The organism is Microlunatus sp. GCM10028923, from assembly GCF_042666975.1.
GTDB lineage: Bacteria > Actinomycetota > Actinomycetes > Propionibacteriales > Propionibacteriaceae > Microlunatus.
In genome coordinates, this window is sequence record NZ_JBHTFF010000001.1 from 502,440 (window position 1) to 731,068 (window position 228,629).

General features: G+C 68.5%; 205 protein-coding genes, 2 tRNA genes, 2 pseudogenes and 1 riboswitch (2 of these 210 cut by a window edge). Of the genes and pseudogenes, 129 read left to right on the forward strand and 80 right to left on the reverse strand.

Annotation, left to right across the window (positions count from 1 at the left end):
* Together ACFQU4_RS02255 and ACFQU4_RS02260 are read left to right on the forward strand one after the other, a co-directional pair.
* Window positions 1-66 carry the end of a helix-turn-helix transcriptional regulator gene (locus ACFQU4_RS02255; protein WP_377486329.1) on the forward strand. It extends 909 nt beyond the left edge of the window, so only the last 66 of its 975 coding nucleotides appear in the window; its start codon lies beyond the left edge, outside the window; the stop codon is at window positions 64-66.
* A 108-nt stretch (window positions 67-174) separates the two neighbouring features.
* Window positions 175-1,053, forward strand: coding sequence for a DUF559 domain-containing protein (locus ACFQU4_RS02260; RefSeq protein ID WP_377486333.1), 879 nt, complete (start codon window positions 175-177; stop codon window positions 1,051-1,053).
* A 94-nt stretch (window positions 1,054-1,147) separates the two neighbouring features.
* Here the strand turns inward: ACFQU4_RS02260 and ACFQU4_RS02265 are convergent, their stop codons facing one another.
* Window positions 1,148-2,245 (reverse strand): substrate-binding domain-containing protein, encoded by a 1,098-nt coding sequence (locus ACFQU4_RS02265; RefSeq protein ID WP_377486336.1) that lies wholly within the window; start codon window positions 2,243-2,245, stop codon window positions 1,148-1,150.
* Between the two features lie 105 nt (window positions 2,246-2,350).
* On the opposite strand from ACFQU4_RS02265, the gene ACFQU4_RS02270 reads away from it, so the two are divergent.
* Both ACFQU4_RS02270 and ACFQU4_RS02275 read left to right on the forward strand, forming a co-directional pair.
* Entirely contained in the window at window positions 2,351-5,668 is a 3,318-nt protein-coding gene (locus ACFQU4_RS02270; RefSeq protein ID WP_377486339.1) for a discoidin domain-containing protein, read from the forward strand.
* A gap of 53 nt (window positions 5,669-5,721) precedes the next feature.
* On the forward strand, window positions 5,722-6,141 hold the full coding sequence (locus ACFQU4_RS02275) for a permease-like cell division protein FtsX (RefSeq protein WP_377486342.1): 420 nt from the start codon (window positions 5,722-5,724) through the stop codon (window positions 6,139-6,141).
* A 16-nt stretch (window positions 6,142-6,157) separates the two neighbouring features.
* Here ACFQU4_RS02275 and ACFQU4_RS02280 read toward each other — a convergent pair whose 3' ends face one another.
* Window positions 6,158-7,939: an ABC transporter ATP-binding protein gene (locus ACFQU4_RS02280; RefSeq protein ID WP_377486345.1), complete on the reverse strand. Its 1,782-nt coding sequence runs from the start codon at window positions 7,937-7,939 to the stop codon at window positions 6,158-6,160.
* Window positions 7,932-9,734 carry an ATP-binding cassette domain-containing protein gene (locus ACFQU4_RS02285; RefSeq protein ID WP_377486349.1) on the reverse strand — a complete coding sequence of 601 codons (1,803 nt, stop codon included), beginning with the start codon at window positions 9,732-9,734 and terminating at the stop codon, window positions 7,932-7,934. The genes ACFQU4_RS02280 and ACFQU4_RS02285 overlap by 8 nt, the downstream gene beginning before the upstream one ends.
* Before the next feature lie 86 nt (window positions 9,735-9,820).
* On the opposite strand from ACFQU4_RS02285, the gene ACFQU4_RS02290 reads away from it, so the two are divergent.
* From ACFQU4_RS02290 to ACFQU4_RS02305, 4 genes are all read left to right on the forward strand, one after another.
* Window positions 9,821-10,072, forward strand: a complete 252-nt coding sequence (locus ACFQU4_RS02290) for a hypothetical protein (protein WP_377486352.1) — start codon at window positions 9,821-9,823, stop codon at window positions 10,070-10,072.
* A gap of 77 nt (window positions 10,073-10,149) precedes the next feature.
* Window positions 10,150-10,425 carry a twin-arginine translocase TatA/TatE family subunit gene (gene tatA / locus ACFQU4_RS02295; RefSeq protein ID WP_377486354.1) on the forward strand — a complete coding sequence of 92 codons (276 nt, stop codon included), beginning with the start codon at window positions 10,150-10,152 and terminating at the stop codon, window positions 10,423-10,425.
* A gap of 99 nt (window positions 10,426-10,524) precedes the next feature.
* The gene (gene tatC, locus ACFQU4_RS02300) at window positions 10,525-11,358 is read left to right on the forward strand and encodes a twin-arginine translocase subunit TatC (protein WP_377486357.1); all 834 of its coding nucleotides are present in this window, start codon (window positions 10,525-10,527) and stop codon (window positions 11,356-11,358) included.
* Between the two features lie 3 nt (window positions 11,359-11,361).
* Window positions 11,362-12,252, forward strand: a complete 891-nt coding sequence (locus tag ACFQU4_RS02305; RefSeq protein WP_377486360.1) for a diacylglycerol/lipid kinase family protein — start codon at window positions 11,362-11,364, stop codon at window positions 12,250-12,252.
* 10 nt (window positions 12,253-12,262) lie between these two features.
* On the opposite strand, the gene ACFQU4_RS02310 is transcribed toward ACFQU4_RS02305, so the two are convergent.
* Window positions 12,263-13,060, reverse strand: coding sequence for a peptidoglycan DD-metalloendopeptidase family protein (locus tag ACFQU4_RS02310; protein WP_377486362.1), 798 nt, complete (start codon window positions 13,058-13,060; stop codon window positions 12,263-12,265).
* A gap of 112 nt (window positions 13,061-13,172) precedes the next feature.
* On the opposite strand from ACFQU4_RS02310, the gene ACFQU4_RS02315 reads away from it, so the two are divergent.
* Window positions 13,173-14,903: a glycosyl hydrolase family 28-related protein gene (locus ACFQU4_RS02315; RefSeq protein ID WP_377486365.1), complete on the forward strand. Its 1,731-nt coding sequence runs from the start codon at window positions 13,173-13,175 to the stop codon at window positions 14,901-14,903.
* Between the two features lie 75 nt (window positions 14,904-14,978).
* Here the strand turns inward: ACFQU4_RS02315 and glyA are convergent, their stop codons facing one another.
* The gene (gene glyA, locus ACFQU4_RS02320; RefSeq protein ID WP_377486368.1) at window positions 14,979-16,208 is read right to left on the reverse strand and encodes a serine hydroxymethyltransferase; all 1,230 of its coding nucleotides are present in this window, start codon (window positions 16,206-16,208) and stop codon (window positions 14,979-14,981) included.
* Window positions 16,209-16,233: 25 nt separating this feature from the next.
* A riboswitch (ZMP/ZTP riboswitch) is annotated at window positions 16,234-16,326 on the reverse strand.
* Between the two features lie 104 nt (window positions 16,327-16,430).
* Here glyA and ACFQU4_RS02325 point away from each other — a divergent pair.
* The gene (locus ACFQU4_RS02325; RefSeq protein ID WP_377486371.1) at window positions 16,431-17,624 is read left to right on the forward strand and encodes an acyltransferase family protein; all 1,194 of its coding nucleotides are present in this window, start codon (window positions 16,431-16,433) and stop codon (window positions 17,622-17,624) included.
* On the opposite strand, the gene ACFQU4_RS02330 is transcribed toward ACFQU4_RS02325, so the two are convergent.
* On the reverse strand, window positions 17,596-18,024 hold the full coding sequence (locus ACFQU4_RS02330) for a hypothetical protein (protein ID WP_377486374.1): 429 nt from the start codon (window positions 18,022-18,024) through the stop codon (window positions 17,596-17,598). The genes ACFQU4_RS02325 and ACFQU4_RS02330 overlap by 29 nt on opposite strands.
* Before the next feature lie 40 nt (window positions 18,025-18,064).
* Between ACFQU4_RS02330 and ACFQU4_RS02335 the strand changes: the two genes are divergently transcribed.
* The 3 genes from ACFQU4_RS02335 to ACFQU4_RS02345 all read left to right on the forward strand — a co-directional run bounded on the left by ACFQU4_RS02335 (window position 18,065) and on the right by ACFQU4_RS02345 (window position 24,547).
* Window positions 18,065-20,923 carry a DEAD/DEAH box helicase gene (locus tag ACFQU4_RS02335; RefSeq protein ID WP_377486377.1) on the forward strand — a complete coding sequence of 953 codons (2,859 nt, stop codon included), beginning with the start codon at window positions 18,065-18,067 and terminating at the stop codon, window positions 20,921-20,923.
* A gap of 36 nt (window positions 20,924-20,959) precedes the next feature.
* A complete protein-coding gene (locus ACFQU4_RS02340) occupies window positions 20,960-22,672 on the forward strand; it encodes a serine/threonine-protein kinase (RefSeq protein WP_377486380.1) in 1,713 nt (570 codons plus the stop codon).
* Window positions 22,673-22,780: 108 nt separating this feature from the next.
* Complete coding sequence (locus ACFQU4_RS02345) at window positions 22,781-24,547, forward strand: protein kinase (protein WP_377486383.1); 1,767 nt, start codon at window positions 22,781-22,783, stop codon at window positions 24,545-24,547.
* Here ACFQU4_RS02345 and ACFQU4_RS02350 read toward each other — a convergent pair.
* The 4 genes from ACFQU4_RS02350 to ACFQU4_RS02365 form a co-directional block, all read right to left on the reverse strand.
* Window positions 24,531-25,685 carry a Cmx/CmrA family chloramphenicol efflux MFS transporter gene (locus tag ACFQU4_RS02350; protein ID WP_377486386.1) on the reverse strand — a complete coding sequence of 385 codons (1,155 nt, stop codon included), beginning with the start codon at window positions 25,683-25,685 and terminating at the stop codon, window positions 24,531-24,533. The two genes, ACFQU4_RS02345 and ACFQU4_RS02350, sit on opposite strands and share 17 nt — an antisense overlap.
* A gap of 151 nt (window positions 25,686-25,836) precedes the next feature.
* The gene (locus ACFQU4_RS02355) at window positions 25,837-26,238 is read right to left on the reverse strand and encodes a VOC family protein (protein WP_377486389.1); all 402 of its coding nucleotides are present in this window, start codon (window positions 26,236-26,238) and stop codon (window positions 25,837-25,839) included.
* The gene (locus ACFQU4_RS02360; RefSeq protein ID WP_377486392.1) at window positions 26,235-27,644 is read right to left on the reverse strand and encodes a metallopeptidase TldD-related protein; all 1,410 of its coding nucleotides are present in this window, start codon (window positions 27,642-27,644) and stop codon (window positions 26,235-26,237) included. Before ACFQU4_RS02360 ends, ACFQU4_RS02355 begins: the two co-directional genes overlap by 4 nt.
* On the reverse strand, window positions 27,644-29,140 hold the full coding sequence (locus ACFQU4_RS02365) for a TldD/PmbA family protein (RefSeq protein ID WP_377486395.1): 1,497 nt from the start codon (window positions 29,138-29,140) through the stop codon (window positions 27,644-27,646). The genes ACFQU4_RS02360 and ACFQU4_RS02365 overlap by 1 nt, the downstream gene beginning before the upstream one ends.
* A gap of 105 nt (window positions 29,141-29,245) precedes the next feature.
* On the opposite strand from ACFQU4_RS02365, the gene ACFQU4_RS02370 reads away from it, so the two are divergent.
* Both ACFQU4_RS02370 and ACFQU4_RS02375 read left to right on the forward strand, forming a co-directional pair.
* Complete coding sequence (locus tag ACFQU4_RS02370) at window positions 29,246-30,352, forward strand: serine/threonine-protein kinase (RefSeq protein WP_377486398.1); 1,107 nt, start codon at window positions 29,246-29,248, stop codon at window positions 30,350-30,352.
* A 55-nt stretch (window positions 30,353-30,407) separates the two neighbouring features.
* Window positions 30,408-30,923, forward strand: coding sequence for a helix-turn-helix domain-containing protein (locus ACFQU4_RS02375; RefSeq protein ID WP_377486401.1), 516 nt, complete (start codon window positions 30,408-30,410; stop codon window positions 30,921-30,923).
* Window positions 30,924-31,239: 316 nt separating this feature from the next.
* Here ACFQU4_RS02375 and ACFQU4_RS02380 read toward each other — a convergent pair whose 3' ends face one another.
* From ACFQU4_RS02380 to ACFQU4_RS02395, 4 genes are all read right to left on the reverse strand, one after another.
* A complete protein-coding gene (locus ACFQU4_RS02380; RefSeq protein ID WP_377486403.1) occupies window positions 31,240-33,201 on the reverse strand; it encodes a VWA domain-containing protein in 1,962 nt (653 codons plus the stop codon).
* 211 nt (window positions 33,202-33,412) lie between these two features.
* Window positions 33,413-34,312, reverse strand: a complete 900-nt coding sequence (locus ACFQU4_RS02385; protein ID WP_377486406.1) for a hypothetical protein — start codon at window positions 34,310-34,312, stop codon at window positions 33,413-33,415.
* Window positions 34,313-34,327: 15 nt separating this feature from the next.
* A complete protein-coding gene (locus tag ACFQU4_RS02390) occupies window positions 34,328-34,786 on the reverse strand; it encodes a DUF4262 domain-containing protein (RefSeq protein ID WP_377487334.1) in 459 nt (152 codons plus the stop codon).
* Between the two features lie 214 nt (window positions 34,787-35,000).
* Window positions 35,001-36,053, reverse strand: coding sequence for a LuxR C-terminal-related transcriptional regulator (locus ACFQU4_RS02395; protein ID WP_377486409.1), 1,053 nt, complete (start codon window positions 36,051-36,053; stop codon window positions 35,001-35,003).
* Between the two features lie 109 nt (window positions 36,054-36,162).
* Between ACFQU4_RS02395 and ACFQU4_RS02400 the strand changes: the two genes are divergently transcribed.
* The 7 genes from ACFQU4_RS02400 to ACFQU4_RS02430 all read left to right on the forward strand — a co-directional run bounded on the left by ACFQU4_RS02400 (window position 36,163) and on the right by ACFQU4_RS02430 (window position 42,496).
* Entirely contained in the window at window positions 36,163-36,459 is a 297-nt protein-coding gene (locus tag ACFQU4_RS02400) for a hypothetical protein (RefSeq protein WP_377486413.1), read from the forward strand.
* A 172-nt stretch (window positions 36,460-36,631) separates the two neighbouring features.
* Window positions 36,632-37,426 (forward strand): imidazole glycerol phosphate synthase subunit HisF, encoded by a 795-nt coding sequence (gene hisF / locus ACFQU4_RS02405; RefSeq protein ID WP_377486416.1) that lies wholly within the window; start codon window positions 36,632-36,634, stop codon window positions 37,424-37,426.
* Window positions 37,423-38,349 (forward strand): 2-hydroxyacid dehydrogenase, encoded by a 927-nt coding sequence (locus ACFQU4_RS02410; RefSeq protein ID WP_377486418.1) that lies wholly within the window; start codon window positions 37,423-37,425, stop codon window positions 38,347-38,349. The genes hisF and ACFQU4_RS02410 overlap by 4 nt, the downstream gene beginning before the upstream one ends.
* On the forward strand, window positions 38,342-38,752 hold the full coding sequence (locus ACFQU4_RS02415) for an HIT family protein (RefSeq protein ID WP_377486421.1): 411 nt from the start codon (window positions 38,342-38,344) through the stop codon (window positions 38,750-38,752). Before ACFQU4_RS02410 ends, ACFQU4_RS02415 begins: the two co-directional genes overlap by 8 nt.
* Entirely contained in the window at window positions 38,749-40,020 is a 1,272-nt protein-coding gene (locus ACFQU4_RS02420; RefSeq protein WP_377486424.1) for a glycosyltransferase 87 family protein, read from the forward strand. The genes ACFQU4_RS02415 and ACFQU4_RS02420 overlap by 4 nt, the downstream gene beginning before the upstream one ends.
* 11 nt (window positions 40,021-40,031) lie before the next feature.
* Entirely contained in the window at window positions 40,032-41,726 is a 1,695-nt protein-coding gene (gene ilvD, locus ACFQU4_RS02425; protein ID WP_377486427.1) for a dihydroxy-acid dehydratase, read from the forward strand.
* Window positions 41,727-41,728: 2 nt separating this feature from the next.
* Complete coding sequence (locus ACFQU4_RS02430; protein WP_377486430.1) at window positions 41,729-42,496, forward strand: SDR family NAD(P)-dependent oxidoreductase; 768 nt, start codon at window positions 41,729-41,731, stop codon at window positions 42,494-42,496.
* Window positions 42,497-42,518: 22 nt separating this feature from the next.
* On the opposite strand, the gene ACFQU4_RS02435 is transcribed toward ACFQU4_RS02430, so the two are convergent.
* The 4 genes from ACFQU4_RS02435 to ACFQU4_RS02450 all read right to left on the reverse strand — a co-directional run bounded on the left by ACFQU4_RS02435 (window position 42,519) and on the right by ACFQU4_RS02450 (window position 45,507).
* The gene (locus ACFQU4_RS02435) at window positions 42,519-43,682 is read right to left on the reverse strand and encodes a type I restriction endonuclease (protein WP_377486433.1); all 1,164 of its coding nucleotides are present in this window, start codon (window positions 43,680-43,682) and stop codon (window positions 42,519-42,521) included.
* A 179-nt stretch (window positions 43,683-43,861) separates the two neighbouring features.
* On the reverse strand, window positions 43,862-44,536 hold the full coding sequence (locus tag ACFQU4_RS02440) for an anti-sigma factor family protein (protein ID WP_377486436.1): 675 nt from the start codon (window positions 44,534-44,536) through the stop codon (window positions 43,862-43,864).
* Window positions 44,536-45,051: a sigma-70 family RNA polymerase sigma factor gene (locus ACFQU4_RS02445; RefSeq protein ID WP_377486439.1), complete on the reverse strand. Its 516-nt coding sequence runs from the start codon at window positions 45,049-45,051 to the stop codon at window positions 44,536-44,538. The genes ACFQU4_RS02440 and ACFQU4_RS02445 overlap by 1 nt, the downstream gene beginning before the upstream one ends.
* 3 nt (window positions 45,052-45,054) lie before the next feature.
* Window positions 45,055-45,507 carry a hypothetical protein gene (locus ACFQU4_RS02450; protein ID WP_377486442.1) on the reverse strand — a complete coding sequence of 151 codons (453 nt, stop codon included), beginning with the start codon at window positions 45,505-45,507 and terminating at the stop codon, window positions 45,055-45,057.
* A gap of 168 nt (window positions 45,508-45,675) precedes the next feature.
* On the opposite strand from ACFQU4_RS02450, the gene ACFQU4_RS02455 reads away from it, so the two are divergent.
* Window positions 45,676-46,134 carry a ubiquinol-cytochrome c reductase iron-sulfur subunit gene (locus ACFQU4_RS02455; RefSeq protein ID WP_377486445.1) on the forward strand — a complete coding sequence of 153 codons (459 nt, stop codon included), beginning with the start codon at window positions 45,676-45,678 and terminating at the stop codon, window positions 46,132-46,134.
* Between the two features lie 23 nt (window positions 46,135-46,157).
* Window positions 46,158-47,546, forward strand: coding sequence for a CapA family protein (locus ACFQU4_RS02460; RefSeq protein WP_377486448.1), 1,389 nt, complete (start codon window positions 46,158-46,160; stop codon window positions 47,544-47,546).
* Here ACFQU4_RS02460 and ACFQU4_RS02465 read toward each other — a convergent pair whose 3' ends face one another.
* Window positions 47,547-48,548 (reverse strand): M28 family metallopeptidase, encoded by a 1,002-nt coding sequence (locus ACFQU4_RS02465; RefSeq protein WP_377486451.1) that lies wholly within the window; start codon window positions 48,546-48,548, stop codon window positions 47,547-47,549.
* A gap of 194 nt (window positions 48,549-48,742) precedes the next feature.
* Between ACFQU4_RS02465 and ACFQU4_RS02470 the strand changes: the two genes are divergently transcribed.
* Window positions 48,743-49,846 (forward strand): glycoside hydrolase family 172 protein, encoded by a 1,104-nt coding sequence (locus tag ACFQU4_RS02470; protein WP_377486454.1) that lies wholly within the window; start codon window positions 48,743-48,745, stop codon window positions 49,844-49,846.
* A 24-nt stretch (window positions 49,847-49,870) separates the two neighbouring features.
* Here ACFQU4_RS02470 and ACFQU4_RS02475 read toward each other — a convergent pair whose 3' ends face one another.
* Window positions 49,871-50,305, reverse strand: coding sequence for a hypothetical protein (locus ACFQU4_RS02475; RefSeq protein ID WP_377486457.1), 435 nt, complete (start codon window positions 50,303-50,305; stop codon window positions 49,871-49,873).
* 287 nt (window positions 50,306-50,592) lie between these two features.
* Between ACFQU4_RS02475 and ACFQU4_RS02480 the strand changes: the two genes are divergently transcribed.
* From ACFQU4_RS02480 to ilvC, 3 genes are all read left to right on the forward strand, one after another.
* Window positions 50,593-52,347: an acetolactate synthase large subunit gene (locus ACFQU4_RS02480; RefSeq protein ID WP_377486460.1), complete on the forward strand. Its 1,755-nt coding sequence runs from the start codon at window positions 50,593-50,595 to the stop codon at window positions 52,345-52,347.
* Window positions 52,344-52,877: an acetolactate synthase small subunit gene (gene ilvN / locus ACFQU4_RS02485; RefSeq protein WP_377486463.1), complete on the forward strand. Its 534-nt coding sequence runs from the start codon at window positions 52,344-52,346 to the stop codon at window positions 52,875-52,877. The genes ACFQU4_RS02480 and ilvN overlap by 4 nt, the downstream gene beginning before the upstream one ends.
* 61 nt (window positions 52,878-52,938) lie before the next feature.
* Entirely contained in the window at window positions 52,939-53,958 is a 1,020-nt protein-coding gene (gene ilvC, locus ACFQU4_RS02490) for a ketol-acid reductoisomerase (protein WP_377487336.1), read from the forward strand.
* A 69-nt stretch (window positions 53,959-54,027) separates the two neighbouring features.
* Here ilvC and ACFQU4_RS02495 read toward each other — a convergent pair whose 3' ends face one another.
* Together ACFQU4_RS02495 and ACFQU4_RS02500 are read right to left on the reverse strand one after the other, a co-directional pair.
* Window positions 54,028-54,459 carry a hypothetical protein gene (locus tag ACFQU4_RS02495; RefSeq protein WP_377486466.1) on the reverse strand — a complete coding sequence of 144 codons (432 nt, stop codon included), beginning with the start codon at window positions 54,457-54,459 and terminating at the stop codon, window positions 54,028-54,030.
* Window positions 54,456-54,896 carry a nuclear transport factor 2 family protein gene (locus ACFQU4_RS02500; RefSeq protein WP_377486469.1) on the reverse strand — a complete coding sequence of 147 codons (441 nt, stop codon included), beginning with the start codon at window positions 54,894-54,896 and terminating at the stop codon, window positions 54,456-54,458. The genes ACFQU4_RS02495 and ACFQU4_RS02500 overlap by 4 nt, the downstream gene beginning before the upstream one ends.
* Window positions 54,897-54,978: 82 nt before the next feature.
* Here ACFQU4_RS02500 and ACFQU4_RS02505 point away from each other — a divergent pair, with 82 nt between their 5' ends.
* On the forward strand, window positions 54,979-55,599 hold the full coding sequence (locus tag ACFQU4_RS02505) for a TetR/AcrR family transcriptional regulator (protein ID WP_377486472.1): 621 nt from the start codon (window positions 54,979-54,981) through the stop codon (window positions 55,597-55,599).
* On the opposite strand, the gene ACFQU4_RS02510 is transcribed toward ACFQU4_RS02505, so the two are convergent.
* Together ACFQU4_RS02510 and ACFQU4_RS02515 are read right to left on the reverse strand one after the other, a co-directional pair.
* Window positions 55,596-56,636: a phosphotransferase enzyme family protein gene (locus tag ACFQU4_RS02510; protein WP_377486475.1), complete on the reverse strand. Its 1,041-nt coding sequence runs from the start codon at window positions 56,634-56,636 to the stop codon at window positions 55,596-55,598. The two genes, ACFQU4_RS02505 and ACFQU4_RS02510, sit on opposite strands and share 4 nt — an antisense overlap.
* 70 nt (window positions 56,637-56,706) lie before the next feature.
* Entirely contained in the window at window positions 56,707-58,131 is a 1,425-nt protein-coding gene (locus ACFQU4_RS02515; protein ID WP_377486478.1) for a DUF222 domain-containing protein, read from the reverse strand.
* Window positions 58,132-58,381: 250 nt separating this feature from the next.
* Here ACFQU4_RS02515 and ACFQU4_RS02520 point away from each other — a divergent pair, with 250 nt between their 5' ends.
* Genes ACFQU4_RS02520 through ACFQU4_RS02530 form a run of 3 tightly spaced genes read left to right on the forward strand, consistent with a single transcriptional unit; the run spans window position 58,382 to window position 60,185 of the window.
* Window positions 58,382-59,134 carry a DUF4097 family beta strand repeat-containing protein gene (locus tag ACFQU4_RS02520; RefSeq protein ID WP_377486481.1) on the forward strand — a complete coding sequence of 251 codons (753 nt, stop codon included), beginning with the start codon at window positions 58,382-58,384 and terminating at the stop codon, window positions 59,132-59,134.
* Between the two features lie 47 nt (window positions 59,135-59,181).
* Entirely contained in the window at window positions 59,182-59,748 is a 567-nt protein-coding gene (locus ACFQU4_RS02525; protein WP_377486484.1) for a GNAT family N-acetyltransferase, read from the forward strand.
* 44 nt (window positions 59,749-59,792) lie between these two features.
* Window positions 59,793-60,185, forward strand: coding sequence for a DoxX family protein (locus ACFQU4_RS02530; RefSeq protein ID WP_377486487.1), 393 nt, complete (start codon window positions 59,793-59,795; stop codon window positions 60,183-60,185).
* On the opposite strand, the gene ACFQU4_RS02535 is transcribed toward ACFQU4_RS02530, so the two are convergent.
* On the reverse strand, window positions 60,182-60,637 hold the full coding sequence (locus tag ACFQU4_RS02535; protein ID WP_377486490.1) for a hypothetical protein: 456 nt from the start codon (window positions 60,635-60,637) through the stop codon (window positions 60,182-60,184). The two genes, ACFQU4_RS02530 and ACFQU4_RS02535, sit on opposite strands and share 4 nt — an antisense overlap.
* Before the next feature lie 13 nt (window positions 60,638-60,650).
* Window positions 60,651-62,510: a PrsW family glutamic-type intramembrane protease gene (locus tag ACFQU4_RS02540; protein ID WP_377486493.1), complete on the reverse strand. Its 1,860-nt coding sequence runs from the start codon at window positions 62,508-62,510 to the stop codon at window positions 60,651-60,653.
* Window positions 62,511-62,617: 107 nt separating this feature from the next.
* Between ACFQU4_RS02540 and ACFQU4_RS02545 the strand changes: the two genes are divergently transcribed.
* Entirely contained in the window at window positions 62,618-63,484 is an 867-nt protein-coding gene (locus ACFQU4_RS02545; RefSeq protein WP_377486495.1) for an RNA polymerase sigma-70 factor, read from the forward strand.
* Window positions 63,485-63,494: 10 nt separating this feature from the next.
* On the opposite strand, the gene ACFQU4_RS02550 is transcribed toward ACFQU4_RS02545, so the two are convergent.
* Complete coding sequence (locus tag ACFQU4_RS02550; protein ID WP_377486498.1) at window positions 63,495-64,736, reverse strand: hypothetical protein; 1,242 nt, start codon at window positions 64,734-64,736, stop codon at window positions 63,495-63,497.
* A gap of 183 nt (window positions 64,737-64,919) precedes the next feature.
* On the opposite strand from ACFQU4_RS02550, the gene ACFQU4_RS02555 reads away from it, so the two are divergent.
* A complete protein-coding gene (locus ACFQU4_RS02555) occupies window positions 64,920-65,666 on the forward strand; it encodes an SDR family oxidoreductase (protein ID WP_377486501.1) in 747 nt (248 codons plus the stop codon).
* A gap of 9 nt (window positions 65,667-65,675) precedes the next feature.
* On the opposite strand, the gene ACFQU4_RS02560 is transcribed toward ACFQU4_RS02555, so the two are convergent.
* Window positions 65,676-66,215 carry a hypothetical protein gene (locus ACFQU4_RS02560; RefSeq protein WP_377486504.1) on the reverse strand — a complete coding sequence of 180 codons (540 nt, stop codon included), beginning with the start codon at window positions 66,213-66,215 and terminating at the stop codon, window positions 65,676-65,678.
* A gap of 57 nt (window positions 66,216-66,272) precedes the next feature.
* Window positions 66,273-66,788, reverse strand: a complete 516-nt coding sequence (locus ACFQU4_RS02565; RefSeq protein ID WP_377486507.1) for an O-methyltransferase — start codon at window positions 66,786-66,788, stop codon at window positions 66,273-66,275.
* Window positions 66,789-66,972: 184 nt separating this feature from the next.
* Between ACFQU4_RS02565 and ACFQU4_RS02570 the strand changes: the two genes are divergently transcribed.
* Window positions 66,973-67,146, forward strand: coding sequence for a hypothetical protein (locus ACFQU4_RS02570; protein WP_377486509.1), 174 nt, complete (start codon window positions 66,973-66,975; stop codon window positions 67,144-67,146).
* Window positions 67,147-67,253: 107 nt separating this feature from the next.
* Here the strand turns inward: ACFQU4_RS02570 and ACFQU4_RS02575 are convergent, their stop codons facing one another.
* Entirely contained in the window at window positions 67,254-68,312 is a 1,059-nt protein-coding gene (locus tag ACFQU4_RS02575) for a 3-isopropylmalate dehydrogenase (RefSeq protein ID WP_377486511.1), read from the reverse strand.
* 83 nt (window positions 68,313-68,395) lie between these two features.
* Between ACFQU4_RS02575 and ACFQU4_RS02580 the strand changes: the two genes are divergently transcribed.
* The 3 genes from ACFQU4_RS02580 (at window position 68,396) to ACFQU4_RS02590 (ending at window position 71,137) form a co-directional block, all read left to right on the forward strand.
* The gene (locus ACFQU4_RS02580; protein ID WP_377486514.1) at window positions 68,396-69,481 is read left to right on the forward strand and encodes a branched-chain amino acid aminotransferase; all 1,086 of its coding nucleotides are present in this window, start codon (window positions 68,396-68,398) and stop codon (window positions 69,479-69,481) included.
* Between the two features lie 2 nt (window positions 69,482-69,483).
* Window positions 69,484-69,969 carry an NUDIX domain-containing protein gene (locus ACFQU4_RS02585; RefSeq protein WP_377486517.1) on the forward strand — a complete coding sequence of 162 codons (486 nt, stop codon included), beginning with the start codon at window positions 69,484-69,486 and terminating at the stop codon, window positions 69,967-69,969.
* A 358-nt stretch (window positions 69,970-70,327) separates the two neighbouring features.
* Window positions 70,328-71,137, forward strand: a complete 810-nt coding sequence (locus ACFQU4_RS02590) for an alpha/beta fold hydrolase (RefSeq protein WP_377486520.1) — start codon at window positions 70,328-70,330, stop codon at window positions 71,135-71,137.
* A gap of 3 nt (window positions 71,138-71,140) precedes the next feature.
* Here the strand turns inward: ACFQU4_RS02590 and ACFQU4_RS02595 are convergent, their stop codons facing one another.
* The 3 genes from ACFQU4_RS02595 to ACFQU4_RS02605 are packed head-to-tail and all read right to left on the reverse strand — an operon-like array spanning window position 71,141 to window position 73,885.
* Window positions 71,141-72,034, reverse strand: a complete 894-nt coding sequence (locus tag ACFQU4_RS02595) for a DUF2797 domain-containing protein (RefSeq protein ID WP_377486523.1) — start codon at window positions 72,032-72,034, stop codon at window positions 71,141-71,143.
* 43 nt (window positions 72,035-72,077) lie between these two features.
* The gene (locus ACFQU4_RS02600; RefSeq protein WP_377486526.1) at window positions 72,078-73,085 is read right to left on the reverse strand and encodes an ABC transporter substrate-binding protein; all 1,008 of its coding nucleotides are present in this window, start codon (window positions 73,083-73,085) and stop codon (window positions 72,078-72,080) included.
* 26 nt (window positions 73,086-73,111) lie between these two features.
* Window positions 73,112-73,885, reverse strand: coding sequence for a hypothetical protein (locus tag ACFQU4_RS02605; protein ID WP_377486529.1), 774 nt, complete (start codon window positions 73,883-73,885; stop codon window positions 73,112-73,114).
* A gap of 115 nt (window positions 73,886-74,000) precedes the next feature.
* Here ACFQU4_RS02605 and ACFQU4_RS02610 point away from each other — a divergent pair, with 115 nt between their 5' ends.
* The 3 genes from ACFQU4_RS02610 (at window position 74,001) to cimA (ending at window position 78,124) form a co-directional block, all read left to right on the forward strand.
* Window positions 74,001-75,131 carry a MerR family transcriptional regulator gene (locus tag ACFQU4_RS02610; protein WP_377486532.1) on the forward strand — a complete coding sequence of 377 codons (1,131 nt, stop codon included), beginning with the start codon at window positions 74,001-74,003 and terminating at the stop codon, window positions 75,129-75,131.
* A 68-nt stretch (window positions 75,132-75,199) separates the two neighbouring features.
* Complete coding sequence (locus ACFQU4_RS02615; RefSeq protein ID WP_377486535.1) at window positions 75,200-76,390, forward strand: MFS transporter; 1,191 nt, start codon at window positions 75,200-75,202, stop codon at window positions 76,388-76,390.
* A 138-nt stretch (window positions 76,391-76,528) separates the two neighbouring features.
* Window positions 76,529-78,124, forward strand: a complete 1,596-nt coding sequence (gene cimA / locus ACFQU4_RS02620; RefSeq protein WP_377486538.1) for a citramalate synthase — start codon at window positions 76,529-76,531, stop codon at window positions 78,122-78,124.
* Here cimA and ACFQU4_RS02625 read toward each other — a convergent pair whose 3' ends face one another.
* Genes ACFQU4_RS02625 through ACFQU4_RS02640 form a run of 4 tightly spaced genes read right to left on the reverse strand, consistent with a single transcriptional unit; the run spans window position 78,125 to window position 81,243 of the window.
* On the reverse strand, window positions 78,125-78,298 hold the full coding sequence (locus tag ACFQU4_RS02625) for a hypothetical protein (RefSeq protein WP_377486541.1): 174 nt from the start codon (window positions 78,296-78,298) through the stop codon (window positions 78,125-78,127). It abuts the gene before it with no gap.
* A 22-nt stretch (window positions 78,299-78,320) separates the two neighbouring features.
* Window positions 78,321-79,487, reverse strand: coding sequence for an ABC transporter permease (locus ACFQU4_RS02630; RefSeq protein WP_377486544.1), 1,167 nt, complete (start codon window positions 79,485-79,487; stop codon window positions 78,321-78,323).
* The gene (locus tag ACFQU4_RS02635; protein WP_377486547.1) at window positions 79,484-80,209 is read right to left on the reverse strand and encodes an ABC transporter ATP-binding protein; all 726 of its coding nucleotides are present in this window, start codon (window positions 80,207-80,209) and stop codon (window positions 79,484-79,486) included. Before ACFQU4_RS02635 ends, ACFQU4_RS02630 begins: the two co-directional genes overlap by 4 nt.
* Window positions 80,206-81,243, reverse strand: a complete 1,038-nt coding sequence (locus ACFQU4_RS02640; RefSeq protein ID WP_377486550.1) for a hypothetical protein — start codon at window positions 81,241-81,243, stop codon at window positions 80,206-80,208. Before ACFQU4_RS02640 ends, ACFQU4_RS02635 begins: the two co-directional genes overlap by 4 nt.
* A 219-nt stretch (window positions 81,244-81,462) precedes the next feature.
* Between ACFQU4_RS02640 and ACFQU4_RS02645 the strand changes: the two genes are divergently transcribed.
* Window positions 81,463-82,701: a sensor histidine kinase gene (locus tag ACFQU4_RS02645; protein ID WP_377486553.1), complete on the forward strand. Its 1,239-nt coding sequence runs from the start codon at window positions 81,463-81,465 to the stop codon at window positions 82,699-82,701.
* 1 nt (window position 82,702) lies between these two features.
* The gene (locus tag ACFQU4_RS02650; RefSeq protein ID WP_377486556.1) at window positions 82,703-83,401 is read left to right on the forward strand and encodes a response regulator; all 699 of its coding nucleotides are present in this window, start codon (window positions 82,703-82,705) and stop codon (window positions 83,399-83,401) included.
* A 289-nt stretch (window positions 83,402-83,690) separates the two neighbouring features.
* Here ACFQU4_RS02650 and ACFQU4_RS02655 read toward each other — a convergent pair whose 3' ends face one another.
* Window positions 83,691-84,182, reverse strand: coding sequence for a hypothetical protein (locus tag ACFQU4_RS02655; RefSeq protein WP_377486559.1), 492 nt, complete (start codon window positions 84,180-84,182; stop codon window positions 83,691-83,693).
* Entirely contained in the window at window positions 84,182-85,468 is a 1,287-nt protein-coding gene (locus ACFQU4_RS02660; protein WP_377486562.1) for a thymidine phosphorylase, read from the reverse strand. The genes ACFQU4_RS02655 and ACFQU4_RS02660 overlap by 1 nt, the downstream gene beginning before the upstream one ends.
* Window positions 85,469-85,592: 124 nt before the next feature.
* Here ACFQU4_RS02660 and ACFQU4_RS02665 point away from each other — a divergent pair, with 124 nt between their 5' ends.
* The 13 genes from ACFQU4_RS02665 to ACFQU4_RS02725 all read left to right on the forward strand — a co-directional run bounded on the left by ACFQU4_RS02665 (window position 85,593) and on the right by ACFQU4_RS02725 (window position 98,513).
* Window positions 85,593-85,970: a YciI family protein gene (locus ACFQU4_RS02665; RefSeq protein ID WP_377486565.1), complete on the forward strand. Its 378-nt coding sequence runs from the start codon at window positions 85,593-85,595 to the stop codon at window positions 85,968-85,970.
* Window positions 85,971-85,991: 21 nt separating this feature from the next.
* Complete coding sequence (locus ACFQU4_RS02670) at window positions 85,992-86,816, forward strand: fumarylacetoacetate hydrolase family protein (protein WP_377486568.1); 825 nt, start codon at window positions 85,992-85,994, stop codon at window positions 86,814-86,816.
* A 26-nt stretch (window positions 86,817-86,842) separates the two neighbouring features.
* The gene (gene gltX / locus ACFQU4_RS02675) at window positions 86,843-88,351 is read left to right on the forward strand and encodes a glutamate--tRNA ligase (protein WP_377486571.1); all 1,509 of its coding nucleotides are present in this window, start codon (window positions 86,843-86,845) and stop codon (window positions 88,349-88,351) included.
* Window positions 88,348-89,397 carry a CPBP family intramembrane glutamic endopeptidase gene (locus ACFQU4_RS02680; RefSeq protein WP_377486574.1) on the forward strand — a complete coding sequence of 350 codons (1,050 nt, stop codon included), beginning with the start codon at window positions 88,348-88,350 and terminating at the stop codon, window positions 89,395-89,397. Before gltX ends, ACFQU4_RS02680 begins: the two co-directional genes overlap by 4 nt.
* 46 nt (window positions 89,398-89,443) lie before the next feature.
* Complete coding sequence (locus ACFQU4_RS02685) at window positions 89,444-90,268, forward strand: siderophore-interacting protein (RefSeq protein WP_377486576.1); 825 nt, start codon at window positions 89,444-89,446, stop codon at window positions 90,266-90,268.
* A 174-nt stretch (window positions 90,269-90,442) separates the two neighbouring features.
* Window positions 90,443-91,411, forward strand: a complete 969-nt coding sequence (locus ACFQU4_RS02690; protein WP_377487338.1) for a carbohydrate ABC transporter permease — start codon at window positions 90,443-90,445, stop codon at window positions 91,409-91,411.
* Window positions 91,408-92,274, forward strand: a complete 867-nt coding sequence (locus tag ACFQU4_RS02695) for a carbohydrate ABC transporter permease (RefSeq protein WP_377486579.1) — start codon at window positions 91,408-91,410, stop codon at window positions 92,272-92,274. The genes ACFQU4_RS02690 and ACFQU4_RS02695 overlap by 4 nt, the downstream gene beginning before the upstream one ends.
* 6 nt (window positions 92,275-92,280) lie before the next feature.
* Window positions 92,281-92,952, forward strand: coding sequence for a hypothetical protein (locus tag ACFQU4_RS02700; protein WP_377486582.1), 672 nt, complete (start codon window positions 92,281-92,283; stop codon window positions 92,950-92,952).
* Entirely contained in the window at window positions 92,939-93,964 is a 1,026-nt protein-coding gene (locus tag ACFQU4_RS02705; RefSeq protein ID WP_377486585.1) for a Gfo/Idh/MocA family protein, read from the forward strand. The genes ACFQU4_RS02700 and ACFQU4_RS02705 overlap by 14 nt, the downstream gene beginning before the upstream one ends.
* A gap of 44 nt (window positions 93,965-94,008) precedes the next feature.
* On the forward strand, window positions 94,009-95,316 hold the full coding sequence (locus ACFQU4_RS02710; RefSeq protein WP_377486589.1) for an ABC transporter substrate-binding protein: 1,308 nt from the start codon (window positions 94,009-94,011) through the stop codon (window positions 95,314-95,316).
* 20 nt (window positions 95,317-95,336) lie between these two features.
* Entirely contained in the window at window positions 95,337-96,131 is a 795-nt protein-coding gene (locus ACFQU4_RS02715; RefSeq protein WP_377486592.1) for an SDR family NAD(P)-dependent oxidoreductase, read from the forward strand.
* A gap of 18 nt (window positions 96,132-96,149) precedes the next feature.
* Window positions 96,150-97,253: a Gfo/Idh/MocA family protein gene (locus tag ACFQU4_RS02720; protein ID WP_377486595.1), complete on the forward strand. Its 1,104-nt coding sequence runs from the start codon at window positions 96,150-96,152 to the stop codon at window positions 97,251-97,253.
* Between the two features lie 30 nt (window positions 97,254-97,283).
* Window positions 97,284-98,513 (forward strand): ROK family protein, encoded by a 1,230-nt coding sequence (locus ACFQU4_RS02725; RefSeq protein WP_377486598.1) that lies wholly within the window; start codon window positions 97,284-97,286, stop codon window positions 98,511-98,513.
* A gap of 30 nt (window positions 98,514-98,543) precedes the next feature.
* Here ACFQU4_RS02725 and ACFQU4_RS02730 read toward each other — a convergent pair whose 3' ends face one another.
* Window positions 98,544-99,131, reverse strand: a complete 588-nt coding sequence (locus ACFQU4_RS02730; RefSeq protein WP_377486601.1) for a hypothetical protein — start codon at window positions 99,129-99,131, stop codon at window positions 98,544-98,546.
* Window positions 99,128-99,661, reverse strand: a complete 534-nt coding sequence (locus ACFQU4_RS02735; RefSeq protein WP_377486605.1) for a SigE family RNA polymerase sigma factor — start codon at window positions 99,659-99,661, stop codon at window positions 99,128-99,130. Before ACFQU4_RS02735 ends, ACFQU4_RS02730 begins: the two co-directional genes overlap by 4 nt.
* A 129-nt stretch (window positions 99,662-99,790) precedes the next feature.
* Here ACFQU4_RS02735 and ACFQU4_RS02740 point away from each other — a divergent pair, with 129 nt between their 5' ends.
* Window positions 99,791-100,789: a superoxide dismutase gene (locus ACFQU4_RS02740; protein WP_377486608.1), complete on the forward strand. Its 999-nt coding sequence runs from the start codon at window positions 99,791-99,793 to the stop codon at window positions 100,787-100,789.
* A 56-nt stretch (window positions 100,790-100,845) separates the two neighbouring features.
* On the opposite strand, the gene ACFQU4_RS02745 is transcribed toward ACFQU4_RS02740, so the two are convergent.
* From ACFQU4_RS02745 to ACFQU4_RS02770, 6 genes are all read right to left on the reverse strand, one after another.
* Window positions 100,846-102,912, reverse strand: coding sequence for a DUF4185 domain-containing protein (locus ACFQU4_RS02745; RefSeq protein ID WP_377486611.1), 2,067 nt, complete (start codon window positions 102,910-102,912; stop codon window positions 100,846-100,848).
* A 21-nt stretch (window positions 102,913-102,933) separates the two neighbouring features.
* A complete protein-coding gene (locus ACFQU4_RS02750) occupies window positions 102,934-103,842 on the reverse strand; it encodes an ABC transporter ATP-binding protein (RefSeq protein WP_377486614.1) in 909 nt (302 codons plus the stop codon).
* On the reverse strand, window positions 103,839-104,657 hold the full coding sequence (locus ACFQU4_RS02755) for an ABC transporter ATP-binding protein (protein WP_377486617.1): 819 nt from the start codon (window positions 104,655-104,657) through the stop codon (window positions 103,839-103,841). Before ACFQU4_RS02755 ends, ACFQU4_RS02750 begins: the two co-directional genes overlap by 4 nt.
* A gap of 73 nt (window positions 104,658-104,730) precedes the next feature.
* The gene (locus ACFQU4_RS02760) at window positions 104,731-105,660 is read right to left on the reverse strand and encodes an ABC transporter permease (RefSeq protein WP_377486620.1); all 930 of its coding nucleotides are present in this window, start codon (window positions 105,658-105,660) and stop codon (window positions 104,731-104,733) included.
* Between the two features lie 5 nt (window positions 105,661-105,665).
* Window positions 105,666-106,760 carry an ABC transporter permease gene (locus tag ACFQU4_RS02765; protein ID WP_377486623.1) on the reverse strand — a complete coding sequence of 365 codons (1,095 nt, stop codon included), beginning with the start codon at window positions 106,758-106,760 and terminating at the stop codon, window positions 105,666-105,668.
* Complete coding sequence (locus ACFQU4_RS02770) at window positions 106,757-108,583, reverse strand: ABC transporter substrate-binding protein (protein WP_377486626.1); 1,827 nt, start codon at window positions 108,581-108,583, stop codon at window positions 106,757-106,759. Before ACFQU4_RS02770 ends, ACFQU4_RS02765 begins: the two co-directional genes overlap by 4 nt.
* A gap of 332 nt (window positions 108,584-108,915) precedes the next feature.
* On the opposite strand from ACFQU4_RS02770, the gene ACFQU4_RS02775 reads away from it, so the two are divergent.
* The 8 genes from ACFQU4_RS02775 to ACFQU4_RS02810 all read left to right on the forward strand — a co-directional run bounded on the left by ACFQU4_RS02775 (window position 108,916) and on the right by ACFQU4_RS02810 (window position 115,493).
* The gene (locus ACFQU4_RS02775; RefSeq protein ID WP_377486629.1) at window positions 108,916-109,824 is read left to right on the forward strand and encodes a VanW family protein; all 909 of its coding nucleotides are present in this window, start codon (window positions 108,916-108,918) and stop codon (window positions 109,822-109,824) included.
* A 30-nt stretch (window positions 109,825-109,854) separates the two neighbouring features.
* Window positions 109,855-109,926: transfer RNA gene (locus tag ACFQU4_RS02780), tRNA-Gln, on the forward strand.
* A gap of 80 nt (window positions 109,927-110,006) precedes the next feature.
* A tRNA-Glu gene (locus ACFQU4_RS02785) sits at window positions 110,007-110,079 on the forward strand.
* A 767-nt stretch (window positions 110,080-110,846) separates the two neighbouring features.
* On the forward strand, window positions 110,847-111,101 hold the full coding sequence (locus ACFQU4_RS02790) for a hypothetical protein (protein ID WP_377486632.1): 255 nt from the start codon (window positions 110,847-110,849) through the stop codon (window positions 111,099-111,101).
* A gap of 67 nt (window positions 111,102-111,168) precedes the next feature.
* Window positions 111,169-112,707, forward strand: a complete 1,539-nt coding sequence (locus tag ACFQU4_RS02795; RefSeq protein WP_377486634.1) for a hypothetical protein — start codon at window positions 111,169-111,171, stop codon at window positions 112,705-112,707.
* A 396-nt stretch (window positions 112,708-113,103) separates the two neighbouring features.
* Complete coding sequence (locus ACFQU4_RS02800) at window positions 113,104-113,538, forward strand: hypothetical protein (protein WP_377486637.1); 435 nt, start codon at window positions 113,104-113,106, stop codon at window positions 113,536-113,538.
* 597 nt (window positions 113,539-114,135) lie between these two features.
* Window positions 114,136-114,396, forward strand: a complete 261-nt coding sequence (locus ACFQU4_RS02805; RefSeq protein WP_377486640.1) for a hypothetical protein — start codon at window positions 114,136-114,138, stop codon at window positions 114,394-114,396.
* 32 nt (window positions 114,397-114,428) lie between these two features.
* Window positions 114,429-115,493, forward strand: coding sequence for a hypothetical protein (locus ACFQU4_RS02810; RefSeq protein ID WP_377486643.1), 1,065 nt, complete (start codon window positions 114,429-114,431; stop codon window positions 115,491-115,493).
* Window positions 115,494-116,200: 707 nt separating this feature from the next.
* On the opposite strand, the gene ACFQU4_RS02815 is transcribed toward ACFQU4_RS02810, so the two are convergent.
* Window positions 116,201-116,743, reverse strand: coding sequence for a carboxymuconolactone decarboxylase family protein (locus tag ACFQU4_RS02815; protein ID WP_377486646.1), 543 nt, complete (start codon window positions 116,741-116,743; stop codon window positions 116,201-116,203).
* Window positions 116,744-117,044: 301 nt separating this feature from the next.
* On the opposite strand from ACFQU4_RS02815, the gene ACFQU4_RS02820 reads away from it, so the two are divergent.
* The gene (locus ACFQU4_RS02820) at window positions 117,045-117,284 is read left to right on the forward strand and encodes a hypothetical protein (RefSeq protein WP_377486649.1); all 240 of its coding nucleotides are present in this window, start codon (window positions 117,045-117,047) and stop codon (window positions 117,282-117,284) included.
* A gap of 480 nt (window positions 117,285-117,764) precedes the next feature.
* On the opposite strand, the gene ACFQU4_RS02825 is transcribed toward ACFQU4_RS02820, so the two are convergent.
* Window positions 117,765-118,559, reverse strand: a complete 795-nt coding sequence (locus ACFQU4_RS02825; protein WP_377486652.1) for a helix-turn-helix domain-containing protein — start codon at window positions 118,557-118,559, stop codon at window positions 117,765-117,767.
* 117 nt (window positions 118,560-118,676) lie between these two features.
* On the opposite strand from ACFQU4_RS02825, the gene ACFQU4_RS02830 reads away from it, so the two are divergent.
* The 4 genes from ACFQU4_RS02830 to ACFQU4_RS02845 are packed head-to-tail and all read left to right on the forward strand — an operon-like array spanning window position 118,677 to window position 122,686.
* Window positions 118,677-119,540, forward strand: a complete 864-nt coding sequence (locus ACFQU4_RS02830; RefSeq protein ID WP_377486655.1) for an oxidoreductase — start codon at window positions 118,677-118,679, stop codon at window positions 119,538-119,540.
* Window positions 119,537-120,448: an ATP-binding cassette domain-containing protein gene (locus ACFQU4_RS02835; RefSeq protein ID WP_377486657.1), complete on the forward strand. Its 912-nt coding sequence runs from the start codon at window positions 119,537-119,539 to the stop codon at window positions 120,446-120,448. The genes ACFQU4_RS02830 and ACFQU4_RS02835 overlap by 4 nt, the downstream gene beginning before the upstream one ends.
* Window positions 120,445-122,058: an ABC transporter permease gene (locus ACFQU4_RS02840; protein WP_377486660.1), complete on the forward strand. Its 1,614-nt coding sequence runs from the start codon at window positions 120,445-120,447 to the stop codon at window positions 122,056-122,058. The genes ACFQU4_RS02835 and ACFQU4_RS02840 overlap by 4 nt, the downstream gene beginning before the upstream one ends.
* 4 nt (window positions 122,059-122,062) lie before the next feature.
* A complete protein-coding gene (locus ACFQU4_RS02845) occupies window positions 122,063-122,686 on the forward strand; it encodes a TetR/AcrR family transcriptional regulator (protein WP_377486663.1) in 624 nt (207 codons plus the stop codon).
* 368 nt (window positions 122,687-123,054) lie between these two features.
* Here the strand turns inward: ACFQU4_RS02845 and ACFQU4_RS02850 are convergent, their stop codons facing one another.
* Together ACFQU4_RS02850 and ACFQU4_RS02855 are read right to left on the reverse strand one after the other, a co-directional pair.
* Entirely contained in the window at window positions 123,055-123,378 is a 324-nt protein-coding gene (locus tag ACFQU4_RS02850) for a hypothetical protein (RefSeq protein WP_377486666.1), read from the reverse strand.
* Window positions 123,379-123,639: 261 nt separating this feature from the next.
* Window positions 123,640-123,843, reverse strand: coding sequence for a hypothetical protein (locus tag ACFQU4_RS02855; RefSeq protein ID WP_377486669.1), 204 nt, complete (start codon window positions 123,841-123,843; stop codon window positions 123,640-123,642).
* 124 nt (window positions 123,844-123,967) lie between these two features.
* Between ACFQU4_RS02855 and ACFQU4_RS02860 the strand changes: the two genes are divergently transcribed.
* From ACFQU4_RS02860 to ACFQU4_RS02890, 7 genes are all read left to right on the forward strand, one after another.
* Entirely contained in the window at window positions 123,968-125,128 is a 1,161-nt protein-coding gene (locus ACFQU4_RS02860) for a hypothetical protein (protein WP_377486672.1), read from the forward strand.
* A 135-nt stretch (window positions 125,129-125,263) separates the two neighbouring features.
* Window positions 125,264-126,883, forward strand: coding sequence for an FAD-dependent oxidoreductase (locus tag ACFQU4_RS02865; protein WP_377486675.1), 1,620 nt, complete (start codon window positions 125,264-125,266; stop codon window positions 126,881-126,883).
* Window positions 126,876-128,045 (forward strand): substrate-binding domain-containing protein, encoded by a 1,170-nt coding sequence (locus ACFQU4_RS02870; RefSeq protein WP_377486678.1) that lies wholly within the window; start codon window positions 126,876-126,878, stop codon window positions 128,043-128,045. Before ACFQU4_RS02865 ends, ACFQU4_RS02870 begins: the two co-directional genes overlap by 8 nt.
* Window positions 128,046-128,428: 383 nt before the next feature.
* Window positions 128,429-129,376, forward strand: coding sequence for an ABC transporter permease (locus tag ACFQU4_RS02875; protein WP_377486682.1), 948 nt, complete (start codon window positions 128,429-128,431; stop codon window positions 129,374-129,376).
* Entirely contained in the window at window positions 129,366-130,337 is a 972-nt protein-coding gene (locus tag ACFQU4_RS02880; RefSeq protein ID WP_377486685.1) for a carbohydrate ABC transporter permease, read from the forward strand. Before ACFQU4_RS02875 ends, ACFQU4_RS02880 begins: the two co-directional genes overlap by 11 nt.
* Before the next feature lie 56 nt (window positions 130,338-130,393).
* Window positions 130,394-132,001, forward strand: a complete 1,608-nt coding sequence (locus ACFQU4_RS02885) for an extracellular solute-binding protein (protein ID WP_377486689.1) — start codon at window positions 130,394-130,396, stop codon at window positions 131,999-132,001.
* 16 nt (window positions 132,002-132,017) lie between these two features.
* On the forward strand, window positions 132,018-136,718 hold the full coding sequence (locus tag ACFQU4_RS02890) for a stalk domain-containing protein (protein WP_377486692.1): 4,701 nt from the start codon (window positions 132,018-132,020) through the stop codon (window positions 136,716-136,718).
* 5 nt (window positions 136,719-136,723) lie between these two features.
* Here the strand turns inward: ACFQU4_RS02890 and ACFQU4_RS02895 are convergent, their stop codons facing one another.
* The gene (locus ACFQU4_RS02895; protein ID WP_377486695.1) at window positions 136,724-137,461 is read right to left on the reverse strand and encodes a polysaccharide deacetylase family protein; all 738 of its coding nucleotides are present in this window, start codon (window positions 137,459-137,461) and stop codon (window positions 136,724-136,726) included.
* The gene (locus tag ACFQU4_RS02900) at window positions 137,458-139,251 is read right to left on the reverse strand and encodes a hypothetical protein (protein ID WP_377486698.1); all 1,794 of its coding nucleotides are present in this window, start codon (window positions 139,249-139,251) and stop codon (window positions 137,458-137,460) included. Before ACFQU4_RS02900 ends, ACFQU4_RS02895 begins: the two co-directional genes overlap by 4 nt.
* Window positions 139,252-139,652: 401 nt before the next feature.
* Here ACFQU4_RS02900 and ACFQU4_RS02905 point away from each other — a divergent pair, with 401 nt between their 5' ends.
* Window positions 139,653-140,012, forward strand: coding sequence for a hydrolase (locus tag ACFQU4_RS02905; RefSeq protein ID WP_377487340.1), 360 nt, complete (start codon window positions 139,653-139,655; stop codon window positions 140,010-140,012).
* Between the two features lie 203 nt (window positions 140,013-140,215).
* On the opposite strand, the gene ACFQU4_RS02910 is transcribed toward ACFQU4_RS02905, so the two are convergent.
* The 5 genes from ACFQU4_RS02910 to ACFQU4_RS02930 all read right to left on the reverse strand — a co-directional run bounded on the left by ACFQU4_RS02910 (window position 140,216) and on the right by ACFQU4_RS02930 (window position 147,747).
* Entirely contained in the window at window positions 140,216-140,989 is a 774-nt protein-coding gene (locus ACFQU4_RS02910; RefSeq protein WP_377486701.1) for a methyltransferase domain-containing protein, read from the reverse strand.
* Window positions 140,986-141,738 (reverse strand): class I SAM-dependent DNA methyltransferase, encoded by a 753-nt coding sequence (locus ACFQU4_RS02915; RefSeq protein WP_377486704.1) that lies wholly within the window; start codon window positions 141,736-141,738, stop codon window positions 140,986-140,988. The genes ACFQU4_RS02910 and ACFQU4_RS02915 overlap by 4 nt, the downstream gene beginning before the upstream one ends.
* A gap of 41 nt (window positions 141,739-141,779) precedes the next feature.
* Window positions 141,780-143,978 carry a YcaO-like family protein gene (locus ACFQU4_RS02920; protein WP_377486707.1) on the reverse strand — a complete coding sequence of 733 codons (2,199 nt, stop codon included), beginning with the start codon at window positions 143,976-143,978 and terminating at the stop codon, window positions 141,780-141,782.
* A gap of 179 nt (window positions 143,979-144,157) precedes the next feature.
* Entirely contained in the window at window positions 144,158-145,957 is a 1,800-nt protein-coding gene (locus tag ACFQU4_RS02925; protein WP_377486710.1) for an ABC transporter ATP-binding protein, read from the reverse strand.
* Entirely contained in the window at window positions 145,954-147,747 is a 1,794-nt protein-coding gene (locus ACFQU4_RS02930; RefSeq protein ID WP_377486713.1) for an ABC transporter ATP-binding protein/permease, read from the reverse strand. The genes ACFQU4_RS02925 and ACFQU4_RS02930 overlap by 4 nt, the downstream gene beginning before the upstream one ends.
* Window positions 147,748-147,948: 201 nt before the next feature.
* Here ACFQU4_RS02930 and ACFQU4_RS02935 point away from each other — a divergent pair, with 201 nt between their 5' ends.
* The 9 genes from ACFQU4_RS02935 to ACFQU4_RS02975 all read left to right on the forward strand — a co-directional run bounded on the left by ACFQU4_RS02935 (window position 147,949) and on the right by ACFQU4_RS02975 (window position 156,943).
* Window positions 147,949-149,193 carry an ABC transporter substrate-binding protein gene (locus tag ACFQU4_RS02935; protein ID WP_377486716.1) on the forward strand — a complete coding sequence of 415 codons (1,245 nt, stop codon included), beginning with the start codon at window positions 147,949-147,951 and terminating at the stop codon, window positions 149,191-149,193.
* Window positions 149,159-150,334: an iron chelate uptake ABC transporter family permease subunit gene (locus ACFQU4_RS02940; RefSeq protein ID WP_377486719.1), complete on the forward strand. Its 1,176-nt coding sequence runs from the start codon at window positions 149,159-149,161 to the stop codon at window positions 150,332-150,334. Before ACFQU4_RS02935 ends, ACFQU4_RS02940 begins: the two co-directional genes overlap by 35 nt.
* Window positions 150,331-151,332 (forward strand): ABC transporter ATP-binding protein, encoded by a 1,002-nt coding sequence (locus ACFQU4_RS02945; RefSeq protein ID WP_377486722.1) that lies wholly within the window; start codon window positions 150,331-150,333, stop codon window positions 151,330-151,332. Before ACFQU4_RS02940 ends, ACFQU4_RS02945 begins: the two co-directional genes overlap by 4 nt.
* 848 nt (window positions 151,333-152,180) lie before the next feature.
* Complete coding sequence (locus ACFQU4_RS02950; protein WP_377486724.1) at window positions 152,181-153,860, forward strand: hypothetical protein; 1,680 nt, start codon at window positions 152,181-152,183, stop codon at window positions 153,858-153,860.
* Window positions 153,861-153,965: 105 nt separating this feature from the next.
* Window positions 153,966-155,462 carry a discoidin domain-containing protein gene (locus tag ACFQU4_RS02955; protein ID WP_377486727.1) on the forward strand — a complete coding sequence of 499 codons (1,497 nt, stop codon included), beginning with the start codon at window positions 153,966-153,968 and terminating at the stop codon, window positions 155,460-155,462.
* Window positions 155,426-155,641 carry a hypothetical protein gene (locus ACFQU4_RS02960; RefSeq protein ID WP_377486730.1) on the forward strand — a complete coding sequence of 72 codons (216 nt, stop codon included), beginning with the start codon at window positions 155,426-155,428 and terminating at the stop codon, window positions 155,639-155,641. The genes ACFQU4_RS02955 and ACFQU4_RS02960 overlap by 37 nt, the downstream gene beginning before the upstream one ends.
* 155 nt (window positions 155,642-155,796) lie before the next feature.
* Window positions 155,797-155,982: a hypothetical protein gene (locus ACFQU4_RS02965; RefSeq protein WP_377486733.1), complete on the forward strand. Its 186-nt coding sequence runs from the start codon at window positions 155,797-155,799 to the stop codon at window positions 155,980-155,982.
* Between the two features lie 292 nt (window positions 155,983-156,274).
* The gene (locus ACFQU4_RS02970; RefSeq protein ID WP_377486736.1) at window positions 156,275-156,415 is read left to right on the forward strand and encodes a hypothetical protein; all 141 of its coding nucleotides are present in this window, start codon (window positions 156,275-156,277) and stop codon (window positions 156,413-156,415) included.
* Window positions 156,416-156,457: 42 nt separating this feature from the next.
* Window positions 156,458-156,943: a hypothetical protein gene (locus tag ACFQU4_RS02975; RefSeq protein WP_377486739.1), complete on the forward strand. Its 486-nt coding sequence runs from the start codon at window positions 156,458-156,460 to the stop codon at window positions 156,941-156,943.
* A gap of 16 nt (window positions 156,944-156,959) precedes the next feature.
* Here ACFQU4_RS02975 and ACFQU4_RS02980 read toward each other — a convergent pair whose 3' ends face one another.
* Window positions 156,960-157,979 carry a LacI family DNA-binding transcriptional regulator gene (locus ACFQU4_RS02980; RefSeq protein ID WP_377486741.1) on the reverse strand — a complete coding sequence of 340 codons (1,020 nt, stop codon included), beginning with the start codon at window positions 157,977-157,979 and terminating at the stop codon, window positions 156,960-156,962.
* Window positions 157,980-158,138: 159 nt separating this feature from the next.
* Between ACFQU4_RS02980 and ACFQU4_RS02985 the strand changes: the two genes are divergently transcribed.
* The 9 genes from ACFQU4_RS02985 (at window position 158,139) to ACFQU4_RS03025 (ending at window position 167,130) form a co-directional block, all read left to right on the forward strand.
* Entirely contained in the window at window positions 158,139-159,797 is a 1,659-nt protein-coding gene (locus ACFQU4_RS02985; protein ID WP_377486743.1) for a hypothetical protein, read from the forward strand.
* A complete protein-coding gene (locus ACFQU4_RS02990) occupies window positions 159,798-160,778 on the forward strand; it encodes an ABC transporter permease (protein WP_377486745.1) in 981 nt (326 codons plus the stop codon).
* Window positions 160,778-161,707: a carbohydrate ABC transporter permease gene (locus tag ACFQU4_RS02995; protein WP_377486747.1), complete on the forward strand. Its 930-nt coding sequence runs from the start codon at window positions 160,778-160,780 to the stop codon at window positions 161,705-161,707. The genes ACFQU4_RS02990 and ACFQU4_RS02995 overlap by 1 nt, the downstream gene beginning before the upstream one ends.
* A 73-nt stretch (window positions 161,708-161,780) precedes the next feature.
* Window positions 161,781-161,906, forward strand: coding sequence for a hypothetical protein (locus tag ACFQU4_RS03000; protein WP_377486749.1), 126 nt, complete (start codon window positions 161,781-161,783; stop codon window positions 161,904-161,906).
* Window positions 161,907-161,972: 66 nt separating this feature from the next.
* On the forward strand, window positions 161,973-162,338 hold the full coding sequence (locus ACFQU4_RS03005) for a hypothetical protein (RefSeq protein WP_377486751.1): 366 nt from the start codon (window positions 161,973-161,975) through the stop codon (window positions 162,336-162,338).
* Between the two features lie 375 nt (window positions 162,339-162,713).
* Window positions 162,714-163,658, forward strand: a complete 945-nt coding sequence (locus ACFQU4_RS03010) for a TauD/TfdA dioxygenase family protein (RefSeq protein ID WP_377486754.1) — start codon at window positions 162,714-162,716, stop codon at window positions 163,656-163,658.
* A gap of 135 nt (window positions 163,659-163,793) precedes the next feature.
* Window positions 163,794-165,338, forward strand: coding sequence for an ABC transporter substrate-binding protein (locus ACFQU4_RS03015; RefSeq protein WP_377486756.1), 1,545 nt, complete (start codon window positions 163,794-163,796; stop codon window positions 165,336-165,338).
* 5 nt (window positions 165,339-165,343) lie between these two features.
* Complete coding sequence (locus ACFQU4_RS03020) at window positions 165,344-166,294, forward strand: carbohydrate ABC transporter permease (protein WP_377486758.1); 951 nt, start codon at window positions 165,344-165,346, stop codon at window positions 166,292-166,294.
* Window positions 166,291-167,130, forward strand: coding sequence for a carbohydrate ABC transporter permease (locus tag ACFQU4_RS03025; protein ID WP_377486761.1), 840 nt, complete (start codon window positions 166,291-166,293; stop codon window positions 167,128-167,130). The genes ACFQU4_RS03020 and ACFQU4_RS03025 overlap by 4 nt, the downstream gene beginning before the upstream one ends.
* A 42-nt stretch (window positions 167,131-167,172) precedes the next feature.
* Here the strand turns inward: ACFQU4_RS03025 and ACFQU4_RS03030 are convergent, their stop codons facing one another.
* From ACFQU4_RS03030 to ACFQU4_RS03040, 3 genes are read right to left on the reverse strand one after another with little or no spacing between them, the layout of a single operon-like run.
* Window positions 167,173-168,030: a carbohydrate ABC transporter permease gene (locus ACFQU4_RS03030; RefSeq protein ID WP_377486763.1), complete on the reverse strand. Its 858-nt coding sequence runs from the start codon at window positions 168,028-168,030 to the stop codon at window positions 167,173-167,175.
* Entirely contained in the window at window positions 168,017-168,910 is an 894-nt protein-coding gene (locus ACFQU4_RS03035; RefSeq protein WP_377486765.1) for a carbohydrate ABC transporter permease, read from the reverse strand. Before ACFQU4_RS03035 ends, ACFQU4_RS03030 begins: the two co-directional genes overlap by 14 nt.
* The gene (locus ACFQU4_RS03040; RefSeq protein WP_377486767.1) at window positions 168,907-170,241 is read right to left on the reverse strand and encodes an ABC transporter substrate-binding protein; all 1,335 of its coding nucleotides are present in this window, start codon (window positions 170,239-170,241) and stop codon (window positions 168,907-168,909) included. Before ACFQU4_RS03040 ends, ACFQU4_RS03035 begins: the two co-directional genes overlap by 4 nt.
* Window positions 170,242-170,551: 310 nt before the next feature.
* On the opposite strand from ACFQU4_RS03040, the pseudogene ACFQU4_RS03045 reads away from it, so the two are divergent.
* Window positions 170,552-171,157: pseudogene (locus ACFQU4_RS03045) on the forward strand (CPBP family intramembrane glutamic endopeptidase); the annotation flags it as partial.
* Between the two features lie 247 nt (window positions 171,158-171,404).
* Here the strand turns inward: ACFQU4_RS03045 and ACFQU4_RS03050 are convergent.
* The 4 genes from ACFQU4_RS03050 to ACFQU4_RS03065 form a co-directional block, all read right to left on the reverse strand.
* The gene (locus ACFQU4_RS03050) at window positions 171,405-172,337 is read right to left on the reverse strand and encodes a zinc-binding dehydrogenase (protein WP_377486769.1); all 933 of its coding nucleotides are present in this window, start codon (window positions 172,335-172,337) and stop codon (window positions 171,405-171,407) included.
* Window positions 172,338-172,391: 54 nt separating this feature from the next.
* Window positions 172,392-173,309, reverse strand: a complete 918-nt coding sequence (locus ACFQU4_RS03055; RefSeq protein ID WP_377486771.1) for a CPBP family intramembrane glutamic endopeptidase — start codon at window positions 173,307-173,309, stop codon at window positions 172,392-172,394.
* Between the two features lie 148 nt (window positions 173,310-173,457).
* Window positions 173,458-174,183 (reverse strand): ABC transporter permease, encoded by a 726-nt coding sequence (locus tag ACFQU4_RS03060; RefSeq protein ID WP_377486773.1) that lies wholly within the window; start codon window positions 174,181-174,183, stop codon window positions 173,458-173,460.
* Complete coding sequence (locus ACFQU4_RS03065; protein WP_377486775.1) at window positions 174,180-175,082, reverse strand: ABC transporter ATP-binding protein; 903 nt, start codon at window positions 175,080-175,082, stop codon at window positions 174,180-174,182. The genes ACFQU4_RS03060 and ACFQU4_RS03065 overlap by 4 nt, the downstream gene beginning before the upstream one ends.
* A 109-nt stretch (window positions 175,083-175,191) precedes the next feature.
* On the opposite strand from ACFQU4_RS03065, the gene ACFQU4_RS03070 reads away from it, so the two are divergent.
* From ACFQU4_RS03070 to ACFQU4_RS03085, 4 genes are all read left to right on the forward strand, one after another.
* Window positions 175,192-175,428, forward strand: coding sequence for a hypothetical protein (locus tag ACFQU4_RS03070; RefSeq protein ID WP_377486777.1), 237 nt, complete (start codon window positions 175,192-175,194; stop codon window positions 175,426-175,428).
* A 132-nt stretch (window positions 175,429-175,560) separates the two neighbouring features.
* Window positions 175,561-176,592, forward strand: a complete 1,032-nt coding sequence (locus tag ACFQU4_RS03075; protein WP_377486779.1) for a sensor histidine kinase — start codon at window positions 175,561-175,563, stop codon at window positions 176,590-176,592.
* Between the two features lie 11 nt (window positions 176,593-176,603).
* Window positions 176,604-177,203, forward strand: a complete 600-nt coding sequence (locus tag ACFQU4_RS03080; RefSeq protein WP_377486781.1) for a response regulator — start codon at window positions 176,604-176,606, stop codon at window positions 177,201-177,203.
* Window positions 177,204-177,625: 422 nt separating this feature from the next.
* Window positions 177,626-180,091, forward strand: a complete 2,466-nt coding sequence (locus ACFQU4_RS03085) for a heparinase II/III family protein (protein WP_377486783.1) — start codon at window positions 177,626-177,628, stop codon at window positions 180,089-180,091.
* 403 nt (window positions 180,092-180,494) lie between these two features.
* Here ACFQU4_RS03085 and ACFQU4_RS03090 read toward each other — a convergent pair whose 3' ends face one another.
* Window positions 180,495-181,082, reverse strand: a complete 588-nt coding sequence (locus tag ACFQU4_RS03090; RefSeq protein WP_377486785.1) for a TetR/AcrR family transcriptional regulator — start codon at window positions 181,080-181,082, stop codon at window positions 180,495-180,497.
* A gap of 178 nt (window positions 181,083-181,260) precedes the next feature.
* Between ACFQU4_RS03090 and ACFQU4_RS03095 the strand changes: the two genes are divergently transcribed.
* The 4 genes from ACFQU4_RS03095 to ACFQU4_RS03110 are packed head-to-tail and all read left to right on the forward strand — an operon-like array spanning window position 181,261 to window position 186,569.
* Entirely contained in the window at window positions 181,261-183,336 is a 2,076-nt protein-coding gene (locus ACFQU4_RS03095) for a hypothetical protein (RefSeq protein ID WP_377486788.1), read from the forward strand.
* Window positions 183,337-183,367: 31 nt separating this feature from the next.
* Window positions 183,368-184,750: an ABC transporter substrate-binding protein gene (locus ACFQU4_RS03100; RefSeq protein ID WP_377486791.1), complete on the forward strand. Its 1,383-nt coding sequence runs from the start codon at window positions 183,368-183,370 to the stop codon at window positions 184,748-184,750.
* A 59-nt stretch (window positions 184,751-184,809) separates the two neighbouring features.
* The gene (locus ACFQU4_RS03105) at window positions 184,810-185,685 is read left to right on the forward strand and encodes a carbohydrate ABC transporter permease (protein ID WP_377486794.1); all 876 of its coding nucleotides are present in this window, start codon (window positions 184,810-184,812) and stop codon (window positions 185,683-185,685) included.
* Window positions 185,682-186,569: a carbohydrate ABC transporter permease gene (locus ACFQU4_RS03110; RefSeq protein WP_377486796.1), complete on the forward strand. Its 888-nt coding sequence runs from the start codon at window positions 185,682-185,684 to the stop codon at window positions 186,567-186,569. Before ACFQU4_RS03105 ends, ACFQU4_RS03110 begins: the two co-directional genes overlap by 4 nt.
* Before the next feature lie 168 nt (window positions 186,570-186,737).
* On the opposite strand, the gene ACFQU4_RS03115 is transcribed toward ACFQU4_RS03110, so the two are convergent.
* The 4 genes from ACFQU4_RS03115 to ACFQU4_RS03130 are packed head-to-tail and all read right to left on the reverse strand — an operon-like array spanning window position 186,738 to window position 193,682.
* Entirely contained in the window at window positions 186,738-187,547 is an 810-nt protein-coding gene (locus ACFQU4_RS03115; protein WP_377486798.1) for an SDR family NAD(P)-dependent oxidoreductase, read from the reverse strand.
* A gap of 38 nt (window positions 187,548-187,585) precedes the next feature.
* Window positions 187,586-190,234, reverse strand: a complete 2,649-nt coding sequence (locus ACFQU4_RS03120; RefSeq protein WP_377486801.1) for a family 78 glycoside hydrolase catalytic domain — start codon at window positions 190,232-190,234, stop codon at window positions 187,586-187,588.
* A 2-nt stretch (window positions 190,235-190,236) separates the two neighbouring features.
* Window positions 190,237-191,448 carry a glycoside hydrolase family 1 protein gene (locus tag ACFQU4_RS03125; RefSeq protein ID WP_377486803.1) on the reverse strand — a complete coding sequence of 404 codons (1,212 nt, stop codon included), beginning with the start codon at window positions 191,446-191,448 and terminating at the stop codon, window positions 190,237-190,239.
* Window positions 191,445-193,682 (reverse strand): glycoside hydrolase family 2 protein, encoded by a 2,238-nt coding sequence (locus tag ACFQU4_RS03130; protein ID WP_377486805.1) that lies wholly within the window; start codon window positions 193,680-193,682, stop codon window positions 191,445-191,447. The genes ACFQU4_RS03125 and ACFQU4_RS03130 overlap by 4 nt, the downstream gene beginning before the upstream one ends.
* 116 nt (window positions 193,683-193,798) lie before the next feature.
* Here ACFQU4_RS03130 and ACFQU4_RS03135 point away from each other — a divergent pair, with 116 nt between their 5' ends.
* Entirely contained in the window at window positions 193,799-195,001 is a 1,203-nt protein-coding gene (locus tag ACFQU4_RS03135; protein WP_377486808.1) for a helix-turn-helix transcriptional regulator, read from the forward strand.
* A 4-nt stretch (window positions 195,002-195,005) separates the two neighbouring features.
* On the opposite strand, the gene ACFQU4_RS03140 is transcribed toward ACFQU4_RS03135, so the two are convergent.
* Window positions 195,006-196,511 (reverse strand): MFS transporter, encoded by a 1,506-nt coding sequence (locus ACFQU4_RS03140; protein ID WP_377486811.1) that lies wholly within the window; start codon window positions 196,509-196,511, stop codon window positions 195,006-195,008.
* A gap of 117 nt (window positions 196,512-196,628) precedes the next feature.
* Window positions 196,629-198,236, reverse strand: a complete 1,608-nt coding sequence (locus ACFQU4_RS03145; RefSeq protein ID WP_377486814.1) for a hypothetical protein — start codon at window positions 198,234-198,236, stop codon at window positions 196,629-196,631.
* 149 nt (window positions 198,237-198,385) lie between these two features.
* On the opposite strand from ACFQU4_RS03145, the gene ACFQU4_RS03150 reads away from it, so the two are divergent.
* From ACFQU4_RS03150 to ACFQU4_RS03165, 4 genes are all read left to right on the forward strand, one after another.
* Window positions 198,386-199,207: an SDR family NAD(P)-dependent oxidoreductase gene (locus ACFQU4_RS03150; protein WP_377486816.1), complete on the forward strand. Its 822-nt coding sequence runs from the start codon at window positions 198,386-198,388 to the stop codon at window positions 199,205-199,207.
* 197 nt (window positions 199,208-199,404) lie between these two features.
* On the forward strand, window positions 199,405-201,033 hold the full coding sequence (locus tag ACFQU4_RS03155; protein ID WP_377486818.1) for an extracellular solute-binding protein: 1,629 nt from the start codon (window positions 199,405-199,407) through the stop codon (window positions 201,031-201,033).
* Window positions 201,030-202,298 carry a hypothetical protein gene (locus tag ACFQU4_RS03160; RefSeq protein ID WP_377486820.1) on the forward strand — a complete coding sequence of 423 codons (1,269 nt, stop codon included), beginning with the start codon at window positions 201,030-201,032 and terminating at the stop codon, window positions 202,296-202,298. Before ACFQU4_RS03155 ends, ACFQU4_RS03160 begins: the two co-directional genes overlap by 4 nt.
* A 17-nt stretch (window positions 202,299-202,315) precedes the next feature.
* Window positions 202,316-203,284 carry a hypothetical protein gene (locus ACFQU4_RS03165; RefSeq protein WP_377486823.1) on the forward strand — a complete coding sequence of 323 codons (969 nt, stop codon included), beginning with the start codon at window positions 202,316-202,318 and terminating at the stop codon, window positions 203,282-203,284.
* Window positions 203,285-204,077: 793 nt separating this feature from the next.
* Here ACFQU4_RS03165 and ACFQU4_RS03170 read toward each other — a convergent pair.
* From ACFQU4_RS03170 to ACFQU4_RS03180, 3 genes are read right to left on the reverse strand one after another with little or no spacing between them, the layout of a single operon-like run.
* A complete protein-coding gene (locus ACFQU4_RS03170; RefSeq protein ID WP_377486826.1) occupies window positions 204,078-205,229 on the reverse strand; it encodes a hypothetical protein in 1,152 nt (383 codons plus the stop codon).
* 19 nt (window positions 205,230-205,248) lie between these two features.
* A complete protein-coding gene (locus ACFQU4_RS03175; RefSeq protein WP_377486828.1) occupies window positions 205,249-205,698 on the reverse strand; it encodes a VOC family protein in 450 nt (149 codons plus the stop codon).
* Between the two features lie 13 nt (window positions 205,699-205,711).
* On the reverse strand, window positions 205,712-206,956 hold the full coding sequence (locus tag ACFQU4_RS03180; protein WP_377486830.1) for an FAD-dependent monooxygenase: 1,245 nt from the start codon (window positions 206,954-206,956) through the stop codon (window positions 205,712-205,714).
* A 181-nt stretch (window positions 206,957-207,137) separates the two neighbouring features.
* Between ACFQU4_RS03180 and ACFQU4_RS03185 the strand changes: the two genes are divergently transcribed.
* The 3 genes and pseudogenes from ACFQU4_RS03185 to ACFQU4_RS03195 all read left to right on the forward strand — a co-directional run bounded on the left by ACFQU4_RS03185 (window position 207,138) and on the right by ACFQU4_RS03195 (window position 209,376).
* Window positions 207,138-208,109, forward strand: coding sequence for a GntR family transcriptional regulator (locus ACFQU4_RS03185; protein ID WP_377486832.1), 972 nt, complete (start codon window positions 207,138-207,140; stop codon window positions 208,107-208,109).
* 18 nt (window positions 208,110-208,127) lie between these two features.
* Window positions 208,128-208,286, forward strand: a pseudogene (locus ACFQU4_RS03190) (Gfo/Idh/MocA family oxidoreductase); the annotation flags it as partial.
* Between the two features lie 31 nt (window positions 208,287-208,317).
* Window positions 208,318-209,376: an MFS transporter gene (locus tag ACFQU4_RS03195; protein WP_377487342.1), complete on the forward strand. Its 1,059-nt coding sequence runs from the start codon at window positions 208,318-208,320 to the stop codon at window positions 209,374-209,376.
* Here the strand turns inward: ACFQU4_RS03195 and ACFQU4_RS03200 are convergent.
* On the reverse strand, window positions 209,363-210,043 hold the full coding sequence (locus tag ACFQU4_RS03200; RefSeq protein WP_377486834.1) for a GntR family transcriptional regulator: 681 nt from the start codon (window positions 210,041-210,043) through the stop codon (window positions 209,363-209,365). The two genes, ACFQU4_RS03195 and ACFQU4_RS03200, sit on opposite strands and share 14 nt — an antisense overlap.
* A gap of 169 nt (window positions 210,044-210,212) precedes the next feature.
* Between ACFQU4_RS03200 and ACFQU4_RS03205 the strand changes: the two genes are divergently transcribed.
* From ACFQU4_RS03205 to ACFQU4_RS03270, 14 genes are all read left to right on the forward strand, one after another.
* Complete coding sequence (locus tag ACFQU4_RS03205) at window positions 210,213-210,956, forward strand: N-acyl homoserine lactonase family protein (RefSeq protein ID WP_377486836.1); 744 nt, start codon at window positions 210,213-210,215, stop codon at window positions 210,954-210,956.
* Window positions 210,953-211,738, forward strand: coding sequence for an NAD-dependent epimerase/dehydratase family protein (locus ACFQU4_RS03210; RefSeq protein WP_377486839.1), 786 nt, complete (start codon window positions 210,953-210,955; stop codon window positions 211,736-211,738). Before ACFQU4_RS03205 ends, ACFQU4_RS03210 begins: the two co-directional genes overlap by 4 nt.
* The gene (locus ACFQU4_RS03215; RefSeq protein ID WP_377486841.1) at window positions 211,735-212,730 is read left to right on the forward strand and encodes a phosphoglycerate dehydrogenase; all 996 of its coding nucleotides are present in this window, start codon (window positions 211,735-211,737) and stop codon (window positions 212,728-212,730) included. Before ACFQU4_RS03210 ends, ACFQU4_RS03215 begins: the two co-directional genes overlap by 4 nt.
* Complete coding sequence (locus ACFQU4_RS03220) at window positions 212,727-213,542, forward strand: hydroxypyruvate isomerase family protein (protein ID WP_377486843.1); 816 nt, start codon at window positions 212,727-212,729, stop codon at window positions 213,540-213,542. Before ACFQU4_RS03215 ends, ACFQU4_RS03220 begins: the two co-directional genes overlap by 4 nt.
* A complete protein-coding gene (locus ACFQU4_RS03225; RefSeq protein ID WP_377486846.1) occupies window positions 213,539-214,198 on the forward strand; it encodes a hypothetical protein in 660 nt (219 codons plus the stop codon). Before ACFQU4_RS03220 ends, ACFQU4_RS03225 begins: the two co-directional genes overlap by 4 nt.
* Window positions 214,195-215,409, forward strand: a complete 1,215-nt coding sequence (otnK, locus tag ACFQU4_RS03230; protein WP_377486849.1) for a 3-oxo-tetronate kinase — start codon at window positions 214,195-214,197, stop codon at window positions 215,407-215,409. Before ACFQU4_RS03225 ends, otnK begins: the two co-directional genes overlap by 4 nt.
* Window positions 215,406-216,038, forward strand: coding sequence for a class II aldolase/adducin family protein (locus tag ACFQU4_RS03235; protein ID WP_377486852.1), 633 nt, complete (start codon window positions 215,406-215,408; stop codon window positions 216,036-216,038). Before otnK ends, ACFQU4_RS03235 begins: the two co-directional genes overlap by 4 nt.
* Window positions 216,035-216,742, forward strand: coding sequence for a molybdate ABC transporter substrate-binding protein (locus ACFQU4_RS03240; protein WP_377486854.1), 708 nt, complete (start codon window positions 216,035-216,037; stop codon window positions 216,740-216,742). The genes ACFQU4_RS03235 and ACFQU4_RS03240 overlap by 4 nt, the downstream gene beginning before the upstream one ends.
* A 102-nt stretch (window positions 216,743-216,844) precedes the next feature.
* Window positions 216,845-217,750 (forward strand): LysR family transcriptional regulator, encoded by a 906-nt coding sequence (locus ACFQU4_RS03245; RefSeq protein ID WP_377486856.1) that lies wholly within the window; start codon window positions 216,845-216,847, stop codon window positions 217,748-217,750.
* A gap of 5 nt (window positions 217,751-217,755) precedes the next feature.
* Window positions 217,756-217,893 (forward strand): hypothetical protein, encoded by a 138-nt coding sequence (locus ACFQU4_RS03250; RefSeq protein WP_377486860.1) that lies wholly within the window; start codon window positions 217,756-217,758, stop codon window positions 217,891-217,893.
* A gap of 11 nt (window positions 217,894-217,904) precedes the next feature.
* Window positions 217,905-219,197, forward strand: coding sequence for a BNR repeat-containing protein (locus ACFQU4_RS03255; RefSeq protein ID WP_377486863.1), 1,293 nt, complete (start codon window positions 217,905-217,907; stop codon window positions 219,195-219,197).
* A gap of 57 nt (window positions 219,198-219,254) precedes the next feature.
* Window positions 219,255-220,145, forward strand: a complete 891-nt coding sequence (locus ACFQU4_RS03260) for an ABC transporter permease (RefSeq protein ID WP_377486866.1) — start codon at window positions 219,255-219,257, stop codon at window positions 220,143-220,145.
* 68 nt (window positions 220,146-220,213) lie between these two features.
* A complete protein-coding gene (locus ACFQU4_RS03265; RefSeq protein WP_377486869.1) occupies window positions 220,214-221,086 on the forward strand; it encodes a carbohydrate ABC transporter permease in 873 nt (290 codons plus the stop codon).
* Between the two features lie 16 nt (window positions 221,087-221,102).
* A complete protein-coding gene (locus ACFQU4_RS03270; RefSeq protein ID WP_377486872.1) occupies window positions 221,103-222,731 on the forward strand; it encodes an extracellular solute-binding protein in 1,629 nt (542 codons plus the stop codon).
* Window positions 222,732-223,283: 552 nt separating this feature from the next.
* Here the strand turns inward: ACFQU4_RS03270 and ACFQU4_RS03275 are convergent.
* The 3 genes from ACFQU4_RS03275 to ACFQU4_RS03285 are packed head-to-tail and all read right to left on the reverse strand — an operon-like array spanning window position 223,284 to window position 226,160.
* Window positions 223,284-223,418 (reverse strand): hypothetical protein, encoded by a 135-nt coding sequence (locus tag ACFQU4_RS03275; RefSeq protein WP_377486875.1) that lies wholly within the window; start codon window positions 223,416-223,418, stop codon window positions 223,284-223,286.
* Window positions 223,399-224,952: a cellulase family glycosylhydrolase gene (locus ACFQU4_RS03280; protein ID WP_377486878.1), complete on the reverse strand. Its 1,554-nt coding sequence runs from the start codon at window positions 224,950-224,952 to the stop codon at window positions 223,399-223,401. The genes ACFQU4_RS03275 and ACFQU4_RS03280 overlap by 20 nt, the downstream gene beginning before the upstream one ends.
* Window positions 224,949-226,160 carry an ROK family protein gene (locus ACFQU4_RS03285; RefSeq protein WP_377487344.1) on the reverse strand — a complete coding sequence of 404 codons (1,212 nt, stop codon included), beginning with the start codon at window positions 226,158-226,160 and terminating at the stop codon, window positions 224,949-224,951. Before ACFQU4_RS03285 ends, ACFQU4_RS03280 begins: the two co-directional genes overlap by 4 nt.
* 174 nt (window positions 226,161-226,334) lie before the next feature.
* Between ACFQU4_RS03285 and ACFQU4_RS03290 the strand changes: the two genes are divergently transcribed.
* The gene (locus tag ACFQU4_RS03290) at window positions 226,335-228,035 is read left to right on the forward strand and encodes an ABC transporter substrate-binding protein (RefSeq protein WP_377486881.1); all 1,701 of its coding nucleotides are present in this window, start codon (window positions 226,335-226,337) and stop codon (window positions 228,033-228,035) included.
* A protein-coding gene (locus tag ACFQU4_RS03295) for a carbohydrate ABC transporter permease (RefSeq protein ID WP_377486884.1) crosses the window boundary here: on the forward strand, window positions 228,035-228,629 show its 5' portion. It continues 416 nt past the right edge of the window; only the first 595 of its 1,011 coding nucleotides appear in the window; its start codon is at window positions 228,035-228,037; its stop codon lies beyond the right edge, outside the window. The genes ACFQU4_RS03290 and ACFQU4_RS03295 overlap by 1 nt, the downstream gene beginning before the upstream one ends.

Consider the following 228,629-nt stretch of genomic DNA (forward strand, 5'->3'; position numbering starts at 1 on the left):
GCAGGCCAGTCCGCCGCCGAAGCCGCCCGCGAGGCCCTCGACCAGTACGCCGCGATCTTCGGCTGACGGTTGCGGGCTGTCACAAATCTGCAATGGAACCCCCTGGATTGGCCGATATCGGCCTTGGGGAGGCGTTCCATTGCAGATTTGTGACAGGGCCAGCATGATCAGTGGATGCAGGTACGGAATCCACTCGACACCCTGCTCACCGAGAACGGCGGCGTCATCGCCCTGCGCCGACACCCCGATCACCGGCGCACCCTGCACCGACTCGTCGAACGTGGCCAACTGACCACCGTGCTCCCGGGCGTGCTGGCTCCGCCCGAAGCGGTCGACCGGCTCGACGTTCGGATCCGCGCCCTCGCCAGTTGGGATGACGACCTCGTCCTGACCCGCTGGGCCGCCGCCCGGCTGACGTTCTGGCCCGAACTCCCGGTCCCGGTGATCACCGCCGCGCTCCCACGGAAACGCACCGCACCGCCCGGCTTCGAGCTCGTGCAGGAGACCATCCCGCGGCCCCTGGTCCGCACCGTCGACGGGGTCCGGGTCACCGCTCCGGAATTGACCGCCCTCGACCTCGCCCTGACTGACCGTGGTGCCGCGATCGAACGCGTCCTGCGCACCCGGCTCCTGACCCTCGACCGCCTCGACGACGCCCTCGCCCAGACGGCGCGCCGCCGCAACAACAAGCTGCGCCGCCGCTGGCTCGACAAGTCCCGCCGCCGGCCCTGGTCGACCGCCGAACGCACCCTGCACGAACTGTTGCGGGGTGCCAGGATCGACGGCTGGCAAGGCAATGCCACGATCCGGGTCGGTGAGGTGCGTTATGTCGTCGACCTTGTGTTCCGCGAGGCGCGGGTAGTTGTCGAGGTCGACGGGTATGAGTTTCATCGGTCCGAGGAACAGTTCCATCGCGACCGGCGCAAGTGGACCGATCTCGCGGCCGCGGGCTGGACCGTCCTGCACGCCACCTGGCCACAACTCACCGAGGACGCCGACTGGGTCCTCCGATCCATCCGGCGCGCTCTCGCCAGACGCCAACGTGCCGGATGACCCGACCTGTCACAAATCTGCAGTGCAACGCCTTCCCAAGGACGATCTCGGCAGATCCAGGGCGTTGCATTGCAGATTTGTGACAGGTGCCTGATCAGGCGCACGGTGACGGAGCGGTGCTCGAGCGCAAGATCAACTCGGGGACCAGGGAGACCTGGTAGCCGGGGCGTTGCTCGTGGGAGCGGCGGCCGCGGCTGCGCAGGCGGTCGACCACGGTCTCCACGGCCATCGCGCCGATCCAGCGGCGGCGGGGCGTGACGGCGCTGAGCACCGGGTCGGGGTCGATCCGGACGCCGTCGTACGCGAGCAGGGAGACCCGGTCCGGGACGGCGATGCCGGCCGTCGCCAGCCGGCGGTGCAGCTCCTGCGCCTCCCAGTCGGCGTGCGCGAAGATCGCCGTCACCGCTCCGGTACGGCAGCGCTCGATCACGTCGGCCAGCAGCGGTTGCCAGACTTCGGGCAGGGGCTCCAGGGTCTCCGGATCGACCGGCACAGCGTGCATCTCGACCGGGCAGCTCGGGCCCAGCTCGGCGGCGCCGTGTTCCAGGCCGCGGAGCAGCGGGACCGCCGTCGCCGTGCCGCGGACCAGGCAGAGGACGGAGCGGTGACCGAGCCCGGCCAGATGGCGCAGCCCGATCCCGGCGCCGGCGTGGTGGTCGGAGCAGACGTGGTCGATCTGGTCGGAGTCGGCCACCTCGGAGCTGAACCGGTCCGGGTGCCAGGGCCGTTCGATCACCACCGTGGTGAGGCCCAGCGCGCGCAGCTGGTGATAGCCGTGGCCGCGGTAGTCGACCGTCGCGACCAGCCCGTCCAGCCGCACCTCGCCGAGCCGGTGCAGGGCCGCGGTCTCCAGGTCCTCGCGGTAGGCGTAGGTGCCGACGACGAGCCGTACGTTGAGCGCCGCCGCGGCTGCCTCCGCGCCGGCGATGACCTCCTCGTAGTAGTGGTCGCCGACCGGCAGCAGCAGGCCGATCCGCAGTCCCGGCGCCGCGGTACCCGGCTCGGCGCTGACCAGCCCGCCGTAGACCCGGCGGCCGGTGGGCAGCTGGTCGGCCAGCCAGTCCAGGTCGCGCTGCACGGTCCGTTCGCTGACGCCGAGACGCTCGGCGAGGTCGGCGGTCCGGACCGATCCGCGGCGGGCGAACTCGCGCCGGATCGCCGCGCGGCGCTGCTCGGCCAGACCCCCGGTCACCCGGCTCAGCCTAGTTGATCATTGTCGGGTTGTGTCGGTTCCGTTGCCGCCCGGCCGGTCCGCTTCCGAAGATCAACAGCGAACCCCGCACTCCGAAGGAATCCGATGCGACGACGCGCCTTCCTCGCGGCCGGTGCCGCAACCCTCGGCCTCGGCCACCTGCTGCTCCAGGTGCAGCGGGCGGCTGCCGAGCCGATCACGGTCCGGCCCGAGCACCCACGGTTGCTGCTCGCCGACTTCGATCATCCGCGTTCGGTGATCAAGAACGACGAGGTCGCCGCCACCTGGTACGGCAAGATCAAGTCCGCGGCCGACCTGCTGCTGGACAAGCCGCCGGTGACGTACCAGATTCCCGACGGGCTGCGGCTGCTGGCGACCAGCCGGGAGGCCCTGCACCGCGTCTACACGCTCAGTTTCGGGTACGCGATCGAGGGCGACCCGGTCTATCGGGACCGGCTCTGGGCCGAGCTCGCCGCGATCTGTGCGTTCCCGGACTGGAACCATCAGCGGCACTTCCTCGACGTGGCCGAGATGACCCACGCAGTCGCGATCGGTTACGACTGGTGGCACGCCGAATGGTCCGCCGAGCAGCGGGCGACGCTGGAGACCGCGATCGTCGACTACGGACTGAAGCCCGGCCTGGCGATCTACGGCGGCGCCCCGACGGCGCACAAGTGGCCGACCTGGACCAACAACTGGAACATCGTCTGCAACGGCGGACTGCTGCTCGGTGCGCTCGCCGTCCATGATCGAGTTCCCGACGTCGCCGGCAACGTGATCACCGAGGCGCTGAACTCGCTGCCGCTGGCGCTGGCGGAGTATGCGCCGGACGGCGGCTACCCGGAGGGCGCCGGCTACTGGGAGTACGCGGCGAAGTATCTGGTCGTCGGACTGGCGGCGCTCGCTTCGGCCACCGGTGGCGATTCGGGGCTGTCGGAGTCGCCCGGGATCTCCACGACGGTGGACTTCCCCCTGCAGCTGGCCGGGCCGACCGGCTCCGCGTTCAACTACTACGACGGCGCCGCCGGGGCCAGCCGGATCCCGGAGATGTTCTGGTTCGGCCGGCGGTTCGACCGGCCCGACTACGCCTGGCTGGCGCGCCTCGGTGCGTCGACCCGGCAGCCGGGCTGGGCCCAGCTGCCGGTCGGCCTGCTCTGGTACGACCCCGACCGCACCCGCGGTCCGGTCGCCAGCGGCACCGCCCTCGATGCGTACTTCGCCCACTGCGCCGTCGCCACCGCCCGCAGCGGCTGGGAGCGTGACGAGGCGCTCTACCTGGCCGGCAAGGCCGGGAACAACGCGACCAGCCACGCCGATCTTGATCTTGGCTCCTGGGTGCTGGAGGCCCTGGGCCAGCGCTGGTTCGTCGAGCTCGGCAGCGACAACTACAACCTGCCCGGCTATTTCCACGAGCCGCGCTGGACCTACTACCGGAAACGGCCGGAGGGGCAGAACACGCTCGTCGTCAATCCGGGCGAGGATCCCGGCCAGCGGCCGGATGCGGTCGGCACCGTGACGGCCCGCAAGACCGGCCCGGCCGAGTCCTGGTTCGTGATCGACGCGACCGGGGCGCACCCCGGCATCGTCTCCTGGCGCCGCGGCTGGCGCCTGTTCGATCACCGGCGGCGGGTGGTCGTGCAGGACGAGATCACGCTCGAGGAGCCGGGCGACCTGTGGTGGTTCGCCCACACCAGTGCCAAGATCAAGATCAGCGACGACGGCCGCAGCGCCACGCTGACCCTGGCCGGGCAACGGCTGCTGGCCCGGGTGATCACGCCGGACGCGACGTTCCTCGAACTTTCGGCCCGGCCGCTGTGGACCTCGCCCGACCCGCCCGGGCAGGCGACGAACCAGGGCCTGCGGAAGCTCGCCGTACGGCTGCCGGAGACGGCCACGGCGACGCTCGCGATCGAGTTCGTCCCGCTGGTCCCGGACACGGCGGTGCCGGCGCCGGAACCGGTGACCGCCCTCGCCGCCTGGCCGGCTCCGGCGGCCAAGCTCGCCACCCTGACCGACCTTGCCGTCGATGGCGCAACGATCCCGGGCTTCGCGCCGGGCAACTTCACGTACGGGGTCGACCTGCCCGACGAGCCCAAGATCACCGCCACCGCCGAACCCGGGACCAAGATCAACATCCTGCCCGGCCGCGGCGACCAGCCGACCCGGGTGATCACGGTCCGGCCCGGTCACCAGCGCGGGGTCTACTGGGTGTGGCGGCGCACCCCGCTCGGCCTGGGCAACTTCCCGGAAACGATCATCGCGAGCACCGACGACGGCAACGTGCCGGTGAACACGATGGACGGCGATCCGGCGACCCGCTGGTCGGCCGAGGGCGACGGGCAGTGGATCGCGTACGACCTCGGCGCCGACGGACCGGTCGACCGGATCAAGATCGCCTGGTCCAGCGGCGACACCCGGGTGGCCCGGTTCGACGTCGAGGTGGCCGCGACGGGGGAGAGCACCTGGCGGCCGGTGTACAGCGGCAGCAGCAGCGGAACCAGCGCCGACTTCGAGACGTACGACCTCGAACCCGGCACCGCCCGCTACCTGCGGATCGTCGGCCACGGCAACTCCGCCAACGGCTGGAACTCGATCACCGAGGTCGAGATCCCCGGCCGCACGGTGGACGTCCGCCGGGAGAACCGGCTGGAAACCCTGACCCTCGCGGTCGGCCCGGTGCCGGTCGGGAAAGAGGTGACCGGCGAGCTGACCGGGACGATGACCGACGGCTCGGCCGCCGACCTGACCGGGCTCGCGATCGAGTACGTGACGCTCGACCCGGCCGTCGCGACGGTGACCGAGGCCGGCGTGATCACCGGCGTCAGCGACGGCGCGGCCCGGATCGCCGCGATCACGCAACTGCCCGATCACCGGCTGCTGCACACCCGGACCTCGGTCGCCGTCGCCGACCCGGACCGGCCCCGGTTCCCCTGCGTCGCCGACAGCTATGTGCGCGACGGAACCTATGCCGGGCAGAACTTCGGCGGCCACGGCGCCATGATCGTCAAGTACGTTCCCGAACCCGACAGCGGCTTCAGCCGGCGTGCCTTCCTGGCCTTCACCCCGGCCGCGCAGACCCGCCCGACCGGCAAGGTCCTGCTGCACTTCTACGGGCGGGTCGCCGACAACAACGGCACCGAGACCGCGCTGGTGATCAAGCTCGCCGGCGCCGGTTTCGAGGAGAAGCAACTGACCTGGCAGAACCAGCCCGCGCTGGCCGACCGGGTCGGCGGCCTCCAGCTCGACAGCACCGCCGCGTGGCACACCGTCGACCTCACGGCCGGTCTGACCGCGTTGATCACCGAGGGCGCCGCGGTCAACCTGGCCGTCGTCCAGGAGCCGGCCACCGGCCAGGGCCTGGCCACCGAGCTGAGCAGCCGTGAATCCGCCAACGCCCCGTACCTGGAGGTCCAGCTCGGCTGACGCCGTCGAAGCAGGTCGGTGTCGGGCCGGAGTGGCGGCGCTAGGCTGCCGAAATGCGACGCCTGGTTCTGGCCTTCCTGGCTGCCGCGCTGGTGCTGGCGGGCTGTTCGCTGATCCCTGCGCCGCCACCGACCGTCCCGCCGTCGTCGACACCACCCGGACCGACCAGGGTCCTGGTACGGCTCGCAGACGAGGTCACAGAGGTGCAGAAGGCGGCGATCCAGGACCGGTTGAGCGCCCTGCCCGGCGTGGACGAGGTCAGGTTCGTGTCCCGGCAGGAGGCGTACGAGACGTTCAGGGAAATCACCCGGGAGAGGTCCGGCCCGGTCGACGACATCAGGCCCGAGGATCTGCCGGAATCGTTTGCGGTCACGCTGTCCGACCCGGCCGCCTCGACCACGGTCGTGCAGACCGCGCAGAGTCTCCCCGGCGTCGAGGAGGCCACGACCGCCCCGACCGCGGCGCCCTCCTGAACCCAACACCGATGGGTCAGCGGTAGGCGCGGGCCTGCAGCTCGAAGAGTTCGGCGTAGTGGTCGCCGGCGGCGAGCAGGTCCTCGTGGCTGCCGACCTCGAGGATCCGACCATGATCGAGAACGACGATCAGGTCGGCCATCCGTACCGTGGAGAAGCGGTGCGAGACCAGCACGGTGATCCCGCCGGTCTCCCGGGCCGCGGCCGCCGCCCGCCGCGCGAACCGCTCGTAGAGGGCGTGCTCGGCCTCCGGGTCGATCGCGGCGGTCGGCTCGTCGAGCAGCAACAGCAGCGGGCGGTCGCGCATGAAGGCGCGGGCCAGGGCGATCCGCTGCCACTGCCCGCCGGACAGGTCGACGCCGCCGCTGAACTGCTTGCCCAGCTGGGTGTCCAGGCCGTGCGGCAGCCCGTCGATCACGGTCTGCGCGTCGCCCTCCGCGATGGCCCGGCGCAGCGCCTCGGGATCGTCCAGCCGTTCCAGATCGCCGATCCCGACGGCCTCCCGGGCGGTGAACTCGAATCGCGCGTAGTCGCTGAACGCCGCGGACAGCTGCCGCCGCCAGCCGCCGGGCGTGATCATGGTCAGGTCGAGCCCGTCGATGATCACCTCGCCCCGACCGGGGTCGTACATCCGGGCCAGCAGCTTGACCAGGGTCGTCTTGCCGGCCCCGTTCTCGCCGACCAGGGCGACGGTGGTGCCTGCCGGGATGCTCAGGTCGAGGTCGCTGAGCACCTCGCGGTCGGTGCCGGGGTAGCAGAACCCGACCCGGCGCAGCTCGATCCCGCGCGCGATCCGGTCCGGCGCCGCCGTCGTACTGTCCGACCAGTCGTGCTCGCGGGCGAACCGGCGCACCTCGTGGTAGCGGGCGAACCGGCGCAACGACTCGGAGAGGAACGCCATCAGTTCGCCGGTGCCGCTCGCGGCCGTGGCGACCGTCGGCGCGAGCAAGATCAACAGGGCGACATCTCCCGCCCGCGCCTGGGTTCCGCCGAACAGCAGCCAGCCGATCGAGCCCAGGAAGGCCAGCGCGAAGATCAACTGGCCGGCCAGCTGGACCGCGGCGGCCCGCCGCCGGGCCGTCGCCTGCACCCCGTTGATGGTCCGGACCTGCCCGCTGATCCGGTCCAGCAGGACGTCCCGGAGGCCGAAGGTCCGCAGCTCCATCGCCTGGGCCGGACTGCGGCAGATCCGGACCAGCTCGTGCACCAACCGGGCGTTCGGCTGCATGGCGGTGATCGACGTCCAGGTCAGATTGTTCGAGATCCGGGCGGCCACGACGTGGACGCCGCCGATGATCAACAGCCCGAGGAAGAACGGATGGACGCTGACCAGCATGAGACTGACCGCGATCAGGCTGCTGGCCGTACCGGCGGCGAAGAGCAGCGCATAGATGGACTGGCCCATCATCCGGGACTCGGAACGGAGCAGGGCGATCCGGTCGGCGAGGTCCGGCCGCTCGTGCTGCTCGATGCCGGGAATGCCGGCCACCAGATCGGCCAGATCGGCATGGAAGACCCGCTCGGTCCGGTCCTGCAGCAGGGTGTCCAGCGGACTCCGCGTGGTGGCCACCAGCACGGCCACCGCGAAACAGCCCAGCGCCAGCCACAAGGCGGTCCAGATCAGGTCCGGATCACCGCCCGGGCTGAGGCTGTCCACCACCAGTTTGACCGCGTACGCCTGCGCCGGCGGGATCAACCAGCCGACGACGTTGAACCCGATCGCCAGCAGGCACAGCCCGGGCGCCGCCTTGAACGCCGTCGCCAGCCACAGCCGCACCGCGCCGAGTTGATCACTCATCGCCGACCGCCCCGGTGCCGGTGTAGCGGGCCGCCTGCAGACCGAACATCCGGGCGTACGCACCCTGCTGCAGGATCAGCTCGGGATGGGTACCGGACTCGACGATCCGGCCGGCGTCCAGCACACAGATCCGGTCGGCGTCGCGGACCACCGAGAACCGGTGCGAGATGATCATGGAGGTGATCCCGGCGGTGAGATTGAGGTACTGGTCCACCAGCCGGGCCTCGGCCCGGACGTCGAGCGCCGCCGCCGGCTCGTCCAAGATCAACATCTTGGCGCCGCAGTCGACCGCGAACAGGGCGCGGGCCAACGCGACCCGCTGCCACTGGCCGGCCGACAGGTCGGTGCCGCCGACCCATTCCTTGTCCAGCACGGTGTCCCAGCCGAGGTCCAGGTCGGGCAGCAGGTCGGCCACCCCGGACCGTTCGGCGACCCGGGCCCGGTCGGCGTCGGTCAGCGGCCGCCGGGCGCCGAGCGCGACGTTGTCGTCCAGCGACAGGGGATAGCGGGCGAACTCCTGGATGATCGGCGCGACCTGGCGCTGCCAGCGGGCCAGGTCCTCCGGCCCGAGCGTGGCCAGGTCGACCCCGTCGACCAGGACCCGGCCCGAGGTGGGCGGGTAGACGCCGGCGATCAGCTTGGTCAGGGTGGTCTTGCCGGCGCCGTTGACGCCGACCAGGCCGAGCGCCTCGCCGGCCCGGATCTCCAGGTCGAGGTCGGTGAACACGTCCCGCTCGCTGCCGGGGTAGCGGAAGCCGACCCGTTCCAGCCGGATGCACCGGGCCGGTGCCCGGCCGAGATCGGCGGCCGGCCCGGCCGGGTGCGGGTGCCGCTCGGCGATCACCGCCGGCAGTTCCAGCATGGCCCGGTAGGCGGCGACGCCGCGGGCCACCAGGGCCGCGATCTCCGGGGTGCCGCTGCCGCTGATCGCCAGGATCGCCGTGATCGCGCTGGCCACGGCGGCCAGGCCGAGTCGGCCGGACTGGGCCGCGACGATCACCCAGGCGACGGCGGCGGCGTTGACCAGCACCGACAGGACCAGCGGCGCGGAGCCGATCAGGTAGCCGCGGCGCCGGGACCGCCACAGCTCGGTCATCGCCGAGGTCCAGTACCTCAGGTAGCGCCGGACCAGCCAGTCTCGCAGCCCGAACACCCGCAGTTCGGTCGGCGCGTCGCCCAGCGCCAGCTCGAACGGGTACAGCGCCTTCCGCTCGCTCTCGGTGTTGGTGGCCCAGGCGGCGACCTCGTCCCGGACGAACCGGACCCGCCAGCGTTCCGCCACCAGCACCAGCAGCACCAGGGCGGCGGCCAGCCACCACTCGGTCAGCACGCCGAGCAGGATCGCCGAGGAGAGCACCGTGAGCCGTGCCCCAAGCAGGTCCGGCACCCGGCCCAGCGACCAGGTGATCTGGTAGCCGCCGGTCCCGGCCGCCCGCTCCGCCTGGTCCAGCACCGCCGGGTCCTCGACGTGGGCCACCCGCGCGCCGCCGGCCATCGGCCCGGCCATCCGGATGTAGACGTCGAGCCCGGCCACGTTGCCGAGCCGGTGCGCCGAGGTGGCCTGCAGCGTCGGCAGCACCTTGGTCAGCAGGAACAGGGCCGCGAACGCCGCGAACAGGGCCACCATGGCGGCCCGGTCGGTGGTCCCGGCCAGATACGCCGGGACCGCGGCGACGACCAGCCCGATCGTCAGCGTGAACAGGGCCTGTGCGACTGCGTCGGCCACGGCCAGGGCCACCACGATCGCCGTCGATCCGCGCGCCACCCGCCAGCCGTACCGCAGCAGTGTCAGCACTCGGACACCGTAACGATTCAATGTCCACCCCGCGAACGATTTCGCGGACTCCTTGCCGCCCCTGCTCAGTGGATTAGGGTGGCCCCGTGCCATGGCCATGGATCTTCATCGGAATCGCCGTCGGGGGCCTGGTCATGCTCGTCTGTTTCGGGGTGTGGTTGGCGCACAAGGCGTCGGACCTGTTCGCGGAGCTCCGCGTGGTGGCCCAGCGGGCCGGCCAGGGAGCCGAGCTGCTCAGCCGGATCGAGGTGCCGGACGGACGACCGTCCTCCGGTGACCTGATCTACCCGGATCACGATCCAGACGTGGTCGTACGCCACCGGGTGCCGACGACGTAAGATGACGATCACAGGCGTGGCTAGCGTCACAGCAACGTGAAGCAACCCACGGACGGAAAGAGGAAATCATGACCCCAATGGCATTTCCCCTCGGGCCCACCGAGTTGATCATCATTCTGGTCATCGTGGTCCTGCTCTTCGGGGGCTCGCGGCTGGCCGGGCTCGGTAAGAGCACCGGACGCGCGCTGAAGGAGTTCAAGGAGGAGACTTCGGGGCTCCGCAAGTCCGACGAGGACAAGGGCGAGGGCGACAAGCCGGCACCGGATGCCCGCGCAGCGGCCGAGCTGGACGCCAAGGCCACCGACGTGCGTGCGGCCGAGCCGACCAACGCCGAACTTCGCAAAGACGCCTGATCGCGCCCTGCTGCCGTGGCGTTGTCCCTCAAGTGGCGGCCCTCTCGGATTAATCTGAGCTGGCTGAAGCCGCCCAAACCGGCGTCTCCGGACGGGTCGATGACCCTGTTCGAGCATCTGGCCGAGCTTCGCTATCGGCTGGTCATCTGTGTGCTGGCGATTCTCGTCGCGTCGATCGCCTGCTTCGCGTTCAACCAGCCGCTGCTCGACCTGATCACTGCGCCCTACCACCAGGCGATCAACGCGCTCAAGATTGAGCGGCCGGACATCAGTGCCCAGCTGGTGTTGAACGGCGTCAGCTCGCCGTTCACCATGTCGCTGGCCGTGGCCGGGCTCGCCGGTCTGATCATCTCCTCGCCGGTCTGGCTCTACCAGATCTGGGCGTTCATCGTGCCCGGTCTGCTGGCCAAGGAGAAGAAGTGGAGCCTGATCGTCGTCGGCGCAGCGGTTCCGCTGTTCCTGCTCGGCGTTGGCATGGGCTACTTCGTGATGCCGCAGGCGATCAAGATCCTGATCGGCTTCACGCCTGAAGGCGCCGGCATCTCCAACCTGCAGTCGTTGCAGGACTTCCTCGGCTTCATGATCAGACTGATGGTGATCTTCGGGCTCGCCTTCGAAATCCCGTTGTTCATCGTCATGTTGAACGTGGTCGGCGTGCTGCCGGCGAAGATGATCTCCAAGTACCGGGCGTACATCATCTTCGCGATGTTCGTCTTTGCGGCTATCGCGACGCCTACCCCGGACGCGTTCACCATGCTGCTGCTGGCCTTGCCGATGACGGTGTTGGTGATCATCTCCGAGTTCATTGCGTACGCCCTCGACAGGCGCAAGGGCAAGCTCGACCGGAGCGAGGACTCGGTGGATCACAGCGTCGACGACGACGCGGCGTTGCTCGCGCTCGAGGCTGACGACACCGGCGACGAGAAGAAGTGATCGGTGACGCGCCGCGTCACGCTGGTCGTCAATCCGTCCTCCGGTAAGGGCCGGGCACAGGAGTTGTTGCCGCAGGTGGCCGGCCGCCTGCGTGACGGCGGCCTCGACCTGACCATCCAGCTCAGCCGTGACTACACCGAGGCGCGCGCCCTGATCGACGCGGCGGCCGCCGGCGGTGGCGTCGTGGCCGTGATGGGCGGCGACGGGATGATGCACCTCGGGCTGAACGCGGTCGCCGAGCGGTACGCGAGCGGCGACGAGTCGGTCGCGCTGGCGATGATCCCGGCCGGCACCGGCAACGACCTCTGCCGAGGTCTCGGCCTGCCGCCCAACGACGCGATCGGCGCCACCCAGTTGATCGTCTCCGGCCGCTCGTCGCTGGTCGACGTGATGGAGGTGGCCGGGCGCCGGATCGGTACCGTGCTGGCGACCGGCTTCGACGCGATGGTGAACCGGCGGGCCAACGCGCTGGCGTACCCCAAGGGCGCGATGCGCTACCCGATCGCCACCCTCGCCGAACTGCGGGTGTTCTCGCCGCTGCGCTATCAGCTGGTGATCGACGGCGAGCCACGCAATCTGGACGCGATGCTGGTCGCGGTCGCCAACACCAGCTGCTACGGCGGCGGGATCCAGATCTCTCCCGATGCCGACCCGCGGGACGGCCGGCTGGACCTGACGATCATCCATCCGGTCGGCCGGTTCCGGCTGCTCCGGCTGCTGCCCAAGCTCTACACGGGGGACTTCGTCACCGACCCGTGCGTCGAGCGGCTGCAGGCCACCGAGGTCCAGGTCGACGGCCCCGGCCTGGTCGCCTTCGGCGACGGAGAACTGCTCGGCGCCACGCCGCTGACCGCCAAGATCGCCCCCGCCGCGCTGCCCGTCTTCACCCCCTGACCGCCGGGGCTCAGGAACGGCGCAGTCCGAGCAGCTCCGAGGGGTCGGTCGCTGTGCTCAGGCCGCCGTCCACCGAGCGCTGCTCGAAGTGCAGATGACAGCCGTCCGGCGCGCCGAGGTCGCCGGTCTCGGCGATCGGCTGACCGGGCCGGACCCGGTCACCGGGCCGGACCAGCACCTTGCGGGCGTGGCCGATCAGCACATCGACGGTGCCGTCGTCGGTCGCCACCCGGACCCGGAACGCCTTCGCACCGTACGCGGCCCCGGGCGTGCCCGGACGGCTCGGCTCGACCACCCGTCCGGCGGCCCCGGCGCGCAGCAGGGTGCTGCAGGGGAGGGCGATGTCGACGCCGTGATGGAACCCCTGATCGTCGTCGCAGCGCCGGTCGGCGGAGTAGTACGGCGCCTCGGTGCAGCCGAAGTCGATCATGATCCGGCGGGCGCCGTCGAACCAGGGCGAGCGGTATCGGCGCCGGTCGTCGGTGTAGAAACGCCAGCGCGGATCGGCCCGTTCCTCCTCGGCCTCCGGCGACCGGCTCGGCTTCGCGGACGGGGTTGCCGCGGGCGGCGTCGAGCCGGGCGGCGTCGAGTCGGGCGGAGTCGACGAGGGCCCGGACGACGCGGGCCCGGGTGACGAGGGGCGGGCGGTCGAGGAGTCCGTGGTCGGGCTCGGGGTCTCGGACGCACGAGCGGAGGGTGATGCCGCGCCGCTGGTCACGGGATCGGGCGGACCGGAGCAGCCGGCCAGGCCCGCGGCCACGGCGGTGCTGATCATGATCGCCGCAGCGGCCCGACTGGTCCGACCCATGACGTCGAGGCTAGAGGCTGCCTCGGGGTTGTCGGAACCGCGGCCACTCGTGTTGAATGATGGACACAAATAGTGGATGTTCATCCCATATAGACACGGCGAGGTGTCCATCGTGAGTTCCTCTTCACAGCTCGGCCGGCGCAGCTTCGTCGGGCTCGGCGGTGCCGTGCTCGGGGCGGTGGCCGCGTCCCCGTTCGGTGCGGCGACGGCCTTCGGAGCCCCGCGGGAGGTGCACGTCCGGGACTTCGGCGCCCGCCCGGACGACGACACCGACGACACCGAGGCGATCCGGGCCGCGATCGCCGCCGCGAGCGCGACGGGCCGGCCGACCGTGGTCCGGTTCGACGCCGGCACCTACCGGCTCAGGCCGGACACCGAGCGCGGTGCGAGCCTGCCGATCACCGGAGCGGCCGGGCTGACCCTGGCCGGGCGGACCACGCCGGACGGTGCCCCGGCGACCCGGCTGCTCAGCGCGATCCCGCTGGCCAACGACCTCGCCCCGGCGACTCAGTTCCAGCTGATCGACTGCCACGGGCTGACCCTGCGCGACCTGATCTTGGACTACGCGCCGCGCGCCACCACCTCGGGCGAGATCGTCGCGGTCGACGCCGCCGCCGATCTGGTGACCGTCGACGTGTTCGAGGGCTCGGCCCACTTCGACGGCATGCGCTGCTACTCGGCGAACAGCTGGGACCTCGCCACCGGGCAGCTGAATCACGTGGCCCCGTTGACGATCGGCGCCAACCCGGACCAGTTCAGCAACGTCTGGCACAGCGTCCCGGGCGGTGCCGGCCGGCGTTACACGATCACCGGCTTCGGCTTCTCCGACCGGGTCCGGCCGGGCGACGGCGCCTCCTGGCACTTCAACGTGGTCGGCGGCTCGTACAACGTCTACGCGTTGGGCTGCCGGGACCTGCGGCTGGAGAACCTGTTGATCAACAACGCGATCGGCGCCGGGATCCTGGCCGGGTACGGGCACAACCTGACCTGCCGCGACGTCACCTATGCACCGGCCGGACCTGATCTTGCCGTCGGGCCGCGGGACGCCATCCACCTCTCCAACAACACCGGCCTGCTGGACTACCAGGGCGGCCGGCTGGCCGGGGTGCGCTGGGACCCGCTGGTGTCGCGGAGCTCCTTCGTCCGGGTGGCCGCGATCGAGAGCGCCCGCAAGCTCACCATCGAGCCGACCTCGGCGGGATCACGGCCGCTGCCGTTCTCTCCCGGGGACGAGCTCACGTTCTGGTCCGGCCCGCTCCCGTCGACGGTACGGATCGCCGCCGTGACCCCGGCCGACGAGGCGGGCTCGGCGTTCCTGATCATGCTCGACGCCGACCTGCCGGGCACCGTGGCGGTGGGCAGCCTGGTCACCAGCTCAGGCCACGAATGGGATCAGGCCCGGATCTCCGCGACCACGTTCGAGGGCAACATCGGCACCGCGCTCGTGTTCATGAACAAGAACCTCGTCGTCGAGCACTGCCGGTTCGCCAACAACGCGTACCACGACATCGGTTTCGGGACGACGAGCGGACCGACCGGCTCGTTCGCCCGCAACGTGATCGTCCGGGACAACGTGTTCGCCGGCTCCGGCTGGGTCCGCAAGTATGCGAAGTTCGCCTCCAACGGGGCGATCACCACCCTGGCCAACAACGGCGCGTTCACGACGCAGCCGTACAACAGCGCGATCATGATCGAGAACAACCGGTTCAGCGACCTGACCGAGGCCGGCGTCTACCTGCGCAACGCCCGCGACGTGACCGTCCGCGGCAACAGCTACCACCGGGTGACCCGGCGGGTGGTGGTGGACGAGGCCTCGACCGAGCAGATCACCGTGGCGGACTGACCGGAATCCAGCCGACTTTCGCGGATCGGGCCGGTTCGGGCCCGGAACTCGCCGAGTCGGCTGGATTCCGGTCACTCAAGCGGGGAGCCCGGGCGCGGGATGTGCGGCCATCAGCTCCGCCACCTCGCCCCGCACGGTCTCCTCGTCGCCTCCGGTGATCACCCGGTCGATCCAGTCCGCGATCGTGATCATGTCGGCGGTGCCGAGGCCGCGGGTGGTGATCGCGGGGGTGCCGATCCGTACCCCGGACGGGTCGAACGGCTTGCGGGTGTCGAACGGCACCGTGTTGTAGTTGGCCACGATCCCGGCCCGGTCCAGCGCCTTCGCCGCGGGCTTGCCGCCGATGCCCTTCGCGGTCAGATCGATCAGGATCAGATGCGTGTCGGTGCCGCCGGAGACCAGGTCGTAGCCGAGCTCGAGCAGCCGGCCGGCCAGCGCCTGCGCGTTGTCCACCACGGCCCGCGCATAGTCGGCGAACTCCGGCCGGGCCGCCTCGCCGAGCGCGACGGCGATCGCCGCGGTGGTGTGATCATGCGGCCCGCCCTGCAGCCCGGGGAACACGGCCCGGTCGATCGCCTTGGCCCGGTCGGCGTCGCAGAGCAGCATCGCGCCGCGCGGGCCGCGCAAGGTCTTGTGCGTCGTGGTCATGATCACCGGGGCGTGGCCGGCCGGCGACGGGTGCACGCCGCCGACCACCAGCCCGGCGATGTGCGAGATGTCGGCTGCCAGCAACGCGCCGCTCTCCCGGGCGATCTCGCCGAACGCGGCGAAGTCGATGGCCCGCGGGATCGCCGTACCGCCGCAGAAGATGATCTTGGGGCGCTCGGCCAGGGCAAGGTCCCGGACCTGATCAAGATCGATCCGGCCGTCCGGCCCGACCCCGTACCGGACGCCGCGGAACCAGCGCCCGGTGGCGGAGACGTCCCAGCCGTGGGTGAGGTGGCCGCCCATCGGCAGGCCCATCCCGAGGATCGTGTCGCCCGGTTCGGCGAACGCGAGGTAGATCGCCAGGTTGGCCGGCGACCCCGAGTACGGCTGCACGTTGGCATGATCAACTCCGAACAGTCTCCTGGCCCGCTCGGCCGCCAGCAGCTCGATCCGGTCCACGATCTGGTTGCCCTCGTAGTAGCGGCGTCCCGGATAGCCCTCGCTGTATTTGTTCTGCAGCACGCTGCCCGAGGCCGCCAGCACGGCGGGGGAGACGTAGTTCTCGCTGGGGATCAGGCGCAGCGTGCTCGCCTGGAATTCCTCCTCGGCGCGGATCAGTTCCGCGACGTCGAGATCAGTGGTTGCCGTGAGTGTCATGCCATGGTCCTTCCGGTCGTAGGTGACCGGATGCCCAGGCGGGCGACATCGCGTTGTGGGTCGATCTTCGCGGCTCCCTCCGGGTTCACTCCCGGGTACGCCAGTCACCGCGACAGCAAGATCATAACCACACGGCTCAGGGTGCGTCTGCATCGAAGGTTGCAGGCGGGATGAATCCGATGGCCGATGTGGGTACGGGCGCGGATCCCTAGCGTCGAAGGGGTGACGACGACCTCTCCGGATTCCACCGTCTCGAAACCCTCCACCGCCACCAGACTGCACGGCCTGGATGCGCTCCGGGCCGGGGCGCTGCTGCTGGGCATCGTGCTGCACGGCCTGGTCCCGTTCCTGCCCGACGGCGGCTGGCTGGTGGTCGACCGCTACCGGAGCGAGGCCGCGCTGGCCGCGGTCTACCTGATCCATCTGTTCCGGATGGTGCTGTTCATGGTGCTGGCCGGCTACTTCGGCCGGATGGTGCTGCAGCGCCGCGGCGCCGGGGCGTATCTCCGTGACCGGGCGCTGCGGATCGGGTTGCCGGCGGTGGCGTTCTGGCCGGTCGCGGTCGGCTCGCTCGTCCTGATCGCCATCGCGGCGGGCAACCTGGACGGCGCCGAGGCGACCCAGCCGGTGGCCGAGCTGCCCGGACCGCTCGCCGTGATGATGCCCGGCCACCTCTGGTTCCTGGTCACCCTGCTGCAGTTGGTGCTGGTCACGGTGGCCGGCCGCGCGGTGCTGCTCCGGGTGTTCGGTGCCGACCGCTGCGGGCTGGCCGCGGGCCGGATCGGGTCGCTGCTCGCGTCGCCGGCCGGCCTTGGGATTGCCGCGCTGCCGTACTTCGCGGGGCTGATGCTGCAGGGCGGCGTCGCTGACCTCGGCATCCAGGAGCCGACGACGATCGTCCCGGTGCCGGGAGCGTCGGCCGCCTACCTGGGCGCGTTCCTGACCGGCTGGTTCCTGCAGGCCCGGACCGACGCCCTGCCGCGGCTGGGCGGTCGCTGGCCGGTGCTGCTGGTGATGGCCGCGGTGCTGTCGGTGATCGGGTGGTTCGCGCCCGACGTGCTGCCGTCGCCGGTCAGCTCAGCGGTGGTCGCACTGGCCGGCTGGGCCTGGACGTTCGGCCTGCTCGGCCTCGCGGTCCGGACGCTGCGGCGGGAACGGCCGGTGGTGCGCTACCTGGCCGACGCGTCCTACTGGATGTATCTGCTGCACCTGCCGCTGCTGCTGCTGATCGAGCTCGGGCTGCGCGATCTGGCCTGGCCGATCCCGGTCAAGCTGCTGATCGCCTGGGCCGGCTGCACGGCGATCCTGCTGCTCACGTACGACCTGCTGGTCCGGTCCAGCTGGCTCGGCCGCTGGCTGAACGGTCGCCGGCAGCCTTCCGTACTGCTCAGAACATCCCGGTCCCGTAGTCGGTGATCGGCGGCTGGAAGCCGGGCGACCTGGGGCGCTCCGGCAGCGTCCGGGACGGCGGGGGCGGCGGGTCGATGATCTCGGCCCCGGTCAGCAGCTGCCATCCCTCCTTGGGCACCTCGGCGCCGATCTTGTCCGACAGCAACTTGGCGGTCCGCGGGCTGAAGGTCACGTAGAGGTGCGGCTCCTCGGCCCGGATCCGGTCCAGCGCGGCGTTGACCTGGTCGTAGGTCAGACCGAGCTCACCGGCCACCTTCTGGTCCGCGCAGGGATCGAGCCGGTCGACGGCGATGTCGAAGGTGGCCAGGTCGGCGCCGACCGCCGGGACCTGGCAGAAGTGACGGTGGTAGCGCCACACCGCGTCGTCGGGACCGGGCACCTCGGGCAGGGGACGGGGATCGGTCATCCCACGACCCTAAGACCGGGTTGGTACCGTTGGCGACGACATGGAGCAGGCGAGTTCAGATCCGGCCGCGGCGTACGCCAGGTTCCGGCAACGGCAGCTGAGCCCGCTGCTCGCCGAGTTCGCGGGTGGGTACGGCTTCGAGCTGGACGACTACCAGCGCGAGGCGTGTGCGCACGTCGAGACCGGGTCCGGGGTGCTCGTCGCGGCGCCGACCGGGGCCGGCAAGACGATCGTCGGCGAGTTCGCGGTCTTCCTCGCGCTGCGGACCGGCCGGAAGTGCTTCTACACCACGCCGATCAAGGCGCTGTCCAACCAGAAGTACGCCGACCTGGTCCGGGCCTACGGGGCGGCGTCGGTCGGCCTGCTGACCGGTGACACCTCGATCAACTCCGAGGCGCCGGTGGTCGTGATGACCACCGAGGTGCTGCGCAACATGATCTACGCCCGGTCCGCGACGCTGGCCAACCTCGGCTACGTGGTGATGGACGAGGTGCACTACCTGGCCGACCGGTTCCGCGGCGCGGTCTGGGAGGAAGTGATCATCGGGCTGGCCGAGTCGATCCAGGTGATCGCGCTGTCGGCGACGGTGAGCAACGCCGAGGAGTTCGGCGAGTGGCTGGCCGAGGTGCGCGGCGACGTCGCCGTGGTGGTGTCGGAGCGGCGGCCGGTGCCGCTGTTCCAGCACGTCATGGTGGGCCGGCGGATCCATGATCTTTTCGCCGACGTCGCGCCGACCGCGCAGGCGACGCCGCAGCCGGGCAAGGCCGAGGTGAACCCGGAGCTGATCAAGGTCGCCCGGGACGAGGCGCGCCGGGTGCGGGACGACTCGCGCCGGCCGCGCGGCCGCACCGGCAAGGGCAAACGCACCGTCGGCTACGGCAGCGGCCGGTACGGCGGCGCGGCGCACAAGCGATTCTCCGAGGGCGGCCCGTCCCGGTCGTCACGCTCGATGGTGCCGAACCGGCCGGACCTGGTGGAGCGGCTGGACGCCGAGGCGCTGCTGCCGGCGATCGTGTTCATCTTCTCCCGGGTCGGCTGTGACGCGGCGGTCGGTCAACTGCTGGCGTCCGGCATCAAGCTCACCTCGCCGGAGGAGCGGCGCGAGATCGCGCTGATCATCGAACGGCACGTGTCCGGGCTGAGCGGGGCCGACCTGCGCGCTCTTGATCATGGCCGGTTCGCCGAGGCGCTGGAGCGGGGGATCGCGGCCCACCACGCCGGGATGCTGCCCGCCTACAAGGAATGCGTCGAGGAGGCGTTCGTCCGCGGGCTGATCAAGGTCGTGTTCGCGACCGAGACGCTGGCGCTCGGGATCAACATGCCGGCCCGCAGCGTGGTGCTGGAGAAGCTGGTCAAGTACAACGGCGAATCGCACGCCGACATCACGCCCGGCGAATACACGCAGCTGACCGGGCGGGCCGGCCGGCGCGGCATCGACATCGAGGGCCACGCGGTCGTGCTGTGGCAGCCGGGCCTCGACCCGCGGGCGCTGGCCGGGCTGGCGTCGCGGCGTACCTATCCGCTGAAGTCGTCCTTCGCGCCCACGTACAACATGGCGGTGAACCTGGTCGGCACGGTCGGCCGGGAGCGCGCCAGAACCCTGCTGGAGCAGTCTTTCGCGCAGTTCCAGTCGGACCGGTCGGTGGTCGGCTGGGCCCGTACCCTGACCAAGAACACCGAGGCCGTCGCCGGCTACTGGGAGGCGGCCGAGTGCGAGCGGGGCGACTTCGCCGAGTACGCCAAGCTGCGCGCCGAGATCTCGCAGACCGAGGCCGAGCTGGCCCGCAGCCGCAAGTCCGATCGCCGGGCCGAGGCGCTGGAATCGTTGTTGATCTTGCAGCCGGGCGACGTGGTCCGGGTGCCGCAGGGCAGGAGCCAGGGCTGGGTCGTGATCATCGACCCGGGCACCAGGGACCGCAAGGGTTCCTCGGACCCGCGGCCGCTGGTGCTGACCGAGGACCGGCAGGTCCGCCGGCTCAGCCTGGTCGACTTCCCGACCCCGGTGAAGGCGGCCGGCCGGATGAAGATCAACAAGCGGTTCGACCCGCGGGAGCCGGCGTCCCGGCGCAACCTGGCGGCCGCGCTGCGGAACAAGCTGATCGGAATCGATCATGATCCGGAACGGCACCGGGTACCGGCCGACCCGGAGCTGACCGAGCGGATCGGCGAGCTGCGGGAACGGATGCGGGAACACCCGTGTCACGACTGCCCGGACCGGGAGGCGCACGCCCGCTGGTCGGAGCGGGCGCTCCGGCTGGAACGCGAGGTGGCGCAGACGGAGCGGCGGATGGCGTCGCGGACCAACACGATCGCGAACCGGTTCGACCGGATCTGCACCGTGCTGCAGTCGCTCGGCTACCTGGCCGAGGGCGACGAGGTGACCGACGAGGGCCGGATGCTGGCCCGGATCTACAGCGAACTTGATCTTGTCGCCGCCGAGTGCATCCGGGCCGGTGTGTTCGACGGGCTGAGCCATCCGCAGCTGGCCGCCGTCCTGGCGTCGCTGGTGTTCGAGGCGCGGCGCAGCGACGACGGCGTCCGGCGCCCGCGGATGCCGGACAGCCGGACCGACGCCGCGATGACCCAGCTGCGGCGGATCTGGCGCGAGGTGTCCCTGGTCGAGCGGGACGCCCGGCTCGAGCCGGGCCCGGAGCCCGACATCGGCTTCAGCCAGGCAGCCTTCTCCTGGGCCGCCGGCCGACCCCTGTCGGCGGTGCTCACCGACTCGGGCCTCACCGCGGGCGACTTCGTCCGCTGGGTCCGCCAGGTGATCGACTTCGCCGACCAGGTCGGCCACGCCGCAGGCCCGGGCGAGCTGCGCGACACGGCCCGGCGGATCGTCACCTCGATGCGGCGGGGCGTGGTCGACTTCGTACCGGACGATTCGGACGACGTCTGACGATCGCCACGCAGCGGGCTCCCGTAGGCTGACGCCGTGACACAGGAGCGGGGGCCCGGTGATCTGATCGACGACCGGTTCCGACTGATCGAGCGCCTCGGTTCGGGTGCGATGGGGGCGGTCTGGCGGGCGCTGGACGAGCTACTTCAGCGCGAGGTCGCGCTGAAGGAGGTCAAGCCGGCCGATCCGGGGTTGGCGACCGATCCCGGGTTCGCCGAGATGCTGCGGACCCGGGTGCTCCGCGAGGCCCAGGCGCTGGCCCGGATCCACCACCCGCACGTGGTCACCATCCACCACATCGTCGACTTGCCCGGCGAGACTCATCCCTGGCTGGTGATGGAGCTCGTCCGGGGCGGCACGTTGGAGGACAAGCTGGCGTCCGGCCCGATGGCGCCGGACGAGGTGGCCGAGCTCGGCCGCGGGCTGCTCGGCGCGCTCCGGGCCGCGCACGCTGCGGGGATCTGCCACCGCGACGTGAAGCCGGCGAACGTGCTGCTCCGGCCGGATGGCAGCCCGGTGCTGACCGATTTCGGGATCGCCGATCTTGCCGACACCTCCCGGTTGACGATGACCGGTGGGCTGACCGGGTCGCCGGCCTACATCGCCCCGGAGCGCTTGTACGGCAGCGAGGGCAACCCGGCCTCGGACCTGTGGTCGCTCGGCATGCTGCTGTACGTCGCCGTCGAGGGGACCCACCCGGTGCGCCGGTCGACGGCGGCCGCGACCCTGGCCGCGGTGATGTCCGGCGTGGTGCCGGCCGCGACCCGGGCCGGCGCCCTCGACCCGGCCCTGCGCGCGGTGCTGGTCGCCGATCCGGCTCGCCGGGCGAACGCGGAGCAGCTGGACGCGCTGCTGGTCCGGGCCCTCGAACCGCCGCCCGCCGGCCTGGCCGTTCCGGGTCTGGCGGCCGCGCCGCCCTCGGCGTACCCGGCGTCGGCGGGCTCCCCGTTCCCGGTGGCGGCGAGCGCCGGCTCGCCGTCGGTTCGTGGCGGCGACAGTTCCGCGACGAACCAGCTCTGGCCCCAGGTGCCGCCGAAGGATCCCGAGCCGAAGAAGCGCCGTTCCGGAGTCGGAGTCAGCGTCGCCGTCGGCGCCCTGATCCTGGCGCTGATCGCGGGCGCGGCCCTGATCGGCAACACGATGGTCCCGTGGTTCCGGCAACAGACCCTGTCGGCCGAGCAACGACCCGAACTGTCCCCGTCGGCCGAGACCGACGACCCGACTCCGTCTGAGGAACCTTCCGAGGAGCCGTCCAAGGAGACGACCGCACCGCCGACCTCGGCGCCGCCGTCCTCGGCGAAGCCCGGCTCGCTGCTGACCGAGGCCGGCATCGAGCAGATGATCAAGGCGTTCAAGAAGGCAGCCGGCACGACCAAGTTCAGCGAGCTCAGCATCTTCGAGGAACACGCGGTGGCCGAGGTCCCGGTCAAGGGCCGGAAGAACGCCGCCGACGACTACGTCTATCGGGACGGCGTCGCGGAACCGTGGACCTCGGGTCCCGCCATCACGGACGGATCAACCGTCGACGTGACCAAGATCGACTGGGGCGTCCTGCCCAAGCTGCTGAAGCAGGCCGATCAGAAACTGAAGGTGGACAAGCCGACCAGCCGGTACGTGCTGGTCAAGGCTTCCTGGACGTTCGCCGACGACGCCCCGGTGATCATGGTGTATCTCGGCGACACGTACGGGACCGGCTATCTGGTCGCCGATCTCGACGGCAACGTGATCGACGTCAACCCGGCTCAGTAGCCCGTCCGAAGGTACGAAAGCCCCGGCACGCAGCAGTAACTTCAGGTCGATTCGCGACGCTCGGGTGCACCGCGGGTACCGAGTCCGGCGCTCCCGTAGGCTGACCCGGTGGCACAGGAGCACGAGCCCGGTGATCTGATCGACAACCGGTTTCGACTGATCGAACGCCTGGGGACGGGGGCGATGGGCGCGGTCTGGCGTGCCCTGGACGAGGTTCTGCAGCGCGAGGTGGCGCTGAAGGAGGTCAGGCCGGCCGATCCTGGGCTGATGACCGATCCGGACTTCGCCGAGATGCTGCGGACCCGGGTGCTCCGTGAGGCGCAGGCACTGGCCCGGATCGATCACCCGCATGTCGTCGCCATTCACAACATCGTCGACGTGCCCGGCGAGCTGCATCCGTGGCTGGTGATGGAACTGGTCCTCGGCGGCACCCTGGAGGACCGACTGGCCGCGGGTCCGATGGCGCCGGAGGACGTCGCGGCGATGGGCCGCGGTCTGCTCGGGGCGTTGCGGGCGGCGCATGTCGCCGGGATCTGCCACCGTGACGTGAAGCCGGCGAACGTGCTGCTTCGGCCGGACGGCCGTCCGGTGCTGACCGACTTCGGGATCGCCGATCTTGCCGACACGTCCCGGCTGACCATGACCGGCGAACTGACCGGGTCGCCGGCCTACATCGCCCCCGAGCGGTTGCACGGCAGCGAGGGCAACCCGGCCTCCGACCTGTGGTCGCTCGGGATGCTGCTGTACGTGGCCGTCGAAGGCGTCCACCCGTTGCGGCGGTCCACCGCGGTGGAGACGCTGGCGGCCGTGATGTCTGGGGTCGTACCGACTGCGACCCGGGCCGGGGCCCTGGGCCCGGCGCTGGACGCGGTGCTGGTCGCCGATCCGGCTCACCGGGCGACCGCGGAGCAGCTCGAGCCGCTGCTGGTCGCCGCCCTCAGGCCCGGCGCACCCGGGCCCGCGCCGTCACCGGCCCGCGCGTACGCGGCGTCGCCTGCCTCGGCGAGCACGCCTTCACCGGCCCCGGCGAACGCGCCCTCGCCGGCCCCGGCGAACGTGCCCTCGCCGGCCTCGGCGAACGTGCCGTCGCCGGACCCAGCGGGCCACCCGTCGTCCGCCGGTTCGCCGGCCCCGTCGGCCGTGAGCGGGGGCTCGCCCACCGAACCGTCGCTGACCGGCCGGCCCGTGGACGGAGTAGCTGGCTCGAGTTCCGCGACCACCCAGCGCCTGACCCTCGAGCCGCCGCAGCGGGAGAAGCGACGCCGGCCGGGCGCCGTGGCCTGGGTGCTCATCGGGGTGCTGGCGCTGGTGCTGATCGGCGGGGCGGCCGTGGTCGGGTTCGGGCTCGTACCGCGGTTCCAGGCGGCGCTCGGGGGCCAAGGGTCGATGAGTCCGGAACCGACGCCCGGCACCGAAACCGCCGAACCGGTGAACCTGCACACCGAGGCCGCCATGGTGGAGCTGATCAAGGCCCTCGAGGAGGTCGCCGGCACGACCGAGTTCAGCCATTTCCTCGTGTACGAGGACTCCGCGCTGGCCAGTGTCCCGGTCGAGGACGACTCGGACACGGACACGGTCGACACCTACCTGTATCAGGACGGCACCGCCGAACTGTGGCAGTCCGGCCCCGGCGAACCGGACGCCCGGACGGTCGACGTGTCCGAGATCGAATGGGACGTCCTGCCCAAGCTCCTGAGCCGGGCCAACAAGAGCCTGGACACGGACAAGTCGACCAGCCGGCAGGTGTCGGTCGAGTACGACCCCTTCTACGACACCCGGGTGATCAAGGTGGTCCTGTCCGGCAAGCCCGGCACCGGTGGCGACCTGGTCGCCCACCTGAACGGGGACATCATCGACATCACTCCGGCCGAGTAGCAGCCAAGGTACGCCGGAAGCCGAGGCACAGGCTCAGCGCGATCCCGACCAGGACGGCGGCGATCCACGCCGGACCTCGCAGTCCCAGGCTGGTGCCGAGCGACAGGCCGGCGACCGCGGGGCCGAGCGCGGCGCCGACGTTCAGCGCCGCCGTCGCCGAGGCTCCCGCCAGCGTCGGGGCCCCGGACGCCGCATAGAGCGCTCGCGCGATCAGGGTGCTGCCGACACCGAACGACAGTGTGCCGAGCAGCAGCACGAGGATGATCAACAGGACCGGGCGTCCGGCTCCGATCGCCAACGCGACCCAGCCGGCCAGCAGCGCCGGGCCGCCGACCATGATCACCAGCCAGGGCCGACGGTCAGCCAGCCGACCGGCGATCATCACGCCGGCGAAGGAGCCGAGGCCGAAGATCATCAGGGTGGCCGGCACCCAGATCGGGGCCAGTCCGGCGAGCTCGGTGACCACCGGGGCCAGGAAGGTGAAGGCCCCGAACGTCGCCGCGTTGACCAGGGCACCGACCACCAGGGTCATGATCAACGTCGGCCGGCGCAGCTCGGCCAGCTCCCGGCCCAGGTCGAGGAGCTGCCGACCGGGCTCGGGCAGCCGTACGGCGAGGACGCCGATCAGGGCCGGCAGGCAGAGCAGGGCGATCGCCCAGAACGTGGTACGCCAGCCGAGCATGGTGCCGAGCAGCGCGCCGCCGGGCACGCCGGCGATGGTGGCGAGCGTCGTACCGGCGAGCAGGATCGACAGCGCGCGCCCCTTCCGGTCGGCCGGGACGAGCGCCACGGCCGCACTCAGCGCGACGGCGAGGAAGCCGGCGTTGGTCACCGCCGCGACGACCCGGGTCGCGAACAAGATCACGAAGCTCCCGGTCAGCGCGCCGGCGGTGTGCGCCAGCAGGAACACGATCAGGAAGCCGGCCAGGGCGGCGCGCCGCGGCCAGTTCCGGGCCAGTACGGCCAGCAGCGGGGCGCCGACGACCATGCCGATCGCGAAGGCCGAGGTCAGCAGCCCGGCCGTACCGACGCCGACGTCGAGGTCGGCGGCCAGCGTGGGGACCAGGCCGGCCAGCATGAATTCCGAGGTGCCCATGGCGAACACGGCCAGGGCGAGCAGATAGAGCGGGAAGGGCATGACAGAAGACTCCGAGGTGAGAGAGATCAGGGATCGTCTCGGTCACCGCGGTCAGCGGATCAGTTGATCAAGGAATCAGGTGATCACGGGGCTGACGGATGACCGGCAGCCCCGGTCCTGTCTGCCTCCGGAGTCGTCACGGACGGAAACGTTAGCCGGTCGGCGATCCGGCCACCAACTCGATTTCGAATCCGTCACTGTTGATCAGGTACGCCGCGTAGTGCTCCGGACCGCCGGCGTACGGATGCCGGTCCGGGAACAGCAGCGTCCAGCCGTGCCCCGCGGCCTCGTCGGCGATCCGGTCCACCGTTGCCCGGGAAGCGTTGAGCGCAAGGTGATTCAGCCCGGCCGCGGTCCGGCGGTGCGGGCCGGGCAGCACGTCCGGCGACTGCTCGACGACGACGTACGCACCGTCGGCGGCCCGCCAGGACCGCCCGGCCGGCCAGTTCTGGTGCAGCGACCAACCCAGCTCCCCGAACAACCACGCCCATTCCGGCTCGGCCCGGGCCAGGTCGGTGACCCAGAGCTCGACGTGGTGGATCGACGAGGTCAACGGGCCTGGCTGACCGTCGACATGTTGAAGTCGGGCACCCGGACCGGCGGCATGATCGTCCGGGTGAACCAGTCGTTCCACTCCCGGCAGAGCGTCTTCTCGGCCCGGCCGACCTCGGAGATCCGGGACAGCAGGTCGACCGGCGACTCGTTGAACCGGAAGTTGTTCACCGCGCCGGTGATCTTGCCGTTCTCGATCAGGTAGACCCCGTCCCGGGTCAGCCCGGTCAGCAGCAGGGTCTGCGGGTCGACCTCGCGGATGTACCAGAGGCAGGTCAGCAGCAGGCCGCGCTCGGTGCCGGCGATCATCTCCTCGATCGTCGCGGTGCCGCCGGCGTCCATGATCAAGTTGTCGATCTCGGCGACGGCCGGCCGGCCGGACGCGGACCGGGCGGCCCAGGCCCGGGTCCGGACCAGCTCGTTCAGGGTGCCGTCCTTGACCCAGGCGGTCCGGGACAGGGGCATCCCGTTGTCGAACACCGAGCTGTTCTCGCCGGAGCTGCCGGTGATCACGAACGGGTCGCACTCGATCCCCGGCTCGGCCGGATCGGAGGCCAGCGTGATCGGCAACTCGCTCAGCCGCTGGCCGATCCGGGTGCCGCCCTGCTTGTCCGAGTAGACGCTCCGGCCCTCCTCGGCGGCCCTCGCGCCGGCGGTCCAGTACGCGTAGATCATCAGGTCGGCGATCGCGCCGGGCGGCAGGATCGTCTCGTACCGCCCGGGCGGCAGCTCGACCGGGTTGGCGTGCCAGCCGAGGCGCTGGTTCACCTCGGCGGCCAGCCCCGGGACGTCGACGTCGGTGAAGTCCGCGGTCGCCGCACCGACCCAGGCCGACGCGGTCAGGTCGGCCGTCTTGGCGTTCAGTTCGATCTTGCCGCTGCGCAGCACCGACCGGCGGCGCTGGCCGTCGCCGGTGGCGAGATAGCTCGTGGTGACCAGGTGCTCAGCGAACCCGAACAGCAGCCGGCCCTCGTCGCCGGCCTGCCGGAACGCCTCGCCGAGCGCGGGGGCGACCGCGGTGAAGACCTCGATGTCGGTGCCGGCCGGCGGCTCGTCGAAGTCGCCGCCCGGCTCGCCGGCGGGCAGCGGTTCGGCGGCGTCCTCGGCGGCGGCGGAGGCTCGGGCCGACCGTTCGGCGGCGGCCACCTGGCCGGCCACGTCATGATCATCCCCGGCCTGCCGGCTGATCACGCCGGCGGCCGTGCCACCGGTCACCTCGGCGAAGCTGATCACCGTGAGTTCCCGGCCGTGCATCTGGCCGTTGGTGGTGAGCTGGTTGTTGGCCCAGCGCAGATTCGCCTGGTACGTCTCGCGGACCAGCACGGTCACCGGCAGGGTGGCGGCCGCCAGCGCATCGGTGATCAACTGCTGGGCCGAGGTCTTGGTGCCGGATTCCTTTGCTGCCATCACTGGCCCCCCTCGGACACGGTGTTCAGGATGTTGACCTGGCGGAACAGCGCCGACGGGCAGCCGTGCGACACCGGCGCGATCTGGCCGGGCTGGCCCTTGCCGCAGTTGAACGCGCCGCCCAGCTGGTACGTCTGCGGCCCGCCGACCGCCTCCATCGAGCGCCAGAAGTCGGTCGTCGTCGCCTGGTACGCGACGTCGCGCAACTGGTGCGTCAGCTTGCCGTTCTCGATCGCGTAGAAGCGCTGCCCGGTGAACTGGAAGTTGTAGCGCTGCATGTCGATCGACCAGGACTTGTCGCCGACGATGTAGATGCCGCGATCGACCCCGCTGATCAGTTCGTCGGTGCTCGGGCCGTTCTCGGCCGGCTGCAACGACACGTTGGGCATCCGCTGCATCGGGATGTGGCCGGGGGAGTCGGCGAACGAGCAGCCGTTGGACCGCAGCCCGCGGGCGGCGGCCATCTGCCGGTTCAACTGGTAGCCGACCAGGGTGCCGCCGGTGATGATCGGGAACGTCTGCCCGGCCACGCCCTCGTCGTCGTACCCGACCGTGGCCAGACCATGATCGACTTCCCGGTCGCCGGTGACGTTCATGACTTCGCTGCCGTAGTGCAGGGTGCCGAGTTGATCAACGGTGGCGAACGACGTGCCGGCGTAGGCGGCCTCGTAGCCGAGCGCCCGGTCCAGCTCGGTCGCGTGCCCGATCGACTCGTGGATGGTCAGGAAGAGGTTGGTCGGATCGATCACCAGGTCGTAGCGGCCGGCCTGGACCGACGGCGCCTTCGCGTGCGCGGCCAGCAGGTCCGGCAGTTCGGCCACCTCGGCGTCGAAGTCCCAGCCGGTGCCGGTCAGGTACTCCCAGCCGCGGCCGGTCGGCGCGGCCAGCGTCCGCATCGACGCGAAACCATGATCACCGACGCTGATCGCATTCAGCTCCGGCTGCAGCCGGACCCGCTGCTGGGTGGTCGTGGTGCCGGCCAGGTCGGCGTAGAACTTGTTCTCCAGCACGTACCAGAGCTGGGCCTCGGCGTGGTTCACGCCGTCCGCGGCGAGCAACCGGTCACTCAGCTCGATCATCCGGCCGTCCTTCTCGGCGTCGTCCACCTGGAACGGGTCGAGCTGGTACGCGGAGATCCAGGTGGCGTCGGCGTAGACCGGCTCGGGCGCCAGCTCGACCCGCTCGGTGGTCAGCGGCCGCGACACCTGGGCGGTCCGGACGGCCTGCTCGGCCAGGCCGGCGGCGGCGTCCGTACCGAGAACGATCCCGGCCGCGAATCCCCAGGTGCCCTGGTGCACCACCCGGACCGCGACGCCCAGCGTCTCGTCGTCCACCGCCGTTTCGATCTTGCTGTCGCGGTAGTTGCGGAGGCTCTGTTTGATCCGCTCGATCCGGACGTCGGCATGATCGGCGCCGAGGTCCCGGGCCCTGCTCAGGGCCGCGTCGGCTACCGCGCGGAGGGGCAGGTCGGTGAAGGTCTGATCGAGCGCGGGCATGATGCCGACCCTACCCGCGCGGGCGTCGTCGCGGAGCCGGTTTCTCAAGGTCGGTGGACCGGTGCCAGGTGGCCATCGGCGACGCGGATCGGCGAGGATGGCGGGATGGGAGAGGTGTTCGCGGGCCGGTACGAGCTCGTCGATCTGCTGGACGAGGGCGGCATGGGCACGGTCTGGCGCGCCTGGGATCTGCGCGAGTCCGCGTACCGGGCGGCGAAGGTGCTGAAGCAGTCCGACAGCGCGTCGCTGCTCCGGTTCGTCCGCGAGACCTCGTGGCGAATCGATCATGAGCACGTGATCACGCCGCTCGGCTGGGCCGGCGAGGACGACCGGGTGTTGTTCACCATGCCGCTGGTCCGCGGCGGCACCGCGGCGTTGTTGATCAAGGACTACGGCCGGCTGCCACCGCTCTGGGCGATCACCCTGCTCGACCAGTTGCTGCAGGCGCTGGCGGCCGTCCATGCGGTCGGCCTGGTGCATCGCGACGTGAAGCCGAGCAACTTGCTGCTGGAGGCGACCGGGCGGGACCGGCCGCTGCTCCGGCTGACCGACTTCGGCATCGCGGCGGCGGTCGACGACCCGCGGCTGACCCGGGTCGGCGAGGTGATCGGCACCCCGGGCTACCTGTCCCCGGAGGCGGCGTACGGCGCCGATCCGGACCCGCGGCAGGACCTCTACGCGGCCGGCCTGGTCGCTCTCGAACTGCTCACCGGCCGGAAGTCCGGCTCCCGGCCCGAGCTCCCGGCCGACCTGCAGGCCGGCCCGCTCGGGCCGCTGCTGGGCCGGCTGCTGGCGCCGAACCCGGCCGACCGGATCGGCTCCGCCGAGCAGGCCCGGGCCGAGCTCGCCACGGTCAGGTGGTGGGGCGATCCGGGCGCCGAGATCGAGGTGTTCGACCACCTGCCGGCCCTGCCGCCGGGCTGGCATCCGGACGGGCCGGAGACCCGGGCCCGGCCGCTGCCCTCCGGTACGTCGGCCGGCTCTGCCGCCAGCGCGACCGGGCCGGCCCCGCAGCCACCGCAACTCGCGCCCGCGCAGCCGTCGACCAAGCCCGATCCCGTCCCGTACCAGCCGGTGGGGGACGAGGCGGCGACCGTGTCCCGGACCGCGCTGGCCCCGGAGCGGCGCCGGCGGCTGACCGGGATCGCGGTCGGTGCGGTCGGGCTCGGCGTGGTCTGCCTCGTCGTCGCCCTGGTGTTGCTGCTGACCTGAGCGGCGGATTCTCGTACGCTGGGGTCCGTTCACTGATGCAAACGGAGGTCGGTTCATGGCGGCACCGGACGAGGTGGAGCGAGCCCGCACCGAGCAGACCAGGCTGTACGGCGACACGCTGCAGCGACTGGTCGGGCGCTACTGCGCCGCGCTCGGGCTGAGCCAGGGCAAGCTGGCCGAACTGCTCGGGGTCTCCGCGCCGATGCTGTCCCAGTTGATCAACGGGCACCGGGTGAAGCTGGCCAACCCGGCCAGCGGGGAGCGGCTGCGGCTGCTGCACGAGGCCGTGATCGACGTCGAACTGGGCCGGCTCACGCCCGCGGAGGCGATGACCCAGGTCACCGAGGACCGCTCCGGCGACGTGCTCACCTCCCGTACCCGGTCGGTGTCGCGGAACACCGTCCGCCAGGTGCAGGAGGTGTTCCGGCTGGCCGCCGGCGCCGACGAGTACGCGGCCGTGGCGGCCCAGATCCGGGACCGGCATCCGGCGGTCGCCGACCTGCTGCTCGCCTACGGGGTGTCCCGGACCGACGACGCGCTGCGCCACTTCGCCAAGATCACCGAGCCCTGAGCCCGAACGCTCCCTGAGCCTGTCGAAGGGCTGGCCCGATGTGGCTGGCCCAACGACCAAGATCACCGGGTCCTGAGCCCGAACGCTCCCTGAGCCTGTCGAAGGGCGGGCCCGATGTGGCTGGCCCAACGACCAAGATCACCGGGTCCTGAGCCCGAACGCTCCCTGAGCCTGTCGAAGGGCGGGCCCGATGTGGCTGGCCCAACGACCAAGATCACCGGGTCCTGAGCCCGAACGCTCCCTGAGCCTGTCGAAGGGCTGGCCCGATGTGGCTTGGCCCTTCGACAAGCTCAGGGAGCTTGGTGATGCGTCGCGGTCAGTGGCGGCGGAGCCAGACCAGGAGTCCGGTGCCGCCGCCGACCAGGGCTACCGCGCCGGTGACCAGGGCCGCGGTGAGCGCGACCGGCGGGCCGGGCTTGCCGTCGTCGGCCGTACCGTCCGTACCGTCACCCGAGCCGCCGTTGCCCGGCTGCCCGTCGGCCGGCGGGTCCGAGACCGGCGGCTCGGCGGACTCACTCGCCGAGGGCTCGCTCGAGGGCGTCTCGGACGGCGTGGGTTCCGGGGTCGGCGTCTCGGCCGGCGGGGGAGCGTCGTTGGCGTACTGGGGCGCTCCGTTCGGCGTACCGATCACTCCGACGGTCAGCGTCATCGGCAGTGCGAAGGCGGGCTCGTCCTCGGCCTCGCGGTCCAGCTGGACGGTGACGTAGAACTCGCCGGCCAGGGCGTTGTTCTGCTCGTCGTCACCGGAGCCGTCCCGGTTGGCCCACCGGACCTCCTTGGACTGCGCGCCCACCTCGTTGCCGTCCCGGGTGACGATCGAGGTGTCACCGGCCGGGCCGCCCTTGCCGAAGATCGCCCTCGCCGGGCCGCCGTACGGCGACAGGATGTCGACCGAGTAGCGCCGCGCTCCGCGGGAGACCCACTGGTCGGCCTTGGCCAGCTTGGCGATCTGGCCCAGCACCTGGATCCGCTGACCCCAGTCCGCCTTCACCTTGAAGGTCTGGATCTCGCCGGGCATCACGTCGACCCGGTACGTGCCCGAGGTGATCGTCGGGGCGTCGGCGAACGAGCTGCCGGGCTGGATGGCCTTCGGGCTGCGCGGGGCCATCGACTGCCAGTGCGGGTCGTCGACCTCCGCCGGCAGCCCGGCCCGGGTCGCGACCGGCGGCTCCTCGTCCACCCGCAGCTGGAACTTCTGTCCGGCCAGGCTGTCCGAGAAGTCCGTGAAGCCCACCTGGAGCAGGAACTCGGTGGCTGCGTTGCAGTCCTTGTTGCTCTTCGTGTGGCTGGTCACGACCCCAGTCAGCAGATTCCTGGAGTGCTTGCCGCCGATCGCCGACGGATAGGCGAACCCGCAGGTCTCGTCCAGGTCCTCCGGCAACACGAGCTTCATGGCGAGCTGCGTCCTGGAGGACGGCGCCTGCAGGCTTGCGCCGATCCAGAAGGTGGACTGCGCCATGGTGCGCTTGAGCCGGTAGTACTTGACCGCCTCCGCCTCGGTCGGCAGCTTGTCCAGCCAGGAGCCCGGGCCGAAGTCCGGCGCGGTGGCCGGCTCGTCGCTGCCGGTGATCGGGGTGCCGCCGAGCCGGAACGGGCGGAAGGCCCGGGTGGACAGCCGGCTCAGGCTCTCCTCCAACTCCTCGGTGTCGTCGGCGTCGTAGTAGTCGCCGTTGCCCTTGTCAGCCACGCAGCGCAGCTGCTGCTCGGCCTTGCCGGACACGTTGAACCCGACGACGTCGATCTTCAGGTCGATCCCGGCGTCGGCGATCTTCTGGGCGACCGGACACGGATCGGGCACGCAGGTCTCCTCGCCGTCGGAGACCAGCAGGATGGTCCGCTGCCCCTCGGTGCCGAGGTCCTTCGCCGCCTGCTCCAGCGAGTACGCGATCGGCGTCTCGCCGTACGGCTTGTACTTCCCGATCGCCGCCTTCAGCTTGGCCTGGTTGCCGGTCCCGATCGGCACCACCAGCTGGGTGTCCTGGCAGGCGCCCTTGTCCTTGCGGTCGAACACCGTCGCCCCGTAGACCCGCATGCCCACCTGGGCGTCGTCCGGCAGCGCGTCGACCACTCCGGTCAGCGCCGTCTTCGCGGCCTCGATCTTGGTCTTGCCGTCGCCGGCCTTCTCCTTCATCGACCCGGACGAGTCGAGGACGAGCAGCAACTTGCCGTTGCCGTCCTCGGCCGCGGCCGGTGCTGTCCCGGCGATGGTCAGGGTCAGCAGGACCAGCCCACTGAGGGCCGCGGCGGCGAGCCGCCGGAGTCGTGATCGCTTGTTCATGTCGTCCTCCCCGCGATCGGCATTTACGAGTGCAAATCTGTCTTTACTATTGCAAACGTGCGGGTCATTGGCAAGCGCACGCCTCGGTCCGATCGGGCCGGGCGAGCATCGCACACCGACCTGGTCCGATCCAACGGTCGGCGGCTTTCGCTCCACCTCGAGTGGACGGAAAGGGCAGCCGGAACGCGCCAGAGTTGCCCTTTCCGTCCACTCAGTGGGTACGGCGGTCGAAGAGGGTGCACCACTCGGCGTTGAAGGACGGTGCGGGTCCGGTGTAGCCGCGTCGGCGCAACTGATCATGGACGACCTGCACCAGGCCGCGCGGGTCACGCATCCGGGCCGCGGTCACCCTGATCACGGCGTAGCCGGCGGCGATGAGTTCCTCCATCCGCTCGATGTCGACGCTCCACTGCCAGCCGTCGGTGCGGTGCTGCTCGCCCTCGTACTCGACGGCGACCCGGAAGTCGTCGTACAGCAGATCGACCTCGGCGATCCGGTGAACGTCATCGCCGACAGCAACGTTGCAGCGCGGTTCCGGGAGGCCGGTCAGGGTCAGCAGCAGTCGGAGCTCGGACTCCTTGGGGGAGCGGACTTTCGAGCGGGTCAGCTCTGCAGCCCTCCGTGCCGTACGGCAGCCTCGGCTGGAAGCGGCCTCAGCGGCGGCTGCAAGGTCGGGACCGGTCGCCCGACCGAGGCGCACCAGCCAATCCGCGGCGGCGACCGCTTCGATCAGATCCAGTTCGCGGCAGGCGTCGATCCAGGCGGACACCGGTCGGGCGACTCGCTGGGTCCGCTCCGGGAGGCGGCGGGTGCGCGTCAGGCGAACTCCCGCGGTGCGCCGGCGCAGTGCGGTCTCGGTCGCCAGTCGGATCGGCGTCGCACTCCCGACCGAGACGCCGAAGAGGTGAAGGGCCGTGACACCGGTGATCACTGCGTCGGCCGGGCCCATGAGGAGCGCTGCGGCACAGCGATCGGGCAGCGTCGGTTCGGCGTCCGCCGGCAGATAGACGCCGCGCAGCACCCGCTGGTATCGCAGTCCTCGCGGTCGTCGTCCGTGCGCCTTCTCCTGTCGGGCGAGGAGCAGTGGTGCCCGCTGATCGGCCGTGGTCATTCCCGGTTCGTCCGCTCAGTCGAGGCCAGGGCCGAAGAGCGGCTGCGCCTCGGGCGCCATCGAGTAGTCGGGCTGCCAGGGCATCCGGCCGTCCGGATCAGGCCAGACGAGCTGAAGGGCCCGATCGGCGTGACCGTAGACGGCGGCGACCACGCCAAGCTCGCTCAGATCGGTCATGTCGACCGCTGTCACCGTCAATCCGTTGCCGATCACGCGTTCCAGCCGGTCGCCGGGGCGGATGATCTCGCCCCCGAGCAGTCGCTCCGCAACCTGGTTGAGCAGACTCTGCGCCAGCCTGGCCGGGAGGCCGAAGATCGCCAGCTCGGGGTTGCCGGTCGTCGTCAGCCCGACGGTGTAGGCGAATCCGGGCCCTGAATCGCCGGGGTCCGGCTCGACAGCGACGACCGACCAGCCGCATTCGTCGATCTTCGTCAGGACATCGAGCAGGTACGAGTCGATATCAAAGGTTGGCATCGGCACCACCTCCGTGATGGGAATCTGTATTCGAATCATGGCGAAGGGCTCTGACAGTCCCGTGTCATGGGGCCAATGCGTTCTCCACCGATAGGGGTGCCCTGCTCATCGAGTGGACGCTCATGGCAACTCCGCGACGATTTCGCTGCCCTTTCCGTCCAGTCGGTTCGATCCGGGCCGTCACGCGGTGTGAGCGTTCGGCGGGCGCCGCGGCTCAGGGGCCGAAGGCCCGGCCGACCAGTGCGGAGCGGCTGCGGAGGCCCGTCTTGTCGAAGATCGACCGCAGGTGATCCTGCACGGTGTGTTCGGAGAGGTACAGCCGTGCCGCGAGGTCGCGGGTGTCCGGGCCGCCGCCGAGGGTGATCAACAACTGGCGCTCCCGCGGGCTGAGCCCGTACGACCTCCCGAACACCTCGGCCCGGGCGGCCGGCCCGGTGCGCTCGATGCTGACGGCCAGGTCGCCGTCGCCGCCGGCCGGCTGGTCGGGGCCGATCCGGGCCGCCCGCAGGGTGACCCAGCGACCGGCGTCGAGGTGGACCCGGGCGACCGCGGGGTGGTCGTCGACGGCGGCCTCCCGGGCGAGCAGTTGCGCCGCGACGTTGTAGGCGCCGGCGGGAATCGGGGCGTCGTCGCGCGCCGGGGGCACCAGCAACCGGAGCGCGGCGGAGGTCGGTGCGGTCTGCGCCCGTACCGAAAGATCCGGGCCGAGCAGCAAGATCATCGGGCCGCCCTCGAAGGCGGGGCCGTCGGCGGTGAAGCTCAGCGCCACGGCCCGGCGCAGCGCCCGGGCGAGCGGTCCCGCCAGCCTGGCAAGAAACGAGATCTCGCCCGGTTCGAACCGCCCGCCGGCCCGCCACAGATCGAGGAATCCCCAGCAGCCATGGCGATCCCGGAAGACAGCAGACAGGACGTCGTCGATCCCGTACTGGCTGAGGAGTTCGCGCCAGAACCGGCTCCGGTCGAGGTTCCCCTCGGTGACCTGCCAGAGGCCGGCGGCCGCTCCGGCCAGCTGGGTCCAGCGGTTCACCGGCGTCAGGTACTTGAGCCGGATCGCGGTCGGCAGCTCCGGCAGACACGGGACATCGGCCAGTGGGGACCCGCCGACCTCGGTCTCCGGATCGGTGATCAGCCAGGCGTACGCATCGAAACCGATCACCGTACGGAGCTGAGCCAGCACCTCGAGCCGGAGCTCCCGGGCGTTCAGCCGCGCGGCACAGATCCGTTCGATCCGTTCCGTGGTCCGGGCCCACCGCGGCGTCGTCGCCACCCGTCGAGCGTACGTCCGGAACATCCCGGAAATCGCGGATAGTGCCGGATCGCCGGTCGCCCTACGGTCGAGTCGACGGCCGCGGTCCGCGGCACCGAAGGAGCAGACCATGATCACGTTGCAGATCGAACACCGGATCAGCGACTACCCGACCTGGCGCCGGGCGTTCGACCGCTTCCGGGATGTACGGGACCGGTCCGGGGTCCTCGCCGACCGCGTCCGGAGCCCGATCGACGACCCGCTGTCGCTGATCATCGAGCTGGACTTCGCCACCGCCGACCAGGCAGCGGGGTTCCGCGACTTCCTGATCGGCAAGGTCTGGTCGTCGGCGGACACGGCGCCGGCGCTGGTCGGTGCCCCGGTCACCCGGCTGCTGCGCCGGCCCGAGGATCCGGCCGGGACCTGACCGGGGCGGTCGGGGCGACCGGGCGGGTGGGCCTGTCGCAAAGGTCCCCCGCTGTGGGGGAAAAGTGCCGTCAGCGGCCGTTCGTGGTCACAGCGGGGGACATCTGCGACACAGCGCCACCGCCGGGTCGGAATAAGGTAGTCGCCGTGAACCTCTCCCCACGGCGGCCGGAATGACGGTCGCGGTCCGCGTCATTCCCTGCCTCGACGTCCACGGCGGACGCGTGGTCAAGGGCGTCAACTTCGTCGACCTGCGTGATGCCGGCGACCCGGTCGAACTGGGTTCGGTGTACGACGCCGAGGGCGCCGACGAGCTGACCTTCCTCGACATCTCCGCGTCGGTCGAAGGTCGCGAGACGACCCTCGAGGTGGTCCGGCGGACGGCCGAGACGGTGTTCATCCCGCTCACCGTCGGCGGCGGGGTCAGCTCGGTCGCCGACGTCGACACCCTGCTCCGGGCGGGGGCCGACAAGGTGGCGATCAACACCGGGGCGATCCACCGGCCCGAGGTGATCGGGGAGATCACCCGCCGGTTCGGCAACCAGGTGCTGGTGCTGTCGGTCGACGCCCGCCGCTCGCCGGACCAGCCGTCCGGCTTCGAGGTGACCACCCACGGCGGCCGGAAGAGCGCCGGGCTGGACGCGATCGAGTGGGCCCGCCGCGGCGTCGACCTCGGCGTGGGGGAGATCCTGCTGAACTCGATGGACGCCGACGGGACCACGTCCGGGTTCGACCTGGACATGATCGCCGCGGTACGGGCAGCGGTCGACGTCCCGTTGATCGCCTCCGGCGGTGCCGGCCGGGCCGAGGACTTCCCGCCCGCCGTGGACGCCGGCGCCGACGCGGTGCTCGCGGCCAGCGTGTTCCACTTCGGTACGCTGCGGATCGCCGACGTGAAGGCGGCCCTCGCCGCCGCCGGCTACCCGGTTCGGACAGCCGTCGGCGCCGGAGGAGGACCCGCAGCATGAGCCGCCGCGTCTGGCTGCCCTTCAAGGATCTCGCCGAGGCCGAACGCCGGCTCGGCGGCATCCCGGACGGGCTCGAGGTCGACTGCTTCCCCGGCGACGGGGAGTGGCCGGACTCCATCGCCGAGGTGGAGTTCTACGTGCTCTCCAAGGCGCCCAAGGAGGCCTTCTCCCGGGCATCGGAGATGAAGAGCCTCAAGATCGCCCAGATCCTCTACGCCGGGTACGAGGGCGTCCTGCCGCACGTGCCCGCGGGCGTCACGCTGTGCAACGGCGGCGGCATCCACGACACGGCGACGTCGGAGATGGCGATCGCGCTGGCGCTGGCCAACGGCCGGCATCTGGACGAGTTCGCGCGCAACCAGGCCGAGGGCCTGTGGCGGGGGCGGATGGGCGTCGGGCTGGCCGATCAGCGAGTTCTGATCCTCGGCTACGGCCGGATCGGCGCGGCCATCGAGCGGCGGCTGGCCGGCTTCGAGGTCGCCTCGGTGACCCGGGTCGCCCGCCGAGCTCGTACCGAACCTGTGGTGCGGCCGGTCGACCGGCTGCCGGACCTGCTGCCGGAGGCGGACATCGTGTTCGTCATCGCGCCGCTGACGCCCGAGACCGAGGGCCTGATCGACGCCGCGGCGCTGAAGCTGCTGCCGGACAACGCGCTGGTGGTCAACATCGCGCGCGGCCGGCTGATCGACACCGACGCGCTGGTGGCCGAGACCAGCACCGGCCGGATCCGCGCCGCGCTCGACGTGACCGATCCCGAGCCGCTGCCGTCGGACCATCCGCTCTGGCGGATTCCCGGGGTCACGGTCGTGCCGCACGTCGGCGGCGCCAGCACGGCGGGGGAGCCCCGCGCCGACCGCTTTCTCGCCGCGCAACTGCGCCGGTTCGCCGCCGGCGAGGAACTGGAGAACATGATCAATGGCTGACTGTGTCTTCTGCAAGATCATCAGCGGTGAGTTCCCGTCCCGCCGGGTGTACGAGGACGATCACGCGATCGCCTTCCTCGACCTGCAGCCGTGGCACCGCGGGCACACCCTGGTGGTGCCGCGCGAGCACGTGACCAGCGTCGTCGAGGGCTCGCCGGTGATGGCCGAGCTCGGCCCGGCGATCGACACCTGTGCCCGGCTGCTGGTGGACCGGCTCGGCGCCGACGGGCTCAACCTGTCCTCGTCGGCCGGTGCGGTCGCCGGCCAGGAGGTGTTCCACCTGCACGTCCACCTGATCCCGCGCTACGCCGACGCCCCCGGCCTGCGCAATCTGATCAACCCGCAGCCGGCCGAGCCGGCCGAACTGGACGCCGTGCTGGCGCAGATCAACGGAGCGGCATGACCTTGACCAAGGACCGGGAGACGATCACGCGGCGAGTCACCGGCCGGAGCCTCGGCCGGTTGGCGGTCGAACTGCTGCCGCCGTTCGTCGTGGCGCTGGTGATCTTGCCCTTCGTGATCTCCTTCGACGGCAGCTACTTCCCCTGGGACCCGCAGACGATCGACCTGCAGGTGTACGTCTATGCGGTGAAGGACCTGCTGGCCGGCAAGGACATCTTCGCCACCACGACACCCGGCTGGGGCCTCTACTTCATCTATCCGCCGATCGCGGCGATCCTGATGATCCCGCTCGCCTTCGGCCCGTACGTGATGTGGCAGGTGCTCTGGACCCTCGGCCTGGTGGCGGCCCAGCAGACCGTGCTGCGGCGCTGCGGGGTGCCGCGCGGCTGGAAGCTCGCGGTGATCGGGATCGTCGTCGTGCTCGCGGTCGAGCCGATCCGGACCACCTTGGGCTACGGCCAGGTGAACACGCTGCTGATGGCGCTGGTGATCATGGACCTGCTGCCGGACCGGCCGGGGGAGCGGCGGCTGCTGCCGCGCGGCATTCTGATCGGCCTGGCCGCGGCGATCAAGCTCACCCCGGCGCTGTTCGTGATCTTCGCGCTGCTGATCGGGAAGCGGCGGACGGCGATCACCGCCATGATCAGCTTCGCCGTGCTGACCGTCATCGGCGCGATCTTCCTCTGGCCGCAGACCGTGTCCTTCTTCGGTGGCCTGCTCGTCGGCGACACCCGGACCGCGTCTCCGCTCTATGTCGGCAATCAGGCGCTGTCGGGGGTGTTCTTCCGGGTGCTCGGGGATTCCCGGGCGATCACCCTGGCCGGGCTGGCGATCGGCGGGCTGATCGCGCTGATCGGGACCGCGGTCGCGGCGCAGTGGTGGCGCCGCCGGCAGTACGCGTTCGCGGTCGGCATCGTCGGGCTGTGCACCTGCCTGGCCTCGCCGCTGTCCTGGACCCATCACTACGTCTGGATCCTGCCGCTGGCGGTGGCGGTGGCGCTGCGGGTGCAGCGGCCGGTGCCGTTGGAGCCGCTGCCGCTCTGGACCAAGATCATCGGTGGCGCCTGGGTGGTCTGGGTCTGCGCCTGCCCGGCCCTCGCCCTGCTGCCGTACGGTCAGGGCAAGGAGCTCGGCTATTCCGTGCTGCAGGACTTCGTCGGTCTGTTCGGACCTGTGCTCGGCTCGGTCATGATCGTCGCCCTTGCGGTCACCGAACTGCGCCGCAACCTGGTCGGGACCACCGGGAAGCACGCGGTCACCGGGGCGTAGATTACGGCGCTATGACCACCGATACGACCCCCACCCCGGACATCAAACCGCGCTCCCGCGCGGTGACCGACGGCCTCGAGGCCACGGCGGCCCGCGGCATGCTGCGCGCGGTCGGGATGGGCGATGAGGACTTCGCGAAGCCGCAGATCGGCGTCGCGTCCAGCTGGAACGAGATCACCCCCTGCAACCTGTCCCTGGACCGGCTCGCCAAGGCGGTCAAGGACGGCGTGCACGCCTCCGGCGGCTATCCGCTGGAGTTCGGCACCATCTCGGTGTCGGACGGGATCTCGATGGGCCACGTCGGGATGCACTATTCGCTGGTCAGCCGGGAGATCATCGCCGACTCCGTCGAGACCGTGATGGAGGCCGAGCGGCTGGACGGCTCGGTGCTGCTGGCCGGCTGCGACAAGTCGCTGCCCGGCATGCTGATGGCCGCGGCGCGGCTGGACCTGTCCTCGGTGTTCCTCTACGCCGGCTCGATCATGCCGGGCCGGGTCGGCGACAAGGACGTGACGATCATCGACGCGTTCGAGGCGGTCGGCGCCTGCGTCCGCGGCCTGATCACCCGCGAAGAGGTCACCGAGATCGAGAAGGCGATCTGTCCGGGCGAGGGCGCCTGCGGCGGCATGTACACGGCGAACACGATGGCCAGCGCGGCCGAGGCGCTGGGCATGTCGCTGCCCGGCTCGGCCTCCCCGCCGGCGGTGGCGCGCCGTCGCGACACGTACGCCCGGCAGAGCGGCGAGGCCGTGGTCGAGTTGCTCCGGCGCGGCATCACGGCGCGGCAGATCATGACCAAGGAGGCGTTCGAGAACGCGATCGCCGTGGTGATGGCGTTCGGCGGTTCCACCAACGCGGTGCTGCACCTGCTCGCGATCGCCAACGAGGCCGAGGTCGAGCTGAGCCTGGACGACTTCGTCCGGGTCGGCAAGAAGGTGCCGCACCTGGGCGACCTGAAGCCGTTCGGCCGGTACGTGATGAACGACGTCGACCGGGTCGGCGGCGTGCCGGTCGTGATGCGGGCCCTGCTCGACGCCGGCCTGCTGCACGGCGACTGCCTCACCGTGACCGGCAAGACGATGGCCGAGAACCTGGCCGAGATCAACCCGCCGGACATCGACGGCACCATCGTCCGGGCGCTGTCCGAGCCGATGCACCCGACCGGCGGGATCACGATCCTGAGCGGGTCGCTGGCACCCGAGGGCGCCGTGGTGAAGAGCGCCGGCTTCGACACCGAGGTGATCACCGGGACCGCGCGGGTGTTCGACGGCGAGCGGGCCGCGATGGACGCGCTGGAGGACGGCACGATCACCGCCGGCGACGTCGTGGTGATCAGGTACGAGGGCCCGAAGGGCGGTCCCGGTATGCGCGAGATGCTGGCGATCACCGGCGCGATCAAGGGCGCCGGCCTCGGCAAGGACGTCATGTTGATCACCGACGGGCGCTTCTCCGGCGGCACCACCGGCCTCTGCGTCGGGCACATCGCGCCCGAGGCGACCGAGGGCGGCCCGATCGCGCTGGTCGAGAACGGCGACAAGATCACCCTCGACGTGGCCCACGGCACCCTGGACGTGGACCTCTCCGCCGAAGAGCTGCAGCGCCGGCGGGAGGCCTGGACCCCGGTCGACCGGCCGGCTCCGCGCGGCGTCCTGGCCAAGTACGCCAAGCTCGTCCAGTCGGCCAACGTCGGCGCCATCTGCACCTGATCATGGAACCGGCCGGCATCGTGGTGACCGGCGGCGGCCAGGGCATCGGCCGGGCCGTCGTCGACCGCCTGCTCGGCGACGGCCACCGGGTGATCATCATCGAGCTCGACCCGGCGGTCACCGCCTGGGCCGATGATCATCCGGCGGCCGACCGGCTCGGCGTCGTCACCGGCAGCGCGGCGGACCCGGCCGTGACCGAGCGGGCCGCCGACCTGGCCGGTCCGCTGACCGGCTGGGTGAACAACGCCGCCGTGTTCCGGGACGCTTCGGTGCACACCGACCCGCCGGACGCCGTGCTGGACGCGATCACGCTGAACCTCGCGCCGGCCGTGGTCGGCTGCACGACCGCCATCCGCCGGTTCCGGGCCGCCGGCACCCCGGGCGCGATCGTCAACGTGTCCTCCCACCAGGCCCGGCAGCCGGTGCCCGGCGCGACCCCGTACGCGACGGCGAAGGCGGCCGTCGAGGGTCTGACCCGGGCCCTCGCGGTGGAGTACGGCCGGGACGGGATCCGGGTCAACTGCGCCGCCCTCGGCTCGATCACCACCGCCCGCTACGAGCGCTACCTGGCCGACCTCGGCCCCGACGGCGCCGCCGCCACGGAACGGGAGATGGCCGCCATCCACCCGCTCGGCCGGGTCGGCCGCCCCGACGAGGTCGCCGCCACCATCGCCTTCCTGCTCTCGCCCGACTCCGGCTTCATCACCGGCGCCGTCGTCCCGGTCGACGGCGGCCGCACGGTGCTCGCCCGCGACCCCGAGGCCCGCTGACGATCTTGCTCAGAGGATCCGGTCAGGCAACCGGCTCCGCTGCCAGGTCGTCGGTGATCGGCTCGGCCGAGGGGTACGCCTCGTCGGCCTGAGGGGCATCGAGCAGCCGTTCGATCGTTTGCCGGATCTCGGCGGTGTGGTCGTAGATCTCGTCGAGCGACGAGATCGGCACTCGGCGCTCGACCTTGTTGGCGTCGAACAGCCCGAGATACTTCTGGCGGCGATTGAAATGAAGGCGCGCGATCGTCTTGCGGTTGTTGTCGTCGAGCAAGATCGCGCAATAGCTCTTCGAATCCCGGTACACGATCCGAATCGGCTTCACGTCGCTGCACGCGATCGCACGCACGATGTGGAACGCCTCAAGTTCCTCGAGCGTCGTGGCGATCTCATCGGCAACCTTGTCCGGCCCGTCGGCTGCCGACCCCGCGGCGGGCAGCTCCGGCGTCGTGTCCGGCATGGTCGCCGGAGTCGTCGCGCCGAGCGCGGTCGTGAGCCGGTCGTTGACCTGCTCATTCAGGAATTGCGCCGATGCTTTCGCGACGAGCGGTGTGAACTGTTCCCGTACCCGCTGGGTGAAGCTTCCGTCGTAGACGCGGGTCGTGAGGAGTCGTACCCAATCTTCTTCGGGCTCCCGGAACTGGCTGGACAACACCCGCTTGATCTGGCCGATGTATTTGAGCTGCCCCGCCGAACTGATGATCGACTCGAGGTCGAAGGTGCCTTTGGAGAGCTTGTGCAATTCCGGGATCAGCGTCGGATCGACATCCGAGAGGTCGAGCACCAGGAACGGCTTGGAGTCCATCTTGTTCGGCGCATCGAGATCGGTGAAGAACTGGTAGACCTCGCCGTTGGTGAGGACGGCGATGCGGGCGTTCGTCACGGAGAAGTACCGGAACAACTGGGACGAGTGCTCGGGGCGAAGTGAATCGCCGACCTTCTTGCATTCGACGAGGATCTGAATCACGCCGTCGTGGACGATGGCGTAATCGATCTTCTCGCCCTTCTTGATGCCGACGTCCGCCGTGAACTCGGGCACGACTTCGACCGGATCGAAGACGTCGTAGCCAAGCACGGTCGAGATGAAAGGCATGACAAAGGCGTTCTTCGTCGCCTCTTCCGTCGGAATCGTCGCCTTCTGCTGCCTGACCTTGGCGGCGAGCGCCATGACCCGGTCCAAGAGCTCCATGTGTTTCCCCCAGTGCGCGCAGGACCGGCATTGGTCCTCGGCGAGCATCGCAGCGGATTCCGATTCCGGGGCAGAACAGGGGTGAGGGATATCGAGTTGTGACCTATCGCCGAGTGGACGCGTTGACCTCGAATTTCGGCTGTTTGCCGGTCAACGCGTCCACTCGGCGACGGGACGGCTCAGGGGGTGAGGCTGAGGAGCGTCTTGTTGGAGGACGTACGGACTTCGATGGAGGCGATCTCGCTGATCGGGTACGAGGTGGCGGCGGGGAAGCGGGCGTCCTGGCCGGGCTTGACCCGCCAGGCTCCGATCTGTTCCTCGGAGCCGTCCTTGGCGACGACGATCAGCAGGTAGACGCCGCTCTTGTTGTAGCCGGGCCGCTTCTCGTACATGCAGTGCATGTCGACCTTCGTGCCCCAGTCGACCTGCTCCAGCCCAATGGTGGCCCAGACCGGGGCCTTGCTGACCGGGCTCATCGTGGCGGTCGGGATGGCCACCGGTTCGTCGCCGATGGTGGGGCGGAAGGCGAGCATGATCACCAGGGCCAGGCAGGCGGCCGCGGCCAGTACGGCCGATCCGATGGTGATCACCCGGCGGCGGAGCCGTTCGCGGCGGACCCGGTCGAGCAGCTTCGGCAGCAGGTCGTCCGGCGGGGGATCCGGCCGTTCGCCGTCGGCCGGCAGCAGCGAGGGCGGCACCTGGGACAGCAGTCCGGGCATGCCGGCCAATTCCCGGACCGCATTCGCGCAGTCCGGACATCCCCGCAGATGCTGTTCGTACTCCTGTCGGTCCTTCGGCGACAGTGCGCCGAGGACGTAGGCGGCGTCGTACGACGCGAACCTGTCCTGTGGCATCACTCGGTCACCCCCATCTCCTCCAACGCGAGCCGCAAGGCTCGCAGCGCATAGTGCAATCGGGACTTGACCGTGCCCTCCGGTACCCCGATCCGGTGCGCCGCCTCCGCGACCGAATGGCCGCGGTAGTGGCACTCGACGACCACTTCGCGGTGGGCCGGCGAGAGCCGTTCCAACGCCTCGGCGATGCTGAACACCAGCATGGACCGCTCGGCCTCGTCGTCGGCCACGGCATACCGCCCGGTGCCCGGCAGTTCGGCGACCGGCACCTCGCTGCGGGCCCGTACGGTGCGCCACTCGTCGATCACGATCCGCTTGGCCACCGTGAACAACCAGGACCGCGCCGAGTCGGCGTCCAGCACCTCGGGGTGCCGCCAGGCCCGCAGCATCGTCTCCTGGACGACGTCCTCGGCCCGGGCCCGGTCGCCGCCGGTCAGCCGCAACGCGTACCACCAGAGCGCGGCCGCATGATCATCATGCAGCCGGCGCATCAGCTCCGCCTGGCCGTCCGGCACCCGTCACCCCATGCTGTTCGCTCTGGTACGGGATCGTAGCCAGGCCACCAGCAGCACGACACCGCCGACGGCCGCCACGATCTCCGACCCGGCGGCCAGCACGGCCTGCGCGTCCCAGGTCTGCTCCTGGACTCCGAACAGGCCGACGGTCGCCGAGATCAGGTACGCGGCGAAGGTGGCCGCCCCGAAGCCGGCCGCGACGAACGCGAGGAACCAGTGCCGGATGATCAACAACCCGACCCCGATGATCAACCCGGCCACCACGTTGACCAGGAACAGCGGGCCGATCACCGGAATGTCGGAGAACCCGTCCAGGTAGAGCACCAGGTGGATGTCGGCCGACAGCAGCACGGCGGCTGCCACCAGGCCCCGGACGACCTGCAGCGCCGGCGTGGCCTCGGCGGTCACCACCGACCGTGCCTCCGACTGCCGCCGCGTCGCAACGGACTCGCTCATCTCGAACCTCCCAGGGACGTTTCGACACCGAGGGATACGGATCCGACCGCCCCGGCGTTCAATCGCGGGCTCAAAAGATTTCGCGGTACGGGTGAACCGAGGCGAGCCGGCTCCCGTAGTGATGGTTGTCCCTCGACCCCCAGCTCGACCACGAGAAAGGGCACGACCATGGAGTTCAGCACGCATCCGTCCCGCCGTCAGATGATTGTCGGAGTCGGCGCCGGCGCGCTCGCCCTGGCCGGTTGCAGTCCCACCACCACCGAGTCCGGTACGCCCGGCGGCCCGGCGAGTCAGCCCGCGGACGGCCCGTCGTCCGGCGAGCCCAAGGAGGGCACCACGCTGACCGCGTTGGATCAGGTCAAGGTCGGCGAAGCCGTCCTGGTGAAGGCCGACGGTGCCGAGATCCTGGTCTGCCGGCACTCCGACCAGGAGGCGGTCGCGTACAGCGCGATCTGCACGCACAAGGGCTGCACGGTGGAGCCGAGCGGCCAGGAGTTGGTCTGCCCGTGCCACCAGTCGAAGTTCAGCCCGTCCGACGGCGCGGTGCTCGGCGGCCCGGCCGAGGCACCGCTGACCAAGATCGACGTCCACGTGAAGTCGGGACAGGTCGTCACCGGCTCCGCGTAGGCCGCGTTTGTCACACTCGAAGGATGAGGGGGAGCTGGCCCGCCGCGCTGCTGCTGGTCGCGGCCTGCGCGGCCCCGGCGCCGGGCCCCTCGCCGGAGTCGACCCCGAGTCCGCTCGACCGCAGCACCGCTCGGCCGGCACCGACCTCGAGCCAACCCCCGAGCCCGGCTCGACCGCGGTACCAGGTGCCGGTCGTGCTGGCCGTACACGCCACCCATCCGATCCTCGACGCTGAGCTCGCGGCGGCGCGCGCCGTCGTCGAGGGCCGGGCGGATCGGCTCACGGCGGGCGGGGCGCGGTTCACGGTGGCCGGGCTGGACCGGGTCCGGACCGACCGCTCGGTCGTCGCGGTGGTGCCCGCCACCGCGGTCGACGAGACGGTACGGGTGCTCACGGTCGACGGCCGCCATCCGCTCCGGGACCCGGTCGGCTATCCGCTGACCAGGGTCGCCGACCGGCCGGTCGGCGAGGTCACGACGATCACGATCACCGGCGACCTGATGCTGGCCCGGCAGGTGGCGGCGGCGCACCGGGACGACCCGGCCGCACCCCTGCGCCCGTACGCGAAGCGGCTGGCCGCGGCCGAGCTCACCGTCGGCAACCTCGAGTCGACGCTCTCCACCGACGGCGAGCCGACCCAGGGCGGTGACTCGTTCGGCGCCGACCCGGTGGTGCTGGACGGGCTGAAACTCGCCGGGTTCGACCTGGTCTCGCTGGCCAACAACCACGTCGGCGACTACGGCCGGGCCGCGATGCTGCAGACCTTCCGCGAGCTGGACGCCGCGAAGATCAACTATGTCGGCGCCGGTGCTGATCTTGCCCGGGCCCGCCGGCCGGTGGTGATCACCGACGGTGACGTCCGGATCGGCTTCGTCGGTACGGAATCGATCGGCGAGACGCCGGCCGCCACCAGCACCCGGCCCGGGACCAACCGGCTGGACATGCCGCCGCGGACCGGGCCGCTGGACCGCCGGGCCCTGGACCGGATCGCGGCCGACATCCGCGCGCTCAGCGAACGGGTCGACCTGGTGATCGTGATCCCGCACTGGGGCACCCAGTACACCCACGTCGCGGAGTCGAGCCAGCGCACCGCCGCCCGCGCCTTCGCCGCGGCCGGCGCCGACCTGATCATCGGCGGCCATCCGCACTGGGTCCAGGGCTGGGAGCCGGCCGGCGACGCCACGGTGGTGCATTCGCTCGGCAATTTCGTGTTCGACATGGACTTCCAGACCAAGACCCGGGAGGGCGTGTTCCTGGAGATCGTCGCCTGGGACGGCGAGGTCCGGGCCGTCGAGCCCGTCCCGTACGTCATCGATGACCGGTTCACGCCCCGCCCGGCGAGCCCGGCCCGGGCCCGGTCGATCCTGGCCGACATCGCGGAGCACAGCCGCGGGCCGTACGCGCGTCCTTGATCAACTCCGGCCCAGCCAGGACCACAGTAGCCGGGCCGCCCGGGCGAGTTGATCATCGTCGACAACGGACGGTACGTCGTCGGGGGAGTGGTAGCCGGCGTAGGCGATCTTGCCCAGCCGGACCGCCGGGATCCCCGCCTTCTGGTACGACCAGTGATCGCTGGCCCGGTCCTCGCAGGCCCGGGTGCTGATCTTGGCCGCCCGGCCGGCGTCCCGGAGTTGATCTTGCAGTGCGGTGCCGCGGGACCCGGCCCGACAGACCGGCACCCGGTCGGCCGGGACGCCGACCCGGTCCAGCGAGACCATGCCGCGGATCGCGCTCCGCTCGGCCGTGGACAGTCCGGCCACCAGCTGCCGGGAGCCGAAGTGGTGCAGCGCGTCGCCGTCGCCGCGCGGTTCCTCGGCACCGAACGCGACGAACCGGATCGGCACCTCGGGCGGGTCGAGGCCGGCCAGCCGGGCCAGCTCGAGCAGCACCGCGATGCCGGAGGCGTTGTCCTCGGCGCCGGGCGCCCGGGCGACGGTGTCCAGGTGGGCCCCGATCACCACATGGTCACGGGCCGGATCGAGGCCGGGCGTATCCGCGATCACGTTGGCCGAGGTGCCGGCCCGGACCGGCGTACCCCAGGAGTCCCCGGCCGGCACCTTCACCGCGGTCCGCCGGGTCCGGAACCCGAGCTCGCGGAACCGCTCCTCGACCAGGTCGGCGGCCTCGTGGAACGCCTTCGACGTCGCCTCCCGCGGCCCGATGTCGCCGGCCAGCCGCTGCACGTCGGCGACCATCCGCCGCGCCGAGACCTCGGCCCGAGCCCGGGGCGGCGACGGACTGGGTGAACTCGGCGTCGGGGTTACGCGCGACCGGCTGGGGGTCCCGGACGGCGGGCCGCTGGCAGTCGACGGTCCGGACAGCGTCGGGTCGGGTACGGGCGAGCCGGGATCGGGTGTGCAGCCCACCAGCAGGATGATCATGATCATCCCGGCCGAGGCGAGCGCACCGCGCATGTCCCGGAGCGTAGGCGCGGTCGGCAAACCCATCGGCCGCGGTGTCGGGATTCCTCCACGGGCGGGCGGATTGGCGCGTCTGCCACGAGGCAACGCTGCAACCGTGGAGGAATCCCGACAACGCACCGGTCCGCGGCGGCGTGAGCGGTCCGCCTAGAGTTTGGGGTCCGACCAACGTCGCCAGGGAGCAGCCGATGATCGATTGGACCATGATCACCAGGGCGCCGCGCGCCACGCGGAGCCGCTCGGTCAACGCCGAGAACCCGACCGGCGAGCCGGGCCGGGCGGCGACCGAGGCTTCGGCGCTCGGGCCGTCCAGGAAGGGCCGGCCCGCGATCGGGATCGACGCGGGCGAGTCGGTGACGCTGGCCGACATCGAGGGGCCGGGCACGATCCGGCACATCTGGATGACGTTCCCGGACCGTACCTCCGCGGGGCCGTGGGTGCTCCGCGACCTGGTGCTCCGGATCTGGTGGGACGATGCCGAGGCGCCGGCGGTCGAGGTCCCGCTCGGCGACTTCTTCTGCAACGGCTTCGGCGCCCGGGCCCTGGTCACGTCGGTGCCGATCGTGGTCGCGCCGACCGGCGGGATGAACTGTTACTTCCCGATGCCGTTTCGGCGGAACGCCCGGATCGAGCTCGGCAACGAGCATCCCGGGCGGGTGGACGGGATCTACTACCAGGTCGACTACACGGTGGGCGACGACCTGCCCGACGACACCTCGACCTTCCACGCCCAGTGGCGGCGCAGCAACGGCACCTCGGCGCTCGGCGAGGACCATGTCCTGCTGGACGGGGTGTCCGGCGCCGGGTCGTACGTCGGCAGCTATATCGGGCTGACCGCGCTGGAGCGCTACTGGTGGGGCGAGGGCGAGGTGAAGTTCTACCTGGACGACGACCAGGAACACCCGAGCCAGTGCAGCACCGGGCTGGAGGACTACGCGGGCGGGGCCTGGGCCTTCCAGGACGAGCTGCGCCGCGACCCGCCGCCGAACCCGATCACCTTCAGCGCCCCGTACTGCGGCTACCCGTACTACTCGGCGACGGACGACACCCAGGCCTCCCCGTTCGCGACCGCCACCGCCCAGTCGCACGGGATGTATCGCTGGCACCTGCCCGATCCGGTGATCTTCACCAGCCGGATCCGGGTCACGCTGCAGCAGATCGGGGCCTGGGACCACGGCCTCTTCGAACGCAACGACGACCTGTCGACCGTCGCCTACTGGTACCAGGCCGGCCCGACCGATGCGAACGTACGGAACCCGCTGCCGCCCCGGGAACAGCGCCGCCCCCGCTGACCCGACCAACGTGGTGGTGAGGAATCAGGCCCAGGCGAAGGCCCAGTCGACGACCTTCCGTACGGTCTCGTCCGGGTCGGCGGTCAGTTCGTCGAGCAGCTCGCGCGGGCAGGAACGGTTGGCCGCGACCCAGCCGCGGACCTGGGCGGAGGGATCGGCCGCGAGCCGGCGCAGCACCGCTGCGGACGCCGCCTCGTTCCGGGCGACGCTGCTGCGGACCCCGAGATCGGTGTCCCGGCTCAGCGTGTCGAGGGTCTCGGCCGGAGCCTGCCGCTTGCTCGCGGCGGCCGCGCGGATCGCCGGATCGGGGTTCCGCGCGAGCAGCCGGATCCGGGCCAGCGTGCCGTCGGTGACGGGCGGCATCGGGTGCGCGGCCCGTACCTCCTCCGGACTCAGCTCACAGGTGACCTGGCCCAGGGTGGCCCGCTGTTCCGGCGACAGGAAGCTGATGCACGACACCCCGCCGACTTTACGCAACCGCACCCCTCCTTCCGGTGCGTACCCGCCGCGGAACGCCAAGAAAGTAGGGCATCCGAGCGTCCTTCCGGATGCCAAGACACGATTGACACCGAGAAGCCCCGGAGTAGGGTGAGGGCTATGCGTCCGAGCATTGTCGTACTTCCAAAGCGTGTCGCCTGAGCCGCAAGCTCACCGACACGCTCCCTCGTCTGCCATTCGGCGGCGGGGGTTTTTTCTTGAGTACGGCGGATTCGGCGCGATGATCATGGACGAGACGAGGAGTCATGATGGCTGAGAATGAGGCTGAGGGAGCTCAGCTGACAGGAGCACAGTCGCTCGTGCGGTCGCTGGAGCGGGTCGGCGCGGAGACCGTATTCGGCATCCCGGGCGGTGCGATCCTTCCGGCGTACGACCCGCTCTACGACTCCAAGTTCGTACGTCACATCCTGGTCCGGCATGAGCAGGGCGCGGGCCATGCTGCCGAGGGCTACGCGATGGTGACCGGCAAGGCCGGCGTCTGCATGGCCACCTCCGGCCCGGGCGCGACCAACCTGGTCACGCCGATCGCCGACGCGCACATGGACTCGGTGCCGATGGTGGCGATCACCGGGCAGGTCGCCGGACCGGCGATCGGCACGGACGCCTTCCAGGAGGCCGACATCACCGGCATCACGATGCCGATCACCAAGCACAACTTTCTGGTCCGCAAGCCGGCCGACATCCCCGGTGCGATCGCGTCGGCGTTCCACCTGGCGACGACCGGCCGGCCCGGTCCGGTGCTGGTCGACATCACCAAGGACGCGCTGCAGAGCAAGTCCGGGTTCACCTGGCCGACCGAGATCAACCTGCCCGGCTACCGGCCGGTGACCAAGCCGCACGGCAAGCAGGTCAAGGAAGCCGTGAAGTTGATCACCGAGGCGCGGCGCCCGGTGCTCTACGTCGGCGGCGGTGCCTACAAGGCCGGCGCGTCGAAGGAACTGGCCGCGCTGGTCGAGCTGACCGGGATCCCGGTGGTGACCACGCTGATGGCCCGTGGGGTGTTCCCGGACAGCCACCGGCTGAATATGGGCATGCCCGGCATGCACGGAACCGTCGCGGCCGTGGGAGCCTTGCAGCGCAGCGATCTGCTGATCTCGCTGGGTGCCCGCTTCGACGACCGGGTGACCGGCGAACTGTCCTCGTTCGCGCCCGGCGCCAAGATCATCCACGCCGACATCGATCCGGCGGAGATCTCCAAGAACCGGGTCGCCGACGTGCCGATCGTCGGCGACTGCAAGGAAGTGATCGCGGAACTGACCGCGCTGCTGGCCGCGAACGGCAACCCGCTCCGGATCGACGACTGGGTGTCCTGGCTGGTCGGTGTGAAGGACCGCTACCCGACCGGGTACGACGAGCCGGAGGACGGCTCGCTGTCGCCGCAGGCCGTGATCAAGCGGATCGGCCAGATCGCCGGGCCGGACGCCTACTACGTGGCCGGGGTCGGGCAGCACCAGATGTGGGCGGCGCACTACCTGCCGTTCGAGAAGCCGGGCCACTGGCTCAACTCCGGCGGTCTCGGCACGATGGGCTACTGCGTGCCGGCGGCGATGGGTGCCAAGGCCGGCCGGCCCGATGCGGTGGTCTGGGGGATCGACGGCGACGGCTGCTTCCAGATGACCAACCAGGAGCTCGTCACCTGTGCCGTGGAAGGGATTCCGGTCAAGATCGCGGTGATCAACAACCAGAGCCTGGGCATGGTGCGGCAGTGGCAGACGCTGTTCTACAACTCCCGCTACTCGAACACCGACCTGAAGACCAACCGGGTGCCCGACTTCCAGAAGCTGGCCGAGGCGATGGGCTGTGTCGGGCTGCGGGCCGAGCAGCCGGGCGACGTCGACGCGGTGATCGACAAGGCGATGTCGATCAACGACGCGCCGGTGGTGGTGGAGTTCGTCGTGCACAAGGACGCCATGGTGTGGCCGATGGTCGCCGCCGGCACCAGCAACGACGAGATCAAGGTGGCCCGCGACATGGCCCCGAACTGGGAAGGCGAGGAACTGTGACCACGCACACGCTGAGCGTTCTGGTCGAGAACAAGCCGGGTGTCCTGGCCCGGATCTCCAGCCTTATCTCGCGGCGCGGGTTCAACATCGACTCGCTCGCCGTCGGGCCCACCGAGTTTCCCGAGATGTCCCGGATCACGGTCGTCGTCACCGTCGACGACATGGTCCTCGAGCAACTGACGAAGCAGCTCAACAAGCTGATCGAGGTGCTCAAGATCGTCGAGCTGGACGACGCCGTACGCCGCGAGTTGATCTTGGTCAAGGTGAAGGCGCACGCCGACACCCGCGGCCAGATGATCGAGATCGTCGGACTGTTCGGCGCCAAGGTGGTCGACATCACCGCCGACGCGATGACGATCGAGGCGACCGGCAGCCCGGAGAAGCTGGACGCGCTGCTGAAACTGCTGGAGCCGTACGGGATCCGGGAACTGGTCCAGTCCGGCCTGGTCGCCGTCGGCCGGGGCAGCCGGTCGATCACCGACCGGACGATCCGGTCCGAGCGGCCGAAACCCATCCGAGTAGTGTCTTGACGGCATTCCCCGGGCGCCGAGCCCGAATCACTTGAGGAGATTGAACAACGTGGCAGCAGAGATGTTTTACGACGACGACGCCGACCTGTCGGTGATCCAGGGACGCAACGTCGCGGTCCTCGGGTTCGGCAGCCAGGGGCACGCGCACGCGCTGTCGCTGCGTGACTCCGGCGTCGACGTACGGGTCGGGCTGCAGGAAGGCAGCAAGAGCCGGGCCAAGGCGGAGGCGCAGGGGCTCCGGGTGCTCACCCCGTACGAGGCCTGCGAAGAGGCCGACCTGATCATGGTGCTGACGCCGGATCCGTCGCAGCGCAAGGTGTACGCCGAGGCGATCCAGCCGAACCTGGTTCCGGGCGACGCGCTGTTCTTCAGCCACGGCTTCAACATCCGGTACGGCTACATCAAGCCGCCGGAGGGCGTCGACGTGGCCATGGTCGCGCCGAAGGGCCCGGGCCACCTGGTCCGCCGTGAGTACGCCGAGGGCCGGGGCGTCCCGGTCCTGGTCGCGGTCGAGCAGGACGCGACCGGCAAGGCGTGGGACCTCGCGCTCTCGTACGCGAAGGGGATCGGCGGCCTCCGCGCCGGCGGCATCAAGACCACCTTCACCGAGGAGACCGAGACCGACCTGTTCGGCGAGCAGGCCGTCCTCTGCGGCGGCGCCAGCGCGCTGGTCCAGGCCGGCTACGAGACGCTGATCGAGGCCGGCTACCAGCCGGAGGTCGCGTACTTCGAGTGCCTGCACGAGCTGAAGCTGATCGTCGACCTGATGTACGAGGGCGGCATCGCCAAGCAGCGCTGGAGCGTCTCGGACACCGCCGAGTACGGCGATTACGTGTCCGGCCCGCGGGTCATCGACGCCCGGGTGAAGGAGAACATGAAGGCCGTCCTGACCGACGTCCAGAACGGCGCCTTCGCCAAGCGGTTCATCGATGATCAGGATGCCGGCGGCCCCGAGTTCAAGGAACTGCGGACCAAGGGCGAGCAGCACCCGATCGAGGAGGTCGGGCACAAGCTGCGCGACCTGATGTCCTGGGTGAAGAGCCACGACGACGACTACGTCGAGGGCACCGCGGCTCGCTGAGCCTGAGCAGCACGAAGCGCCGGTCGGAGGGGTTCGCCCTTCCGGCCGGCGCTTTTCCTTTCGGTACGGTCAGCGCGCGCCCTGCAGCGCCTCGGCTCCGGCCCGGGTCCGGGTCTTCGCGGCCAGGGCGATCACGAAGGCGATCGACGCGACCGAGAACGTGATCATCGGCGGTCCGGGGATCATCGCGATCGCCAGGCCGAGCGCGGCCAGCGACGCGACCAGGGCGACGATGCCGAACGGGCGGAGCCGCTCCGCCGGCAGCTGCCGGGTGATCATCCACAGCAGCAACCCGACCGCGAACATGGCCAGGCCCATCGCCAGGCTGATCCCCTGCTGCAGCGACGCCGAGTTGAGCGAGAACGGCCCGACCTGCAGCTGGGACGCGCGCAGCGCCTCGGCCAGCACGGGATCATCCGGCAGGATCAGGCTGAGCACGTCGTGGACGACGCCGGTGAACATCCAGGCGCCCGCACCGACCTTGATCGCCGTGACGTTCATGCTGACCTCGCTTCGCTCGGTGTCACGACGTTCGGCGCGGCGGGCGGGTCCGGCCAGCAGCGGGTGTCGGTGAGCTGGCGCAGGGAGGCGAGCCTGCCGTCCCTGGTGGTGAGCACGTGGGCGAACGGGGCCTCCCACCCGTCGCCGCGGTAGTGGCCGAGCACGACGAGTTCGTCGGGGCCGCCGACGATCGCCCGGTCCGGTTCGCAGCGGAGTTCGTAGCCGGCCGGGATCCGTCCCCACACCTCGGACACGGCGGCCATCCGCCCGTGGTGCTCCCGGGCGGCCGGCAGCGGCAGTCCCGGGCTCAGGGTCAGGACGAAGTCCTCGTCCAGGGAGTCGAGCAGCGCGGCGCCGTCCCGGGTCGCCAGGCTGGTGTAGAAGCGGTCCGCGGCCGGTACGCCGAGCCGAGTGGTGTCCTGCTGATCACCGTTCATGATCATGAACGTACGCCTGCCGGATCTGCGGCGGCAACGCGAGCTTGGTCACACATGCGTGCATCCATGTATGTTTGTGTCCGTGATCACCAACGACAGTGAGGGGCCGCGGGTGCGCCGTACCCAGGCGGAGCGGACCGAGCGGACCAGGAGCAAGCTGCTGGAGTCGGCGGCGCGCGGCTTCTCGACCTACGGGTACGGGAACGTGCGGCTGGACGACATCGCCCGGGACGCCGGCTACACCCGGGGTGCGCTCTATCACCTGTTCGCCAACAAGGACGAGCTCGCCCTCGCCGTGATCGAGTGGGTCCAGCAGACCTGGCAGGCGGAGGTCGGCGCTCCGGCCGGGCAGATCGACGACCCGGCCGAACGGCTGGTCTGGGCCGCCCGGGCGCACGCCCGGTACGTCCGCAAGCACATCGCCGCCGTCCTGCTGAGTCTTCGGGTCGAGTTCGCCGGCCGCGACCATCCGGTGGCCGACGCCCTCGCGCAGGTGATCGGGCCGCTGACCGACGACCTGGCGAAGACGATCACCCTGGGCCGCCGACGGGGGAGCCTGCCGCCCGGCCCGCCGCCCCGGCTGCTGGCGTCGGCGTACATCGGGGTGCTGGAGGGCGTGACCTCCGCCGTGACCGGCCCGCCGCACGACGCCGACCTCACCGAGCGCGCCGTCCGCGGACTGCTCGGCCTGCCGCAGAGCTAGCGCACCGCGAGCAGCGCATCCTGCCAGGCGGGGAGTTCGGCCAGCACGGCCTGAGCGACGGGGAGTTCGCCGACGACGTGGTTGACGTGCTGCCGGGCGTCGTGGTCGTCCAGGTCGACGGCCCAGCGGCCGAGAGACCAGGCCGGCTGCCGGGCGACGGCGAGCGGCAGCATCGCCCGCTCCTCGGCGGACAACCTGATCGAGGCGGCTGCGTCGTAGGCGTCCAGGTAGCGCCGGACCTGGGCGCGGTCCTCCGCCGTCGGCAACGCCCGCCCCGGTTCGAGCAGGACGAAGTAGACCGTCAGCGCGAGGTCGTCGATCCGTGGCCGGACCGCCATGAAGTCGAAGTCCAGAACGGCCGCGAGCCGGCCGTCGTGGAACAGCACGTTGTTGTCCCAGAAGTCGCCGTGCACGAGCTGGGTCAGCTGCCCGGCCCGCAACGGCTGTTCCGCCCGATCGACGGCCTCCAGATGGCGTACCGCCCGGTCGGCGAGCCCGGTCAGCACGGTGTCCCGCCAGCCGCGGATCCGGTCGGCGCCACGCCGGGACGCCTCGAGCGCGACCTCGGAGTGGAGGTGGTTGGCCGCGGTCGCCGTCTCGCCGGCCGCCGGGATCGATGCGTCCCGGAGCGCGTCGTGGAGCCGGGCGAGCACGCCGAACCCGGCCTCCAGCAGCGGTCCGGTCTTCATCCGCTGATTCCAGTCGACGAAGGGCTCCAGCTCCGCCAGCCGCCCGTTGCCGAGCCGGACGAACGACGGCCCCGAGGGAGTGTCGAGCGGCCGGATCGCCGGCAGCCCGGCGTCGGCCACGGCGATCCGCGCCGCCTGCACGGCGGTGAGCCGGTCGGGCGAGGTGTAGGCGCCGTGGATCCGCGCGACCAGTGCCGCCCGCTCCCGGAAGGTCAGCTTCAGATTCGTGGTCCAGCTGCCACCCAGATCGGACCACCCGGTGGGCCGTTCGAGCCCGTACCGCTCCGCGATCTCCGCAACCAGTACGTCGTCGGCCGCCACACGCTCCTCGAGAAACACCGCCGTCATCCGGCCATTGTTGATCACCGGCCGGCATCCCGCCTCCAGATTTCCGCCCGCGCGCGGTTCCACGCGGCGGTCAGGTGAGCAGGGGAGGCTGCTGGAGTCTGGCCAGGATCCTGTTGTTGATCATGGGTCTCTGATCACGATCGACCTGCCTCGGTGGGTTCCATTCCGGTAGCCCGTCGTCGTTGATCTTGACCTGCCAGCCGCGATCGAGGAAGTGTCGATGGTGGTAACTGCAGAGGAGCGTCAGGTTGGCGAGTTCGGTCAGACCGCCGTCGATCCAGCGGATCACATGGTGGCGTTCGCACCATTCCGGAGCCCGGTCGCACCCGGGGAAGGAGCAACCGCCGTCCCGGGCGATGAGTGCGATCGTCTGGTGCTTCGATGCGATCCGGCGGGTGCGGCCGAGTTCGAGCGGGATCCCGGTCTGATCGAGAACGATCGGATAGATCTCGGCTTCGCCGGAAAGGCGGGTGATCTCGGTCAGGGAGAGGACGGTGCCGTCACCAGCCGTGCCGTGCCGCAACCGAGTGCTTCGATCGCTGGGAAGGTCAGCAGTGATCGGCTCATGCTCGGCGCCGGCGGTGGTGTGCCGGCTCTGGACCGGGAGCGTGCTGGCGTCCATCGTGATCAGCACCGTGGCCGTAGTCCCACCGCACTCCGGGATCTCGCCGGTGCGGAGCATCCGGGCGAACACGTCGTCGAGGGCGTCGTGCAGCCGTTGTTCGTGACTGCGCAGGTCGCCCGCGCCGACCCCGGCGGCGGCGTCGAGTCGTGGGTGGGCGAGCGGTTCCAGGACGGCCCGGGCCTTGACCGCGGCCTCCGGCGTGAGCCGGAACTCCCCGCACACCGCACCTGACGGCAGCGTTCGCAGCCGGAGGAATCGCCGGTCCTGCTGGCGTTGTTCATCGGGTTCGGCGCCATCGGGGTCGTAGGCGTCGAGGTATCGCTGACTCAGCCGGCGCAGTTCTCCTGGTCCGAACTGACGGCAGGAGTCGACCAGTTCGCTCTCGACCTGCTCGATGTCGGCGGGGTCGGTCTTGGCCTGGTCGAGCTGCTGCAGGGTGCGGTCGACGATCGTGGTCTGCTCGGCGGTGATCACGCCGGTGGCCATGGCTTCGGCGATCACCGACGTTAGCCTGGGCAGCGGCAGTCCGGTCATCGATCTCCGTGCTCCGACCGCCGCAGCCGCCCGCACCCGCCGCGAGGCTTCGTGTGGTCCGAGCAGGTATCGCCGCTCCAGCACCTTCGCCATCGACCGTTGGCATTCGCGCTCGTGAACTCCGGCATCCCGGCAGGCAGCGATCAACTCGGCATCGACCGTCTGGAGCTGATTGCGCACAGTCTCGATCCCGTCGAGCAGGTCGATCAGGCCGTGTGCGTCGTGATGATCAAGCCCGCCCTGACGCACTGCCGCCACCAGCACGGTCAGACTCTCCCGGACGTCCTGGACCGCGGCACCCACCGGGGTGGTGGTATCCAGGGCCGTCGGCGTCATGATCGAATTCTATTCGAACAGAGATTCGAACACAAGCAGATGTTCTTGTTTCCAAGGGATCTCGATCGATTCTCGGGCCGGGGGATGAGTGAGGCGGCGGGCGGCTCGGCATCGGATCGGCGAGCTCCGGCTGCCCGCGTCAACCTTGCACGGCCGACACCGTCCCCGGCCGATGGTGGGGAAAACCCGAAGGTGGACTCGGAGGTTGCCCGGATTCCGGCGGGTCTTGATCTTGCCTAGGTTCGTGGGTATGAAGCCGAAACGGGTCGCCATCGTCGTTGTCGTACTGCTCGTGCTCGTCGGGGTCAGCGCGGGCTGGTCCGCCTGGCGCAACCAGAACCCGGAACAGAAGTCGTTCGACTTCGCCGGTCCGGAGCTCACCGTGGTCGCCGACGACGGCGATCTCGAACTCGTGCCGGTCTCGGGTCAGGACGGCCGGGTCTCGGTGACCCGGTGGTTCAAGACCAACAAGTGGCTCGGCAACACCGGCGCCGACTGGAAGCTCGAGGCGGGCCGGACGCTGCAGCTGACCTCGCACTGCGAGGGCATGTTCGCCCGCTGCGACGTCCGCTACCGGCTGGAGGTCCCGGTCGGCACCAAGCTCCGGGTACGGGCTCAGGACGGCACCGTGAGTGGGAACGGGTTCGTCAGCGACCTGGCGATCGAGACCCGCGACGGCGACATCGAGCTGGACGACGCCCGCGGCCCGCTCAGCCTGGTCACCGACGACGGTACGATCCGCGCCACCGGCCTGGCCGCCCCGCGGGTGAGCGCCCGGTCCGGCGACGGCGACGTACGGCTCGACTTCCTGGCCGCGCCGGAGAGCGTGGTCGCGACCACCGACGACGGTCAGATCGACGTGGCCGCGCCCGACGGCCCGTACAAGATCACCACGAAGGTCGACGACGGCGACGCCGAGAGCACGCTGCCGAACGATCCCGCGGCCCTGCGGACGATCGATGCCAGCGCCGGCGACGGCGACATCAACCTGCACCGTCGCTGAGGATCTCGGCACCTGGTACGCCCGGTGGCAACCGCAGGCATCCTGCGATGATCAACAGCATGGTCACCGACTCGACGCAGCTCAGCTTCCGGTCGGCCGTCCTCGAGGACGCCGGCCGGATCGCCGAGCTCCACGCGGACAGCTGGCGCCGGCACTACCGCGGCGCCTACGCCGACAGCTTTCTCGACGGCGACGTGATCACCGACCGGCAGCAGCTCTGGTCCACCAGGCTGGCCGCCCCGGAGGGTTCGGCCACGATCCTGGCCGAGGACGACGAGGGACTGGCCGGGTTCGTGCACGTGATGTTCGATCATGACGACCGCTGGGGCAGCCTGGTGGACAACCTGCACGTACGGTTCGCGCGGAAGCGGTCCGGCGTCGGCCGGACCTTGATCACCGCGGCCGCGTCGGCGGTCACCGAACAGGCCGAGCGCCCGGCGCTGCATCTCTGGGTGCTGGAGCAGAACACCGCCGCGCAAGGCTTCTACGCGGCGGTCGGCGGCGTCCAGGTCGAGCGCGGGCTGGTACCGCCGCCGGGCGGGGTCGAGGGCCGGCTGAACGGAAGTCCCGCCTGTCTCAGATTCGCCTGGCCGGAACCCGTGACCATTCGCTGACCGGCACGCTACGCTCGGCCGACATCGGCAACGGAGGTCCGAGCATGAGAATCGCGGTCTGGATCATCACGGGGCTGCTCGCCCTGTTCTTCCTGTTCGTCGGGGCCAGCAAGGCGTTCGCCTCCTGGGAGTTCCTGCAGGCCGGGTCGATGGGGATTCCGGTGATCCTGCTCAAGATCGCCGGGTTCGCCGAGATCGTCGGCGCCGTCGGCCTGATCGTGCCGGCCGCGACCCGGGTGCTGCCGATCCTGACCCCGATCGCGGCGATCGGCCTGGTCGGCACCATGCTCGGCGCGACGGTGATCAACATCGGTCTCGGCATGCCGGCCGTCGCCGTGCAGACCGGTCTGGCCGGACTGCTCTCCGCCCTCGTCGCCTGGGCCCGGCTGGCCGGGCCGGCCAAGATCACGCCGCGCTCCGCCGCGACGCCGTCCTAGGCCTGGTCGGCAGGGGAGAGCTGCCAGGCCGACCCCGGCCCGACGCCGAGCACCAGGTCGTCCGGCCGGAACAACAGCCACTGCTCGGCATGATCATCCGCCGGGTCGGTCGCGGTCTCGAACGTGATCAGCCGCGAGTCGCCGAACTCGAACGTCGTCGACAACGACGGCCGCTGCAGCGTGATCGCGGTGACGGCGCGGCCGTTCAGCCGGGCCAGCGCGGCCTCGATCCGATCATGGGAGTCCTCCGAGCCGGCACCCAGCTCGGCACCGTGCTCGATCCGCCAGGCGCACTGGTAGATCCACAGGTGGAACGCACCGCGCTTCGGGTCGGCCTCCCGGGCCGGCCCGAACTGCAGGTCGAGGAAGCTGCCGTGGCCCTGCCGGGCGCCCCACGCGGACCGGCCGATCAGGTCCGCGGCCGCGGCCTCCGGCGTTGCCGGTTGGTTCATCGTGTCTTCCTCCTCAGGGGAACATCGCCTTGATGGTCTCGATGATCTCGTGGTAGCCGAGGTTCTCGCCCGAGATCTCCTCGTGCACCCGGCGGACCTGGTCCCGGGTCAGGGGCGTGTCCCGATCCCGGTTGGCCGCCCGGACGGCGTCCTTGAACTGCTTGTTCTGGGCCTGGTTGTTGCCCGGCGTACCGCCGCCTCCACCGCCACCGCCGTAGCCGCCGTTCTGCGCCGCGGCCATCAGTGCGATGCCGCTGAGACCGAGCACGGCCGCGATCTTGAGGATGCTCGCGATCGCGACGCCCTCGGCCAGGATCCCACCACCGGCCAGGGCCAGCGCGCCGCCCGGCGGGAACATCACGAACAGCCCGGCCAGCGCCATCAGGATGCCGACCGCCAGCAACGCCTGCCCGAGCGCATCCAGGATGTGGTACGTGTCCAGGGCGCGACCGTTCCCGGCGGTGCCGGTCAGCGCCCGGACCACCGCGCCGGTGCCGCCGAGCAGCGCGGCCGCGCCGATCGAGATCCGCAGCCCGGCCCGCAGCACGGCCTCGCCCCAGCCACCATGATCACGGCGGTGCAGTCCCCGGACCAGCAGGGCCAGCTGCCAGCCGCCGTACAAGATCGCGATCACGGTCAGCGCGACCACCCCGATGAAGACCGCCCTCGACTCCATCAGGTTCTGCAGGCCGCCGGTGGCCGGCACCGCACCGAGCACGAAGTAGAGGAACAGCGGTACGCCGAGGATCAGCCACAGGATGACCCGCCAGTTGGTGATCAACTTCACCGGGTCGATCGACGGCCGCAGCGCCTTGAGCCGATCACCCTGCCAGGCCGAACGGGCGAAGCTGCTGTCGATCATGGTCGCGATCTCGCGCACGGTCGCCTCCAGCGGAGGCTCCTGGTCGGGGTTCGCGGCGCGGGCGTACCGGACCGAACGCCGGGCCAGCGCGAACCTGATCGCCACCAGCGCTGACCACGGCGGCCCGAACGCCGCGTACCGGAAGAGGACGAACCCGCCGGCCTTGCTGTTCCGCTCGGCTTCGGTGACGAGGTGTCCGGTCCGGGACCGGACCGACCGGAGCAGGAACAGGTCGATCCCGACGGCCAGCACCAGCCCGACCAGGACCAGGAACGGCAGCACGTTCCGCAGTGCCTCGGCCACCGACAGCAGCCACCCCACGAACCCCTCGTGGTAGGTCCCGATCGCGTAGTTGTTCACGGCATGGTCGACGCTCGCGTACAGCAGCGGGGCCAGGCCGATCAGCCGCCACCAGCCGCGCATCCGGACCAGCAGGCCGAGCCCGAGCCCGGCCAGCGCGGTCCAGACCAGGTGCAGGTTCACCGCCGCGCCGGCGGTGCCGAGGATGTCGGCGGTCCGTACCGGCGGCGGCAGCCAGCTCACCAGCGTCGGCCCGACGCCAGTGATCTGCGGCGGCGCCAGGCTGGGCAGCAGGAACCCGCCGCTGCTGTCGGCGAAGGCCTGGCTCGCGTCGCCGGCGAACCGCAGCATCGCTTCCATCCAAGCGAATCCGGTGCCGATCGCCGCGCCGAGCAGCAGGTAGTCGGTCACGCCCCACTGCTTCTGCAGCCGGCGCGCCAGCAAGGCGATCAAGATCAACGGGAGGACCTTGACCAGTTCCTCGATGAACGGGTCGACGGTGTGCGAGGCGGTCTTGATCACCTCGTAGAGCGGTTCGCCGGTGATCAACGCGACCAGATGGGTCCAGCCGAGTTCGCCGATCAGGGCGACCGCACCGCACGCGTACGCCCCGGCCATGGCGGCGAGCAGCAGGGTGGAGACCCGTACCGAACGGGTCGCCGACCCGAGCGCCGCGAGCTGGATCACGCCGTAGCAGGCGGCGATGATCATCAGCACGACCATGGCGAATCGGCCTCCGGGTCGGGTACGGCGGACGTTGCACGAGCCTAACCAAGTCCGGCTCGTTCGAGGCCGACCGCCGGGCGTATTCTCCGACCGTGATCACCTCGCCTGCGGAGGCCGACTACCACCGGCTGCGACCGCGGCTGTTCGGGATCGCCTACCGGATCCTCGGCAGCGTCGCCGAAGCGGAGGACGTGCTGCAGGAGGTCTGGATCCGCTGGCAGGACTATCCGCACGAGCGGGTGGAGAACGTCGACGCGTTCCTGGTCACGACGACGACCCGGCTCGCGCTCAACGTCGCCGAGTCGGCCCGGAAGCGGCGGGAGACCTATCCGGGACAGTGGCTGCCCGACCCGGTGGACACGAGCTCCGATCCCGCCCTCGGTGCCGAGCGCGCCGAGGCGCTCGAGGTCGCGGTGCTGCTGTTGCTGGAGCGGCTGACGCCGACCGAGCGGGCGGCGTACGTGCTGCGGGAGGCGTTCGACTATCCGTACGACCAGATCGGCGCGATGCTGCACCAGTCCGCGGCGGGCGCCCGGCAACTGGTCAGCCGGGCCCGGAAGCACCTGGCCGGCAACCTGCGCAGCCGGGTCGATGCCGCCGAACAGCAGCGACTGCTGGACGCGTTCCTGACCGCGGCCCGCGGTGGCGACCTGGCCGCGCTGGAGGATCTGCTGGCCGAGCAGGCGGTGTCCTACTCCGACGGTGGCGGCCGGGTCCGGGCGGCGAAGCTGCCGATCCTCGGCGGCGACCGGATCGCCCGCGTCGTCCGCGCCTTCTCGGCCCGGTTCTGGGAGGGCGCCGAGGTGACGCACCGGCAGGTCAACGGCGCCGCCGCCGCGATGCTGTCCCGCGACGGCGTCCCGTACGCGTTGATCACGGTCTCGGCCGGGCCGGACGGCATCGACCGGGTGCTCTGGCACCTCAATCCGGACAAGCTGGCCCAGTTTCCGGCCGGCTGACCGGCACGGATCAGGACGCCGCGGAGCCCGGGTGGAGCCGGACGGTGATGCCGATGACGACCGCCGCGGCGAGCGACGTCCCGACGACGAAGATCACGTACGGACTGATCGGCTGGCCGACCGTGGAGACGGTCACCAGCAGCCCGCCGGCGAACAGGCCGAACTGGAGTGAGGACGAGTCGACGACGTCGAGCAGGGTGAAGCTGCGGACGCTGTTCTCCGCGGAGACGAGGCGGTGCGCGGCTTCCAGCAGCGCGATGCTCGCGTACGTCGACCCGGCCGCGATCGCCGCCGACACGGCGAACACGGTCACCTGTTCCCGAAGACCGGCCACGGTGCCGCCGACCGTCAGCAGCGCGGCACTGCCGGCGAGCAACACCAGCGTGCCGGCGATCACCCGCCGGCCGACCGGACCGTCGGTGCTGCGCCAGGCCAGCAGCGCGGCCACCACGGCCGCCGTCTGCACGGCGCCGACCAGGGCGAGGTTCGCGTCCGGCCAGCTCACCTCGGCGAGATAGACCAGCCACATCGGCAGCGAGGCGAAGTTGATCAAGGTGAAACTGGCCAGGATCCAGATCATCGCCGGGGCCAGGGGAGCCTTCTCAGGGACGGGCCGCGGCGCGGTGGGCGTGGCCGGGACCGGCGGCGGGTCGCCCGCGACGACCCGGCGCAGCTGAACCGCGATGGCGACGGCCGCCGCGGCCAGGGCGATCAGCACCACGGCCCGGCCGGCGACGTTCACCGCCGCGAAGATCACCAGCACGCCGGCCAACAGCCCCCGCCCCATCGCCGACCAGAACGCGTTGAGCCGTTGCCGGTCCACGCTGCGGGTCCGGGTGGAGAGCAGCGGTTGCCACGCCGTCGTGAACAGCACCGAGATCGAGATTTCTGCGGTCACGGTGATCACCAGGGCGGTTGCGGCCAGGCCGCCGGTGGCGCCGACGGAGATCAGCCCGGCCAGGATCAGTGCCTGGATGGCCGCGACCACGAGGAACAGCTGTAGATTGCGCCGGGCCCGGTGCAAGGGCAGCCGAGCGGCCCACACCTGGACGGGCAGCGAGAGCAGGCCGAGTCCGAACGCCGTGCCGATCGCGGCGGCGGAGAGGCTCAGGTCTTCGACCGCGAGGATCTGGAACAGCGGGCCGCCGTCGATACCGAGCGCCGCGGCCAGGGCGGGCTTGAGCAAGGCCAGGGGGACGAAGCGGCGCAGCGGCTCCGGTCGTGCCGCAGTCCCGGCATCGTCGCCGGTCACGTGGCGCGGTTCCGGCTCGGCCCGTGGGACGGGACCAGGTTCCAGCGCGCCGACATGAACTCATTGGACACCATCCCTGCGGCGGGACACGGATCTACCGGACGTGTTGTCACAATTCGCGCGTGTGCCCGGTCTAGGGCGTGACCGGTGCGATCGGCGCCGGATTCCGAGAAAGGACTGGAGATGGCGAAGATCGTGATCATCGGCGGCACCGGGCTGATCGGCTCTCAGGTGGTCGATCGGCTGAGAGCGGCCGGTGAGGAGGCGGTTCCGGCGTCACCGTCGAGCGGGGTGAACACGCTGACCGGTGACGGCGTCGACGCGGTGCTGGCCGGAGCGGACGTGGTGATCGACGTGACCAACTCGCCGTCCTTCGAGGAGCAGGCGGTGCTCGACTTCTTCACGACCTCGACGACGACGCTGCTCGAGGCAGCGGCCCGGGCCGGGGTCGGTCACTACCTCGCGCTGTCGGTCGTCGGCACCGACCGGCTGGCCGAGAGTGCGTACTTCCGGGGCAAGATCGCGCAGGAGAAGTTGATCACCGGGTCCGGGCTGCCGTACACGATCGTGCACGCCACGCAGTTCTTCGAGTTCGTTCGCGGGATTGCCGACGAGGCGACCGACGGCGACACGGTACGGCTCTCGGACGCCCTGATCCGGCCGATCGCTGCGGCCGACGTGGCGACGGCGGTGGCCGGGGTCGCGACCGCCGCGCCGCTCAACGGGATCCGCGAGGTGGCCGGCCCGGAGACCTTCGGACTGGACCGTTTGGTGCGCACCGCGCTGGCAGCCGCCGGCGACCCGCGTCACGTCGAGATCGACCGCACGGCGCGGTACTTCGGTGCGTTGCTGGGGGAGCGGACCCTGTTGCCGGGCGACGATCCGGTGGTCGGTGCGACCCGGTTCGCCGACTGGCAGGCCGCTCGCTGAGTCAGCCGGTCAGCGGGACTTGACGCTGAGGGCGATCACGCGGGTGCCGTCCTTGCGGACGCCGGTGCCGACATTGAAGATGCGGGACTGGTTCCGCTCGTCCTTGGAACCGAACACGTTCTCGTTGGACATGGCGCACAACTGGGTCAGGCCCTCGGTGTCGAGCCCGGTGTGGTGATCACCGCAGGCGCCGAAGGACCCGTTGAGAGCCTTGAGCGCACCGGCGGCCGAGGCCTTCGGCACCTCGAGGGTGACGTCGAGGGCGTAGTCGTGGGTGACCTTGTAGGTGCCCTTGACCACCGAGGTGTCGTCGGGCAGGTCGATCTCACCGTGCAGTTCGACGTCGGCCAGGGACACCGTGCTGCAGGTGTAGCCGTTGAAGTCGTTCGTGCACTCGGACCCGTTGTCGGACTGGAACGAGAACAGCGGCACACCCCAGTAGCCGGCGTAACGGGTGATCACGAAGAGGCAGATGCAGACGAACGCCACCATCAACAGGAGGCCGCCGAAAACCCTTACCGATTTCGGGAGCCGGTCGCGTTCCGCCACTCGCACAGCATGCCCGAACGGACGAAGAGTTCCAATTCCGCGTAGATCACGAAATCTTTAGCGACGGACGGCGATCAGGACCGAGGTGTCCTCGGCGACCATGACGTCGACGCAGGCGAACCGTTCGTCGGACAGCCAGGCCTGGCGCAGGCTGTCGATCCGGCCGCCGACGATCGGCGGCCAGGAAGCCGTCGGTACGAAGTCGTCCAGGACGATCATGCCGCCGTCGCCGAGCAGGTCGACGATCTGTTCCCGTTCGGTGGTCCGGGCGGTGCCGGCATCGATGAAGATCAGAGAGAAGGGGGCGTGGTCGGCCAGCGTGGTCCAGTCGGCGTGCAGCACGTCGATGTCGTCGTGCTCGAACATCTCCATCACGCCGTGGGCGAGTTCCGGATCGAGCTCCGCCGTGATCACCCGGGTCGCCTTGGGCGCACCGCTGCGCAGCCAGGCGGCGCCGACGCCGCAGCCGGTGCCGCACTCGGCGATCGTGCCGGTCCGGGTTGCCGCGAGGGTCGCCAGCAGTCGGCCGGTCTCGCTGCGGGAGGTCTGGACGTAACCACGCTCCAGGGACATGCGGAGAGCCCGAGTCACCAACTCAGGCATTTCCGGGGGAGCGCTCATGGCCTCAGTGTGGCACCTTCCCCGGTGCCACCAAGCCCGTCCGAATACTGAGAATGAAGTATCGCATCGTGGGTGAGAATTACTTTGGTGTCCTAGTATTTCTGTCAACTGCGAGGCACGAGTGAGGTTGTTGATCATGTACGAGATGTATCCCGAGGACTGGTCCGCCACGGCGCGCTCTGGTCGCCGGGTTCTCGATGATCCGGACGCCCCGCCGCGCCGTCGGCCGCGCAAGGCCCATTCGGTCACGCCGCCGGTGATCCGCCGTCAGCAGCAGACCGGTCAGCAGTCGGTCGATCCCGCCGCCTGATCGGTTCCCGCGCCCTGAATCCGTACCCGATCTCTGTGCTGAGCCTGCCGGAATCCCTTGCTAGCAAGGAACTCCGACAGGCTCAGTCGGCGTTTTCCGGGTTCGGCTCAGACGGCGGCGGCGATCGCGTCGCCGATCTGGGTGGTGGAGCGCTGCTGGCCGGTCCGGCCGGCGAGATCGGAGATCGCCGCCTTCTCCACCCGTGCGGCCTCCTCGGTCAGGCCGAGGTGATCCAGCAGCAGGGCCACCGACAGGATGGCCGCCGTCGGGTCGGCGATCCCCTGGCCGGCGATGTCCGGCGCCGAGCCGTGCACCGGCTCGAACATCGAGGGGTACGCCCCGGACGGGTTGATGTTGCCGCTGGCGCCGAGGCCCATGCCGCCGGTCACCGCCGCGGCCAGGTCGGTGATGATGTCGCCGAACAGGTTGTCGGTGACGATCACGTCGAACCGGGCCGGATCGGTGGCCATGAAGATCGTCGCCGCGTCGACGTGCAGGTAGTCGGTGGTCACCTGCGGGTACTCGGCCGCAACCGCCTCGAACACCCGGCGCCACAGGCCGCCGGCGTTGACCAGCACGTTGTGCTTGTGCACCAGGGTGACCTTGTTGCGGCGCCGGGTGGCCCGCTCGAAGGCGTCCCGGACGACGCGCTCGACGCCGTACGCGGTGTTGACGCTGACCTCGGTCGCGATCTCGTGCGGGGTGCCCGCGCGGACGACGCCGCCGTTGCCGCAGTAGAGCCCCTCGGTGCCCTCCCGGACGACGACGAAGTCGATCTCCTTGCCCTCGGTCACCGACGGCGCGAGCGGAGTCGGCACGCCGGGGTAGAGCCGGGACGGCCGCAGGTTGACGTAGTGGTCGAACTCGAACCGCAGCCGGAGCAGGAGCCCGCGCTCCAGCAGCCCGCTCGGAATGTCCTTCGAGTTCGGGGCGGCACCGACCGCGCCGAGCAGGATGGCATCGGCCTCGGCGAGTTCGGCGAGCACCGAGTCCGGCAGCACCTCGCCGGTCCGCTGCCAGGCGGTCGCGCCGAGGTCGTACGGCTGCAGGGCGAAGCTGCCCGGAGCCGTGACGGCCTGGAGCACCTTGACGGCCTCCGCAGTGACCTCCGGCCCGATGAAATCGCCGCCGATGACGGCAATCGTCCTAGTAGTGGTCTGATTCACCGGCGCATCGTAGCGAGTCCGATCCGGCGCTCGGCCGGGAATCTCGCAGAGCAGTAATCTCAGATCGACGAAGGAGTGGACCGATGACCTTGAGCTTTCCCCTGACCGCGAACCCGCAGCCGCGCAGCGACACCGAGCGCGCGGCCGTCCTGGCCGACCCGGGTTTCGGCAGCAACTTCACCGACCACATGGCCGTCGCCACCTGGACCGCCGACCAGGGCTGGCACGAGGCCGGCATCGTCCCGTACGGCCCGTTCAGTCTCGACCCGGCCGCGGCCGTCCTGCACTACGCGCAGGAGATCTTCGAAGGGCTGAAGGCGTACCACCATGCCGACGGCTCGGTCTGGCTGTTCCGGCCCGAGCGCAACGCGGCGCGGTTCCACCGGTCCGCGGTCCGGCTCGCGCTGCCGCCGCTGCCGGAGGAGGACTTCCTGGCCAGCATCGAGGCCCTGGTCGCGGCCGACCGGGCGTGGGTGCCGACGCTGGAGGAGCAGAGCCTCTACCTGCGTCCGTTCATGTTCGCGTCCGAGGTCTTCCTCGGTGTCCGGCCGGCCAAGAAGGTCACCTACAGCTGCATCGCCAGCCCGGCCGGCGCCTACTTCAGCTCCGGGGTGAAGCCGGTCAAGATCTGGGTCTCGACCAGCTACACCCGGGCCGCTCCCGGCGGCACCGGGGCGGCCAAGTGCGGCGGCAACTACGCGGCCAGCCTGATCGCGCAGGCCGAGGCCGCCGAGCACGGCTGCGAGCAGGTGGTCTTCGCCGACGCGGCGGAACACACCTGGCTCGAGGAACTGGGCGGGATGAACGTCTACCTGGTCACCGACGATGATCAACTTCTCACGCCGGAACTGTCCGGCACCATCCTCGAGGGCGTCACTCGCGAGTCGATCCTGATCTTGGCCAAGGACCACGGCCTGACCCCGGTCGAACGCAAGATCAGCCTGGCCGAGGTGCTGGAGGGCGTCGGGTCCGGAGCCATCAAGGAGGTGTTCGCCTGCGGCACCGCCGCCGTGATCACGCCGATCGCCGAGCTGAAGGACGCCGACGGGAGCCACCGGGTCGGCACCGGCGAGGCCGGCGAGGTGACCGCCGCGATCCGGTCGGCCCTGTTGGACATCCAGTACGGCCGCGCCGAGGACACCCACAACTGGCTGCGCCGGGTCTCCTGATCTTGATCACGCCGCACCGGCTCGCCGTCCGGGCCGCGGAACGGGTCTGGCGATCCCTCCGCGGGAAGGCCCAGTGGCGAGTCCTCTGGCTCCGGCACGCGACCTTCATGATCGGCGTGACCGGCGCCGTCTTCGACTCGCGCGGCCGGGTGCTGCTGTTGCGGCACCGGTTCTGGGCCGGCTGCCCGTGGGGCCCGCCGTCCGGGTACGTCGAGCGCGGCGAGACCTTCGAGGAGACCTTGCAGCGCGAGGTCCGCGAGGAGACCGGTCTCGAACTGACCGACGTCCGGCACCGCTTCGACCGGTCCGGCTTCCGGCTCCGGGTCGAGGTCTACCTGTCCGGCCGGCTGGTCTCCGACGGCCCGCTCCGGCTGGAGGAGGACGAGATCCTCGAAGCCCGCTTCTTCGAACTCGACGAACTCCCGCCCGACCTGCGCCCGATCCACCGCGACCTGATCCACCAGGCCCACGCCGACCTGACCTCCTGAGCCCTGACCCGGTCAGCGGGCCGCGAGCGTGCCGGCACCGGATGGGTGGGTTTGTCGACAACGCCGACGTTGTCGTCGGGTTTGGCGAGGGGTTGTCGACAACCCCACGTTCGGGGGTGGTGGGCGAAGGGATGCTTCGCCCACCGGACCTGCGGGGCGCCCGGTGGTGGGGTTGTCGACAATGCCGCCGTTGCGGTCGGGTTCGGTGTGGGATCGTCGACAATCCCGCGGGTCGGGGGAGATCGAGCGTCGCGAAGGTGTGAGGCAGGTCACGTCAAAGGGGTGTCAAGGGAGTTCGGGTGGCTCCGAGGTAGCAGTGTCCGCGGACGTACCGCGGCACCGAATCGAGGAGAACGTCATGTCCGAACTTTCCACCGTCACCTCCGCCGACGGCACCACGATCGCCTACCTGCAGACCGGGTCCGGTCCGGCGTTGATCGTGGTCAGCAACGTTGCCGAGGATCACACCGGGGTTGCCGGGCTGGTCGAGGCGCTGGCGGCGGACTTCACGGTGATCAGCTACGACCGCCGCGGGCGTGGGGCCAGCGGCGATCCGCAGCCGTACGACCCGGCCCGGGAGATCGATGACCTGGCCGCCCTGATCGAGGTGGCCGGCGGTTCGGCGGCGCTCGCCAGCGGGTCCGGCGGCTCCGGGCTGACGCTCGACGCGGCCAGCGCCCTGGGCGACAAGGTGACCGCGGTCTACCTGTACGAGCCGCCGTTCATCGTCGACGACTCCAAGGCACCGGCCCCGGCCGACTACGTCGAGCACCAGGAGGCACTGGTGGCGGCGGGCCGGCGGAGCGAGGCGGTCGAGTACTTCATGACCGAGATGATCGGCGTGCCGGCCGAGTACCTCGGCATGATGAAGCAGGATCCGTCCTGGGAGGCGATGGCCGCGCTCGCTCACACGTACGCCTACGACGGCCGGATCCTGCGCGGCCTGCAGGACGGGACCCCGCTGCCCAAGGATCGCTGGACGATCGACGCGCCGGTCGTGGTGGCCGTCGGCAGCGAGGGCGAGGCCTTCATCCGGGTCGGCGCCGAGGCGCTGGCCGAGATCCTGCCGAACGTCACGGTGCTGACCCTGGACGGGCATGATCATTCCGCGTTCTGGATGGCGCCGGAGCCGGTCGCCGAGCAGATCCGGGGCTTCCTGCGCGGCTGATCGCTAGAACAGTGCGTCCTGGGTGTCCTCCGGCGGAGCCGGAGCGACCGCCCGGGTCGGTGCCGAGAAGACGGCGCCGGGCCGGGCGGGCTGCAGCGTCCAGCCAGCGAGCAGGCGGGTGTCGACGAGGACCGGGCCGCGGTCGGTGCCGAGATAGAGGTCGGCGCCGATCACGCAGTCCAGCCGACCCGCGACCACCGCACCGGGCGCGACCGGAAGCATCGCCTCCCGCGGGTGCAGGCCGGCGTCGGGCAGACCGTACGTCTTGCAGTGATCGACGATTTCGGGCTCGCCGGTCGGATGCTGGCCGTCGGGCCAGTCGAGGGTTCCGACCTGATCGGCGGCCGCGGCCAGTTCGTGGGCCCGGTCGGCGGCCGAGCCGGGCCGGGTCCGGGCCTCGTACTTGATCACCGAGCTGATCCGGTCCGGATAGCCGAGGGCGGTGCTGACCAGGTGCTCGGAGCGGCGGGCGGCGAGCAGGGTGCCGGTGGAGATGATCATGGACGCCAGGGCGCCCTGCTCCAGCAACCGGAGCCGGCCGCGCTCCCGGGCCGTGATCCCGATCTTGATCTTGGTGCCGTGGTGGGCCAGGTAGACCGAGAACTCGCGCGGATCGTCCAACCTGGTGTCGGCGGCGACGGAGTCCCATCGGTCCAGGGTCTGGCACTCCGGACACACCGGACCGCGACCGGTCGCCGGCAGCTCGCTGCGGGTCGGGCAGGGGATGTGCCGGTCGCGGCGCCAGAAGCCGACGCAGCGGCGATCGGCCCCGACCGACAGCGCCAGGTCGCTGCCGAGGGGCAACGGGTTGGACGGCTCCGGGCCGGACCAGGTCAGGTGCGCGCCGTTCTCGTCCCAACCGAGTCCGAGCGCTCGCGAGGACGCCTCCGTTGCCACCCGGTCATTCTTGCCCAAGGGTCCGACACTCGGGCCGCGCCGTTCAGTCCGTCGGCCAGCCCGACACCAGTTCGTCGAGGACGGAGGCGTAGCCCTGGAAGCCGTACGAGCCGACCGAGGACTGCGAGTTGATCTTGACCACCCGGCCGGCCCGGACCGCGGCCAGCTGCTTCCAGGTCGGCGCCGCTTCGAGTTCGGCCAGCGCGCTCTCGCCGGCCGGGCCGGAGTTGTACATCACCACGATCGTGTCGCCGGTCAGGATGTCCAGCCGCTCCGGGCTGATCAGCATGAAGGTCTTGTCCTCGCTGGCCTCCGCGCCCTCCGCTTCCGGAACCACGGTCGCGCCGCGCTCGCTCAGCCAGCGGGCGACCGAGGATCCCGTCTTGCTGTACGCGCGGAACTGCTGGTCGCCGATCCCGAGCACGATCGAGACCGTACCGAGGTCGCCGAGCCGGCCCAGCTGCTCGTCGCACTGCTGCTCGAACTCCTGCACCACCCGGTCCGCCTCGGCCTCGCGACCCACCGCTGCCGCAATGGCACGCAGGCTCACCGCCGCATCGGTGAAGTCCACGTCCACCGCGACCGTCGGCGCGATCTGGGACAGGGCCGGATACACCTCCTCGATGCCGCCCGAGTAGCCGAGGACGAGATCGGGATGCAGCGCGGTCACCGGCTCCAGGGCCGGCTCGTCCGCTCCGCTGGCCACCGGCAGCACCTCGACCCCGGCGGCCTGCTCGGCCACCAGCTCGGGGAAGTCGGTACCGATGATGCTCTTGTGGGTGAGCGCGCCGACCGGCGTGATGCCGAGCGCCAGCAGGTGCGGCAACGCGCCACGGCGGTCCAGCGCCACGACGCGGCCGGGCCGCTCCGGGACCTCGGCGGTGCCGAGCGGATGGGTGATGGTCCGGGTGACTTCGGCGGTCCCTTCGGCTCCCGGCGTGGAGCAACCGGTGACCGCGACGGCGGTGGTGCCGAGCAGGGCGAGGAGACGGCGACGGGGCAGGGGCGGCGTGGACCGTACCGCAAGGCCCCCGGGCGGCGGAGTGATCATGAACCCTAGATTAGGGTAGCCATACCTCAGTCGCGAAGTGGGCTCGGCTGTTTCCGGTCACCGCCGGTACGGCTCGGATCCCGCCGCTGCAGCCGTACGACAGCGACGGTCATCGCGATCTCCAGGAGGATCGAGGCGATCACGAGCCAGCCGATCTCGAGCACGATCGCGACGCCGATCAGGACGGCGTTCACGACCAGCAGCGGCATCAGGGCCAGCGCCGCCCGGTTCCGCCGGAAGTGTTCGGGCGAGGGGTCCATCCGGTTCTCCGCGATGGCCTGGTGCGGCCGCAGCAGGATCTGCAGCGGCCACAACACCGCGACGTAGAACGCCAGCCCGAACAACAGACCGGCGACATAACCGAGCAGCCCGAACAGGATCGACGGCACGTCCGGTCCGTCGGCCGGGAACCAGTAGTGCCACTTGTCCGCGGCCCGGGCCGCCGCCAGGGCACCCGTCGCCCGCACCGTGAGCTCGGCGATGCCCATCAGAAGGACGGCGCCGGCGGCACCGACGGCGGGGAACAGGAACCAGCGGCGGCTGACCGTCGCCATGGACAGGTCGTGCTTGCGATCCCAGGCCAGTTCGAGCGTGGGAAAGGCCCCGGCCAGGGCAGGCCCGACGAACATCAGCCAGCTGAGCGGATTCTCGCCGTCGGTGTCTCCGACGGCCACGACGAACCCGGCGGCGCTGCCCAGAACGCCGAACACCGTGACGATCATGGCCGGCACGCTGTAGTTCTCCGCGATCCACCGGCGGACGGGACTCGGCCGAGACGGTCGGGACCTGCGCTGCGACATCCGGCGACCTTATCGGTCGGCGATCAGCGACGATCAGGGTGCCGAGAACGTCCAAGTTCGCCGTCGGCCGGGCGCGCTTGACCTTCAGGTAGGTCGAATCAGCACGATGGGTGCCGTGACTCCAGCGGATCTGCTCACCATCGGGGCCTTCGCGCGGCTGGTCGGGCTGACGCCCAGTGCGCTCCGGTTCTACGACGACTGCGGGCTGCTCCGGCCGCGTGAGATCGATCCGCAGACCGGGTACCGCTATTACGGGCACGACCAGCGCCGGGCGGCGGAGTTGCTCCGCCGGGCTCGGGAGCTCGATCTGCCGCTGGCCGATGTGGAGGCCGTGCTCGCCGGGCCGGCGGCGGTGGCGGCGGAACTGATCCGGGGACATGCCGCGACGCTCGGTGCGCGGGCGGAGCGGTCGGCGCGGCTTGCGGCCGAGTTGATCGCCGCGCTGGAGGCCGAGTCGCGTTCCGGTACGCCGGCAGAGCCGGTCGCCGAGACCGCGGTTGAGGTCGCCGGGCCGGAGCTGGCGGCGGCGATCCGCCAGGTCCGGGATGCGGGGGAGCCGTCGGCCGGGCCGCCGCGCGGGGTGTTGGTCGAGCTGGGCTCGGTGGAGGCGGACGGTTCGGGGGAGTTGGCCGTCGTCGCCGACGGACCCGCCTGGCTGGCGGTCCGGACGCTGCCGGCGGTGATCACCGGATCCGGTCCGGCCCGCCGGTTGCCGGTGGCCGGCGCGGATGCCGAGCCGCTGGCCGAGCTGGCCCGGCGGCAGGACCGGGTGACGCTGCACTTCGGCGCCGGCCGGGTCGGTGCGGCGGCCGTACCGCCGCGGGTCGTCGGAGACCGTGAGCGGCTCGAGCTGCGCCACGAGGTCGATCTTCATCCGAGCTACCGGGCCGTGTTCGCGGGGCTGGCGCCGTGGCGGTCCCGGGTGATCATGGACCGGGCCGCGGCCCTGGCGGCGCTGCCGGCCGAGGACAGTGTCCGGCTGGTGATCGATCATGATCAGGTCGAGTTCCATGGCGGTGCGCCCGGTCCGGACGGTACGGGTGGTCCGCGACGACTGCCGGCCGTGTGCCGGGGCGCCTCGCTCACGGTCGCGTTCGCCACCGAGGTGCTGGCGGCCGCGCTGAGCGCCGGTCTCGGACCGGACGTCCTGCTCGAGTCGAGCGCGCCGGACCGGCCGGTCCTGGTCCGCAGCGCCGACCAGGGCAGCTTCACCTTGTTGATCATGCCGCAGCGGCCGCTGTCATGACGCTCCGGATCGCGGACCGGGTCCGATCGAGGACCGCCGGACGGGCGTTGTGGATCGGCGGAACCACCGTGGTGGGCACCGCTGACGTGATGCTGTTCTTCGTGATCGCCTGGCTGGCGTCCGGGCTCGGGGCGACCGCCAGTGCCTTGATCAACTTGCTGATCGTGGTACCGCGAACGGTACTGCTGGTGTTCGGCGGTACCCTCGGCGACCGGTTCGGCGCCCGTCGGATGTTGATCATCACCGACGTGTTCCGGGTGTTCGCGGTGCTGGCCGGAACGGTCGCGATCATGATCACTCCGCCCGGTCTGGTCTGGCTGGCGGTCTTCACCGTCGCGCTCGGCGTGATCAGTGCGTTCTCGATCCCGGCGGCGAACACGATGCCGCGCCTGTTCGCGACGATCGAGGACCTGCCGAAGCTGTGGGCGAAGGTGGGCGGGCTGGCCCAGGTGGGTCGGATGATCGGCCCGCCACTCGGCGGCGTCGCGCTGGTGGCGATCGGCACGGCGGGGGTGTTCCTGGTCGATCTTGCGGCGGCGGTGATCATGATCGGGATCCTGGTGATCGTCCGGCCGCCGTACCAACTGCCGCTGGAGCCGCCGACCGAGTCGGTGCTCCGGCAGTCCTGGGCGGGCCTGCGGACCGCGGCCCGGACACCGGGCGTCCCGCCGATCTACGGCGCCACCGCGCTGGTGGCTGCAGGCGTGCTGCCGATCATGTTCCTGTGCCTGCCGCTGCTCGCCCGGGAGCGTGGCTGGACGGCCGCGGCGACCGGGGTGGTCGAGGCCGGCTGGATCGCCGGGTCGCTCGTGATCACGGTGATCATCGCCCGTCGGGGCATCCTGCGCCGGGCCGGTGCGGCCATGATCAGCGGCCCGCTGCTGACCGCCGTCGGGGCCGGCCTGCTCGCGGCCGCGCCGGCGTATCCGTACGCGCTGCTGGGATCGGTTCTGATGGGCCTCGGCACGGTGGTCTTCACCAGCCACGTCGGGCCGCTGCTGCTGGACTGGACCCCGGACGGCATGGTGTCCCGGTTCCAGGCCCTCTTCGTGCTGGTCCAGTCGGCGCCGCAGATGATCACGATCGCCGCGTTCGGTGCCGTCGCCGAGCTGGCCGGTCCGGTGCCGGCGACCGGCTGCGCGGCGGTCGTCTGCGGGGCGGCGAGCCTGGTCGTGGCGCTCAGTCCGCGGCTGCGTACGGCCGAACGACCTGTCTCAGAAACTGGGACGCCTGGCACGGATTCCGGTTCGGCGGGGTAAGACTTAGCCCATGCGACCGTCCACGATCATTATCAGCTAGCGCGCCGAACGTCAGTTCGTCGCGCAAACCTCTCGTACCAACACGAGAGGTTTTTTGTTTGCCGCAAACGACCCCCCGACCCCGAAGGACCACGAATCATGAGAACCCAGCCCGAGGAGTTCCACGTCTTCGACACCACGCTGCGCGACGGCGCGCAGCAGGAGGGGCTGCGGCTCTCGGTGCCGGACAAGCTGGCGATCGCGGGGATGCTGGACGAGTTCGGGGTGGACTTCATCGAGGGCGGCTGGCCGGGCGCGAACCCCAACGACACGGCGTTCTTCCAGGCGATGGCCGAGGGTGAGGTCCCGCTGAAGAACTCCACCCTGGTCGCGTTCGGGTTCACCCGCCGGGTCGGCGGCAAGGCGGCGGACGACCCGCTCACGGCGGCGCTGCGCGACTCCCGGGCACCGGTCGCCTGCATCGTCGCGAAGAGCCATGACCGGCACGTCGAGCAGGCACTGCGGACCACGCTGGACGAGAACCTCGCCATGATCACCGACACGGTGCAGCACCTGCGGGCCGAGGGGCAGCGGGTGTTCGTCGACTGCGAGCACTTCTTCGACGGCTACCGGGAGAACCCGGCGTACGCCCTCGAAGTCGTCCGTACGGCGAGCGAGGCCGGAGCCGAGGTCGTCGTCCTCTGCGACACCAACGGCGGCATGCTGCCGCAGTGGATGGGCGACGTGGTCGCCGCCGCCGCGGGGACCGGCGCCCAGCTGGGCGTCCACTGCCACAACGACACCGGCTGTGCGGTGGCCAACACACTGGCCGCCGTCGACGCCGGCGTGATGCACGTCCAGGGCACCTTCAACGGGTACGGCGAACGCACCGGCAACGCCGACCTGGTCACGATCGTGGCGAACCTGGAACTCAAGTACGGCTGGCAGTTGCTGCCGGCCGGCTCCCTGTCCGAGGCGACGCGCCTATCCCATGCGATCGCCGAGGTGACGAATGTTCCACCGAGCAATCGTCAACCCTATGTTGGCTTGTCGTCGTTCGCCCACAAGGCGGGCCTGCATGCCAGCGCCATCAAGGTCGACCCGAATCTCTACCAGCACATCGATCCGGCGCTGGTCGGCAATGACATGCGGATGCTCGTGTCCGACATGGCCGGCCGGGCGAACATCCAGATCAAGGGCTCCGAGCTCGGGTTCGACCTGTCCGACCGCGAGGTGGCAGCGAGGATCACCGAACAGGTGAAGGATGCCGAGGCGGCCGGGTACACCTACGAGGCGGCGGATGCGAGCTTCGAGCTGCTGCTCCGGCGTGAGCTGGGGCAGCTGCCGGAGTTCTTCTCCGTGCTGTCCTGGCGGGTGTTCACGCAATCCACCCATGATCAGGAGACCGACACCGAGTGCACGGTGCGGATCACCGCGAAGGGCGAGAGCCATCGCGTGGTCGGCGAGGGCAACGGTCCGGTGAACGCTCTTGATCATGCCGTCCGGCAGGCGCTGCTGCCCGCCTATCCGGTGGTGGGACGGTTCGAACTGATCGACTACCGGGTCCGCATTCTTGATCAAGGTCACGGCACCGACGCGACCGTACGGGTGCTGATCCAGACCAGCAACGGCCGCCGCGCCTGGACCACGGTCGGGGTCGGCCAGAACGTCATCGAGGCCTCCTGGGAGGCGCTCTACGAGGCCTACCTGTACGGCCTGATCCACACCGACGACGAGGCGTCGCCGGCGAACTGATCAGCCGAGCAGGCCGGCCGGCAGCAGCCGGCCGAGGGCGAACCCGACGCCGAGGGCGGCGATGATCCAGCCGACCACGATGATCTTGGCGACCCCGCGGGGGCGTCCGGACGGCAGCGTGATCGCGCGTTGCCCGGTCGGCGGATGATCATGGTCGGGTGCGGTGGTGGTCACGGCGGTGATCCTTTCGGTTGGGCTATTCGAAGCGGAGGGCGTCGACCGGCTGCAGCCGCGCCGCGACCTGGGCCGGCCAGGTGCCGAAGACGATGCCGACCAGCGCGCTGAAGCCGAGGGCCAGCGCGAACGTCGCCGGTTCCAGGGTGAAGGCCCAGCCGCCGATCGCGGCGACGATCGCCGAGACGCCGATGCCGAGCCCGAGTCCGATCACACCTCCGGTCAGCGAGAGCACGGTGGCCTCGATGATGAACTGGATCAGGATGTGCCGCCGCCGGGCGCCGATGGCCCGGCGGATGCCGATCTCGATGGTCCGTTCCCGGACCGAGACCAGCATGATGTTCATGATCCCGATGCCGCCGACGACGAGGCTGATCGACGCGATGCCGCCGAGCAGCAGGGACAGGGTGGCCTGCACGGTGGCCAGGGTGCTGACCAGGGCGGCGAAGTTGGTCACGCTGAACGGCGCGTCGTCGTCGCTGCTCAGCGAATGCCGGGCCTTGAGCGTCGCGTTGATGCTGGCCTGGACCTCGTCGATCCGGGCGGGGTCCTCGACGACGATCGTGATGGTGCCGAGGTACGGGGTCGCGGCGAACATGCCGCGCGCCGTGGCGAGCGGGAGGTAGACCGTACCCTCGGCGCCGAAACCCTGCGAGTCGTCCAGGATGCCGACCAGCAGGAAGTCGCTGCCGGCCACGGTGATCGTCCGCCCGATGTCGGAGCTCCGTACGCCCAGCTCGTCGGCGGTGGCACTGCTGATCACGGCGGTACGGCTGTCGCCGGCCTCGGCCCAGTTGGGCAGGAACGCGCCGGCCGCCAGGGTCGGCGCCGCCACCTCGGCGTAGGTCGGGGAGACCCCGGTCAGGCTGGCCGTGGTCTCCTGCGATCCGAAGCCGACGGTTCCCCGGGTGGAGGACTGTCCAGTGGTCTGCGCGACGCCCGGCAGGGCGGCGATCGCGTCGTCGTCGGCGTCGGTGAGGTAGTCGGAGGACTGGGCCGACACCGTGATCCGGCTGGAGCCCAGGGCGGACAGGGAACCGGTGATCCCGCTGATCGCGCCGTTGACGATCGAGGTCAGCGCGACCAGGGACGCGACGCCGATGATCACCCCGAGCATGGTCAGGAACGAGCGCACCCGGGCGGCCAGGATCCGTTGCAGGGCGAGCCGGGCGATGGCGAGGACGTTCATGATCGGACTCCGGTCGCGGCGCGGGCGGCGGCCGGCCGGTCGAGCCGGTCGTCGCTGGTGATCAGGCCGTCCCGGAGGTGCACGTGCCGGGCCGCCACGGCCGCGACCTCGGCCTCGTGGGTGATCAACACGATCGTCCGGCCGTCGTCGTTGAGGCCTCGCAGGATCTCCATCACCATGTCCCCGGAGCGGCTGTCCAGGGCTCCGGTCGGCTCGTCGGCCAAGATCAACGCCGGGTCGGTGACGATGGCCCGGGCGATGGCGACCCGCTGCTGCTGGCCGCCCGACAGCATGGTTCGATCATGGTGCAGCCGGTCCGCCAGGCCGAGGTCACCGAGCACATCGGTGGCCAGCCGGCGGGCCGCCCGGCGGCTCATTCCCTGGTACAGCAGGGGAGACGCGACGTTCTCCAGGGCCGACATCCGGGGCAGCAGCTGGAACTGCTGGAAGACGAAGCCGATGGCGCGGCTGCGCAGTTCGGTCAGCGCGTCGTCGTCGAGCCGCTCGGTGTCGTAGCCGGCGATCTCGACCCGGCCCGCGGTCGGCCGGTCCAGGCAGCCGATCAGGTTCATCATGGTCGACTTGCCCGATCCGGACGGCCCGACGACGGCCAGGAACTCCCCGGGCTCGATGGCGAGCGACACCCCGGCGAGGGCCGACGTCACGGTCTCGCCGGTCAGGTAGTCCCGCCGGACCTCCGTCAGCCGGATCACCGACGTCATCGGCCCGTACCCTCGGCTGCCGCGCCGCCGGTGCCGCCGTCGTCGTCGAACGGTCCGCCGCCGAACGGGGCGGCCGGCGGCTGGGCGCCCTGACCGGCGTCGCCGATGATCACCGCGTCGCCGGCCCGGAGTCCCTTGCTGATCTCGACCCTGGTGTCGCCGACCAGCCCGACGGTGACCGGCCGGACCAGGACCGATCCGTCGGCCCGCAGCAGCCGTACGGTCGAGTCGCCGTTCTGGTCGGCCACCGCGGTCAACGGCACCGACAACACCTGGTCCCGGGAACTGATCGTGATCTTGGTACTGACGCTCATCCCGATCCGGGCGGACTTCGGCAGCCCGCTGACCCGGATGATCACCTGATAGGTCTGCACGGTGCCGTCCGATCCCGTACCGGACGATCCGGAGTCGGTGCTGGTGGCACTCTGCGCGATCTCCGCGATCGTCCCGTCGAAGCCCGTCCGGTCGGTGTCCAGGCTGAGCTCGACGTTCTTGTCCGCGGCCAGCCGGACGACGTCGTACTGGCTGACCTCGACGACGACCTCGGACCGGCCGACGCCGAGCGTGGCCACCTCGGTGAGGACGGCCTTCTTGGCCGACGTGACCGACCGGACGATGCCGTCGAACGGAGCCTCGACGTCGATCTTCTCGTCGTCGGCGTCGAGGACGACCGCGAGCACGTCACCCTTCTCGACCCGCTCTCCCGGACCGACCTTGACCTCGTCCAGGGTGTACGTCGCCGTCTCGGTCGAACTGGAGGACGAGCCCTGGGATCCGGCCTGCTCCGTCTCCTGGCCGTGCATGGCGAGCAGCACCGGATCGGCCTCCGGCCGGATCGAGTACGTGTAGCGATCCGCGATCACCCCGGTGTCGCTGACCGTCTTGCGGACCACGCCCTTGCCGACCGACTCGGTCTGATACGGACTTGCGGCCGTCGGCTCGGCCGGCCGTCCGGCCACCAGCCCCAGCCCGGCGGCGGCCACCCCGATCACTGCCAGGGTCGCTGTCACGACCCCGCGCGCTGCCCGTCCCATCGCGGCTCCTTCGCTTCGCCGGCCCGGTCGGCCGGTCTCCTTCGAGCCTGGCTCGGCGGGACCCGAAACACATCGTGCAGCCGGCGCAATCCGGCTACTGCGCCGGCAGTAGCCGGATCTACGCCGCTCGGGGGATCGATTGCGGGACGGATGTCGGGAATGATCGATGCAGCGCCGGCGCCGGTGCGTCCACTGCGGGGTGGTCGAGAGGAGATCAGCGTGGCCGGGACAAGCCCGCCGCACCCACCGTCGGTGCTGGCCAGCCCCTGGTCAGCGCTGCCGCCGCTGGTGCGTGACCTGGTGACCGCGGCGGTGCTGCTGGCCGGCAGCGTGGTACCGCAGTTGATCACGGTGCTGCGGACGGCGCCCTGGCTGATCGTCCTGTCCGCGACGGTGGCCGTCGGTGTGGTGCTGTTCCGTCGCCGATTCGACCTGATCACCTTCGCCGTCGCCGGTGCCACGCTGGTGCTGACCACCGTCGTCGACCACACCTATCCGGGCGCGATCCTGCCGGCGGCCGTCGCGCTGTACGCCGTCACCAGCCGGCGCGGCCGTCCGGTCGGCCTGATCTGTCTGATCAGCGCCGTCGTAGCGATCCTGCTCGCCTACCTGCTGTCGCCTCCCGCGACCTGGGGCGGCCCCGGGGACGGCCCGAACCCACTGACCGGACCGGCCCTGCTGACCGCGGCGGCGGCCCTGGGCGAGACGCACCGGGCCCGGCGGGCGTACATCAAGGAGATCACCGAGCGCGCCGAGCGGGCCGAGGCCACCCGGGAATCGGAGGCGCAGCGCCGGGTCGCCGAGGACCGGCTGCGGATCGCCCGTGACCTGCACGACGTGGTCGCCCATCAGATCGCCGTGATCAACCTGCAGGCCGGGGTCGCCTCGTCCGCGTTGCCCGATCGCCCCGAGGCGGCCGAGAGTTCGCTCAGGGTGGTGCGCGAGTCGGCCCGCTCGGTGCTGCAGGACATCGGCAGCCTGCTGGCGATGCTGCGCGACGAGTCCGACGGCCGGGCGGGACCGGTGACCGAACCGGTGGCCTCGCTGAGCCGGCTGGAGGAACTGGTCGAGGGCTTCCGCAGGGCCGGGCTGCGGGTCGACCTGACCGGGCCGGCTGCTCCCGGCACGGTGCCGCCGGCGGTCGATCTCGTGTCGTACCGGGTGATCCACGAGGTCCTCACCAACGCCCACAAGCACGGGACCGGCGAGGTCGGCCTGACGGTCCGCCGCGATCCGTACGCGCTGATGATCACCGCCGACAACCCGGCCCGGGCCGGTTCCGACCGCACCGGGGGCGAGGGCTGGGGACACGGGCTGCAGGGCATCCGGGAGCGGGTCGGGTCGGTCCGCGGCACCGCGGAGGTGTCCCGGGCGGACGGCCGGTTCTTGATCACGATCCGGATCCCGCTGACACCGGACCCGGCCGTTCGGGTCGCGGGCTCGGGACAGGCGCCCTGACATGACGATCAGCGTGATCATCGTGGACGACCAGACCTTGATCAGGTCCGCCGTACGCAGCCTGCTCGACGTCGATCCCGAGCTCACCGTCCTGGGCGAGGCCAGCAACGGCGCCGAGGCGGTGGAACTGGTCCGGCGGCTGCGCCCGGCCGTCGTCGTGATGGACATCCGGATGCCCGGGATGGACGGCATCGAGGCCACCCGGGTGATCACCGGCGACCCCGAGACGGCCGGCTGCCACGTCCTGATCCTGACCACGTTCGAAGATGATCACTACGTGTTCCAGGCCCTGCGTGCGGGCGCCAGCGGCTTCGTCGGCAAGGGAGCGGATCCGGAGGAACTCGTGCACGCGGTACGGACGGTCGCCCGCGGCGAGGCCCTGCTCTCGGCCCGGGCCACCCGGGCGTTGATCGACCGGTTCGTACCGCGGACGCCGCAGGCCGTACCGGAGACCTCGCCGGACACGGCCGGACTGACCGAACGCGAACGGGAGATCGTCGTCCTGGTGGCCCGCGGGCTGTCCAACGACGACATCGCCGAACAGTTGGTGATCAGCCCGCTCACCGTGAAGACCCACCTCAACCGGGCGATGGCGAAGCTGTCCGTGCACGACCGCGCCCAGCTCGTGATCTTCGCCTACGAGCACAACCTTTTCGGGCAGTACGGCAGCGCCCGGTCCACCGACCCGCGACCCGAGTGAACCGGCCGACCGGATGAATGCCAGCCTGCAACGGACGAGGTGACACAGGAGTCACTGGCGGCCGCCGCCCTGAACCGCGGCTTGCCCCGAGAAGAGGAGCTCCGATGGCGGGCAGCTCGCCGACCCCACCCCGATCGCGCCCACAGCGGAGCTCCGCCCTGTCACTCGTGGTGGCGCACCTTGATCATGGGGCGGTGGCTCGCCGGGTCCGCGACCCAGGCCGTCGCCGCCGGTCCGTTGTTGATCACTCGGGGTCGCCGGTTCGGCTGAGCCGGTCCGCGTCGGGGCCTCAGCGGTCGTGGCAGATCAGGCAGCCGCCCGGGTGCAGCAGGACCTGATGAGTCGGGCACCGGTCGACCGGATCGTCGACGGGCCAGTACCGGTCGGTCGGCTCGTCGGCGACGCTCGGCGGCAGCTCCCGGACCAGCGAGTCGACCCGGGCCAGGAACTCGATCAGGATCTCCCGGCTCGGGCGGTAGTCGAGGACGTCCCACCGGTGCCCGGTCGCCGCGGTCGCCAGGACATCGCGGAGGAATCCTTGCTGGGCGGCGAATTCCGCCCTCGACCAGCCGATGTCCTCGAGCTCGAGGTCGACGGCGCCACGGCCGAAGATCGCCTGGTCCCGGCCGGCGATCCAGCTGATCAGCCGTCGTTGCCACGGCGTCGAGGCCAGGTCGGTACCGGCGATCACGATCACGCTGTACAGGACGGCGGTCGCCGCGTTGCTCAGGTGCACCCAGCGATCGCGCGGCTGGCCGCGGCTCCCGATGACGTTGCCCATCAGGCGATCCGGTCGATGATCACCTTCTGCTCCGGTACGGAAGCGGCGGTGATCGCCCAGCCGCCGTCGAGGGCCTCCCGGGCCCGGGCGAACCGCTCCGGGGTGTCCGTGTGCAGCGTGAGCAAGGGCTGGCCGGCGGTCACCCGGTCGCCGGGCTTGGCGTGCAGCTGGACCCCGGCCGCGGCCTGCACCGGGTCCTCCTTGCGGGCCCGGCCGGCGCCCAGCCGCCAGGCCGCGATCCCCACGGCGTAGGCGTCGAGGGCGGCCAGGATGCCGTCCTCCGGGGCGGTGATCACCTCGGTCTCGCGGGCGGTCGGCAGCGGTGCGTCCGGGGCGCCGCCCTGCGCGATGATCATGGAACGCCAGGCGTCCATGGCCCGGCCCGAAGCGAGCGCGTCGGCCGGGTCCTGATCATTGCGGCCGGCGCCGGCCAGCATCTCCCGGGCCAGCGCGAGGGTCAGCTCGACCACGTCGGCCGGCCCGCCGCCGGCCAGCACCTCGACCGACTCGGCGACCTCGAGCGCATTGCCGGCGGTCAGGCCGAGCGGGGTGGACATGTCGGTGACCAGCGCCACCGTACGCACACCGGCGGCGCCGCCGAGCTCGACCATGGTCCGGGCCAGCGTGCGGGCGTCCTCGGGCTGCTTCATGAACGCGCCGGAGCCGACCTTGACGTCGAGCACCAGGGCGCCGGTGCCCTCGGCGATCTTCTTGCTCATGATCGACGACGCGATCAGCGGGATCGACTCGACGGTCCCGGTCACGTCGCGGAGCGCGTACAGCTTCGCGTCCGCCGGCGCCAGCCCGGCCCCGGCGGCGCAGATCACCGCGCCCACCTGTTCCAGCTGCCGCAGCATCTCCTCGTTGCTCAGCCGGGCCCGCCAGCCCGGGATGGACTCCAGCTTGTCCAGCGTGCCGCCGGTGTGGCCGAGCCCGCGCCCGGACAGCTGCGGCACCGCCACCCCGCAGGCCGCCACCAGCGGAGCCAGCGGCAGCGTGATCTTGTCGCCCACCCCGCCGGTCGAGTGCTTGTCCGCGGTCGGCCGGGACAGTCCGGAGAAGTCGAGCCGCTCGCCGGTGCCGATCATGGCCTGGGTCCAGCGGGCCAGCTCGGTGCCGTCCAGGCCGCGGAAGAAGATCGCCATCGCCAGCGCCGACATCTGTTCCTCGGCGATCGCGCCACGGGTGTACGCGTCGATCAGCCAGTCGATCTCCGCCTCGGCGAGAATCCCGCCGTCGCGCTTGGTCCGGATCAGATCGACCGTGTCGAAGGGCTCTGCCGTCATGCGAGCGAGTATGCCTGAGCCGGACCCGAATCGTGCCCTGAGCTTGTCGAAGGGCCAGGCCGGATGTGGCTGGCCCTTCGACAAGCTCAGGGAGCGTTGTGGCTTGCCCTGCGATGATCGGACCATGCCCATGTTCCTGGTGACGATGGCGGAGCCGGCCCACTTCGACCGATGGGAGGCGATGGCGGAACCGGACCAGCAGGCCGTGTTCGATGCGTGCGCGGCCTTCGTCGCTGCCGTACGGGAACGCGGGTCGGTGCACTACGGCGACGCGCTGGCCCGGCCCGACCGGGCCGTCACCGTGCGACCGGGCCCGGCGGCCGACCGGGTCGCGGCTCCGGGACCGTACGCCGAAACGGACCTGCAGCCGCATGGCATCTACGTCGTCGAACTGCCCGATCTGGATGCGGCCGTGGCGGCGGCGCGGCTGCTCCCGGAGCCGTGCAGCATCGAGGTCCGGCCGCTGCTCGACGTGTACCACCACGCCCACCAGCCGGGCTGACGCTGCGGCTACTGTGTCGCCATGCGCATCGCACGTTTCACCGCCGGCTCGGATCCGCAGTACGGCATCGTCGAACTCGCCGAGGACGGCGGCCAGCACCCCGACACGGTGGCCGTCCTGAACGGAGACCCGCTCGCGACCCCGGTCCAGCTGACCGGCGAACGGATCGAGCTCGACGCGGTCCGGCTGCTCGCCCCGGTGATCCCGCGCAGCAAGATCGTCGCGGTCGGCCGGAACTACGCGGCGCACGCGGCCGAGCTCGGCAACGAGGTGCCGGCCGTGCCGCTCACCTTCTTCAAGCCGAACACGTCGGTGATCGGGCCGGGGGAGTCGATCATCCACCCGGACACCAGCAACGAGGTCAGCTTCGAGGGCGAACTGGCGATCGTGATCGGCCGGATCGCCAAGGAGGTGCCGGCCGCCCGGGCCAAGGAGGTGATCTTCGGCTACACGATCGCCAACGACGTCACCGCGCGGGACCTGCAGAAGTCCGACGGGCAGTGGGCGCGGGCCAAGGGGTACGACACGTTCTGCCCGCTCGGGCCGTGGATGACCACCCACCAGAGCATCGAGGAGGTCAGCGACCTCACGATCCGAACCACGCTGGACGGCGAGGAACGGCAGAACGGCTCGACCAGCCTGATGATCCGCAAGATCCCCGAACTGATCGAGTACATCTCCTCCTACACGACCCTGCTGCCCGGCGACGTGATCCTGACCGGCACCCCGGAGGGGGTTGGCGTGATGAAGGCGGGGCAGGAGGTCAGCGTGGAGATCGACGGGATCGGTATCCTGACCAACCTGGTCACCGGCGGTTCCGGGACCAGCACCACGTCCGCTGACTGACCAGACTGAACTGTAAGGAACGCTCGATGACCCCCGACCCGGTGCTGGGCGACCTGGCACCCGAACAAGTCCGCGTCCGGTTCCCACCGTCGCCGACCGGAAACCTGCACATCGGCAACGTCCGGAGTGCCTTGTACAACTGGGTTTTCGCCCGGCATCACGGCGGCACGTTCGTGCTCCGGATCGAGGACACCGACGCCGAACGCAACCTGGCCGAGTCCTACCGCAACATCTACGACTCGCTGAGCTGGCTCGGGCTGGACTGGGACGAGGGTCCGGAGCGGGGCGGGGAGTACGGGCCGTACCTGCAGTCCGAACGCCGCGGGACCCACGACGACATCGCCGCCCGGTTGCTCGAAGCCGGGCTGGCGTACAAGTGCTTCGACACGCCGGCCGAACTGGAGGCGCGGCAGAAGGACCGGCCGAAGGGCGCGCCGCAGGGGTACGACGGCATCCACCGCAACCTGACGCCGGAGCAGGTGGCCGAGTTCGAGGCGCAGGGCAAGCCGTACGTGATCCGGATGAAGACGCCCGAGTCCGGCGCGATCACGTTCACCGACCTGGTCCGCGGCGAGGTCTCCTTCGACGCTGCGCACCAGCAGGACTACGTCATCGTGCGGGCGAACGGGAACCCGCTCTACACGCTGGTCAACCCGGTGGACGACGCCCTGATGGGGATCACCCACGTGCTCCGCGGCGAGGACCTGTTGCCCTCGACGCCCCGGCAGATCGTGCTCTACCGGGCGCTCGCCGAGATCGGCGTCGGCTCCGGCCGGATCCCGATCTTCGGCCACCTGCCGACCGTGCTGGGTGAGGGCAACAAGCGCCTGTCCAAGCGGGACCAGGGCGGCGGCCTCGCCGAGTACCAGGAGAAGGGCTACCTGCCGGAGGGCCTGCTCAACTACCTGGCCCTGCTCGGCTGGGGCATCGCCGACGACCGCGACGTGTTCACGATCGACGAGATGGTCAAGGCCTTCGACATCCGCAAGGTGAACGCCAGCCCGGCCCGGTTCGACCCGAAGAAGTGCGAGGCGATCAACGCCGAGCACATCCGGCTGTTGACGCCCGAGGCGTTCGTCGAGCACCTGACCGGCTTCCTCGGCCGGGCCGGCGTGATCGGCGACCCGGCGACCGACGCCGAGCAGAAGTTGATCACCGACGTGGCGCCGCTGATCCAGGAGCGGATCAACACACTGTCCGACTCGGTCGCCATGATCGACTTCCTGTTCGCCACCGACGACAAGATCGTCATCGCCGACGACGCCGGGCTGAAGCCGGACTCGGCGCCGGTCCTGGACGCGACGATCGCGGCGCTGTCCGGGTTGGCCACCTTTGATCATGAGGCGATCGAGGCCGCGTTGCGCGCGGCGCTGGTGGACGGCCTCGGACTGAAGCCGCGGCACGCGTTCGGTCCGGTCCGTGCGGCGGTGACCGGGAAGCGGATCTCGCCGCCGCTGTTCGAGTCGCTGGAACTGCTGGGCCGGGAGTCGACGCTGGCCCGGCTCACCGCGGCACGCGCGGGTCTCGGCGGATGAACGACCGACGCCGGCAGCGGTCGGGCAACCCGGCGGTCCGCGGCGGCGCCGCCGATCCGAAGGCTCCCGCGAAGGCACCGGTGCCGCGGCCGCAGCCGAAGGTGCGGACCACCGGCCGCGCTCCGGGCGGCATGTTCGACGACGCGCTGGAGATCCCGGCCGCCGGGCTGACGTACCCGCAACTGCTCCGGGTGCCCGGCTCGGCCTGGTGGCGGTCGTTGCTCGGCGTCGCCTGCGGCCTCGCCCTGTTCCTGCTGCTCACGACGGTGATCAACCAGGCGATCGTGTTCGGCTTCTGGGCGGTGGGCTCGCCGCAGACCCCGTACGGGGACTACGTCGCGGCCGCCAACAGGTTCGAGACGCCGGTCGGGATGCTCGGCGCGAACCTCGGCCTGGCGACCTTGATCGTGATCTGCGCGGTGCTGATGCCGCTGGTGCACCGGGTCAACCCGCGCTGGCTGATCTCGGTCGAGTCGCACCTGCGCGGGCGCTACTTCGCGATCTGCCTCGCCCTCGGCATCGTCGCCCCGGTGCTGATCCAGGGACTCTCGATGCTGGTCGAGGGGGTCCCGGTGATCAAGCTGAATGATCATTTCTGGCTCTTCCTGATCGTGATCATCCTGACCTCGCCGCTGCAGGCCGCGGCCGAGGAGGTCTTCTTCCGCGGCTACCTGCTGCAGGCGCTGGGCGGCGTGATGAAGACTCCGTGGTTCGGCATCGTCACGTCGTCGTTGATCTTCGCGCTGTTCCACGGCGTGCAGAACCCGGCCCTGTTCGTCGACCGGTTCGCGTTCGGGCTGCTGGCGGCGATCCTGGTCTGGCGGACCGGCGGCCTCGAGGCGGGCATCGGGGCGCACATCGCGAACAACGTGCTGGCCTATCTGCTGGCCGGTCTGACCGGAACGATCTCCGCGACCCGCGGGATCCGGGAGATCGGCTGGGAGAACGCCGCGTTCGACGTCGGCGGCTTCGCCCTGTTCGGCCTGCTGGCCTGGCTGGTCGCGTCCCGGCTCAAGCTGCCGCGCACGGTTCCGCCCTCGCCCTGACAGGATTACGTAGGGTAGCCTAACCTTCTCGATCGAGGGGGTTGCTGTGGCACGGACGAATCTCACGGCTCGACGGATCAAGCCGGAGACCACCGAGTTGATCATGGTACGGGTGCTGCGCCGGGAGGTGATCTCGGAGCACTTCGTCCGGGTCACCGTCGGGGGAGCGGACCTGGCCCGGTTCGTGCCGCTCGGCTTCGACCAGTGGTTCCGGCTGTTCCTGCCGGTGCCCGGCGGCACCCTGGAACGGGTGCCGAGCCGGCTGACCACGCTGTCGTACGCACGCTTCCTGACCGTGGCCAGGCTGGAGCGGCCGGTGCTGCGGAACTACACCGTGCGCGCCTTCCGGCCCGCCGGTCCCGAGGGCCCGGAGCTCGACATCGACTTCGTCCGGCACGGTTCGGCCGCCGACGGTACCGCCGGCCCGGCCACGGTCTGGGCCGAGACGTGCGCACCCGGCGACCTGGCCGCACTGCTCGACGAGGGCGTCGGCTTCAACCCGCCGGGGGACACCGACCGGCTGGTCCTGGTCACCGACGAGACCGGACTGCCGGCCGCCGCCGGCATCCTGGCCTCGCTGCCCGAAGGCACCCGCGGCACTGCCGTGATCGAACTCCCGGCCGCCGGTGACCGGCAGGACCTCACGGTGCCGTTCGGGGTCGAGGTCACCTGGGTGACCCGCGCCGATCCGGCCGCCGTCCCCGGCTGCGCGGCCCTGGCTACGGCCGTCGAGCTCGCCGGTCCCGGCAATACCGGCTACGGCTGGGTGGTCGGCGAACAGTCTCTCGCGACGGGCCTCCGGCGACACTGGGTGCGCACCGGAACTCCCAAGGATCGCGTCATGTTCTGCGGCTACTGGCGGCACCCCTGAGCCTCGCCGAGCGGCCGCCCGGCTGAGCCGGTCGGCCCGAAGTTGATCATGATCGACGTAGGCGGACCCTTGACATAATTAGTTGCGCGATTAATCATAAAGGGGTAGCTGCCCGGTGTTTCGGGCGCAGATCCAGATCCCAGCAACGTTGCCCGGGAGTCACTGATGGTCCTGATGGAAGCCACCCGTTCCCTCGGCGGGGGCGAGCCGCCGCGAGGTGGGCCGACCCGAGCCGGCGCCAGTGGGGGATCGGTCCGACTGCGGCGAAGCCTCGTCGGCTACGCGTTCCTGACGCCGTGGTTGATCGGCTTCGTCGTGTTCACCCTCGGCCCGATGATCGCCTCGCTCTACCTGTCGTTCACCGACTACAACTTCCTGCAGCCGCCGGAGCCGGTCGGGCTGGAGAACTACCTGCGGATGTTCGGCGGCGATCCACGGTTCGGGAAAGCGATCCTGGTGACGATCACGTACGTGATCATCTCGGTGCCGCTGCAGTTGTTGTTCGCGCTCGGCCTGGCCCTGCTGCTGGATCGGGCGATCGCCGGGGTCACCGTCTACCGGGCGATCTTCTACCTGCCGTCGCTGCTCGGCACCAGCGTCGCGGTGGCCGTCCTCTGGCGAACGGTGTTCGGCCAGGAGGGACTGGTCAACGCGGCGCTCGGGTTCCTCGGGGTCGAGGTGTCGAAGAGTTGGGTCGGCAGTCCGGACACGGCCCTGTTCACCCTGGTCGCGCTGAACGTGTGGACCTTCGGCTCGCCCATGATCATCTTCCTGGCCGGGCTGCGCCAGATCCCGACGATCTACTACGAGGCCGCCGCCGTCGACGGCGCCGGACCGCTGCGCCGCTTCGGGATGATCACCATCCCGCTGCTCACGCCGGTGATCTTCTTCAACCTGATCCTGCAGACGATCGGCGCCTTCCAGGCGTTCGTCCCGGCCTACATCGTCAGCGGGGGATCCGGCGGGCCGGCGGACTCGACCCTGTTCTACACCCTGTATCTCTACCAGCGGGGGTTCGCCAGCTTCGACATGGGCTACGCCTCGGCGATGGCCTGGCTGCTACTGGTCGCGATCGCCCTGGTCACCGGGCTGAACTTCCTGCTGTCCCGGTTCTGGGTCTTCTACTCCGACGAGGCACGATGAGTGCGCCGCGGACGGGCCGGCCGGCCCGGCGACAGCGGTCGCTGCCGCGGTCCATCGCGCTGCACGCCGTCGTGATCCTGCTCGCCGTCGGGATGCTGTACCCGCTGGCCTGGATGGTGATCAGCTCCCTCCGCTCGAACGACGTGATCTTCAGCGACCCGACCCTGATCCCGTCGTCGGTCTCGCTGGAGAACTACGTCGTCGGCTGGAACAGCCAGCAGTTCCCGTTCGGTCGCTACTTCCTGAACTCGTTCCTGATCACCGCGTTGACCATCGTCGGCAACCTGGTCGCCTGCTCGCTCACCGCGTACGCCTTCGCCCGGCTCTCCTTCGTCTTCAAGGGGTTCTGGATGGCGATCATGCTGATCACGATCATGCTGCCGGAGCACGTGACGATCGTGCCGCAGTACGTCTTGTTCTCCGAGCTGAACTGGCTGAACACGTTCCTGCCGCTGACGGTGCCGAAGTTCTTCGCGGTCGAGGCCTTCTTCATCTTCCTGATGGTGCAGTTCATCCGCGGCCTGCCCCGGGAGATCGACGAGGCCGCCGCCCTGGACGGCTGCGGCCCGTTCGCGATCTACTGGCGGATCCTGCTCCCGTTGATCACCCCGGCGCTCGCGACGACCGCGATCTTCAGCTTCATCTGGACCTGGAACGACTTCTTCCGCCCGTTGATCTTCCTCACCGACGCCAGCCTGTTCACGGTGCCGCTGGCCGTACGGTTGTTCGTCGACGCGACCGGCGGCACCAACTGGGGAGCGCTGTTCGCGATGTCGGTGCTGTCGCTGCTGCCGATCTTCGTGTTCTTCGTCCTCGGCCAACGGTTCCTGATCCGTGGCATCGCCACCACCGGACTGAAGTGAGGTCCGATGAACTGGCGTGACGCGACGACGGCCGACCTGCTGCGGTGGCATCCCGGCCGCACCCGCCGCACCTCCGCGCGACCGAACGGCCGGGTCGCCGTGCTGGTCGACTGGCTGGGCCGGCCCGCGCGGGTGGCGGCCCTGAACGGCATGATCATCCTGGCCGGCCTGGCGGTGGTCACCTGGCCGGCGGCGATGGCCGCCGCGATCGCGGCGGACCGGGGGGACACCGGCCGGCTCTGGAGCCGGTACTGGATCGCCTTCGGGCGGTGCCTGCGGTCCGGCCTGGTCGCCTCGGCGGTGCTGCTGCCGGTGCTGGGCGTGATCGGGCTGAACCTGTGGTTCCTGGCCGGCCGCCCGGGCGTGGCCGCGGCCGCGTTATGGCTGCTGAACCTGAGCTTTCTCGGCCTGTGGTGGTGCCTGGCGGCCGCGACGGCCCGGTCGATCGCCGCCCGGCCCGACGCCCGGCTGGTCGCCAGGCTGCGGCCGATCATGGTCGACCTGCTGGCGCGTCCGAGCCGGTCCGCGACCACCGCGCTGCTCGGCCTGGCCGTCGCCGCCTTGATCATCTCCGCGCCGCTGCTCGGCAGCTGCTTCGCGGCCGGGCTGACGGCCGTCGCCTGGTCCCGGCTGGGCGGCCTCCCCACCGACGAAGGAGAAACCCATGCCGACCGGTGATCCTCGACTCCGCGCCGTGTTCCTCGGCGTCACCCACCCGCACGCCCGGGCCTGGGCGACGGCGGCCGCCCGCCATGCCGAGGTGGAACTGGTGGGCGCCTACGACCCCGACCACGGTGCCGCCGCCGAGTTCGCGCGCACGTACCGGTGCGCCACGCTGACGGAGCCGGCCGTCGACCCGGCCGAGCACGACCTGGTGATCGTGGACGGCCGGAACGACCAGGCCCGTGAGCTGGCCCTGATCGGCGTCCGCGCGGGCCGCCCGGTCTTCATCGAGAAGACCGGCGGGCGGTCCGCGCGCGAGCTGTACCAGGTGGCGGCCGAAGCGCGGGACCGCGACGTGATCACCCAGCTCGGCTACTTCCTGCGCTACTCGACCGCGGTCGTCGAGGCCCGTGAGCTGGTCGCCGCCGGTGGCTTCGGCCGGCTCTCGCTGGCCCGGTTCCATGCGGCGATCCCGCACCAGGCGTGGCAGAGCATGGCCGGCTGGTTCGGCGACCCGACGCAGGTGGTCGGCCCGTTCACGGAGGCCGGCTGCCATCTGATCGACATCGTCCGGATGATCTTCGGCGATCCGCAGTCGGTGACCGCCGGTGCCGCGAGCTGGCAGCAGCCACCGAACCATGCCGAGGACGTCCTGGCCGCGATCCTGCGCTACGACGGGATGATCGCGACCGTCGACTTCACCGCCCACGAGGCGAACCCGTGGAACGTCAGCTGGGGCATCGAGTTGTACGGCACCACCGGTACGGCGACGTTCGGGCTGACTCCGGCCCGGTCGGCGATCAGCCACGGCACCCATCGGTGGACGGAACACAGCACGGCCGGCGGCGACGAGGCCGATCATCGGAACGTCGTCGCCGCCGAGAACGAAGCCCTGATGGAACGGGGCATGGACGCCTTCGTCGAGGCCGTTCGGGGCCGCGCGGCGGTGCCCGTGGACGCCTGGTCCGGCGCCGGGACGTTGTCCCTGATCGAGCGCATCCTGGCCGCGGCGCACCGAGGCGTGTGAAGTTTCATGATCACCAACCCGCAGGACACAACGAGGTGAGGACCATGATCGACCGAAGATCGCTGTTGACCGCCGGTGGCCTGGCCGGGCTGGCCGCGCTGGCCGGGTGCAGCGGCCAGGACGGCGCCGGCCAGCCGGAGAACGACGCCGAGGCCAAACAACTGCGCTTCGCGTGGTGGGGCCACGAGGAGATGAACCGCACCACCCGGGAGGCGCTGGAGCTCTACCACCAGCAGAAGGACCTGGTCACGCTCACGCCGGAGAACGCGTCCTGGGACGACTTCTGGGACCGGATGGCGACCCAGATCGCCGGCCGGAACGGGCCGGACTGCTTCCAGATGTCGAACCAGATGATCGTGGACTACGCCGAACGGGGCGCGCTGCTCGACCTGGAACCGTACATCGGGGAAGAGATCGACCTCGCCGGCTGGGACGAGAACCTGCGTGGGTACGGGATCATCGATGACGCCCGGGCCGGGGTGCCGATCAGCACCGATGCCTTCATGATCATGTACGACGTCACGGTGATCGAGAAGCTCAAGATCACGATGCCGGAGGCGTCCTGGACCTGGGACGACCTGGCCGCGCGGTCGGCCGAGATCAAGGAGGCCGGCGGCGGCGAGCTCTGGGGCATGTCGGACGGCTCCGGCAAGTACGAGCTGCTGGAACCCTGGGTCCGCGGCCGGGGCAAGAGCTTCTACGCCTTCGACGCCGACCCGGTCACGCTCGGATTCGAGCGGGACGATCTCGGCGACTTCCTGCAGTGGTGGGCCGATCGCAGGGCCGAGGGGGCCTGCGTCCCGCCGGACGTCGCCGCCGAGGACGACGGCCACGAGACCAGCGCGCTGGTGACCGGCAAGGCGCCGATCTACTTCACCACCAGCAGCGAACTGCTCGGCGTCCGGGCGCTGACCGAGCACCCGTGCCAGGCGATGCCGGTCCCGGATCAGGCCGGCGGCGAGAAGAAGGCCAACTTCGTCCGGCCCAACCTGTTCATGAGCGCCTGGACCGGGACCAAGTATCCGCGGGAGTGTGCGCGGTTCCTGAACTTCTGGATCAACGATCCCGGCGCCGTCGACGTGATCGGGGCGTCGCGCGGCGTACCGCCGAGCCCGAAGTCGGCCGAGCGGCTGGCCACGAAGGTCGAGCCGGCCGACGTCCGCAGCCCGTTCGAGTACGTCGAACTGATCCGCGAGCTCGGCTCGCCGATGGACGGCCTGACCCCGAAGTCCGGCCGCGACGTCTACAACCTGCTGCAGCGCACCGCGGAGGGCGTGCGGTTCGGGCAGACCTCCGTACCGCAGGCCGTGGAGGCGTTCTTCACCGAAGCCGCCTCCCTGCTCTCCTCCTGAAATCCGACACCGAAGGGATCATGATCATGAGATTCGCCGACAAGATCGTCGTCGTCACCGGAGGCGCGGCCGGCATCGGCCGCGCGGTCACCGAGCTGGTCGCGGCCGAGGGCGCGTCCGTCGTGGTGGCCGACCGGGACGAAGCGCTGGCCGCCGAGACCAGCGCCGCCCTGCTCGAACTGGGCGCGCCCAAGGCGGTGCCGATCGGGGTCGACGTCACCAGCGAGGAGCAGATCCGCGGACTCGCCGACCTGTGCCGGAGCGAGTTCGGCCGGGTCGACGCCTTGATCAACAACGCCGCGGCGCGGCTCTGGGGGCCGGTCACCGAGGCGACCCTCGAGTCCTGGCAGCAGATCGTCGCGGCGAACCTGATCAGCGTCGGACTGACCGGCAAACATCTCATCCCGTTGCTGGTCGAGGCCGGTGGCGGCTCGATCGTCAACGTCTCCTCGGCCAACGGCATCGTCGGCCGGAAGGGGATGGCGCAGTACGACGCGACCAAGGCCGGAGTGCTCGGGCTGACCCGGTCGATGGCCTGTGATCATGCCGAGCAGAACATCCGGGTGAACGCCGTCCTGCCCGGCCCGACGCTGACCGACTTCCACAAGAACCGGGCTCGGGAGGCCGGCCGGGAGATCGATCTTGCGGTCACCCGTCCGCACGAGGGCGGCCCGGGGATCCTGCGGCGGCAGGGCCTGCCGATCGAGATCGCCAAGCCGATCGTCTTCCTGGCCAGCGACGACGCCTCGTACATGACCGGCACGTTGCTGTCCCCGGACGGCGGCCTGTCGGCGGTCTCCGGCCACATCGGCTGACCGGCCCAGGAGGTTGTGATGAGCAGGGTACGGATCGCTCTCATCGGGCTCGGCTTCGGCGCGGAGTTCATCCCGATCTACCAGCGGCACCCGGACGCGGAGCTGATCGCGATCTGCCAGCGCGACCCGGCGCGGCTGGACGCGATCGGCAACGCCTTCGGCGTGGACCGGCGCTACACCTCCTACGAGGAACTGCTCGCCGACCCCGACGTCGACGCGGTTCACCTGAACACGCCGATCCCGGTGCACGCCGAGCAGACGCTGGCCGGGCTCGCGGCCGGCAAACACGTCGCCTGCACGGTGCCGATGGCGACCTCGGTCGAGGACTGCCGGCGGATCGTCGTCGCCGCGGCCGAGGCGCGGCGGAACTACATGATGATGGAGACGGTCGTCTTCTCGCGGGAGTTCCTCTACGTCGACGAGCTGCACCGGAGCGGAGAGCTGGGCCGGATCCAGTTCCTCCGCGGTGCCCACCAGCAGGAGATGGCCGGCTGGCCGGGCTACTGGGAGGGGCTGCCGCCGATGCACTACGCGACCCACGCGGTCAGCCCGTTGCTGGCGCTGGCCGGTGGTCGCCCGGAATCGGTGGTCTGCCAGGGATCGGGACGGATCGCCGATGATCTTGCCGGCCGCTACGGATCGCCGTTCGCGGTGGAGAGCGCGTTGATCAAGATCGCCGACACCGAGCTCGCCGCGGAGGCGACCCGGTCGCTGTTCGAGACCGCCCGGGAGTACGTGGAGAGCTTCGCCGTCTACGCCGACCGGGCGTCCTTCGAATGGGGCCAGACCCAGGCCGACCAGCCGGTGCTCTTCCGGGGCGAACTCCCGGAGCGGGTCGAGGTGCCCGACTACGCGGACCGGCTGCCCGAGGAGATCCGGAGCTACACCACACGCGGGGTCTACGATGACGAGCATGCGCACCTGTCGTTCACCCAAGGCAGCGGGCACGGCGGTTCCCATCCCCATCTGGCGCATGAATTCGTCCGCAGCATCGTGGAGCAGCGCGCGCCGGGCGTCGACGCCGTCACAGCGGCCCGGTGGACCTCGGTCGGGCTGTGCGCGCACGAGTCGGCGATCCGGGGCGGTGAGCGGGTCGTGGTGCCGAGTTTCGATCCGGGGTGACTCGGCCGAACGTCGCAGCGAGAGCCGGCGGTGACCGAAGCGCCGAAGCCGATCGGCACGGTGACGTTGTCGGCGGCCGGCCGGCCGGGCAAACCGGCCCGGCAGGGGAGTCTGCGCGAATCCAACCTGGCGTTGGTGGCCGGAATGATCTTCGACCGGGGCGAGCCGCTGTCCCGGTCGCAGATCGCCGACCACAGCGGCCTGAACCGCGGCACCGTCTCCCGGATCGTTGATCAACTCGTCGGTTCCGGGATCGTCGCCGAACGCGAACCGCTGGGCGGTACGGGAGCCGGCCGGCCGGTGATCCCGCTGGAGCCGGCCGCGAACAGCCGGGTGGCGCTCGGCTTCGAGGTGAACACGGCCTCCGCCGGCGCCTGCCTGGTCGATCTGGCCGGCAACGTGATCAGCGAGCGGGTGATCACCGGCGACTTCATCGACAGCAACCCGCGGGCGGTGCTCGGCCGGCTCAGCCGGATCGGCGACACCCTGCTGGACCGGGCCGAGGCGATCGGTGCCCGCTACGTCGGCTCGCATCTCGCCCTGCCGGGCGTGATCGACCGGGCCGGCGAGTCCTTGATCATCGCACCGCGGCTCGGCTGGTCCGATCTCGATCCGCGCCGGCTGTTCCGGAGTCCGCGGCTGGCGGCACGGCCGATGCAGCTCGGCGGCGTGCTGCCGTTCGCCGCGCTGGCCGAGGCGTCGCTGCGCCGTGATGCCGCGACGCGGCCGTCGTTCCTCTACGTGGCGGGTGACAACTCGATCGGTTCGGCGTTGGTGATCAACGGCGAATCCTTCACCGACCTGTACGGCGGCGACTCGACCATCGGGCACATCCTGATCGACTCCCGCGGCCCGGAGTGCTGGTGCGGCCGGCGCGGCTGCCTGGAGCAGTACGTCAGCCGGCAGGCGATCCTGGACCGGGCCGGGCTGGAGGCCGGCCTCCCGGTCGAGCAGATGGCCGAGCTGGCTGTTGATCATGCCCCGCTGCGCCGGGTGTTGCGCCGCACCGGCTCGGCGCTCGGGGCCGCGTTGGCGACCCTGACCAACTTCGTCGAGGTGCCGACGATCGTCCTCGGTGACAACCTCGCCGTGCTGCTGCCGATCATGGAAGACGAGATCACGGCGGAACTGACCGACCGGATCCTGCGGCCCGAGGTGCCGACCGTCGAGCCCGCCCGCAGCGGTCCGCACGCCGCCATGCGCGGCGGTGCGCTGAGCGTCCTGCGCAAGGCGCTGGACAATCTGCAGGACTGGCTCTGAGCCCTCGGGCGCGCAGGGTCTGTCGAGAGGTCAGCGGCTCGCCTCTTCTTCGGCCTGCCGCTTGGCCGCTTCCTCCTTCGCCGCTTCCTCGGCCAGCCGCTTCTCCTCTTCCTGCTTCGCGGACTCCTCGGCCTGGCGCTTGGCGGCCTCCTCCTTGGCGGCTTCCTCCTTCGCGTTCTCCTCGGCAGCGCGTTTCTCGCCTTCGGCCTGTTCCTGTTTCTGCTGTTGTTCGGCGGCGCGTTTCTCGGCCTCGGCCTTGCTCCGCTGCTGCTGCTCTTCGGCGCCCTGCTTCTCCGCCCCGGCGCGCTTCTGCTCCTCCTCGGCCTTCCGCTTCGCCTCGGCACGCTCTTGATCATGATCACGGGTGGGGGAGGCGGCGGGCGGCTTGGGCCGGTCGGCCGGCTGGCTGATCGTGCCGGCGCTCTGCAAGGTGACGATCAGCAGGGCGGACAGGGCCAGGGCGGCGAGGCCTCCGGCCGCGGCGCCGACGTTGCGGCGCCGACGCTGCCTCGCCGCGCGGGCCCGGGCAAGATCATCGGCGACCGAGCCGGGCGGCGGTTCGCCCACGTAACACTCGGTGAGGTCGATCGTGTCCTGTTGATCATGGTGAAGGCTCATGGTCTTCCGTTCCTTCCGTGGCCGGCCGATTCCGCCGGCATAACGTGCGGTGCTGACAAGATCGTGTTGAGGCGTTCGAGGGCTCTCGAGGTCTGGCTCTTCACCGTGCCCGTGGAGATGTGCAGGTCCTTCGCCACCTCGGCGACGGAGCAGCCCCAGCAGTGCCGAAGGACGACGATCTGCCGTTGCCGGGCGGGCAGCTGTTGCAGCGCGTCGAGCAGCACTGAACGCTCCTCGTACGCCAGCGGGGCCTTCTCGTCGACGAGGTCAACCAGGGTGTCGTCGGGCACCGTCCGGCGCCGCGACGCGCTGCGCCACTCGTTGATCGCGGTCCGCCCGATGATCCGGCGCAGATACCCCTCGGCGCCCTCCGGCCGGACCCTCGACCAGGCGAGGTAGAGCTTGATCAACGCCTGCTGGACGATGTCCTCGGCGAGGCCCCAGTCACCGCACAGCAGGTACGCTGCGCGCCGGCCCTTGGTCCGGTGTGCCGCGACGAAGTCCGTGAACTCCGTATCCCGGTCGCTCAATCGCCCTCCCGTGATCGGACTGGTTCTCTCACCGTGACATACACCGGTCGAGGCCGTTCGGTTGTCGTCGAAGGGACACGAAGTTCGGAACGTCGCCCCGGAGCTCCGGGCCCGCCGTACAGTGTGATCATGGAAGCCAGACACACCTCGCGCCGGTCCCTGCTGATCGGTGCGGGCGGATTCGCACTGGCTGCGGGCCTCGGTACGGAAGCGACGGCGGACGGGCGGTGGCACCCGGCACCACCCCAGGACCATCCGTTCCGGTTGCCGGACCGGGTCCCGCTACCGAACGGATTCCGGCCCGAGGGGATCGCATCGGGCCCCGGCACCCGGGCCTACGTCGGTTCGCTCGCCGACGGCGCGGTGGTCGCCGGCGACCTGCGTACGGGCAGGTTGCAGCCGCTGTGGCCGGGCGAACCGGGCCGGGCCATCCGCGGCATGAGCTTCGATCACCGGACCGGCCTGCTCTGGATCGCCGGGCAGATCGGGACCGACGGCTGGGTCTGGGCCATCCACGCCTGGACCGGTGCCGTTGTCAAGGCCGTCCCGGTTCCCGGAGCGGCCTTCCTGAACGATCTCGTGATCACCCGGTCCGCGGTCTGGGTGACCGATTCGCGTCTCGCGCCCGACCGGCTGACCAAGATCGAACTGCGCCGCAACGGCAAGCCTGCGGACGCGGCGCCGATCTTCCTCCCGCTCGGCGGGGCCTGGCCGGCCGGTAACGGCACCGCCGTCAACGGGAACGGCATCCGCGAGTTGCCCGACGGCAACCTGTTGCTGAACAACTCGGCCGTCGGCGGGCTCTGGCAGGTCGACCCGCGCACCGGCGACACCAGGGCGGTGCCGGTGCACGGCGGGCCGGGGATCACGGCCGGCGACGGACTGCTGATCGAGGGCCGGACGATCTACGTCGTCCGCGGCTCCGGACCGGCCGAGGTCTCGGTGCTGACGCTTGATCGTGATCACGGCGCCTGGGCGGCTCGCTGGCGCGGAGCCCGTACCGCAGCGTCGTTGGACGTCCCTTCCACCGCGACCCTGGCCGGCGGCGCGCTCTGGGCGGTGAACGCCCGATTCGGCGTGCCGGACCCGGGGACCGCCGAGTACTGGATCACCCGGCTCCCGCGCTGATCATCCGTGGTGGCTCGGAGCCTGCGCCCCGAGCCACCCGGTGAGCTGCGACCGGGTCAGTCGCCGGCGGGCGTCAGTTCGACGTCGTCGAGCTGCAGGATCGCATCGCCGCCGTCGGCACCGTAGCCGAGCAGCACGGTGATCGTGTCGACGCCGGCCGGGACCTCGATCACCGTCGACTGCTTCGTGTATTCGTCCGGTGCGGTCGGAGCGATTTCCTTGATCGACTCGCCGCCGTCCCAACGGGCGCCGATCATGACCCGCTTGACCACCGAGGAGGTACGGAACCAGCCGGAGAGGTCGATCCTGCTGCCGGGGACGACGCTGACCTGCTGCGTCACGTACTGCGCACCGAGGGTCTCCGAGGTGCGCACCCAGGCGTTCTTCTCGCCCGAATGGGACAGGTTGCCGCCACCGTCGAAGCCGTGCCCGGCCTGACCGTCGAAGCCCCAGACCGGGCCGTAGTCGGAGGACTGTTCGAAGCCGCCGTCGACCAGTTGCTGCCGGTGCGACGCGGACAGCTCGGCCAGCGACGTGTAGCGATGATCACCGCCGGCCGGCCCGACCAGCCGGACCCCGGTCGCGGTCACGGTCGGGAACTTCACCGCGTACTCCGCGCGGGCGCCGGCCCGGCCGGGAACGAAGGCGGGCGTGATCAACTGGCCGCGGACGTCGACCCAGCGGCCGTCCACCCGCACCTGCACCTTCGGCGCCGAGACGAACCAGCCGCCGTCCCGGCCGGCCTTACCGATGGTGAAGTCGACCCGGTTCAGGTCGACCTGCTCCGGCCAGGTGTAGCCCCACCAGCCCTGGTCCTTCACCTCGCCGTCGCGATCGTCGACCTGGCTGCTCGCCGAACCGTCCCGGAGCGCCTCGAGTTCGGGCTGTCGGGCCGACTTCGACACCGGTACGGCATCGTCGCGTCGACCAAGATCATCATCGGCGGCCGGATTGTCCGCCGGGCCGTCCCGCAACGGAACCAGGTCCACCCGCCGCAGCGAATAGTGGTACGAGATGCTCGCATTCGGCAGCCCGCAACAGACGTTGGACTGCAGCAACATCGACCGGCCGTCCGCGGAGAGGAACTTCGACGGCAGCGTCGTCCCGTACCCGCCGAAGGTCTCCGGCTGCAGGTTGAGCGCCGTGTAGTCGCGGTCGGCCATCCGCCGCCACGGGCCCCACGGCTGCGGCGCCTCGTACAGGTGGTGCGCGTACTCGGACCAGCTCGAGTAGAGGTAGCGGTCCAGCGGCTTGTCGTACAGCACATGTCCCTGCGACAGCACGGAAAGGTCGTTCCGCAGACCTTGATCGAACATCCGCTGGTAGACCCGTCGCTCGTCGGTCAGCACCGGTTTCCGATCACCGATGGCGGCCGACCATGCGGGTGCCGCCGGCGTTCCGGAGAAGAACTCCCAGGCGGACCGGTCGGCGACCTGCTCGGCCGGGACCCGGGCCAGGAACAGGTCGGTCGGGTCGGGCACGGTGTCGCGGTACGAGTCGCGCCAGTTGCCGTCCAGCCCGTACGCGTAGACGTAGCCGTCCGGTGCCCAGGCGCCGCCCTTGCCGAAGTCGGCGAACCAGATGGTCGTGAAGACATGATCATCGAACATCGGCCCGGACGTGTCCCAGGTCCAGGTCTTCCCGCCGTCGTCGGACTTCGCGATCGTCGCGGCCGGCGCGTCGTCGAAGTTGTGCGACAGATCCTGCACGGCGAGATAGAGGGTGTTGCCGACGCAGACCATGCCGGTCGGTTTTCGGCTGTAGCCGCCGGAGGTCCAGACCCGGCCCACCTCGTCGCCGACGGCCAGGTTGCTGCCGGCCAGTTCCGAAGCGGGCCCGGTGAGCTTGGCGACGCCGACGTCGTAGAACTCGCCGTCCAGGTCGAAGCCCCGGCCGTCGCCCCAGGCCGAGTACAGGTTGTCGTCGTCGGCCCAGCAGGACGGCCAGAGATCGCCGTCGGAAGCGGTGCCGTAGCGTTCCGCCGCTTCGATCTTGGCCGTCCCGATCCAGTCGCTCGGCTCGGCCTCCGGTCGGGTGGCCCGGGGCTCGGCCAGCGCCGTCGCCGTACCGATCATGATCACGGCCAGCGCCAGGGTGAGTGATCCCGCAAGTCGACACCGCATCGTGTCATCCCTTCCGTCCGCCTAGATTCGTCCGGTCTGCTCGGGAGCCACGGTAGCGGCTCCTTCCTCCTCCGCGGCCTCGACCTGGGCCAGGTCGATCCGGTCCTTCCACCGCCGGTTCGGGTCGGGGATCGGCACCGAGGACAGCAACTGCGCCGTGTAGGAGTGCTTCGGCCGGGTCATCACCTCGCTGACCTTGCCGCGCTCCACGATGATGCCGCGGTGGATCACCATCACGTCGCCGCCCAGGTAGTGCACGGTGGACAGGTCGTGCGTGATGAACAGCGTGGTCATCCGGTAGGTCTCCTGGAAGTCGAGCAGGATGTCCAGGAACGCCTTGCGGACCTGGGCGTCCAGCATCGACACCGGTTCGTCCGCGATCACGAACGCCGGCCGCAGCATGTGGATCCGGGCCAGCATGATCCGCTGCCGCTGGCCACCGGAGAGCTGGTGCGGATAGCGGCCGAGCACCTGCTCCGGATCCAGCCGGACCGCCTCCAGCGAGGCGTTGATCAACTCGGCGCCGTGCTGCGGCGACTTGGCCAGCCGGAACTTCTTGACCGCGGTCTGCAGCACCCGGTCCACCCGGTAGAACGGGTTGAAGATCGCGTACGGATCCTGGAACACCGGCTGGACGTTGCGCCGGTAGTCCTCGGTCGCGGCCCGGTTGAGCCGGTAGATGTCCTGCCCGTTGTACGTGATCGTCCCGGCGGTCGGCTTCTGCAGGCCGAGGATGTTCCGGGCGATCGTGCTCTTGCCGCTGCCGCTCTGGCCGACCAGGCTGATCACCTGCGGCGGCTCCGAGGTGAGGTCGAAGGTGGCGTCGTCGACGGCGGTCAGATAGCCACCGGCCGCGCCCCGGGCGTGGAACCGCTGCTGCACCTGACGGAGTTCGATGATCTTGGACTCCGGTGCGGATGAACCGGTCATCGGACGGCCCCCTCTCCCTGGACGGACGGTTCGGGTGTCTCCATCCGGGGGATGGAGGCGATCAGGCCGCGGGTGTACTCGTCCTTGGGTGCGTCGAACACCTGGAAGACGTCGCCGACCTCGACGATCCGGCCCTTGTGCATCACGGCGACCCGGTCGACGAGCTGGGCGTGCACCCCCATGTCGTGCGAGATCACCACCAGGGTGACCCCGAACTGCTCGCGGAGGTCGGCCAGGCTCTGCAGGATCACCCGCTGGATGGTCACGTCCAGCGCGGTGGTCGGCTCGTCCGCGATGATCAGGTCCGGCTCCAGCGCGACGCAGATCGCCATCAGCACCCGCTGTTTCATGCCACCGGACAACTCGTGCGGATACATCTGGGCGACCCGGGTTTCCAGGCCCACCTGCCGGAGCAGCCGCGGCACCATCTCCCGTACCTCGCCCTTCCGGTTCGGCGCGTGCTCGATGATCACGTCGGCGAACTGGTCCCGGATCCGCATCACCGGGTTGAGCGAGTTCATCGAACCCTGCGGGAGATAGGAGAGGTTGCGCCAGCGGAGCGCCCGGAGCTGCCGGCCCTGGGTCTTGATCAGATCGACCGGCGTCCCACCGTCGGGACGGAACGTGATCGAGCCGCCGGCCACCTGGCCGGGCGGCTTGAGCAGGCGCAGCAGGGCGAGCGCGAGGGTGCTCTTGCCGCTGCCGGACTCGCCGGCGATGCCCAGGATCTCGCCGCGCCGGACCGCCAGGTCGACGTTCTCGACGGCGGTGAAGGCCCCGCTGCTGGTCGCGTACTCGACGGTGAGGTCGGTCACCTCGAGGATGTTGTCGTGCCCTTCGACAGGCTCAGGGCGCGGTGGGTTGGGCTCAGGGCGCGAGGGTCGGGAATCAGGCACCGGTCACGCTCCTCAGCCGGGGGTTGTAGACCTCTTCCAACCCGATGTTGATCAAGTTCAGCGCCGCGAACAACAGGGTCAGCAGGCCGATCGGCACCACGAACATCGGCCAGGCGCCGAGGGTCAGCGCGCCGGTGTTGATCGCGTTGAAGATCAGGTGGCCGAGATCGATCACGCCGGACGGGCCGAGGCCGATCACCTCCAGCCCGATCAGGCCGAAGATCGCGCCGAGTGCGGCGTTGGCGAACCCGACGCCGATGTACGGCAGCAGGTTCGGCAGCAGCTCTTTGACGATGATCTCCAGGTCGCGTGCCTTGCTGACCTTGGCCAGCTCGACGTACGGCCGGGATCTCAGGCTGAGCACCTGCGACCTGATCGTCTTCGCCGCGAACGGCCAGGCGAAGATCGACAACATCAGGCCGACCTGGAACAGCGTCACCTCGCGGGTGTACGCGGACAGGGCGATCAGCAGCGGGAAGGTCGGGATGACCAGCAGGATGCCGGTGAACGTGGACAGCACGCTGTCCACCCAGCCGCCCTTGTAGCCGGCGATGAACGCGACCACGACCCCGACGGCGGTCGAGATCAGGCCCGCGATACCGCCGATCTGCAGCGAGACCGCGGTGCCCTTGACCACCATGGCCAGCACGTCCCGGCCGAACTGGTCGGTGCCGAACGGGTGTGCGCCGGACGGCCGCAGCCACTTCTTGTAGGCGGCGATCTCGATCGGGTCGGCGCCCTGGCCGATCGCGCCGACGATCAGCGGCGACGACAGCGCGAACAGGACCAGCACCGCGATGATGATCAGGCCGGCCAGCAGTTTCGGGCTGCCGAGGATGGTCCGGCGGATCGCGGCGAAGAAGCGCCGGACTCCGCCGGCGACGTCGGGCCGCGCCGGATCGGCGTCAACGGATGAGGACATGATCATCACCGCCAGTACTTGACTCGGGGATCCAGCAGGGGGAGCAGCAGATCCAGGATCAGGTTCGCGGTCAGGACGAAGAAGATCGAGATCGTGGTCACCGCGAGCACCGTGTTGAAGTCGAGCTGGTTGATCGCCGTGACGAGGGTGAAGCCGAGGCCCGGATAGTTGAACAACTGCTCCACCAGTAGGTTGCCGTTGAAGATGAAGCCGAGCGAGATGCCGAAGCCGGTCACCTGCGGCAGATAGCAGTTGCGCAGCGCGTACCGGGTCAGGATCCGGTTCGGGTGCAGCCCCTTCGCCTCGGCGTAGTGCAGGTAGTCCTCGCCGAGGATCGGCACCATCAGCATCCGGGTCGACAGCAGCCAGTTGAACACGCCGATGATCACGATCGAGCCGGCCGGCAGCAGCCCGTGCTGGATCAGGCTGCCGATGAACTCGGGGGAGAAGGCGACCGGGATCGCCGAGTCGTACGCCGAGCGGTTCGGCAGGATGCCGAGCAGGTAGGAGAAGACGTACACCAAGATCAACGCCAGGAAGTAGAACGGCACGTGGCCGAGCGCGATCGACGTCGTGGTGGCCACCTCGGCGCCGATCTTGCCGCGCCGCCAGCCGGCCACGGCACCGGCCAGGATGCCCAGCACGAAGGCCAGCACGGCGGAGATACCGAGCAGTCCGACCGTCCAGGGCAGCGACTGGCCGACCACCTCGAACGCCGGCGTCGGATAGTTGATCAAGGACGGACCGAGGTCCCGCTCGAAGATCAACCGCTGCATGAACTTCAGGTACTGGACGAAGAGGTTGCCGTCCAGCCCGAACTCGGCCCGGTACCGGTCGATCACCTCCTGGCTGGCCTGCTGGTTGTAGACGTAGTTCTGCGCCAGGGTCTGGATGAACGTCTGCACCGGGTCGCCGGGGATCAGCCGGAAGAAGAAGAACGCGATCGTCAGCGATCCCCAGAGTTCGACCAGGTAGAGGCCGAACCGCCGGATCCCGTACTCCAGCAGCGGATGCGCGGCCAGGAACCCGCGCAGGGCAGGCGTCCGCACCGGCCCGGGACTGCTGCGCTCGCGCTCCCGGGCCGCCGTCGTGGCACTCACGGCTCGACCTGGCCCGTGGGCTCGAGCCTGCCGATCACGAACATGAAGTGGCCCCACCAGTTGAGCGGCACCTGGTAGAGATCTTCGTCGGTCGGCCAGCCCTTCCAGTACGTCGTGTTGTAGTACTGCGGGTAGCCGGTCTGGATGATCGGGACCACCGGCAGGTTCTGGTAGTAGATCTCCAGCGCCTGATCCAGCAGCGGCTTGGCCTCCGGCGAGGTCGGGTCCATGTTGGCCAGCTGCTTGGACAGTTCATCGAGCTGCGGGTTCCGGAACCGGGTCTTGTTCTTGTCCACGGCGTTCTTGCCGATCGGCTGGGCGCGGTCGCTCTCAAGATCACGGTAGAGCTGTTCCGGATCCTGCGAGATGTGGCAGACCCAGTTGTCGGCGATGTCGAACTCGCCCTTCTGGAACTTCTCGTCGTGCACCGAGCCGCTCAGGCTGCGCATCGTCGTCTTCACCCCGAGCTTGTCCAGCTCGGCCTTGAGCATCGTGCCGATCACGTACTCGGCACCGTCGACGGCGACCGGCGTGATGATCTCGATGGTGGCCGGCTTGCCCTTGTAGGCGCGTTGGCCGTCCGATCCCTTGGGCGCGATCTCGTCCAGCAGCTGGGCGGCCTTCGCGGGATCGTAGACCAGCGGGTACTTGTCGGCGATCGCCGGATTCTTCCACTGCTCGAGGCTTGCGTAGTCGGCCCACGGATACTGCGCCGGCGCCGTCTCCACCGGCCAGATCGAGAGGCCGATCTTCTTCCGGTCGATCAGGTTGCTGACCACCCAGTGCATCTTCGGCTCGGAGATCAGGCCACGGGACGGATCGTTGTTCAGCCAGAACGCCCGCGGGCACGGGTCGTTGAACTGGGTGGTGATCAAGTTCGGGTAACCCTGGGCCCGGAGCTGCTTCGCGTGCTCCTCGTTGATCGAGCCGACGTCGATCTGGACCCGCTCGAACGCCAGCGCCGCCGCGTCGGCCTGCTTCGCGGTGCTCTGGTAGATCACGTACTCCGGCTTCGGGTCGAGGTTCTCCTTGTTCCAGTAGTCCGGGTTCTTCTTCCAGACGAACATCTTCTGGTTCTGGATCGCATCGTCGAGGACGTACGGACCGGTCCGGATCGGCGGGTTGTCCTTGAACTTGGTCGGGTCCTGCTTCTCCCAGATGTGCTTCGGCCGGACGTCGAAGGAGCCGAGGATCGTGGTGATGAAGCCGTAGTGGATCCGCGGGTTCGACTTCTTGAGTTGGAGTACCGCGGTCTGCGGGTCCGGGGTGGCGACGTCCTTGAGGAACTCGGCCCAGTCGCCGCCGCCGCCGAGCAGGTCCTTCCGGTCGCGCAGCAGGCGCAGCGTGAACTGCAGATCAGCCGAGGTGAACGGCTCGCCGTCGCTCCACTTGGCCCGCGGTTCCAGGTTCAGCGTGAGCTCGGTGAAGTCGGGGTTGTAGCTGTAGTTCGTGGCGAGCCAGTTGATCCGCTCGCCGGTGGCCAGGTTGAGGTAGAAGAGGTATTCCTTGCAGAACACGTCGAAGCCGGAGCCGGACGGGGAGCCGTTCGGGACGAACCCGTTCCAGCTGTTGAAGACCGTGTACTCGGTCTGACCGACGATCAGCGTCTGCTCCCGTGGGGTCGGGATGTTCGCCTTGGCGATCTTGACCGTCCCGGTCGGGGAGGGCTTGTTGGGGCCGGTCGGCTCGTCACCATACGACCCGCCGTCGTCGGTGGAGCACCCGGCCAGACCGGCGAGGGCCGCCGCGCCGCCGAGGCCGAGCAGACCACGGCGATTGAGTTGATAGTTGAGTACGTCCTGCACGCTCTCGTACTGGGCCATGGCAGACCATCCCTTCGGGCGCAACGTTGCGGAGATCCGAAAATGCGAGTTGGTTAAATCAATCCCTTTTAGTTGTTCTGGTCAAGGTCCATCTCACGGCCTGCGCGATGCTTCGTCCGCATCGTGGAACCGGGGGTCCGGGCGGCCCACGGCAAGGCCCCTGCACAACAACTCGGCAACAAATATGCGGTCGGCATGCAACGCGCGCCTACCGTCACGGCGTATCCGTACCGGATGGATCGGTGACGGGGTCGGGAGGGAAGATGCGGGTGGAGTTCGACCAGAGCGGGAGTGACGGCGCGGGGGACCTTCGGCGGGATCAGGGCACGGTCATGGAACAGGACACCCGGCCGCCGGACGGGTTCCGGCTGCCGGCAGCGCTGCGGGAGCGGAAGGCGAGACTGACCGAGCGGTTCCCGGCACTGTTCCCGGCCGCGGTGGCGCTGCACCGGATGCGCCGGCGCGCGGTCTGGGCCGCGTCCGGGATCGAGTGGGCCGGCCGGCACCAGGCCGAGAACCTGCCGGTCCGGGTGAAGCAGCACAAGTCGCTGCTGCTGCGGACCCTCGGCGAATCCGAGATGTGGCTGCAGCACAACAAGGTGACCAACCTCAGGCTCGCGGTGGAGCAGATGGACGGGTTGATCATCGAGCCCGGCCAGGAGTTCTCGTTCTGCCGCACCGTCGGCAAGACCTCGAAGCGCAAGGGGTACCTCGACGGCATGCTGCTCGACAACGGCGAGGCGAAGCCCGGCGTCGGCGGCGGCATCTGTCAGCTGGCCAACCTGCTGCACTGGATGGTGCTGCACACCCCGCTCGTGGTGACCGAACGGTCCGAGCACTCGTTCGACCCGTTCCCCGACAACGGCCGGGTGCTGCCCTGGGGCGTCGGCTGCGCGATCTACTACAACTACGTCGACTTCCGGTTCCGCAACGAGACCCCGGCGACGTACCAGCTGCGGGTGTCGGTGGGGGACCGCTACCTGGCCGGCGAGCTCAGGTCGGATCGGCCGCAAACCCATTCGTACAAGGTGTTTGCGGTGAACGAGCAGTTCGTCCCGTACCGCGATCAGTGGTACCGGATGAACGAGATCTGGCGCAACGTGATCGACCGCCGGACCGGCGACCACGTCCGCAAGGAGTTGATCAAGAAGAACTGCGCCCTGGTCAAGTACCTGCCGCCCGGCGTGGCCGAGGCGACGCGCCGGCCAGCCGGTTTGGGTGAGGCCGAGGTCGTACAGTAAAGTTCAACCTCGTGCCGCGGCAGCGGCCGATGGGGTATGGGGTAATTGGCAGCCCGACTGATTCTGGTTCAGTTAGTCTAGGTTCGAGTCCTAGTACCCCAGCGACGGAAGCTTCCGATTCGCTGGATCGCAGGGCGTTTTGGTAGTCTTCCGCAGGCTGATCGGAGACGATCAGCGGCTAGGGCCCCGTTGTGTAGCGGCCTAGCACGCCGCCCTCTCAAGGCGGTAGCGCGGGTTCGAATCCCGTCGGGGCTACGAGCGGTAAAACGCCCCTCACCAGGCACGATGCTTGGTGAGGGGTGTTTTGTTGTGTCCGGCTGGTGGCGGTTGGAAGCGGGTATCTACGGGTGTTCTCGGTCAATACGCGGTGAAGGTCCGTGACGGGTGAGGGATGCCTCGTCCCTCGGGGTTGGTGTCGAGGTTGTCCTCAATGCAGTTGGTGTGTCCTGAGGGGGACGTCGGGTGCGGCCGAGTCGTGCGAACTGGTTTGGGTCGATGTCCGTAACGAGCCAGGTCGACCGTCGGATCTCGAATCGCATCCTGCGGAGTGGGTCGGTCGGGTCGTGGCACTTGTCGATCCGGATGGGCGGTGGCACCCGGCGATCGATCCCAATTCGGTGGTCGGTCGAGTCCGGCCGGCGGGGATCTTCGAGGCCGTCGCCCCGACGCTGGCGCAACGGTCCAGGCAGGTTTGTCGAACTGGCGGGACCCGGGTTGACTCAGAAGTCAGCGTCTAGGCCAGGTCGTCCAGGAAGCTGAGCACCTCCTCGAGCGGCTCCTCGGCGCTGAGCCATCTGGTGATCATCAGCGGGCGCCCCTATTGCGGCAGCTACCGCCAAGGGCGCTGAGGAGATTCTGCGGCCAGGTAGCCGAGCCTGGTTTTGGAACACCGGCGGGCGCAGCGATCGTGACACTGCCGCGAGCGGTTCGGCTCGTGGGCGCTCGGACATCACGCTCGTTCGCGGCGTCGGGCACTGGTGCTGCATTAGGATCGCGGCCAGTCGTGGTGAAGGGAAGGTCAGATGCCGTTTCTGGGTGAGATCAGAATCTCGGGGCCAACGCTGGTTGAAGACGAGACGTTTGTTCTGACGGATGCGGTTTTGGCCGCTATCAAGGATGGCTGGCAGGTGCCGCTCGTTGTGAAGGAGAACGACAGTACTGAAGATTCGAGCGGCGAAGGCGGTCGTGGTCGTTGCAGCGCTCGCACGCCATCTGACTACCTGGACGCCCTCGCTGTTGGAGTACTCCGTCGAGAGCGTAAAAGTGTCTCCCTATGAACGACCACATGGTGGCGAGGAATGGCTCCCTAGAATTGATCGTGAGGAGAAAGAAGGAAGGTGGCCATTGGCCGTCTTCCTCGACGACGGGATGAAGTCACGGGCTGCTCAATACTTGCTCGCTCGTGCTGTCCGATCGCTCTGGCATCCAGCCGAAACCGTCAGGCCTACGTCCGATGCTGACGAGGTTGTTGCGGGCTCTGTTCAATATCCCTGGGGAGGCGAACTGATATCCGCACTGGGAGCGCTGCTGATACGTGCCGCACGCCTGGAATCCGATACTTGTAAAGCGGAGAAGCTTGTAGTACAAGGAGCGGGGGATCCGGGGCTGGCCGAAATGTTGTTGGCGAAGGCGAGAGAAACGGTCTCCCAGACGTCAACGGACGGCTGGACCGACGACGATATGCGTGGGCACCTGCTCCTTGAACGGTTCATGGAGGACCACAATCTGCAGTGGAACAGGGTGATCGATGACGATTCTGACGAAAGTTACGACGAGCGATCCAAGCGCCAGCTGCGGGAGCTGATCTGGGCGGGTACGCGTGCGCTAGCCACGATGGCATCATCGCTCAGTGGCCTCAGCGGGCCCTGGCAGCTTCTAGGTAGGCTCGATGACGACAGGATCGTATCGATCTATGCAGACGAGGAAGTCGAACGCATTGAGCTGCAGACCGAGCAAGATCTCGATGAAGTAGAAGCCACAGCATTGGCTCACGCGGCGGTATGGATTGCCATTCGCAGAACCGAGGCGCTGGATTTCGAGGAGAATGCGTGGCTTGTCGAACGCGTCGCGCAGGATGTATCTCCGTTCCATCAGGTGGTGTATTCAGCGTTGCTTATGGCGGGCGTGGCGCCAATGCGTGAAGCCGTCCGAATTAGTGATGGTCCGGCGGAGGTCTTTACGTTTCTGGCAGGGTTCATTCAAGCGATGGTGGCGACAGAGGGCGAACGTGGATCCGAGGACCGATTGGAGGAGGATGTTGCGGACGCGTACGACAGCATGCACCAGGTATTGGAGGAGGTGCTCCTCGATGACGAGGATGACATTACTGACCGGCTGCTAGCCGTGCTGGAGATCGTGGGTCGCTCGGCGAGATTGACGCGAACAGATGTCAATCCGCGGCGAGGTGTGGAGGGGCATATCTCGTCTCCGGATGAACTTGCGGCAGAGCTACTTCGCCGACCAGCCGAGTATGCCGCGACCGTCCTTGCTACCGAGACGAACGAAGATGACCTCATTCGCCTTCGGGCGCTCGCCATTGTGGCTCAGATTGAACCGGGCCTCGCTGGCCATATGGCTGCGGATTTTGCTGACCTGTCGAGCGATGATCCGCGTATGGAGCCCGCGGCTCGGGCTCGAGCCGTGCAGTGGGTTGAGGGCGCAATCCGGGCCGCGCAGGAACGGAGTACCCTGCCTGTCGGCAAGGTGCGAGTAGCTCTCAGTGATGATGCCAAAACTGTCTTGGCGGCGGTCATGGCCGGCCAGGCACTAGTTGACGAGTGGCCCGTCCAACGTCTGGTTGCAGCAGCCGCCGAATCCGCGTCTGGTGTTTTGTGGGAAGCCTCCGCCTTGGATCGGTCAGATGACGTGTTTGGTCGCCCGTGACGAGCTCGAAGCCGCTCGGTCTCGTCCGTAAGCGTCCAGCATCAAGTCGGTATCACTGCTCAGTTCGTCACTGTCGGAGACTCCGCACAGGCGATCTACGGCTGACGCTGTGCCCGCGAATCGTGACCTGGCCAAGGAGATCGACCCCGCGTCATCCGGGCTGACATCCTGACGGTCGCAGCTCAAGCTCCTCGTGGCGCTGAACCACAGGTTATGACGGATGCTCACGTACGTGACGCCATCCGGACATGATGCGCTTGTGGAACCTGTTGCAGAGACGATTGATGAAGGCGGCGACCTCCTCGCCGGGCGAGGACTCGTGGTGCCGCTTCCTTGGGCGTCGCGTCGCTCAGCGATGCCCTACCTACCTGGTGGAGGAGCGAGAAAGATGCCAACATGGAACGCGCGGCCAGGCTGAGCCTCGGGTTCCTGGTCGCGTCATGCGGCGCGGTGTTGCTCGCCGTCGTGATGCTGTTGTGGGCCGGATTCGAGATGGGTTCGGGCCTGGTGGGCGCCGGGTGGCTGCAGTTGCTCCTCGCGGCGTTCGTGCTGGGGCCACTGACTCCGATCCTCGCGATACCGGCATTGATCTTCGCCATCAGGGCACAGGAGCCCGCGAAGGCAGTCGTCGCAGGCCTCCTCCTCGTCGGCGGGCTGTTATACCTGGGCTGGCTGGCGTATGCGGCGGGTTTCCGTGAGAGTGCGTTAGCCGCACTTGCTGGCCCGGCCCGCGGCGTGAACCCGTTGACGCAGGATCGGGGTCGATCGCGTCCACTGCTCCCAGGCACAGGCATCTTCGCGGCGCGTTCAAACAACGGCGCGATCGGGTGATCTGGCCGCGGGCGAGGGCGTGGTGCGTGCAGTGCTGGTGTTTCGGCTGGGCGGAACCCGGGCGCTTTGGGGTACGGACTTCGCCGCAGCTGAAGACGACGAACTAGAGATGCCGCAGCGGTGCTCATCGTCCTCACGAACCACGGACTGCGTTGCGCGCGGCGGCAGCGGTTGCGGGGGTGCCGGTGGCCACGATTCGCGGTTGGTGCGTCTCGGGTTGGTTGCCGCATGCCTACCGTGACCGGAACCAGACGTGGTGGATCGCGAGAGGTGATCTTCAACGTGTCCAGCGGGCCCGTGACGAGGCGCGTGAACTGGTCCGGATCACGCTGAGAGCCGCTGTTGCCCGGAGTTGCCGCAACGCCACGGGAACGGCTGACCCTGGTCCACGCTGGACCCGGGGCCTGTGCCGGTTTGCCAGCGAGCCATCGTTGCGTCGACACGGATGGGCAACGGTTCGATGCGGTAACGTGATTTGTCCGCCACCTGGGCGGTTGTGCTGCGCGTTGTCGCTGCCTCGGGTGGTGGAAACTGCAGGGATATGAAGGCTGGACTGCTGGTTGCGTGGCGCTGCGGGCGCCTAGGCGGATGTTAAGAATGAAGGCGAATTTCAAGCGGCTGCTCGGCGTTGAAGTGGCGAGTGGTGCCTTTGTGGCCGGTGGGCTGATGATGGCGGCACCTGCCCATGCCGGTGGCGGCGGTGACGTAAGTGGTCGCACAGATGCCGTGTGCGCCGCGGAGTTGGACGCAGCGATCGACGAGGCGCGCGCCCGCGGCTACCGTGTCTACAACATCAATCGGTGCAGTCGCGCCTTGGACGGCTATTGGTACGGCGGGTACTCAATGACGGGCGGCTGATACGGCTAGTGCGCCGTCGTCCACTTCGTGAGGTGCACGGACCAGGGGACTTCGTCGACCGGAAGGGCCCAGTAATGTCATCCGCGAACGCGCACCAGGACCACGGATTGCGGCCGGGTCATCGGGGCGCTGCCTGGACTCTGGTCGTGCTGACCCCCTTGATCGCCGAGCTCGCCTTCGGGTCCACACCCATCCGGTGGGGCTACCTGGTGCTTCTCTGGATCCCGGTCTACGGGTCGGGCGTGCTACTGATCCGCGAACTTGTCCGCCGCACCGGACGAGGCTGGCCGAGCATCCTGTTGCTCGGACTCGGCTACGGACTCCTCGAGGACGGGATCGGTCTGCAGGCGCTCACCAGCCCGAACCTGTACGACGCCGCTGACTGGGGCATGCGGGTCGCCGGCATGAACCTGGCGTACTGGGAAGCGACGGCGATCTATCACGTGGTGTTCTCCGCCGCGATCCCGATCGCCCTGACGGAGTTGATCTTCGGCAAGCACGGTCGACGGCCCTACCTCCGCACCGGCGGCCTGGTCGTTGCTGCACTCGTCACCGTGCTCGGAGTGCTCGTCCTCCGGTTCACGGTTCCCATCGCCCAGGACCCCGGCTACCAGGCGCCGCTCCCGTTCGTGGCCGGTGCCCTGGTCACGGCGCTGGTGATCGGCCTCGTAGCCCTTCGGCTGCTACCAAGATCGGAAAGGTCGCCGACCGACCGTCCGGTTGCCGCACTTTCTTGGTGGTACGTGGGGTCGTTCGTCACGGCTGTCGGATACCTCGCGTTGAGTCACCCGATGTTCGGAGCGGAGCAGCCCGCGTTCACCGACGGGGACCTTGTCGTGTTCCCGATGATCGCCGTCGTCGCGCTGGTCGTCGGCTGTCTTGTGGTGCTCCGTACGGCGGTGAGGTCGTCGCACTGGACCGAACGGCACACCTTGGCCGTGATCGGTGGCGCACTGGTTGGTCACACCGCTGCCGGGGTTGCGATCACCGCGTTCGTCGAGCGCACCGTCGTCGATCGCATCGGCCTCGGCGTGATCGCGATCGCCACCGTGGTGATCATCGTTCTGCTCGATCGCCGAATCAGGGAGATGTCATGAGGTCAGCGAATCGACGGCGATCGTCCTGACCGGAACGAGCTTCTCGCGCAGCTCCGGCTGTGGACCGATCGAACCTTCCAAGACCTGCCTCGACCGCACGTCCGGATCGTCCGGCCGTCCGCCGAGTGGGACGTCATCCGCGATGCACGGACTCGGGCCCGCCAGCGCCCTGCACCCGACAGGCCAGGAGCACGTTGATCGGTGCGAGGTCGACACTGAAGGGCATCCCCACGAAGTGCCGGTTCCCGGGTAGCCGCCGAGCAGGCAGCGCGCGGTCGTCACCGTGCAGCAGCAGCAGTTGACCAAGCACCGCCTGCAGCCCATCCGGGCGGCGCGCAACACCGCGATGCTCCAAGCGTCACCAACTTGCTGGCGGACGCGGTCAGCGCCTCCTTGGCGTCGAACGACCGCCAACACCTACCGGACCCTCGGGTCGGCCGTCCTGGTCCTGTCCCGGAGCTGCGAGCCGCTGAGTCAGTGGCCCGGTCCGGACATCGCTGGGCATGGCCACCTCGAGCTGGGCCACCAGCGACAGTTGATCGGCGGCAGCCCCAAGGCGTTGCCGTCGATCATGTGCGGGCCACGTTGAAAGTCAGTGTAGGAGCAGAGCTGCCTGCCTCGGCGGCCTCGGCGGCCTCGGCGGCCGACGTCAGGCGTCCGTGCGGCTGCCTGGCATGCGGGGCCTGGTCAGTGCTGGGCGGTGTTGATCATGATACTTGGCCTTCTTCCGGCTCTGACGGTTTGCTGTAGTTCTTTCCGGGCGCCCTGCCGGGAATGGGTTTGGCGATGAGCCCAACCGGAATGAAGAAGCAGATCTGGCTGATCGCGAGGGTGAGGGTCCACAGCGCCCGTTCGTCGTACTGGATCGTCGCTCTGGTGAACATTTCGTCAGGGACGCGTTCCCCGTTCGGGTTCGGGGTGAGGACGGCTTCAACCAGTTCCAGGGCGATCCGTTCGGCTTCGGTGAAGTAGGGAGCGTCTCGCCACGATGCGACCGCGGTGATGCGTTCCTCGGACTCGCCGGCCTTGCGGAGATTGTTGGTCTTGTCGACGGTGTGGTAGGTGTTGCCGATCAGTTGTCCGGCCCGAAGCTGGACCAGGCCGATGGTCTTGGCCGGAATCGCCCCGTTCCGGACGGCCTTGTTCATGCCGCGGGCGATCGTCAGCAGTTCAGTTCTCAGGTTCGGGGGTTCGGGCAGCCGCGAAACCAGGTCGTTCTGCTCTCCGGCGGCGGTGGCAGTCGTCGTCATGGGGCATCTCCTCTGCGTCAACGTTCTCGGGTGGCACGACGACGATGATCACGTTCTGCGGATCCTCGTGCCGTGCCTCGGCTGTTCGACGATCCGGACCGGCCGAGTGTCAGGCGTGCCTGACACTCGACGGCTTGATCTCCTCGGACCGGGTGGAAGCAGCTAAACCGCGGAGATCGTCGTGGCACCTCGGATCAGCATGTCAACGCATCGCAGCGCACGGATACGGCCGCGGGTCCGGCATGAACCTCGTGTTCTGGATTGCGGCGGCGTCCTCGCCCTGGGCTTCCTCGGTTCTGGCGTGGTGAAGCTGATCCGCCCGCAGCAACACCTCTCGGCCCGCGGATTCGCTTGGACAGAAGGCTTTCAGCCGTTCACGGTCAGGCTCATCGGTGTGGCGACGGTACCGACCGTACTGATGGCCGGCGCGACTATCGTCCACGTGCGGCGCAGGGAGATAGCGAGGCGCGGATCCCTGCCCGTCCTGGGTGTCCTGACGGCGGTGCTGGCCCTGGTCCGGTTCGTCTGGTGCACCTTCTGATCACCGGCAGCACGCCAGAGGAGGAGCCGTGGAGGTTCTGCCGGCCAGCGCCACCGGCATCCCCGTATTACGACTCCGAGCGCCGGCCACGCGGTGATGGCGATCCACCGATCGGGATTCAGTCACCGAGGTGTCGGTTCGGAGTGGCGCCTGTGACGCGCTGCAGGGGTGTCGTCGGCTCATGGTGCGGGGTGCGTGCGGGGCCGGTCTTGCGTGTGGTCCACCAGATGACTGCGGTGATGAGGACGAGTGGGGTGCTGAGGCGAGGTTCACGATTGGGCCTGCGATCTGTTCGCGGCTGCTGAGTGCGCCACCGAGGTCGACGTGCAGGGTTGGGCCGACCACGAAGTGTGAGTCATGTTCCGGCGACACGTAAGAGGCCTTCCGGGGTGCTCTGGGTCGCGGGGAGGGCGTCGGTGATCACCGCGTCGGTCAGGGTCGGATCGCGATTGTCGGTTGGGCTGTTCCCAGTATTGTTAGCTAGCGCTCGCGTTTGGATACTGGTTGCGCAAGATCATCATCGGGACCGGTGAGGACGTTGCGATAGTGCTCGGCGGCCTGGGCCATGTCCCTGCCGAGGAGATCGAAGAAGATGGCGGCTCGCTGGAGTTGGGCGCCGGCCGGGGTGTCTTCGCCGAGTACTTTGACGCCCTTGGCAGTGACCTCCGCGTAGCGGCCGATCGATCGCGTGCCGACCAGCCATGCCCGATACCAGAGTTCCCCGTCGATCAGGTAGCGGTCGCGGCGTTGATCGCGCTCGCGGTGCACCAGCTGCAGGGGTTCGAGCCAGGCGATCGCCTTCGAGATCGAGGCCGGGCTGACGTGCAGGCGGGCTGTGAGGTCCGCGACGGTCAGTCCCTGATCATCGCTGGTCATCAGGGCGACCATGACTCGCGCGATCATGGGTGGCAGCCCGGATTGACCCAGCGTCGTGCCGAGCTGCTCCTCGAGCTCCCGTACCGCGGTGGCATCGCGAGGATAGTGATTGGCGGGCGCTGGCTTGGCCGTCGAGCTTGGACGACGACGGGCCCGCACGGTGGTGGCCTGCTGGGCCCGGTGTGCGCGGTAATTGCGGGGGCCACCGTTGCGGGTGATCTCCCGGCCAACTGTTGATCTTGGTCGCCTGATCCGACGGGCGATCTCGGCATAGGACAAGCCCTCGGCCAGCCCCTCGGAGATCGTGCGGCGGTCCTCGTACGCCAATCGCTCACCCGGCATCTTGTCCTCCCTGATTGCGACACAGCCAATCGCTGTTGCGTTCGCAGACACCGTCATTGCGCCAATTTCCCGACTCTGACTAGGCAGATCAGGACGGGATAGTTGTTACGACGGTCGCTGCTTCGTAGCCTTTCTCAATGAGGAAATATTAGTGGCAATCTCAGGAGGGGCCAGATGTCCGAACCTCGGCAGAGCACAGTCAGCGCAGTCGTGACCAGGCCGAAGGTGTGCCTGATCACGGGTGCGTCCTCGGGGATCGGTCACGCGACGGCGCTCGAGCTGCTGCGGGCCGGACACACTGTTTATGGCGCCGCCCGGCGCCAGCAGCTCATGATCGACCTCGAGCGGGCCGGCGGTGCGGCGCTCCCGATGGACGTCACGAAGGAGGAGGATCTGCAGCGTGTCGTGCAAACGATCATGAGCGAGCAGCAGCGGATCGATGTCTTGATCAACAATGCGGGAATGGTGATCCACGGCTCGGTCGAGGACACCCCGATAGAAGCCGCCCGGCGCCACTTCGACGTGAACGTGCTGGCTCCGGCTCGACTGGTCCAGCTGGTGCTGCCGTACCTGCGACAGCAAAAGTCGGGCACGATTGTCAACGTCTCATCGATCGGTGGCGAGATCGCCCTACCGCTCGGAGCCTGGTACTACGCGTCGAAGCACGCGTTGGAGGCGATGTCGGACACCCTGCGGATGGAGGTCGAGTCGTTCGGTGTGAACGTAGTGGTGATCCAGCCCGGCATCATCAGGACCGACTTCGAATCTGCGATCGCGCAGGACCTGCGGATGATCTCCGGCGATGGGGCGTATCGAGACATGGCCGAGGCGATGGCCAAGGCAGCAGAGAAGCAGTCGACCGCAGCTGATCAAGCTTCGTCGCCGAGCGTGGTCGCTGAGGCCATTCGCACGGCGATCGAAGCGGATCGGCCGGACACCCGCTATGTCGTCGGTTGGCAGGCAGAAGCGCTGCTCAACCTCAACCGCACGCTGTCGGATCGCGAGTTCGACGCGGCGATCACCGGAGGACTGCGATGACCCCGGCAATTCGGGCCGAAGGGCTCGTCAAGACCTTCGGACGTACGCATGCGCTGGACGAACTGAGCCTTTCCGTGAGCACGGGGGAGGTGCACGGCTTCCTCGGACCCAACGGCGCGGGCAAGACCACGACCATCCGGATCCTGCTCGGCCTGATGCGGGCCACCTCGGGCAGGGTCCGGCTGCTCGGTGGCAATCCCTGGACGGATGCCGAGCGGCTGCACCGGCGACTGGCCTACGTGCCGGGCGATGTCACCCTCTGGCCGAACCTCACCGGCGGTGAGACCATCGACCTGCTGACCAGGCTGCGCGGCGGAGTTGATCTCGCGCGCCGGGACGATCTGATCGAGCGGTTTGATCTTGATCCGACGAAGCGGGCCCGGACCTATTCGAAGGGCAACCGGCAGAAGGTCGGGCTGATCGCTGCGTTGAGCTCCAATGTGGAGTTGTTGATCTTGGACGAGCCGACTTCGGGCCTCGATCCGCTGATGGAGGAGGTGTTTCGCGAGGCCGTGGCCGAGGAGCGCGACCTGGGCCGTACCGTCTTGTTGTCCAGCCACATCCTGGGCGAGGTCGAGGCGCTGTGTGATCGGGTCACGATCGTTCGCGACGGCCAGGCGGTGGAGAGCGGCACGCTGGCCGATCTGCGGCACCTGACCCGGACCGCGATCACCGCCGATCTGGCCGCGCCTGTGGAGGATCTTGCTACGTTGCCCGGCGTACATGATCTTCGTACGGACGGCACCCGGGTCCGCTTCGATGTCGACAACGAGGCCCTGGATGAGGCCCTGCGTCGCTTGACCATGATCGGGGTACGTACCCTGGTCAGCCAGCCGCCGACACTGGAGCAATTGTTCCTCCGGCATTACGACCGGAATCAGAGCCGGGAGCCGGAGGTCGTCCGGTGATCATTCCCACTGGTACGGGCCGACTGGTCCGATTCATCCTGCGCCGGGATCGCTGGTTCCTGCCGCTCTGGATCGCGGTGCCGCCGTTGATCTTGTTGTCGTTCGCCGGCGCCATGGCGACGTCGTTTCCGACTGCCGAGGTGCGCGAGCAGTACGCGGAGGCCAGCGCCAGCAACGCGATGTTCACGATGATGTACGGCGAACTGCATGGTGCCGGGCTGGGTGAGCTGGTCGCCTGGCGGGCCGGATTCTTTCCGGTGCTGCTCGGCCTGTGCAGCATGCTCAGCGTCATCCGGCATACCCGGGCCGAGGAGGAGGCCGGGCGTCGGGAGTTGATCGCCGCCACCGCGATCTCGCGGCACGCAAGTCTGGCTGCCGCACTGATCGTCGTCTCGGCCGTCAACCTCTCCATCGGCTTGCTCACCGCGCTGGCCTTGATCAGCTTCGGCCTGCCGGCGGTCGGATCGATCGCACTCGCCTCGGGACTGGCCGGCTGCGGGGTCGGGCTGGCAGGCGTCGCGGCGTTGATCGCGCAGCTGACCAGCGGAGCCGGGACCGCGCGGGGAATCGGGATCGTCTTCCTCGCCGCCGCCTTGATGCTGCGCAGCGTCGGAGATCTGAACACGCAGGCCGGCGGCGCATTGGGCTGGGTGATGTGGCTGTCCCCGTTCGGCTGGAGCAACCAGCTGCGTCCCTTCGCCGGCGAGCGGTGGTGGCTGCTTGTCCTTGTTCTGTTGGTGTCCGCGGCGTTGACGGCGTTGGCGATCGTGGTGTCCGGACGGCGCGATCTGGGTGCCGGATTGATTCAGCCGCGGCCCGGTCCGGCCGTCGCCGCTCCCGGTCTCCGATCACCGGTTGCCCTGGCCTGGCGGTTGCATCGGCGTACCCTGGCCGGTTGGTCGCTGGGCCTGGCGCTGGCGGGGCTGGCCTTCGGGAGCATCGGCCGGACCGGCGAGCAGATCGCCAGCACCATGTCGCCCGAGGCGATGGCCGCGCTCGCCGGAGTGCTCAGCGGAGCGGGCTCGCTCGGTGATCAGTTTCTCGCCGTCATTCTGGAGATGTTCAGCATGATCGCTGCCGGGTACGCGGTGCTCGCCACGTTGGCGATCATGAACGAAGAGCGCAGCGGACGGGCCGAGGAGCTGCTGGCCACGCCGGTGAATCGGATCCGGTGGGCTGCCAGTCATCTGCTGTTCGCCTTGATCAATCCGACGGTTGTGACCGTCGTATTCGGCACAGCCGTCGGACTCGTGCACGGTCTGAGCGGCGACGACCCGGGCGACCAGTTGCTGCGCGTCTTCGGCGGGACGGTCGCTCGCCTGCCGGTGATCTGGCTGTTCGTCGGGCTGACCTTCCTTCTCTGCGGGTTACTGCCGCGGATCGCCGCCGGGGCGTTCGTGGTGCTGTTCGGCAGCCTGTTGATCCTCGGTCTTGGCATCCAACTGCGGCTGAGCCCCTGGATCGTCGGCCTCTCGCCGTTCGCGCATCTGCCCGAACTGCCGGGTGGTGAGCTGCAATGGACGCCGCTTGTGGTGCTGACCGCGCTGACCGCGATCTTGATCGCGGCCGGTCTGGTCGGACTGCGACGGCGTGATCTTCCCGCCGCGTGATCACATGGAGGAGTCGCGTCGGGACCGCAAGAAGCGGTTGACCCGACAGCGGATCGCCGACTCGGCGATCAAGCTCGTCCTGGAGCGCGGCTATGACCTGACGACCGTCGCCGAGATCGCAGCCGCGGCGGATGTCGATCCCAAGACGTTCTTCAACTACTTCGGCAACAAGGACGAGGTGCTGTTCGACGCCAGCCGATTCGACGAGGTGATCGCGGCGATGATCAAGGATCGCCGGCCGGACGACGATCCGGGACGGCTGCTGGGTCGGTTCTTCGCGACCCACGACACCGGCGCCCTGCACCCGCTCTCTTCGTCGCTCGGGCCGCCCGATCAGGCGGCGCTGACCCGGTTGATCTTGAGTACGCCGTCGCTGCAGGCCAAGGTCCTGACCCTGCTCGATGACCTGCAGCGACGGTTCGTCGCGGCGTTGCTGGCCGAGTTTCCCGATGAACTGGACGAGCTCACCGCCACCGCAACCATCGGCGCCCTGATCGGCGCCACCTACCAAGTTGCCCTAGTGTCGATCAGGAACGGACGATCGCGAGAGGACAGCTGCCGAGCGATCCGGCATGCAAGCGAGATCGTGCTGAACGGCGTCGCCTCACGCCGCCGAACCCAATCATGACCCGCTGGATTTGCACCGGTAGCCGAGACGTATCTGGCTGAGCGTCTTTCGAGTCCGCGCGGATCACCGGTGTGCAGCCCACCCAGGCCGGGCGGATCACGCAGCGGGCCGGTATCTCCCGCCGCCGCGGTCAGGTCCCGAAGCCGGACCCGGTCGAACCACCCGCGGTCGTTCGACCGATCGGCCGTCCTGCACCTGGCGGCGCCGCGGCGGTGGGGGTGCTGTCTCCGCGATCGTCCGATCGCCGGCGGTGCACCAGCCGCCGCTGTGCCCGGCCTCGGCGGCCCCAGGGTGCGGGGTAGGGCCGAAAGGCACAACCCAGACCGCAGGCGGGGCCCGGGTTGATGGTCCCTACTTCGGTGACGGTCTCACAGGTCGCCTGGGCCTGGATCGCGCATCGACGACTGCCGATTGTTGATGCGACGTTCACCGTGTGCGGTGTCGAGATCCGTTGTGCCGGCTTCTCGGCCGGCGGTGATATTGCGAAACGCTGATCGGCGAAGATCGCGGATTGCCTGGTCGATTGTGCTGACGGCCGTGCTGAGGTGTTCTGCGATGTCGTCGTCGGTAGCCAGGTTCGACGCCGCCGCCAGATCGAATGCGGCGCGGGTCAACTGACGGATGGCACGTTGATGGAGTTCCGGTTGCGGTGAGTGCCCGGCTACCGATCCGCCGTGGTCGTTGGAGGTCATCACGACACCCCTCCGACAGGCACATGAAGACCGGCTGAGAGGTGTCCGTTGGACCCGCGCTGAGTGGGCACCGCTACCTCCAATGGCGGTATTGCCGTGCCGGGGTCCAGGCAGTGGTCGTCTCCGGCAGCCGGTTCGCCATTGTCCAGCACGTACTGGACTGCCTCGGCCACTGCCTCCCTGCCGTACCCAGTCGTCGCGACCCTCGGCGCGGGCCCGCTCAGCAGCCGTCGACCAGCTCGCCGCCGTGGGGAGCCGCAGTCATGGTTCCTGCGGGGTGTCGGGGATCTGGGCGAGATTGTCGGCCTCGACCTCGTCGAGGAGTTGGTCGAGGCCGATGCCGCGGCTGCCGGCAAGAGCGGCGCCGTACTGCCGGCTCAACGCCACGATCAGCGCCGTGATGCCTGCGCGCCCGTGGCGGGCCTGCAGATCCTCGGCCACGGCGTCGCCGACCTTCTCGTCCACCGCAAAGTCGGACCAGACTGATCGCGGCGAACTCGGCATCGTCGTAGAAGCTCACACCGGCGACGCTAGGCGAGTGCTTTGACGATCCGGGCACCAGGGACTCGGTAGCTACAACGCCGCCCCGGTGACCGAGGACTGGCCGGACAAGATGCGCTATCCCGGTGACAACGGGGATCAGCATTGGGACAAGGGAACGCTGCGCGAGCTGATGCAACCGGTGCTGGAGGTACAGCGCAAGTACGGCCTGCGGATCTACGTCGGTGAGTTCAGCGCGATCCGCTGGGCTCCCGGCGCCGCACAGTATCTCCGGGACTCGGTGGAACTGTTCGAGGAGTACGGCTGGAGCTGGACCTATCACTCGTTTCGCGACTGGCACGGCTGGCAGCTGGACTACACGGACACGATGACCAGCGATGCGAACAGCGCCGCCGCGATGGCCACCCAACCGACCGACCGATCCTTGATCATCAAGAGCTATCTGGCTCGGAACACCTACGCACCCGATCTGGACCTGCCGCGGACACCGACCGATCTGGTCCGCAACGGTGACTTCACCGACGATGCCGACGCCGATGGGCTGGCCGACGGCTGGGCGAAGGGCAGAGGGATCCAGACCTCGCTCGCAGCTGACGGTGAGACGCCCCGGCAGGACGTTGTGGCTGACGGCACCAGTTCCTCGTACGCGAAGGGTCTTGATCAGGAGTGGATCTCCGTCACGCCTGGGCACGGCTATCGTCTGCAGGCCAAGATCAAGGTCGACCTGGGCACGGTGCGGTTCTGGCACTACGACGTGACCAGTCCCTACGCCTTCACAGACAGCGGTGTCGTCGAGGACGTGTCGCCCACCGGGGGTGCCTATCGTGACAGCCGGCTCGAGTTTGTGGCGACGGACAGCACCGCCCAGGTCGGCGTCCGGTTCTGGTCGACCGCACCGGCCGCCTTCTCGATTCAGCAGGTGCAATTGATCGATCTTGGACCGGACGTCGTGATCCGGGCACCCCGGACCACGGCCACCGTCACGGCCGCGGACGGGCCCGACTCCGCCCGGGTGGACTTCGCGGCAGTCGCCTTCGACGGTAAGACCGTTGACAGGACCGAGTACCGGATCGTTGGCAAGGCGACCAATTGGACCGCGGCAGCCGACGGCGGTCTCGCACTGACCGATCCGGGCACGTACCTGATCGGCTACCGATCGGTCGACTCGGACGGTGTCGTCGAGCCAGCCCAGGCCGTAGCGGTCGTCGTCCGCCGATCCGGAAGGTCGCCGAGGGAGGCCGCTCAGTAGTGCGCATGCCCGCCGGCCGTGCATTGGCGTGAGCCGGTTGGTCCAGAGTCCTTCGAGTTTCTGCCCGAGTTCCGATATGTTCATAGGTGAACGCAAAACGAACTTATCGAACATGGTGCGTCCGAAGGGGACTCGATGGAGCTCAAAGCCGACCTGGCTGTCATCGGCGGCGGTCTCGGTGGCATCTCGGCGGCGATGGCCGCGCTGGAGGCCGGGTGCACGGTCGTCCTGACCGAGGCGACCAACTGGTTGGGCGGACAGCTGACCAGTCAGCTGGTCCCGCTGGACGAGCGTCTCGGGATCGAACGTGACGGTGCCAATGCGTCGTACCGTCGACTGCGGGAGCGGTTCCGGGCCTATTACCGGGACCATTTCCCGCTGACAACGGAGGCTCGCCGCGACCCGTACCTCAATCCGGGCCGGGCCTGGGTCAGTCCGATCAGCGTCGAGCCCCGGGTCGCCGTCGCGTGTTTCGAGGCCCTGCTGCGCCCGTACGTCAGCAGCGGCCGGCTGCGGCTGCTGATGCGCACCGAGCCGGTGGCTGTGGCGGTGCACGAGGATCGGATCGACGGAGTCCGGGTTGCCGGGGACGGGCAGGAGTGGGACCTGGTCGCCGAATTCGTCATCGACGCGACCGAGCTCGGCGAATTGCTGGAGCTCGGCGGGGTGGAGCACGTGACGGGCCGGGAGTCGCAGGCCGAGACCGGCGAACCGAGCGCGGGTAGCACGGCGGATCCGACCGACATGCAGGGCGCGACCTGGTGCTTTGCCGTTGATCATCTGGAGGGCGAGGATCACACCATCGACCGGCCGGCCGACTACGCGTTCTGGCGCGAGCTGCGGCCAGTACAGCACGGCGGGCTGCCCCTGTTCTCTTTCCGCAACGCCAGCGCGCCGGAGGGGGGATCGAGCAACGACTGGACGATGGCGCCGAACCGGACCGACGACGTGATTGATCTTGATCACCGGACGCCGGGACGGATCCCGGAGCTGTGGAGCTTCCGGCGGATCGCCTCCATGGCCTCCTTCACTCCGGGCACCTATCGCAGCGACATCAGTGTGATCAACTGCCCAATGAACGACTATTATCTCGGCCCCCTGTTCGGCGTGCCTGATGCCGACGAGCATCGGCTGGCCGCGAAGGCGTTGAGCCGATCCTTCCTCTACTGGCTGCAGACCGAAGCGCCGCGACCCGACGGCGGCACTGGCTGGCCCGGCCTGCGACTTCGCCCCGATGTGACCGGAACGAGCGACGGGTTTGCTGCTTACCCCTACCTTCGCGAGTCCCGACGGATCCGGGCTCTGAAGACGATCGTCGAGCAGGAGGTCTCGGCCAAGATCCGTGCGGCGGCCGGCACGCTGCGGCACGCCGACAGTGTCGGGGTTGGCGACTACTTCTGGATCGACCGGCACCGCACCTCGGGCGGCGGGGCGGGCGGCAGCGACATCCCGACACCGTTCGAGATCCCGCTGCGCAGCCTGGTGCCGCAACGGATCCGCAACCTGCTGCCGGCGGCGAAGAACATCGGCACCACGCAGATCACCAACGGCTGCTATCGCCTGCACCCCGTCGAATGGAGCATCGGCGAGGCTGCCGGCGCACTCGCCGGACACTGCCTGCAGCAGGGCACCGAGCCGCACGCGGTCGCCGCAGACGCCGCGGCCGTCACGAGGTTCCAGGACGTCCTGGAGCGCCGTGGCGTACAACTGCACTGGGATGTTGATCAAGCGAGGACGGTGAACCGGGTTGCCTGACCTGTCGACCATGAAGGCCACCGAGCGGCATGACTGGCTCGTCAACCGGGCGCGCGAGCGAGGGTTCGCGCGGGTCGCCGAGCTGGCCGGTGAGCTGGGTGTCTCCAGCATGACGATCCGGCGCGATCTTGATCAACTCGAGGACCTGGGTCTGGTGAAGCGGGTCCGCGGAGGGGTTGTCCCCGGCACCAGTGCCGACCCGGGACCCGAGTCCGCTCCGGCGGAGCCACAGGAGCCTCGGATCGGCGTACTGATGCCCGAGGTGACCGGCTCTCCGGGAGCGGCGAATCCGGCGGCCCAGCCGCCAGAGGTCGGCTACTACTTCGAACGAATCCTCTCCGGGGTGCGGGCTGAGCTCCAGAACTCCGGACTGCGGCCACGGCTGGCGTTCTCCCCGATGGGCACCAGGGACAGCGATCCGGAGGTCAACCGGCGGACGCTGGGCGTCGAGCGCCGGATGGTCGATGAGTTGATCGCGGCGGGCGTCAACGGACTGCTGTTCAGCCCGAACGGGGCGAGCGGGCCGATGGACGAATACCTCGACTGGCTCCGCGCCTTGCCCATTCCGGTGGTGCTGATGGAACGCGAGCTCGGTGCGAGCACCGCGGTGCCGAGCGTCTCGTCGGTACGGTCAGCGCACGAGGTCGGCGTGGCCAAGGCGCTGGTCCATCTCCGCGACCTGGGGCACAAGGCCGTCTACCTGCTGCGGCACCACCAGTCGCAGACAGCGTCGGCCATCCATCAGGGATGGCTGGCAGCGACTGCCGCGCAGGGACTCGATGCGACGCTCACCACGGTCGTCGGCGAACTGGCCGACTGGCCCCAGGACGTGGCCGTCGACGCGTTCCTGCGCGGGCTGCTCGATCGGGGTGTCACGGCTTTGCTGTGTCACAACGACAACAACGCGTACGTGATCTTGCGCCGGGCTGCCGCGCTGGGCATCGACGTCCCGGCGAAGCTGTCGTTGATCAGTTACGACGACGACTTCGCGGAGCTGTTCGATCCGCCGGTCACCGCGGTGGCGCCGCCGCGGTTCTACGTCGGCCGGATGGCGGCCCGGCTGCTGCTGGACCGTTTCGCCGGCGCGCTGCCGAACGTCGCACACGTCCGAGTGGAGCCGCACCTCGCGATCCGCGAATCCACCGGTCCGGCACTCCACTAGTGTCGTGCGTCCTTTGTTCCTTGTCAGGTGGCGGCGTCCAGGTGCGTGCATCGCAAGGCCGACGAGGAAGACATATCGGGTCATATATCGCCTGAGGAGAACGCCGCGAGGTGCGTGCCTGGGCGTCGCCAACTGGCAAGGAACAAAGGACGCGCGACACTAGCTCCCGACGCCGCGCGGGCACCGACCACGACGATGCGACCGGTTTCGCATCGTCGTCTTCGCATGCCTGCTGCCACCGATGCGCGCCTGGACCGGGTCTCGCGACCATGATCATCTTCGATTGACAAGGACCTAGCTCTCGTGCACTATGTTCAGTGTCGAACAAGTCAATGTTCGAAGTAACAGAGTTCGATGGTGAATCTGAGAGGTGGCTCCGCACGATGACCACTGCGTCCCTGGAGCGGCGGCGCCGCCCAACCATCGGCCAGCGGCTGCGGCACAACTGGCCGCTGACGGTCTTCCTGGTGCCGGGCACCGTGCTGTTGCTGCTCTTCCACTACCTGCCGCTGGCCGGCAACGTGATCGCCTTCAAGGATTACCTGCCGTTCGTCGGCGTCGCGGATTCGCCGTGGGTGGGCTGGCGCAACTTCCAGATCCTGTTCAACGGTGACGAGGCATTCCTGCGCGCGCTGGGGAACACGTTGTTGATCACCGTCGTCCAGACCGTGGTCGTCTTCCCGGCACCGATCGTCCTCGCCCTGCTGCTCAACAGCCTGCTGTCGGAGCGGATCAAGCGTGTCGTGCAGACGGTGCTCTATCTGCCGCACTTCCTGTCCTGGGTCATCGTGGTGGCGATCTTCCAGCAGTTCCTCGGTGGCTCAGGAATGATCAACACCTGGCTGCGCTCCCATGGTGCCGACCCGGTCCAGATCATCGGCAACGCCGACTCGTTCGTCGCGCTGATCACCTCACAGGTGATCTGGAAGGACACCGGCTGGGCGACGATCCTGTTCCTGGCCGTGCTCGCGACCATCCCGACCGAGTTGTACGAATCCGCGAGCGTCGACGGTGCCTCCCGATTCAGGCAGACCTGGCATGTGACGCTGCCCGGCATGCGCCCGATCATCATCCTGCTGCTGATCTTGAAGCTCGGCGATTCGCTGACTGTCGGCTTCGAGCAGATCCTGCTGCAGCAACCCTCGGTCGGCCTGCAGGCCTCCGAAGTGCTGGACACGTACGTCTACAACAACGGCGTGATCGGCGGGAACTGGGGCGTCTCGGCAGCGGTCGGCCTGACCAAGGGCCTGGTCAGCGTCGGGCTGGTGCTCGCGGCCAACAAGCTGGCCCATATCTTCGGTGAGGACGGGGTGTATCGCCGTGGCGCTTGATCAACTTCCGGCCGGCCCGACCACCGGGGTCGCGTCCGAACCGCCCAGCCCTGCGCGCCGGGACCGGCGTCGGTCCTCGAGGGTGTACAGCGGGCAGCCGGCGCCGCATCCGCTGTGGCGGCTGATCAAGGCGGTCGTGCTGACGGTCGCCTGCGCTGCGGTGGTCCTGCCCTTCGTCGGGATCGTGGCGACGTCGGTGGCACCGGGTGATCAACTGGCCCGCAGCAGTGGCTTCGTACTGTGGCCGGAGTCGGTCAACCTCGAGGCCTACCGATCGATCCTGACCGGTGGCGTGGTCACCCGGTCCTTGATCATCTCGATCGGCGTGACGCTGGTCGGAACCGCGCTGTCGATGGCAGCCACCACCCTGATGGCGTACGGGCTCGCCCGGCCGGTCACCGTCGGCCGGGGACCGGTGCTGAGCCTGCTGCTGCTCAGCCTGCTCTTCGCGCCCGGAATGATCCCCATCTATCTGGTGGTCAAGCAGGTCGGACTGCTCGACTCGTTGTGGGCGTTGATCCTGCCGTCGATGCTATCGGCGTTCAACGTGATCGTCGTCCGCTCCTTCTTCCAGGGGATCCCCGCCGAACTGATCGACTCCGCTCGGATCGACGGCGCGTCCGAGTGGCAGATCTTCCGGCTGATCAGCCTGCCGTTGTCCAAGGCCGTGCTGGCTGTGGTCGGGCTGTTCTACGCCGTGCAGTACTGGAACGCTTTCTTCAACGCGCTGCTCTACCTCAACGAATCGTCGCTGTGGCCGCTGCAGATGGTCCTGCGCACATACGTGATCAACGGCACGAACCTGAGCCCGGCCGATCTTGGTCCGGCCGAGGTGCTGCCCCCGCAACCCGCCCTGCAGATGGCGATCCTGGTGATCTCGATCGTTCCGATCATCTGCCTCTATCCATTCCTGCAAAGGCATTTCGCGAAGGGCGTCCTCACCGGCGCCGTCAAGGGATAGTCCCACGGCCCCTCTCATCCACTGACCCGACCCGAACCTCATCGATGGAGCTGACCATGTCCATGATCGTCCGACGCCGCTTCCTGCAGGGGCTCGCCGCCACGGCCGGCCTCGCGGGCCTGGCCGCCTGCGGCACCGGCCCGGTGGGTTCGACCACCACCTCCGGCGGTGCCCAGGTGCCGCTGCCCGCCTACGTGCCGCATACCGGCGCGGCGGCCGATCTGAAAGGTGTCGCCGGGCGGTCTGAGCCGGTGTACTTCTCATATCCGTCCAGCCCGCAACGGCTGCACGCCGACCCGCCCGGCGATGGGAAGCCGGTCTCGGCCCTGGTGATCAGCGACCTGGCGCCTCCCTCGCTGGCCCAGAATCCTTACTGGCAAGAGTTCAACCAGCGGTTGGGTTCGCCGTACGAGCCGGTGTTCAGTCCGGCCGCCGACTATGCCAACAAGTTCGCCACCACGACGGCCGGGGACGAGCTGCCCGACTTCTATCTGGTGCTGCCGACTACGCCCGCGATCCCGCAACTGCTCGCGGCGAAGGCCGCTGATCTTTCCGATCACCTGAGCGCCGACGAGGTCAAGGCCTATCCGGGCCTGGCGAACCTGCCCACCGAGTCGTGGCGCGGCACTGTGCACAACGGCCGGATCATGGCCGTGCCGATCACCCGGGGCTTCACCACCAGCTGGATCATGTACCAGCGGCTGGACCTGCTGGAGCCGCTTGGGATCACCGAGGATCCCAAGAACTACGAGGACTTCGTCGCGATCTTGACCGAGGCGACCGACCCCGCAGCGAGCCGCTGGGCCCTCGCATCGTTGCCGACCGACTTCATCCGCCAGATGCTAACGATTCCCAACGGGTGGTCCGAACAGGGCGGCCAGTTCACCAGCGCGTACGAGCACCAGGCGCAGGCCGAAGCGCTTGAGGCGTCCCGCAAGATCTGGGCCGCCGGCCTGATCAACCCCGACGCGCCGGCCACCCATGACTCGAAGCAACGCGAGTGGCTGCTCAGCGGCACCGGAGTCTTCCTGTGGAACACCCTGAGCGGCTGGGGGACCGCCGCCGGTGGCGGTGGCCAGGTGAAGGGTTACATCGGCTCGGCCGTGGTGCCGCCCGGCTTCACCGACGGCTCCGGCACGCCGCACCTGGGCAACCCGAACCACTCGATCGTCGCGATCAACAAGGGCAGCGCGGACCGGGTCGAGACCTTGCTCAAGATCGCCGACTGGCTGGCCTCGCCGTTCGGCACCGAGGAGTATCTCTTCCGCCAGTACGGCATCGAGGGCCAGCACTACACCCTGGTCGACGGCCTGCCGCAGAGCAACCCGGATCTGGCTCCGCAGCGCAATCTCGGCCAGGGTTACATCTGTGCACCGACCGGTGCGCTGATGTCACCCCAGCGCGAGTTGATCACCCGGCAGCACGAGTTCGAGACTGCCTGGACCGAGAACGCCGTCTCGAATCCCGCCCTCGGACTCTACTCGGAGACCCAGAGTCGGAAGGGCGCCTCCCTCGACGCCGCGATCAAGGCCGTCGAGACCGACATCGTGGTAGGCCGCCGGCCGGTATCGGACTGGCAGCGGAGTGTCGAGGACTACCTCTCCGGCGGCGGCAATTCGATCAAGGCCGAACTCGCCGCCGCCTTCGAGCAACAGCAACGCTGAAAAGGGGGAACCAAAGATGGCACAACGTCGTGACCTCACCACCGCGCCGATCGAGCCGCCGGCCGAGCGGCAGCCGGCGATCGGCCGGCGCACCTTCCTGCAACTCGCCGCAGCGGTCGGACTGACCGCCGCAACCGTTGATCAGCTGGCCGTTCCGGCCGCCGCGGCCGAGCCCGCCTGGCCGGCCGGGCAACCGGCCGTGCTCGTCGACGAGACCTTCGCCTTCATGGTCGATTTCGACCCCCGGAGCTTGGCCGCTTCCGGTTGGGAGGTCGCCGATCTGGCCGGTAAGGTCACCTACGCGTTCGGGTCGTGGCTGCGGGCCGCCGACACTTCCGCTGGCGGCTCCGTCGCGCTGGTCCGCTCCTTCCGGCCGGTCGAGGCAGGCCTGGTCGTCTGGGACTTCCGGTTCGAACCGATCGGCAGCGCCGACGGGGCGAGCTTCGCCCTCCTCGATGATCGGGACCCGGTGATCGAGTTGATCGTCTCCGGCGGCCAGCTGGTCTACCGCGGACCGACCGGCGACACGGCGCTCGGCGCCGTCGCCGCGGGAGGGAAGTACGGCGTCCGGGTCGAACTTGATCTTGGAGCGCGAACCGCCGCGGTGATCGTCAACGGTGACCGGGTGCTGACCGGCGCTGGGTTCGCCGGCACCGGGAGCCGGCTGAACCGGCTCCGGCTGGCGACCGGACATGATCAACTGAACGATCTCTACCTCGGCCCGATCCGCCTGATCGCCAACCATCACCTGGTCGAGGACTTCGTCGCCACCTATCCCGGGGCCCTGCCGGAGCGGTGGACCAGCACCGCGACCAGCCAGGTCGTCCAGGCACGGCACGCGCGCACGGCGGACAACTTCTGTGTCTCGCTGACCTCGACCGGAGCCTCGACCACGTACACGGCACTCAGCGGGGTCGGCAGCGCCTACGAGTTCGAGATGTCCTTTCTGGCCACGTCCATCCCCGGCGGCCTCGTGATCACCCTCAGTCCCGGCGGGCATCAGGTGCGGCTCCGGGTCGCCTCCAGCAAGCTGTGGCTACTGCGACCGAGCGGATCCGACCAGGAAGTCTCCTCCGTCAACTACTCCAACCGTATCTGGCACCACGTCCGCGTCGTCGTCGGCAACGGCGCCGCCGACGTCTGGCACAACGGCAAGCAGCGGCTGACCGGCGCCGCACTCCCGACCCAGCCGGCCGGCGACCCGACCAAGATCACCGTCGACCTGCCGACCGGCGGAACAGTGCTGATCGATGACGTGATCATCCGCCCCTGGGTCGGCTATCCGAACGACTATGTCGCTGAGCCGCAGCCGGTCACCACCGGTGCTCAGCTGGTCGGCATCCAGTCCTGCAACATCTGGCGGGAGGGTTACCACCGGGGCTGGGACGTCGTGTCGCAGTACCCCGAACGTCACCCCCTGTTGGGCTTCTACGACGAGGGGCTGCCGGAGGTCGCCGACTGGGAGACGAAGTGGCTGGCGGAGAACGGCATCGGATTCCAGATGTATTGCTGGTACCGGCCGCAGGGCGGCAGGGGCACTCCGATCAAGGTGCCGAGGCTGGGCCAGCATCTGCACCAGGGCTACTTCGCCAGCCGGTGGAGCAGCCATCAGAAGTTCATGATCCAATGGGAGAACACCGGCGAACCCACCGACAGCGCCGACTTCCGCACCCACCTGGTGCCGTACTGGCTGGAGTACTACTTCAAGGATCCGCGCTATCTGGTGATCGACGACAAGCCTGTGCTGGCGATCTACAGCATGGCGAAGCTGGTCGAACACTTCGGGTCGGTCACGGCGGCGAGGGCCGAGCTGGACCACCTCGACGGCGTCGCGGTCTCGGCCGGGTTCGCCGGCATCACCGTGATCGGCAACGCCGCCGGAAACTACCCGGACCTCGCGCTGGACGCCGAATACTCCTACTCCCGCAAGGGCTATTTCGACACCCAGACGGCTGGGATGCTGGCCCGTCGAAGCACCGGGGTCGACGTGATCGCCACCATCTCACACGGCCGCAACGACTTGGCCTGGAACGGGCCGTGGGGTGAGTACGCCAGCCCGGCGACGGTCGGCCGGATCGCCGAGTGGGTGCGCGACGTCTTCATCCCGGGTGCCGCGGCCGGCGCCTTGTCGCGGCAGTTGATCTTGCTCGACAACTGGAACGAGTACGGCGAAGGGCACTTCCTGTTTCCGAGCGAACTCCACGGGTTCGGCTACCTGGAAGCGATCCGGAAGATCTTCGGGACCACGGCCGGACCGGCGAACACGACGCCCACGGCCGCCCACCGCGGCCGTGTCGGCCTGTTGTACCCGCCCGGTCGGAGCCTGCCCAGCGTAGTCCGCGACGAGCCGCCGCTGGGCAGCCAGGTCACCTATTCGTGGACCTTCGATGTCGACGGCGACCTTCAGGGTTGGTCCGATCTCGAGCACACCGTCGACGGACTGGCCGTGTCCGGCGGCGCGCTGCGCGGCACCGCGATCACCAACGATCCGAGGCTGGTCAGCCCCGATGATCTTGGGCTGGTCGCCGCCGACCATCCATACGTCCACGTACGGATGCGGGCCGGCGCGACCAGTGAGCAGGAGCTCTTCTTCATCCAGCCCGGAAACACGACGTACAGCCGGGACCGCGGCCTGGTCTGGCATGCCGAACCGGACGCGAACGGCGTGATCGAGGCCGATATCCCGGTCTGGCAGTGCCCTACCTGGCAGGGCACCATCTCCCAGATCCGGATCGACCCGTTGATCACGACCGGCGACTTCGCGATCGAGGAGGTCACCCTCCGACGCTCGGCCGCACCGCCGCCGTACATCACCGTCAATGGCGAACGCCGTACCGACCTCCCGGTCACCGAGGTCTCCGGGCAGGCCTACCTGCCGGCCCTCGGGGTCGCGAAGGTGATCAATCGGCGGGCCGAGTGGGATCCCGTCACGGCCAAGGTGAGACTCAAGGACGGGCATGCCGTCGTCACGGCCACGATCGGCAGCGCCACCGGTGATCGCGACGGCACCGCCTTCACCATGGCCGCCGCGGCCCGGCTCGATGATCATGATCGACCGCTGTTGCCGCTGTCCTACTTCACGGCCGGCATGGCGGCCACCGCCTCCTGGAACGGCACCAGTCTGAGCTTGGCCGTACCGGCGAGTTCCGACCTCACGGTCACGGTCAATCCCGACGGTACGGCCGACTTCGTGTCGGTGGCGGAGGCCGTCGCCTCAATCGCGGATTCCGGTCCGGACCGGCCCTACGTCGTCGAGATCGCCCCCGGAAGCTACCCGCAAGTCGGTTGGACCCTCCCCTCGTACATCACCTTGCGTGGCACCGATCCCGACACCTGCCTGCTCGCCGGCAGCCTGCCCGACGACGCCACCGACGCGGAGATCACCAACACCTCGACCCTCTGGATCAAGGGCACGGCCACGCTGGAGAACCTGACCATCAGCGCGGCCAATATGCGCTACGCCGTTCACTCCGAGAGCTCCGGCAACAATCGGAACGCCGTCCACAAGATCAAGAACTGCCGGATCGAGCACTCCGGCAACCAGGGCGCCCGGACCTGGCGGCAGGCCCATCCGGAGAGCGGCATGGCGGCCTCGACCGTCTGGGCCTCCGACCGGCCCTGGGGTTACGGGACGGCCAGCGGCGTTGTCGAGGAGTTCACCGACTGCACCTTCGTCGGCACGAAGGAGCCCTGGTACCTCCACACCAACGCCGACTTCACTGCGCCCTCGACGGCCACCCTGGAGCGCTGCGCATTCCAACAGACCGGTGCTCTGAGCGCGTCGGCGCTGACCCTGCAGTCACTGGGGTCGGGGCAGGCGGACAAGGTGACGATCATCGACTCGACCTTCAACGGCGTCTATCTGCGCCACGACGACAAGCCGTGGATCTCCCAGCAGCCGGCCCGGCAGGTCGCCGACCACGCCGAGATCCAGCTGACCGTCTCGAACAGCTCGCTCCTCGGCTACCGGCCGAATCTCCGTGGCCGGGCGCTGCGGATCACGGCGGCCGATACCACCACCGATCAGCCGATCGGCGTGTCCGGCTCGGCGGCCCCGCTGCTCTTCGGTGCGCCGATCAAGCGCGCCGGTGGCGGAGGGCTGGCCGGCTACGCCTACGGGCAGTGGGACATCTCCGGCATCGCCGTCGGCCTCGGCAGCAACGTCACCGTCGACAACACGCTCGGCCGCCGGCTCGGCGACTGTGCGACGACGCCGAAGGAGTTGAGCATCACCGTCGGCAAGGCGGCGCCGGTCACGGTGCGCTTCAGCACCGATCTTCGTACGGCCGACAACGGCACGGTGCTGACCATGATCAACTCGGTGCTGGGCTCGCTCGCCACGGCGGACGCCTACGACGTCGGGCTGGGGGAGGGCTATCCCTCCTTCCCCGATCGCGAACTGGGCCGCAGCAACACCGGCACCCTCGGCATCCCTCGCTTCGCCGCTGTAGTGGCGGACGGGGCCGGCGTGCGGCTCTACGAAGGTTCGGGTACGCCGATCGGAGTCGCCCTCGAACCCCTCGCTCCTGGGGTGGAGGGCCGGATCCTGACCGCCGGAAACCTCTGGCGCGGGCACCTGCCCGGACTCACCGGGAACGTGATCACGCAGGGGACCGACGTCTACTACGGCCCCGAGCCGGGCACCTTTGCACTGACCGGAACGGCCGGGTTCGGCTCCGCGATCATCGACGACTGGATCCGGTTCGATCTTCGGTAACGGACTCAGTCGGGCAGTTCGGCGAACGAGCGGAGAGCGATGCCGCGCTCGGTCGCGGCCGAGATGACCGCGCCCAAGCGTTCCGGCGTGATGAAGTTTCGCTGGCCGGCGAGGCCGCCGTCGACCGAGTCGATGTCGTGAGCGTACAGGCACAGGGACAGACCTTCGCCCGCGACGACGTCGAGCAGGTGTAGCACGACTTCATGATCATCGGGGTTGAGCCGACCTCGACGGCCGATGTCGATCCCGCGCGCCGGGACGACCCGGTCGGTCGCCAGGCCCGCCGGAGTGAAGAGCACCCGGCGGGCTTCGTCGGGATCGGTGCTGCGAGCCGCTGTGGCACGCAGCCAGGAGAACCGGCCGCGGAGCACCTCGTCGCTGGCGGAGTCACGGCGGCCGTACGGGTAGGCGAAGTCCCGGCTGGCCAGCCCGAGATCGGCCATGATCTTGATGGCAGGGTCGATTTCCTCGGCCAGATAGCGTTCTGCGCCGTGGCCGGTCAGGAACTCGGACGCATCCAAGTGGTGCAGCCCGTGCACGGCCATAGCGTGACCGTCACCGGCGAGCTCGTGCAATCGGGTCACCTCCTCGCCGGTCAGCCCGTAGGGATGCGACACGAAGTAGGTCACGCGGGCGTCGGCGGAACGGAGCAGGTCGCGCTGGCCGTACCAGTGATCGACCGAACGGTCGTCGAAGGTGAGAAAGAGGTTCGCTCCGCTGATCATGGCCACCTTGTTGATCATGACTGGGCTCCGATGGTCGAGATGTAATGGACCTTGAGTGGACCCTGCTCGCCTTGGCTGAGCAGCAGCGGTTGATAGTGGGCTCCGGCGTAAGGGCCTTCCTCGGCTTCACCAAGCTCGACCCGGAGCCTGGGATCCCACCCGATGCGGAAGCTCGCGCCGGGAACCGACGGCGCAGTGATGGCCACCGAGGTGTCGGTGAGTTCCATGACTTGATCATGGCGGAGCAGGAGCGGGATGCGCTGGGTCAGCGGCTCGGCCGCGTACGCCGTCGCCGTGATCATGGACTCCCGGCAGACCCAGTCCGTCTGGACCAGATTCTCCCCGTCGTGCAGGCGTAGACCGATCGACCCGGCTGCCTCGGCCGGGTCGGTCAGCAGTCGGCTGTCCGGCGGCTCACCATCGAAGAACTGCCCGAAGGCGTCCCGATCGGCGGTGATCGCACCGTGGGCCGGGAGGATTGTGCTCCACAGGAGCGGCGAATCGCCGTTGCGGCCATGGACGACAGTGCCGAGCTGCGGGTGCCACAACAGACCAGGTCCCGTCCGTACCAACGGGCTGGCCCGTAGCCCGAAGGTCGCGCACAGGTAGTAGCCGGTCCGGCGCAGGAACCAGAAGTGCTGGCGGGCACCGTCGCTCCGCAACTCGGTCCAGTGATCATCCGCGAGATAGGGGAGTCGCCGGAGCGCCGCCAGCTGATCCTGCTCGGTCGGGCGATTCGTGCCGTCGAGCGTCTCGATGAGGCCCGGGCTGGTGCCCGCGCCGATCGGCGGGATCGGGGCAGATTCGCTGGCCCAGCGGCGATGGAAGGCATCCTGGGGCTCGGCGGCGGTGACGAACGCGGCAAGCTCGGGAACTCCGCTCGCCAGGCCGACGACCCGGTCCTCCGGCCGCGCAGGCTGTCCGGTGATGGAGTGCACCGGACCGGAAGTTCGCGCGTTCCCGGCGACATTCAGGATGAAGTGCCGACCGTCCGGTTCGAGCACGGCCTGGCGGCCGTACCAGGCGACGAACGCCGTGACCGCGGGCAGCAGCCGCCCCTCGACTCCATGATCGGCAAGCTCGGCGAGCCGGGGAAGCATCACCCGGAAGCTGTAGCCGAGGTCGCTGCCGGTGGGTTCGTGGAAGAACCCGGCGGGCGACTGGCTCGTCGCCAGCAGATGATCAATCCGCTCGGCAACCCGAGCCCGGCGGTCGTCGTCGGCCGGCTCCGCGAACGGGCCGTCGGCCACCAAGATCAAGAACGCGAGCGCACCACTGAGTGCGCCGGTCGGCTGATTCGCGATCGGCGTGTAGCCGGGCCACCAGACCTCGGTGTTGGCCGGTGACAGATACCAGTCCATGGCGCGTCGGACGGCAGCCGCGATCGGAGCCTGCAGTTCCGGCAACTCCCCGGCCGCCAGGAGCCGGGCCAGCGAGGCGGTCAGCGACTCCATCGCGAAGCCGGTCGCCGAACGAGAGTGCTGCTCGGCTGCATACTCCGGCCAGGCGCCGCTCGGATGTTGCAGAATCAGATAGCGCTGCAGCGCAGCCGCCGTGCGAGCCCGCAGCGCCGGGTCGCCTCGGTAGGGATTCCAGGGCCGATCCTGGGTCAGGAACCACACCAGCACCGCGCTGTACTCCTGCACCCGAGCATCGAACGGGCGAAGCTCGGCACGCCACCAACGCCCGGTGATCACGCCGAACGGATGGTCCGCAACACTGTTCGCGACCTCGGCCAAACTGATCAAGAACGGCGCCAGCCGCTGATCATGCGACGCGAAGGCGGTCCGGTCAGGCGATGCCGCCAAGCTCGCGACCCTGGGCAAGCTGCCGCTCGGCCTACGGAGAAGTTCGCGGTCCGCGATCACTGAAAGCACTCCTAGCTCGACTGCCGTCAAGTCTGGCAGGAATCGCGGAGGAATGTTCACTCGTATCATCTCTGTGTTCACTATCGAACAAACTGGGGATCAGAGATCAAGGCCCGCCGCTCCGGAAGATCAATGGTGGGCCTGGTCGATCCGCTGCCTCAGCCGGCCTCCGAAGCCCAGCCCACCGGCAGCGAACAGCCAGGTGACGACTCCCGCGATGATCCGGCCAGTGAGGTTGGTGCGGATCATGCCATGTCCGGAACTGTCCGAATCGACGGTGAGATTGGGCGCCGCCGATGACAGCGCGTCCGCCGGGCCATTAGCTTCCTGATCAGTACCGGATCGACCAGCCCGGCTTCGGTTTCATGGACACGCCCGGCTACGACCCGGTCTCGGTCACCGGCCTGGTCGCCGGTGGCGCGAACATCGTCTGCTTCACCACCGGCCGCGGCTCGGTCTTCGGCTGCAAGCCCGTACCGAGCATCAAGATCGGCACCAACTCGGAACTCGCCCGCTCGATGCCGGACGACATCGACATCAACGCCGGCACCATCGTGGACGGCACCGAGTCCGTGGCCGAGGTCGGCCGGACGATCTTCGACACCCTGCTCGCCGTCGCGTCCGGCCACAAGACCGCCAGCGAGGAGCTGGACATCGGCCAGGACGAGTTCGTGCCCTGGCAGCTCGGCGCCGTCACCTAGCAAAACGACCTGAGATCGGGCGCCCTCCGACGATCATGTGGGTGGTCGATGAGTAGCCCTGTGTCGGATGAAGCGCGACGTGGTCGAGGGCTACTGCCGGATCGACATTTTGCGTGAATCCGAAGAGTCTTCGACCCGGATGCCGGTGTGGCGAAGGACCTCGGTGACGGCCACGCGCAGAACCCGTCGGATCCGAGTCGGCGTCATTTCACGGCGATGAAGCCCTCGAAGCACAGGTTCTTGACGACGCTCACGATGCTGGTGAACCCGGCCTGCCTGAGCATGGCCAGGTTGTCGTCGGTCGTGATCGGTTGGAGTACGCCGAGCAGGCTCTCCTTCTTGTTCAGGATTTCCTCCGGTGACAGGCCCGAGCGGCGCTTCCAGCGATAGTGCAGGGTGGTGATGAGGTCCTCGAGCCGGGCATCCGGAGCGAGGACCTTGTCGCACAGGAAGAAGGCTCCGCCCGGCCGTAGGGCATCGCAAACCCGGCGGGTTACCCGCGCTCGGGTGTCGATCGGCAGGAACTGCATGGTGAGGTGGGCGGCCACAAAATCGCAGGTGTCGAAGGGGTACTCGGTGATGTCGGCTTGGATGCAGGCGACGTTGTCGAGCCCAGCGCAATGCTGGACGGCGGCGGCAGTCATCGACGGTTCTCGGTCGATGCCGATCCAGCGTGCGGCGGCGTTGCCTTCGGTGTGAGTGGCGAGCTGGCGCAGCAGTTGTCCGGTCGACGATCCCAGTTCGTAGCCCAGTCCAGTGGGACCAACGAAGCAGCTCGACAGATCGCAGGCCATGATGTGGGCCTGCTCGTAGAGCGGTACCGAGTGCCGGACGTGGTCGACGAACACCTTGGAGACTTCGCCGGCGAACGTCCAGGACCCGGTGTCGGCGAGGATCCCGTCCCCCACGGCCGGCTGGGATGGCGCTGGTGAGGAAGGGCGGAGAGCGGTATCGGTGGAGACCAGGTCGCCGGTCATGCCGCTGCGGGCTTCCGGTACACCGAAACGTGGGCGGAGCTGTGTGCAGTGAACGGCTGCTGGTCCCAACCGCCCCAGCGGGATTCGAGTTCGAGTCCGGCCATCGTCGCCATCAGGTCGAGTTCCGCTGGCCAGGAGTATCGGGACGCGGCCGGTCGCAGTTTCACGTCGCCTTGGTCGTTGATGTCGAAGTGGCACATCACCATTTGCTGCGTTACCGGGTTTGCGCTGGAGAAGAAGAGGGTCAGGGCGTGTGGTTTCACCGCTGTGGTCCATGCCCGTCCGTTTTCCATCACGGCCGCGCCCGGGTTCATCACCTCGATCGCGAACCGGCCACCGTCGCTGAGGTGCGCGGCGGCATTGGCGAAGCAGGCGACCTGCGCCCCCTGGGAGGTGAGTGCGAACAGGGCGTGGCTGGAGATGAAGATCAGTCCGAATTCACCCTCCACGCGTACGGTTCCGAAGTCGCCCTCGATCAGTTCGATCGCCTCGGCACCGGGCTTGCCGCGTAACTGGTCGAGCATGTCCGGGGACGAGTCGACCCCGACGACTTTCAATCCTTTCTCGACCAGGGGCAGGGCCAATCGGCCGGTGCCGATTCCCCATTCGAGGATGGTATTGCCGCCGGCGAGTGCTGCGACCGTTTCGACGGTGGGGACGGTGTTCGGGTTACTCCCGAATTCGGTGTCCCATCGCTCGGACCAGAAGGGTCCGTAGCCGACCGAGTTGAGCGCTTCCGCGTGTCCCATGAATGTGCCTTTCCGGGTTGTCGTGCCGTAGCGAGATTGGTTCAGGCGTGGGGAAGGGGAAAGAGTTCGAGTTCATGCTCGGCGAGCGGCTCGTCCCGCCACCCGAGGGCAACCGGCCCGTCCTGAAGTCGCCGATTGCCGTGAAACGGGAACGCCGCCGGAAAGTTGGATACCAGACCCGGCACCAACACCCGGACGGCCCGGTGGCCGCTGGGCGCGATATCGGAGGTCGTGATGTCCACGACGATGATCTCGTAGCCGCGTTGCTCGACCCGGTCGCGGTAGGTGGCCAGGGTGCGGTCGGGCAGGCTCGGCACCGCCGCGATCGGTACCGCCGGCGTCGGACCCTGGGTGCCGGCGAGCGTCCAGGCGCGAGCCTGGTCGACGGCCCGGGTATCGAGGTAGAACTGCATCTGGCATTCCAGGTCGCCGACGTCGCGAAAGTCGGCGCGGTAATCGTCGAGATAACGCCGATCTTGGCGCCACGGTTTCATGAAATTCTGCGCCTTCATGCCGTCGCGTACGGCCTGCCAGTATCGCCCGTCAGGATTGTCCAGGTCGCGGGAGATCTCCTGCAGGGTCAGTGCTTCGGCCCAGGCCTTCGCCGCGGCGGACTCGGCGTTCTCGCGGGCGCCGAAGCCGATGGCGAAGCGGTTTTCGCAATTCTCCACAACTCCGGCGATCACGGGTATGCCGAATTCGTTCTGCAGGTGCACCAGCCAGTACTTCTGGCCGTGCTCGGGCCGGACACCGTCGAACAGTCCGTGGAGCCGGCGAGATGGCTCGAGCAGCGGCAATGGCTGTCGATTGGTCCACCACATCATGGTGGCGTCGCGTTCGACGATCTCCTCGAGGCCGGACCGGATGGCGTCGTCCAGCGATGCCCCGGCGGCGAGACCGGCGTAGAACGGGTAGTTCGTCTTCGGTTCGCCGGCGAAGGGGCCGACGTACCAATTGACATAGACGGTGCTGGCCGGAACCAGGATCGGCCGGTCCTCGGTGAGCGAGCGGCCGGATACCCAGTACACGGGCAGGTCGGGGGTGAACCTCTCGAACGGGAAGCCGGGGGTGGCGTGTTGGTTGTCCGAGTAGAGCACCAGGCGTGCCGGGTCGAGTGCGTGCTCGCCGCGGGAGACCAGTTCGGCATAGCTGGCGTGCACGAGCTGATCCTTGTTGATCACGTTGCCGCAGTAGCGCTCCACGCTCTCGCCGATCGCTGACCCGCGGGCGGCCTCCTCGTCGGAGAAGACGCTGCCGCCGCAGACCGTGTTGGGCGCCCAGGGCAGGACCCGGGCCATGTCGGTGACCTCGGCCTGTACGGTCTTCAGCTCCCGCGGGATCGACGGGTGGTGGGTGATCGTGCGCAGGTTGGTGACGATGCCGGTGCGCTCGTCGAGGAGCAGGTCGACTCCGCTGATCCGGTCGTTGCGGTACGGGGCGTCCGAGGGCCGGGGTAACGGGAGGATCGGGTGCGGGGTGACTGTCGGCTGGATCGGATCGAGTTCGAGTTCATTGCCGATCAAGGAACTGTCGCGGCCGGCTGCCCATTGCCGCGCCTCGGCGAGAAAGGCGGCCACCATCCAGGTCAGCGCGCTGGCGTCCGGTGGTCGCAGGGGTCCGACGACCGGCGCGCTCAGCAGTGCCTCACCGAGTTCGCGGCGCTGCGTTGCGCAGCGGCGTCGAGTCAGGACGTCTGCGTACGACAGCGGCGAGGTCGGACCGAGTGCCGGGCCGGCCCAGCCTCGACGAAGATCAAGATGGAAGGGTGCCCAGGCAACCTTCGCCTCGGCGCACACCAGATCTAGGGTAGCGAGGCGATCATGATCGAACTGATCCAGCAGGACCAGCAGGGGGCCTGCAGAGTTGATCATCGTCACCCGCGCGTCGGCGATCGGGTCGGGCAGCGGAACCACCGATTCACCGTCGTTGATCAGTCGGGTCACGATCGGTGCCAGGAGCGGATCGGCCCACACGGTGAGGGTTGAGGCCGGGGCCGGGTCGAGGCCGGCGGGAGAGAGTCCACCAGCATCGCGGAGCACCGTGGCGAGCTCGGGCCACGGCGGGTTGTCCGGGGAGGTGAGGTAGGCCTCGATCGCGGAGCGGACTTCCGCTGCGGGCTTGTCGATCTCGAACCGTCGCCCGGTTGGGGTGATCAACAAGGATCGCGTTTCGCCGAGTTGGCGCAGGTCGACATCGACCTTCGTCGGTTGACCGGAAGCTCCGGTTGTGTGCACCGTCATGCGGGCGTCTCCTTGATCAGGTTCGGGTCGGGATCGGGCGCGGATCGGCAGACCCGTGGGACCGCCCGTTCTGGACGGACGGCCCCACGGATGAACTCAGCTCCAGCCGAACACGGCTGCGGTGCTTACGTGGTTGTGCGGCGCGAGCGTCTGCGAACGCTCTTCCTTGATCTCGGTGATCATGTCTCCCTCCTCCCGGTCGTCGATGCCAGCGTGGCGAGGGTCTCGGCTCCCCGCTCTTCGGCGGCGAGTTGAGCCCCCATCACCGCGGTGTAGGTACCGTCCACGGCGGTGAGTTCTTGATGGGTGCCCAGCTGAACGACCCGTCCCGCTTCGACGACGGCGATGCGGTCGGCGGTGCGGATCGTGGACAGCCGGTGCGCGACGATCAGAGTGGTGCGGCCGGCCCGTACCCGCTCCATCGCCAGCTGTAGTTCGCGTTCGCTGCGGGCATCGAGGTTCGACGAGGGCTCGTCCATGATCAGGATGGGAGTTGCGCGCAGCAGGGCGCGGGCGATGGCGATGCGTTGCCGCTGACCGCCCGACAACGTGGCGCCCCATTCGCCGACGACCGTGTCGTAGCCGGCGGGCAGGTCCGCGATGAATCGATCGGCGAGTGCGCCCTCGGCGGCGGCCCTGATCTGCGCCTCGGACGCGTCCGGTCGGGCCAGGGCGATGTTGTCGTACACGCTGGCGTTCAGGAGGTGCACGTCCTGCGGAACAACGGTGATCGTCCGGCGGAGAGCTTCCTCGGACAGGTCTCCGAGGTCGACTCCGCCGATGGTGATCTGGCCGGCGTCGATGTCGAAGTAGCGCAGGATCGCCTTGGTCAGGGTTGATTTGCCCGCTCCGGACGGACCGACCAGGGCGACGGTCTCGCCGGGGAGGATCGTGAGGTTGGCACCGTCCAGGGCCGGGTCGGCGTCCGGCGAGTACCGGTAGCGCGCGTCACGGACGGTGATCTTGGGATGGGTCCCGTCCGGTAGCGCCCGCGTTCCGGTGTTCGACACCAGAGCCGGGGTGTCGAGTATCGCGGTGACTCGCGCTATCGCTGCGGCCACGACCCCCAACTCGCGGGCTGCGTCGCCGAGCTTCGCTATCGGTGCCAGGGCCGCACCCGCCAGCACGACGGCGGCGGGATACAGCGCAGGGGACAGCTGCCCGCTGGTGACCAGGTACGAGGCCACGGCGAGCACGGCAATCGTCCCGATCGCGATCATTCCGTCGGTGAGGACCTTGGCGGAGCCCATCCGCAGGGCCTGCGATCGCTGGGCCCGCTGGAGTCGACGGGTGTGCCGGTCGAGCCTGTCGACGAAGTCGTTCTCCCGGCCGAAGCTCACCACCTCCCGCACGCCTTGGATTCCGTCGATCGCTTCGGCGTTGACGACTCCCAGGTCTTCTCGAACGGCAGCTCCCTGCTTCTCCGCGCGCCGGCGAGACCAGGCGGGAACCGAGGCGGCCAACAGGGCCACGGGCAACAGGGTCACCACCAGTGCGGGATGGATCCAGCCCAGGGCGATCAAGGATCCGGTGGGTATCACCGCTGCCACCGCCAAGGGTCCGACGGTGTGGGCGAAGAAGACCTCGAGCCGCTCGACGTCGTCCATCGCGGTGGACGCAAGATCACCGGAGCGCCGACCCCGCAACAATTCCGGTGCCAACCGCTCGAAGGCACCGGCCAGTGCATGGCGGGTGTCCATCAGGATCCGGAACGCCAGGTCGTGCGCCGTGTACGACTCGAGCCAGGCCGTGAGTGCTCGGGGTACGACGAGCGCGAGCAGCACGATCAGGCCGGTCCGCAGCTCCGACAGCGGGGTGCCGGTGATCACTGAGCCGACCAGCCAGGCCCCGACCGCGGCGCTGGCGATGCCGAGTGCCTGGTCCAGGATGCCGAATCCGAGCATTCCCGCGACGTGGCGTCGGTACGGCGTCGTGAGCCTGAACAGGGGACGCAACGACCTTGGCTGTGGGGAGGTCATCGGGCCACCGGCTCCGTCATCGGCGACTGGGGTGCGAGCGGAACGGTGGCGAACAGTTGCGCCTCCAGCAGGCTTGAGTAGTGGCCACCGCGGGCCACCAGCTCGTCGTGCGAACCCGACTCGACGACGGCGCCATCGTCGACCACGATGATCGAATCTGCCCGACGAACCGTGGACAACCGATGTGCCACCACCACGGTGGTTCGGCCCCGGGCCAACGCGTCGAGGGCGGTTTGCACCCTCGCCTCGGTGGCCGAGTCGAGGCTCGAGGTCGCCTCGTCGAGCAGCAGGATCGGCGCATCCGTGAGCACCGCGCGGGCGATCGCGATCCGCTGCCGTTCGCCGCCGGACAGGGTTGATCCGCGCTCGCCGACGACCGAGTCGTAGCCATCGGGCAGCCGTGCGACCAGGTCGGCGGCCCCGGCCGCGTGCAGGGCCGCGTCGAGCTGTTCGTCGGTGGCCTCGGGATGACCGAGGAGAAGGTTGTCCCGGAGGGTGCCGTGGAACAGGTAGGTGTCCTGCGAGACGACGGCGATCCGACTTCTCACGTACGTCGGCGACAGCTCGCGAAGATCACTGCCGCCGAGCGTCAGCACCCCGGCGTCGGGATCCATGAAGCGCTGGATCAGCGAGATGATGGTGCTCTTGCCGGAACCGGAGCGGCCCACGAGAGCGACGGTGTGCCCGTCCGGCACCGAAAGGCTCAGGTCCCGTAGGACGGGGCGGTCGGCTCGGTAGCCGAAGTTGATGTTGCGCAACTCGACGGCGTTGTCCCGGACTCGCCGTTCCGCCGCCGCTGCCCGGTCCGGGGCTGGCGCCGTCACGGTCGGAACCTCGGCCAGGAACCGCAGGATCGCGCGGGCCGCCGACACCGCGGGATACGCCGAGTGGTAAGCCTTCTGGAGTTCTTCGAGGGGGCGGAAGGCTTCTCTGGCGAGGAGCAGGACGAGCAGCAGTCCGAAGGCAGACAACGCTCCGTCCGCCACTCGCAGTACTCCGACCGTGATCGCCACCGCGACTCCGCCGCTGGAGAGCAGGCCCATCGCTCCCGTACGCAGGTTCGCGACGGCCACGAATTTCAGCGACGCGCGGTAGAAGCTCCAGGAGCGCTGCGCCAGCGCGTCTCTGCGGGGCTTGGTCGCGTCGAACAGCTTCAGGGTGGTCATGGCCTGGAGGACGTCGAGGTAGTCGGCGCCGAGGCGACGCCACTCCGCCCAATAGCCGACTGAGCGCTCGGCCTGGAGCCGGCGGGCCAGCAGCGGTGTCGTCGCAATTGTCAGTGCGGCAGCGGTGAGGACGATGCCGACGACCGGATCGATCATCGTCAGGCCCACCAGGATCGCCGCCGCGCCGAGCACCGAGGCCAGCAACTGGCTGGCGAACTTGCTGAAGTACGCCTCCAGCCGCTCGATTCCGTCGATCACGATGGTCTGCACCTCGCCGGCCCTCGCTCCCGACGAGTAGCGGGGGCCCAGCGCGAACAGCACAGCGAAGGCTCGTCGCCGCAAGGCGGCCTTGATCAGCGCTCCGGCGGTGACCCCGACCGACTCGCGCAGCCAGGTCACGCCGGCCCGGATGATCACCATGACCACGGCAGTCAGGAGCAATCCGATGACTGCGGACCAGGCGCCGCCCTCCAGAATCCGGAGAAGGGCCAGCGCGACTGCGGTTCCCTGCCCGACATAGGTCGCCGTGACGACCAGGCTCAGCCCGGCGCTCAACACGATCCACCGGCGCGCGCCGGTTGCGAGCCGGAGCATCGCCAACCTGGTGGGCGGTTCGGTACTCATCGCAGCCTCATTCGTCTGGACCATCGCCGGTGTTAATGAAAATGGATGTCATTAGTGCTGAACCCTAGGTGGCCGACAAGTGGAAGTGCAATCCCTTGCAGTCAGCTGTCCTGCGGGCGGCGTTGGGGTCTTGCGCACCGACGTGGCTCCACTTATGGTGACCGAGCAGTGACAATCATTTTCAATAAGTCCGGGGGTTCGATGATCATCCGCAGGCATCACGTCGGAGGACTCGCGGTCGCCGGCCTACTGGTCGCAGCGATCGCCGGGTGCGGTGCGGATCCGACCGCGGACGCCAGAAGCACGATCACGGCCGACGGCTGCATCGAGAACTACTCGGCTGACGTCGACTACTTCCGGGACAAGGCGGAGGCGGAGTACGCGCAAGGCTGGTCGGTGTCCTATGCGAAGTCGTACAAGGTGCTCCGCACCACGGTCGAGGCCGCCGGCGGGCATGCCAATGCCGGGTCACGGCGCATCGAAAGCACCTATGTGCTGAACCAGTGCGGGGCGCCCGAGCCCGAGTTGACCGGCGAGCTCGCCGGCGCAGAAGTCATCACCATCCCGACCAAGACCGTGGCGGACGGTGGCAGTGTCCTCTATGCGGCCCTCGAACGGCTCGACGTCGCGGAGTCGCTGGTCGGTCAGGCCGAGCAGTTCATCGGGCCGACCGAGGCGCCCTATTTCCCGAAGATCTCCGCCCAGATCAAGTCCGGCAAGGTCGCCGATCTTGGCTACGACGTCAACCTCGAGGCGCTGGCCGAGGCCGACCCGGACTTCTACACCAACTACGCAGGCGATCAGGCGATGTTCGCCAAGATCAAGGAACTCGGCATCCCGGTCGTCTACTACTTCCCGTACACCGAATCCCCGTTGGGCGCCGCCGAGCAGATCAAGTTCACGTCCCTGTTCTTCAATCGCGAAGCCGCGGCCAACGCCGTCTTCGACCCGATCGAGCAGCGGTACCAGGCACTGGAACGAACCGTGTCCGGGCAGGTGCCGGACGAGAAGGACCGGCCGTCGGTTCTGGTGGGGGTGATCGGGAAATCCGGCGAGGTCACCACCAATCAGAACGACCGGTTCGAGGAGCAACTGATCCGCGCGGCGGGCGGGACGGCTCTGCCGGACCTGCCCGGTGGCGGCAAGGCAACGCTCTCACTCGAGTCGTTCCTTGATCTTGGTGCCGACGCCGATTTCTGGCTCGATCTCGTGTTCTTCCCGCAGTACGCCAGCAAATCCGAGTATCTCGCCGCCGATCCGCGGCTCGACGTACTCAAGGCCTTGCACACCGGCGACACCTTCCACCGGATCGGGCCGCGCGGGCAGGACTACTTCCTCAACGGGGCCATCGACGCCGACGTGATGCTCACGGACGCGGTGAGCCTGCTGCACCCCGATCTGGCGCCGGACCATGAACTCGTCTATCTGGGCACGGTGTCCGATTAGAAGCAGTACGGTCACCGAGCGGAACGTGTCTCCGGCCGCGGTCCCTGACGCGGAGGCCGACGGGACGGTGATCCATCGGGTCGTCACCCCGCGTGGCCTCGTCCTGTTCGCCGCGTTGATCATCGCCGGAGTTGGTGCGGTGCTCGCGTCCCTGGCCTGGGGCTCGGTATCGATCCCGATCGATCAGGTGTTCACGATCTTGGCCGGCGGGGAGCCGACCCGCCGCACCTGGTCGGGAATCGTGACCATCCTGCGGCTGCCCCGGACGATCACCGCGGTGATCGCGGGCGCGGCGATCGGACTGGCCGGGCTGATCATGCAGACGATGTTTCGCAACGCTCTCGCCGATCCGTACGTCCTCGGCGTCAGCTCGGGCGCGAGCCTCGGGGTGGGGCTGGTGATCTTGCCGCAGGGCGCCAATGCAGGGCTGTCGGCGGCCGTCCTCAGCGCCGTGGGCCCGATGCAGAGCCTCGGTGTGGTCGGCGCCGCCGCCATCGGTGCCCTGGTCGTGCTCTTGATCATGTCGGCGATCGCGGCTCGGGTGCAGAACCTGGTGATCGTGCTGGTCGCCGGAATCATGGTGAGCGCCTTCATCTCCGCGATCGTCAACGTGCTGGTGCACTTCGCCCGTCCGGAAGCCGTGAAGGCCTTCACCTCTTGGCAATTCGGCACCTTCTCGGGGCTGAGGACGGAGCAGCTGCCGGTGCTGGCGGTGGCGGTCGCCGCCGGGATCGCTGTGCTCGCGCTGAGCACCAAGCAACTCAACGTGTCGCTGTTGGGCGAGCACTACGCACAGAGCATGGGGATGTCGGTCCGGGGGATGCGGGTCGCGACGCTCGCGAGTACGGCGTTGCTCGCGGGAGCAGTGACCGCCTTCGCAGGCCCGATCGCGTTCCTGGGCATCGCCGCCCCGCATCTGGCTCGCGGGCTCTTCCGTACCACCGACCATCGCATCCTCATCCCGGCCACCGCCCTGGTCGGCATTCTGATCGCCCTCGCGGCGGGGATTTTCGCGCAACTGCCCGGCCTGGACAGCGATGCGATCTTGCCCCTCAACGCGGCGCTCGCCCTGATCGGCGCACCCATCGTGATGCGGGTCCTGCTACGGATTCATCGCACCCAAGGAGGATTCTCCTTGTGACGGCCGCACTGACCGTCGTGAACGGATCGGTCGGGTACGCCGCCTCCCGCCGGAACCGCGCCATCCTGACCGGCGTTCAGGCCAGCCTGCACGCCGGGGAACTGGCCTGCCTGGTCGGCCTGAACGGTTCCGGCAAGTCGACGCTCCTGCGCAGCCTCGCCCGGTTCCAGCCGCTCCTCGGCGGCTCGGTCGAAGTCTCCGGACGCCCGCTCGCGCAGTTCACCCCTCGCCAGCTCGCCCGCCACATCGCCGTCGTACTCACCGAACGGGCGGCGCCCGGACAGATGCGCGCGTACGACGTCGTGGCCCTCGGTCGCTATCCCTACACCGGGATCGCCGGACGGCTTTCGCCCGCGGACCGCGCCGTGATCGACGACGCCATCGCCGCCACTTCGGCAGGGAAGCTGGCGGCTCGCCCCCTCGGCGAGTTGAGCGACGGTGAGCGCCAACGGATCATGATCGCCAGGGCACTCGCCCAGCAACCCGAGGTGCTCCTCCTCGACGAGCCCGCCGCGTTCCTGGACGTGCGAGCCCGGACGGAGCTTGCCGCCCTACTGGCCGTACTGACCCATGATCACGGTCTGGCCGTGCTCATGTCGACGCACGACCTGGACCACACGATGCGCTACGCCGACGTCGTCTGGCTCATCGACGAGGCACGCAGCCTGACGATCGGCGCTCCGGAAGATCTCGGCCGCGCCGGCATGATCGAAAAGGCCCTCGGCGGCGGACGGGATTTCGACCCGGATACCGGCACCTTCGCGCCACCCGCCTCACCGCATCGGGCGGTCGCGCTGGACGGCGACGATCCGCTTCTCTCCTGGACTCGCCGTGCAGTCATCCGGGCAGGTTGTCGGATTGATCAGGAGGCGCCGATCAGGGTGTCCTGGTCGGCCGGAGCTGACCCGCACTGGACCGTGTCCAGCTCCGGGCGCACCGTCGAGGTGGTGGACTGCTTGGGGGACCTGGTACGCCAGGTCAGAGGGATCGCCACGTGAACCCGGATCTCGTCACCACGCGGTCGACGCCACGCGTCCGTGCGGCCGCCTGGCATGCAGGTTCGGTCAGTGCCGGGCGGTGTTGATCATGATCCTTGGCCTTCTTCCCGGCTCTGACGGTTTGCTGTAGTTCTTTCCGGGCGCCCCGCCGGGAATCGGTTTGGGGATGAGCGCGACCGGGATGAAGACGTGGTGCGTCGGGCCGGTCAGAAGTTCCATGACGGTGGCCAGGATCGATCGGCGTCCGGGTGGTGTCAGTGGCCGGCTGGAAGTCGGCCGTGATCTTGGTTCGCCCCGAGGGACTGCGGCCTGCGCCCGCCGCACCAGCTCGACGAACGTGCCGGCGCACGGACCGGGATCCGTGCTCGCATGGCGCGCAGCATTCGCCGCTCGCTGGACGGGTTGATCGAGGCATGGTCGCGTGACCCCGAGCGCGACCTCGACCGCTACACCGCTGAACTGAGGCGGCCGTTCGCCGCGGACTCGCATCCACACCTACGAGGTGCGCATCTGGTCGAGCATGATCAACATCCGGAGCTGGCCGCCCGCAGATCTAGGAAATCGGGCCCCCTGCCGCGGTCAACAGACCGGCCCTCCCAGTACCTGCAGATTCTGCTGAGCGCCGGTCTCGCTGTTCTCCGTCGGGCGGGTGGGCCGCGAGGGAACCCTGAGTTTCTCGCCCGGCCTCCGGGGGAGGCCTTGTCAGGCGCCAGAAGGCAAAGATATCGTTATCCTCCTTCGTGGATACCGACGTCCGGCGATGAGGGGAACTGGCGATGAGGCGAGTCATGGAGCGGGGACTGTTTCGACTTTCGGCGGCGGTCGCGGGGCTTGCGGTGGTGGCGAGCTTGATCATCACGGCCGCCGTACCCGCCACTGGTGAAGTTGCGGGCTACGAGAAGCTGCTCACCGAACACCAGGTCACGATCAACGAGACGACCAGCGACGCCGGGTTCGTCCATCCCGGCGTCGGCCTGTCCGCCGCCGACCTGCGTAGCGCCCAGGCGATGGTCCGTACCGGCGAGGAGCCGTGGGCCTCGTACTTCGAGACGATGACGAGGACCGGCTTTGCGTCCACCACCTTCCGCGCGCAGAACTCCAAGTCTGCGGCGGAACCGGACAAGGCGGCCGACCGGAACTTCACCCACGTCGGCCTGCGCAACCGGGAGACCAACGACTCCTTCGGCGCGCTGACCCAGGCTCTACTGTGGGTAATGACCGGCAATGAGGTCTACCGAAAGAACGCGATCCAGGCCCTGCGCACCTGGGCCGACATGGACCCGAACGGCTACCGCTACTTCCCGGACGCCCACATCCACACCGGGCACCCGCTCTACCAGTTCCTGATGGCGGCCGAGATCATCCGTGCCACTGACCCGCTCGCCGACGACACCCCTGGCACCCAGGACGGCTACAACGTCGTGTGGAGCGGCGAGGACGACGAACGCCTGCTCACCAACTTCGCCAAGCCCTTGCTGGCGACCTTCCTGTACTCCAACGAGAAGTGGATGAATCAGCACAACTTTGGCCTGTTCGGCCGGATTGCGACCGCGATCTACGCCGATGACGCCGAGGGGTATGCGAAGGGCGTGGAGTGGTTCACCGTCAACTCCACGTTCGATGGCTACTCCAACGGCTCGATGGCGAAGCAGCTGCCGCTCATCGAGGCCGCCGATCCGATCAATCCGTACGGCCACGACTTCGTTCAGGTCCGCGAGATGGGCCGCGACCAGGCCCACGGCGAGACGAACATCGACAACTTCGCCGGCCTGGCCCGCATGGTCGAGGTGCAGGGCACCAAGGTCGCCCCGGTCGAGGGGACCGTCTCGACCGGCGAGGACGCGGTGAGCGCGTACGACTTCCTCGATCGGCGGCTGCTCAAGGGCGCCAACCAGTTCTACCGCTTCATGCTGGGCAGCTGGATCCCGTGGGTCGACGAGCGCGGCGAGGGCTGGAACGGCACCATCTCGCAGTCGTACCGCGGCCGGAACTACAACATGATCTCGGTCGCCGAGTTGTACAACGAGTACGCGATTGCGCGCGGCGTCGACGTCAAGACCGAGGCACCCTGGCTGGCGAAGCTGTACGAACGCCTGGACGGCACCACCTCCTACTACGGCGCGGGAATCAGGCCCTTCTGGGAGCCGGGCGACAAGAACCCCGAATACTGGGTCGCCTTCCCCGAGGAGCTCAAGGGCACCGAGCCGGCATCGGTGGAGGAGTCCAAGCCCTCGTTCGGGCCGCGCCACACGCTCCAGCTCGACGACCGGAGCGAGCTCGTGACCGAGGACGGGTGGACCTTCACCCGCGCCCACGTCGACGAGCAGGGCACGACCACCGTGGTCACCCGGCTGATGTGGGGCACCAGCCGGATGGGTCTGCGGGTGCGTACCGACGGTCCGGCCAAGCTCGAGGTGCTCGACAAGGAACCGGCCAACAAGCTCAACAAGTACGAGGAGCCGCCGGTCACGATCGCCACGATCGAGGTGCCCGACACGGGCGGTGAATGGCGATACGTCACCTACTAGCCCGGCCGGGAGAACGCGCACTTCTACCGGCTGACCGGCAAGGGCGGCGCCACCGTCGACCTCGACGCCATCACCTTCGCGGCGGACACCGAGCTGAAGCCGCCGGTGTTCCAGCAGGACCGCGACCGCGAGTACCTGTGGGTGGGTGCCGAGTCCAAGTTCGACCTGTCCGCCGCCGGCTCGGGATCGGCCTCGTACAAGGCGATCGGGCTGCCGGGCTCCGCGACGCTCGACCCGGCGACCGGTGGCTTGACCTGGAATCCGGAGAGCCGCGACCGAACCTACGACTGTCCGCGGTGCCCGGGCGCGCGCTCGGTGCAGGTGGTCGCCGACGACGGCAAGACGGTCGCGGCGCGGACCTTTGAGTTCGTCGTGGCCCCGAACCGGCCGAAGCTGATCGACGCTCTGCTCAAGGACCACTTCGACCTGGAAGCCGCGTACACCACCGTCAGCCGCGAACTCTTCCAGGCCGCGCTCAAGGACGCGAAGGTTGCCTCCGAGTCAGGCGCCGATGAGGGGTTCCGGACCGCCTTCGAGAAACTCCGCGATGAGGTCGAGGCGCTCGAGCTGCTCAATCCTCGCCTGGCCGACGGAGCGCTCGACTTCAGCGGCACGGTCACGCCGTCGGGGATCCCGGCCGCAGGAGTGAACAACCTGGTGGACGGCGGCAAACACAGCCACTCCGGAGACCTGAGGGTCGGGTCGTTCGTGCTCGACTTCGGCACCCGGTACCGGGTCGAGGCCGAGCAGTTCGGTTTCCGGGCGCGCTTCTCGTTCCCGATGCGCTCCCAGGGCACCAACGTGTACGGCTCGAACGACGGAATCGCCTGGACCAAGCTGTCCGAGCGGACAAGCGGCGACACGAACGACCTGGAGACCATCGACGTCGTCGAGGACCAGCGGGGCAAGAAGTACCGCTACGTCAAGCTCCAGGTCGACGAGCCCGGCATCCCGATCGACCCGGCCGGCCCGGGCATCTGGTCGATCAGCGAGTTCCGGATCTTCGGCGACCGCAGCGAGGTTCCGGGTACGGTCAGCGACGTCTCCCTCACCTCGGCCGACGCCCTGCGCGAACGGGTGACGCCCGGCGATACCGCGAAACTGACCTTCTCCAGCACCAAGCCGATCAGCGAGGTCTCGGTGACGATCGCGGGCAAGGCGGTCGAGGCGGTCAGCGAGGACGGTCTGTCCTGGACGGCGAGTGCCGGACTCGCCGAGAGCCAACCCACCGGGCCGGTGCCGATCTCCATCGACTACACCACCGAGGACGGCAAGGCAGCGGCGACCGTGGCCGGCACAACCGACTTCACGGCGCTGTACTACTCCGATGATCACAAGCTGGTGGACGTCGGCGGGACGGCTGAAGTGATCAATCCAGCCGGCGAACCCGACCCTGGGAACGTCCCACACTCCAAGGCCGTATTCGACGGCAACGTCGGCACCTTCAGCGACGTCCCCGATGTCGACAGCGAGTCCAGCCTGATCTGGGACTTCGGCCCGGGCGCCTCCGTATCGGTCGACCGGATCGACTTCCTGGCGCGGCAGGACGAGCGACAACTCGCCAGATGGAAGGCCTGGTCTTCGAAGGGTCGAACGACCTGAAGGACTGGACCCGGCTGACCGACCCGGCGTTCAAGACCCTCGCGTGGCAGAATCTTCCGTCGCTCGACGACGGCGCCTTCCGCTACCTGCGCGTCCGCAACGGCCCGACAACCTCCATCCCGGAGTTCCGCTACTACCTCAACATCGCCGAGCTACGCGTCTTCGGTGAGCTCCGCTAGGTGGTGATGTCGCGAATGTGCCTGGAGTTTGACCTTCCCACGCGGAGATTCCGCGGAGGTACGGGATCCAGGCACATTCGCGTCACCCACCCACGGTCGGGCGCGCAAGGTGGCACACCTGCTTGCTGTTTCGCGGCCTGTGGCAATGTGAGTGCATGGGCACGGACGACGATGGCGTGATCGAGCTGCCGGGGCCGGCCGGCCAGGCGTGGTTCTGGACCGATCACTGGCCGCAACGTGAGCGTGAGGTTGACGCGCATGTGGCCTCCGGCCGGGTGACGGTCCACGAGGATGACGAGGACTTCCTGTCCCACCTCGACGATCTCGACGCCCGCGGTTGAGGTCCGAGACACCGGCGTAATCCGCGACGTCGAGTTGATCACCATCGGGCACGGGCTGCGGGTGCGATGCGGTGCGCGCTTCCCAAGCAGGAAACGGATTCTGGGCCTATGATCAAATTCCAAACCAAGGGAAGCGGCGCGGGCTCGTTGTCGGCTTCGCAGCGCCCTGTGCTGCGGTTCTGAATCAGCCGATGCAGGCACCTCCGTCAGCTTGCCATCGGAGGCGAGATCCATGTCGAAGAGGCGTGTCCTGCGTAGCTGGCGATGGTGTGCATTGGTCGGGGCCCTTTTGTTGATCATCGCCGGACCCGTTGCGCCAGCAGCCGCAGATCCGGATTCCGAGCCGACCCTGCAGACCGAAGCGGATGCCACCGAGGCTCTTGCCCGGGAGATGGGCATCACGGTCGATGAGGCCATCAAGCGATACGGCTGACAAACGGCGTTCTCTCTGGCCTCGAACGCCATCGAAGAGGAAATGCCGGATGCATACGCCGACTCCGAGATAACCGGCTGGTACAGCGCGTCGGTGCTGTTCGCGGGCAAGGTTCCGGCCTCCGCGGCTGCGTACTTTAAGGGCCTTCCGGAACATGTTGATGTTGAACTGGTCGGTGGAGCGCCAGATCCGCGAGCCGTGCTTCTCGCTGAGATGGAGCAGCTTCACCACAAGATCAGCAAAGATCCAGACGTCGACCAGGCGCTCAGCGCGGTCGATGCAAAACGTGGGGTGATCGAGGTGGTGGTTAGGCCGCGAAACAAGGACAAGAGTGCGCGGCCGGAGCTGCGAGCAAAGCTGGTGGCGTACTCGACCGAGGACTCCCGAATTCCCGTGGAGCTGACCTTCACTGATCATTCATTGGGTGAGCTCCACACGGGGATGGGCCGTAGCTGGAATCCCTTCGCCGAGTGGACGACCTGGCCACGTTTCCTGCGCTTCCAGCTGCCCTTTGCGTCCACTCACTGACCGATCCGGCCCTTCTTCAGCTGGGCGGCGGAGCGGTTGACTCGCGGATGACGAGCTCGGGGGTGGCGACCGAGGCGGGCAGGTTGGTCTGGCCTTCGGTCTGCAGCAGGAGCAGTCGGAAGGCGCGGGAGCCGAGGTCCTCGAAGTCCTGGTCCACGGTGGTCAGCGCGGGTCGCCACAAGGACACCAGGGGCTGGTCGTCGAAGCCGATGATCGACACGTCCTTGGGTACGTCCAGGCCGCGGTCGGTCAGGGCGCGCATGACGCCCAAGGCGATCTCGTCGTTGCCGCAAAACACGGCGGTGACGTCGTCCCGGCCGGCGAGCCGTTCGCCCCAGCGGTAGCCCGACCGGACGTCCCACTCGGCGTTCATCACCTGCGGTACCGGGGCGCCGGCGGCCTTGAGCGCCGCCCGCCAGCCCTCGGTACGGCCGGAGTGTTTGCCTTCGGTCGGGCCGGCGACATGGTGCACGGTCCGGTGCCCCAGGCGGAGCAGGTATTCGGTGGCACGCCGTCCGGCGGCGCGCTCGTCGATCAGGGCCGCTGGCACCGAGCCGACGCGGCGCGAGCCGCCACCGGCCACCACCGACGGCAGACCGTCGGGAAGGGATCGCGAGGCGGAAATGCCGGCGCGGTCGAACTCCAGGACGATGACACCGGCGGTCGGTTGGGTCAGGGTCAGGTCGACTGCCCGCTTCACGTGTTCGTCGTCGGCCGACTCGACCACGGTAATCGACACGGCCATGCCGGCCCGCCGTGCGGCGATCTCGATGCCCTGGATCGTGAGTGCGTAGCCGTAGTTCGCGGTGCCGCCTGCCAGCACCGACACCAGCGTCCGCTGGGTCGAGCGCAGCGACCGGGCCGCGCCGTTGGGCCGGTAGCCGAGTGCGGCGATCGCGTCGTGGACGCGCTGCTTCAGTTCCGGCGCGACGTACCTGGTGCCGTTGAGCACCCGAGAGACGGTGGGGACGGAGACGTTCGCCGCCTTGGCGACGTCGGCGAGCACCGGTGCTCGGTAGGACTTCGAGGCGTTCATGATCGACAGGATAGACGTTTTCCTGAATTGCGAGTACCCTGGATAACGTTATCCCACCCCGTCGTTCGTACTCACGCTCACGCTGGCTGGGTCTGGGTGGACGCCCGCCCGTCCGTACGTTCTGTCAACCTCCATCAACGTCGCTAGGAGGACCAGTCAATGGTCGAACTCTCCCGCCGTACCCTCCTCAGGGCCGTCGGATTCGGGGCCGGTGGGCTCGCCGCCGGCGGAGCGCTCACCGCCTGTTCCGACAATGCGAGCCCCGCACCCGGAGATGGCGGCGCCGACTTCCAGCTGCCGACCTACCGGGCCGCTCCGGCCCTCGACATCAAGCCCAGCTTTACCAGCGACACCCCCGGAATGCTGCCGATCTACACCGAGGCGGTGCAGTCCTACTTCAAGTCGGCCGTGCGCCAACCCGGCGCCGGTGGCACAGTCACCAGCTTCCAGCTCACCTGGGGCGACCCGCCCAAGCCGGTCGACAAGAACCCGTACTGGGCGGAGCTGAACCAGCGTCTCGGCGTCAGCTTCCAGCCTCAGTTCGTCCCGCAGCCGGTCTACGACGAGAAGTTCTCGACCATGCTCGCGTCCGGCGAGGTCCCCGACCTGGTCTTCATGAACGACCAGAGCGCGGTCAACCTCCAGGGCATCCGCGATGGCGCCTTCCTCGACCTCAGCGAGCTCCTCGCCGGAGACAAGATCCTCCGCTGGCCCAACCTGGCCGCGCGGCAGGAACACATCTGGAAGGCCAGCCTCAAGGACGGTCGCATCTATCAGGTCCCCTCGCTGGTCCCGCCGATCACCAACTTCCCGATCATCCGGACCGACCTGGCCGGGCAGAGCGGCGTGGGCGCCGCACCGTCCGACGCCGACCAATTGTTGATCATGCTCAAGGACGTCAGTGCGCTCGGCAAGGATTCCGAGGGGCGGGTGGTCTACGGCGTCAACAAGTACGAGCCGATCATGTGGCGTCGCCTGTTCAAGATCGGCGCCGACTGGCAGCTGGACGAGAGCGGCAAGCTGGTCCACTCGATCGAGACCGAGAACTTCCGCCTGATGCTCGAATGGCTTGCCAAGGCCTGGCAGGAGGGCGTCTTCGACCCGGTCGCGATGACCACCAACGCCGCGGACATCGTCTCCGGAACGGGCCTGGAGTGGCAGTCGCACGGCATGTTCCTCGGCGCCGCCGGCATGGCTCAGAAGGAGGCCGACCTGCCGGGCGCGAAGGTCGACTTCTTCGATCTCCCCGGTTTCGACGGCACCGGCCAGGTGGTGGTCCAGAACATCCCGTACGGGCGCTCCACCTGCCTGTCCCACCAGCTCGGCGAGGACGAGTCCCGACTGCACCAGGTGCTCGACGTCCTCGACTACCTCTCCGCCCCGTACGGCTCCGAGGAGAATCTGTTCGTCCAGAACGGCATCGAGGGCCGCCATTATGACTTCGACAAGTTCGGCGTGCCGGTCCAGAACACGAAGAACGTGACCGAACTCGGCGTCCAGTACGTCGCCGTGGATTCGGGTGAGCTGTCCTGGCGCGGCCACCCCAGCAACAAGCCGTGGGCCGAGTCGTTCGCCAAGACGATGGAGAGCGCGGCACAGCAGTCGATCGTCCGCGATCTTGAAGGACTGGAATCGGCCTCGGAAACCTTTGTTCGCAAGGGAAATCAGCTGATGGAGCAGCTCAACGACTTCGAGCGCGGAGTGGTCACCGGGCGGGAGAGCGTCGAAAACCTTGGCTCGTTTGTGTCCGGGTACTTGTCGGCCGGTGGTGAGCAGATCCGCACCGAGTACGCCAAGGCGCTCGACGAGGCCAAGTAGATGAGCGCCCCGACCGTCGCCGGCACCAAGGCTGAGCAGCAGGAGACCTCGGCGCCGGTCCGGACCCCGCCGCGCCGTACCCTGACGCTGCGCCAGCGGATCTGGCGCGAACGCTGGATGTATACGTTCATCCTGCCCGGTGCGCTGTTCTTCCTGGTGTTCGCGTACGTGCCGATGCTCGGCAACATCGTGGCCTTCCAGGACTTCTCTCCGTTCCGCGGCTTCGCCCGATCGCCCTGGATCGGCCTGGAGAACTTCCAAGCGATCTTCAGTGACCCTGAAGTGCTGACGGCGCTGCGGAACACACTGGTGATCGCGTTCCTGCAGTTGATCTTCGCGTTCCCGGCGCCGATCGCGCTGGCACTGCTGCTCGATTCGCTGTTGTCGACGCGGATCAAGCGCATGGTGCAGACCGTCGTCTACCTGCCGCACTTCCTGTCCTGGGTGATCATCATCTCGGTGTGGCAGCAGGTGCTCGGTGGCGGCGGTCTGGTCGCGAACATCCTGTCGGACTGGGGCATCGCCGGGTTCAACCTGATGACCAACGCCGACACGTTCAAGCCGCTGGTGGTCGCGCAGGGGATCTGGAAGGACATCGGCTGGGGCACGATCATCTTCTTCGCCGCCATCGCCGGGATCCCACAAGATCGTTACGAAGCGGCGGCGGTCGACGGGGCCTCGGCCGGGCGGCGGATCTGGCACGTGACACTGCCGGGTTTGATCCCGGTGACCACGTTGCTGCTGATTCTCAACCTGGGCAGCATTCTGACCGTCGGGTTCGAGCAGCTCCTGCTGCAACAGCCGATGGTCGGGGCGGACGCCGCGCAGGTCCTGGACACTTTTGTCTACTTCCGCGGAGTGCTCGGCGGCGAATGGGGGGTGGCCACGGCCGCCGGCCTGCTCAAGGGCGTGATTGGAACGATCTTGGTGCTCGCTGCCAACCGGCTCGCCAAACGGTTCGGCGGGGAAGGGATCTTCTGATGGCGACCCAGACCATGGCCCGACCAAGGGACCTGTCCCGCCGCGGCCAGGCCGGGCTGCCGCCCTGGCTCAATCCGGCGCCGCCGTGGCTGCGTACGATCAAGGCGCTGGTGATCATCTTGATCGTGATCACCATGCTCTACCCGCTGGTGTACGTGATCGCCATGAGCTTCGCCACTCCGGCCCAGGCCAGGGCCGGAGTGATCTTCCCGACCGAGTTCTCGCTGGACGCGTACCGGGCGATCTTCAACGGCGGTACGGTGGCCCGTGGGCTGATGAACTCGCTGTGGGTGACCGTCGTCGGCACCCTGCTGTCGCTGACGGTATCGTCGATGCTGGCCTGGGGCCTGAGTCGTACGAAACAGGTGCCTGGGTCCAGGGCGATCTTGATCATTGTGCTGGCCACGATGTTCTTCAGCGCCGGGATCATCCCCAACTTCCTGTTGATCAAGTCCCTCGGGCTGCTCGACTCGCTGTGGTCCTTGATCATCCCGGGCCTGGTCTCGGCGTTCAACATGATCGTCATCCGGAACTTCTTCATGAACCTGCCGGACGAGTTGATCGAGGCGGCGCGGATCGACGGCGCGGGGGAGTGGCGGATCTTCCTGCGGATCGTCCTGCCGCTTTCCAAACCCGTGCTCGCTGTGATGGGCCTGTTCTACGCCGTCGGGTACTGGAACACGTACTTCAACGCCCTGCTGTACATCAACGACGCGGAGAAGTGGCCGATTCAGGTGGTCCTTCAGCAGTACGTGCTCGCGGGTGTCCAGATCCCCGGCGCGTACGTCTCCTCGGACCAGCCGCCGCCTCCGGGCATCACCCTGCAGATGGCCGTGATCGTCCTGGCGACGGTCCCGATCCTGCTCGTCTATCCGTTCCTCCAGCGCTACTTCACCAAGGGCGTACTGACCGGAGCCATCAAAGGCTAACCCGAACGTGCACTGAGCCTGTCGAAGCGCCAAGCCAGATCTTGATCTTCGCCGACCAACGCAAAGGAGCATCATGTCCGACCGGCACCAGACCGAACCCAGCCGCGGCCCGAACTTCAGGCGGCGGACCCTGCTCAGGGCGTGGATCTCCGGCTGGAACCGGCTGATCACCAACGGCCACGCCGCGGCGACCTGGTAGCCCCGCCCGGTCGAGCGGATCATCCGCGGCAACAACGGCACCGACCCCGAGAACTACTGGCTGCTGATGAACGACGTCGCCGAGCATGTCTTCTACCCGCTGAACAAGGACTTCCTGGTCCGCCGGCACGGCACCTGCGACGGCCACTACTGGGCGAACTGGGACCTGTGCAACATGGCCGCGGTCCTGTCGATCGGCATCTTCAACGACGACCAGGCCAAGGTGGACGAGATCATCGAGTACTTCTGGAACGACAAGGGCCAGGGATCGATTCAGCACGTGATTCCCCACCTACGGCAACGCCTCCGGCGGCTTCGACTCGCTCGGCCTCGGCACCCTGTGCTACGTACGACTGCGGGCCTCGGCCCGGGGCTCCTTCGGCCGCCCCCAGCGGCAGACACCCGCCGGCTTCCGCTTCCTCAGCTGACCTGACACAGAAGGAGTTGATCAAGCTCGATGAGTTCGGGGTCGGCTCAAAGTAATACCTCTGGATCGACGAGCTCACCCCGGAACGCCGCTATGTCCCCTTCGAGATCACCGACCTGGCCGGCGGCCGATGTGGGGACGCCATCGCCGATGTCGGTCGGCCCGGGCCGCAGTGGGCAGCCATTGGCAGTTCGACGGCCTCCTCTGCGATCGGGTGCGTGTAGGTGGCCTGCGGTGCAGACCGGATCTCCACGGCGGCCAGTCTCACGATGTGAGTCCTCGGTCGTTCGGTACCCGGCTTCCGTAGGATCTGGGTCACTAAAGCCTATTAAACAGCTATGGAATAGGTGCAAAGGGCTGACTGTATCCAGGAGGATGATCATGTCGACAGAACTGGCGAGCCAGAGTGACGTCAGGTCCACCGAGTCGCCGATCAGGATCGCGAAGCTCGGCTCCGTGATCGGGGCCGTGATCGAGGGGGTACGACTGGGTGGCGAGCTCAGCGATGACGCGTTGAGCCGAGTCCGGGCCGCTCTGCTGGAACACAAGGTGATCTTCTTTCGTCACCAAGATCATCTCGACGATGCCGGCCAGTACGAGTTCGCCGAACGACTGGGGGTGCCGACGGCACCGCACCCGACGCTTCGGGGCGACGGGCAGGCGGTCCTTCCGATCAACTCGGAGGAAGGCAAGGCCAACAGCTGGCACACGGACGTGACCTTCATCGACAGGGTGCCGGCGATCAGTATCCTGCGCGCGATCACGCTGCCCGAGTACGGCGGTTCGACCACGTGGGCGAACACCGTGGCGGCCTATCAGGGACTCCACCCTGCCCTGAAGGCGCTCGCGGATCGGCTCTGGGCCGTGCACAGCAATGTGAACGATTACGTGGCGACCCGGGACGAGGTTCGGATCGGCGGCGTCGACGTCAAGCAGGAGGCGCACAGCCGGGAGTTTGTCTCGACGGCGTACGAGACCGAGCATCCGGTCGTCCGCGTGCATCCGGAGACCGGCGAGCGGTCCCTGCTGCTCGGGAACTTCACCCGCCGGCTGGTCGGCTTGAGCAAGCAGGACTCCGCGGCGATCGTCGAGCTGCTGCAACGCCACGTGACCAGGCTGGAGAACACGGTTCGCTGGAACTGGCAGCCGGGCGACGTGGCCGTCTGGGACAACCGGGCGACCCAGCACTACGGGATCGCCGACTACGACGATCAGCGCCGGCTGCTGCACCGGATCACGCTGGCCGGGACTGTGCCGGTCAGCGTCGATGGGGTCACCTCGACCCCGCGGACCGGCGACGCCTCCCACTTCTCCGAGCTCGCCTGAGCCGAGACCGTTGCGTCGTCGCGCCTGGGGAATACCTGCGGGGCTCCAGGCGCGATGATCTTCGCCCGGCCGTCGACGGTGTTCACCACACCGTCCGTGCTTGTTGCCCGAAACTCCTTGCGTACAACGAAAGGCATGATGACCGACCCCCGCTCCGCCAGGACTCGACTCGATCGCCGCCGGCTGCTCCAACTGGCCGCGGGAGTACCCGCCGCGTTGAGTCTGGCGGCCTGCACGGACACCTCCGACGTCGCCTCGCAGGCCGAGCAGACCGCCCCCTCCGTCGACTTCAAGATCCCCGCCAACGACGGCCTCCCGGTCGGTGAGACCAAACTCCGATGGGTCGACAGCGGCGATCAGAAGGCCGAGTTCTTCAAGCCGTTCTTCGACGAGTACCGGAAGGTGCACGGCAATGTCGGCGTTGACTACCAGGGGACCAATTGGAACACGATCCAGCAGCAGGTCACGCTCGGGCTCCGCAACGGGACGGCCCCGGACGTGTTCCAATTGCCGCCCTCCGTCACGCTCGCCCAGGCCGTCGAGAACAAGTGGGTCGGTGCGTTCGACGACATCGTCCCGGACTGGCGGGCGGTCCGCTCCCGCTTTCCAGCCGGTACGTTCGCGAACGGCGTGACGGACTTCGACGGCAAGTCCTACGGCGCCCCGGTGAGCAGCGCGACCTTCAGCAATCTGCTGCTGTACAACGAAGATCTCGTCGCCAAGGCCGGGCACGACTTCAGCAAGATCGTCAGTTGGGACGTATTCCGGACCGCGCTCAGGGACGTCACCAAGCAGGGCGACGGGAAGTACTACGGGATCATCATGGGGCTGACCCAGCCCGGGCAGTTGTCGGGTTCGATCAGCACCCTGGCTCAGATGGCCGGGGTGGCCGGTGGGATCGGCGGCATCGACTGGCGCACCGGTGAATACACCTACACGCACCCGATCGCGGAGGAGGCGGTCGAACTGTTCCTGGCGATCAACTCCGACGGCAGCTTGTTCCCGGGATCGACCAGCATCGACGCGCCGGGCGCTCGGGGCCGCTTCCCGCAGGGAGTCGCGGCGGTGATCTTGCAGGGCCCGTGGAACATTCGGCCCTGGACGAAGGCCGATCCGAACTTCCCGCTCGCGCTGAACATTCCACCGCAGCGGGATCCGGACGCGATCCAGCCGATCGGCTACGGCCCGGGCGGTTCGAACCGGTACGTGTACTCGTCGCTGACCAAGGCGGCCCCGTACATCGGCGACGTCTGGTCGTACCTGCTCTCGGAGCGGGGCCAGCAGGCGTGGGCTGTCCTGGACGGTCCGGCTGATCCGGCGATCCTGCCGTCGTCGTTCGATCAGGTGAAGCTTCCGGAGCTGGAGCAGCGATCGGTCGAGATCAACAAGGAGCACCTGGTGCTGACGCCCTGGCCCGGTGTCCGCAATCCGGACGTGGAGACGGTGGAGCGGGTGCTCAAGCCGCTGCAGCCGAGCTTCTCCGACGTCTGTGTCGGCCTGCTCACGGGCCAGCTGACCGGGGTGAGACAGCAGCTGAAGTCCCTGCAGGACCGGGCTGATCGGGCGCTGGACGAGGCGATCGCCACGGCCCGGAAGCGTGGTGCGGACGTCTCCCGGGACGACTACGTCTTCTCCGACTGGGACCCGGCCACGTCCTACGACAAGCTTTACCGCTCCTGAACTCGATGATCTTGGCAACCTCGGTGTGGCGCTCGATCTGGACCGCGCGCTACGCGTACTTGCTGATGCTGCCCGGGCTGGTGCTGATCGCGATGTTCTCGATCTATCCGCTGGTGATGTCCTGGTACTACTCCGCCTTCGACTGGGACGGATTCTCGGCCGAGAAGCACTTCATCGGTCTCGGGAACTTCGTCGAGGTGGCCCAGGATCCGTACTTCTGGAATTCGTTCGGCCGGACCGCCCTGTTCGCCGGGGTGGCGACGCCGATCGAGTTGGTGATCTCGCTGTTCTTCGCCGTGCTGCTCAACGACGCCTCGCTGAGGTTTCGCACCGTCTACCGAACCATGATCTTCATCCCGGTGGTGACGACGACGGCGATCGTCAGCATCGTGATGAGCTTCGTCTTCTCGGCGTTCAACGGACCGGTCAATCAGGTGCTCGGCGGGCTGGGCGTGATCGACCGGCCGATCGACTTCCTCGGCGACCCGAAGCTGGTCCTGTGGACCGCGATCGGGATCTTCGTCTGGAAGTGGTGCGGCCAGCCGATGGTCTACTGGCTGGCCGGCCTGCAGACGATCCCGACCGAGTTGTACGAGGCGGCTCGCGTCGACGGGGCACCGCCACGGAAGATCTTCCGCCACCTCACGCTGCCCCTGCTGAAGCCGTTCGCCTTCGCGATCGCGATCATCGTCACGCTCGGCAACCTGCAGGTGTTCGCCTTCATCCAGGCCCTCACCCGGGGCGGGCCGTTCTACTCCTCCGAGGTGGTCGAGCTGTACATCTTCCGGCTGGCCTTCGGCGCCAGCGAGTCCGGGAGCTCGGCCCAGCGGCTCGGCTACGCCTCGGCGGCAGGGGTTCTGTTCGGGCTGGTGTTGATGATCTTCGGCCTCCTTCAGCTGGTCGCGGCTCGGCAGCTCCGCCGGGACGAGACCACCACCGCGGCGAGTTCGCGATGAGCAGGAAGCTGCGTCCGGGCTGGCGGCGACGGCTCCTGACGTACGTGCTGCTGACTCCGCTCTGCCTGGCCTGGATCTACCCGTTCGTCTGGATGATCTCCGCCTCGCTGAAGCCGGACAGCCGGGTCTTCTCCGGTCTCGGGCTGATCCCGACCAAGATCTTCTGGGAGAACTACGCGATCGCCTGGACCGAGAGCAGGATCGGCCAGTACTTCCTCAACTCTGCTCTGGTCACCGTGGGCGGCGTGATCATCGTCGTGCTGACCACCTCGACAATGGGCTACATCCTCGGCCGGCACCGGTTCCCGGGCAAGCGGATCCTCATCGGTGTGCTGGCCGCCCTGGCCATCCTGCCGCACGGCTACACGATCATTCCGGTGTTCGACCTGATCACCAAGCTCAATCTGACCGGCAGCCTGTTCGGGATCATCCTCGCCGAGAGCGGGCACGCCCACATCATCCAGCTGCTCCTCTACGCCGGCTACTTCCGGCAGTTGCCCGACGCGCTCGAGGAGGCGGCCAAGCTCGACGGCGCGGGGTTCTTCCGGATCTTCGGCACCATCTATCTGCCGCTGGCCAAGCCGGTGACCGCCACGGTGATCATCCTGCAGTTCATCGCCAGCTGGAACGACTTCCTGCTGCCGCTGGTCGTGACGATGAGCCAGCCCGACCTGCGGACCCTGGCCGTCGGCGTCTACAGCTTCCAGGGCGAGAACCTCACCAGCTACGCGCAGATGTCGGCCGCAAGCACGATCAGTCTGGTCCCGGTGATCGTGATCTTCCTCATCCTGCAGCGCTACTTCGTGGAGGGCATCGCCGGGGCCGTGCGGCAGTGACCATGATCGACACGCGGCCTGGTCGAGTGCCCGGCCGCGGGATCACCGGATCGGACCGATGGCGATCGCGCGGACGATCTGGCGCTGGAACACGACGAACAGCACCAGCAGCGGCACGACCGCGATCGTGGTGGCCGCCATGACCACCGTCCAGTTGCCGTTGTACTGGCTCTGCAGGGTCGCGGTGGCGACAGTGAGCACCCGCCAGGTGTCGCCGCTGGTGATCACCAACGGCCAGAGGAACGAGTTCCACTCGGTGACGACGGTGATCAAGGTCAGGGTGGCGATGATCGGCCGGCTCAGCGGAAGGATGATCTCGACCAGGACGTCGATCCGGCTAGCGCCGTCGAGCCGTGCTGCGTCGACCAGCTCCGAGGAGATGCCTCGGAAGTACTGCCGCAGCAGGAAGATCGCGTACGGTGAGCCGAGGAAGCCGGGCAGCGCCAGTCCCCAGAACGTGTCCCGCAGGCCCGCCTCGACCATGATCAGATAGAGCGGCACGATCGTCACCGCGCCCGGCACCATCATGGTTGCGAGATAGACCCAGAACAGCTGCTCCCGGCCGGGGAACCGGAGACGGGCAAACGCGTAGCCGGCCAGGACGGAGAAGGTGAGCTGCGTGATCACCGTGAACCCGGCGACCAGCAGCGTGACGAAGATCGGCCGGGCCAGGTCGTGCTCCGTGCCGAACAGCGCGAGGTAGTTGTCAACGGTCGGGGGCAGCGGCGCGGTCAGAGCGGACGCGGAGGCGAACTGCCGGGGCGTCTTCAGCGACGTGAACAGGCTCAACAGGAACGGGCCGAGCGTGACCGCGGCACCGGCCGTCAGGATCAGGTAGACGGCCGCCGCGCCGCGCCACCGTTGCCGTCGCCGCCGGATGGGGCGTTCAGTTGACGACATCGGCACCCCGGCGGGAGAAGTAGAGTTGCTGTCCGGCCGTGATCGAGACCAGTAGGACGAGCATGATTAACGCCATCACCGCGGCGTTGCCGAGATTGGCGTTCTGGAACGCCTCGGCGTAGATCCGGCCGGCGATCACGTCGGTCCGAAAGGCCGGGCCACCACCGGTGAGTGCGTACACGCTGTCGAAGGTCTGTGCCGCGGAGATCACGCCGGTGGCGAGCACGAAGAACGTCGTTGGCCGCAGCAACGGGAGCTTGATCAGCCAGGTGATGGCGAAGGCGCCCGCGCCGTCCAGCCGGGCGGCGTCGATGACCGGCTCCGGGATGGCGGTCAGCCCGGCCAGGAAGATCAACGTGACGTAGCCGACGTTGGACCAAATCGCAACGGCGGCCACCGAGGGCAGCGCGAGATCGGGATCGGACAGCCACTCGATCCGGGTTCCGATCAGCGCGTTGAGGGCGCCGCCGGTGGGCGCGAAGATCCACTTCCACACCACGCCGAGCGCGAGCGGGGCACAGATCCAGGGGAGCACGAAGACCGTACGGAAGAGCACCGAGCCCGGGAGGTCCCGCGCCAACAGCAGTGCCGTGACCAGGCCCAGCGCCGTCTGGAGGGGGATGACCAGGAGCACGTACAGCAGCGTGACCAGCAGCGAGTTGCCGATCCGGCCGTTGGACAGCACCTCGATCCAGTTGGCCGGGCCGACGAACTTCGCGACGCCGATGATGTTCCACTCGTGCACGCTCAGCCACAGCACGACCAAGATCGGGAAGACCAGGAAGGCCAGGATCCCGATCAGGCTGGGACCGACCAGCAGGTAGCCGGTGATCGCCTCGCCGCGGCGGTCCCGGTGACGGCGCCGGGTCGCCGCCGTCATGAGTTGCCGAGGACCTTGTTCGCGGCGGTCTGGGCCTGGCGGAGTCCTTCGTCGACCTCGAGCCGGCCGAGGAAGACCTCCTTGATGATCGGCTCGAGTTCGGCGTTCGACTCGCTGATCTTGGTGCTGGTCAGGACCGGGAGGGTGAAGGTCTCGCCCTCGAAGAACGGCGCCACGTCGACGTCCTTGGCCTTCCAGAAGTCGTCGTACGCGGGTCGCGCGTCGAGTACGGCGGGCACCGCCGCACCGCCGGCACCGATCGGCGTGCTGCCAGGCCCACTCGCCAGCCAGGTCAGCACACGTTGGGTCTGTTCAGGATGCGGAGAAGCCGCGTTGCCAGCCGCGATGATCCCGTTGGTCACGCTGCGCGGGCCGGCCGGACCGCTGGGGATCGGGACCACGCCCCACTCGAAGTCGGCGGTCTCAGTGATCTCGGCCATGTTGAACAAGCCGGTCTGGAACAGGGCCAGTCTGCCCTGCAGGAACTGCTCCTTGCTGAAGTCGGAGTTCTCGTTGGTGTCGGCCGCGGACGGCGCGACATGGTGCCGGTTGATCAAGTCGACCACGTACCCGATGGCCGCCGCAGACTCGGCCTCGGCGAACGTGTAGCCGGACTCGTTCCGCCAGTCGCCGCCGTTGGAACCGACGTAGTTGAACAGGATCCCGTCGCCGTCGTAGGCGGCGTTGTAGCCGAACTGTTTGATCTTGGCCGGGTCGAAGCCGGGCTCGTCGGCCGAGCGGCCCGCAGCGTCGAGGGTGAGCTTGCGCAGGACGGGGAGCAGCGTGTCCTCGGCGCCGTCGGGATCCCAGACGAGCTCCCGGAGGTCCGCGTCGGTGAGGCCGGCGGCCGCGACCAGCTTCTTGTTGTAGATCACCGCCTTGCCGCCGTCCGCGAGCTGGGGCACGCCCCACAGCGCACCGTTTCGGGTGTACTGCTGGACGACGCTCGGCTCCCAGGCCTTCGCGGCGTCGGGGCCCAAGGCCTTGGTGACATCGACCAGGCTGCCGTTGTCGGCGTAGGTGGTGAACGCACTGTTCAACCAGAAGATGTCGGACGCGGTCTTGCCGCCGACATCGACCAACAGATCGTCGAAGTAGCTGGCCCACGGCGTCACCTGGACCTGCACGTCGATGTCCGGGTTCTCCGCCTCGAAGGCGACGAACGAGGTCTCGTACGCCGTCGCGACGCTCTCGTCCCACAGGTTCACCGTGACCACCGTCGCGCCGTCAGCCGCCGGCGCGGACCGCTGGCCGATGACGACGGCGGTGGTGGCGATGGCAGCGACCGCGACCGCGATCACCCCGCCAAGAACGACCGATCTTCTGGCCATGAGTTTCCCTCCCGAGTTCGATTACTACACTTTAACTATCGGGAAAGTAGGGAATTCGAGCATCTCAGGATCCGGCGATCATGATCAACGAACCGGCCATCGCCCTCTATCGCGGACTGGGCTTCATCCTCACCGCCCGGCAGCGGTTCGTCCGGCTCCGGGCCGCGGCATGCTGAGCCCAGAGGGGACCTCTTCGCTGCCGCGCGGCCAGGACGAGTGGGGGATTGCCGACGCCGGGACGGTTCTCGCTTGACCCTGCCCCAGGGCCACGGAAGACAATCGCGTCATGACGGCTGTGGATGAAGCTCCCATGGATCAGGGCCGCCGGCCGCTGGTCAGGCCCGGTTGGATCGAGCTCGGCGTCGCTGTACTCGTGACGGTGATCTTGTACCTGATCGGGGGGTTGATCGGCTACCTCCAGCCGGTCGACTCACTGGTCTCGCCCGGCCAGGTCAACTTCATCATCTCGGGACTCGCGCCCCTCGGCGGGTTCGCGGCTGCCGTTCTGGTCAGGATCCGTGACGTCCGCCCGTTCGGGTTACGGCGGGTGCATCCTGGCTGGCTGCTCACGGGCGTCGCGGTCGGCTTGGTCTGCTTCGCTTTGAGTTGGCCGGTGTCGGCGATCTTCGATCCGTTGGTCCCCGGATCGGAGGGGGTCCAGCAAGGCTATCGCGATGCTGCGCGTTCAGGAGTGCTGTCCCTCGCGGTGACGGTCCTGCTCGGTGGTGTCCTGACGCCGATCGGGGAGGAGGCGCTGTTTCGCGGTGTGCTCGCGAATTTCTTGTTCCGTTGGGGTCCGTGGATCGGCGTTGTCGTGAGCGCGGCGATCTTCGCCGTGGCGCACGGCGTCAACAGCGTCATGCCACTCGCGTTTGTCGTCGGGCTCGCCACCGCCCTTCTGGTGAGGCTCTCCGGCGCGATCTGGCCGGGCCGTCCTGGTCCACGTTGTCTACAACAGCGCGGGCATCCTCTACCACGGCGTCGGCTATTGAGCCGTTCGCCGGCTCAGGGAGAAGCGCCCACGCACCAGGGCCGTGAACAAACACCCAAGAGAGTCCACAGGTGCGATGCCCGCTCACCAGCTCGCATGTCCAAGCACAGGCCGTCGATGAGCGGGCGCTTCCGGCGCAGCACGCGGACAGGGCGAGTCGAGGCCCCGAGGGTCAGCCGGGGGAATCGGCGTGGTCCACGCGAAAGACGTCTCTTCCTGACGGGCGGGGTGCTCCTTGGTCGATCCAGGTCGCGAGCTCGGTCCAGGGGCGGGTGTCGATATCGCCAACCCGGAGCTGCCGGTCTGCCGCGAGGTAGGCCATCTCGTGGGTGAGTCCGGGCTCCGATCCGAGGAAGAAGCTCGTGATCGAACGGTCGGCTGTCGTGGGGTCGGCGATGAAGGCGCCGTACGGGAAGCGTTCGTCGGTGCCGGCTGAGTGGCCGAGTGCGATGACGGTGGCGCCGGGTTCGAGGAGCGCGTACGCGTCGACGAGGTGCTGTCCGCCGATCATGTCGATGGCGCCGTGGACGTGAGCTGCGACCGCGGAGAGTGCGGCGTGCGTCTCGTGGGCGCCGAGACGTCGTAGATCGGCGTGTCGGCTCTCGTCGCGGGCGACGGCGACGACGTGCGCGCCGGAGCGGGCAGCGAGCTGCAGGGCGATCCTTCCGACTGCACTCGTGGCTCCCACGATCAGGATGCGTCGCCCGAGGATCGAGCCGAGCTTCCTCAGGGCACGCAGGGCGCTGGTCGCCGGGACGGGGAGCGTCGCAAGGTGCTCCCATGCCGCGTCGGACGGGGCGGCGGCGGTGGCTGCGTGAGGCACCGCACGGCGTTGCGCCCAGCCGCGGGCGCCGAGCCCGAGGAAGACGACACGATCGCCGACCTGTGGTCCCGCGCCGTCGGCGGCAGCCTCGAGCACGATGCCGGCTCCGTCCCAGCCGGGTATGGATCCGGCGGGAGCCCCGGGGAGGGCAGCAAGGTCACCGGGATTCGGAGCGAACGCCTCGACCCGCACCAGCAGCTCGTGCGGAAGCGGGGACGGCTCCGGCACTTCGCTCAGGGTCAAGCCTCCGGGTGCGCTCGGAGTCGTCGTCCATGCCAGCATCTCGAACCTTCCTCCGGCCGTCGTCGCCACCCTGCAACCCGCAGCAGTCGGCCCCTATTCCACGCCGGTGTCTCCCGCACCTTCCCGCGGAACGGTCCCCGCCGCCTCGACGAGCTGTCCTTCACCCGGGGTGAGGGCGGGCCCGGAGCTCCGCGTCTGCCACCAGACCCAGGCGGTGATCGCGATGTGCAACGCGCAGGGAAGGAGCATGATGGCCGATCCGACTCCTTCCGACCGGTCGTTCGCCGCGGTGAAGTCCGCGTGCAGGACGAGCAGGACGAGGAAGCCGATCGTGTTGTTCACCGCGTGGATGACGATGCCGATCTCGAGTCCGCCGCTTCTCCAGGTGATGATCGCGAGGGTGGAGGCGAAGACGAGGTAGTAGAGGTTCACCCAGGGGTCGGTCGAGAAGTGCACGACGGCGAAGAGGATGCTGGATACGGCGATGCCGAGCAGCAATGCTGCGCGCTGGCCTCTGGCCCAGCTCGCGGCGATCCGGAACACGAGGCCGCGGAATCCGTACTCCTCCCCGGCAGCCTGCAGAGGCGTCAGGAGGAGAGTCACGAGGAAGACCGAGGCCAGTCCGACCGTCGACCAGGTGGTGGTCGTGTTGCCCATCACCAGGTTGGAGACGACCAGGTTGATCGACCACAAGGGGAGCACGACCAGCATCGCCTTTCCGAAGACAGCGGTGCGGAAGACATTCAGTACCGAGGTCAACGAGGCGGCCCGGACTCCGTACAACGATCTTTGGATCAGCATGCTCCACGGGATCAGCAGCGCGATGGGGAGCATCGCTGCGACATGGATGCTCGCGGTATAACCGCTCAGCCCCAGCGCGGCATCGATGCGGAACGCGATGTGGACCGCTCCGAGCGTCAGACCGAACATTCCACCGACGAGCAGGATGATCGCCAGGATGCCCCGTCCGATGCGCCGTTTGTCGCTCGCCAGGACGCGGTGATACTCCACTCCGGACGGATTCGGGCGAAGTGCGAACGGGGACGTCCGCGACGAGTCCGTGGAGGATGGCGCGTTGGATGGGCTGTCTGTCATGTTTCCTTTGCTTTCTCGGGACTCGAGGTCATGCCGAGCAGATGGTTGCCGGCAGCCTGTGAGGTCAACGTCGCGGTTCCCAGTGGAAGGTGATCTTCGCCATGATCAGTGCTGCGGCGATCCATCCGAGGGTCGGCAGCATCAGCAGGAGGTTCTCTCCGAGGGCGGTGCTGCCGTTCCATGCGTTGATGCTGAGCTGTGTCGTGGCGCCGGAGGGGAGAAGGGCCTTGACGATCGGCGCGGAGTCTGCGCTGGTGAGTCCGATCCACATCGCCAGCCCGATCGGGCCGAGGGCGAGTGGCAGTGTCGTGACATTGGCGTGCTCCGGGGATCGCGTCACGCCGGCAGTCGCGAGCGCCAGAGCAAGCATCAGCGCAACCAGGAGCAGACCCGAGACCACGAGCAGAACCGGATCGGCCGGACCGTCGGCGACGGTGGTCAGCACACCGAGCACGATGATCAATTGGACGGCGCTGATCACCACGGGTGGGGCGACCAGTCCGGCGAGGATGCTCGCATCGCCCGCTGCCGTCGACCGAAGCCTTTTGAGAAAGAGGGTCTGCCGCCGTGCCGCCAGCGTCGTGACAGCGGTCACGTACAGGCCGAGAACCGATATCGACACCATCATCGACGCGACGGGGAATCCGATGCCGGCTGGGAAGTTTCGAAAGGCCTCACGTCCGAAGATCAACATCGCGCTCGTCCCGAGTGGGATCACGGTCGCGCTGATCAGCACCGACCTGTTCCGGATGATCTGCTTCAGCTCGCTGGCGGCGATGGTGAAGCTCATCGTTCCTGCTCCTGTCGGTTGGTCTCTTCATCGGTGATCGAGCGAAGCACGTCATCCAGCCGGGGCGATCCGGCTTCCAGGGCGTGCAGCTGCACTCCGTTGCCGCAGGCCCAGTCCAGCAGCGTGTGCAGGGTGGTCTGCAGCTGTGTGGTCCGGATGACGAAGCTGCCGTCGGGCAGCCGCTCCGCCCCGGAGGGGGCTGTGGCGTCGGCGGCGAGCGTGAACGAGATGCGTGCGGGAAGCGTGCTCGTGATGTCGTGGACGGTTCCCTCCGAGCGAAGTCGTCCGCCGTGCATCAGTCCGATGCGGTCCGCGTGCTGCTGCGCCTCCTCGAGGTAGTGGGTGGTCAGCAGGAACGTCGTCCCTTCCGACCGCATCGCCTCCACCACCGACCAGAGGTCGTCGCGTGCGTTCACGTCGAGCCCGGTGGTGGGTTCGTCGAGGATGATCAACTCCGGTCTCCCCCAGATGGCGGTGGCGAAATCGAGACGCCGCTGTTCGCCGCCGGAAAGCTGGGAAACCTGCGTCTGTGCGCGGGAGCCGAGGCCCACGACATCGAGGATGCGGCCGGAATCGTCTGTCCGGCCGGAGATCGCGCCGAAGAGCTCGACGGATTCGCGTGCGTTCAGCTCCGGAGAGAATCCGCCGTTCTGCAGCATGATCCCCGTGCGCGGTCGCACCGCTCGGCGGTGGCGAGGGTCCTCTCCGAAGACTCGGACGGACCCGTTGGTGGCGCGACGATGCCCCTCGATCGATTCGAGCGTCGAGGTCTTGCCCGCCCCGTTCGTGCCGAGCAGCGCATACAGTTCGCCCTCCGCGACGGTCAGGGACAGGTCTCGCACGGCCCAGAAGCCTCCGTACCGGACGGAGATCCGATCGATCTCGATGACGGGTTGCATGCCATCAATCGCACCTGCTCGCGTGGACTGAGGGCACTGCCGTCATGTCAGCGGAACAGCTGACACAGCGTCACTACTGGCGACGGCGGTACCTGGAGAGGCTCAAGGCATGAAACTGCTCAGAGGCATTCTCACCGTGATCGTCGTCGTCGGTATTCCCAGCGCGTTCATCCTGCTCCTCAGCCGGAGCAATCCCGACGTCATTGCGTTCCTACCGGACGACTGGGAGTCGTTCATCATCCAGAACAACTGGATCGGCTTCCTCGTCCTCGGCATCGAGGTCGTCGCTACGCTCGCCGTCAGCGGGCTCGGATCACTCAGCAAAAAGCGTGAGAACGCCGCCTAAGGTGGGGGGATCGAACCAATCGAGAAGGCGGGCCGTCCCCTGACGGGTTCCGGCACCCGGCAGCGGATCCGACATGCGACGATCCTCACGGTCACGGTCGCGGTTGTCCCCATCGGGATGCTGGCTGTGGCCGTGACCGCCACCTCGTGGTGGGACGGAATCCTGGTCGCCCCAGGTCTTCTCGCGCCACTGCTTCTGCTCCGGCAGTGGGCTCCCGACGGCCTCCCGCAAGGCAGCATGGTGGTCGTGGTTCTCGCCGCCGCGAGCTGGGCGGTCAGCGCGGTGCTAGGCGGCAGCCCGCTGGGTGTGTTCGCGCTCTCCCTGGCCGGAGCGATGGTCCTGACTCGGTTGCCCCATCATCGCGTCCTCGCCATACTCGGCTTCTGCGCGGCCTCGGCGGCGCTCGGCGCCATGGTCTTCATCACTCGGCCGTTCACGCCGCTGACCGGGGCGAAGTACCTTCTCATTCCGGCCGCGACGACACTCTTCATCTGCATCGTCATGGCCCTGGTCGAACGCTACTCCGAGATTCTCCTCGCCGTGGAACGCGCGAAACAGACCGAGGCCGAACTCGCCGTCGCGCGGGAACGGATCCGCTTCGCGAGCGACCTGCACGACATCCAAGGACACACACTCCACGTGATCAAGCTCAAGGCCGCGTTGGCCAAGCAGCTCACCGACTCGGACCCGGTCGCCGCGCAGCATGAACTCGACGAAGTGCAGCACCTCATCGCCGACACCATCGCCCGCACACACGACCTCGTCCACGCGCAGCGCCGCCTCAACGTCGCCGCGGAGGCGGAGAACGCCAAGAACCTCCTCGAGGCCGCCGGGATCGCCGTGACGATCGCCACGATCAACCCGGTGGGAGGTTCCGACAGTGCCCTGCTCGCGCAGGTGCTGCGCGAGACCACGACAAACATCCTGCGCCACTCGAGCAGCACTCGCACGACGATCACCATCGACACCCACCGCATCGCGATCGTCAACGACGGTGCCGATCAAGGCCCGCTGCCCCCGCTGGGCGGGCTGGGCACCCTCCGCCGTCGACTGGAGGAGAGCGGGGGATCGCTCGACCTCGCCCGCGAGTCCGGAAGCTTCCGGACCACAGCCACGGTCCCCACACCGGCACCGGTCACCTCCACGCGCGAGCACGACCGATGAGCCTCCAGTCCGTGACCGTCCTCCTCGCCGACGACGAACAGCTCATCCGGTCTGCCCTCGCCGCGCTTCTGCCGCTCAACGGAAACATCACGGTCATCGCGGAAGCCGCCGACGGCGTCGAAGCCGCAAGACTGACCCGAAATCACCGGCCCGACGTCGTCGTCATGGACCTCGACATGCCCACCATGGACGGGCTCCACGCCGTGGCAGAGATCCGTGAGAACGACCCGGACCAGATCATCGTCCTCCTCACCCGTCATGCCAGACCCGGTGTACTGCGACGAGCGCTGAAGGCCGGCGTGCTCGGCTTCCTCAGCAAAGCAGCCGACCCCGAGCTCATCGCCGAGGTCATCCACACCGTCGCGAGACGACAACGATGGATCGACCCCGGCATTGCCGCCCGCGCCATGACCGACGACTGCCCGCTCACAGAACGGGAACTCGACGTCCTCCGTGAGACAAGCGATGGCTACGCCGTCACCGAGATTGCACGCCGACTCCACCTCGCGCACGGCACTGTCCGCAACTACCTCTCCAACGCCATGCAGAAGACCCAGACCGCGACCCGCCACGATGCCGCCCGCTACGCCCGCGAACACGACTGGCTCTGACATCGACGTACCGCAAGGGATCGAGGTCAGTTCAGCCCCGCGCCGTCGTCGGGGTGATCGTGGCCGGCGGCGTACGGGCTCGGATAGGCGATGAACGCGTGCGGTTCACGAGTTCGCCCAAGCCGGATGCTGTCGCGGAGCGGGTCGCCCTCCGCGACAGCTGGGTGCGAGGGACACCCATCCGCTCGGCCTGAGCGGTGGTGACCATCCGCCAGCGGTGCTCCGCGAGCTCTGGGACCGCCACACTAACCATGCGGCAAATTGCATCGGATACAGCCACAAGCTGTAGCCGTTCGGAGGCGGATCGGGCGGTTGTGGTGCCCATGCTGCGGCGGATCGCACAAGCACGGCGCCAATGTGTCCATGGAGGTCAACGTTCGCCCCCACGATGATCAAGGAATTCGGACGACAGAGAGGTCATCATGAACCTGAGCCGACGCCGCGTTCTCCAACTCACATCCCTGCCCTTGTTGGCGACCGCCTTCCAAGCGGTTGGCGCATCCCAGCCCTTCATCGCCTCAGCATCGGCGACCAGTGCCGGCGACGTGGAAGCTGCTCTGAGTTCTGTGACCCATCCATACCTGCTGGTCACGGAGGACGCGTTCACCACCTGGCCCGATCTCGCGGCGACCGCTGGATCGCCGTGGCAGGGGATGCTGCAGGACGCGATCAACGACTCGCGCACGTTCCCTTATACGAACCGTGCGGACGGCACCGACGCTGAACACACGACACTGCCGGGCGTGCCGGTCGCTACCAGTCCGGTCCAGCTGAGTTCAGCGGCGAACTGCATGACCATCGTCACTTCTTCAGCGCTGGTGGCCTATCTCGCCGACCCGGACGCCCGGGACAACCACCTGGACATCCTCGAACGGATGCTTCGACACTTCGGACTCTATGTCGCTCCGTACCTGGGCCTGGGAACCAATCTGGCACCGGGGACTACCGGTGGCTGGGATTCGTTCGTGGTGCCGACGTCCGCTTTGGTGAACATGGTGATGGTCCTCGACATCGCCCACGACGATTTGAGCGCACGTGGGACTTTGGCCACGCACGAGGCAACTGTTCGGGATGCCTATGACTGGCTGTGGACCCAAGCGGCCGACGAGGGGTTCGTCTGGCGCCAGGGGCTGCACGGATCGCGGGCTATCGGAGCCTTGTATTTCCACGAGTATGCGCAGGCCGAACAGGCGATAACCGACTATGTGAGTCACCAGTCCGCATCTCTGGAAGCCGATGGTGTCTTCCTCGGCGGCGCCTACTATGCGAACGAGCGTTATGTCCCGCCTCAAGGAAAGCGTGACAACAAGCTCCATGCCGTTGATGTGCTCGAGCATCTGGGGCTCGCCACGTTCTACGACGACCCACGCTGGATCAACTTCTACGAGTGGGTATTCGGCTATTCCTACAGTCCGGTCACCCGGCGATCTCCGGACGGGGCTACTGAGCGAAAGGACTACTACATCTTCGGCGACACCTTCGTGTCGGGGATCGCCAGGAACGAAACGTACGAGAACAACATTCACGGCGCGAGCGCCGACTTCTACAAGGCCGGCAGATTCGGCAAGAAGGCGTTCGCTTGGGCCGGGGCTGCGGTCGGCCGGCCGACGACACCCAGCGGTCGCTTCTGGAACTTCGCATTTTACGAAGGTCCCTTTCCTGCGGATCTGACCATCCCGTCGCGGTACTTCCCCAGCGGAAACACCGTGATGCGGGAACCCGGTGCGGAGGCCGCGAACCGACGGCTTTCTGCCTCGATCTGGTCCCCGATCAGGGCGAACACAACAGCTGGACACGCCCGGTACGACACGAATTCCATCCACCTCACTGCCTACGGTGAACACGTTCTCCGCGGCTCCGGCTATCCCGGCTACACGCCGATGATCGACAATCCGGAATATTGGCTGCACAGCCGTTCACACAACACCGCCATGGTCGATGGTGCCAAGCATGTTCTCAGATACGGTGCCGGTTTCGACGCCGGCCAGAGCGGCGTTCCGGAAGTCATCTTCGGTGCTGGTGTGCTCGACTACGCCGAAGCAACCTCAGGTCAGGCACTTCCCAATGGGCGCCATAGCCGCGCCCTTCTGCAGATAGTGGGCAATAATGGCATGGGCGGCTACTGGATTCTCCAGGATGAAGTCATCTCCGATGACGGCATCCAGGCTGAGTTGGCACTCCACCCTGCCTCATCAACTTTGGTGGAAATTGCCCCGAGTTGGCTGTATCGATCGCGGATGGACATCAAACGTGCGGTCCCGGGAAGTGAGGTGGACCTGACGCTCGCGCTCGCCACCGAGCCGACAGGACTATTGATTGAGCCGGGCATCTTCGGCGCGATCAGCGGCGGCCATGATGACTGCGAGTATCTGGCGCCGTCGTACGCCATTCCGGGCTCAGGAACTGCTCGTGTCCTGACCGCGCTCTTCCCGAGCGAACCCGGCGTCTCGATACCGAATATCAGCCGCGCCACGATCCCGGGCGGGAGCGGTATCACTCTGTCGCTCAATGACACCGCTGACACTTCGTGGGTCAGCGACGGTGTTGCCGACGTGGTGCTCGGCGATACTACGGCTCGTGGACTTGGCGGCTGGCAACGCCACGTCGGCAGCCATGTCACGGCTGCGCTGCTCCGACGTGGCTCCTCAATCGCGACCGAGTTCGCCAGCGGTCGGGTCGAGTGGCAATCCGAAGCTCCGTTGTCGGTTCTCCTCACGCCTTCTTCATTGGCGGTCTTGGCGCCTCAGTCCACGTGGGTGTCGGTCCGTGCCAGCGCCGGGCAGCTTGCCGCGGTTGCTACCCTCACGTCCGATCCCGCACACCGGAGGAGCGTCGGAGACAGACTTCGGTTTCGCATGCCGCGCGGTCTGCACAAACTGACCTGGTAGGCGCGCTCCGGTCGCAGATCAGAGCTTCCGGCGGTGGCCTCTCGAGTACATCGGATCGTCCCTCAGTACTTTGGCGACCGGTCGCACGAGCCACCCTGGGTTGCCGGTGTTGATTCCCGTGCTTCCCGGGCTTCCCGGTCGGCCGATTCGTACTGGATCGCGTGCATGATCGTGATGCCATGCCGTCGCTGGGCACGATGTGACGAGTGCCTCGTGTTCGTCCTCGAACCGGACCGGATGGGAACGTGCACGATCCTCGCGAGCCTTGTCAGTGCGGTTCCACGGTGGTGGCCATGTTTGCGTCCGCCCGGAGCGTACGGCGTGCCGCTGTCATCAGGTCGGGCCCGACTTCGGTCAGTGAGGCGCCGTGAGCAGTATCGGGTTCGTCCTCCGGTCCGGCGAGTCAGTCGATCGCAAGAGGGCCTAGGAGCGCGCGGATGTGCCCTTCGATTCGAGCCCGGATGTCGAACTGTGGCCCCTGCATCCATTGCAGTTGTAGCCCTTCCCAGGCTGCCAGGAGGAGGTGTGCTGTGGTCTCGGCGTCGAGGTCCGGCGGCACTCTGCCAGCGGTTTGTAGTCGGCGGATGTCGGTGGTGATGATCTCGATCGAGCGGGCCCAGCGTTGCTGGAAGAACTCATTCGCCGGATGGTCCGGGTCAGCGGCGGCACCGGCGAGTTCGTTGTAGAGACGGGCGTAGTTGGTGCGCCGGACGCCGATCTCCGCCCGGCTGCCCATGTCGGCAATCGCCCCTGCCTCGGCACCCGGTGCTCGGACGTTCTCGTCGTCATGCTGCTTCAGGGCAGCGATGAGCAGGCTCTCCTTGGTGGGGAAGTGGTAGTAGACGGTCGGTTCGCTGGTCTCGGCGAGTTCGGCGATCTCGGCGACGACCACGTTGCGGTGGCCCTTCTCGCGGACGAGGCGGAGGGCGGCTTCGCTCAGCGCGCTTCGGCGGTGGTCCGACTTGGCGTACGGGCCTCTCTTGCGCGACATGGGTCTCCTCGTCGTCATCGGTTGATCATCAGGCGATCCAATGTTAAGTTCATCGCGCCAAAGTTATAGACGACTCAGAATTGGGTTGGTGGGAGGCGCGCTGATGCCCGAGGGGATTGACCGGTGCCGGCTCGTTCGGAGGCACAATCCGGTGCTGACCTCCTGGCATCCTGCCGATGTGTTGACGGTGGGGAACGGCGACATCGCGCTCACGGTCGACGTGTCCGGTCTCCAGACCTTCCCGCGGTTCCACGAGTTGGTTCCGGATCCGTACCGGGTTGCGGGTGACGGGCTGGCCGGACTGCCTGAGCAGCGCCGCCGGCGTTTCGACGCCGATGAGTTCCAGATTCCGCTCCGGACCCAATCAACCTGGGGCTGGTACGAGACCGAACCGGCCTGCCCGTTCCGGTTGGTGGGAGCGGAAACTCTGTACGAGACCGGACGAGGCGTGGTTCCGTACCTCGACCGGATGGGCATCCAGCGCGCCGGCGATCCGATCGCGCCCGAGTTCGCCGAGGGAGCGTGGTTCCACTTCAACCCGCGCCGGGCTCACCTGGGACGGCTGGCGCTGGTCAGACCCGACGGGACCGGCCCCGCTGACCCGTCGGCCTTGCGTGAGCTCCGCACCGAGCTGGACCTGTGGACCGGGTGTGTCACCGCCGAGTACGTCCTCGACGGTGCCCGGGTACGGGTGATCACGGTCGCCGATCCGCATGATCATCGGTTCGCGACGCGGGTCGAGTCCGACCTGCTGGCCCGTGGGTGGGGCATCGCCTGGGTGTTCGACGACCAGCCGGATGATCATGCACCGTTCGAGCTTCCGCTCGCGGTGCGGACCACCTGGGATCGGCGCACATCTCGCCACTGGAGCGCGTCACGATGGCTCGGCACGGCGGGCTATGGCGTCGACCTGACCACGACCGGCTCGTTGAGCCACGACGGGGCGGGCGTCGTGGCACGCACGAGCAGCGTCGCTCTCGAGGTCGTGGTGATCTTGGCGCCGGACGATGCACTGGCGCTCGGCGAGCGTGACTTCACAGCCGTCCGTACCGCGGCCGCGGACTGGTGGGCCGGGTTCTGGAGGGACGGTGCCGCGATCAGCCTGGAGCGGAGCATCGACCGCCGGGCCGAAGAACTCGAGCGCCGCATCGTGCTCTCGCAGTACCTGACCGCCGTCAACTGCGCGGGTACGACACCGCCCGCGGAGTCGGGTCTGACCTACAACACCTGGTCCGGGAAGTTCCACCTCGAGATGCACTGGTGGCATGCGGCCCAATTTCCGCTCTGGGGTCGCGGGCACCTGCTCGAGCGCAGCATCGGCTGGTACCACGGTGCGCTGGCGGCTGCGGAGGCCACGGCTCGTCGGCAGGGTTACGGTGGGGCGCGGTGGCCGAAGCAGACCGATCCGTCGGCCCGCGAGTCGCCGAGCCACATCGGCGTGTTCCTGATCTGGCAGCAGCCGCACATCATCTACCTGCTCGAACTCCTGCGCCGAGAGGGACGGGCGGAATCGTTCCTGCGGGATCACTATCCGCTGATCGAGGCTACCGCCGAGTTCATGATCACGTTCGTCGAGGAACGCGACGGTTCGTTCGTTCTGCCGCCACCGCTCATCCCTGCCCAGGAGAGCTACCTGGTTGATCGGGCGACGAACACCAACCCGACCTTCGAACTCGCTTACTGGGCCTGGGCGCTCCGGATCGCGAACGACTGGCGCAGCCGGCTCGGCCTCGATCCGAGCGAGGCCTGGGATCGGGTGGCCCGGAACCTGGCCCGGCCGACCCTGCTGGCCGACGGCACCTACGCCGCCGTAGAAACGCCGCCCCAGCTTGTACGCCAGGACCACCCGTCGATGTTGATGGCCATGGGCTGGCTGCCCGACACCGAGCTCGTCGATCCGTCGTGCATGGCGGCGACGCTCGATGCCGTCTGGGACCGCTGGGACCTCCAGACCAGTTGGGGTTGGGACTACCCGGTGATGGCGATGACGGCGGCTCGGCTCGGCGATCTCGGCCGGGCGGTGGACGCGTTGCTGCTGCCGTCGCCGAAGAACGTCTTCCTGCCTAACGGGCACAACCCGCAGCTGCCCGGGTTCCTGTCCATCTACCTGCCCGCCAACGGCGGGCTCCTGGCCGCCGCGGCCCACCTGGTCGCGGCCGTCGATCAGGGCGCCGAACTTCCCGAGGGGTGGGTTCTGACGGCGGAGGGATTCGACCTGCTGCCCAGTCGGCCGGACCAGGTCACGACGACGTGACCGACCGCGAGAGGAAGGAGACCCGACACCAGTGATCGGACCGCATCCCGTCGTGGATGCCCGACGGCCGGCAACGGCCGGACACCGCAAGTTTCCAAGGCTTTCAAAGGTGAGGACCATGCATCACAACCCCACAGCTCCCCGCGTTCGCCGCCGCACGTTCGTTGCGGCACTCTCGCTGTCGATCACCGCTGCTCCCATTCTGTCCAGCTGCTCGTCCGGCAACGAGCCGCCCGCGAATCCGGGCGAGGTCGAACTGACGTTCATGAACCAGTCCCGCGGCCAGGAAGCCGCGCTGAAGCAGTTGGCGGAGCAGTACACCGGCGAGACCGGCGTCAAGATCATCATCGACTCGCCCGGCCCCGCCGACTATCTGCCGAAGCTGCAGGCCAAGGCGCAGTCCAAGTCGATGCCGGACATCTACTCATCGTTCGCGGCCACGGACATGGCACCCTTCTACCGCGCCGGCTGGGCGATGGACCTCACCGGCGAGCTCGATGCCGGGTGGAGCAAGAACTTCAGCCCGGCGGTGATCACGATGTCGAAGTTCGAGGACGGCAACAATCTCGACGTCAAGCCCGGCATCTACACCGTGCACTGGGAGACCCAGACCTACGGATTCCTGGTGAATCCCGCGAAGGCCGGCTTCGACGCCGAGCACGCGCCGAAGACCCTGAGCGCGTTCGTCGCCGCTCTGGCCGGGAAGGGCAGGTTCAGCGTCGCCGCGTCCTTGACACCGCAGCTGCTGCAGGGGGTGGCCTCGAACTGGCTGACCGACGACCAGATCGCGGCGACCTTCAACGGTCAGGCGCCATGGGCGCAGGACGGCTGGCGCAACGCCTTCCAGCTCCTGGTCGATCTCAAGGAAGCCGGCGCTATCGCCAACGACGCACTGCCCGGCGGCCAGGACGACAACCCGAACGTCGAGACGTCGTTCTTCACCCAGGCGATGGGCGTGATCTTCGATGCGTCACCGGGAATCTCGGTGGGCCTGCGAACCAATCCGGAGTTCGAGGACTACTTCTCCACCGGACTGCCTGTCGCCGACGATGCGACCCAGCCGGTCCGTTCGCCCGGCGTTCCGGGGAAGGGCGCGGTGATCAACCCGCGCGGCAAGTACGCAAAGGAAGCGCTGGCCTTCGTCAAGTGGCTCACGGAGTCCAAGCAGCAGGCGACGTTTGCCGAGGTTGCCCGGATCCTGCCGACCAACCCCGAACTGCTCGCCAGCGGTGACGTGCCCGGACAGCTCGCGGGATTCGCCGAGGGTGTGTCGGCGATGCAGCTGATGTCGACGACGTTCACGACGGACGTGAAGACGGCGGTCGTCGCCGAGGCACAGCGGGTTGTGTTGGGCGAGGCCACCCCCGACGAGGCCCTCGCCAACATCCAGGCGGCTCAGGACCGCTCGGCATGATCACCCAGCCGGTTCGGGTCGCCGGGGGAGGTCCAACGTCACGGGCGGCTCGTGGGTCCATGACCGTACGGCGCAATGTCATCGGGTGGCTGTTCCTGGCTCCCGCGGTCGGCCTGATCGGGCTCTTCACGATCACGCCGTTCATCCAGGCGATCCTGCTGAGCTTTCAATCCTGGGACGGCGTCAGCGCGGACGCGCCGTGGGTGGGCCTGGAGAACTACGCGTTCATCGCCGGCGATCGGGTGTTCTGGGCATCGATGCGCAATGTGCTGTTCTTCGGGATCGTCGGGTTCGTCGCCGGGAACGGCATCGCCCTCGGCATGGCCCTGGCGGTCAACAGCATCACGCGGGGCAGGACGCTGTTTCGTACCGTCTTCTATCTGCCGGGCGTGCTCTCGGTGGTCGTCGTCGGCCTGCTGTTCTCCTTTCTGCTCGCGCCGGGCGCCGGCGTCGTGAACCGGCTGCTCCAGGCCGTCGGCCTGGGCGGACTGCAGCAGAACTGGCTCGGCGATCCGGCCGTCGCGCTGCCCGCGGTCGCCGCCGTGTTCGTCTGGTTCCACTGGGGCTTCGGGTTCCTCCTGTTCCTGGCGGGACTTCAGGACGTGCCGAAGGAGCTGTACGAGGCCGCCGCGCTCGACGGCACCAACGCCTGGCAACGCTTCCGTCACATCACCTGGCCCCAGTTGGCGCCGGTGACGTCGATCGTCAGCCTGCTCACGTTGCTGGCCGCGCTCCAGATCTTCGGCACCGTGCAGGTGCTCACCAACGGAGGTCCCGGCTACCACACCATGGTCCCGACGTTGGCGATCTTCAACGAGGCCTTCGTGAACTGGCGCTACGGCAGCGCCGCCGCAATGTCGGTGATCTTCGGAGGAGCACTCGTCCTGCTCTCGGTCGTTCAGCTCGCGATCACCGGGTGGAGGTCTCGATCATGACCACCGTCTCGGACCGCACCATGATCAGGTCGACGACGAACCCCGACGCCCGGCCGCGCCGACGATGGCCTCGGCCGGGCCTGATCGGCCGGTACGGGCTGCTGATCATCGCGGCGCTCACGGCGGTGTTCCCGTTGCTCTGGATGCTCTCCGGGTCGCTGCAGAGCCTGACCGAGCTGCTGTCGAATCAGAGCTTCCTGCCCAGCGATCCGCAATGGGGGAACTACGTCACAGCCTGGGTGCAGGGCGATCTCGGCAGTTACCTGCGTAACAGTGTGATCTACACCGGCTGTGCCGTGGCCGGGATCCTCCTGGTCGCCAGCCTCGCCGGTTATGCCCTGGCGCGGCTGGAGTTCGCCGGCAAGGCCGCGTTCACCGTCGTGATCCTCGTGGTCATGATCATTCCTGCACCGGCGATGTTCCTGGCGCAGTACAAGCTGCTCGTGTCGCTCGGCCTGACGAACAGTCCGGTCGGCTACGTTCTGATCCTGATCACGTCCGGCGTCCCGATGTCGGCCTTGATCATGCGGAGCTTCTTCGTCAGTCAGCCGCGCGACCTGGAGGAGGCGGCCGCGCTGGACGGCGCCGGTCCGCTGCGGATCTTCTGGAGCGTCATCCTGCCGCTGGCCCGGCCCGGACTCGCGGCGGTGGCCGTGATCCAAGGGCTCGGCGCCTGGAACGAGTACCTGATGGCGTTGGTCATCTTCGACGACAACTCGCTGATGCCGATCCAACGGGGCCTGACCGCGTTCACCTCGGCCGAAACGCCGCAACAGCCGATCCTCCTTGCCGCCACGACGATCGCGATCATCCCGGTGATCATCTTCTACCTCGCGGCCCAGCGGCACATCGTCCAGGGCATCGGGGTCGGCGCGATCAAGTAGGGGTTCTAGTGTCGCGCGTCCTTTGTTCCTTGCCAGTTGGCGACGCCCAGGCACGCACCTCGCGGCGTTCTCCTCAGGCGATATATGACCCGATATGTCTTCCTCGTCGGCCTTGCGATGCACGCACCTGGACGCCGCCACCTGACAAGGAACAAAGGACGCACGACACTAGATCGTTTCGCCGGCGTCGGCGAGCAGGGTGCTTCCGGTCATGATCATGGACAGATCACTGGCACAGAACAGGACGACCCTGGCGATGTCGTCCGGTGTGCCAAGGCGGCCGATCAGGCTGGGCTTGACGAACGAGGCCATCGCCGCGGGGTCGACGCCGTTGGCCGCCGCAGCGGCCAGGTTCCCTTCGGTGGGGACGAAGGTGGGTGCGACGCCGAGCACCCGGATGCCCCGTGGGCCGAACTCCAGCGCCAGCTGCCGGGTCAGGCCGCGCACGGCGTGCTTGGAGCCGACGTAGGCGGACAGTCCTGGTGCCTGCCCGCGGAAGCCGGCGGTGGAGATCACGTTGACGATCACGCCGCCGTCGGTCATCCGGCGGGCCGCTTCGCGGGAACCGGTGAAGACGCCTCGGGTGTTGACCGCGAACACCTGGTCCCACGTTTCCTCCGGCAGGTCGAGGGCCGGCAGGCTCGGGAAGATCCCGGCGTTGTTGACCCAGACGTCGAGCCCGCCGAGTTCGGCGACGGCCGCGTCCGCGCACGCGGCGACGGACCCGGCGTCGGTCACGTCGAGACGGGTCGCGGTCACGGTGGCGGCTTCGTGGATCGACTCGAGGTCGGCGGCCGCGGTTCGGGCCAGGTCACCGTCGAGGTCCGCGATCATGACCCGGGCACCCGCCTCGACGAGACGCCGTGCGATCGCCTTGCCGAGGCCGCGGGCGCCACCGGTGATGACGGCGCTGCGGCTATCGAGGGAGATCAACTCCGACAACGAGCGAGCCGAGACGTCGGGCAGGGGATAGGGCACAGGTGCCGTCCTTTCGATCTTGGTCAGGTCGATCTTGGTCAGGCGGGCGCGGAGCAGGCGTGGCGGCCGGGGCCGACCCGCACCGGCTGGGCGCCGGGGAGTTCGAGCACCGCGCCGGCTCCGGACGGGACCTCGACGTCGAGGTGCAGCCGGCCGGCTTCGGTACGCCAGGCGACGTCGATCCGGCCGCGAGGGGTGTCGAGCGTGCCCTGGGCCCAGCCGATCTTCGGATGCGGTACGGGAGCCACGCGGAACGACTCCCAGCCCGCCGAATCGTCGGCCTGGCGCAGTCCGAGCGTGTGACTGTGCAGGAACCGGACGACCGCGCCCTTGCTGTAGTGATTGAGCGAATCGTGGGCGTCACCTCCTGCGTCGATGCCGTCCCAGTCCTCCCAGATCGTCGTGGCGCCCTGGTCGATCATGCCGAGCCAGGACGGCGACGTGCGCTGGAACAGCAGGGCGTAGGCGGTGCCGGCGTGGCCGGTGTCGGCGAGCACGGGCAGCAGGTCGGCGGTGGAGAGGAAGCCCGTCGCGAGGTGGTCGTCGGCGCCGCGGATGAGTTCGACGAGCCGGCTCGCGGCGGCGGGTCGAAGATCATCGGGGATCAGGTCGAAGGCGAGGGCGCGGACGTAGGCGGCCTGGCTGTCGGTGGCGGTGCGGCCGGTCGAGGCGGCGAGGAACTCGGTGCGCCACGCTTCGAGCACCTGTCCGGCGAGCCCGCGGTAGCGCTCGGCCTCGCCGGCGCGGCCGAGGAGTTCGGCGATCCGGGCCATCGTCGAGATGGTGCGGTGGAGGTAGGCGGTCCCGACCTCTCCCTTGTCGGCGAGGAACCAGCCCTTCGGGTCGGCCTTCAGCGGGTCGATCGGGGTGCCGTCGGCGGCCCGCTCCCTCGGCTCGCACCATTCGCCCCAGTGGAAGGAGCCGTCCCAGAGGAACTGCTCGTGCGGCTGCGGTTCGGCCGATCGCTGGACGCGGGACGGGTGCCGGGCGGTGCGGGCTGTGGCCAGCGCCCACTCGGTCCACCGCACCATGGCCGGCCAGTTCTCGGCGAGGACCTCCCGGTCGCGGTAGGCCAGGTACAGCTGCCACGGGACGTGGACGATCGCATCGCCCCAGCCGGCGGACCCGGTCATCATCGCGAGCTGGTCGTCGGGGTTGAGCTTGATCCGCCGACCGTCGGGGGAGAAGTTGGCGATCCGGCCGTCGTCGAGTTGATCATCGCGGACCGACCGGAGCCACTTGCGGCTGAAACCGAGCACGTCGTACAGCCTGGTGGCAGTCGAGATGAACACCTGGTAGTCGCCGGTCCAGCCGAGCCGTTCCCGGGTCGGGCAGTCGGTGGGGACGTCGACGGCGTTGCCGCGGAAGCTCCACCGGGCCGCGTCCCACAGGCGCACCAGGTCGGCGTCACTGCAGACGAACGTGCCGGTCGGTTCGAGGGCGGAGTGAACGACGTGCATGGTCAGGCTCGCCGGGTCGACGGGTGCGTCGCGGGTCAGCCGGGCGTAGCGGAACCCGTGCACGGTGTGCCGCGGTTCGAACGTCCCATCGGCGCCGTCCGAGACCACCTCGTCGCGTTGGACGAACGGGCTCGGCGGCGCGCCCGGATAGACGGCGTCCAGGTGCGAGGTCTGCAGATCGCCGTCCGGTCCGCGGTGCTCGCCGTAATCGATCATCGTCCGGGTGCCGGCCGGGCCGAGGTCGGACAGCGAGATCCAGCCGGACGCGTTCTGGCCGAAGTCGGCCAGCCACAGGCCGTCGCGGACCTGCTCGAATCCCTGCACCGGAAGGGATTCGACCCGGCGGGCCGGTGGTGCCGGTGACCAGTCGATCGGTGGTGGGGCGACCCGGTCGATGAGCACCGGCGTGGCCTGTTCGGGGGCGGCGAGCAGGTCGGTGGTCTGGCCGTCCATCAGGTCGGCCCGGACGATCGCGGAGCGGGTGCTGGTCCAGCTCTCGTCGGTACGGATGATCAAGGTCTCGCCGTCGGCGAAGCCGAGGTGCAGTTCGGCCCGGGCGGCGAGGACATCGCCCCAACCGGCCGGCTGGCGGAACGCGCCGACCTGGCCGCGGTACCACCCGTCGGAGAGCAGTAGCTCCAGGCGATTGCCGCCGGCGCGCAGGCTGTCGGTGACGTCGTAGGCCTGCGCGTACAGGGTCCGGTCGTAGGAAGTGGAGCCCGGGGTGAGTTCGGCGGTCCCGGCCCGTTCGCCGTTGACGTACGCCTCGTACACGCCGAGCGCGGTCGCATAGAGACGGGCCGATTCGGGAAGCTCGGCGAGCTCGAACTCGGCCGCCAAGCTATAGGCCGGGCGCCGGCCCGGGCCGGGATCGGCGGGCTCGGCGGGGGAGATCCAGCGCGCCGTCCAGTCTGCGTCGAACAGGCCCGCCTCGAAGCGGCTCCAGTCCGACCAGGCCGAAGCCGTGTCGCCGTCCTGGATGCGCACCCGCCATGCCGCCCGCTGCCGGCTGCGCAACACAGGCCACGGCCAAGGCAGCAGGTCGTGCTCGGACGTCTCGAGCGTGACCGGGCGCAGCGGTGTCCCGTCGAGTTTCGCCTGCAGCGTGCAGCCGGTCTGGTGCGCGCCGTCCGGCAGCCGCCAGCTCAGTCTCGGCGCGGCAGAGCCGGTGACCGGGAACTCGTCGCCACCGCTGTCGATCCGCAACCGGGTCGGCCCGGTGATCATGATCAACCCTCCTGCGCCGGCAGCCGGTTGCGCCGGGCGACGCCGCCGAGCCAGGCCAGACTGGGTTTCGGCGTCCGGACGAACGTCTCCCGGTCGACGGCGACCAGGCCGAAGGTCGGCTTCCAATGGCCCCACTCGTAGTTGTCCAGCAGGCTCCAGTGCAGGTAGCCGCGGACGTCCACGCCATCGGCGATGGTGTCGGCGAGCCCGGCCAGAGCCTCGCTGGTGTAGGCGATCCGGCGGGAGTCGTCGGCCGTCGCGATCCCGTTCTCGGTGATCATGATCGGCAGCCCGGTCACCTCGGCGGTGTGCCGGACGGCCATCGCCAGCGCGTCCGGACGGTAGGCAGTGCCGACCAGCGTGTTGTCGGGATGGGCCGGGTACGGCTCGATGCCGTCGGCGCCGACCCACTGGCTGGAGTAGGCCTGGACACCGACGAAGTCGTCGCCCGCCGAGCCGGCCAGGTACTGGTCCTCCCAGATCCACTGGAGTTCCGTGAGCTTGGCCTCCCCGCTCGGCCGGGCGGCGAAGGCCCGGTTCGCGACGGTCCAGCCGACCTTGCTGTTGATCTTGGCCCGGATGATCTTGCGGGCCGCGCGGTGAGCGGCGATCAGCCGATCGCCGATCTCGGGGTCCGGCGGTGGCAGCGCAGGCCGCGGCCGGTCGTCGACCGTCGGGCTCTGCCAGTCCTCGGTCGTGGCCCGGGTCGCGGCCCGGGCCATCGCGGTCATGATCGACAGCATGTTCGGCTCGTTCATCGTGACGACCCACTCGACGCCGTCGAGGATCTGGCAGGCAGCCTCGACATAGGCGCCGAACCGTTCGGCGGCGTCGTCGGCGAGCCAGCCGCCGGCCTCGGCGAACCAGCGCGGGTTGGTGAAGTGGTGCAGCGTGATCACCGGGCTCAGCCCGAGCTCGATCGCGGAGTCGATCATGCGCCGGTAGTGCGCCAGCTCGGCGTTCGAGAAGCGCCCCCCGACCGGCTCGATCCGGGCCCACTCGATGCCGAAGCGATACGCGTTCAGTCCCGCGTCGGCCAGCAGCCGCAGATCCTCGCCCCACCGGTGATAGCTGTCGCAGGCGTCACCGCTGCGCTCCATCCCCGGAACGCGTCCCTCGTTGGCCCAGAAGTCGGAGTTGACGTTGTTGCCCTCGATCTGGTGCGGAGCCGTCGAGGCGCCCCACAGAAAGCCCTCAGGAAATGTCGAGGTCATGACGGGGTCCTCTCGATGCTGTTGAGTTCGCGGTTCAGCGCCACGACCTGTTCGGTACGGATCGTGTCGCCGGCGTGCCTGATCAGCGACGCGACCGTCATCCGGTCGACGATCGCCTGCAGGCCCTCGGGCAGCTGCACGTCCTTGGCGACGTCACCGGTCCGGGCGGCGGCGGCGTCCAGCAGCAGCTGGACCAGTGCGCGACCCTCGGGGGACCGCTTGATGTCGGCCAGCGTGTCGTGGATCGAGTAGTAGCCGTCCGGGCTGTCCAGCTCCGCGTCGAACCAGTTGGTGAGACCTCCGGCAGCGATCGCGTAGTCGGGGTTTGGCTGCTCGACCCGGCGGATGATCATGGAATCGGTCAGGTCGCCGCTCCGCGCGACGATCCGGTGCTCGCCGGTGATCGGCGCACTGAACCGGAACACGCGGCTCCCGGTCTGCCTCTCGACCAGCCGGTCGTCGCACCACAGTTCGACCTCGGGCCGGTTGGCGTAGACCGTCACCTCGGTGGTGTCCTCCGGGCGGTCGGCGTACCGGCTGCCGCAGAGGTGCACGAACGGCTCGTCGGACCAGGCGGCCTTGTAGAGGTAGAAGGCGTCCTTCTTGATCTTCCGGTCGAACGTGACCAGGCCCTTCTGGTTGCGGCCGGGCCAGCCGCCCTCCTCGCGGCCGTCGGCGCCGAAGTCGGCGAAGTTCCAGACATGGGTGGCCCACAGGTACGGGCTCGCGTCGATCAACTGGAGCAGATGCTCGTGGTAGCGGGCCTGATACTGCTCGGTGTAGTCGCCGCAGATCGGCGTGCCAGTCTGGAACTGGACGTTCGCGTCGGCGCCGTACTCGGACAGCCCGATCGGGACGCCGGGATGGGCCGCCCGGAAGTCGGCGAACCAGCGGTCGTTGTCCTCCAGCTCGCCCAGGTACCAACCGTAGTAGAGGTTGTAGCTGCACACGTCCGGTACCGTCATCAGCGGATCGTCGGTCTCCAGGATGAACGCGTGGGCCATCACGGTGGGCCGGGTCGGGTCGAGCCGATGAGCAAGATCATTCAGCTCGCGGTGAAAGGCCAGCGACTGCTCGCTGGTGCCGCCGATCGTGATCTCGTTCGACAGGCCCCAGCAGACGATGCTCGGGTGGTGCCGGTTCTGGATGATCAACTCGGTCAGTTGATCGGTGGCGTTCCGGGTGCCGTCCGGCAGGAAGCTGGTGATCTGCGGGATCTCTGCCCAGACGACGAGGCCGGCGTGATCGCACAGGTCGTAGAAATATTGATCATGTTGATAGTGGGCGAGCCGGACGGTGCTGGCGCCGAGCTCGGTGAGCAGGGCGAGGTCGGTCTCCATCTGCTCGGGCGTTACGGCGTTGCCGACGCCCTCCCAGTCCTGATGGCGCGAGACGCCGCGCAACGGGTAGGGCTCGCCGTTGAGCAGGAAACCGCGGTCAGGATCGATCGCGAACTCCCGGCAGCCGAACCGCAGCCGAACCCGGTCGACCGGGTCGTCGCCGTCCAGCAGTTCGGCGGTCGCCAGGTAGCGGTACGGATCCCGGCGGCCGTGCCAGCGCCGTACCTCGGGAATCTCGATCATGGTCTCGGCCGCACCGTCGGTGACCGGGACGGTCCGGGATTCGACGCCGTCGATCGCGAACCGGACCGTGGACCCGCCGGTCACCTCGGCCCGGATCAGCACCTGGGCGCGGTCGCCGGCCAGCTGCGGCGTGATGACCAGGCCGGGGCCGCCATGATCATCGAGCCGGAAGTGGGCCGGTGGAACCTTGATCAGGTTCACGTCTCGGTAGAGGCCGCCGTAGAACGTGAAGTCCGCGCGCTGCGGATAGATCCGGTCGTTCGCCGCATTGTCGACGATCACGAGCAGCGTGTTGTCCTCGCGCAGGGCGCCGGTGAGGTCGACCCGGAACGTGGAATAACCGCCGTCGTGGCGGCCCAGTTCGGTTCCGTTCAGGTGGACCTCGGCCGAGGAGTTCGCGCCCCGGAATTCCAGCCAGGTCTCGCCGGCCTCGGGTGCAGTCCCGAACCGCTTCGCGTACGTGCTGCGTCCCCGCCGGTAGTCGTTCCCGCCATCCTGGCCGTCGACCGCGTTCCAGGTGTGCGGCAGCGTGACCGGCTCGCCGGCCGTCGGCAACTCGTCCCAGCGGGTCGCCGCTGGCAGTTCCTCGGCGAAGAAGATCCAGTCGTCGTTGAACCCTTCGACGGTACGGCTACCGGCTCGGTCACGCATCGCACTCCCTTGATCACGATTGGTTCGAGGTTCCGGACGATAACCACGCGAGAGCGCCGCATGGTAGAAGAATGCGGGCAGGAGCAGAATGAATCCAGCGGATCAAGGAGGTTCCGATGGGGCATGAGGCGTCGACCCTGGAGATCGGGACGTCGTTCCTGCGGACGATGTTGGGCTGCCCGGTCGAGGTGACGGACGATCCGCACGGGACCCTGCCCGAGTTCGAAACCGCGAACTGCTTCGATCCCGCGCTCCAGCCGGCGTTCACCGCCGCGTTCCTGGCCGACCACGTCTCCGGGCTCGAGCACCGGACGGTCCACGAGGTGCTGGAGCCGCTCGGGCTCGCGGTGACCCTGTTCCGGCTTGACGACGGGCTCGTCGTCGTCGGCCCGTACGCCGCCGACGCGCTGCGGGCCGGGGAGGCCGAGACGCTGTTGGGCCGGCTCCGCATCCCGAGCGCGTACCTGCAACCGTTCAAGCTCTACCGGGCGCGCTTCGCGATCGTCGACTCCGAGTACGTGATGCGTGCCGCGAAATCCCTGCTGGCCCTGGACGGCCGGGCCGGGGACGGAGTCGTCTTCGAACGGGTCACGGTCGCCGCCACCCCCATCGCCGCAGGTGCGGGAGACCGTCCGCAGTCCGCGCCGCTGGACGCGGTCAACGAGCGCTATGCCCTGGAGCAGGACTACCTCCGGGCCGTCACCGAGGGGAACGAGCGGGCGGCGCTCGCCGCGCTGCGGAAGATGGGCAGCATCCGGACGCCGCCCAGCTACCTCAACACCCCATACCTGGGCGCGACCATCCTGCGCATCCTGACCAGGGTGGCGGCCCAGCAGAGCGGCCTGCCGCCGGTCACGATCGACGCCATCTCGCAGACGTACGCACAGCGGCTGCACCGCAGTGGGCACACCCTCGATCCCAAGATCACCCTGGAGATGAACGCGGCGATGATCGGCGAGTTCTGCCGGCAGATCAAGCGCTACCGGATGCGGCCCTACTCGAGGCTGGTCCGCCAGGCCGTCGAGGAGATCGAGCTGCACCTCAGCCACAACGTCTCGCCCCGCGAACTGGCCGGCCGGCTGCAAGTCTCGGAGTCGCACCTGGCCCGGCGGTTCAAGGCCGAGACCGGGCACACGATCTCCGAGTACCTCGCCCGGGAGCGGGCCGCCCGGGCCGCCCACCTGCTGGCGACCACAAACCAGCCGGTCCGCGATATCGCCGCCTACGTCGGCTACCTGGACGCGAACTACTTCGTGAAGGTGTTCAAGTCGATCTACGACGCCACGCCGACCGCCTATCGCGCCGAACACGCGCTGTGATCCGCTAGACGGCCGCGGTGGTGGTGGCGGTGGCTTCCGATCTCAGCAGCGCGGCCTTCTTGTCCGCGATCCGGCGTTGGACGTTGATCATCTCCGTCCGGCTCAGCCGGTAGCCGGGCATCACGATCAGGGTGACGATCCAGCCGAGCACCGGGATCACGAAGAACAAGATCACGGTCACCAGCAGGATCGGCGTGGTCGGGGCGTCGGTCGGCTGCGGCATGGTGGCCGAGTAGCCGATCAGCGCCACCGCGCCGAGGGCGATCGTCGCGCCGAGGGAGGAGATCAACTGATCGATGAAGTTGTACGTGGCCGTCACCACGCCCGGCAGGTACTTGCCCGAACGGTCCAGCTCGTGGTCGACGATGTCGGCCCGCATCGCCCCGACCGCCGTGGTGATGCACATCTTGGAACCGTTGAGCAGCAGCGTGAGCCCGAAGAACGCGATCGTCAGCGGGAGGCTGACCAGGACCGAGCGCAGGTCGACGACCAGGCAGATCGCGATCAGCGGCACCGACAGCCCGATGCAGACCCAGGTCCAGATGATCATGGCGGCCCGGCCGCCGCGCCGGCCGGTGTGGCGGGCACCGAGGATCGCGAACGCGATCGACGGCAGCATCGTCACCAGTCCCATGATCGTTCCCAGCTGCATATTGCCGATCAGGATCCCGTACAGCATCGTCGTCACCACCGCTTGGGAACCGACCTGCTGGGCGAGCTTGTCGGCCACCGCGGCGACGGTGTAGCGCTGGAACGGCCCGTTCCTCCGCAGGAATCGCCACATGTCCTTGACCGACACGTCCCCGTCCGTGTCCTTGGCCGAGAGGTGCCGGAAGTTCTCCGGCTTGTCGGCGTGCGAGACACCGATCACGGCCAGGATCTGGAGAATCAGCGAGGCGGCCAGGAAGACCAGCGCCGTCTCGCGCAGCATCGGGATGCTGAACTGGTTGCCGTACTTCGGCAAGATCATGACGGTCGAGATCAAGGTGAAGATCGTCGGCACCAGGTAGGCGTAGATCGTGGCCCAGACCTGGATCGCCGGGCGCTGCCGCGGGTCGTTGGTCATCACCGGGCCCATCATGTTGGCGGCGATGTCGTTGGTCGACGAACCGACGATGTAGATCACGTACATCACGACGAAGAACACCGGACCAAGATCACGATCCGATCCCCAGACGAACAGCAGCAGCACGGCCAGCGACCGGATCAGCCAGCCCAGCAGCATGAAGAACCGCAACTTCCCGCTGCGCAGGTTCAGCTTGTCGATCACCAGGGCCAGCAGCGGATCGATGACGCCGTCGAGTACCCGGGTTCCGGTCAGGATGAAGCCGGCCGCCGCGACCGCGATCCCGTATCCCGCGTTCTGCAGGTAGCTCATCAGGCCGACCAGGACGTAGAAGATCATCGCCGAGCCGTTGTTCAGTTGCGAGAGCGCGATGTGCCACGTCCTCGCCCGTCGATAGTCCACGCCGTCGACTTCGCTCGCGGTGAGCTTTCGCGTCCTTGCCATAGTGGTTCAATCTCCTTTGAATGAACGGATTACCCCAAACGGTTGCCCGACCCTAGATCCGGCCGCGCCGCGCCGGTTAGGACTGATTCGGCTTCCCTAGTACGGATCGTGCGCGGCTCACGGCACCAGGTCCTCGATGTTCAGTCGGGTATCGCCAAGGCGTGCGAAGCCGTGACTCTTGGGCAGCCCGTCGGAGGCCGGCTCGAACAGCAGCCGGGCCGGGGCAGGGCCGACGAGGCCGGACCAGGTCGCGCGCAGTCGCAACTCGCCAGTCCGGTCGCCGGTCGACTCCAGGTCGGCTTCGTAGACCGTCTCCTCGGTGAACGAGCTGCGGACTCGCTCGAAGCCGTTCAGGAACGTACGGCCGTCATCGCTGAAGTCGACGTAGCGGGAGCTGGTCAAGCCCGCGCGTCCGGTGCTGAGATCGCCGGGCTGCCGCTCGTGCTCCAGATAGCCCGAGTGCCGGCCGGCGATCCGTCCGGCGACCGGTCCGGCCGGACGCCGCAGGACCTCCTCCGCGGCGGCGCCGCCGATCGCGTACGGAATGTCGGCCGGAGTCGTCCGGACCGGCACCGGCGCGGCCGGTCGATGATCAAGAAGCTCGGCCTTGCGGACCCGGATGTCGCGGTAGCGACCGGGCCGGTCGCTACCGCGCAGCGTCTCCAGCCAGAGGATCCGCCGGCCGTCGGGATGCCACGACATCGGCGACACGTAGACCCAGGACTGCTCCGGGTCGTGCAACGGCACGCCCTGATAGCCCGGCTCACAGCGGGAGCGGGCGAGGTCGATCAGGACCGGCCCGATATTGCCTTCACGGAACTGCCGGACGCCGGTCACCGTGTAGGCGTAGACGATCCAGGCCAGCGCCATCCCGGTCAGCCCCGCGTACGGACGCGGCAGCAGACCGAGGATCGCGGGGTCGGTGCTGTTCGAGGCGCGGGAGGTCATCACCACGCCGAGCCGCTCGTCCGGGGACAGGATCGTGGTCTCGTCGTAGCCGGGGTTCCTGGTGATCGGCTCGAGCGCCTCGGCGGCCAGGTCCTGGATGACCGAGTCCGGCAGTATGCCGTCGCCGGCGCCGACCGCCGAGATCGCCGTCCCGCCCCGGACGAACTGCTTCACCTCGCCGCCGCGCATCGGGCGCGTGATCAGATAGCCGTCCCGCTCCGGGTCCGGCACCAGGTCGTCGACGGTGCTGATGATCTTGGGATCCTCGATGACGTAATGATCATCGGCGCGGCGCAGCCGACCGATCGCCACGTCGGCGCCCAGGTCGGCCCGCAGCATCGTCCAGGCGAGGTGATCGTCGTCGGGGGAGATGATGATCTCCGACCAGTGGTGTGTGATCAGCGGGTTGTCCGCCAGCCCCCACGGGTAGCGGACCTTGATCAGCTTCGCTTCCGTACCGGTGTCGAGGTCCGGGCTGCACTCGAGCACGTAGTCGCCCAGCAGCACCCGGCGGTTGTCCCGGAACACCATGTGGCGGATGCCGTTGGCCTTGGCGGCTTGGGGAATCGGGCCGGAGAAGATGGGGCGGAATCCGGTGCCGTCGTCGTTGACCACGGCGGCGTGATAGACGTCCGCCGCGGCCGGTTCCGCGTCGGTGCGGTAGAGCACGAACACGCTTCCGGAGAAGGTGTACGTGGCCGTGGCGTCACGTGCCTCGGCCGGAAGGGGGACCTCGGTCAGCTCGATGCGCCCGAACTCGTCGGAGTTGATCGTCATGCCGGGCGACCGTAGTGCCGCCGCTTCCGTACCGGATAGAAGCGATTCGCGGTCGATAGCGTTCTACCCGCATCGAATCCGTTCTAGGCAAACGGTGCCGGCGCGGCTAGCGTGATCAGTCCTCAGTCCATTGATCAAGGAGACCCGGCATGATCATCTCCGGCAAGGTGTTCGTCGTGACCGGCGGCGGGAGCGGTATCGGGCGCGAGATCGTGCTGCAGCTGCTGGAACGAGGAGCCCGGGTCGCGGCCGTGGATCTCAGCCAGGACCGCCTGACCGAGACCGTGACCCTGGCCGGACCGGCCGCCGCCCGGCTGACCACCCACGCGGTCGACGTGACTGACGCCGACGCGGTTCGGCACCTCCCGGACGCGGTGACCGACGCCCACGGAGCGGTCGACGGACTGCTCAACGTGGCCGGCATCATCCAGCGGTTCGTTCCGTTCGACCAGCTGGACGAGTCCGACCTCCAGCGGGTGTTCGCGGTGAACTTCTGGGGCGTCGTGACCATGATCCGGGCCTTCCTGCCCCGGTTGCGGGAACGCCCGCAGGCGGCGCTGGTGAACGTTTCCAGCATGGGCGGCTTCGTCCCGGTGCCGGGCCAGACCGCCTACGGGGCGTCCAAGGCCGCGGTGAAGCTGCTCACCGAGGGCCTGCATGCCGAACTCCGCGGCACCGCGGTGCGGGTCACCGTCGTATTTCCCGGCGCGGTGGCGACCAGCATCACCGAGAACAGCGGCGTACGGATCCCCACGGCGCCGGGTGCCGACGATGCCGTCGCGGCCAACGTGCTGGCGCCCGCTACGGCGGCCCGGCAGATCATCGCCGCCATGGCGAAGGGCAGCTACCGCGTCCTCGTCGGACGAGACGCGAAGGTCATGGACCTGCTCACCCGGCTGGTCCCGGAGCGGGCGATGACCATGATCGCCCGCCGGATGGCCGGGCTCCTTCAGAGTCCGCAATCATCGTGACCTGATCTTCTCGAGGACCCGCCGGCTGCAGGATCATTCGTGGCCGGCGAGGCGGCGCGTGCGGACGCACCGTTCGGAGTCCCGGGATTTGTGACTGGGCTGGGGATTCCGTCCGTTGACATCACGGGATCAGGACTTTACGGTTGTCGTTAATTAGGAGCGCGTTCGTCCGAAATTTCGCGTCGAAAGTTGCACCGATGAGTGAACATCTCGTGGTCAGTCGAAGAACAACCCTCCAGGCCGCCGTCGGGCTGTCGCTCGGAGCCGTCGCCGGCTGCAGCACTGGCGCTCCGGCCGAGAATCCGCCGGGCCGGCGGACCGCGGTGCCGTTACCGACCTACCGTCCGTATGCCGGGGTGAAGCCCGACCTGGAGCCGTCCGCCGCCGGCGTCATGGCGGGCTTCCTCAGCTACCCGCGCCGGCAGGTTCCGATGCACGACCGGGCTCCGGCGACCAGCGGCAGCCTGCTCGCGATGTCGCGGACCGACGGGTCCGCGCCACCACCGCTCCCAAACAACCGCTACTGGCAGGATCTGAACCGCAGGCTCGGCCTCGAGCTGCGGGTCAACCTCACGCCGCCGTCCGATTACGCCAGCAAGTTCGCGACCGTCGTCGCCGGGAACGACCTACCCGACCTCGCGATGGCGATGCCCGGATCGGTCCCGAGGTTCCCGGACCTGCTGGCGGCACGGTTCGCCGACCTCAGCGACCTGTTGTCCGGCGACGCCGTAGCCGACTACCCGGCGCTGGCGAACATCCCGTCGCACAGCTGGCAGGGCGCGATCTTCGACGGACGGATCTACGGGATCCCGATTCACCGCGGAGTGGTCGGCAGCCTGATGCTGTGCCGATCGGACCTGTTCCGCAGCCTCGACCGGCCGATCGAGGCGGCCGACGCTGACGCGTTCGTCGAGCTGTGCCGCGGGTTGACGGACGCCAGAAACGGCCGCTGGGCGCTCGGCGATCCGCTCACGACGGCGACCTTCGCGCTGGAGCTGTTCGACGGCCCGAACCGGTGGCAGGAACAGGGCGGTTCCTTCGTGAGCGTGTACGAGTCACCGGCGATGAAGGAGGCGCTCGAGTTCGTCGGCCGGCTGTGGCGGGAAGGGCTGATCCATCCGGACGGTTTCACGGCCGGCGAGAACGTGAACACCTGGCTGATGTCCGGCGCGATCGCGATGAGCTACAACAGCTACAACGCCTGGCAGGGCCTGGCGCGCGAAGCCATGGCGACCGATCCGTCGATCATCTTCGACGTGCTCGACACACCCGGGGCCGAGGGCGGATCGGTACGGAAGTTCCTGTCCGCCGGGGTCTTCAGTCTGACCGTCTTCAAGAAGTCGGAGCCGGCCCGGCTGGCGGAACTGCTCCGCATCGCGGACTGGCTGGCGTCGCCGTTCGGCACCGAGGAGTACCTCTTCGTCCGGTACGGCATCGAAGGGCACAACTTCACCTGGGAGGACGCCGAACCCGTCTCGACCAAGGCCGGGATGGACGAACGGCGGGTACCGGCGTCCTACCTCGCCGCCGCGCCGGCGGTCCTCTATCTGCCCGGTCTCCCGGACGACACCCGGCGGGCACACGCATACCAGGAACGGACCGTGCCGAACGGCAAGCAGGACCCGACGCTCGGGCTGTTCTCGAACGCCGCCTCGGAGCGCGGCGGCGCGCTCGAACGGGACCTCCTGGCGCTGCAGGCGGAGATCATCAAGGGTGATGCGCCGGTCACAGACTGGGACGCGGGGGTAGCGCGCTGGCGGAGCGGGGGCGGCGACGAGATCCGCGCCGAGTACGAACAGGCGTTCGCGAAGGCCGCCGGACGATGACCACCGGACCCGGCGCCCGGTTCGGCCGGCGGGCCATGATCGGCATCTCCGCGGGCACCGCCCTCGCCGCGGCGGGGCTGCACCCGGCGGCCGCGGTTGTGCCGGAATCGGCGACCCGGGCCGCGTTCGACGCCGCGGACCAGGCATTCAACGACGGCTGGGGCGTGGCTGACGCGACGAACGAGCAGGGTCTCTACTCCTGGCAGGAGTCGGCCGTACTCAAGGCGTATGTGCTGATGTACCGCGCCCACCGGGACCGGCACTTTCTCGACAAGTTCATCGCCCACGGAGATCTCGTTCTGGCCAACCGGGACTCCGACCGCGGCGTCACCGACTACCGCGGCAGGTCGCTGCCGGCCTGGCGCAACTTCAAGGTCACCGTCGATCCGGCGTCCACGTCGATGCTGATCGGCGTCGACACCGGCAACATCACCTACGGCATGACCATGTTCGCCCGAACGATCATGGTCGACCCCGCGCTGCGCTTCGTCAAGCGGTACGCCGACGCGGCGAGACGATTCCGCGACGCCGCCGTGCGGGCGGTTGCGGTGCACGATGCCGAGTTCAGGAATCTCGGCGAGGGCAGCGGTTCGTACACCTTCACCAAGGGCTCTCCGTACGTCGTCGACGGGATCGAGTACCCGACCAACATGGACCTGGCGATCGGCGCGACCGTGCTCAGCCTGTGGCAGCTCACCGGTGACGTGGTCTACCGTGACCGGGCCAAGCGCCTGGCTGCGCACTGGCGGCAGGACTGGACGCGGCTCGCCGATGGCGCGGTCGTCTGGCCCCATCAGCACAAGGACTCCTGGGCCTACCGCGGTTGGACCGAGGCCGATGGGGTGTCGGTGAACATGCCTTCGTACAACCCGAACACGCGGGTCGAGGATCTCGGCCACGGGCAGCTGTGCATCGAGTTCGCTGAATTGGCCCATCGGTCGGGGTTGTACCGACGAGACGACCTGGTCCGGCTGGCCCGGACCCTGACCCGACACGCCATGACGGAGGACTCGGCCGGCGATCTCACCGTTCACGAGCGGATCGACGGTTCCCGGGCGGACGCCGGCCAGGTCAAGCAGGAACTTTACGCCGGTGGTTGGCTGCCGCTGGATCCGTACGCGGAAGACGCGTTGCAACCGCGGATAGGCGACCTGCTGGACCAGAACCTCGACCAGAACGCGCCCGGCCTCGTGTCGGTCCGGATGCTGGCGATGGCGTACGCGAACTTCGCCCGGACCGGCCGGGCGGTGTCCGACTACTCGTGATCTTGGGGGTGCTGGCCATGAAACGCGTCTGGACCATGCTTGCTCTGGCCGTTCTCGTCGTGACCACCTTCGCCGGCGGGGCCGTGACGGCCCGGGCCGCCACCGCCATCACGTACGGTCCGGAACGACTGACCGGCATTCCGGCCATCGGCACCGTTATGGTCCACCAGATCGATGCGATCAGCCTGGCGATGCAGGTCGGCCAGACCGCCTACGTCTACTCGGAGATGTGGGCCTCCTCGGCCGAGCAGATCACCCTGGTCGACAACGAGGTGAACTGCTCCGGCGCCGGCGTGAGCAACGTCGTCATGGGCGAGAACATCGACCAGGCCGGCAGCCCGAACACCGATCGGGTCAGGATCTCGATCGTGACGCAGTTCCTGGTGTCCGCCACCACCACCGGTACGCTGACCTGCCGGCTGTACTACCGCGGCCACTCGCTCAGCCCGACGGGTTCGGCGCTGACCCTGGAAGGCGAGTTCAGGTTCGAGGACCCGTCCGTGGGCGAGGATGCGAGCGGCGCGGCGATGCAGCGTTCGTTGCCGTACGGCAACATCCCGGTGACCGACCGCGTCTACACGCCGATCCTGGACGCGACGCTCACCTCGAGCCAGACACAGGTCGATGTGATTGCCGGAATGGAATTCATGTCGTGCGACCCCGGGTCCTGCGCACACTCGTCGACCAGGTCGGATGCGCGATTCACCCTGTTCGTCAACCAGATGAACGGTGACACAGTGTGCCGGTCGGCGACGCCGGCCCAACTCCCAGTGTCGGTGACCCGACAGACCCATCACAAGGCGGTCCTTCTCCACGCCAAGCTCAGCCTTGCGCCGGGGTGTCGGCGGCTCTATGCCTACGTCAGAACGGAATACGTGGCCGGTCCGGCCGGGTCGATTCAGGGCGCCGCCGTCAATCTCCCCGACGCCGACGGGTCCGGATCCCACACCTCGGCCATGACCCACCTCTTCGCCCTTCCTCGTTGATCATGGTGCCGTGGCCGCGGACCGGTGCTGCGGGTCGGGGTGCGGCGTTGCCCGCCACCAGTGGACCGCCCGGCCGCGAAGACTACCGTTGCGGCAGTGGTCAGGACGCCGGCCAAGATCAGGTCCAGCGACTGAACCCAGCCGAACGAGTCCAACATCATCAGACTCAGCTGATCTTCAGCCGAACGAGCATCCATGATCATGCCCTTCCCTCTCAGGTCCCCGACGGGCCGAAACTGCCAGCCTCACTACTCTGACTGGCGTCGGGGCCGAAGCTCAGCCCCCGAGTCGTGAGCTCCGGCGCTGCCTCCGGGGTTCTCTGGTGTTCGCTCCCGTGATGGAGTTCTTGATCTTGACGTTGTCCCACCAGGGAGACCCGAACCGCATAGCTGTACAACAGAATCCCGATGATGATCATGGCGGCGGCAGTGAGAAGATAACGGGCGACGAACCAGGCCCCGGTCGGTTCCCGGCCAGCAGGAAGATCAACGGCACCAGGCCTTGGGGGAACAGGACGAGGGTGCCGACGGATCCCGTGATCAACATGGCGATCCGCTGTCGTCAGGTCAGCTGGCGCCGGAACTGCCAGCCGGGCACCGACCCGACGGGCGAGGTGGCCGTGCGTCCGCTTCAGAGGCCCCAGTGTCGCGCTCGTTCACAGTGCCTGGATCGCACCGGTGGCGCGCGACGGTCTGGGAAGGGCACCTTCCTGATGTCGGCCGACGGCCCGTCGATCAGGTCAGGCAGGGCGAGGGTCAGCGGGAGATCGCGACGCTTCAAGACCGCGTCGGGCTCAGCGAACATCCTCAACCGACCGATACGGACCTGCTGGCTGATCTGCATCGGTTTCCGCGATCCCCCGAGCACGTTCCGGCCTGGTATCCGCGGAGCGAGGAGACCCGGTAGTCCGGGCTTCGCCCAGGGCATGTCGTCCGAGGATGATCAACAAGACCGCTTCAAGGCCGATGGTGATCACGCCGATCGCAGCACTGGTAGGCGACGCCGGGATCATGAACGCCGTATGGGAGACGAGGATCCCTCCGATGAGCCATAGGCGATGGCTGTCGGCCCAGTCGGCTGACTTTCGCCAGCGCAGGACCAGCCAGCCGAAGGGGATTGCGGTGACCGCGGCGACGAACAGTCGCAGGGGCCGTGACATCAGGTCGCCGAACAAGAGGTGTGACCCGAATCCGAGTGGCAGCAGTGTGGTCAGGAAGGCCAGGGTCAGGTACGCCGAGACGATGCCGATCACCACGGGTCGTGGTGATCGCCGGTCGGTGCGGGCTCGGTCCGGGTCCTTGAATCGAGGCAGCACGCCGAGTGCCAGCCAGGCCAGCAGGGCGATCACGACGACGTAGCCGACGGTCCAGGGCCAGGGGGTTTGATAGCCGGGATCCTCGGTGGCCGAGACGATGACGCGCAGCCCGAGCACGCCGACGACGGCTAGTACGCCGGCGACGACGAATCCGCCGGTGCGCAGGTAGGGCTGTTGCCGCAGGGTGGGGAAGATCAGGTTGGTGATCATGATCGGCAGGAGCACGCTCAGGACGAGGTGGACCCCGATCTGGGATTCCCAGTAGGTCCAGTTGATGCCGAGGGCGCGTAGGCCCCAGTCGGCGGCGCCGTACATCTGGGGGCTGGTCAGTGCCTGGAGTCCGAGTCCGTCCTCGGCCAACTGGTAGGCCAGTCCGAGCGCGACCAGGCTCGGCCAGCCGGCGCCGACTCGGACCACGGCCTCGCGGATGAGGAGTACGCCGGCTCCGTACATGATCAGCAACAGTGGAAGGAGCAGCCAGGTTGTGGGTACGGCGACCGCGGTGAACGTCAGTTCGGCGCAGAACGGGGTCAGGAGTATCAGGGCCAACGCGGCCCGCAATCGTCTGCGTCCCGGCCGGATCTCGCTCGGCTGGGCATCGGCGGACCTGGGGCGGTCGGCGCGCGTCATGGGCTCGTTTCGAGAGGGTTCACTGGTCACGGGCATCGACCAGTCCTTGGATGTCGATCTTGGTCATGGCGTGCACGGCGGCAAGGATGCGCCCAGCGGTCTCCGGTTCCGCGCCCTTGAGGAGGTGTTGCAGGGTCGTGGGGATGACCTGCCAGGTCACGCCGAAGCGATCAACCAGAGAACCGCCGGGCCCCTCCTTGCCGCCGTCGGTGAGACCGGTCCAGAGCGTGTCCACCTCCTGTTGGGACTCGCACTCCGCATACATCGAGATCGCTCCGGTCAAGGGATACGGCTGGGCGCCGTTGTAGGCGACATAGCGTTGTCCGGCCAAGGCGAAGACGACGGTGATCACATGACCGTCCGCGTCGTGCTGGGTGTCCAGGATCTTGGAGTCGGGGAACAGGGCCGTGTAGTGGGTGGCAGCGGCCTCGGCCTGGCCGTCGAACCACAGAAACGTGCTGACCTGCATCGTGATCTCCCTTTCAGCGTTCGAGCGGTTGGCGATGGACCTCGGCTGGGTAGTCGTCGAGTTCGACGGTGTCGGCGATCTTCGCCAGCCCACGGCCGACGAGCCACCGGGGCAGGTACCGCACGATCCGTATCGACTGATTCCGCAGCCACAGTTGCCAGGGCGAGTCCGGCATCAGGCCACCGTCGCCAGCCGTGCGGGCGAAGTGCTGGGCTTGATCGACGAACTCCCGCATCGCCTTCTCGTACGCGGCATAGGCCACGCGATGATCACCGCCGGCCTTGGCCAGCTCGCCGGCCAGCACGTAGGCGCCGACCAGGGCCAGGCTGGTGCCGATCCCGGACATGGGGGAGGCACAGTAGGCGGAATCGCCCAGCAGTACGGTCCGGCCGCGCGACCAGCCGTCGACCTGCACCTGCTCGACCCGGTCGAAGTAGAAGTCCGACGCGTCCCAGATCCTCGGCAGGACGTCGGGAACCTCCCAGCCGGCGTCGGCGAAGGCGCTCGCGACGATCCGTTTCTGCGCGTCGAGATCTCGCCGGTCGTACTGGAGTCCAGGAGCGCGGAAGAAGAATCCCGCGAGTGCCCGGCCCGGCTCGACCACCGGACGCAGACCGGCGGTTCGGCCGGTCCGGCCGTTGCCACCCGGCATGGTGTACATCAACTGCCAGCCGTCAAGATCAACTTCGGACGGAACGGAGAACAGTGCGATGTAGGAGTCCAGATCGCGGAGGTAGCGGTCATCGGGGCCGAACATCAGTCGGCGTACGTTGGAGCGCACGCCATCCGCGCCGACGAGCAGATCGAATCGTCGGGGATCGGCCTTCTCGAACTCGACGTTGATGCCGTCCTCGTCCTGCTCGACGTTGGTGATCGCATCGTCGAAGACGTAGCCAACCTCGTCGTGGATCGTGTCGTAGAGGATCCGGGCCAGGTCGGTGCGCAGCAGGGCCCACTCGGCGACCGGACCGCCGGAAGGGCCGAACACATCCTGACCTAGGCTCGCCAGCCGCTTGCCCCGCTCGTCGATGAAGGCCATGCCGCGGGCTCCGATGCGAGCACGGTCGACCTGCGCAACGAGTCCCATGCGTTCGATCACCTGTCGCGCGGTGCCGCGGATATCGACTGCATGCCCTCCGGTGCGGGGAGCCGACGCTCGCTCCACTACCGTCGGCCGGAAGCCATAGCGACGTAGCCAGTACGCCAGGGCCGCCCCGGCGATACCGCCTCCTGACACGAGGATGTCCCGATTCTCCATCGACCCTGCCTTCCGATTGAGCGATACGGCGTATCCGCAGTCGCAGCGTGAACACCGTATGACCACAGATAGGCGAAATCTAAGGGACTGTTCTCGGATAGTGAACTAGTGCAGGTGAGTAAGTGAACTAGTACTATGGGCTCGTCCGCTGCGGGTCTGCGCCCAAAGAGATCGGAGAACCGTGCCGTCGTCGCATCCCGAATCGCCCTACCGAGTGATCGCCGCGGAGATTCGCGCCAGGATCGCCAGCGGCGCGCTCCGCCCCGGCGATCGGGTTCCGTCCATCAGGGCCATTGCGCAGCAATGGGGCGTGGCGATCGCGACCGCGACCAAAGTGACAGCCGTCCTGCGAGAGGAGGGTCTCGTGGAGGCGAAGGTCGGTTCGGGGACGGTCGTCAAGTCCCAAGTCGGTCGTCAGCCTGGACGTGCCCCTCACCGCGATTCCTCGGCTGTGCGACCGGCGCACTCGCTCGACCAGGAGCTGCTTCGAACACGCATCCTTGGCACCGCCGTTGACCTTGCCGATGCCGAGGGGCTACACACATTGTCGATGCGCCGACTCGCCGCCACCCTGGAGCTCGGGCCGATGTCGCTGTACCGGCAGTTCACCGGCAAGCAGGAACTGCTGATCCAGATGGCCGACCACGTTCTCGGCGAGTTGGACCTGCCCGTTGGCGGTCTACCGGGATGGCGCGCGAAACTTGAGTTTGTCGCCCGCGAGCAGTGGCGGCTCTGCCGCCGCCATCTGTGGCTGCCTCAGGTCGTTTCGTTCACCAGGCCCGCGCTGGCCCCCAACATGATGGCGCAGACCGAGTGGACCCTGGAAGCGCTCGACGGGCTCAACCTCCCGATGGGCGTCCGGCTCCAGGAAGCCCTGGCCCTGCCTGCACTTGTCGTCGCCCTCGGCTTGTCCAAGGCTGAGGAAGCTGCGGCCGAGCGGACGACGGGCATGACGCAGAGTCGTTGGTCCGAAACCCAGCGAACCCATCGTCGAGAGCTCCTTGCCAGTGGACGGTTTCCCCTCCTGGCCACGCTGTCGGACGACCAGCCGCCCGACCTTGACGTCTTGTTCGAGTACGGATTGGCACGCCATCTCGACGGATTCGCGGTCATGATCGGCGATCAGCCGAAGACCTCGGTCGCGCCTGCGTAGTTCCTCGTCGCTCGCGACGACCTCGACGTTGTCCTCGTGGCGACGCCCACCTTCCTGCATGCGCCGATTTCGGTCGCGGCTCTCGAGGGTGGCCGGCACGTTCTCTGCGAGAAGCCGCTCGCTCTCTCGGGCGACGAGGCCCAAACGATGATGGAGACGGCCATCGAAGCCGGCCGAGTTTTGAAGGTGTGTTTTCGTCCTGGGGCTGCTGGCGGACCGCTACCCGAAGCGCCGGATTCTGCTGATCAGCTATGGCGGGGGGATCCCTTTGGCAGTGCTGCTCGCCGGCCTGACCCTCACACAGCTGGTGCAGGCCTGGCAGGTGATGCTGATCGCCGTCGGCTTCGGCGTCATCGACGCCTCAGTGACCCGGCCCGGCAGTCCTTCAGCATTGAGTTGGTCGGCCCGTCCGAGCTCCGGAGCGCGGTCAGCATCAGTTCCTCGATGCTGCATCTCTGCGGGATGGTCGGTCCGGCCATGGGGGGGAGTGTTGATCAGCACGGCCGGGACGGGCTGGTCGTTTCTCGTGGCCGCGGGTTGTTTTGCGGTGCCGCTCGTCGTCCTGATCCTGATCCGCACCAGTGAGTTGCACCTGCTCCCGCGAGCGCCGATTGAGCGTGGGGGACTCGTGGCCGGCCTGCGTGGCGCCATCAGCCGGCCGGACGTACTCTGGCCGACCCTCCTGATCGGTCTGTTCGGGATGTTCACCAGCAGCCTGACGGTGACATTGGCGGTCTATGCGCACTCGGTGTTTCATTCCGGCCCCGGCGGATACGGCTTGCTGACCACGATCGTCGCCGTCGGATCGCTGTCCGGCGCGCTGATAGCGGGGCGCCTGCGACGCACGCGGCTGCGCACCCTGATGGCCGTCGCGCTGGTGCTCGCCGCGTTGTACGTGGTCGGGGCGGCGACGCCGTCCGAGTTCGCCTTCTGGGTGATCTTGTTCTGTATCGGCGCGGGCACCCTGCTGCTGTCGACCTCGGCCAACTCCACCGTTCAGTTGGCCGCGCCGGACGGTATCCGCGGGCGGGTCGTCAGTGTCTTCTTCCTCGTCTACTTCGGGTCGGCCACCGTCGGGGGACCGTTGCTGGGGAGTGTCGTCCAGCAGTTCGGCCCCTCGGGGGGCATGGTGATCGCCGGAGCCCTGCCCGGCATCGGCACCTTGCTGATCATGGCGATCATGCTCGTCCATCGCCTATGTCGCCATAGGGACCGAGGAGTCGCTTCGGACCTCCCGTTGCGACGACCTGATGTTACTGGGGACTGAGGATTCGGGCCGCGGCTCCCGTGATGTGGTCCCGCATCCGGGCTGCGGCGGCCTCGGCGTCCCCCTGCGCGAGCGCTTGCATGATCAAGTTGTGTTCGGGTGCTGCGTGATGCGAACCGGTTCGGCCCATCTTGGAGAACATGCGGAACCTCTGAATCTGGCCGGCCAGGGCCGAATAAGCCAACTCGAGGAAGGGGTTCCCGGCCTGAGCGGCGATGAGCCCATGGAAACGATCGTCGGACCGCCAGTAGGCCTGGAACCCCTCGGTGTCCCGATCGGCGACACCGACCGATGCGTCGAACTCCTGATGGGTCTCCTCGATCGCGGCGAGGAACTCGGGCGTGGCCAGGGTCGCGGCTCCCGCGGCCAGCGCGGGTTCGATCGCGAGCCGGGCGTCGCGAAGCTGCCGGACTTCGGTCAGGCTCATGACCGAGGCGACCCGGTATCCCCGGAGCGCTTCTCGGCGGACCAGTCCGGTGTGCTCGAGCCGGGCCAATGCCTCGCGAAGGGGAGTCTGGCTCACGGCCAGTTCTCGGGAGAGGGCACCGATGTTCAACGGCTCGCCGGGGCCCCGAACGCCGTCCATGAGCTGGCCGAGCAGCACTCGGTACATCTGGTCGGCCAGCGGCTGCCGTACGGCTTCACCCTCGGTCACGTCCCTCAGCATGTCGTCCCACCTCGGTTTCCCGCCACTCAGGCGTCCGCTATAGTATAGCCAATACTATTTGATCGAGCTGGGAGACTTCCGTGTCGGCGTTCAGCACCCATCGACCGAAGCAAGTCCATGCCGAGGAGGGTCGGATCGAGCCAGCGTTCGGGCGGAGCCTGGATGCATCATGACCGAGTACATCGCTACCCCGCTCGTCAACGGCTTTCCGGCCCAATCGTCATCCCACGGGGCATTCGGCTGGAGCAGTCTTTGGCTGCTCTCGAATCGCTCGCGGAGGGTGCTCATCGACACCGGGCCACCGCAATACATTCCGCTCATTCGTACGCGGTTGGCCGCAATGGACCTCACCCCGTTCGACATTACCGACGTTCTGCTCACACATCTTCATTGGGACCACATCGCAAACTTCACGATGTTCCCGAACGCGCAGCTCTGGGTGGGGGACCGAGAACTCGACTGGGCAGCGCGACAGCCTGCTGGGTCGGTCCATCTTTCTGATCTCCACGTCCAGGAGATCCTGCGGCGGAGCTGCGATGTCGGTCGAATTCGTGCTGATCATGATGTGCTGCCGGGAATTCACGTGATCGACACCGCGGGTCATACGCCTGGCCATCTGGCCTTTCTTACCCAGACGGCCGAGGGAGCTTTCACTTTTGCCGGCGACGCGGTCAAGAATCTTCGGGAATTGGTGACCGGAGTCGCCGACTCGACCATGGATCCGCGGGCCAGTCGTCGATCGATCGACCGACTACGCTCCCTGCTCCGCGGCGAGGGGGATCTCCTTGTCCCTGGGCACGATGCGGGGCTCGCCTTCGACGGTCAGCAGGTCACCCGCATCGACTCGGCCCAAGCTCGCGTCACCTACATCCTCGACCAGGGGTCCAGCGATCAGGAGAGGACGATACCGTGACCAAGATCCTTTACACCGGTGGTGCGGGGCGGATGGGTCGTGTCATCCGCGAACGACTTGAAGGTCGCTACGACGAGGTGGTCCTTTATTCGCGCCGGCCACACGATTCAGACCTCCTCACTGGTGAGTCCGGTGTTGTCGGCGGGCTCGACGATCTTGAGGCCCTGACCCAGGCGGCGAAGGGTGTGGATGTCATCATCCATTTGGCCGCCGCTACCGACGAGGCAGGCTATTCCGATATCGAGCGGGATAACATGCACGGCACGTACAACGTCTATGAGGCGGCTCGGACGGCAGGCGTCCGGCGGGTCGTTTACGCGAGCTCAAATCATGCCGTCGGGTTTTACCCTGCGGGCCAAGTTCTCGACGAGCAAGTGCTGCCGAGACCCGATACCTATTACGGTTTGTCCAAGGTATTCGGCGAGGCGTTGGCTCGGCTCTACCATGACAAATGGGGAATCGAATCCGTATGTCTCCGGATCGGCACTTTCCGGCCCGAGCCCGAAGACGTTCGGCAGCTCGCACTCTGGCTGAGCTGGCGGGACGGAGCGGAACTCGTCCGGTGTGCCATCGAGGCCACCGGCGTCGGATACGAGATCGTCTACGGCTGTTCGGCCAACTCGGAACGATGGTGGAACGCCGACCACGGATGGCGTGCCATCGGGTTCGTGCCCCAGGACGATGCGGCCGACCATGCCGCGGCCGTTGATCGGTCGGTCCGTCCACCGGAATTCCAAGGTGGCGCCTGGGTTGCCGAGGACTACCGGGGAGGTCTTTGGTGAGCACCGGGCCGAACTCGCAGACCGTTCTGATCACCACGGCATACCTCCGCCCTGGAGATGAGATATCGCGAAACCTCGAACGCATCGGCTGCGCGGTTGAACATGCGCCGGACCTCGACCTGCTCGAACCGGGGGAACGTGATCGGCTGATCGCTCGCGCGGACGCCATCATCGCCGGGACCCGGCCGCTGACGGCCGAGCACCTCGCTCAAGCCCGTCGATTGCGGGTCATCGTACGTACCGGTGTCGGTTTTGACAGCGTCGACATCGCCGCTGCCACAAGACTTGGTATCCCCGTATGCGTGACGCCGGGTGTCAATCGCAGGGCTGTCGCCGAGCACGTCTTCGCCCTCGCGCTCGCGCATTCCCGCAACATCGTTGGGAGCGCGGCGCAACTGTCAGTGGGGGAGTGGCACCAGCCGACCGGGCGGGAGCTCGCCGGCCGAACCCTCGGCATCGTCGGTCTCGGCTCGATCGGACGGGAGGTGGCCCGGATCGCCACGGCGTTCGATCTGAACGTGATCGCCCACGACCCGCACCTTGATCACGAGTACGCCCGAAGCCGTGGGATCGAGTCGGCATGCCTGTCCGACCTGCTCCGACGCGCCGACATCGTCACGCTCCATCTCTACCTGAACGATGAAACGCGAAATCTGATCAACGCGCAGGCACTCGCCACGATGAGGTCTCACGCGTTGATCATCAATACCGCGCGGGGTGGTCTGGTCGATGAGGCAGCCCTTGCGGCAGCCGTGAGGTCGGGCACGATCGGCGGGGCAGCGGTCGACGTCTTTGCCGAGGAGCCGCCGCCACCGACGAGCCCGCTCCGCGGTGTCGACGGCATCCTCATGACCAGTCACATCGCGGGCGCAACTCTCGAAGCCCGCGCCACCGCGAGCGCGATGGCTGCCGAGACCGTGATCGCGGCCCTGGGCGGTTCGGTTCCGCCCAACCTCGTCAATCCCGACTACGCCCGCCGAGCCGCATCATGATCATCAAGACTTCGGACGGCACGCTGCGCCTCGCGGCGAACCTCAAGTTCATGTTCACGGAAGTGCCGATGCTCGATAGGTTCTCGGCCGCAGCGTCAGCCGGGTTCGCCGCGGTCGAGCTCCCACAGCCCTATGCCTTCGATCCGTTACGACTGCGTCAGCGTCTCGACGCGGTCGGGCTCCGGACGGTGTTGATCAACACACCGGCCGGCCCGGCGGGCTCGGGGACGGTGATGGGCGCGGCGTTCGATCCCGAGGCCAGGAAGGAATTCCGCGACGGCATCGACAGGGGGCTCGAGTACGCGACCGAGCTTGGCTCTCCGAACCTTCACGTCATGGCTGGACTCCGGCCGGCGGGGTGCGACCCCGATGGCGCCTTCGCCTGTTACGTCGCGAACATCGCCTGGGCCGCCGACCGCGCTCGGGGCCGCGACATCCGACTGGTCCTGGAAGCGATCAACAAGCGCGACCAGCCCGCGTACGGTTTGGCCTCGGCAGAGGTGGCGGCCCACGTCGCGGAGGCGGTTGGCGCCGACGTCGTCGGAGTGCTCTTCGATGTCTACCACGCCCAGGTCGACCGGGGTGATCTGCTCACGCGCTACGACTCCCTGCACCACCTCATCCGGCACATCCAGATCGCCGACAATCCCGGACGGGCAGAACCCGGAACAGGCGAGATCGGCTACCCGGCGGTGCTGCGGCAGATCGCCCGCTCGGGCTACGAAGGCTGGATCGGGTGTGAGTACCGACCGTCGATCGACACGGCCACCAGCCTTCGCTGGATCACCAAGATCATCGAGGAGCGATCATGACCGGCGGACCGCGGGTCGCGCTGATCAGCGCGACCACGGCAGCGATGCGGCCCGCGGAGGAGGCCTTGATCACGGAGATCCCGGAGGTCGAACCGTGGCACCTGCTCGACGACCGGCTGCTGACCGACGCCGAGGCCAACGGCGGCGTCGGCGACGAGCTCCGGGCCCGGATGGAGCGGCTGATCCGGTACGCCATCTCGGGTGGGGCGGCTGCGGTACTCCTGACCTGTTCGCAGTTCGGAGCAGCGACCGCGGCGTTCCACCCAAGATCAGCAAGCAACGGCGTTCCCGTCCTGGGCTCCGACGAGTCGGCGTTTGCCGAAGTCGTCGCGCTGGCGCCGCGGCGGCTGCTCGTCCTGGCCTCCCTGGCGTCTGCCGCCGAGGACACGACCTGCCGGATCAGCCAGGCGATGGCCGGCGCCGGCCTCATCTGCGAGGTTGACGCTCGCATCGGGGAAATCCAGGCGGAAGGCGATCTCCTCGGAGCGGACCCGAACCTGGGTGACTCGGCCGGATCCTACGACGCGATCCTGCTCGCCCAGTATTCGCTCGCTCCCGCGGCGTCCGGTCTGAGAACCCTCGGCATCCCGGTGTTCTCCGGTCCGGCCGCCGCAGCGGCAGTCCTCCGGCAACGGCTCGGGGGGCGGTCGCGATGATCGGGATCATTGCCGACGATGCGACGGGAGCCTCCGATGTCGCTGCCGCGTTGACACGCCGCGGCGTCCGTACCGCCCTCGCCTTCGACGCCGACGTTGACCCCTCCGAGGTCTCCGGTGCAGGCGCCGTCGTGGTCGGGCTGAAGACGCGTACCGCCGAGCGCCAACACGCGGTGGCGCTCTCGCTGCGTGCCCTGAAGTCCTTGCAGGAATGTGGCGCGACCCGGTTCTACGTCAAGTACTGCTCAACCTTCGACTCGACCGCTGACGGCAACATCGGACCGATCACTGACGCCGTCGCCGATGCACTCGGGGCGGCAGTGGTGGTCACGACCCCGAGCGCGCCTCGCCATCGGCGGTCCGTCTACCAAGGTCATCTCTTTGTCGGAGATTCCCTGATCAATGAGACGCACATGGCCCAGCACCCGCTCACCCCCATGACCGACTCGTCCGTGCCTCGTCTCCTGCAGGCACAGACTCCACATCGAGTCGCGCTGCTAGGCCACCGGATCATCAGCCAGGGCGAACCCGCCATCAGAGCCGCGATCGCGGACGCGCAGCGCGACGGGGTGCGCCATCTCGTGGCGGATGCCATCCATGACGACGATCTCTCCATTCTCGCTGCGGCGGTCGGTGACGCCCCGCTCACCGCCGGGTCAGCCGGGCTGGTCGAGCACTTGCTGCAGAGCGCGCCAGGGACGCCGACCAGGTCGCCGTCGATCGGCACCCGTACGGTGATCATCGCGGGCAGTTGTTCACGCAGAACCTGCGAACAGATCGATCACTACGTCGCGGCCGGTGGGGCCCATTACCGCGTCGCCGCCATGGTTGACTCGGATGAAGATCAACTCGTCGCCGATGGACTCGGATGGTTCGACGCGCACCCGGCCGGGCCCGTCCTCTTCTACTCGTCGCAAGCCGCGACCGAGCGGGTGAAGGCCGACTCCGGCCTGAGCGACCGGTACGAGCGCATTGCGGGGCGGCTGGCCGGTGGGGTCCGCGAGCGCGGTGTGCGGCGCATCATTGTGGCCGGCGGCGAGACCTCGGGCGCCGTGATCAACGCGCTCGGAGTGCGAGTCACCCTGGTCGAGTCGGAAGCCGCGCCCGGAGTTCCGTGGCTGTACGACGGTCGGTCCGGCACCAGGCTCCTCCTGAAGTCCGGCAACTTCGGCCCGCCCGACCTGTTCACCAGGGAAGGCGGACTGGCATGATCACGGAGGCTGCGCTACGTCGTCTGCTGATCGACACCGGCGCTACCATCCACCGCCGAGGCCTCACCCACGGCCGGACCGGCAATCTCTCCGTCCGCACGGCTACCGGATGCCTGGTCACTCCCACCGGCCGGTCTCTGGGAGATCTCCAGGCCGACGAGTTGAGCCTTCTGGACCTGGACGGACGCCATCGCGCCGGACCCTCGCCGACCAAGGAGGCCTTCCTCCATCTGGCGATCCTGCGATCCCGTCCCGACGTTGGTGCCGTCGTCCATACTCACTCGACCGCCGCGACCGCCGTTTCCTGCCTCCATGATCTGGACCCGGTGGCCGCGATTCCTCCACTGACAGCGTATTTCGCGATGCGCGTCGGCGCCGTCGCGCTGCTGCCGTACGCGAGGCCCGGCGACCCCGCACTCGAATCCGTCATCACCGAGGTCGCCGGTACACATTCCGCACTGCTGCTGCGCAATCACGGCCCTGTCGTTGCCGGACCCGACCTGCCGACGGCCCTCGACGCGCTCGAGGAGCTCGAACACGCCGCCGAGATCTTCCTTCGACTGGCTCCGTTCCAGGACCGCATCGGACTGGCGGGGATCCCCGCCTCGAACCAGGAGACGATGGCATGACTCACCTTCGGATCAGAGTCCTCAGCGGCCTCGCACTGCGCAGCCCTCTCGTCGAATGCATCTATCCCGCGTTCGAAGCCGAACACGACGTGACTATCGAGGCCGTCTTCGATCCCACGACCGTGCTCCTCGAACGGCTGCGCGCCGGTGAGCCGGCAGATGTCGTCATCGCCACCGACTCCGGCAATGCGAAACTGGTCGAAGAGGGAATTCTCGACGGCACATCGACAACAGCACTCGCCACCTCGAGCATCGGCTACGCGGTATCCGGACCGCACCCCGGACCGCCGATCAAAGAGACTGCGGCGTTCCTCGAATTCGTGGCCGGGGCGCGCTCCATCGCCTACACCCGAACGGGTGCCAGCGGGATCCATTTCATGTCGATTCTCGAGAACTACGGTTTGACCGATGACATCAACGCCCGAGCCACGATTCTCGATGGCGGGTTCACGGCGGAGGCGCTACTCGATGGACGAGCTGATGTCGCCATACAGCAACTGAGCGAACTGGCCGCCGTACCAGGCGTGTCTATCGTCGGTCCCATTCCCGACGAGCTGCAGCAGAACGCCAGATTCACGGCCGCGGCGTCGGTACGGACTCATCCGTTGTCACCTGAACTCCTGCGCGCACTATCCGGCAGGGCAGCTCGCATTGCGTACCAGTCCGCCGGATTGCAGCTCCCCATCGACACCGAATCATCGTGAAGGACCGATCAGCTGTGCCATTCACCCCAGACAGGGCAGTCCCGTACGTGCCGGTATCTGCCGACCTAGACACGCCGAACAGCAAGGACCGGAGGTGCGTCGATGGAGATGCAATGGATCACAACCTTCCTGACGATTGTGGACCGGAAGGGATTCGGGCGCGCGGCCCAGCAACTCGGCTATTCCCAGCCGACGGTCAGTAACCACGTCGCCGCACTCGAGCGCGAACTCGGCGCCTCGGTCCTGCACCGCAACTGCCGGCCGGTGGAACTCACCCAGGCGGGAGCCGTATTTCTCCCACACGCGCGAGCTCTCGCCCGAGAGATCGAGGCGGCCCGCGGAAGCGTCTCAGACGTACTCGGTATCCGTCGGGGAACTGTGACACTCGGTGCCTACCCCAGCGCGATGGCCGCCTACGTGCCCGGGCTGCTCAGCGGATTTCGTGCCTGGTACCCCGACATCACCGTCCGCCTGATCGAACTGCAGGTCAGTGATCTTTCGAAGGCCGCGTTGTCGGGCCACATCGACCTGGTCATCCTCCCCCAACCCCAAGCCCAGGAATCGTTCAGCGGGCTTCCACTGTGGCAGGAACGGTACAAGGTCGTCTTCCGGTCCGACCACCCTCTCGCCGAGCACAACGGGCCGATCCCGCTCCAGACGTTGACGGACTTCGATCTGATCATGCCGGGATGCGGCGAACTGGCCAGCCCGAACCACCCCCTCTGGCACGAGCTCGGAACCCGTCCACCGTTTGCCTTCGAAGTCATCCAGCCGCAATCACTCCTCGAACTCGTCCGGCATGGATTGGGCGTCGGGGTGACGAACGAATTGTCACTCGGTGTGGCCGCGGCCTCCGGCCTCGAGACCCGACACATCGATGCGGACTCCGCCGTGCGGGACGTGTGGGTGTGGTGGACCAGTGGTCAAACTCCTTCACCGGCCGGGCAGGAACTGCTGGCCTGCATGCGCGACGGTGCGCGGCCGGTCGGAACGAGACGTCTGAGATGAGATTCATGTCACGCACACCCCCTTCCGGCCCGATAAGAATCGGTGATGGCGATGATCACGATCATGGCCTCGACATCATCAGTTTGCTGCATCAAGCTGATCCGAACCGCACCCGAACCGACGAGCTGGATACCATTTCATGAGAATTTCCATTGTGGAATCAGAAGCCCTGAATCTGAAGGCCGGAAAGTTTGGCACGACCTTCAACGGACAGACCTATCAGGTCGAGGCGATCGCCAGTCTCGGCAACTGGCAATTCACGACATATGTCGACCAGAAGGGGCGCGTGTGCGTGGCGCGCCGGAAATGGTCTGACGCGAGCTGGCAACGGATCGCGTTCGACGACTACACGATCAATCACGATGACGTGCACAACGTCCCGGTGCTCGGCATCTGTCCGACCGACGGCACCATCCATCTTGCCTTCGACCACCACAACAGCCCGCTGCACTATCGGGTATCCCAACCAGGTGCGGCCACGGCGCCCGAGGCCGTCGACTGGTCCCCGGGACTGTTCGGCCCCATCACGTCCGAACTGAGCGACGGCGTCGAGCTTGATCGGCTCACGTACCCCATCTTCGTCAGCACACCCGACGGCGTCCTTCAGCTGTACTACCGGATCGGCAAGAGCGGCAATGGCGACAATTACCTCGCCGAGTACCGTCCGCACGAAGGCTGGCGGGTACTCGGGGAGTTTGTCACCGGCCGCGGGGTTTTTGTGGACAGCGACTCGCGGAGTGCTTACCACAATGGATTCGACTATGACGCGGCGGGACGGCTGCACACGACCTGGGTGTGGCGGGAGAGCCCGAACCTACTCAGCAACCACGATCTGCAGTACGCCTACAGCGACGACTGCGGACACACCTGGCGCAGCAACGACGGCAGCCAAGTCGGGGTCTCGGGCCAACAACCCATGGATCTTCGATCGCAGGGCATCACCGTTCGTCCGATCGCCTACGGCTGGGGATTGATGAATCAGGTCACCCAAACCGTCGACGGTAGCGGTCGCGTGCACGTGGTGCTGTGGCAGCAGCCACCATCCGCGCCGACCGCGTCGGCCGACTTGAACACATGGCGCTACGTCCACTACTGGCGTGAACCCACCGGGGCCTGGCACCAGCAGGTACTTCCCTGCTACGGACGAAAGCCGTCCGTGGTGGCCCACGGCGACAACCTGATCCTGGTTTCCACCAAACCGGAGAATCTCGACTACCACGGCAAGGATCCAGGCGGTCCGCTGCAGATTCTCACCGCCTCCGCAGCCGACAACTGGGGCACGTGGCGAGAGCTCCACCGGACGGGCGATACCTACGTCGGGGAACCTCGCGTCGACGAGTCCCGCTGGCGCGAGTCCGCGGTGCTCTCGGTGTACGTCCAGCGGGCCCCTGCCGAACCCGGGGTGCCCAGCGCCCTTCAGGTGCTCGATCTCGACATCGGCAGGTAGACGGTGCCAGAGTCTCCAGCAGGTCCTGAACTGCGGAAACGTTCGCTCGCGGCGCGCTTGCGACGTGACTATCCGGTGCTGCTGCTGGCAATACCGGGCATGCTGATCATCCTGGCGTTCCAGTACTACCCGCTCTGGGGCAACGTGATCGCGTTCCAGGACTACCAGCCCTATCTCGGGGTCGGTCAGAGTCTCTGGGTCGGCTTGGAGAACTTCAAGATCATCACCAGTGGCGACCCGGCGTTCCTGAACGCGGTCCAGAACACGCTGATCCTGACCGCGATCCAGACCGTGATCGTGTTCCCGGCCCCGATCGTGGTGGCCCTGGTGCTGCACAGCCTGTTGTCGAACAAGCTTCGGCAGTTGGTCCAGACAATCATCTACATCCCGCATTTCATGTCCTGGGTGATTGTGGTCGCCGTGTTCCAGCAGGTGCTGGGCGGGACCGGCATGATCAACAACTGGTTGCGGATGAACGGCTTCGAGGTGATCAACATCATCGGCAACGTCGACGCGTTCCGTGCCTTGTTGACTTCGCAGGTGATGTGGAAGGACACCGGGTGGGCGACCATCTTGTTTCTGGCGGTGCTGTCCCAAATCGACAAGTCTCTGTACGAGGCGTCGGCAGTGGACGGGGCCGGGCGGTGGCGGCAGACCTGGCACGTCACGCTGCCCGGGATGAAGCCGATCATCATCCTGCTGTTGATCTTGAAGCTGGGCGACTCGCTGACGGTCGGCTTCGAGCAAATCATCCTGCAACAGTCGGCGGTCGGGGTGGATGCGAGTGACGTGCTCGATACGTACGTCTACAACAATGGGATCATCGGCGGGAACTGGGGCGTCTCGGCCGCGGTCGGCCTGGTGAAGAGCGTCGTTGCGCTGGCCCTGGTGCTGGCGGCCAACCAGGTGGCGCATCGCCTCGGTGAGGAAGGGGTGTACAAGGGATGAGTCAGGTCAGAACTGCCTCCGCCAGACCGATACCGACCCGGAAGCGAGGCAAGCCACTGGCCGGCGGGATGGTGAGGCCGGGGGCGACCGAGCGGATCGTCAAGGCCATCTTCTTGATCATCATCTGTGGTCTGGTCGTGTTCCCGTTCATCGGGGTGATCTCGACCAGCCTGGCCAAGCCGGAGGAGGTGATCAGGGCCGGCGGCTTCGTCCTGTTCCCGACCCAGGGGATCGACCTGTCGGCGTACCGGTCGATCTTCGCCGGTGGCACGGTGACCCAGGCGCTGCTGGTGAGCAGCTTTGTCACCGTCGTCGGTACCGGGATCGCGCTGCTGCTCACCTGCACCCTCGGCTGGGCGCTGAGCCGGCGCGGCACGATCGGCAACAAGGCCCTGTTGTTGCTGGTGCTGGTCAGCCTGCTGTTCAATCCGGGCCTGATCCCGATGTACCTCACCGTCCAGCAGTTCGGGCTCCTGAACAGCCTATGGTCGGTGATCGTTCCGACCTGCGTCAGCGCGTTCAACGTGATCGTCGTTCGGGCGTTCTTCGTCGGTCTGCCGGGGGAGATCGTCGACTCGGCGCGGATCGACGGCGCGACGGAGTGGAAACTGTTCTGGCACATCGGGCTGCCGCTGTCCAAGGCCGTGGTGGCGGTGATCGGCCTCTTCTACGGGGTCGGTTACTGGAACAGCTTCTTCAACGCCCTGCTGTACATCGACGACAGCAGTCTGTGGCCGCTGCAGTTGGTGCTGCGGACCTATGTCGTGAACGGGGTCGAGATCGGCGGTCAGGATCTCGGTGTCGGTTCCGAGGCCCTGCCGCCGCAGACCTCGATCCAGATGGCCATTCTGATGATTTCGATCATTCCGATCCTGTGCGTGTACCCATTCATCCAGCGCCACTTCGCCAAAGGCGTGCTCACTGGAGCCGTCAAAGGCTGACAGAAAGGAAGGAACCGTGAACGACAGAGATTCGCGTTCGCTGACCCGTCGTACTCTCATGTTGGGGGGTGCCGCATTCGGTCTGGCCAGCGCGGTCACGGGCTGCTCCAACGAGGGCCGTGGTGGTTCGAGTGGAGATAACGACGAAGCAGCCCGCTCAAAGGTGCGTCCCGCCTACCTCCGCTACACCGGAGTCTCGCCCGACCTGGCGGGAGAAGAGTTCGGGATTCCGGACGCCTTCAAGCGGTATCCGGCCGAACCGGTGGACGTGATCAACGACCCGCCAGGGGATGGCAAGCCGATCAGTGTGACGACCTACACCAACGCGCCCATTCCGCCCAAGCTGGAGCAGAATGCCTTCTGGCAGGAGCTGAACAAGCAGGTCGGATCCCCGATCACGATCAGCCTCACCCCGTCATCGGAATACATGCAGAAGTTCGCCACGGCGGTCGCCGGCAACAAGCTCGGCGACATCTTCACGGTAGGCAACATCCCGCAGATCCCCCAGCTCCTGGAGGCTCGGGCCGTGGACCTTACGCCGCACCTCTCCGGGGATAACGTGAAGAAGTACCCGTTCCTGGCGAATCTTCCCGCGGCCGGCTGGAACGCATCGATCTTCAACGGCAAGATCTATGGCATCCCCATCCCGCGTGGCGCGATCAGCTCGAAGGTTCTCTACAGTCGCGAGGACATCCTCGAAGCCGAAGGCCTGAAAGCTGAGGTCAAGAGCGCTGACGACTTCCTCGAACTGTGTAAGGCGCTCACCGACAGTCGCCGGAATCGCTTCGCACTGGGCAAGGCTCCGACGGAATACGTGTGGAACATGTTCGACATTCCGAACCGATGGAGCGAGGATGGCGGATCGCTGACCAGCTATCTCGTGCACGAGGGTCACGAACAGGCATTCGAACTCCTCAATCGGCTCTGGAAATCCGGCTATATCCATCCAGACGCGTTTGCCGGCCAGAACTTCGACGTGAAGGCTCGCTTCGGCAATGGTTCAAGTCCGCTGGCGCTTGACACCTTCACGGCGTGGGCGACGTACCTTCAGGTTGCCGTCGACAAGGAGGCGAGGATCGCCATCACTTCTCCGCCGAAGCACGACGGTTCGGGTCCGGGCAGGATCTGGCTGGGTGCCCCCACGATTGCGAACACGGCGATCAGCAAGAGCGCCGAAGGGCGCGTCGAGAGCCTGCTCGGATACTTGAACTTCCTGGCCGCGCCGTTCGGCACCCAGGAGTATCTGTTCCGCAAGTTCGGGATCGAAGGCGTCGATTACGACCTCGTCGACGGAAATCCGATTCTCAATGACAAGGGAAAGAGCGAGACCAAGTTGGGTCAGGAATACCTGGCGGACTCACCCTGGGCCATCTTCCTACCGAAGGAGGGAAGCAGCGAGGCCGCCTTCAACGCGATGAAGGAGGTCTGCCCTACGGCCATCCCAGACCCGGTCGCAGGTCTGTATTCGGAAACCAATGTGCGCAAGGGGCCGCAGATCGGCGAGGCCATCGACAACGTCATCGACGACATCATCCAAGGCCGCAAGCCGATCTCCGCCTGGGCCCCCGCGGTCAAGAAGTGGCGGTCCGACGGCGGCGACCAGATTGCCGAGGAACTCGCAAAGGCACTTGCCGACTCACACTGACTCCTACGGGCGGCGCCGAGTCAATCGCAGTTCGTCTACCGGTCTTCCAGGGCGGCATCGGTGGAGGAGTGGATGTGGTGCACCGCTGAGGATTTCCGTGGCAAGGATCCGGCCCAGCAGCGGCGCGCCAAGGTGATTCGCTGTGGGCGATGAATTCGAAGTATCCCGGCAGGCCCGGGATCGCGCCGACTGACGGCAGACCGTCGCGAGGGGTCGGCCTCGGACCTGTGGTGATCCGCCGGAGGGTGATTCCTCCCGCGTCGGGGAACGCGGCGCGGGCCCGGGCGAGGAGGATTTCGGCGGCCTGTTCTGCACTGTCGGGATCGTTGGTGGCCCTGGTGTCGAGGTCGTGGCTGTGCAGGATCGCTCGGGGTACCCCGTCGGGTCGGATGCCCAGGGTTGGCATTCGGACGACGGTCGAGACCACGTCGTGGTCGCTGTCGACTCCGGCGACCAAGCCTGTTGGGCCGTGGGATCACCGGCTCGGACCGCTGGTTGGTTCGAGATCCGCCGCGCCGGCTCCGGTGGCATTGACGAGAACGTCGGTGTCGATCAGCCTCCGTCGTCGAACTCGACCTCCGCGTCGGTGGCGGTGAAGTGCTGCCCGGTGAAGGTCTGGCTCAGGGATCGTGTTCGACGTTCTGCCTGGTCGCCGGCAGGGCCCAGGTCAATCGGGTCGATGATCACCGGATACGTTGAGGGTGGTCAGGCGGGTGCCGTCCCGACGAGCCGTCAGCCGGAGCCGATGTCGTCCGGCGGGCGCCGACTCGGTCGCTCGCCAGCTGTTGCCGTCCGGTTCCAGCGGGAGGCCGTCGAGGCTCAGCTCTGGCCGGTCGTCGTCGGCGAGGTCGACGGTCACGGCGACTCTGATCGGTTCCGCCAGGTTCACCTCGTACTCGACCCAGTCGCCGGCGTCGAGCAGGACGGTCAGTTCGGGCGCGACCTTTCCCCTCCGGTACGAGAAGTCCGGCTCGCCCGCCGCGGACCGGACGGTGATCGAATCGTCCGAGCGGAATGACGGCAGCGGCACCGGAGCCGCGGTGCTCGCCCCGTTCCGGAAGTGGAATCCGGTCGCCGGCAGCCGCAGCGGTACCCGGCGCAGCACTGCGTTGATCACCTCGGTGCGCTGATCGCAACGCTCGTAGCGCATGCGGTCCAGCAGCTTGGTCAGCGTCGCCCAGGCGGTGTCCGGGTCGGGCTGCGGAGCCTTGCCGGCGGCCCAACCGGTGATCGCCGCCCAGCCGTCCGGCGGCACCACCGAGCACGGCGACGTCTCGGTGTCCAGCTTTTTCCACGGCCAGAAGTTCCAGCCGATTCCATGGTCTGCGGCCAGCTGAAAGGTGGTCTGCAGCCACTCGAGGGTGTTCTCGCCGGACTCGCCGAGGTAGAGCGGCAGGCCCAGCCGCTCCCGTGCGGCAAGGAAGTCGGCGATGCTGGGCCGGTCCGGCGGCGACCAGTACTTGTGGAACGCGATCATGGAGTTGGGGTCCCAGACCTCGGTGAACGAGTTCACGTTGGTGGCCCAGTTGCTGCCCTCGTAGATGATCAGGTGGTTCCGGTCGACGGTCCGGATGGCCGCGGTCAGGTCGCGGTAGAGCGCGACCAGCTCGTCGGCGAATTGGTGCTGGTAGTCGCCCGGCAGAGGCTCGTTGAGCAGGTCGTAGCCGGCGATCACCGGCTCGTCGGCGTACTGCTCGGCGATCATGGTCCAGAGCCGTACCGTGAGGTCGCGGTACCGCGGCTCGGTGAACAGTTCCGGCCGGCCGTTCGGCGAGTCGTCGATCTCGGTGCCGGTCTGCCCGCCCGGCGCTCCGTGCAGGTCGAGCACGATCCAGAGCTGGTGCCGGCGGCACCACTCGACCAGACGGTCGATCAACGCCCAACCGGACTCGAGTCGCGTCCCATGATCATCGACGAGGATCCGGGAGTTGATCGGCAGGCGGACATGATCGAACCCGGCGGTGGCGATCGCGGCGAGGTCGGCCTCGGTCACGAAGACGTCCCGGAAGCCGGCCCAGAACTCTGCGGCCCGGTCGGGCCCGACCAGCGATTCGATCATGGCCTCGATGCCGCGGGCGGACTGCGGGCCACCCCAGAGCAGCCACATGTAGCCCTCCGCCAGCAGCCAGTTGCCGAGTCCGATTCCCTGCCAGGACAAGGCATCCCCGGTGCCGTCGACCAACCGGCCACGGTCCGCGTGGACGAAGCCCTGGAAGGTCATGCCAGCACCGCCGGCGGCGTGGCGTCGCCCTCGATGAGGCGTTCCAGCGGCAGCAGCGCGGCACCGAGCGCGACAGCGTCGACGCCCATCCCGGCCGGGGCCAGGGTGCACTGATCGCCGGGCCGCCGCAGGGCATGGGCGCGGACGGCGTCGGCCAGCTGCGGACCGCGCGCGGCGAACAGGGGCCCGCCGGTCGGCCCACCGATCACGATCCGTTCGGGGTTGATCAGGTTGACCAGGTTGGCCAGCCCGACCCCGAACAGTTCGACGGTCTCGTCGAGCACCCGGCTGGCACTCGCAGTGCCAGCCTCGGCGTCCTCGAACAGGTGCCGAACGGTGCTCCGCTGGGCCGAACGCCGGGTCGCCTTGCGCCAACGGGCGACCAGTCCGCCGCTGCCGACATAGGCTTCCAGACAGCCGCGGTCGCCGCACCGGCAGTCCGGCCCGCCGATCGAGATCTTGAGGTGGCCGAGCTCGCCGGCGCTGCCGGCGGTGCCACGAAGCAGCCGCCCGCCACTGATGATGCCGGCGCCGATGCCGCGGCCGATCAGGACCACGACGCAGTCGTCGACATCGCGGGCGGCCCCGAACCACTGCTCGGCCATGGTCAGAGTCTTGGCGCCGTTCTCGGCTTCCAGGGTGAGGTTGTCGATCGGGCAGAGGTCGGCCAGGTCGACCGGTTCCCAGCCGACACTCTGCGCGTAGAGCACCGGCCGGCCGTCGATCTGCTCGATCAGGCCGGGGGCGCCGAGGCCCATCCCGATCAGCCGGTCGACGATCTCCGGCCGGTCGTTCATGATCGACTGCACTGCCTCGGTCAACGCGGCGCCGACCTCGGCGGCGGTGGCGGTCGCGGTGGGCAGGTCGGTGCGGATCTGGGCGACCGCGGTCAACGAGAGATCGAACAGTTCGACGATCACCCCGGTCTCGCCGATGTCCGCACCGATCAGGTAGGCACCCTCCGGTCGGACCGAGAGCCGGGCGATGGGCCGTCCGCCGTTGGACGGCACGGAGCCGATCTCCTGGACCAGCCCGTCGCCGATCAGATCCGTGACGACGTTGGTGATCGTCGCCGTGGAGAGCCCACAGTCGGCGGCGATCGCTGCGCGGTGGGTCTCGCCGGACAACGCGATGCTGCGCAGCACTCGGGCCCGGTTCTGCCGGCGCAGGTCGCGCACGGTGGGGCCGCGGCCGGCCACGGATTTCATGATCAACTCGCCTCCTTGATCGTCGTCGAGGGTGTCGATCTGGATCGAATATGCCTTGAAAGAGTTCCCGGCGCAAGCGCGTACCGCTCTTGACACCTCGCAAATAGCGCGGCTTAAATTATGGCGTAACGAAAGTAGGTCACCGCTCATCGACGAGCCACTGGGAGTACAACCATGACGACCTTGCCCTCCGCCGCAGGACCGGTTCCGCCGCTGACCCGGCGTGCCTTCCTGCACGCCTCGATCGGTGCCGGTGTCGGTACCACGGCGCTGGCTGGGGTCGGCTGCACCCCCGGTGCGCAGCAGCCCGGCGCGCAGCAGTCGCTGCCGTCCGAGCTGCCCGCCGTCACGCTCAAGGTGAGTGACGCGGGCCCGTACCAGGCGCTGCCGGATGCCAAGACCCGCAAGGAGAAGCCGGACCAGGAGATTTACGCGTCGGTGCTGGAGGGCTGGCTGACCGAGAACCCCGCGGTCAAGCTCGAGGCGGTCAACGTCGACGTCTGGACCAAGGACGCGATGCTTACCGCGATCGCCGGCGGCACCGCGCCCGCGATCTACTACGCCAACGTGATCGGCGGCTGGAACACCGAGGGCATCAAGCAGGCCTTCGCCCAGCAGCTGGCCGCGGACACGACCGATCTGGTCGGCCGGTTCGACATGATCAACCGGATGACCCCGGCCGCCCGCGAGGTGTGGCAGCGCAGCTGGCAGCTTGATCAACAGTCGTTCGGGGCGCCGCTCACGTTCAGCGTCGGCGAGGTGGTGCATTATCGGCGTGATCTGGTCGCCGAGCTCGGCCTCGAGCAGCCGAAGATCGGCTGGACCTGGGCCGACCTGCGGGCGTTGGCCAGGGCCCTGAACGGGCCCAGTCGCAAGGGGATCATGCTGCGCACCGGCGTCATGAACACGTCGTTCACCGTCGGCGAAGGGGCCACCGAGCTCGGCGAGCTGCCCAACCCGGACGGACCCTGGCTGTGGCGGTACGACTACACCACCCGGGCCGACGACTTCGCCGCCGCGGTGGCCAATCTGCGAGGAATGATCTTCGAGGACCGAACGGCGCTGGCCGACATCGGCACCGGCGACGACCCGTGGGCGCCGCGGCAGAAGTTCAACCGAGGCGAGATCGCCCTGCAGATCAACTCGGTCGACATGCTGCTGCAGGGGCCGAACGCGGCCGACGGGCCGATGGCGCTGGCCAAGAAGCTGGGCAAGCCGCTGGACGAGGTGACCGGGATCGCGCCGCTGCCGGCCGGCCTGAACGGGCACGGCGGGCCCAGTTCCGGCGAGAACATCCTGCAGGCCGCCGCGTTCGACCCGGAGCTCTCCGACGACGGGCTGCTGGCCGCGTTCAGCCTGCACATGTACATGGTCACCGACGGCAACATCAAGCGCGGCGAAGCCCAGTACGCGAAGGCGAAGGATGCCTCGTCGGTCTGGCAGGGCGGCCGGGCCTATCCCGTGTTCACCGAGGTGGCCGAGGGCCTGCCGGGCTCACTCGCGGAGGGCTGGGGAACCAAGATCGGGGCCGAGATCGACGCCATCGCGGGACTGCCGCAGCGGCCGCAGCCGAGCTCGTACATTCCCGTGGAACAGAACGCTGGACCCGGCGACGCCGCGGTCAACGACGCCACCAGCAAGTGGTGGTACGAGCGGGCGGCGCCGGATGTGCTGGCTGACCTCACCCGGCTCGGCGACGTCCGCAACCAGCAGGCGGCGAGCTTCACCTCCAGTGTCGGCCGGGACGAGTTCGTCGCCGGGGCGAAGGCGTACTACGAAGCGCTGGGGACGCACTGGCGTGATCATGCGCCGGAGTTCCACAGCACCGTCTTCCAGCCCTGGCACGACCAGCACGTGAAACCGGTGCTCGGCTGATGAGCGCCGACACCGCGACCGACGAGACGACGCCGGCGACCGCCGATCCCGACAGCCCGGAGCCCGCGACCGGAACGGCGAAGCGACCGAGGCGGCGGCGACAGCTCTGGCTGTTCCTCGGCCCGGCCGTACTGCTCAACCTGGTCTGGGGCTGGTATCCGCTGATCACCGCGTTCGGACTCAGCCTGACCGACGCCCGGCTGCGCGGCGACGTCGACTTCACCGGGCTGGAGAGCTACCTGCGGATGATCCGGGATCCCCTGGTGGTGCAGGCGTTCCAGGTGTCGATCGTGTTCGCCGTGCTGTCGGTGGTGCTCACCTTCGTGCTGCCGATCTTCGTCGCGATCCTGCTGATGGAGATGCCCCGCCGGCTGATGCGCTGGATGATGCTGCTCTGGTTCCTGCCGCTGAGCTCGGTCGGCACCGCGATCTTGTGGCGGTACGTCTACAACACCGACTACGGCCTGCTGCAGGGGATCGCGACCGGGCTCGGGCTCGGTCCGCAGCCCTTCCTCAACAGCAGTGATCAGGTGCTGTTCTGGCTGGTGCTGCCCGGTTTGATCTTGTACGGTCCCGGGCTGATCTACCTGGCCA

Coding starts and splice junctions, on each gene's coding strand:
- ACFQU4_RS03000 (WP_377486749.1), top strand. CDS start 161,781: ATGTCCGACCGGCACCAGACCGAACCCAGCCGCGGCCCGAACTTCAGG.
- ACFQU4_RS03225 (WP_377486846.1), top strand. CDS start 213,539: ATGACCGGCGGACCGCGGGTCGCGCTGATCAGCGCGACCACGGCAGCG.
- ACFQU4_RS02835 (WP_377486657.1), top strand. CDS start 119,537: ATGACCCCGGCAATTCGGGCCGAAGGGCTCGTCAAGACCTTCGGACGT.
- ACFQU4_RS02895 (WP_377486695.1), bottom strand. CDS start 137,461: ATGATCAACAAGGTGGCCATGATCAGCGGAGCGAACCTCTTTCTCACC.
- ACFQU4_RS02940 (WP_377486719.1), top strand. CDS start 149,159: ATGAACTCGTCTATCTGGGCACGGTGTCCGATTAGAAGCAGTACGGTC.
- ACFQU4_RS02915 (WP_377486704.1), bottom strand. CDS start 141,738: ATGGGACACGCGGAAGCGCTCAACTCGGTCGGCTACGGACCCTTCTGG.
- ACFQU4_RS02570 (WP_377486509.1), top strand. CDS start 66,973: ATGTACGAGATGTATCCCGAGGACTGGTCCGCCACGGCGCGCTCTGGT.
- ACFQU4_RS02800 (WP_377486637.1), top strand. CDS start 113,104: ATGGAACGCGCGGCCAGGCTGAGCCTCGGGTTCCTGGTCGCGTCATGC.
- ACFQU4_RS02845 (WP_377486663.1), top strand. CDS start 122,063: ATGGAGGAGTCGCGTCGGGACCGCAAGAAGCGGTTGACCCGACAGCGG.
- ACFQU4_RS02310 (WP_377486362.1), bottom strand. CDS start 13,060: ATGGGTCGGACCAGTCGGGCCGCTGCGGCGATCATGATCAGCACCGCC.
- ACFQU4_RS02365 (WP_377486395.1), bottom strand. CDS start 29,140: ATGCCCGCGCTCGATCAGACCTTCACCGACCTGCCCCTCCGCGCGGTA.
- ACFQU4_RS02995 (WP_377486747.1), top strand. CDS start 160,778: ATGGCGACCCAGACCATGGCCCGACCAAGGGACCTGTCCCGCCGCGGC.
- ACFQU4_RS02665 (WP_377486565.1), top strand. CDS start 85,593: ATGCCCATGTTCCTGGTGACGATGGCGGAGCCGGCCCACTTCGACCGA.
- ACFQU4_RS03015 (WP_377486756.1), top strand. CDS start 163,794: ATGATGACCGACCCCCGCTCCGCCAGGACTCGACTCGATCGCCGCCGG.
- ACFQU4_RS02275 (WP_377486342.1), top strand. CDS start 5,722: ATGCGACGCCTGGTTCTGGCCTTCCTGGCTGCCGCGCTGGTGCTGGCG.
- ACFQU4_RS02730 (WP_377486601.1), bottom strand. CDS start 99,131: ATGAGCCTTCACCATGATCAACAGGACACGATCGACCTCACCGAGTGT.
- ACFQU4_RS02370 (WP_377486398.1), top strand. CDS start 29,246: ATGGGAGAGGTGTTCGCGGGCCGGTACGAGCTCGTCGATCTGCTGGAC.
- ACFQU4_RS02705 (WP_377486585.1), top strand. CDS start 92,939: ATGCCGACCGGTGATCCTCGACTCCGCGCCGTGTTCCTCGGCGTCACC.
- ACFQU4_RS03205 (WP_377486836.1), top strand. CDS start 210,213: ATGACCGAGTACATCGCTACCCCGCTCGTCAACGGCTTTCCGGCCCAA.
- ACFQU4_RS03025 (WP_377486761.1), top strand. CDS start 166,291: ATGAGCAGGAAGCTGCGTCCGGGCTGGCGGCGACGGCTCCTGACGTAC.
- ACFQU4_RS03065 (WP_377486775.1), bottom strand. CDS start 175,082: ATGCAACCCGTCATCGAGATCGATCGGATCTCCGTCCGGTACGGAGGC.
- ACFQU4_RS02500 (WP_377486469.1), bottom strand. CDS start 54,896: ATGAACGGTGATCAGCAGGACACCACTCGGCTCGGCGTACCGGCCGCG.
- ACFQU4_RS03060 (WP_377486773.1), bottom strand. CDS start 174,183: ATGAGCTTCACCATCGCCGCCAGCGAGCTGAAGCAGATCATCCGGAAC.
- ACFQU4_RS02850 (WP_377486666.1), bottom strand. CDS start 123,378: ATGACCTCCAACGACCACGGCGGATCGGTAGCCGGGCACTCACCGCAA.
- ACFQU4_RS02990 (WP_377486745.1), top strand. CDS start 159,798: ATGAGCGCCCCGACCGTCGCCGGCACCAAGGCTGAGCAGCAGGAGACC.
- ACFQU4_RS02410 (WP_377486418.1), top strand. CDS start 37,423: ATGAGCCGCCGCGTCTGGCTGCCCTTCAAGGATCTCGCCGAGGCCGAA.
- ACFQU4_RS03125 (WP_377486803.1), bottom strand. CDS start 191,448: ATGACCTCGACATTTCCTGAGGGCTTTCTGTGGGGCGCCTCGACGGCT.
- ACFQU4_RS02455 (WP_377486445.1), top strand. CDS start 45,676: ATGGAGTTCAGCACGCATCCGTCCCGCCGTCAGATGATTGTCGGAGTC.
- ACFQU4_RS03090 (WP_377486785.1), bottom strand. CDS start 181,082: ATGTCGCGCAAGAGAGGCCCGTACGCCAAGTCGGACCACCGCCGAAGC.
- ACFQU4_RS02825 (WP_377486652.1), bottom strand. CDS start 118,559: ATGACGGTGTCTGCGAACGCAACAGCGATTGGCTGTGTCGCAATCAGG.
- ACFQU4_RS02630 (WP_377486544.1), bottom strand. CDS start 79,487: ATGAACGTCCTCGCCATCGCCCGGCTCGCCCTGCAACGGATCCTGGCC.
- ACFQU4_RS02415 (WP_377486421.1), top strand. CDS start 38,342: ATGGCTGACTGTGTCTTCTGCAAGATCATCAGCGGTGAGTTCCCGTCC.
- ACFQU4_RS02695 (WP_377486579.1), top strand. CDS start 91,408: ATGAGTGCGCCGCGGACGGGCCGGCCGGCCCGGCGACAGCGGTCGCTG.
- ACFQU4_RS02430 (WP_377486430.1), top strand. CDS start 41,729: ATGGAACCGGCCGGCATCGTGGTGACCGGCGGCGGCCAGGGCATCGGC.
- ACFQU4_RS03170 (WP_377486826.1), bottom strand. CDS start 205,229: ATGACGCGCGCCGACCGCCCCAGGTCCGCCGATGCCCAGCCGAGCGAG.
- ACFQU4_RS02920 (WP_377486707.1), bottom strand. CDS start 143,978: ATGACGGTGCACACAACCGGAGCTTCCGGTCAACCGACGAAGGTCGAT.
- ACFQU4_RS02535 (WP_377486490.1), bottom strand. CDS start 60,637: ATGAACCAACCGGCAACGCCGGAGGCCGCGGCCGCGGACCTGATCGGC.
- ACFQU4_RS02750 (WP_377486614.1), bottom strand. CDS start 103,842: ATGACCGGTTCATCCGCACCGGAGTCCAAGATCATCGAACTCCGTCAG.
- ACFQU4_RS03010 (WP_377486754.1), top strand. CDS start 162,714: ATGTCGACAGAACTGGCGAGCCAGAGTGACGTCAGGTCCACCGAGTCG.
- ACFQU4_RS02270 (WP_377486339.1), top strand. CDS start 2,351: ATGCGACGACGCGCCTTCCTCGCGGCCGGTGCCGCAACCCTCGGCCTC.
- ACFQU4_RS02925 (WP_377486710.1), bottom strand. CDS start 145,957: ATGACCTCCCCACAGCCAAGGTCGTTGCGTCCCCTGTTCAGGCTCACG.
- ACFQU4_RS02350 (WP_377486386.1), bottom strand. CDS start 25,685: ATGCCCTTCCCGCTCTATCTGCTCGCCCTGGCCGTGTTCGCCATGGGC.
- ACFQU4_RS02910 (WP_377486701.1), bottom strand. CDS start 140,989: ATGACCGGCGACCTGGTCTCCACCGATACCGCTCTCCGCCCTTCCTCA.
- ACFQU4_RS02815 (WP_377486646.1), bottom strand. CDS start 116,743: ATGACGACGACTGCCACCGCCGCCGGAGAGCAGAACGACCTGGTTTCG.
- ACFQU4_RS02885 (WP_377486689.1), top strand. CDS start 130,394: ATGTCCATGATCGTCCGACGCCGCTTCCTGCAGGGGCTCGCCGCCACG.
- ACFQU4_RS03240 (WP_377486854.1), top strand. CDS start 216,035: ATGACTCACCTTCGGATCAGAGTCCTCAGCGGCCTCGCACTGCGCAGC.
- ACFQU4_RS02480 (WP_377486460.1), top strand. CDS start 50,593: ATGGCTGAGAATGAGGCTGAGGGAGCTCAGCTGACAGGAGCACAGTCG.
- ACFQU4_RS02640 (WP_377486550.1), bottom strand. CDS start 81,243: ATGGGACGGGCAGCGCGCGGGGTCGTGACAGCGACCCTGGCAGTGATC.
- ACFQU4_RS03005 (WP_377486751.1), top strand. CDS start 161,973: ATGAACGACGTCGCCGAGCATGTCTTCTACCCGCTGAACAAGGACTTC.
- ACFQU4_RS02975 (WP_377486739.1), top strand. CDS start 156,458: ATGCCGGATGCATACGCCGACTCCGAGATAACCGGCTGGTACAGCGCG.
- ACFQU4_RS02670 (WP_377486568.1), top strand. CDS start 85,992: ATGCGCATCGCACGTTTCACCGCCGGCTCGGATCCGCAGTACGGCATC.
- ACFQU4_RS03130 (WP_377486805.1), bottom strand. CDS start 193,682: ATGCGTGACCGAGCCGGTAGCCGTACCGTCGAAGGGTTCAACGACGAC.
- ACFQU4_RS02465 (WP_377486451.1), bottom strand. CDS start 48,548: ATGCGCGGTGCGCTCGCCTCGGCCGGGATGATCATGATCATCCTGCTG.
- ACFQU4_RS03145 (WP_377486814.1), bottom strand. CDS start 198,236: ATGACGATCAACTCCGACGAGTTCGGGCGCATCGAGCTGACCGAGGTC.
- ACFQU4_RS03235 (WP_377486852.1), top strand. CDS start 215,406: ATGATCACGGAGGCTGCGCTACGTCGTCTGCTGATCGACACCGGCGCT.
- ACFQU4_RS02525 (WP_377486484.1), top strand. CDS start 59,182: ATGATCAACAGCATGGTCACCGACTCGACGCAGCTCAGCTTCCGGTCG.
- ACFQU4_RS03120 (WP_377486801.1), bottom strand. CDS start 190,234: ATGATCACCGGGCCGACCCGGTTGCGGATCGACAGCGGTGGCGACGAG.
- ACFQU4_RS02805 (WP_377486640.1), top strand. CDS start 114,136: ATGAAGGCGAATTTCAAGCGGCTGCTCGGCGTTGAAGTGGCGAGTGGT.
- ACFQU4_RS03150 (WP_377486816.1), top strand. CDS start 198,386: ATGATCATCTCCGGCAAGGTGTTCGTCGTGACCGGCGGCGGGAGCGGT.
- ACFQU4_RS02710 (WP_377486589.1), top strand. CDS start 94,009: ATGATCGACCGAAGATCGCTGTTGACCGCCGGTGGCCTGGCCGGGCTG.
- ACFQU4_RS02515 (WP_377486478.1), bottom strand. CDS start 58,131: ATGACGCCGACGGCCCTGGATACCACCACCCCGGTGGGTGCCGCGGTC.
- ACFQU4_RS02520 (WP_377486481.1), top strand. CDS start 58,382: ATGAAGCCGAAACGGGTCGCCATCGTCGTTGTCGTACTGCTCGTGCTC.
- ACFQU4_RS02460 (WP_377486448.1), top strand. CDS start 46,158: ATGAGGGGGAGCTGGCCCGCCGCGCTGCTGCTGGTCGCGGCCTGCGCG.
- ACFQU4_RS02420 (WP_377486424.1), top strand. CDS start 38,749: ATGACCTTGACCAAGGACCGGGAGACGATCACGCGGCGAGTCACCGGC.
- ACFQU4_RS02965 (WP_377486733.1), top strand. CDS start 155,797: ATGGGCACGGACGACGATGGCGTGATCGAGCTGCCGGGGCCGGCCGGC.
- ACFQU4_RS02580 (WP_377486514.1), top strand. CDS start 68,396: ATGACCTTGAGCTTTCCCCTGACCGCGAACCCGCAGCCGCGCAGCGAC.
- ACFQU4_RS03030 (WP_377486763.1), bottom strand. CDS start 168,030: ATGTCGTCAACTGAACGCCCCATCCGGCGGCGACGGCAACGGTGGCGC.
- ACFQU4_RS03110 (WP_377486796.1), top strand. CDS start 185,682: ATGACCACCGTCTCGGACCGCACCATGATCAGGTCGACGACGAACCCC.
- ACFQU4_RS02865 (WP_377486675.1), top strand. CDS start 125,264: ATGGAGCTCAAAGCCGACCTGGCTGTCATCGGCGGCGGTCTCGGTGGC.
- ACFQU4_RS02635 (WP_377486547.1), bottom strand. CDS start 80,209: ATGACGTCGGTGATCCGGCTGACGGAGGTCCGGCGGGACTACCTGACC.
- ACFQU4_RS02930 (WP_377486713.1), bottom strand. CDS start 147,747: ATGAGTACCGAACCGCCCACCAGGTTGGCGATGCTCCGGCTCGCAACC.
- tatA (WP_377486354.1), top strand. CDS start 10,150: ATGGCATTTCCCCTCGGGCCCACCGAGTTGATCATCATTCTGGTCATC.
- ACFQU4_RS02770 (WP_377486626.1), bottom strand. CDS start 108,583: ATGGCCCAGTACGAGAGCGTGCAGGACGTACTCAACTATCAACTCAAT.
- ACFQU4_RS02980 (WP_377486741.1), bottom strand. CDS start 157,979: ATGAACGCCTCGAAGTCCTACCGAGCACCGGTGCTCGCCGACGTCGCC.
- ACFQU4_RS03070 (WP_377486777.1), top strand. CDS start 175,192: ATGAAACTGCTCAGAGGCATTCTCACCGTGATCGTCGTCGTCGGTATT.
- ACFQU4_RS02680 (WP_377486574.1), top strand. CDS start 88,348: ATGAACGACCGACGCCGGCAGCGGTCGGGCAACCCGGCGGTCCGCGGC.
- ACFQU4_RS03290 (WP_377486881.1), top strand. CDS start 226,335: ATGACGACCTTGCCCTCCGCCGCAGGACCGGTTCCGCCGCTGACCCGG.
- ACFQU4_RS02375 (WP_377486401.1), top strand. CDS start 30,408: ATGGCGGCACCGGACGAGGTGGAGCGAGCCCGCACCGAGCAGACCAGG.
- ACFQU4_RS03135 (WP_377486808.1), top strand. CDS start 193,799: ATGGGGCATGAGGCGTCGACCCTGGAGATCGGGACGTCGTTCCTGCGG.
- ACFQU4_RS03245 (WP_377486856.1), top strand. CDS start 216,845: ATGGAGATGCAATGGATCACAACCTTCCTGACGATTGTGGACCGGAAG.
- ACFQU4_RS02985 (WP_377486743.1), top strand. CDS start 158,139: ATGGTCGAACTCTCCCGCCGTACCCTCCTCAGGGCCGTCGGATTCGGG.
- ACFQU4_RS03140 (WP_377486811.1), bottom strand. CDS start 196,511: ATGGCAAGGACGCGAAAGCTCACCGCGAGCGAAGTCGACGGCGTGGAC.
- ACFQU4_RS03105 (WP_377486794.1), top strand. CDS start 184,810: ATGACCGTACGGCGCAATGTCATCGGGTGGCTGTTCCTGGCTCCCGCG.
- ACFQU4_RS02260 (WP_377486333.1), top strand. CDS start 175: ATGCAGGTACGGAATCCACTCGACACCCTGCTCACCGAGAACGGCGGC.
- otnK (WP_377486849.1), top strand. CDS start 214,195: ATGATCGGGATCATTGCCGACGATGCGACGGGAGCCTCCGATGTCGCT.
- ACFQU4_RS03280 (WP_377486878.1), bottom strand. CDS start 224,952: ATGACCTTCCAGGGCTTCGTCCACGCGGACCGTGGCCGGTTGGTCGAC.
- ACFQU4_RS02540 (WP_377486493.1), bottom strand. CDS start 62,510: ATGATCATCGCCGCCTGCTACGGCGTGATCCAGCTCGCGGCGCTCGGG.
- ACFQU4_RS02720 (WP_377486595.1), top strand. CDS start 96,150: ATGAGCAGGGTACGGATCGCTCTCATCGGGCTCGGCTTCGGCGCGGAG.
- ACFQU4_RS03050 (WP_377486769.1), bottom strand. CDS start 172,337: ATGCTGGCATGGACGACGACTCCGAGCGCACCCGGAGGCTTGACCCTG.
- ACFQU4_RS02690 (WP_377487338.1), top strand. CDS start 90,443: ATGGAAGCCACCCGTTCCCTCGGCGGGGGCGAGCCGCCGCGAGGTGGG.
- ACFQU4_RS02450 (WP_377486442.1), bottom strand. CDS start 45,507: ATGAGCGAGTCCGTTGCGACGCGGCGGCAGTCGGAGGCACGGTCGGTG.
- tatC (WP_377486357.1), top strand. CDS start 10,525: ATGACCCTGTTCGAGCATCTGGCCGAGCTTCGCTATCGGCTGGTCATC.
- hisF (WP_377486416.1), top strand. CDS start 36,632: ATGACGGTCGCGGTCCGCGTCATTCCCTGCCTCGACGTCCACGGCGGA.
- ilvC (WP_377487336.1), top strand. CDS start 52,939: ATGTTTTACGACGACGACGCCGACCTGTCGGTGATCCAGGGACGCAAC.
- ACFQU4_RS02555 (WP_377486501.1), top strand. CDS start 64,920: ATGGCGAAGATCGTGATCATCGGCGGCACCGGGCTGATCGGCTCTCAG.
- ACFQU4_RS03175 (WP_377486828.1), bottom strand. CDS start 205,698: ATGCAGGTCAGCACGTTTCTGTGGTTCGACGGCCAGGCCGAGGCCGCT.
- gltX (WP_377486571.1), top strand. CDS start 86,843: ATGACCCCCGACCCGGTGCTGGGCGACCTGGCACCCGAACAAGTCCGC.
- ACFQU4_RS02565 (WP_377486507.1), bottom strand. CDS start 66,788: ATGTCCCTGGAGCGTGGTTACGTCCAGACCTCCCGCAGCGAGACCGGC.
- ACFQU4_RS02650 (WP_377486556.1), top strand. CDS start 82,703: ATGACGATCAGCGTGATCATCGTGGACGACCAGACCTTGATCAGGTCC.
- ACFQU4_RS02890 (WP_377486692.1), top strand. CDS start 132,018: ATGGCACAACGTCGTGACCTCACCACCGCGCCGATCGAGCCGCCGGCC.
- ACFQU4_RS02740 (WP_377486608.1), top strand. CDS start 99,791: ATGGAAGCCAGACACACCTCGCGCCGGTCCCTGCTGATCGGTGCGGGC.
- ACFQU4_RS02330 (WP_377486374.1), bottom strand. CDS start 18,024: ATGACCGATCCCCGTCCCCTGCCCGAGGTGCCCGGTCCCGACGACGCG.
- ACFQU4_RS02360 (WP_377486392.1), bottom strand. CDS start 27,644: ATGGCAGCAAAGGAATCCGGCACCAAGACCTCGGCCCAGCAGTTGATC.
- ACFQU4_RS03265 (WP_377486869.1), top strand. CDS start 220,214: ATGGTGAGGCCGGGGGCGACCGAGCGGATCGTCAAGGCCATCTTCTTG.
- ACFQU4_RS02655 (WP_377486559.1), bottom strand. CDS start 84,182: ATGGGCAACGTCATCGGGAGCCGCGGCCAGCCGCGCGATCGCTGGGTG.
- ACFQU4_RS03155 (WP_377486818.1), top strand. CDS start 199,405: ATGAGTGAACATCTCGTGGTCAGTCGAAGAACAACCCTCCAGGCCGCC.
- ACFQU4_RS02335 (WP_377486377.1), top strand. CDS start 18,065: ATGGAGCAGGCGAGTTCAGATCCGGCCGCGGCGTACGCCAGGTTCCGG.
- ACFQU4_RS02470 (WP_377486454.1), top strand. CDS start 48,743: ATGATCGATTGGACCATGATCACCAGGGCGCCGCGCGCCACGCGGAGC.
- ACFQU4_RS03250 (WP_377486860.1), top strand. CDS start 217,756: ATGTCACGCACACCCCCTTCCGGCCCGATAAGAATCGGTGATGGCGAT.
- ACFQU4_RS02530 (WP_377486487.1), top strand. CDS start 59,793: ATGAGAATCGCGGTCTGGATCATCACGGGGCTGCTCGCCCTGTTCTTC.
- ACFQU4_RS02510 (WP_377486475.1), bottom strand. CDS start 56,636: ATGACGGCGGTGTTTCTCGAGGAGCGTGTGGCGGCCGACGACGTACTG.
- ACFQU4_RS02605 (WP_377486529.1), bottom strand. CDS start 73,885: ATGTCGCAGCGCAGGTCCCGACCGTCTCGGCCGAGTCCCGTCCGCCGG.
- ACFQU4_RS03040 (WP_377486767.1), bottom strand. CDS start 170,241: ATGGCCAGAAGATCGGTCGTTCTTGGCGGGGTGATCGCGGTCGCGGTC.
- ACFQU4_RS02600 (WP_377486526.1), bottom strand. CDS start 73,085: ATGATCACTCCGCCGCCCGGGGGCCTTGCGGTACGGTCCACGCCGCCC.
- ACFQU4_RS03035 (WP_377486765.1), bottom strand. CDS start 168,910: ATGACGGCGGCGACCCGGCGCCGTCACCGGGACCGCCGCGGCGAGGCG.
- ACFQU4_RS02715 (WP_377486592.1), top strand. CDS start 95,337: ATGATCATGAGATTCGCCGACAAGATCGTCGTCGTCACCGGAGGCGCG.
- cimA (WP_377486538.1), top strand. CDS start 76,529: ATGAGAACCCAGCCCGAGGAGTTCCACGTCTTCGACACCACGCTGCGC.
- ACFQU4_RS02775 (WP_377486629.1), top strand. CDS start 108,916: ATGGAACAGGACACCCGGCCGCCGGACGGGTTCCGGCTGCCGGCAGCG.
- ACFQU4_RS02400 (WP_377486413.1), top strand. CDS start 36,163: ATGATCACGTTGCAGATCGAACACCGGATCAGCGACTACCCGACCTGG.
- ACFQU4_RS02790 (WP_377486632.1), top strand. CDS start 110,847: ATGCCGTTTCTGGGTGAGATCAGAATCTCGGGGCCAACGCTGGTTGAA.
- ACFQU4_RS02745 (WP_377486611.1), bottom strand. CDS start 102,912: ATGCGGTGTCGACTTGCGGGATCACTCACCCTGGCGCTGGCCGTGATC.
- ACFQU4_RS03200 (WP_377486834.1), bottom strand. CDS start 210,043: ATGCTGAGGGACGTGACCGAGGGTGAAGCCGTACGGCAGCCGCTGGCC.
- ACFQU4_RS02875 (WP_377486682.1), top strand. CDS start 128,429: ATGACCACTGCGTCCCTGGAGCGGCGGCGCCGCCCAACCATCGGCCAG.
- ACFQU4_RS03180 (WP_377486830.1), bottom strand. CDS start 206,956: ATGGAGAATCGGGACATCCTCGTGTCAGGAGGCGGTATCGCCGGGGCG.
- ACFQU4_RS02435 (WP_377486433.1), bottom strand. CDS start 43,682: ATGGAGCTCTTGGACCGGGTCATGGCGCTCGCCGCCAAGGTCAGGCAG.
- ACFQU4_RS02700 (WP_377486582.1), top strand. CDS start 92,281: ATGAACTGGCGTGACGCGACGACGGCCGACCTGCTGCGGTGGCATCCC.
- ACFQU4_RS02390 (WP_377487334.1), bottom strand. CDS start 34,786: ATGCCAACCTTTGATATCGACTCGTACCTGCTCGATGTCCTGACGAAG.
- ACFQU4_RS02440 (WP_377486436.1), bottom strand. CDS start 44,536: ATGCCACAGGACAGGTTCGCGTCGTACGACGCCGCCTACGTCCTCGGC.
- ACFQU4_RS02830 (WP_377486655.1), top strand. CDS start 118,677: ATGTCCGAACCTCGGCAGAGCACAGTCAGCGCAGTCGTGACCAGGCCG.
- ACFQU4_RS02660 (WP_377486562.1), bottom strand. CDS start 85,468: ATGACGGCAGAGCCCTTCGACACGGTCGATCTGATCCGGACCAAGCGC.
- ACFQU4_RS02495 (WP_377486466.1), bottom strand. CDS start 54,459: ATGAACGTCACGGCGATCAAGGTCGGTGCGGGCGCCTGGATGTTCACC.
- ACFQU4_RS03285 (WP_377487344.1), bottom strand. CDS start 226,160: ATGAAATCCGTGGCCGGCCGCGGCCCCACCGTGCGCGACCTGCGCCGG.
- glyA (WP_377486368.1), bottom strand. CDS start 16,208: ATGACACTCACGGCAACCACTGATCTCGACGTCGCGGAACTGATCCGC.
- ACFQU4_RS02385 (WP_377486406.1), bottom strand. CDS start 34,312: ATGACCACGGCCGATCAGCGGGCACCACTGCTCCTCGCCCGACAGGAG.
- ACFQU4_RS02380 (WP_377486403.1), bottom strand. CDS start 33,201: ATGAACAAGCGATCACGACTCCGGCGGCTCGCCGCCGCGGCCCTCAGT.
- ilvD (WP_377486427.1), top strand. CDS start 40,032: ATGACCACCGATACGACCCCCACCCCGGACATCAAACCGCGCTCCCGC.
- ACFQU4_RS02590 (WP_377486520.1), top strand. CDS start 70,328: ATGTCCGAACTTTCCACCGTCACCTCCGCCGACGGCACCACGATCGCC.
- ACFQU4_RS03020 (WP_377486758.1), top strand. CDS start 165,344: ATGATCTTGGCAACCTCGGTGTGGCGCTCGATCTGGACCGCGCGCTAC.
- ACFQU4_RS03085 (WP_377486783.1), top strand. CDS start 177,626: ATGAACCTGAGCCGACGCCGCGTTCTCCAACTCACATCCCTGCCCTTG.
- ACFQU4_RS02935 (WP_377486716.1), top strand. CDS start 147,949: ATGATCATCCGCAGGCATCACGTCGGAGGACTCGCGGTCGCCGGCCTA.
- ACFQU4_RS03165 (WP_377486823.1), top strand. CDS start 202,316: ATGAAACGCGTCTGGACCATGCTTGCTCTGGCCGTTCTCGTCGTGACC.
- ACFQU4_RS02960 (WP_377486730.1), top strand. CDS start 155,426: ATGGAAGGCCTGGTCTTCGAAGGGTCGAACGACCTGAAGGACTGGACC.
- ACFQU4_RS03160 (WP_377486820.1), top strand. CDS start 201,030: ATGACCACCGGACCCGGCGCCCGGTTCGGCCGGCGGGCCATGATCGGC.
- ACFQU4_RS02760 (WP_377486620.1), bottom strand. CDS start 105,660: ATGTCCTCATCCGTTGACGCCGATCCGGCGCGGCCCGACGTCGCCGGC.
- ACFQU4_RS03220 (WP_377486843.1), top strand. CDS start 212,727: ATGATCATCAAGACTTCGGACGGCACGCTGCGCCTCGCGGCGAACCTC.
- ACFQU4_RS02280 (WP_377486345.1), bottom strand. CDS start 7,939: ATGAGTGATCAACTCGGCGCGGTGCGGCTGTGGCTGGCGACGGCGTTC.